General features: G+C 51.6%; 210 protein-coding genes, 2 tRNA genes and 1 riboswitch (2 of these 213 cut by a window edge). Of the genes, 77 read left to right on the top strand and 135 right to left on the bottom strand.

Annotated elements, in window-relative coordinates:
- Positions 1 to 1546: the 3' portion of a glycerophosphodiester phosphodiesterase family protein gene (locus tag K1Y77_RS07515; RefSeq protein ID WP_264431146.1), read on the top strand. 341 nt of this gene lie to the left of the window's left edge; the window shows 1546 of its 1887 coding nt (coding positions 342–1887); its start codon lies beyond the left edge, outside the window; its stop codon occupies positions 1544 to 1546.
- Positions 1547 to 1566: 20 nt separating this feature from the next.
- Here K1Y77_RS07515 and ggt read toward each other — a convergent pair whose 3' ends face one another.
- Complete coding sequence (gene ggt, locus K1Y77_RS07510; protein ID WP_030069433.1) at positions 1567 to 3354, bottom strand: gamma-glutamyltransferase; 1788 nt, start codon at positions 3352 to 3354, stop codon at positions 1567 to 1569.
- Between the two features lie 154 nt (positions 3355 to 3508).
- Positions 3509 to 5893 carry a phosphoenolpyruvate synthase gene (gene ppsA, locus K1Y77_RS07505; protein ID WP_030069431.1) on the bottom strand — a complete coding sequence of 795 codons (2385 nt, stop codon included), beginning with the start codon at positions 5891 to 5893 and terminating at the stop codon, positions 3509 to 3511.
- 250 nt (positions 5894 to 6143) lie between these two features.
- On the opposite strand from ppsA, the gene ppsR reads away from it, so the two are divergent.
- Positions 6144 to 6977, top strand: a complete 834-nt coding sequence (gene ppsR / locus K1Y77_RS07500; RefSeq protein ID WP_030069428.1) for a posphoenolpyruvate synthetase regulatory kinase/phosphorylase PpsR — start codon at positions 6144 to 6146, stop codon at positions 6975 to 6977.
- A gap of 52 nt (positions 6978 to 7029) precedes the next feature.
- On the opposite strand, the gene K1Y77_RS07495 is transcribed toward ppsR, so the two are convergent.
- From K1Y77_RS07495 to K1Y77_RS07480, 4 genes are all read right to left on the bottom strand, one after another.
- Positions 7030 to 7608, bottom strand: a complete 579-nt coding sequence (locus K1Y77_RS07495; protein ID WP_009723414.1) for a hypoxanthine-guanine phosphoribosyltransferase — start codon at positions 7606 to 7608, stop codon at positions 7030 to 7032.
- Between the two features lie 54 nt (positions 7609 to 7662).
- On the bottom strand, positions 7663 to 8673 hold the full coding sequence (gene nagZ, locus K1Y77_RS07490; protein ID WP_264018332.1) for a beta-N-acetylhexosaminidase: 1011 nt from the start codon (positions 8671 to 8673) through the stop codon (positions 7663 to 7665).
- Positions 8674 to 8748: 75 nt separating this feature from the next.
- The gene (locus K1Y77_RS07485; protein ID WP_264431139.1) at positions 8749 to 9276 is read right to left on the bottom strand and encodes a L,D-transpeptidase; all 528 of its coding nucleotides are present in this window, start codon (positions 9274 to 9276) and stop codon (positions 8749 to 8751) included.
- A complete protein-coding gene (locus K1Y77_RS07480; RefSeq protein ID WP_264431137.1) occupies positions 9254 to 9931 on the bottom strand; it encodes a TetR/AcrR family transcriptional regulator in 678 nt (225 codons plus the stop codon). The genes K1Y77_RS07485 and K1Y77_RS07480 overlap by 23 nt, the downstream gene beginning before the upstream one ends.
- A 327-nt stretch (positions 9932 to 10258) precedes the next feature.
- On the opposite strand from K1Y77_RS07480, the gene lexA reads away from it, so the two are divergent.
- A complete protein-coding gene (lexA, locus tag K1Y77_RS07475; protein ID WP_264431136.1) occupies positions 10259 to 10939 on the top strand; it encodes a transcriptional repressor LexA in 681 nt (226 codons plus the stop codon).
- A 57-nt stretch (positions 10940 to 10996) separates the two neighbouring features.
- Here the strand turns inward: lexA and K1Y77_RS07470 are convergent, their stop codons facing one another.
- Positions 10997 to 11668: an energy-coupling factor ABC transporter permease gene (locus K1Y77_RS07470; RefSeq protein ID WP_030069419.1), complete on the bottom strand. Its 672-nt coding sequence runs from the start codon at positions 11666 to 11668 to the stop codon at positions 10997 to 10999.
- An 18-nt stretch (positions 11669 to 11686) separates the two neighbouring features.
- Positions 11687 to 12541 (bottom strand): formyltetrahydrofolate deformylase, encoded by an 855-nt coding sequence (gene purU, locus K1Y77_RS07465; RefSeq protein WP_030069418.1) that lies wholly within the window; start codon positions 12539 to 12541, stop codon positions 11687 to 11689.
- A 276-nt stretch (positions 12542 to 12817) separates the two neighbouring features.
- On the opposite strand from purU, the gene K1Y77_RS07460 reads away from it, so the two are divergent.
- Positions 12818 to 14419 (top strand): ribonuclease J, encoded by a 1602-nt coding sequence (locus tag K1Y77_RS07460; protein WP_030069416.1) that lies wholly within the window; start codon positions 12818 to 12820, stop codon positions 14417 to 14419.
- Positions 14420 to 14500: 81 nt separating this feature from the next.
- Here K1Y77_RS07460 and moaE read toward each other — a convergent pair whose 3' ends face one another.
- From moaE to K1Y77_RS07410, 10 genes are all read right to left on the bottom strand, one after another.
- On the bottom strand, positions 14501 to 14977 hold the full coding sequence (moaE, locus tag K1Y77_RS07455; RefSeq protein WP_264431133.1) for a molybdopterin synthase catalytic subunit MoaE: 477 nt from the start codon (positions 14975 to 14977) through the stop codon (positions 14501 to 14503).
- A gap of 4 nt (positions 14978 to 14981) precedes the next feature.
- Entirely contained in the window at positions 14982 to 15776 is a 795-nt protein-coding gene (moaC, locus tag K1Y77_RS07450) for a cyclic pyranopterin monophosphate synthase MoaC (RefSeq protein WP_030069411.1), read from the bottom strand.
- Between the two features lie 29 nt (positions 15777 to 15805).
- Complete coding sequence (mobB, locus tag K1Y77_RS07445) at positions 15806 to 16357, bottom strand: molybdopterin-guanine dinucleotide biosynthesis protein B (RefSeq protein WP_264431131.1); 552 nt, start codon at positions 16355 to 16357, stop codon at positions 15806 to 15808.
- Between the two features lie 50 nt (positions 16358 to 16407).
- Positions 16408 to 17637: a uracil-xanthine permease family protein gene (locus tag K1Y77_RS07440; protein WP_030069408.1), complete on the bottom strand. Its 1230-nt coding sequence runs from the start codon at positions 17635 to 17637 to the stop codon at positions 16408 to 16410.
- A gap of 105 nt (positions 17638 to 17742) precedes the next feature.
- Positions 17743 to 18372 (bottom strand): uracil phosphoribosyltransferase, encoded by a 630-nt coding sequence (gene upp, locus K1Y77_RS07435; RefSeq protein ID WP_030069406.1) that lies wholly within the window; start codon positions 18370 to 18372, stop codon positions 17743 to 17745.
- A gap of 97 nt (positions 18373 to 18469) precedes the next feature.
- Entirely contained in the window at positions 18470 to 19153 is a 684-nt protein-coding gene (gene ung, locus K1Y77_RS07430) for a uracil-DNA glycosylase (protein ID WP_264018337.1), read from the bottom strand.
- A 1-nt stretch (position 19154) separates the two neighbouring features.
- Positions 19155 to 19634, bottom strand: coding sequence for a xanthine phosphoribosyltransferase (gpt, locus tag K1Y77_RS07425; RefSeq protein WP_030069402.1), 480 nt, complete (start codon positions 19632 to 19634; stop codon positions 19155 to 19157).
- A gap of 8 nt (positions 19635 to 19642) precedes the next feature.
- A complete protein-coding gene (locus tag K1Y77_RS07420) occupies positions 19643 to 20188 on the bottom strand; it encodes an adenine phosphoribosyltransferase (protein WP_030069400.1) in 546 nt (181 codons plus the stop codon).
- Positions 20189 to 20222: 34 nt separating this feature from the next.
- The gene (locus K1Y77_RS07415; protein ID WP_030069398.1) at positions 20223 to 21521 is read right to left on the bottom strand and encodes an NCS2 family permease; all 1299 of its coding nucleotides are present in this window, start codon (positions 21519 to 21521) and stop codon (positions 20223 to 20225) included.
- A 198-nt stretch (positions 21522 to 21719) separates the two neighbouring features.
- Positions 21720 to 22346 (bottom strand): riboflavin synthase, encoded by a 627-nt coding sequence (locus tag K1Y77_RS07410; RefSeq protein WP_030069396.1) that lies wholly within the window; start codon positions 22344 to 22346, stop codon positions 21720 to 21722.
- A 460-nt stretch (positions 22347 to 22806) separates the two neighbouring features.
- Between K1Y77_RS07410 and K1Y77_RS07405 the strand changes: the two genes are divergently transcribed.
- From K1Y77_RS07405 to K1Y77_RS07390, 4 genes are all read left to right on the top strand, one after another.
- Positions 22807 to 23850, top strand: coding sequence for a methionine ABC transporter ATP-binding protein (locus K1Y77_RS07405; RefSeq protein ID WP_030069394.1), 1044 nt, complete (start codon positions 22807 to 22809; stop codon positions 23848 to 23850).
- The gene (locus K1Y77_RS07400) at positions 23831 to 24484 is read left to right on the top strand and encodes a methionine ABC transporter permease (RefSeq protein WP_030069392.1); all 654 of its coding nucleotides are present in this window, start codon (positions 23831 to 23833) and stop codon (positions 24482 to 24484) included. Before K1Y77_RS07405 ends, K1Y77_RS07400 begins: the two co-directional genes overlap by 20 nt.
- Before the next feature lie 114 nt (positions 24485 to 24598).
- The gene (locus K1Y77_RS07395) at positions 24599 to 25390 is read left to right on the top strand and encodes a MetQ/NlpA family ABC transporter substrate-binding protein (protein WP_030069389.1); all 792 of its coding nucleotides are present in this window, start codon (positions 24599 to 24601) and stop codon (positions 25388 to 25390) included.
- A 78-nt stretch (positions 25391 to 25468) separates the two neighbouring features.
- Positions 25469 to 25945, top strand: coding sequence for a GAF domain-containing protein (locus tag K1Y77_RS07390; RefSeq protein ID WP_030069387.1), 477 nt, complete (start codon positions 25469 to 25471; stop codon positions 25943 to 25945).
- A gap of 46 nt (positions 25946 to 25991) precedes the next feature.
- Here K1Y77_RS07390 and K1Y77_RS07385 read toward each other — a convergent pair.
- Positions 25992 to 26068: transfer RNA gene (locus K1Y77_RS07385), tRNA-Val, on the bottom strand.
- 50 nt (positions 26069 to 26118) lie between these two features.
- Positions 26119 to 26195 (bottom strand) — tRNA-Val (locus tag K1Y77_RS07380).
- Positions 26196 to 26396: 201 nt separating this feature from the next.
- Between K1Y77_RS07380 and K1Y77_RS07375 the strand changes: the two genes are divergently transcribed.
- Positions 26397 to 27467: an endonuclease/exonuclease/phosphatase family protein gene (locus K1Y77_RS07375; RefSeq protein WP_264431123.1), complete on the top strand. Its 1071-nt coding sequence runs from the start codon at positions 26397 to 26399 to the stop codon at positions 27465 to 27467.
- A 67-nt stretch (positions 27468 to 27534) separates the two neighbouring features.
- Here K1Y77_RS07375 and K1Y77_RS07370 read toward each other — a convergent pair whose 3' ends face one another.
- Complete coding sequence (locus K1Y77_RS07370; protein ID WP_264431121.1) at positions 27535 to 28911, bottom strand: class II fumarate hydratase; 1377 nt, start codon at positions 28909 to 28911, stop codon at positions 27535 to 27537.
- 349 nt (positions 28912 to 29260) lie between these two features.
- On the opposite strand from K1Y77_RS07370, the gene K1Y77_RS07365 reads away from it, so the two are divergent.
- Positions 29261 to 29635: a phasin family protein gene (locus K1Y77_RS07365; RefSeq protein WP_030069379.1), complete on the top strand. Its 375-nt coding sequence runs from the start codon at positions 29261 to 29263 to the stop codon at positions 29633 to 29635.
- A 77-nt stretch (positions 29636 to 29712) separates the two neighbouring features.
- Here the strand turns inward: K1Y77_RS07365 and hda are convergent, their stop codons facing one another.
- A complete protein-coding gene (gene hda, locus K1Y77_RS07360; RefSeq protein ID WP_264431118.1) occupies positions 29713 to 30417 on the bottom strand; it encodes a DnaA regulatory inactivator Hda in 705 nt (234 codons plus the stop codon).
- On the bottom strand, positions 30414 to 31526 hold the full coding sequence (locus K1Y77_RS07355) for an AI-2E family transporter (RefSeq protein ID WP_030069374.1): 1113 nt from the start codon (positions 31524 to 31526) through the stop codon (positions 30414 to 30416). The genes hda and K1Y77_RS07355 overlap by 4 nt, the downstream gene beginning before the upstream one ends.
- A 200-nt stretch (positions 31527 to 31726) precedes the next feature.
- Here K1Y77_RS07355 and purM point away from each other — a divergent pair, with 200 nt between their 5' ends.
- Positions 31727 to 32794, top strand: coding sequence for a phosphoribosylformylglycinamidine cyclo-ligase (purM, locus tag K1Y77_RS07350; protein WP_264431116.1), 1068 nt, complete (start codon positions 31727 to 31729; stop codon positions 32792 to 32794).
- Positions 32791 to 33549: a phosphoribosylglycinamide formyltransferase gene (gene purN / locus K1Y77_RS07345; RefSeq protein ID WP_264431114.1), complete on the top strand. Its 759-nt coding sequence runs from the start codon at positions 32791 to 32793 to the stop codon at positions 33547 to 33549. The genes purM and purN overlap by 4 nt, the downstream gene beginning before the upstream one ends.
- 76 nt (positions 33550 to 33625) lie before the next feature.
- On the opposite strand, the gene dcd is transcribed toward purN, so the two are convergent.
- The 4 genes from dcd to cobA form a co-directional block, all read right to left on the bottom strand.
- Complete coding sequence (gene dcd / locus K1Y77_RS07340; RefSeq protein ID WP_009723443.1) at positions 33626 to 34192, bottom strand: dCTP deaminase; 567 nt, start codon at positions 34190 to 34192, stop codon at positions 33626 to 33628.
- 11 nt (positions 34193 to 34203) lie between these two features.
- Positions 34204 to 35004 (bottom strand): iron-sulfur cluster carrier protein ApbC, encoded by an 801-nt coding sequence (gene apbC, locus K1Y77_RS07335; RefSeq protein WP_051690098.1) that lies wholly within the window; start codon positions 35002 to 35004, stop codon positions 34204 to 34206.
- 171 nt (positions 35005 to 35175) lie between these two features.
- Complete coding sequence (locus tag K1Y77_RS07330) at positions 35176 to 36381, bottom strand: coiled-coil domain-containing protein (RefSeq protein WP_264431111.1); 1206 nt, start codon at positions 36379 to 36381, stop codon at positions 35176 to 35178.
- Between the two features lie 163 nt (positions 36382 to 36544).
- Positions 36545 to 37330 carry a uroporphyrinogen-III C-methyltransferase gene (gene cobA, locus K1Y77_RS07325; protein ID WP_030069364.1) on the bottom strand — a complete coding sequence of 262 codons (786 nt, stop codon included), beginning with the start codon at positions 37328 to 37330 and terminating at the stop codon, positions 36545 to 36547.
- A gap of 314 nt (positions 37331 to 37644) precedes the next feature.
- Here cobA and K1Y77_RS07320 point away from each other — a divergent pair, with 314 nt between their 5' ends.
- The 4 genes from K1Y77_RS07320 to K1Y77_RS07305 all read left to right on the top strand — a co-directional run bounded on the left by K1Y77_RS07320 (position 37645) and on the right by K1Y77_RS07305 (position 41860).
- On the top strand, positions 37645 to 38544 hold the full coding sequence (locus tag K1Y77_RS07320; protein WP_264018344.1) for a sensor domain-containing diguanylate cyclase: 900 nt from the start codon (positions 37645 to 37647) through the stop codon (positions 38542 to 38544).
- A gap of 28 nt (positions 38545 to 38572) precedes the next feature.
- Complete coding sequence (locus tag K1Y77_RS07315; RefSeq protein ID WP_030069360.1) at positions 38573 to 38911, top strand: 4a-hydroxytetrahydrobiopterin dehydratase; 339 nt, start codon at positions 38573 to 38575, stop codon at positions 38909 to 38911.
- Positions 38912 to 40102: an amino acid aminotransferase gene (locus K1Y77_RS07310; RefSeq protein WP_264018345.1), complete on the top strand. Its 1191-nt coding sequence runs from the start codon at positions 38912 to 38914 to the stop codon at positions 40100 to 40102.
- A gap of 273 nt (positions 40103 to 40375) precedes the next feature.
- Positions 40376 to 41860, top strand: a complete 1485-nt coding sequence (locus K1Y77_RS07305; protein ID WP_030069356.1) for a uracil permease — start codon at positions 40376 to 40378, stop codon at positions 41858 to 41860.
- Here the strand turns inward: K1Y77_RS07305 and K1Y77_RS07300 are convergent.
- From K1Y77_RS07300 to leuC, 18 genes are all read right to left on the bottom strand, one after another.
- Positions 41857 to 43215, bottom strand: a complete 1359-nt coding sequence (locus K1Y77_RS07300) for an MATE family efflux transporter (RefSeq protein ID WP_030069354.1) — start codon at positions 43213 to 43215, stop codon at positions 41857 to 41859. The two genes, K1Y77_RS07305 and K1Y77_RS07300, sit on opposite strands and share 4 nt — an antisense overlap.
- Positions 43216 to 43379: 164 nt before the next feature.
- On the bottom strand, positions 43380 to 43964 hold the full coding sequence (locus K1Y77_RS07295; protein ID WP_030069351.1) for a YceI family protein: 585 nt from the start codon (positions 43962 to 43964) through the stop codon (positions 43380 to 43382).
- A gap of 71 nt (positions 43965 to 44035) precedes the next feature.
- Complete coding sequence (locus K1Y77_RS07290; protein ID WP_264431108.1) at positions 44036 to 44590, bottom strand: cytochrome b; 555 nt, start codon at positions 44588 to 44590, stop codon at positions 44036 to 44038.
- A 235-nt stretch (positions 44591 to 44825) separates the two neighbouring features.
- On the bottom strand, positions 44826 to 46025 hold the full coding sequence (locus K1Y77_RS07285) for an O-succinylhomoserine sulfhydrylase (protein ID WP_030069347.1): 1200 nt from the start codon (positions 46023 to 46025) through the stop codon (positions 44826 to 44828).
- Positions 46026 to 46085: 60 nt separating this feature from the next.
- Positions 46086 to 47609, bottom strand: coding sequence for an amidophosphoribosyltransferase (purF, locus tag K1Y77_RS07280; RefSeq protein ID WP_030069345.1), 1524 nt, complete (start codon positions 47607 to 47609; stop codon positions 46086 to 46088).
- A gap of 171 nt (positions 47610 to 47780) precedes the next feature.
- Positions 47781 to 48371 (bottom strand): CvpA family protein, encoded by a 591-nt coding sequence (locus tag K1Y77_RS07275; protein ID WP_030069343.1) that lies wholly within the window; start codon positions 48369 to 48371, stop codon positions 47781 to 47783.
- A 3-nt stretch (positions 48372 to 48374) separates the two neighbouring features.
- Positions 48375 to 49037, bottom strand: a complete 663-nt coding sequence (locus K1Y77_RS07270) for an SPOR domain-containing protein (protein WP_264431106.1) — start codon at positions 49035 to 49037, stop codon at positions 48375 to 48377.
- 42 nt (positions 49038 to 49079) lie between these two features.
- Entirely contained in the window at positions 49080 to 50408 is a 1329-nt protein-coding gene (gene folC, locus K1Y77_RS07265; RefSeq protein ID WP_264431104.1) for a bifunctional tetrahydrofolate synthase/dihydrofolate synthase, read from the bottom strand.
- Entirely contained in the window at positions 50401 to 51411 is a 1011-nt protein-coding gene (gene accD, locus K1Y77_RS07260) for an acetyl-CoA carboxylase, carboxyltransferase subunit beta (protein WP_030069337.1), read from the bottom strand. The genes folC and accD overlap by 8 nt, the downstream gene beginning before the upstream one ends.
- A 92-nt stretch (positions 51412 to 51503) precedes the next feature.
- On the bottom strand, positions 51504 to 52307 hold the full coding sequence (gene trpA / locus K1Y77_RS07255) for a tryptophan synthase subunit alpha (RefSeq protein WP_264018347.1): 804 nt from the start codon (positions 52305 to 52307) through the stop codon (positions 51504 to 51506).
- An 8-nt stretch (positions 52308 to 52315) separates the two neighbouring features.
- Complete coding sequence (gene trpB, locus K1Y77_RS07250) at positions 52316 to 53554, bottom strand: tryptophan synthase subunit beta (RefSeq protein ID WP_030069333.1); 1239 nt, start codon at positions 53552 to 53554, stop codon at positions 52316 to 52318.
- 82 nt (positions 53555 to 53636) lie between these two features.
- The gene (locus K1Y77_RS07245) at positions 53637 to 54272 is read right to left on the bottom strand and encodes a phosphoribosylanthranilate isomerase (protein WP_035536122.1); all 636 of its coding nucleotides are present in this window, start codon (positions 54270 to 54272) and stop codon (positions 53637 to 53639) included.
- The gene (truA, locus tag K1Y77_RS07240) at positions 54269 to 55234 is read right to left on the bottom strand and encodes a tRNA pseudouridine(38-40) synthase TruA (RefSeq protein ID WP_030069328.1); all 966 of its coding nucleotides are present in this window, start codon (positions 55232 to 55234) and stop codon (positions 54269 to 54271) included. The genes K1Y77_RS07245 and truA overlap by 4 nt, the downstream gene beginning before the upstream one ends.
- Before the next feature lie 24 nt (positions 55235 to 55258).
- A complete protein-coding gene (locus tag K1Y77_RS07235) occupies positions 55259 to 57202 on the bottom strand; it encodes a type IV pilus assembly protein FimV (RefSeq protein WP_264431103.1) in 1944 nt (647 codons plus the stop codon).
- A gap of 275 nt (positions 57203 to 57477) precedes the next feature.
- Positions 57478 to 58590, bottom strand: coding sequence for an aspartate-semialdehyde dehydrogenase (gene asd, locus K1Y77_RS07230; RefSeq protein WP_030069325.1), 1113 nt, complete (start codon positions 58588 to 58590; stop codon positions 57478 to 57480).
- 127 nt (positions 58591 to 58717) lie between these two features.
- A complete protein-coding gene (gene leuB, locus K1Y77_RS07225; RefSeq protein ID WP_264431101.1) occupies positions 58718 to 59797 on the bottom strand; it encodes a 3-isopropylmalate dehydrogenase in 1080 nt (359 codons plus the stop codon).
- Between the two features lie 42 nt (positions 59798 to 59839).
- On the bottom strand, positions 59840 to 60487 hold the full coding sequence (gene leuD, locus K1Y77_RS07220; RefSeq protein WP_030069321.1) for a 3-isopropylmalate dehydratase small subunit: 648 nt from the start codon (positions 60485 to 60487) through the stop codon (positions 59840 to 59842).
- Positions 60488 to 60490: 3 nt separating this feature from the next.
- A complete protein-coding gene (gene leuC / locus K1Y77_RS07215) occupies positions 60491 to 61942 on the bottom strand; it encodes a 3-isopropylmalate dehydratase large subunit (RefSeq protein ID WP_030069319.1) in 1452 nt (483 codons plus the stop codon).
- 198 nt (positions 61943 to 62140) lie between these two features.
- Here leuC and K1Y77_RS07210 point away from each other — a divergent pair, with 198 nt between their 5' ends.
- Both K1Y77_RS07210 and K1Y77_RS07205 read left to right on the top strand, forming a co-directional pair.
- On the top strand, positions 62141 to 63031 hold the full coding sequence (locus K1Y77_RS07210) for a LysR family transcriptional regulator (RefSeq protein WP_030069317.1): 891 nt from the start codon (positions 62141 to 62143) through the stop codon (positions 63029 to 63031).
- Positions 63032 to 63190: 159 nt separating this feature from the next.
- On the top strand, positions 63191 to 64282 hold the full coding sequence (locus tag K1Y77_RS07205) for a TauD/TfdA dioxygenase family protein (RefSeq protein WP_264431098.1): 1092 nt from the start codon (positions 63191 to 63193) through the stop codon (positions 64280 to 64282).
- A 122-nt stretch (positions 64283 to 64404) separates the two neighbouring features.
- Here K1Y77_RS07205 and K1Y77_RS07200 read toward each other — a convergent pair whose 3' ends face one another.
- Together K1Y77_RS07200 and K1Y77_RS07195 are read right to left on the bottom strand one after the other, a co-directional pair.
- Entirely contained in the window at positions 64405 to 64746 is a 342-nt protein-coding gene (locus K1Y77_RS07200) for a 5-carboxymethyl-2-hydroxymuconate Delta-isomerase (protein ID WP_264431097.1), read from the bottom strand.
- A 104-nt stretch (positions 64747 to 64850) separates the two neighbouring features.
- Positions 64851 to 66224 carry a flavin monoamine oxidase family protein gene (locus tag K1Y77_RS07195; RefSeq protein ID WP_264431094.1) on the bottom strand — a complete coding sequence of 458 codons (1374 nt, stop codon included), beginning with the start codon at positions 66222 to 66224 and terminating at the stop codon, positions 64851 to 64853.
- A gap of 157 nt (positions 66225 to 66381) precedes the next feature.
- On the opposite strand from K1Y77_RS07195, the gene K1Y77_RS07190 reads away from it, so the two are divergent.
- The 3 genes from K1Y77_RS07190 to K1Y77_RS07180 all read left to right on the top strand — a co-directional run bounded on the left by K1Y77_RS07190 (position 66382) and on the right by K1Y77_RS07180 (position 68477).
- Positions 66382 to 66654, top strand: coding sequence for a type II toxin-antitoxin system Phd/YefM family antitoxin (locus K1Y77_RS07190; protein WP_264431092.1), 273 nt, complete (start codon positions 66382 to 66384; stop codon positions 66652 to 66654).
- Positions 66635 to 66907 carry a Txe/YoeB family addiction module toxin gene (locus K1Y77_RS07185; protein ID WP_320055279.1) on the top strand — a complete coding sequence of 91 codons (273 nt, stop codon included), beginning with the start codon at positions 66635 to 66637 and terminating at the stop codon, positions 66905 to 66907. Before K1Y77_RS07190 ends, K1Y77_RS07185 begins: the two co-directional genes overlap by 20 nt.
- 256 nt (positions 66908 to 67163) lie before the next feature.
- The gene (locus K1Y77_RS07180) at positions 67164 to 68477 is read left to right on the top strand and encodes a hypothetical protein (RefSeq protein WP_264431091.1); all 1314 of its coding nucleotides are present in this window, start codon (positions 67164 to 67166) and stop codon (positions 68475 to 68477) included.
- A gap of 20 nt (positions 68478 to 68497) precedes the next feature.
- Here the strand turns inward: K1Y77_RS07180 and K1Y77_RS07175 are convergent, their stop codons facing one another.
- Entirely contained in the window at positions 68498 to 69016 is a 519-nt protein-coding gene (locus K1Y77_RS07175; protein WP_030069306.1) for a zinc ribbon-containing protein, read from the bottom strand.
- Positions 69017 to 69180: 164 nt separating this feature from the next.
- On the opposite strand from K1Y77_RS07175, the gene leuS reads away from it, so the two are divergent.
- The 5 genes from leuS (at position 69181) to K1Y77_RS07150 (ending at position 74820) form a co-directional block, all read left to right on the top strand.
- Positions 69181 to 71766, top strand: coding sequence for a leucine--tRNA ligase (gene leuS / locus K1Y77_RS07170; RefSeq protein WP_264431088.1), 2586 nt, complete (start codon positions 69181 to 69183; stop codon positions 71764 to 71766).
- Positions 71763 to 72275 carry an LPS-assembly lipoprotein LptE gene (locus K1Y77_RS07165; RefSeq protein ID WP_264431086.1) on the top strand — a complete coding sequence of 171 codons (513 nt, stop codon included), beginning with the start codon at positions 71763 to 71765 and terminating at the stop codon, positions 72273 to 72275. The genes leuS and K1Y77_RS07165 overlap by 4 nt, the downstream gene beginning before the upstream one ends.
- Complete coding sequence (gene holA / locus K1Y77_RS07160) at positions 72272 to 73339, top strand: DNA polymerase III subunit delta (protein ID WP_264431084.1); 1068 nt, start codon at positions 72272 to 72274, stop codon at positions 73337 to 73339. Before K1Y77_RS07165 ends, holA begins: the two co-directional genes overlap by 4 nt.
- 100 nt (positions 73340 to 73439) lie before the next feature.
- Complete coding sequence (locus K1Y77_RS07155) at positions 73440 to 73868, top strand: PA2779 family protein (RefSeq protein ID WP_264431082.1); 429 nt, start codon at positions 73440 to 73442, stop codon at positions 73866 to 73868.
- 10 nt (positions 73869 to 73878) lie between these two features.
- The gene (locus tag K1Y77_RS07150) at positions 73879 to 74820 is read left to right on the top strand and encodes a PA2778 family cysteine peptidase (RefSeq protein ID WP_264431081.1); all 942 of its coding nucleotides are present in this window, start codon (positions 73879 to 73881) and stop codon (positions 74818 to 74820) included.
- 44 nt (positions 74821 to 74864) lie between these two features.
- On the opposite strand, the gene sthA is transcribed toward K1Y77_RS07150, so the two are convergent.
- The 9 genes from sthA to K1Y77_RS07105 all read right to left on the bottom strand — a co-directional run bounded on the left by sthA (position 74865) and on the right by K1Y77_RS07105 (position 84571).
- Entirely contained in the window at positions 74865 to 76256 is a 1392-nt protein-coding gene (sthA, locus tag K1Y77_RS07145) for a Si-specific NAD(P)(+) transhydrogenase (RefSeq protein WP_030069294.1), read from the bottom strand.
- 97 nt (positions 76257 to 76353) lie between these two features.
- Positions 76354 to 76608 (bottom strand): (Na+)-NQR maturation NqrM, encoded by a 255-nt coding sequence (gene nqrM, locus K1Y77_RS07140; RefSeq protein WP_264431078.1) that lies wholly within the window; start codon positions 76606 to 76608, stop codon positions 76354 to 76356.
- A gap of 201 nt (positions 76609 to 76809) precedes the next feature.
- Entirely contained in the window at positions 76810 to 78042 is a 1233-nt protein-coding gene (gene nqrF, locus K1Y77_RS07135; protein ID WP_030069291.1) for an NADH:ubiquinone reductase (Na(+)-transporting) subunit F, read from the bottom strand.
- Between the two features lie 68 nt (positions 78043 to 78110).
- Positions 78111 to 78728 (bottom strand): NADH:ubiquinone reductase (Na(+)-transporting) subunit E, encoded by a 618-nt coding sequence (nqrE, locus tag K1Y77_RS07130; RefSeq protein WP_030069289.1) that lies wholly within the window; start codon positions 78726 to 78728, stop codon positions 78111 to 78113.
- 1 nt (position 78729) lies between these two features.
- A complete protein-coding gene (locus tag K1Y77_RS07125) occupies positions 78730 to 79398 on the bottom strand; it encodes an NADH:ubiquinone reductase (Na(+)-transporting) subunit D (RefSeq protein ID WP_030069287.1) in 669 nt (222 codons plus the stop codon).
- A 2-nt stretch (positions 79399 to 79400) separates the two neighbouring features.
- Positions 79401 to 80222 (bottom strand): Na(+)-translocating NADH-quinone reductase subunit C, encoded by an 822-nt coding sequence (locus K1Y77_RS07120; protein WP_030069286.1) that lies wholly within the window; start codon positions 80220 to 80222, stop codon positions 79401 to 79403.
- Entirely contained in the window at positions 80222 to 81448 is a 1227-nt protein-coding gene (locus K1Y77_RS07115) for an NADH:ubiquinone reductase (Na(+)-transporting) subunit B (RefSeq protein WP_030069284.1), read from the bottom strand. The genes K1Y77_RS07120 and K1Y77_RS07115 overlap by 1 nt, the downstream gene beginning before the upstream one ends.
- Positions 81448 to 82797, bottom strand: coding sequence for a Na(+)-translocating NADH-quinone reductase subunit A (locus K1Y77_RS07110; protein ID WP_030069280.1), 1350 nt, complete (start codon positions 82795 to 82797; stop codon positions 81448 to 81450). Before K1Y77_RS07110 ends, K1Y77_RS07115 begins: the two co-directional genes overlap by 1 nt.
- A gap of 310 nt (positions 82798 to 83107) precedes the next feature.
- Complete coding sequence (locus K1Y77_RS07105) at positions 83108 to 84571, bottom strand: glyceraldehyde-3-phosphate dehydrogenase (RefSeq protein WP_264431074.1); 1464 nt, start codon at positions 84569 to 84571, stop codon at positions 83108 to 83110.
- A 307-nt stretch (positions 84572 to 84878) separates the two neighbouring features.
- On the opposite strand from K1Y77_RS07105, the gene mfd reads away from it, so the two are divergent.
- Both mfd and K1Y77_RS07095 read left to right on the top strand, forming a co-directional pair.
- On the top strand, positions 84879 to 88328 hold the full coding sequence (mfd, locus tag K1Y77_RS07100) for a transcription-repair coupling factor (protein ID WP_264431439.1): 3450 nt from the start codon (positions 84879 to 84881) through the stop codon (positions 88326 to 88328).
- A gap of 119 nt (positions 88329 to 88447) precedes the next feature.
- Positions 88448 to 89572 (top strand): L,D-transpeptidase family protein, encoded by a 1125-nt coding sequence (locus K1Y77_RS07095; protein ID WP_264018366.1) that lies wholly within the window; start codon positions 88448 to 88450, stop codon positions 89570 to 89572.
- A 95-nt stretch (positions 89573 to 89667) separates the two neighbouring features.
- Here the strand turns inward: K1Y77_RS07095 and K1Y77_RS07090 are convergent, their stop codons facing one another.
- The 6 genes from K1Y77_RS07090 to K1Y77_RS07065 all read right to left on the bottom strand — a co-directional run bounded on the left by K1Y77_RS07090 (position 89668) and on the right by K1Y77_RS07065 (position 97496).
- A complete protein-coding gene (locus K1Y77_RS07090; RefSeq protein WP_030069272.1) occupies positions 89668 to 89931 on the bottom strand; it encodes an Lpp/OprI family alanine-zipper lipoprotein in 264 nt (87 codons plus the stop codon).
- A gap of 224 nt (positions 89932 to 90155) precedes the next feature.
- Positions 90156 to 90788, bottom strand: a complete 633-nt coding sequence (locus K1Y77_RS07085; RefSeq protein ID WP_264431070.1) for a L,D-transpeptidase family protein — start codon at positions 90786 to 90788, stop codon at positions 90156 to 90158.
- Positions 90789 to 90998: 210 nt separating this feature from the next.
- Positions 90999 to 91463 (bottom strand): hypothetical protein, encoded by a 465-nt coding sequence (locus tag K1Y77_RS07080; protein ID WP_030069267.1) that lies wholly within the window; start codon positions 91461 to 91463, stop codon positions 90999 to 91001.
- Positions 91464 to 91516: 53 nt separating this feature from the next.
- On the bottom strand, positions 91517 to 91978 hold the full coding sequence (locus K1Y77_RS07075) for a DUF6586 family protein (RefSeq protein WP_030069265.1): 462 nt from the start codon (positions 91976 to 91978) through the stop codon (positions 91517 to 91519).
- Entirely contained in the window at positions 91975 to 94602 is a 2628-nt protein-coding gene (gene topA / locus K1Y77_RS07070) for a type I DNA topoisomerase (RefSeq protein ID WP_264018367.1), read from the bottom strand. The genes K1Y77_RS07075 and topA overlap by 4 nt, the downstream gene beginning before the upstream one ends.
- Before the next feature lie 305 nt (positions 94603 to 94907).
- A complete protein-coding gene (locus tag K1Y77_RS07065) occupies positions 94908 to 97496 on the bottom strand; it encodes a DUF3141 domain-containing protein (protein WP_264431068.1) in 2589 nt (862 codons plus the stop codon).
- Between the two features lie 227 nt (positions 97497 to 97723).
- Between K1Y77_RS07065 and K1Y77_RS07060 the strand changes: the two genes are divergently transcribed.
- The gene (locus K1Y77_RS07060) at positions 97724 to 98710 is read left to right on the top strand and encodes a LysR family transcriptional regulator (protein ID WP_030069257.1); all 987 of its coding nucleotides are present in this window, start codon (positions 97724 to 97726) and stop codon (positions 98708 to 98710) included.
- Positions 98711 to 98963: 253 nt separating this feature from the next.
- Positions 98964 to 100019, top strand: coding sequence for a lipoyl synthase (gene lipA / locus K1Y77_RS07055; RefSeq protein ID WP_264431066.1), 1056 nt, complete (start codon positions 98964 to 98966; stop codon positions 100017 to 100019).
- Between the two features lie 85 nt (positions 100020 to 100104).
- On the opposite strand, the gene lipB is transcribed toward lipA, so the two are convergent.
- The 11 genes from lipB to K1Y77_RS07000 form a co-directional block, all read right to left on the bottom strand.
- Positions 100105 to 100752 (bottom strand): lipoyl(octanoyl) transferase LipB, encoded by a 648-nt coding sequence (gene lipB, locus K1Y77_RS07050; protein ID WP_030069252.1) that lies wholly within the window; start codon positions 100750 to 100752, stop codon positions 100105 to 100107.
- Between the two features lie 2 nt (positions 100753 to 100754).
- A complete protein-coding gene (locus K1Y77_RS07045) occupies positions 100755 to 101066 on the bottom strand; it encodes an HP0495 family protein (RefSeq protein ID WP_030069251.1) in 312 nt (103 codons plus the stop codon).
- A gap of 117 nt (positions 101067 to 101183) precedes the next feature.
- Positions 101184 to 102383 carry a D-alanyl-D-alanine carboxypeptidase family protein gene (locus K1Y77_RS07040; RefSeq protein ID WP_030069250.1) on the bottom strand — a complete coding sequence of 400 codons (1200 nt, stop codon included), beginning with the start codon at positions 102381 to 102383 and terminating at the stop codon, positions 101184 to 101186.
- 69 nt (positions 102384 to 102452) lie between these two features.
- A complete protein-coding gene (locus K1Y77_RS07035; protein WP_264431063.1) occupies positions 102453 to 103439 on the bottom strand; it encodes a septal ring lytic transglycosylase RlpA family protein in 987 nt (328 codons plus the stop codon).
- A gap of 2 nt (positions 103440 to 103441) precedes the next feature.
- Positions 103442 to 104455: a lytic murein transglycosylase B gene (mltB, locus tag K1Y77_RS07030; RefSeq protein ID WP_264431061.1), complete on the bottom strand. Its 1014-nt coding sequence runs from the start codon at positions 104453 to 104455 to the stop codon at positions 103442 to 103444.
- 47 nt (positions 104456 to 104502) lie between these two features.
- On the bottom strand, positions 104503 to 105666 hold the full coding sequence (gene rodA, locus K1Y77_RS07025) for a rod shape-determining protein RodA (RefSeq protein ID WP_264431060.1): 1164 nt from the start codon (positions 105664 to 105666) through the stop codon (positions 104503 to 104505).
- Positions 105666 to 107573: a penicillin-binding protein 2 gene (gene mrdA, locus K1Y77_RS07020; RefSeq protein WP_264431058.1), complete on the bottom strand. Its 1908-nt coding sequence runs from the start codon at positions 107571 to 107573 to the stop codon at positions 105666 to 105668. Before mrdA ends, rodA begins: the two co-directional genes overlap by 1 nt.
- Positions 107574 to 107608: 35 nt before the next feature.
- Entirely contained in the window at positions 107609 to 108076 is a 468-nt protein-coding gene (gene rlmH / locus K1Y77_RS07015; protein ID WP_264431056.1) for a 23S rRNA (pseudouridine(1915)-N(3))-methyltransferase RlmH, read from the bottom strand.
- A complete protein-coding gene (rsfS, locus tag K1Y77_RS07010; protein ID WP_030069236.1) occupies positions 108073 to 108459 on the bottom strand; it encodes a ribosome silencing factor in 387 nt (128 codons plus the stop codon). The genes rlmH and rsfS overlap by 4 nt, the downstream gene beginning before the upstream one ends.
- Before the next feature lie 105 nt (positions 108460 to 108564).
- Positions 108565 to 109224, bottom strand: a complete 660-nt coding sequence (nadD, locus tag K1Y77_RS07005; RefSeq protein ID WP_264431053.1) for a nicotinate-nucleotide adenylyltransferase — start codon at positions 109222 to 109224, stop codon at positions 108565 to 108567.
- Positions 109221 to 110525 carry a glutamate-5-semialdehyde dehydrogenase gene (locus K1Y77_RS07000; protein ID WP_264431051.1) on the bottom strand — a complete coding sequence of 435 codons (1305 nt, stop codon included), beginning with the start codon at positions 110523 to 110525 and terminating at the stop codon, positions 109221 to 109223. The genes nadD and K1Y77_RS07000 overlap by 4 nt, the downstream gene beginning before the upstream one ends.
- A 190-nt stretch (positions 110526 to 110715) precedes the next feature.
- Between K1Y77_RS07000 and K1Y77_RS06995 the strand changes: the two genes are divergently transcribed.
- The 3 genes from K1Y77_RS06995 to K1Y77_RS06985 are packed head-to-tail and all read left to right on the top strand — an operon-like array spanning position 110716 to position 113920.
- On the top strand, positions 110716 to 111573 hold the full coding sequence (locus tag K1Y77_RS06995) for a hypothetical protein (RefSeq protein WP_030069229.1): 858 nt from the start codon (positions 110716 to 110718) through the stop codon (positions 111571 to 111573).
- Positions 111566 to 112501: a GGDEF domain-containing protein gene (locus K1Y77_RS06990; protein ID WP_264431047.1), complete on the top strand. Its 936-nt coding sequence runs from the start codon at positions 111566 to 111568 to the stop codon at positions 112499 to 112501. The genes K1Y77_RS06995 and K1Y77_RS06990 overlap by 8 nt, the downstream gene beginning before the upstream one ends.
- 27 nt (positions 112502 to 112528) lie before the next feature.
- Positions 112529 to 113920 (top strand): bifunctional DedA family/phosphatase PAP2 family protein, encoded by a 1392-nt coding sequence (locus K1Y77_RS06985; RefSeq protein WP_264431045.1) that lies wholly within the window; start codon positions 112529 to 112531, stop codon positions 113918 to 113920.
- Between the two features lie 26 nt (positions 113921 to 113946).
- Here the strand turns inward: K1Y77_RS06985 and K1Y77_RS06980 are convergent, their stop codons facing one another.
- Genes K1Y77_RS06980 through mpl form a run of 3 tightly spaced genes read right to left on the bottom strand, consistent with a single transcriptional unit; the run spans position 113947 to position 116620 of the window.
- The gene (locus tag K1Y77_RS06980) at positions 113947 to 114570 is read right to left on the bottom strand and encodes a LysE family translocator (protein ID WP_030069222.1); all 624 of its coding nucleotides are present in this window, start codon (positions 114568 to 114570) and stop codon (positions 113947 to 113949) included.
- A 2-nt stretch (positions 114571 to 114572) separates the two neighbouring features.
- Complete coding sequence (locus tag K1Y77_RS06975; RefSeq protein ID WP_264431043.1) at positions 114573 to 115238, bottom strand: flavin prenyltransferase UbiX; 666 nt, start codon at positions 115236 to 115238, stop codon at positions 114573 to 114575.
- The gene (gene mpl, locus K1Y77_RS06970; RefSeq protein ID WP_264431041.1) at positions 115235 to 116620 is read right to left on the bottom strand and encodes a UDP-N-acetylmuramate:L-alanyl-gamma-D-glutamyl-meso-diaminopimelate ligase; all 1386 of its coding nucleotides are present in this window, start codon (positions 116618 to 116620) and stop codon (positions 115235 to 115237) included. The genes K1Y77_RS06975 and mpl overlap by 4 nt, the downstream gene beginning before the upstream one ends.
- A gap of 240 nt (positions 116621 to 116860) precedes the next feature.
- On the opposite strand from mpl, the gene K1Y77_RS06965 reads away from it, so the two are divergent.
- The 8 genes from K1Y77_RS06965 (at position 116861) to pepQ (ending at position 125742) form a co-directional block, all read left to right on the top strand.
- Entirely contained in the window at positions 116861 to 117247 is a 387-nt protein-coding gene (locus tag K1Y77_RS06965) for a glutaredoxin family protein (RefSeq protein ID WP_030069214.1), read from the top strand.
- A 317-nt stretch (positions 117248 to 117564) separates the two neighbouring features.
- Complete coding sequence (locus K1Y77_RS06960; RefSeq protein WP_264431039.1) at positions 117565 to 119136, top strand: ABC transporter substrate-binding protein; 1572 nt, start codon at positions 117565 to 117567, stop codon at positions 119134 to 119136.
- Between the two features lie 151 nt (positions 119137 to 119287).
- On the top strand, positions 119288 to 120337 hold the full coding sequence (locus tag K1Y77_RS06955) for an ABC transporter permease (protein ID WP_264431036.1): 1050 nt from the start codon (positions 119288 to 119290) through the stop codon (positions 120335 to 120337).
- On the top strand, positions 120334 to 121278 hold the full coding sequence (locus K1Y77_RS06950) for an ABC transporter permease (RefSeq protein WP_030069206.1): 945 nt from the start codon (positions 120334 to 120336) through the stop codon (positions 121276 to 121278). The genes K1Y77_RS06955 and K1Y77_RS06950 overlap by 4 nt, the downstream gene beginning before the upstream one ends.
- A gap of 7 nt (positions 121279 to 121285) precedes the next feature.
- A complete protein-coding gene (locus K1Y77_RS06945; RefSeq protein WP_030069203.1) occupies positions 121286 to 122302 on the top strand; it encodes an ABC transporter ATP-binding protein in 1017 nt (338 codons plus the stop codon).
- A 41-nt stretch (positions 122303 to 122343) separates the two neighbouring features.
- Entirely contained in the window at positions 122344 to 123408 is a 1065-nt protein-coding gene (locus tag K1Y77_RS06940; protein ID WP_030069201.1) for an ABC transporter ATP-binding protein, read from the top strand.
- Between the two features lie 49 nt (positions 123409 to 123457).
- A complete protein-coding gene (locus tag K1Y77_RS06935) occupies positions 123458 to 124369 on the top strand; it encodes a LysR family transcriptional regulator (RefSeq protein ID WP_264431033.1) in 912 nt (303 codons plus the stop codon).
- Positions 124370 to 124452: 83 nt separating this feature from the next.
- The gene (gene pepQ / locus K1Y77_RS06930) at positions 124453 to 125742 is read left to right on the top strand and encodes a Xaa-Pro dipeptidase (protein ID WP_264431032.1); all 1290 of its coding nucleotides are present in this window, start codon (positions 124453 to 124455) and stop codon (positions 125740 to 125742) included.
- 364 nt (positions 125743 to 126106) lie between these two features.
- Here the strand turns inward: pepQ and K1Y77_RS06925 are convergent, their stop codons facing one another.
- Both K1Y77_RS06925 and K1Y77_RS06920 read right to left on the bottom strand, forming a co-directional pair.
- The gene (locus K1Y77_RS06925; protein WP_269556836.1) at positions 126107 to 127171 is read right to left on the bottom strand and encodes a 2,3-butanediol dehydrogenase; all 1065 of its coding nucleotides are present in this window, start codon (positions 127169 to 127171) and stop codon (positions 126107 to 126109) included.
- 15 nt (positions 127172 to 127186) lie between these two features.
- A complete protein-coding gene (locus tag K1Y77_RS06920) occupies positions 127187 to 129001 on the bottom strand; it encodes an NAD(P)/FAD-dependent oxidoreductase (RefSeq protein ID WP_264431030.1) in 1815 nt (604 codons plus the stop codon).
- A 293-nt stretch (positions 129002 to 129294) separates the two neighbouring features.
- Between K1Y77_RS06920 and K1Y77_RS06915 the strand changes: the two genes are divergently transcribed.
- Complete coding sequence (locus K1Y77_RS06915) at positions 129295 to 131298, top strand: sigma-54-dependent Fis family transcriptional regulator (RefSeq protein WP_264431027.1); 2004 nt, start codon at positions 129295 to 129297, stop codon at positions 131296 to 131298.
- A 72-nt stretch (positions 131299 to 131370) separates the two neighbouring features.
- Here K1Y77_RS06915 and dauA read toward each other — a convergent pair whose 3' ends face one another.
- Positions 131371 to 132909, bottom strand: a complete 1539-nt coding sequence (dauA, locus tag K1Y77_RS06910; protein WP_264431436.1) for a C4-dicarboxylic acid transporter DauA — start codon at positions 132907 to 132909, stop codon at positions 131371 to 131373.
- On the bottom strand, positions 132900 to 133124 hold the full coding sequence (locus K1Y77_RS06905; protein ID WP_264431025.1) for a SulP family inorganic anion transporter: 225 nt from the start codon (positions 133122 to 133124) through the stop codon (positions 132900 to 132902). Before K1Y77_RS06905 ends, dauA begins: the two co-directional genes overlap by 10 nt.
- 237 nt (positions 133125 to 133361) lie before the next feature.
- Here K1Y77_RS06905 and K1Y77_RS06900 point away from each other — a divergent pair, with 237 nt between their 5' ends.
- The 3 genes from K1Y77_RS06900 to K1Y77_RS06890 all read left to right on the top strand — a co-directional run bounded on the left by K1Y77_RS06900 (position 133362) and on the right by K1Y77_RS06890 (position 135697).
- Positions 133362 to 133553, top strand: a complete 192-nt coding sequence (locus tag K1Y77_RS06900) for a CopG family transcriptional regulator (RefSeq protein ID WP_320055278.1) — start codon at positions 133362 to 133364, stop codon at positions 133551 to 133553.
- Between the two features lie 107 nt (positions 133554 to 133660).
- Positions 133661 to 134515, top strand: coding sequence for an AAA family ATPase (locus K1Y77_RS06895; protein ID WP_030069180.1), 855 nt, complete (start codon positions 133661 to 133663; stop codon positions 134513 to 134515).
- Positions 134516 to 134518: 3 nt separating this feature from the next.
- Positions 134519 to 135697, top strand: coding sequence for a vWA domain-containing protein (locus K1Y77_RS06890; RefSeq protein WP_264431022.1), 1179 nt, complete (start codon positions 134519 to 134521; stop codon positions 135695 to 135697).
- A gap of 105 nt (positions 135698 to 135802) precedes the next feature.
- Here K1Y77_RS06890 and K1Y77_RS06885 read toward each other — a convergent pair whose 3' ends face one another.
- The 3 genes from K1Y77_RS06885 to K1Y77_RS06875 form a co-directional block, all read right to left on the bottom strand.
- Positions 135803 to 136333 (bottom strand): cytochrome b, encoded by a 531-nt coding sequence (locus K1Y77_RS06885; protein ID WP_030069175.1) that lies wholly within the window; start codon positions 136331 to 136333, stop codon positions 135803 to 135805.
- Between the two features lie 193 nt (positions 136334 to 136526).
- Entirely contained in the window at positions 136527 to 137945 is a 1419-nt protein-coding gene (locus tag K1Y77_RS06880) for a hypothetical protein (protein ID WP_035536110.1), read from the bottom strand.
- 387 nt (positions 137946 to 138332) lie between these two features.
- Positions 138333 to 138893, bottom strand: coding sequence for a hypothetical protein (locus K1Y77_RS06875; RefSeq protein WP_264431020.1), 561 nt, complete (start codon positions 138891 to 138893; stop codon positions 138333 to 138335).
- A 171-nt stretch (positions 138894 to 139064) separates the two neighbouring features.
- On the opposite strand from K1Y77_RS06875, the gene K1Y77_RS06870 reads away from it, so the two are divergent.
- Entirely contained in the window at positions 139065 to 139457 is a 393-nt protein-coding gene (locus tag K1Y77_RS06870; protein WP_030069169.1) for a RidA family protein, read from the top strand.
- Between the two features lie 78 nt (positions 139458 to 139535).
- On the opposite strand, the gene K1Y77_RS06865 is transcribed toward K1Y77_RS06870, so the two are convergent.
- Positions 139536 to 140987 (bottom strand): cobyric acid synthase, encoded by a 1452-nt coding sequence (locus tag K1Y77_RS06865; protein ID WP_264431016.1) that lies wholly within the window; start codon positions 140985 to 140987, stop codon positions 139536 to 139538.
- Positions 140988 to 141164: 177 nt separating this feature from the next.
- Between K1Y77_RS06865 and K1Y77_RS06860 the strand changes: the two genes are divergently transcribed.
- Positions 141165 to 142085 (top strand): glutaminase, encoded by a 921-nt coding sequence (locus tag K1Y77_RS06860; RefSeq protein WP_030069164.1) that lies wholly within the window; start codon positions 141165 to 141167, stop codon positions 142083 to 142085.
- Between the two features lie 7 nt (positions 142086 to 142092).
- Here K1Y77_RS06860 and K1Y77_RS06855 read toward each other — a convergent pair whose 3' ends face one another.
- Positions 142093 to 142953, bottom strand: coding sequence for a bifunctional transcriptional activator/DNA repair enzyme AdaA (locus K1Y77_RS06855; RefSeq protein WP_264431014.1), 861 nt, complete (start codon positions 142951 to 142953; stop codon positions 142093 to 142095).
- Positions 142954 to 143135: 182 nt separating this feature from the next.
- On the opposite strand from K1Y77_RS06855, the gene K1Y77_RS06850 reads away from it, so the two are divergent.
- Positions 143136 to 143729, top strand: a complete 594-nt coding sequence (locus K1Y77_RS06850; RefSeq protein ID WP_264431011.1) for a LysE family translocator — start codon at positions 143136 to 143138, stop codon at positions 143727 to 143729.
- On the opposite strand, the gene K1Y77_RS06845 is transcribed toward K1Y77_RS06850, so the two are convergent.
- On the bottom strand, positions 143694 to 144608 hold the full coding sequence (locus K1Y77_RS06845) for a helix-turn-helix transcriptional regulator (protein ID WP_264431009.1): 915 nt from the start codon (positions 144606 to 144608) through the stop codon (positions 143694 to 143696). The genes K1Y77_RS06850 and K1Y77_RS06845 overlap by 36 nt on opposite strands.
- A 156-nt stretch (positions 144609 to 144764) precedes the next feature.
- Here K1Y77_RS06845 and K1Y77_RS06840 point away from each other — a divergent pair, with 156 nt between their 5' ends.
- Together K1Y77_RS06840 and K1Y77_RS06835 are read left to right on the top strand one after the other, a co-directional pair.
- Positions 144765 to 145583: a DUF1206 domain-containing protein gene (locus K1Y77_RS06840; RefSeq protein ID WP_030069156.1), complete on the top strand. Its 819-nt coding sequence runs from the start codon at positions 144765 to 144767 to the stop codon at positions 145581 to 145583.
- Between the two features lie 9 nt (positions 145584 to 145592).
- Positions 145593 to 146198 carry a YqaA family protein gene (locus tag K1Y77_RS06835; RefSeq protein ID WP_030069153.1) on the top strand — a complete coding sequence of 202 codons (606 nt, stop codon included), beginning with the start codon at positions 145593 to 145595 and terminating at the stop codon, positions 146196 to 146198.
- Between the two features lie 40 nt (positions 146199 to 146238).
- Here the strand turns inward: K1Y77_RS06835 and K1Y77_RS06830 are convergent, their stop codons facing one another.
- Positions 146239 to 146724: an Lrp/AsnC family transcriptional regulator gene (locus K1Y77_RS06830; RefSeq protein ID WP_264431004.1), complete on the bottom strand. Its 486-nt coding sequence runs from the start codon at positions 146722 to 146724 to the stop codon at positions 146239 to 146241.
- A 141-nt stretch (positions 146725 to 146865) separates the two neighbouring features.
- On the opposite strand from K1Y77_RS06830, the gene K1Y77_RS06825 reads away from it, so the two are divergent.
- Positions 146866 to 147477, top strand: coding sequence for a LysE family translocator (locus K1Y77_RS06825; RefSeq protein WP_264431003.1), 612 nt, complete (start codon positions 146866 to 146868; stop codon positions 147475 to 147477).
- A 40-nt stretch (positions 147478 to 147517) separates the two neighbouring features.
- Here the strand turns inward: K1Y77_RS06825 and K1Y77_RS06820 are convergent, their stop codons facing one another.
- Both K1Y77_RS06820 and K1Y77_RS06815 read right to left on the bottom strand, forming a co-directional pair.
- Positions 147518 to 147835, bottom strand: coding sequence for an antibiotic biosynthesis monooxygenase family protein (locus K1Y77_RS06820; protein WP_030069148.1), 318 nt, complete (start codon positions 147833 to 147835; stop codon positions 147518 to 147520).
- Between the two features lie 76 nt (positions 147836 to 147911).
- The gene (locus tag K1Y77_RS06815) at positions 147912 to 148322 is read right to left on the bottom strand and encodes a DUF4019 domain-containing protein (protein ID WP_264018388.1); all 411 of its coding nucleotides are present in this window, start codon (positions 148320 to 148322) and stop codon (positions 147912 to 147914) included.
- 167 nt (positions 148323 to 148489) lie between these two features.
- Between K1Y77_RS06815 and K1Y77_RS06810 the strand changes: the two genes are divergently transcribed.
- Positions 148490 to 149233 (top strand): class I SAM-dependent DNA methyltransferase, encoded by a 744-nt coding sequence (locus K1Y77_RS06810; RefSeq protein WP_264431433.1) that lies wholly within the window; start codon positions 148490 to 148492, stop codon positions 149231 to 149233.
- A 78-nt stretch (positions 149234 to 149311) separates the two neighbouring features.
- On the opposite strand, the gene K1Y77_RS06805 is transcribed toward K1Y77_RS06810, so the two are convergent.
- The 5 genes from K1Y77_RS06805 to K1Y77_RS06785 all read right to left on the bottom strand — a co-directional run bounded on the left by K1Y77_RS06805 (position 149312) and on the right by K1Y77_RS06785 (position 152216).
- Positions 149312 to 149797, bottom strand: a complete 486-nt coding sequence (locus K1Y77_RS06805) for a YehS family protein (protein ID WP_264018389.1) — start codon at positions 149795 to 149797, stop codon at positions 149312 to 149314.
- Positions 149787 to 150230 carry a hypothetical protein gene (locus K1Y77_RS06800; protein ID WP_030069134.1) on the bottom strand — a complete coding sequence of 148 codons (444 nt, stop codon included), beginning with the start codon at positions 150228 to 150230 and terminating at the stop codon, positions 149787 to 149789. Before K1Y77_RS06800 ends, K1Y77_RS06805 begins: the two co-directional genes overlap by 11 nt.
- Positions 150231 to 150354: 124 nt before the next feature.
- Complete coding sequence (locus K1Y77_RS06795) at positions 150355 to 150933, bottom strand: DJ-1/PfpI family protein (RefSeq protein ID WP_264430999.1); 579 nt, start codon at positions 150931 to 150933, stop codon at positions 150355 to 150357.
- 223 nt (positions 150934 to 151156) lie between these two features.
- On the bottom strand, positions 151157 to 151702 hold the full coding sequence (locus K1Y77_RS06790; protein WP_264430998.1) for a nucleotidyltransferase family protein: 546 nt from the start codon (positions 151700 to 151702) through the stop codon (positions 151157 to 151159).
- A gap of 88 nt (positions 151703 to 151790) precedes the next feature.
- Entirely contained in the window at positions 151791 to 152216 is a 426-nt protein-coding gene (locus tag K1Y77_RS06785) for an N-acetyltransferase (protein WP_264430996.1), read from the bottom strand.
- Between the two features lie 317 nt (positions 152217 to 152533).
- Between K1Y77_RS06785 and rlmF the strand changes: the two genes are divergently transcribed.
- Positions 152534 to 153466 carry a 23S rRNA (adenine(1618)-N(6))-methyltransferase RlmF gene (gene rlmF, locus K1Y77_RS06780; protein WP_264430994.1) on the top strand — a complete coding sequence of 311 codons (933 nt, stop codon included), beginning with the start codon at positions 152534 to 152536 and terminating at the stop codon, positions 153464 to 153466.
- 89 nt (positions 153467 to 153555) lie between these two features.
- Entirely contained in the window at positions 153556 to 154755 is a 1200-nt protein-coding gene (locus K1Y77_RS06775) for a DEAD/DEAH box helicase (protein ID WP_030069121.1), read from the top strand.
- 50 nt (positions 154756 to 154805) lie between these two features.
- On the opposite strand, the gene rho is transcribed toward K1Y77_RS06775, so the two are convergent.
- The 20 genes from rho to cobT form a co-directional block, all read right to left on the bottom strand.
- Complete coding sequence (gene rho, locus K1Y77_RS06770) at positions 154806 to 155762, bottom strand: transcription termination factor Rho (protein ID WP_264430992.1); 957 nt, start codon at positions 155760 to 155762, stop codon at positions 154806 to 154808.
- A 313-nt stretch (positions 155763 to 156075) separates the two neighbouring features.
- Positions 156076 to 156921 carry an abortive infection system antitoxin AbiGi family protein gene (locus K1Y77_RS06765; protein WP_030069117.1) on the bottom strand — a complete coding sequence of 282 codons (846 nt, stop codon included), beginning with the start codon at positions 156919 to 156921 and terminating at the stop codon, positions 156076 to 156078.
- A gap of 57 nt (positions 156922 to 156978) precedes the next feature.
- Positions 156979 to 158061, bottom strand: a complete 1083-nt coding sequence (locus K1Y77_RS06760) for a hypothetical protein (RefSeq protein WP_264430989.1) — start codon at positions 158059 to 158061, stop codon at positions 156979 to 156981.
- 547 nt (positions 158062 to 158608) lie between these two features.
- Positions 158609 to 158818, bottom strand: a complete 210-nt coding sequence (locus tag K1Y77_RS06755; protein ID WP_030069104.1) for a BrnA antitoxin family protein — start codon at positions 158816 to 158818, stop codon at positions 158609 to 158611.
- On the bottom strand, positions 158811 to 159104 hold the full coding sequence (locus K1Y77_RS06750) for a BrnT family toxin (protein ID WP_030069102.1): 294 nt from the start codon (positions 159102 to 159104) through the stop codon (positions 158811 to 158813). The genes K1Y77_RS06755 and K1Y77_RS06750 overlap by 8 nt, the downstream gene beginning before the upstream one ends.
- A gap of 403 nt (positions 159105 to 159507) precedes the next feature.
- A complete protein-coding gene (cobO, locus tag K1Y77_RS06745) occupies positions 159508 to 160119 on the bottom strand; it encodes a cob(I)yrinic acid a,c-diamide adenosyltransferase (protein ID WP_030069100.1) in 612 nt (203 codons plus the stop codon).
- A gap of 21 nt (positions 160120 to 160140) precedes the next feature.
- Entirely contained in the window at positions 160141 to 160581 is a 441-nt protein-coding gene (locus tag K1Y77_RS06740; protein ID WP_030069097.1) for a YtoQ family protein, read from the bottom strand.
- An 85-nt stretch (positions 160582 to 160666) separates the two neighbouring features.
- A complete protein-coding gene (locus K1Y77_RS06735; protein WP_030069094.1) occupies positions 160667 to 161980 on the bottom strand; it encodes a cobyrinate a,c-diamide synthase in 1314 nt (437 codons plus the stop codon).
- A 64-nt stretch (positions 161981 to 162044) separates the two neighbouring features.
- The gene (locus tag K1Y77_RS06730) at positions 162045 to 162812 is read right to left on the bottom strand and encodes an ABC transporter ATP-binding protein (protein ID WP_030069092.1); all 768 of its coding nucleotides are present in this window, start codon (positions 162810 to 162812) and stop codon (positions 162045 to 162047) included.
- Positions 162812 to 163783, bottom strand: a complete 972-nt coding sequence (locus K1Y77_RS06725; RefSeq protein WP_030069090.1) for a FecCD family ABC transporter permease — start codon at positions 163781 to 163783, stop codon at positions 162812 to 162814. Before K1Y77_RS06725 ends, K1Y77_RS06730 begins: the two co-directional genes overlap by 1 nt.
- Complete coding sequence (locus K1Y77_RS06720) at positions 163783 to 164772, bottom strand: cobalamin-binding protein (RefSeq protein ID WP_264430986.1); 990 nt, start codon at positions 164770 to 164772, stop codon at positions 163783 to 163785. Before K1Y77_RS06720 ends, K1Y77_RS06725 begins: the two co-directional genes overlap by 1 nt.
- A gap of 16 nt (positions 164773 to 164788) precedes the next feature.
- Positions 164789 to 166591, bottom strand: a complete 1803-nt coding sequence (locus tag K1Y77_RS06715; protein ID WP_264430985.1) for a TonB-dependent receptor domain-containing protein — start codon at positions 166589 to 166591, stop codon at positions 164789 to 164791.
- Between the two features lie 144 nt (positions 166592 to 166735).
- Positions 166736 to 166964: riboswitch (cobalamin riboswitch) on the bottom strand.
- A gap of 33 nt (positions 166965 to 166997) precedes the next feature.
- The gene (locus tag K1Y77_RS06710; protein ID WP_030069086.1) at positions 166998 to 167429 is read right to left on the bottom strand and encodes a bifunctional adenosylcobinamide kinase/adenosylcobinamide-phosphate guanylyltransferase; all 432 of its coding nucleotides are present in this window, start codon (positions 167427 to 167429) and stop codon (positions 166998 to 167000) included.
- A complete protein-coding gene (locus K1Y77_RS06705) occupies positions 167381 to 168034 on the bottom strand; it encodes a histidine phosphatase family protein (protein WP_030069084.1) in 654 nt (217 codons plus the stop codon). The genes K1Y77_RS06710 and K1Y77_RS06705 overlap by 49 nt, the downstream gene beginning before the upstream one ends.
- Positions 167971 to 168747 carry an adenosylcobinamide-GDP ribazoletransferase gene (cobS, locus tag K1Y77_RS06700; protein WP_030069081.1) on the bottom strand — a complete coding sequence of 259 codons (777 nt, stop codon included), beginning with the start codon at positions 168745 to 168747 and terminating at the stop codon, positions 167971 to 167973. The genes K1Y77_RS06705 and cobS overlap by 64 nt, the downstream gene beginning before the upstream one ends.
- Positions 168744 to 169277 (bottom strand): bifunctional adenosylcobinamide kinase/adenosylcobinamide-phosphate guanylyltransferase, encoded by a 534-nt coding sequence (locus tag K1Y77_RS06695; RefSeq protein WP_264430982.1) that lies wholly within the window; start codon positions 169275 to 169277, stop codon positions 168744 to 168746. The genes cobS and K1Y77_RS06695 overlap by 4 nt, the downstream gene beginning before the upstream one ends.
- Entirely contained in the window at positions 169261 to 170376 is a 1116-nt protein-coding gene (cobD, locus tag K1Y77_RS06690; protein ID WP_264430980.1) for a threonine-phosphate decarboxylase CobD, read from the bottom strand. The genes K1Y77_RS06695 and cobD overlap by 17 nt, the downstream gene beginning before the upstream one ends.
- Positions 170373 to 171362, bottom strand: a complete 990-nt coding sequence (cbiB, locus tag K1Y77_RS06685; protein WP_264018403.1) for an adenosylcobinamide-phosphate synthase CbiB — start codon at positions 171360 to 171362, stop codon at positions 170373 to 170375. Before cbiB ends, cobD begins: the two co-directional genes overlap by 4 nt.
- Complete coding sequence (locus K1Y77_RS06680) at positions 171350 to 172069, bottom strand: adenosylcobinamide amidohydrolase (RefSeq protein WP_264430977.1); 720 nt, start codon at positions 172067 to 172069, stop codon at positions 171350 to 171352. The genes cbiB and K1Y77_RS06680 overlap by 13 nt, the downstream gene beginning before the upstream one ends.
- The gene (gene cobT / locus K1Y77_RS06675) at positions 172066 to 173115 is read right to left on the bottom strand and encodes a nicotinate-nucleotide--dimethylbenzimidazole phosphoribosyltransferase (protein WP_264430976.1); all 1050 of its coding nucleotides are present in this window, start codon (positions 173113 to 173115) and stop codon (positions 172066 to 172068) included. The genes K1Y77_RS06680 and cobT overlap by 4 nt, the downstream gene beginning before the upstream one ends.
- A gap of 293 nt (positions 173116 to 173408) precedes the next feature.
- Between cobT and edd the strand changes: the two genes are divergently transcribed.
- The 4 genes from edd to K1Y77_RS06655 are packed head-to-tail and all read left to right on the top strand — an operon-like array spanning position 173409 to position 178149.
- On the top strand, positions 173409 to 175298 hold the full coding sequence (edd, locus tag K1Y77_RS06670; RefSeq protein WP_030069069.1) for a phosphogluconate dehydratase: 1890 nt from the start codon (positions 173409 to 173411) through the stop codon (positions 175296 to 175298).
- Positions 175298 to 176263: a glucokinase gene (glk, locus tag K1Y77_RS06665; RefSeq protein ID WP_264430974.1), complete on the top strand. Its 966-nt coding sequence runs from the start codon at positions 175298 to 175300 to the stop codon at positions 176261 to 176263. The genes edd and glk overlap by 1 nt, the downstream gene beginning before the upstream one ends.
- Positions 176264 to 176279: 16 nt before the next feature.
- Positions 176280 to 177149: an aldo/keto reductase gene (locus K1Y77_RS06660; RefSeq protein ID WP_264430972.1), complete on the top strand. Its 870-nt coding sequence runs from the start codon at positions 176280 to 176282 to the stop codon at positions 177147 to 177149.
- A 40-nt stretch (positions 177150 to 177189) separates the two neighbouring features.
- On the top strand, positions 177190 to 178149 hold the full coding sequence (locus K1Y77_RS06655; RefSeq protein WP_264430971.1) for a carbohydrate kinase family protein: 960 nt from the start codon (positions 177190 to 177192) through the stop codon (positions 178147 to 178149).
- 132 nt (positions 178150 to 178281) lie between these two features.
- Here the strand turns inward: K1Y77_RS06655 and K1Y77_RS06650 are convergent, their stop codons facing one another.
- The 4 genes from K1Y77_RS06650 to zwf form a co-directional block, all read right to left on the bottom strand.
- A complete protein-coding gene (locus K1Y77_RS06650) occupies positions 178282 to 179802 on the bottom strand; it encodes a glycoside hydrolase family 32 protein (RefSeq protein ID WP_264430969.1) in 1521 nt (506 codons plus the stop codon).
- Between the two features lie 190 nt (positions 179803 to 179992).
- Positions 179993 to 180655, bottom strand: a complete 663-nt coding sequence (locus K1Y77_RS06645; RefSeq protein WP_264430966.1) for a bifunctional 4-hydroxy-2-oxoglutarate aldolase/2-dehydro-3-deoxy-phosphogluconate aldolase — start codon at positions 180653 to 180655, stop codon at positions 179993 to 179995.
- Positions 180656 to 180712: 57 nt separating this feature from the next.
- On the bottom strand, positions 180713 to 181378 hold the full coding sequence (gene pgl / locus K1Y77_RS06640; RefSeq protein ID WP_264430963.1) for a 6-phosphogluconolactonase: 666 nt from the start codon (positions 181376 to 181378) through the stop codon (positions 180713 to 180715).
- A gap of 1 nt (position 181379) precedes the next feature.
- Positions 181380 to 182873: a glucose-6-phosphate dehydrogenase gene (zwf, locus tag K1Y77_RS06635; protein ID WP_030069058.1), complete on the bottom strand. Its 1494-nt coding sequence runs from the start codon at positions 182871 to 182873 to the stop codon at positions 181380 to 181382.
- A 360-nt stretch (positions 182874 to 183233) separates the two neighbouring features.
- Here zwf and malE point away from each other — a divergent pair, with 360 nt between their 5' ends.
- The 4 genes from malE (at position 183234) to K1Y77_RS06615 (ending at position 188640) form a co-directional block, all read left to right on the top strand.
- Positions 183234 to 184421 (top strand): maltose/maltodextrin ABC transporter substrate-binding protein MalE, encoded by a 1188-nt coding sequence (gene malE / locus K1Y77_RS06630; protein ID WP_264430960.1) that lies wholly within the window; start codon positions 183234 to 183236, stop codon positions 184419 to 184421.
- 59 nt (positions 184422 to 184480) lie between these two features.
- The gene (gene malF, locus K1Y77_RS06625) at positions 184481 to 186049 is read left to right on the top strand and encodes a maltose ABC transporter permease MalF (protein WP_264430959.1); all 1569 of its coding nucleotides are present in this window, start codon (positions 184481 to 184483) and stop codon (positions 186047 to 186049) included.
- 10 nt (positions 186050 to 186059) lie between these two features.
- On the top strand, positions 186060 to 186950 hold the full coding sequence (gene malG / locus K1Y77_RS06620) for a maltose ABC transporter permease MalG (protein ID WP_030069051.1): 891 nt from the start codon (positions 186060 to 186062) through the stop codon (positions 186948 to 186950).
- Positions 186951 to 187152: 202 nt separating this feature from the next.
- On the top strand, positions 187153 to 188640 hold the full coding sequence (locus K1Y77_RS06615; RefSeq protein ID WP_030069048.1) for a TrkH family potassium uptake protein: 1488 nt from the start codon (positions 187153 to 187155) through the stop codon (positions 188638 to 188640).
- Positions 188641 to 188656: 16 nt separating this feature from the next.
- Here K1Y77_RS06615 and K1Y77_RS06610 read toward each other — a convergent pair whose 3' ends face one another.
- The 6 genes from K1Y77_RS06610 to kdpF are packed head-to-tail and all read right to left on the bottom strand — an operon-like array spanning position 188657 to position 196580.
- A complete protein-coding gene (locus K1Y77_RS06610) occupies positions 188657 to 189379 on the bottom strand; it encodes a response regulator (protein ID WP_030069046.1) in 723 nt (240 codons plus the stop codon).
- Positions 189369 to 192053, bottom strand: coding sequence for a sensor histidine kinase (locus tag K1Y77_RS06605; RefSeq protein WP_264430956.1), 2685 nt, complete (start codon positions 192051 to 192053; stop codon positions 189369 to 189371). The genes K1Y77_RS06610 and K1Y77_RS06605 overlap by 11 nt, the downstream gene beginning before the upstream one ends.
- 4 nt (positions 192054 to 192057) lie before the next feature.
- Positions 192058 to 192741, bottom strand: coding sequence for a potassium-transporting ATPase subunit KdpC (kdpC, locus tag K1Y77_RS06600; protein WP_264430955.1), 684 nt, complete (start codon positions 192739 to 192741; stop codon positions 192058 to 192060).
- 10 nt (positions 192742 to 192751) lie between these two features.
- Positions 192752 to 194788, bottom strand: coding sequence for a potassium-transporting ATPase subunit KdpB (gene kdpB / locus K1Y77_RS06595; protein ID WP_264430952.1), 2037 nt, complete (start codon positions 194786 to 194788; stop codon positions 192752 to 192754).
- 10 nt (positions 194789 to 194798) lie between these two features.
- Complete coding sequence (gene kdpA / locus K1Y77_RS06590) at positions 194799 to 196490, bottom strand: potassium-transporting ATPase subunit KdpA (RefSeq protein WP_264430951.1); 1692 nt, start codon at positions 196488 to 196490, stop codon at positions 194799 to 194801.
- Between the two features lie 9 nt (positions 196491 to 196499).
- Positions 196500 to 196580, bottom strand: coding sequence for a K(+)-transporting ATPase subunit F (gene kdpF / locus K1Y77_RS17385; RefSeq protein ID WP_083003017.1), 81 nt, complete (start codon positions 196578 to 196580; stop codon positions 196500 to 196502).
- Between the two features lie 207 nt (positions 196581 to 196787).
- Here kdpF and trkA point away from each other — a divergent pair, with 207 nt between their 5' ends.
- Positions 196788 to 198161, top strand: a complete 1374-nt coding sequence (gene trkA / locus K1Y77_RS06585) for a Trk system potassium transporter TrkA (protein WP_030069038.1) — start codon at positions 196788 to 196790, stop codon at positions 198159 to 198161.
- 71 nt (positions 198162 to 198232) lie between these two features.
- On the opposite strand, the gene K1Y77_RS06580 is transcribed toward trkA, so the two are convergent.
- The 7 genes from K1Y77_RS06580 to K1Y77_RS06550 all read right to left on the bottom strand — a co-directional run bounded on the left by K1Y77_RS06580 (position 198233) and on the right by K1Y77_RS06550 (position 207671).
- Positions 198233 to 198955 (bottom strand): anti-sigma factor, encoded by a 723-nt coding sequence (locus K1Y77_RS06580; RefSeq protein ID WP_030069036.1) that lies wholly within the window; start codon positions 198953 to 198955, stop codon positions 198233 to 198235.
- Positions 198952 to 199533, bottom strand: coding sequence for a sigma-70 family RNA polymerase sigma factor (locus tag K1Y77_RS06575; protein ID WP_264430946.1), 582 nt, complete (start codon positions 199531 to 199533; stop codon positions 198952 to 198954). Before K1Y77_RS06575 ends, K1Y77_RS06580 begins: the two co-directional genes overlap by 4 nt.
- Before the next feature lie 167 nt (positions 199534 to 199700).
- A complete protein-coding gene (locus K1Y77_RS06570) occupies positions 199701 to 200225 on the bottom strand; it encodes a DUF3455 domain-containing protein (protein WP_264430944.1) in 525 nt (174 codons plus the stop codon).
- 160 nt (positions 200226 to 200385) lie between these two features.
- Complete coding sequence (gene ugpC, locus K1Y77_RS06565) at positions 200386 to 201501, bottom strand: sn-glycerol-3-phosphate ABC transporter ATP-binding protein UgpC (protein ID WP_264430942.1); 1116 nt, start codon at positions 201499 to 201501, stop codon at positions 200386 to 200388.
- Complete coding sequence (locus K1Y77_RS06560) at positions 201489 to 203183, bottom strand: alpha-amylase family glycosyl hydrolase (RefSeq protein WP_264430940.1); 1695 nt, start codon at positions 203181 to 203183, stop codon at positions 201489 to 201491. The genes ugpC and K1Y77_RS06560 overlap by 13 nt, the downstream gene beginning before the upstream one ends.
- A 128-nt stretch (positions 203184 to 203311) precedes the next feature.
- On the bottom strand, positions 203312 to 206017 hold the full coding sequence (gene malT / locus K1Y77_RS06555; RefSeq protein WP_264430939.1) for an HTH-type transcriptional regulator MalT: 2706 nt from the start codon (positions 206015 to 206017) through the stop codon (positions 203312 to 203314).
- A gap of 130 nt (positions 206018 to 206147) precedes the next feature.
- Complete coding sequence (locus K1Y77_RS06550) at positions 206148 to 207671, bottom strand: carbohydrate porin (protein ID WP_264018421.1); 1524 nt, start codon at positions 207669 to 207671, stop codon at positions 206148 to 206150.
- A 539-nt stretch (positions 207672 to 208210) separates the two neighbouring features.
- Between K1Y77_RS06550 and K1Y77_RS06545 the strand changes: the two genes are divergently transcribed.
- From K1Y77_RS06545 to K1Y77_RS06520, 6 genes are all read left to right on the top strand, one after another.
- Positions 208211 to 209482 carry an ABC transporter substrate-binding protein gene (locus K1Y77_RS06545; RefSeq protein ID WP_264430936.1) on the top strand — a complete coding sequence of 424 codons (1272 nt, stop codon included), beginning with the start codon at positions 208211 to 208213 and terminating at the stop codon, positions 209480 to 209482.
- 14 nt (positions 209483 to 209496) lie between these two features.
- On the top strand, positions 209497 to 210483 hold the full coding sequence (locus K1Y77_RS06540; RefSeq protein WP_264018423.1) for a carbohydrate ABC transporter permease: 987 nt from the start codon (positions 209497 to 209499) through the stop codon (positions 210481 to 210483).
- Entirely contained in the window at positions 210483 to 211325 is an 843-nt protein-coding gene (locus K1Y77_RS06535; protein ID WP_264018424.1) for a carbohydrate ABC transporter permease, read from the top strand. The genes K1Y77_RS06540 and K1Y77_RS06535 overlap by 1 nt, the downstream gene beginning before the upstream one ends.
- A 35-nt stretch (positions 211326 to 211360) precedes the next feature.
- Positions 211361 to 212977 (top strand): alpha-glucosidase family protein, encoded by a 1617-nt coding sequence (locus K1Y77_RS06530; RefSeq protein ID WP_264430934.1) that lies wholly within the window; start codon positions 211361 to 211363, stop codon positions 212975 to 212977.
- 105 nt (positions 212978 to 213082) lie between these two features.
- A complete protein-coding gene (locus K1Y77_RS06525; protein ID WP_264018427.1) occupies positions 213083 to 214189 on the top strand; it encodes an ABC transporter ATP-binding protein in 1107 nt (368 codons plus the stop codon).
- A 228-nt stretch (positions 214190 to 214417) separates the two neighbouring features.
- The gene (locus tag K1Y77_RS06520; protein WP_404813852.1) at positions 214418 to 215449 is read left to right on the top strand and encodes a LacI family DNA-binding transcriptional regulator; all 1032 of its coding nucleotides are present in this window, start codon (positions 214418 to 214420) and stop codon (positions 215447 to 215449) included.
- A 14-nt stretch (positions 215450 to 215463) separates the two neighbouring features.
- On the opposite strand, the gene gap is transcribed toward K1Y77_RS06520, so the two are convergent.
- On the bottom strand, positions 215464 to 216468 hold the full coding sequence (gene gap / locus K1Y77_RS06515) for a type I glyceraldehyde-3-phosphate dehydrogenase (protein ID WP_264018429.1): 1005 nt from the start codon (positions 216466 to 216468) through the stop codon (positions 215464 to 215466).
- Positions 216469 to 216679: 211 nt separating this feature from the next.
- On the opposite strand from gap, the gene pyk reads away from it, so the two are divergent.
- Positions 216680 to 218146 carry a pyruvate kinase gene (pyk, locus tag K1Y77_RS06510; RefSeq protein WP_264430930.1) on the top strand — a complete coding sequence of 489 codons (1467 nt, stop codon included), beginning with the start codon at positions 216680 to 216682 and terminating at the stop codon, positions 218144 to 218146.
- A gap of 49 nt (positions 218147 to 218195) precedes the next feature.
- The gene (locus K1Y77_RS06505) at positions 218196 to 218672 is read left to right on the top strand and encodes a methylglyoxal synthase (protein ID WP_264018431.1); all 477 of its coding nucleotides are present in this window, start codon (positions 218196 to 218198) and stop codon (positions 218670 to 218672) included.
- 26 nt (positions 218673 to 218698) lie between these two features.
- Here K1Y77_RS06505 and cra read toward each other — a convergent pair whose 3' ends face one another.
- On the bottom strand, positions 218699 to 219676 hold the full coding sequence (cra, locus tag K1Y77_RS06500) for a catabolite repressor/activator (protein WP_264430928.1): 978 nt from the start codon (positions 219674 to 219676) through the stop codon (positions 218699 to 218701).
- Positions 219677 to 219902: 226 nt separating this feature from the next.
- On the opposite strand from cra, the gene ptsP reads away from it, so the two are divergent.
- From ptsP to pgi, 4 genes are all read left to right on the top strand, one after another.
- The gene (gene ptsP / locus K1Y77_RS06495) at positions 219903 to 222770 is read left to right on the top strand and encodes a phosphoenolpyruvate--protein phosphotransferase (protein ID WP_264430926.1); all 2868 of its coding nucleotides are present in this window, start codon (positions 219903 to 219905) and stop codon (positions 222768 to 222770) included.
- Complete coding sequence (gene pfkB / locus K1Y77_RS06490; RefSeq protein ID WP_264430924.1) at positions 222770 to 223741, top strand: 1-phosphofructokinase; 972 nt, start codon at positions 222770 to 222772, stop codon at positions 223739 to 223741. Before ptsP ends, pfkB begins: the two co-directional genes overlap by 1 nt.
- The gene (locus tag K1Y77_RS06485) at positions 223738 to 225474 is read left to right on the top strand and encodes a PTS fructose-like transporter subunit IIB (RefSeq protein WP_264430923.1); all 1737 of its coding nucleotides are present in this window, start codon (positions 223738 to 223740) and stop codon (positions 225472 to 225474) included. The genes pfkB and K1Y77_RS06485 overlap by 4 nt, the downstream gene beginning before the upstream one ends.
- A gap of 254 nt (positions 225475 to 225728) precedes the next feature.
- The gene (gene pgi / locus K1Y77_RS06480) at positions 225729 to 227393 is read left to right on the top strand and encodes a glucose-6-phosphate isomerase (RefSeq protein WP_264430921.1); all 1665 of its coding nucleotides are present in this window, start codon (positions 225729 to 225731) and stop codon (positions 227391 to 227393) included.
- 131 nt (positions 227394 to 227524) lie between these two features.
- Here pgi and K1Y77_RS06475 read toward each other — a convergent pair whose 3' ends face one another.
- The gene (locus K1Y77_RS06475; protein WP_264430919.1) at positions 227525 to 228391 is read right to left on the bottom strand and encodes a hypothetical protein; all 867 of its coding nucleotides are present in this window, start codon (positions 228389 to 228391) and stop codon (positions 227525 to 227527) included.
- Positions 228392 to 228631: 240 nt separating this feature from the next.
- Here K1Y77_RS06475 and uraD point away from each other — a divergent pair, with 240 nt between their 5' ends.
- Both uraD and aceE read left to right on the top strand, forming a co-directional pair.
- A complete protein-coding gene (gene uraD / locus K1Y77_RS06470) occupies positions 228632 to 229165 on the top strand; it encodes a 2-oxo-4-hydroxy-4-carboxy-5-ureidoimidazoline decarboxylase (protein WP_264430917.1) in 534 nt (177 codons plus the stop codon).
- A 103-nt stretch (positions 229166 to 229268) separates the two neighbouring features.
- Positions 229269 to 230686, top strand: partial view of a pyruvate dehydrogenase (acetyl-transferring), homodimeric type gene (aceE, locus tag K1Y77_RS06465; RefSeq protein WP_264430915.1) — the 5' portion only. The gene runs 1255 nt beyond the window's last position; the window shows 1418 of its 2673 coding nt (coding positions 1–1418); it begins with the start codon at positions 229269 to 229271; the stop codon falls past the right edge of the window.

Raw genomic sequence — 230686 nt, 5'->3', positions numbered from 1 at the left:
GAGCACCCGCCGCTTGCCAGCCCTCGCAGGCCTAGTAATTCTTCAGGTGGGCTCCCACTTGCTACTCCTAGCCCCTTTTATGATGGGCTTAACGTGGCTTTATGATGTGTGGTTAAGCGGTATAGATCCTTACTATTTACAACAAACTCGTCCAGCCTCGCTTTGGTATTTTATTGCTTGCGCATTGCCTTTACTCATTATCTGGCTTGGACTAGCCGCATGGCTCTACCTGCGCTGGTTACTAGCACTCCCTTTAGTCGCACTGGACAACTGTTCACCCTTCCAAGCACTGAGGCGTAGCGTACATTTAACTCGTGGCTGGCATCGATCGATTGGTGCGGCAGTGTTAACACTACTGATCGTCATTATCAGCCTGCCGATAATCTCGACATGGTTATTTGATACTGTTGTGACGCCTCTCTTGTGGGGGCTACCCGAATATAATGCTGTGTTGGTTCCAGCGATGCTGGCTTATTTAACCAGCTACGTACTCGTTACGTTAACCATTACATTTTTAGGTATTGCCACCAATGCGCTGCTAACCGCCTGCCTTTACTTACAGTTAGCCCATCGCGAAATGCGCCCTTCCCCTCGTTCAGAAAACGCTCACCCTGGCCGTCTTGCGTGGGCGATTGAGCTGAGCGTGCTGCTTCTGGCTGGACTTCAAGCTTGGTGGATACTTAATAGCTTTGAAATACGCGATAACGTTGCGGTCATCGCCCATCGTGGAAGCTCAATGGTAGCGCCTGAGAATACCTTATCGGCAATAAGGCAAGCACTTGAAGACGGCTCTGATGCCATAGAACTGGATGTTCGCCTAAGTGCTGACAATCAAGTACTGCTCTACCATGATCGTAGCTTGGCGCGCCTGACTGGCGATCAACGAGAATTTGGTGACCTCACCCGAGCAGAATTGAGCAAATTTGATGTAGGCAGCTGGTTTGGCGACGCCTTTCAAGACGAAAGAATTGCTGGTTTAGATGATGCGTTGGCGCTAGTACGAGGACGTGCTGGCCTGATGATTGATATGAAGCCATCACCAGGCGACGAAGAAAAGCTCGCTCGCGCTGTGATAGCAACCCTTGAGGCAGAAAGCGACATTCGTTACCGCTGCTGGGCAACCCAGAATAACGTGCTCAATGCGAATGCGAACTGTGGGTTTCCAAATGTGTTCCTGGAAATGCGGATGGCAACCATGTCGCCCAGTATGGTTACCTATTTAAAACAACAAGCCCCTGACTTACGCGTCACTTTACTTGCCCAACTAATACTGGCTGGCACATTGGATCGACGCCAATTTGATGCGCTTGGCCTGCGCCATAACCGCATCACAGCGCAAGAAATACGCTTGGCTGCGCTTTATAATTACGAAATACATGCCTGGACAGTTAATGACCGAACGCGCATGTCTACCCTCATAGATCTTGGAGTTGATGCGATCATCACCGACTATCCAGACCGCTTAAGTGAACTAATAGAAGACCGCCGCGCATTAAGCGACGGCGGTCTCATGTTGGTAAAGCTCCGCAACTGGTTACGGCAATAGGTTACCCATCATGATGAGCATTAGTCTCCCATCACAACGCCTTCACGACGCGGGTCGGCGCCCCCGAATAAGCTGCCGTCCTCCAAGCGCATAATGGCTTGCAGTCCGCTAGTAAGCTCACGCTCGTTGACGGTATGCCCACGCTCACGAAGTGCTTCAATCGTCTCCTCAGGAAAGCGCCCCTCCTCAATAAACACATCACCACCCAGAGTGATAGCGTGAGGTAGATTCAGCGCTTCCTGCGCGTTCAACCCCCAGTCGCGCATAGCCACCAAGGTGCGAGCAGTATAATGAATAATGGCGGCACCGCCTGGTGAGCCCAAGCTTGCCACTAGCTCTCCACTTTCTTGATCAAACACTAGCGTTGGACTCATGCTTGAACGAGGCCGCTTGCCAGGCTCAACACGGTTGGCGACAGGTTCACCGTCTATCTCGGGAACAAACGAAAAATCCGTCAGCTCATTATTCAGCAAATAACCACCCGCCAACCCAGTTCCACCGTCGGCTAAAATACGTGAACCAAATGCTTGCTCGATGGTGGTCGTCATTGCAAGTGCGTTGCCCTCTGCATCCACAATGCTAATGTGGCTGGTACCATACTCAGGCTGCTCAGGTTGGCTTGCAACACTAATCGAAAGCTCGCCAGGATTACCTGGTTTAGCACTCCCACCCATGCTTTGCTCATCAATCAATGCACTTCGGTTAGCTAAATAATCAGGTGCTAGCATGAGCGACCAATCACCACCCGGTGCCTCAACAAAGTCAGGGTCGCCGATATAGCGACCACGGTCAGCGAATGCTAAGCGAGACGCCTCTAAAAACTGGTGTAGCCAACCGCTGCTACTCACACCATCCTCTAACGGCGCTTCCAGTAAAGGCTGCTGTTCTAGCATGCCTAAAATTTGCATCACCGTCAGGTGGCCCGACGAAGGTGGCGGGAAACCGCACACTTCCCACTGCTGCCAAGGCGTGCACAGTGGTTCTCTTTCTAGGGCCGCATAACCACTCATGTCATCTGACGTTAGCGTACCTGGGCGCACAGGGTGTGATTGAACACGCTCAACAAGATCTTCTGCAATATCTCCTTCATAAAGCGCGACGCTACCCTCTTCGGCAATACGGCGCAAAATAGCAGCCAATGCAGGATTTTTAAGCGTTTCACCAACGGCTATCGGCTCCCCGTCACCGGTGTAGTAAAAGTCACTTGCCAGCACATTATCACGCAGAGCGGTGTCATTCGCTAAGCTAGTGTGCAAGCGTTGGCTAACTCCAAAACCTTCTTCTGCAAGCGTAATGGCAGGGGTTAGCAGCTCTTTCCAAGGCAACTGGCCATGCTCTGCGTGCGCCATTTCAAGCATACGTACGGTGCCAGGCACACCAACAGATAAACCGCTCGCCACTGCATCGGCAAATTCAAGTGGCTCACCGTTCTCGATAAATAGCTCACCGGTCACTGCCGCAGGTGCGGTTTCACGGCCATCATAAGCCTGTACATCATGCCCATCGTAATGCATCAAAAAGGCACCACCACCGATACCACTCGACTGAGGTTCAACAAGTGTCAGTACCATTTGCACCGCTACGGCGGCATCAATGGCATTGCCACCGGCTTTCAGCACCTGATAACCCGCATCGGTTGCCAACGGATTTGCTGCCGCTACCGCAAATGTCGAAACCTCCCAGCCAGGCTTCTCTTCAAAACCTGATCCTACTTCAGGAGTAATAGAGGGCACTTCATAACTAAACCCCCAGCTATATAGAGGCACTAACATTAAGCCCGTTAGCGATAACATCCGTTTAGGCAACATGCTTTTCTCTCCTACGACAGTGATTTAGCGCGCATGAACCTCACGACGCCCCAACATTCTATAACTCAGTCAAAGCGTAGCCTATAAAACGCACTCGCCCGGCACAATGGCCGGGCGAAGATACGAATTAGATTCGTCATGCTGCTAGAACGTATTATTCAATGGTTTCACCTGCCAGCATAAACCAAGTTTCAAGCACTGCATCTGGGTTTAAAGAGACAGAATCAATTCCCTGCTCCATTAACCACTTGGCCAAATCCGGATGATCAGAAGGGCCTTGGCCACAAATACCAACATACTTGCCTTGTGCTTTGCATGCCTTAATGGCCATGGCTAACAGCTTTTTCACTGCTGGATTTCGCTCATCAAACAGGTGCGCAACGATACCTGAGTCACGATCAAGTCCAAGTGTTAGCTGGGTCAAATCGTTAGAGCCAATAGAGAAACCATCAAAGTACTCAAGGAACTCATCAGCCAGTAGCGCATTAGCTGGCAGCTCACACATCATGATAACTTTTAAGCCATCAGGATGAGACTCACCGCCCCGCGGCAAGCCATTAGCAGCCAACAACTCGACTACCTCGCGCGCTTCATCGGTGGTGCGAACAAAGGGCACCATGATTTCAACGTTATCAAAGCCCATTTCTTCACGAACCCGCTTAAGCGCTCGGCACTCAAGCTCAAAACAGGGTCTAAAGGCATCTGAGATATAACGAGAAGCCCCCCTGAAACCAAGCATTGGGTTCTCTTCACCGGGTTCGTAGAGTTTGCCACCAATAAGGTTTTCGTACTCATTTGATTTAAAATCAGAAAGCCTTACGATCACTCGCTGGGGGTGAAAAGCAGCAGCCAGTGTTGAAATACCTTCGACCAGCTTATCAACATAGAAGCTGACTGGATCATCGTAACCGGCGGTGCGTAAATCGATAACTTGCTGCAGATCGGCAGGCAGCGTGTCGTAATCCAACAGCGCTTTAGGATGCACACCAATCATACGGTTGATGATGAATTCCAACCTGGCGAGACCAACCCCCGCATGGGGCAAACCAGCAAAGCCAAAGGCACGATCCGGATTACCCACATTCATCATAATTTTAAAGGGGATCTCAGGCATTGCATCAACACTTGACACCTTACAATCAAATGCCAAAAGCCCTTCATAGACGTGCCCAGTATCACCTTCAGCACAAGACACCGTGACATCCATGCCTTCTTTGAGCTGAGTGGTCGCATCACCACACCCTACCACTGCGGGAATGCCTAATTCTCGGGCAATGATGGCGGCATGACAGGTTCGTCCACCGCGGTTTGTTACAATCGCTGACGCACGCTTCATGATCGGCTCCCAATCGGGATCGGTCATGTCGGTCACCAGAATATCACCCTCTTGAACCTTGTCCATTTCTTCAGGACTTAGCACTGTTTTTACCGTACCACGCCCAATACGCTGACCAATCGCCCGTCCAGTGATCAGTGTGCGTCCTTTCTCACGCAGGTGAAAGCGTTCTAATTTACCGCCTTCTTGTTGAGAAACAACGGTTTCAGGGCGAGCTTGAACGATGTAAAGCTGACCATCGTCGCCATCTAGCGCCCACTCAATATCCATCGGGCGCTGATAGTGCTTTTCAATGGTTATGGCTTGCCGCGCGAGATCCATAATCTGTTCATCGTTAATACAGAACCGACCACGATCTTTGAGTGGCACGTCAACAGTTTCAACCGACTTACCGGCACTGGCGTCTTGGCCGTAGATCATTTTGATCAACTTAGAGCCCAGTGTGCGACGCAGTACCGCAGGGCGGCCCGCTTCAAGCGTGGGCTTGTGCACATAAAACTCGTCAGGATTAACAGCCCCCTGAACAACCGTTTCGCCAAGCCCCCACGAAGCGGTTACAAACACCGCATCGCGGTAACCAGACTCTGTATCCAAAGTAAACATGACCCCGGAGGCACCGGTCTCGGAACGAACCATCTTCTGCACACCCGCCGACAGCGCTACATTTTCATGGGCATAGCCGCGGTGAACGCGATAGGAGATCGCACGGTCATTAAACAGCGAGGCGAACACTTCGTGCACCGCTTGCTTAATATTGTTAAAGCCTTCGATGTTTAGGAACGTTTCCTGCTGCCCTGCAAAAGATGCATCGGGCAAGTCTTCTGCTGTTGCCGAGCTGCGTACGGCAACTTTCAAGCTAGGATGTTTGGCTTGAAGCTGCTCATAGGCATCACGTAGCGCGTTTTCAAATGCAGGGGGAAGTGGGGTATCAATAACCCATTGGCGGATGGTTTTTCCAGCCTCGGCCAACGCTTTAACATCATCGACATCAAGGCGAGCAAGGGTGGCATTGATACGATCATTTAACCCTTCGTGAGAGAGAAATTCACGATAGGCATGAGCCGTCGTGGCAAAACCACCTGGCACTGTCACACCGACACCCGACAAATTCGATATCATTTCGCCAAGCGAAGCGTTTTTACCACCCACGCGTTCGACGTCTGCCATACCTAGCTGATCGAACCATAGAATGTACTCTTCCACGCAACCCCCTCGCTTTTAGACTGCTTCGCGACCCGGTAGGCCGACTCTTATAGACAATGCCACCCTAGCATTGCCATACAGCATTCGCCATTGGTCTAATAGCGTACGGAGTGGAGGTTTTTTACAACAAAACGCTATAAATAGCTTTTTATGTAGTGGGCACGAAAAGCACGCAGAATTAAGCACCAAATATTGTGCTAATCCGCGGTGCAACCCACAATAGGCGTTCTATTTACTGGTGGACTTGGTTATGAAGCGTACAGCTTTTTTTATTTCAGATGGCACTGGCATTACTGCGGAAAGCCTTGGGCGTAGCCTCTTGGCCCAATTTAGTGATGTTGAAATTAATATGTTAACCAAGCCTTACATCGACACGTTAGAAAAGGCACAGGCATTAGCAGAAATAATCGAGTCTACTGCTAACCGCGATGGTCACCGTCCTATTATTATTGACACCATCGTAGATCAGGACATTCGCAATGTTATTCGGCAAGCCTCTGGATTTAAGGTAGATATTTTCTCCACCTTTCTAGAGCCGCTCGAACAAGAATTAGAAACGCACTCTTCCTATAGTGTTGGCAGGACGCACTCAATTGGTAGCGATGATGTCTATATGGATCGCATCCATTCAGTACACTTTGCACTAGATAATGATGACGGTGCTCGCACCCATCAATACGATAAAGCCGATATTATTTTGGTCGGCGTCTCTCGTTGCGGTAAAACGCCCACGTCTCTTTATTTAGCGCTTCAGTTTGGCATACGAGCAGCTAACTACCCATTGACTGAAGATGACCTGGATGAAGATGGCAGCTTGAAGCTACCTAAAGTGCTAGCACCGCATCGCCATAAATTATTTGGCCTGACAATTGATGCCCGCAGACTAGCAGCGATTCGCAATGAGCGGCGCCCAAATAGCCGTTACAGCTCAATGGATCAATGTTTACAAGAAGTTGGTCAAGCAGAATCGCTTTACCGTTCGATGCATATCCCGTTTATCGATACAACGCGCTTCTCGGTAGAAGAGATTTCAACGCGTATGATTGCCGAAACAGGCTTAACGAGGCGTTTTTCACCTCGCTAAGCCTAAAAAAGTGCCAATGTAATGCACTGGGCTTATTAAGATCTCAACTTAACTACATGCCCTTAGGAGCAAATATCCCAGGGGCGTTACGCCAGTAGCCTTTGTAGTCCATGCCAAAGCCGAAAACGTAACGATCGGCGACTTCAAGGCTACAGTAATCGGCTTTTAAGCCAGGTACTGCTTTACGGTCGTGCTGTTTGTCTACTAGTACAGCCGTGGTAACGCTTGCCGCTTGGGCTTCCTCGCAATAGGCGAGTATGGCCGCCAATGTTGACCCTTCATCAAGAATGTCATCGACGATGACAACGTGGCGCCCTGCCATGGGGATTTCTGGTGAAACGCGCCAGAAAAGCTCGCCACCACGCAATTCGTTGCGGTACCGCGTTGCATGTAAATAGTCTACTTCCAGCGGAAAACCAAGTCGTGTTAACAGATGTCCTGTGGTAATTAAACCACCATTCATAACGCAGTAAAAAACCGGCAGTTTATCTCCTAGATCTTTGCTAATCGCTTCAGCCATTCGATCCAGCGCACGCTCTACCTGCTCTTGGGAAATTAGGCAGTCAGCGTTATCCATCAGCTCACGCATTGAGTCAAGCGACTCAAGCGCCTCTTTATCCAATTTAGACATTGGGTTACTCCAGGACGAGATTAACAATTAAATGATGTTAGAAAGGGTAGGTAACTAGGTAGCCAACGCCTCTAATTTAGCGTGGGTGCGGCGCCAACGACCTAATGCAGTTAGTGCATCTAAATCTGGCCGGGCCCGTCCATAGCGTAGCTTGGTGGGTCGTTTACTTTGCATTCCTTGACATGATTCAACAATTTCTAACGCAGCTGAGCGATCATTACAGACCAGCAACATATCGCAGCCTGCGGCTAGCGCAGCGCTAGCGCGCGCCTTTGGATCACCAGCCTCATGGGCACCTGCCATGCTTAAATCATCGGAAAAAATACAGCCCTTAAATCCTAGGGACTCTCTTAACATACCCAGCCAATTAGGCGAAAAACCAGCCGGACGGGAATCAAATGCGCTGTAAATAACATGGGCAGGCATAACGCCATCAAGCTGTGCCGCCAGCTGACTAAACGGGACAAGGTCATGCTGTTTAATCACTGACAGGGGGCGATCATCTACCGGTAACGCTACATGAGAATCAGCGGCAACACCCCCGTGACCAGGAAAGTGTTTCCCTACCGCAGCCATACCTGCTTCATGCAAGCCATTAATAAAACTCTGCCCCAAAAGCGCGACATGGGCAGGGTCAGTGCTGAAGCTGCGATTCCCAATAACAGTGGATATGCCACTTTCAACATCTAAGACAGGCGCAAAACTAATATCAAGACCACAAGCAGCCATTTCCATACCCAGTAGCCAGCCAGTATCTTTAGCTAACGTGAGTCCTGTCGTTGGATCATCAACAAATTGTTCACCAATACGCGACATAGCAGGAAGATGAGTAACACCTTCTTTGATACGTTGAACCCGGCCACCTTCTTGATCAATGCCAAGCAAAAGCTCGCTGCGGACGCGACGAATATCACTGCAAAGCTTTCGGACCTGGTAAGCATTTTCGACATTTCTAGCAAATAGAATGACACCACCCACTGCAGGGTCCATCAAAAGATGTTTTTCAGCTTGCGTTAATCGTGGCCCTTCTAGGTCGAGCATGACCGGGCCTAAAGAGTGAGTCATTGTGATGGATCCAACAAAAGGGTGACTGATTTTAGTTGATCAGCATCGTGTGTCAAAAAATCAGTAATGAATCGACTAGGCTTGACCATCATGAAGCCAGACAGGTGTACCAGGTCGGGCGTGCTTAAATAGAAAAAGCAGATCACTATTACGCAGCCGGATGCAGCCATGTGACGCAGCGATACCCATTGGTTGGTCGGGTGGCGTGCCATGCAAATAGATATAGCGACGCTGAGAGTCAACACTACCGCCTCGGTTAAGCCCCAGTTCTAAACCACAAAGCCACAAAATACGCGTTAATATCCAATCACGATGAGGAAATTTCTCCGCGAGTGCTGCCGAAAATACCTCTCCCGTCCATCGACGCCCACGAAAAACCGCATTGTCAGGTAGACCGTCACCAACTGACGCACGGATATAGTGCCACCCACGAGGCGTTTGACCACTTCCCTCCTGCTGCCCGACGCCTTTTTCACCCGTTGATACAGCGCACGTATATTGCGGCGTGCGCCCTATCCAATAGCACAATTGCTGTTGCTGGATATTAATTTCTATCCACCCTTCATCCAATGGCGGCAGCTCAGCTAGCGTGGGCGTTCGCATAATGTCCTTCGTCAGCGGCAGGTGGCAGCGGCGCATTCATAGCGGCAACCACCACTGGGCGTAAGCGTCTCACCAAATCTCTTACCGTTACTTGCTCATTATAATCCTTGGCGGCAATGTCTCGCAGTGCATCTAGCCCAGACAGCGTAAAGATCACGGTACCAAGCATAAAATGCAGCCGCCAGAAACGTTCAGCATCAGGCAAATCAGGCGTTGCTTGACGCACAAGTTCTGTAAAGCGGGTAAAGACATCGCCATACTGCTGCTGAATGTAACGTCGCAAATGGCCCTGTGCCTGACTATACGCCAACCCTAAGAGACGCATAAAGACCTTCAGACTATTACGCTCGGCAGGTACCGTCAGCACCGTGCTCGCCATTGTTTCCAACAATACTTCAAGGGGTATTACATCACCGTGATAGTGCGCTTCAAGCTCATCAAGCGCAGTATGAAAGCGCTCAGAAAACGGATCTAAATAACGTGCAAACACCGCTTGGATAAGTGCTTTCTTAGAGCCAAAGTGGTAGTTAACAGCAGCCAAATTGACCCGCGCTTTGCTGGTAATATTGCGCAGCGACGTTTCAGCAAACCCGCGCTCAGCAAATAGTACCTCTGCAGTATCAAGGATACGCGTTACCGTATCAGATTGCGCCATAGCGCCCTCCAGAAAACGAGTGTTTAAAACATCGTTAAATACTATGCCATAACGTAAGCTGGCTCAATCACTTATCGTTGGCTTTTTGTTCAACGCTAACGGACGCTTTAAGCGCATATTCAAACGCCTGCCGAACACTACAATTGATACGCTACTGAGATAACACCACGCTCATTCGTATAGATCTCCTTACCAATAAGAGGCCACCGATAGCGCCACTGTAGGGCGCTCTACCATGTACTGGACAGAGCAACATACTGTATACTTAACCACATACTGTTTAAGCCGACAGGTAGTTACTGTCTTGTCCAATTTTTGGAGGTTGTTATGTCACGCCCACTTACCGCGCGCCAGCAACATGTTTTTGATTTTATTGTTAAAACAATGGGTGAATTTGGCTATCCACCTACCCGAGCGGAAATTGCAAAAGCACTGGGATTCCGCTCACCTAACGCGGCCGAAGAGCATCTGAGAGCACTTGAGCGCAAAGGTGCCATTCGCATTATTCGCAATACCTCGCGAGGGATACGCTTACCTAATCAAGAACCCCAAGAGATAAGCGATGTTCCTGCCACAACACTCCCTGCGCAGGCAGAGCCACTACCACATAACGGCCTGCCCGTTATTGGAGAAGTTGCCGCAGGAAGCCCAATTTTAGCGGCTGAACATATTGATCGTTATTGTCCGCTACCGGCTGAATATTTCACCCCTAAAGCAGACTACCTACTTAGGGTGCGTGGTTTATCCATGAAAGATATCGGCATATTAGAAGGTGATCTGCTTGCTGTGCATCGGACTGATCGCGTTCGTGATGGCCAGATTGTGGTAGCAAGGCTGGAAGATGAAGTGACCGTTAAGCGTTTTAAACGTCAAGGGCATACAGTGACGTTGATGGCAGAAAATAATGATTTCGCACCAATTGAAATTGATCTGCGTACGCAGCAGCTAGATATTGAAGGGGTCGGTGTCGGTGTCATCCGTGGCGGCAATGGCCAAGCGCTTGGATAAGAAAGTGTAAATAATGCTGAGGCAATCGATAGAGGATGCCTCAGCATTACTGGAGTATCATTGAGAATCTATATAGCGGTGGTCATTAAAGGTCGCTACCCAACCCGGGTGGTACACCAGCAAAATGCTCAACAGCATGCCAGTAATGAAGGCTTCCGAGGGCATGAGTAGTGGTAGAAAGCGCGCATACTCTTGAGCTAAATAAATCGCCTCGGGATCAGTACCTGCAACGACTATTAACAATACCGCTGATAAACCGCCACCCAATGTCGCTAGCGCAGCGCCAAAGAAGCCACATGCAAATAGAAACACCATTAGGTTATCCGGCAACCGTCGATCAACTAATCGCCATACCAGCCCGGTAATAACTGCAGGGACAATACCGGTTACCAACACGTTGGCCCCAAGTAATGCCCACTCGTTGCGGCCAATAGCGCACATCGCAACGTTAATCAGTATATTGCTAATTAGCGCAAGCGGCATTTTGAAGACCAGCGTCATTAAGACGGTAAATACTAAGTGTAACGTTAGCCAGTCGACCGCTTGAGCACGCAGCTGCCACATCAACACCACCGTTACCGTTGCTGCTAGCCAGCGGTGCTGAAGTGCCACATCGTCAAACAGAGCCTGCCATGGTCGAAGCCACAGCATCCATACAAGCATGCTAAGCGATAGCAACCAAGTCAATATCAACGCCCAGGGGGCTAAAACACTCTGCGCAAACGACATGGCAGTCCCTATTCGTAATTAACTAAAAACCACCGTTTTATTACCATGGATGAGCACTCGATCTTCTAAGTGCCACCGCAAACCGCGAGCCAACACGGCTTTTTCAACATCGCGCCCAAAACGCACGAGATCTGTTGGCGTATGACAGTGACTTACCCGATGAATATCCTGCTCAATAATCGGCCCAGCATCCAACTCTTCGGTAACATAGTGACAGGTGGCCCCAATCAGCTTAACTCCTCGCTGATAAGCTTGATGATAGGGCTTAGCACCGGCAAAAGAGGGTAAAAAACTGTGGTGAATATTAATCACTCGACCTGCGTATCGTGAGCAGAGAGAAGGCGGCAAAATCTGCATATAACGCGCCAGCACCACACAGTCAGCCCGGGCACTATCAATCTGCGCTTGAACTTGCTCGAAAGCAGCCTGCTTGTTATCAGGATCAACGGGCACATGATGGTATGGAATGCCATACCATTCAGTAAGAGATCGCATATCCTCGTGGTTTGAAATTACCCCAACGATATCACAGTCAAGTTCACCAGCCTGCCAACGGTACAGTAAATCAACTAGGCAGTGAGACTCACGCGACACCATTAACACCACACGCCTGCGTTTTTGAGTATCAACCAGCGACCACTGCATGTGAAAGGCCTCTGCCACTGGCTCAAACGCACTACGCAGCGCCTCTGCTGACATACCTAGCGAATCTGCCAGAATTTCATAACGCATAAAAAAGCGACCAGTCTCAAGATCAGAGTGCTGGCTTGCCTCAGTAATAGAACCACCTTGCTGAGCAATAAAGCTTGAGACACGCGCCACAATGCCCACTTGATCAGGGCAAGAGACCACCAAACGGTAATAATGAGACATAAATAAACACTCTTGACATATTTTAACGGCACGTTCGACAAGCCCCTACCATCAGTAGGAAAACTGTATATAAGTGAAATAGTGTACCTTATGCATAGCAAGGAAGCACCGCAGCTGAGTGCCGTGATGATTGTTACCCGCCCCTGCCTTCCCGTATAGTTAAGGTCTTACTTTTTAGGCTTTTCATTACTGATGCATCCACCACGCGTTCAACTTCGTCCCCGCCGTCGCCCACCGCTGCACTTACTGCCGCTAGGTGGGTGTGGTGAAATTGGAATGAATCTTACGCTGTATGGATACGACGATACGTGGATCGCCGTCGACTGCGGCATGATGATTCGTCAAGATCTACCTAACTCCCCATTGCAGGTGCCCAATACAGAGACACTAGCAGCGTTAAGCATTACCCCTAAGGCTCTCTACATTACTCACGGCCATGAAGATCATATTGGCGCTGTGGCATGGCTTTGGCCTAAGTGGAACTGCCCTATTTTTGCAACACCGCTAGCAGCGGGGTTGCTGCGTCACAAGTTCGCAGAGCACCAGCTTAGCAGCGCTGCCATTCAGGTTGTGGAGCCGGGCGATGCCATGGAACTTGGCCCTTTTACGCTGCGTTACCTTTCGGTCACCCACTCAATTCCTGAAAGCTGCTCAATTCTAATGCAGGCAGGTGACTATCGCGTACTGCACACAGGAGACTGGAAATTAGATCCTAACCCGTTAATCGGCATGCCCATTGACGCTGCTCAATTTCGTGCACTCGCACCTATTGATTTGGTCGTAGGCGATTCCACCAATGCCCCGATGCCCGGTCATTCTGGCAGTGAAGGAGACGTAGCAAAGGCACTTGCCCATACTTTAAGACAGTGCACAGGCCGCGTCGTTGTATCATGTTTTGCGAGCAACCTCGCCCGTGTATTAGCCATTGGGTTGGCTGCGCAACAATGCGGCCGACGGGTCAGTCTTATGGGTCGCTCAATGGAGCGTATGGTGAGTGTGGCAAGAGGGCTGGGGTATCTAGACGACTTTCCGCCGTTAGTGCCGCCCCATGATCTAGGCTATCTGCCGCCAGAAGAAGTTGTGATTATTGCCACAGGCAGCCAAGGCGAACCGCGTGCCGCGCTACAGCGTTTAGCACAGCGCAGGCATCCGTTTGTTGATCTGGAGCCTGGCGATAGTATTATTTTTTCTGCCAAAGCTATACCTGGTAACGAGCGCCCTATTGAACAGCTTAAAAAACGTCTAGCGCAGCTTGGGGTAGTAATTTTCGATGAAATGAACCATCCAGAACTACATGCTACCGGGCATCCTGCTGAAGATGAGCTAAGAAAACTGTATCAATGGGTTCGCCCAAAAACATTGCTGCCAGTTCACGGTGAAGCTCGTCACCAGGCCGCCCATCAGGAAATTGCCGCCAGCCTCGGCATTAACGCTCCGCTCGCTCCGGTAAATGGCGACATGCTGGCGTTCGACAATCTAGGGTTACGTTGCGAAGCTCGCCACCCACAGCCTCCCTGTATCGTGAACCAAAATAGCGTTGTGCCTCATCCAGGGCTTGAGACAGGTTCTCACTCGACACGACGCGGCAGCCTGTTTTTGGCGCTTCCCGTTACGGCTACCGACACTGGCTGGTGCCGGATTGGCCGTTTAATGCTGGATGCTAGCGCGACCAGCCCACTTGACGAAGACAGTTTCAGCGAATGGCTAGATGACCAGCTGGAAGAGATAGAAGCGGCCACCTTGGCTGATTTACGCCAAGCGCTACAGCCAAGATTAATTCACTGGTTAGCCAATCACCTCCAACACATGCCAGACGTGCACTTGCAGATAATGGCAACCGAAATGCCCTCGTCAGAAGCGCTTGGCAGTACGTTTTAGACGGCGAAACTAACGGTCACGGCGGTACTAGCGATCAAAACTAATATCCTTAGCCCGCCATCCCTGGCTTGTTATCCTTAACTACCAACGCTCTGCCGCCTGCTGATCGGTGTGGCGCTCTTTTACCCAGTAAGCACCATCGCGGGAGTGCTCTTTCTTCCAAAATGGCGCCTGGGTTTTTAAAAAATCCATAATAAAGTCACAAGCTTGGAAAGCATCACGGCGATGAGCGCTAGCCACCAGGACACGTACAATAGGGTCTCCCGGGGCCAAATCACCAATACGGTGAATAATCCGTATGGCCTGCAACGCCCAGCGCTGATAAGCCTGTTCACCAATCTGCGTTAATGTGCGCTCAGTCATCCCAGGATAGTGCTCTAGGGTAAGCCTAATGACATCTGGGGTTTCATTAAAATCACGCACAAACCCAGTGAAGGTGACAATAGCACCAATATCGGTACGCTGGCGAAGCGTACTTTCATAGCCATCATCCATTTCAAACGGCGCTTCTTGAACCCTAACGGCAATATCCAACTCAGTCTCTGCGATGTCAGTCATGGACTTACCCCCCCGTCACTGGAGGAAAGAAGGCAACTTCATCCTCATCAGTAAGTCGTGCACTATCGTTTGCCATTACTTGGTTAATAGCGCATAGCGTGCGTTGCTCAGAGAGCACGTTAAAGCGCGAATCCCTAGCGCTTAATGCCGCTTTCAATCCAGCCACATCTCGACTTGGCAGTTGATCAAGCCCTATAGAAAGATCACTTTCTTCCACCCTTTCACGTAATTCAGCAAGGAATTTCACCCGTACACAAGGCGATGAACAGCGCTCACCCAAGCTGACCTCTCCAGCCAAACTACCGCCGGTCACAATAGGCTCTGGCGCACCACGCTGGTAGTCTCCGCGGACTCCCCCTCGCTTACTTTCCAGCTGAATGGCCTCAATGCGCATATCTTTGTCTACCGCTTTACACATATCATAAAGTGTCAGACACGCCACCGACACGGCTGTTAGGGCTTCCATTTCTACCCCTGTTTGCCCATTAAGGCGACATAGCGCTGAGACATGAACACACCCGTTAGCGTGATCGATATCGAAGTCAACGGAGACCTTCGACAGCGCCAATGAATGGCATAGCGGAATCAGCTCGTGAGTACGTTTAGCCGCTTGAATGCCAGCAATACGAGCGGTCGCTAGTACATCGCCTTTCGGTAAATCGCCATCACTCAGCAGCTGCAATGTTTTAGGCTGCATAACGATACGTCCAGACGCCACCGCCTCACGACGGGACTCTCGCTTATCTCCGACGTCAACCATGTTGGCTTCGCCGTGTCTATTGAGGTGAGTTAGCTGCATATCGTTACCTATTTAATCAAGCCATGGTGTTAGGAAGTGGTGATGTTGGGCTGGGCGCTTAACCATTCGAGCACCCACTGCGTGATCGCTTCACTATTATTAAGATCTAGCCGCTTTACGGTTGGACTCAGCGACTCAGGGGACGAACCGCTTAGCGCCACTGCTTGCACCCAATCACCACTCATAATGGAATCATCTCCAATGCCCTCACGATACAGAACTAGCTTTGGAATTGGCCACGTTTTAAACCCCTCTACGATGACCAAATCTGGCGCATGGTAAGCCATCATTGAAACAAGGTGGGCTAAATCTGGCTCCTCTTGGTCAGGCGTCTCTTGCATCAGAGCAAAACGCTCCCGAGATGCAATCAACATCGGCTCAGCGCCCGCCTTACGAAGCTGATAGCTGTCTTTCCCTGGCTGATCCACGTCAAAACTATGGTGGGCATGCTTTATTACTCCCACCCGAAGGCCCACCTCGCGCAGTCGAGGCAACAGCTGCGCTAACAGGGTCGTTTTACCGGTTCCGCTCCATGCGGCAATGCCTAGCACAGGAAATGGACTATCAATGGCCTTTTCCATTAACGACTCCCAATGATGAACAGATAGTAAATGAGCAGACAGTTAAGTAGCTACTCACCCTCTTTTTCAACAGGCAAGAGCCAGTTTAGCGCAATGCCGACCAGCGCGGCTAAGCTCACGCCTTGAAGAGTGAACTGTCCGCCTCCGAACTGCATTCCACCTATCCCAAACACTAAAATTAACGAGACCACCACGAGATTACGCGCCGCTGTTAATGACTGACCAGCACGCACCAGAGTGTTCATACCAATCACCGCAATGGAGCCAAACAGCAGGGTCATAATCCCCCCCATCACAGGGCCTGGAATGGTTTGCAATAACGCACCCAGCTTACCTACAAAGGCCAGTACAATCGCGATAACGGCGGCAATTACCATATACATCGGGTTAAACGCCTTAGTCAGCGTCACCGCCCCCGTGACTTCTGAATAAGTAGTATTGGGAGGTCCACCAAACAAGGCAGCGGTCATGGTCGCCAATCCATCACCTAACAAGGTGCGATGAAGGCCAGGTTTTTCAAGATAGTTTTTACGGGTCACCGAGCCTATCGCCACCATGTCGCCGATATGCTCAACTGCGGGAGCAATTGCAACGGGAATCATGAACAAAATCGCTGCCCAGTGAAAGCTAGGGGCGGTAAAACTAGGCACCGACAACCAAGCAGCATCGCGTACGGAGGTAAAATCGACGACACCCATCACAAGCGCTAAGCCATACCCTACTGCAATGCCGCCCATAATCGGCACCAGACGTAAAATTCCACGCCCAAAAACAGCTAATACAAGCGTCACTAGCAAGCTGGCCATAGAAAGGAAAATCGCTTGACCATAACCAATGTTATCGCTTGTCTCGCCTGTCGCCATACTGACAGCGACTGGCGCCAATGCTAAACCAATCACCATGATAACCGGCCCGACCACAACAGGCGGCAGCAACCTATGTAGCCATGCCGTGCCTTTAACACGCACTGCCTGGGAAATAACAACGTAAACAACCCCCGCAGCCATCAGCCCCCCCAGCGTTGCCGACACGCCAAAACTTGCAATCGAACCCTGAATCGGGGCAATGAATGCAAATGAGGAGGCCAGAAAAACCGGTACCGTTTGTTTAGTAACCCCGTGAAATACTAGGGTGCCAACTCCAGCGGTAAATAGCGCAACACTGGGATCTAACCCGGTCAGTAACGGCACCAATACCAGCGCACCAAACGCGACAAATAGCATTTGCGCGCCTGTTAGCAGCATTTTTGGCCAAGACTCATGACTTGCTGAATTGCTCATTTAAACGCTTCCAATATTTCGTTGTAGGTGGTTAGCAAAAAGTAGGTGGTTAGCCAAAAAAATGCCCCCGACGCAAAGCGTAAGGGGCATTGTTAGTCAGAAAGCTCAGCGCGTCCCGAAAATTTTATCGCCAGCATCTCCCAAGCCAGGCACGATATAGCCGTGCTCATCGAGCCGGTCATCTACTGATGCGGTGTAAATTTCAACATCAGGGTAAGCATCCTGGACTCGTTTGATACCTTCAGGCGCAGCCACTAGCACAATGACTTTCATATGCTCACAACCCCGCTCGCGCAACATATCTAGTGTTGCAACCATTGAACCACCCGTCGCAAGCATAGGGTCAATCACAAGCGCCATGCGCTCTTCGATATCGTTTGCAAACTTAGCGAAATAAGGCACTGGCTGAAGTGTTTCCTCATCACGATAAAGTCCCACAACGCTGACACGAGCACTGGGTATCAGGTCAGTGACTCCCTCCAACATGCCTAAGCCAGCACGTAGGATCGGCACAACCGTCACTTTCTTGCCTTTTAAACGTCGCGTGGCAATTGGCGCATTGTTCCAGCCTTGAATTTCATGATCTTCAAGTTCGAGACCTTTGGTAGCCTCATAAGTAAGCAGTTTCGCCACTTCACCTGCTAGTTCTCGGAAGCTCTTGGTGCTCAAATCAGCTTCGCGCATTAGTCCCAGCTTATGTTGAACAAGCGGATGGTTAATGGCGTAAACACTCATGGGACTTCCTCGCTGCAGGGGATTCAGGATGGCGACCTAGGTCGCATCGACAAGCTTACAAAATTGCGCGCCATTCTACCCGCAACTGACCATTAGGTTAAGGGGTTTCCGGCAATTGCCACTCAATCGGTGAGCGCCCATGTTCGGTTAGAAACTGGTTGGCCCTAGAAAAGTGGTGATTACCAAAAAAGCCTCTATGCGCAGAGAGTGGAGACGGATGCGGAGACTCCAATACCAAGTGGCGCGATTGATCAATCAGTGCTTTCTTCTGACGCGCATGGCTACCCCATAGCAGGAAGACACATGGTTCAGCATGCTGACTGACCGTTTCAATGGCACAATCGGTAAAGTGCTCCCACCCCTTACCACGGTGAGAAGCGGCATTGCCCTGCTCAACCGTTAGCGCAGTGTTCAGTAACAACACTCCCTGAGTCGCCCACGACTCTAAGAAGCCATGACGCACAGGCCTAAAACCCACATCAGACGCTAACTCTTTATAAATATTGACTAAAGAGGGAGGTACCTGAATGCCTGGCTGTACTGAAAAACACAAGCCATGAGCCTGGTTTGGGCCGTGATAAGGGTCTTGCCCTAAAATAACGACTTTTACAGAGGCTAAAGGCGTCAGCTCAAAAGCGCGAAACCAGTGCGATGAGTGCGGATAAATCACCTTTTTTGCTGCTTTCTCTTGGGCCAGAAATGCTTTCAGCGCTGACATATAGTCAGCCTGAAATTCTTGCCCAAGCCATTGCTTCCAGTCGTCGGGTAGCGGGTTAGCCATATTACTTCTTCAGTTGATCCGCTAGCGGCTCAACATACGCAATGCCCATATCCCAAGGAAATTGGATCCAGCACTGCTGAGCCACTTCGGTAAGGTATTGGTCTACCAGAGGACGTCCTTCTGGTTTGGCATAAATTGTCACAAAGTGTGCTTTCGGCAGCATTTCACGAACAGCACGCGCGGTTTTACCAGTGTCCACCAAGTCATCGACTAGCAGCCAGCCATCGCCATCATGATCAACGCCCTTCATGATGTCTAAACCACCTTGATCCATATGATCATAACTTTTAATACAAATAGTATCGATCAAACGGATGTTAAGTTCGCGTGCAATCAGCGCTGCAGGAATTAAACCACCACGGGTAATCGCTACAATGCCTTTAAAGTCCCGTTCTATTAGCTGATGACACAGCTGGCGCACATCGCGATGTAGCTGATCCCAAGAAACGGTGAAGTGTTGATGATAGCGCTCGCTGCTCATAAGGTGCGTTACTCGCTTTCAGTGAAGGAACATACCGCGAATACGCTATAACCAGCATCGCGAATTTTCTGAGAACCACCCAGTTCAGGGAGATCAATAATGGTTGCTGTTTCTACCACTTGACCACCAGAGCGCTGAATAAGATTCGCTGCTGCGAGCATGGTGCCACCTGTTGCAATCAGATCATCCATCAACAGGATGCGATCATTTTCCTGAAAAGCATCGGAATGAAGCTCAACCTCTGAATGACCGTATTCAAGCGTATAAGTCTCACTGATTGTTTTGAACGGCAGCTTGCCCTTCTTACGCACAGGGACAAAGCTACAGCCTAGCTCGTATGCCAGCGGCGCACCAATAATGAAGCCTCGGGCATCAATAGCCGCGATGGCATCTAAGTTCATTTCCTGGTAACGGTGCACAAAGCTGTCGATCAGCTTGCGAAAGGCAGCGCTATTTTGCAGAAGTGGCGTGATATCACGAAAATTTACGCCCTGCTCTGGCCAGTCAGGAACCGTGCGAATAACGGACTTAATGTAGTCGCCGTAGATGCTCATCGCGTCTCTCATTGATTAATAGTAAGACGGGCTTTTAACCCAGGAATAAAAACTTCGCTGCAAACAGTAGTGCCAAAATAATAACGGCTGGATTCAAATCGCTAAAACGACCAGCCAAAGTCTTAATCGCCACATAGCTAATGAAACCTAGCGCGATACCTTCTGCAATAGAGAAGGTCAGCGGCATGGCTAGGGCAGCAATTAGTACCGGCGCGGCGTCAGTAGGATCTTCCCAATTAGCATTAGCCAAGCTGCCCGCCATCAGTACAGCTACATACAGCAGAGCACCTGCGGTCGCATAAGCGGGAATAGACCCTGCTAATGGTGCAAAGAAAAGACTAATCAAGAACAGCAGCCCCACCACAACTGCGGTTAAGCCGGTGCGGCCACCCGAAGCGATACCTGCAGTTGACTCGATATAACTAGTCGTTGTTGAAGTACCCAGTGCAGCACCTGCCATAGACGCGGTACTATCGGCCATCATGGCGCGACCAATGCGTGGCAACTTGCCATCTTCATCCAGCAGCTTGCCACGATGAGCAACCCCTACGAGCGTGCCTGATGTGTCGAACAGATCAACAAACAAAAAGGCAAAGATAACGCTAAGCATTGCCACATCCAGCGCGCCCATTAAATCCATTGCCATAAAAGTAGGTGCAATGGAAGGAGGCATCGACATAATACCGCCATACTGGTTATGACCAAACAACATCGCAAGGATCGTAACACCTAAAATACCTATCATTACCGCGCCGGTTACGCGCAGGTAGGAAAGCGCCGTAATAACGAAAAAGCCCAATAAGGCGTAAAGTGCGGGAGGCTGGGATAGATCACCAAGTGCCACATAGGTGGCTGGATTTGCGACCACAATACCGGCATTTTTAAGTGCAATCATCGCAAGGAATAAGCCAATACCTGCAGCAATGCCTAAACGCAACGAGAGCGGGATTGAATTGATGATCCATTCACGGACTTTAAAAATACTCAGCAAAAAGAAGGCAAAACCAGAGAAAAAGACAGCCCCTAATGCCGCTTCCCAGGTATAGCCCATGCCAAGTACAACGCCATAGGTAAAAAAGGCATTTAGCCCCATTCCCGGTGCTTGTGCGATTGGGTAGTTTGCCCAAAGCCCCATGACAAAACAGCCGATCGCAGCAGCCACACAGGTGGCAACAAACACCGCGCCATAATCCATCCCCGCTTCCGAAAGAATGCTCGGGTTAACGAAAATGATATAAGCCATTGTAAGGAACGTGGTGAATCCAGCGATCACCTCGGTTTTTACAGTGGTCTTCTGCTCAGTGAGCTTGAAGTAGTTGTCCAGAAGTTTCATGTCGTTTTTATCCTTCGCGCTTACGCTGAATGCGTCCCTTGATGCGAGAAAAGCGGCACATATTACCGAAAGGCTCTTCGTCTTGCGAGTACCCCGTGTGCCGCTAGCGTTGATGGGAAGTCGCCCACCCACTTATATGAATAGCAAACTTCAGGCCATGAGCTAACCGATCGGTCAACGGTAGATCAAAATAACCTTCTAAAGACGGCTAGCCAACACCCTTTCTACCGTTTCTACAATCACTTGAGTTTGTGGATCAATCTCGATATTAACTCGGTCACCCAACAATCGGTCTTTTAATACCGTGCGCGCCAGCGTCTCTGGAATCAAATTGACACTGAACTCAACCCCAGCACTATCGCTCGCGGGGCGCACATCACCTACGGTTAAGCTAATACCATCAACACCAATGTAACCCTTCTCAAATACAAACTTAGCGACTTTCTCTGGCAGTGAAAACCATAGCCTGCGATTGTTAGGCGCCTCTTCTATTGCTACTACGCGAGCCATGCAAATAATGTGGCCGGACATGGAATGCCCCCCAATTTCATCACCAAAGCGCGCCGCACGCTCTATGTTGACGCACTGCCCTGGTGCAATTGCACCAAGATTTGTCAAACGCAATGTTTCACGCATCAGGTCAAAGCTGACATTTTCACCCTCTATGGCGGTTACCGTCAGGCAAACACCGTTATGAGCCACCGATGCCCCAATCGACAGCCCTCGGCGCATTTCCTCAGGTAATGCAATAACATGGGTACGAAACTCTTCGAGTTCGTTTACCGCAACAACTTTAGCGACGCCTTGCACAATGCCTGTAAACATATGGCTTGGTCCTCTTATGAAACACTTTCAAGATAAAATAGAGTTAAAAATTTTGTGCAAGCTTACTACTAATGCCTAGGGCTTGTGCAGCCAAAGCCCCAGATACCAGCATTGGAATAGCTTTCCCTGACAGCAACCAACCAAAAAACACATAAAAAAGCACTAACCACTCTTTAAAGTCATTTAGTCAGTAAATAAATCTGCTCCCAAGCACAAAAGCATGAAATAGAAGGGTTCTAATTGACAAGCCAGCCACCACTCTTTAGACTTTCGCCGCAAATGTAATGACGCCGATTTGTACCCAGATTGCGGGCGTCCACCCAGCGAATAGCTTGGTGAAGTGCAGCTAAAAGGGTGTGTCCAGCGTTGATGGCCACCCGTAAGGGTGGCCTTTTTTTATTTCCCGCCCTACGCTTGCTCCCTCGCACTCCGTCTTCGGCCTACCATTAAGGCAGACGCTATGATTGAAATTAGCAATGTAAGTAAAACCTATGGCACCGGTGATAGCACCGTACATGCCCTAAAAGACGTTAATTTAACGATCCCCAAAGGCAAGATTCACGGCGTTATTGGCCTTTCGGGCGCAGGTAAATCGACTCTTATTCGTTGCGTCAACCTGCTTGAGCGGCCAAGCACTGGCAGCGTAGTCGTCGACGGTCAGGAAATGACTCGCCTTAGCCGTGGCGAATTAAACCGCGCCCGCCATCGTATTGGAATGATTTTTCAGCATTTCAACCTGCTAACAACGCGCACAGTATTTGACAATGTGGCCCTCCCACTTGAATTAATGGGTGAAAGTCGCAGCGCTATTAAAAATCGTGTAGCGCCATTATTAGAGCTGGTAGGTTTGTCTGATAAAGCCAAGCAATATCCAGCCCAGCTTTCTGGCGGTCAAAAGCAGCGCGTTGCCATTGCCCGTGCACTGGCCAGTAAACCCAACGTATTGCTGTGCGATGAAGCCACGTCAGCACTGGACCCCCAGACCACTAGCTCTATCCTTGAGCTGCTGAGAGAAATTAATCAGCAGCTTGGTATCACCATTTTGCTGATCACCCACGAAATGGAAGTGGTGAAATCAATTTGCCACCGCGTAAGTCTTATTTCCAATGGCGAGCTTGTTGAAGATGCTGAGGTCGGTGATTTTTTCACTGCGCCTAGAACGCAGTTAGGTCGAGAGTTCCTGAATGACTTTTTGCAGCTCAGTCCGCCTAAAGAGTTGATTGAGCGGTTAAGCGACACGCCGAGTGAGCATACTCACCCTGTTGTTCGACTAACATTTTCCGGCGATGCGGTTTCGACCCCCCTTATTTCTCGCTTAGCACGAGAGTGCAGCGTTGACGTCAGCATACTTCAGGCAAAGGTCGAGTCTATTCAAGACCGTACGCTAGGCCTGATGATTGCTGAGCTGCTCGGCAGCCCCGCACAAACCCAGGAAGCAATGGCTTATTTAGAAGCACATCAACTACAGGTAGAGGTACTCGGCCATGTCCAGCGCAATGTTTGATCTTATTTTACAAGCCACGCTGGATACGCTTTACATGGTGGCCATTTCCGGCGTCATTGCTACCCTACTTGGCCTGCCGCTTGGCGTGATGCTTTACGTTACCCGTCCTCGCCAAATTTTGGCCATGCCGGTGCTTAATCAAGTGCTAGGCATTGTTACCAATATTGGCCGCTCAATCCCCTTTATCATTTTGATGGTAGCGATTATTCCCTTCACGCGCATGCTGGTAGGCACCTCTATTGGCATTAATGCAGCCTCAGTGCCGCTAACTATTGCTGCTATTCCTTTTGTTGCTCGCTTAATAGAAGGTGCACTTAACGAACTATCTCCTGGGCTTATTGAGTCTGCACAATCAATGGGTGCAACGCCCTGGCAAATTATTACCAAAGTTCTCATCCCTGAAGCAAGGGGCGGCATCATCACAGGCCTAACGATTACACTAGTGACACTGGTCAGCTACTCTGCCATGGCAGGAGCAGTAGGTGGCGGCGGGCTTGGTGATTTAGGAATTCGCTATGGTTATAACCGCTTTAACCCAACCATCATGCTAATTACCGTCGTTATTTTAGTGATTATGGTGCAGGGCTTCCAAAGTCTGGGCGACTACTTGGTGCGTAAAAGTGACCGCAAGTGATAATAGCCTGTGCCTTTTATCGGCATAGACGAATATAACCAAAACGCATTAGAATTTTATTCTTTATTACTCCATAATCACATACAACCTTTACTGCGCGACAGGAGCGACACTATGCAAAAACTACTCATCGGCGGCCTAACTGCTTTAGCACTAGCGGTTAATGTTGCTAACGCAGAAACACGCACCATCAAAATGGGCACCGTAGCAGGCCCCGAAACCGAAGTTATGGAAGTGGCTGCTCGGATTGCCAAAGAAGAGTTCGACCTAAACGTCGAAATCATTGAGTTTACTGACTACGTGACGCCTAACGCTGCGCTCGCTGACGGCAGTTTAGACGCTAACGCATACCAGCACGAACCGTACCTACAGGCCATGGTCAATGACCGTGGATATGATCTTGCCATTGCGGGCTACACCTTTGTTTACCCGATCGGCGCTTATTCTGAGAAGTACGACAGCATTGAAGAGCTGCCCGATGGCGCTCAAATCGCACTGCCTAACGATCCGTCTAATGAAGGACGTGCACTCATTCTGATGCATAACCAGGGTCTGATCACACTAAATGATCCGAGCAACCTGGAAGCCACCCCCATTGACATCGCTGAAAATCCGCGTAACTTCCGCTTCCGCGAAATTGAAGCAGCACAGCTACCCCGTGTGCTACCCGATGTGGACATGGCGTTCATTAATAATACGTTCGCTCAACCGGCTGGCTTGAGCCTAGATGACGCGTTAATCAAGGAGGGGCCTGAGTCCCCTTATGTCAATCTAATCGCGGTGCGTGGCGGCGATGAAGAGCGCGAAGAAATCCGTCAACTTGTTGATGCTTACCAGCGCGATGAAGTCATCGAAAAAGCAGAAGAACTGTTTAAGGGTGCGGCAGTTCCTGGCTGGATCGAATAAACAGCACCGATTTTCTAGCAATTTAATCATGCCAGCCTTAGGGCTGGCATGATGCGTTTAATCCCATAAGGAATGCGTATGCATAGTGTTGATTATGCGCTGCTCAATCGGCAGCTTGAAGCCTTACTAGACACCCGAGACTGGCTAACCAATAGCGCTCAAACCTGCGCTTTTATTTATCACACATTAGAAGAGCTAAATTGGGTGGGGGTTTATCTCCAACGCCAGCCCAACCAGCTCAGCCTTGGCCCATTTCAGGGTAAACCCGCCTGCCACCCAATCCCCTTCAACAAAGGTGTTTGCGGAGCTGCGGCACGCCTGCAGGCGACTCAACGCGTTGATGACGTTCACGCCATTGCTGATCATATCGCCTGCGATGCGGATTCACGCTCAGAACTCGTTGTTCCCATCGTGATCGACGGCCACCTATGGGGAGTGCTCGACTTAGATAGCCCCCAGCACGCACGCTTTAGCCAAGAAGATCAGTCAGGCATTGAAGCACTTGTGGCTACGTTTATTCGCCAAACTGACCTACCCTTCTTTATCAACCAATAACAAAAAAGCCCCGTGCATATGCAGGGGGCTTTCAAGTGCAGGTATTTGGTAGGACCAGGCGGATTTGAACCGCCGACCTCCACGATGTCAACGTGGCGCTCTAACCAACTGAGCTATGGTCCTAAATGTAAGCTACATAAAAAGTATAAGTAACTAGTTGCACATAACGTAAATGGTAGGACCAGGCGGATTTGAACCGCCGACCTCCACGATGTCAACGTGGCGCTCTAACCAACTGAGCTATGGTCCTGCTGTGCAACGGATGCGTATTCTACGGCTTCATAGCTGAATTGCAAGTAGTTTTTAGCACTTTGAAATGAGGCTAATAAACTAACACTGCTCAATTGCAAAGTGAGATCGACACATATCTCTTCTTGCCGCTAAGCTGATCATAGCTTAGCGACTATTTCGTAGATTAATAACTATTCACGGTTAAACCAGGAGGTAAACCTTGCTTGGGCCTTTGCTAGGATGCACCGCCATCTCCCTGTTACTTGCCACTCTTATCGCTCGCGTGCCGATGCGCTGGTGGTGGGTGCGCAGTTTTGAATTTCCTCGACTACAAATCGCCGTGCTCGCTTTGGCGTGCGGCTTGGCGAGCCTATTGGTATTAGAACCAGGACAGTGGCAAGTGACAGCAATACTTGTTTCATTCGTTACGTTAGGGCTGCAATTACGCTACATCTTGCCATGGACAAAGCTCTGGCCAGTTCAGGTTAAAACCGCACATAACGCGCCTGAAGACCAGATGATCACCCTACTCATCGCCAATGTACTGACACCAAACCGTCAATCAAAAAAACTCCTGGAGATGATAACGCACCATCAGCCCGATATGATTCTCACTTTAGAGTCAGATCAATGGTGGCAAGATCAATTGGATCCAGCACTAGACGAGCAATGGCCTCATAGCGTTAAGGTTCCACTAGATAACCTTTATGGCATGCATCTTTATTCACGGCTAGCGCTGAAAAATACCGAGGTAAAGTGGCTTATACAAGACGACATACCCTCAATTCACACTCAGGTAGAACTGAAAAGCGGCCAGCATATCCGTCTATTTGCCGTTCATCCAAGGCCACCAGCGCCCAGTGAAAGCGAAAAGTCTCTATGGCGTGATGCGGAGCTTTTATGGATTGGAAAAGAAATCCATCAAGACCCAAAAGCCACTCTTGTCGCAGGAGATCTGAATGACGTTGCCTGGTCACGAACAACTCGGCGCTTCTGCCGTATAGCAGGCATGCTTGATCCACGCCGTGGACGCGGTATGTTCAGTACCTTTCATGCCAGTTACCCCATTCTTCGCTGGCCTCTTGACCACGCATTTGTTAGCGAGCATTTCACTCTCGTTAACATGCAACGCCTTGGGGCGTTTGGGTCTGATCACTTTCCTATATTGGCAACTTTTTGCTACCGCCCCTCACGCCAGGATGAGCACGACACACCTGATGCCAGTGCAGCAGAGCGCCAAGAGGCGAGTGAAACCATTCAAAAGGGCAAAACGGAAAAGCAAGAAACCTAACGTCTGCCCTTTTAACACTCAACAGACCCTTTAACACTCAACAGACCTTTTAACCACTCAACAGAGGCTACTTAGGTATGCCTCCTTTCGTAAGCACAACAGGGTCTAGCAAGCGCTCAAGCGTTGCGCGATCCAGATCAGTTTCTTCTTCGGCGACGTCGATGATTGGCCGCCCAGCTTGATAGGCTTTTTTAGCCACCGCGGCAGCGGCGTTATAGCCAATCACACTATTAAGAGCAGTCACTAAAATAGGATTCCGTGCGAGTGGCCCCTGTAAATTATCATCACGCACGCGGAAGGTGGCGATAGCACGTTCAGCCAGCAAAGTGGCTGTGTTACTCATCAAGGTAATCGATGTAAGAAGATTCGACGCTACTAACGGCAGCATCACGTTGAGCTGAAAGTTACCACTCTGCCCAGCAACCGTTACTGCGGCATCCAGGCCGATGACTTGTGCTGCTGCTTGGGCGGCCGACTCAGGAATCACAGGATTTACCTTACCCGGCATAATGGAACTACCAGGCTGCAGTGCCTCAAGTTCAATCTCGCCCAGCCCTGCCAACGGCCCTGAATTCATCCAGCGCAAATCGTTAGCGATCTTCATAACCACACATGCAAATCCCTTTAACTGACCAGATAACTCTACGGCAGCATCCTGGGAGGCCAAACTGGCAAAAAAGCTCTCGTTAGGCTCAAAGGGCAGCCCGGTTTGCTGACTTAAGTCGCGAGCCATTAGCTCGGAAAACCCTTCAGGCGCATTAATACCGGTGCCTACCGCCGTACCGCCTTGCGCTAATCGACACAATCTTGTCATGGCGCTATCAAAACGCTCAATAGCCTGCCCCACTTGGCTCGACCACGCTCCTAACTCTTGATCCATACGCAGCGGCATGGCATCCATTAGATGGGTACGACCTGTTTTAACAACGTGAGCCAACTCACTAGCCCTACGGTCAATCGTCGCCTGCAGCGACACTAAGGCAGGACGAAGCCTTTCATGAACAGCTATCGCTGCCGACAAGTGAATGGCCGTCGGGATAACGTCGTTGCTCGACTGCCCCATATTAACGTGGTCATTTGGCGTTACGTCGATCCCTTCACGACTCGCAAGCGTCGCTAGCACTTCGTTAACGTTCATATTAGTCGACGTACCAGACCCTGTCTGAAAGACATCGATCGGAAAGTGCTCGTCATGCTGACCCTCAATTACCTCTCCAGCAGCTTTAATGATCGCATCGGCACGAGGCTTATCCAGCAAGTCCAACTGATAGTTACTGCGTGCGGCAGCAAGCTTTATACGCGCGACAGCATGAATAAACGCTGATGGCATGGGAGTATGCGAAACAGGAAAGTTGTTGATAGCCCGCTGTGTTTGAGCACCATAAAGTGCATTCACAGGCACATCAAGCTCACCCATGCTGTCCCGTTCAATACGTGTGTCCATCCTTGCACTCCTTTTAAAACAACCTAAACTAACGCTACCCACATCACTAACATAATGTTTTATAATGATTATTTTAGTGGTAACGGTTATCTATACGCTTAAGCCTAGCGCCATCGACGCGTTAGGTAAATCTACACGCATTATTAACTTCCTCAGCGACAGTTACATATTTTATAAATCCAATCCTCAGCAATGTTGCACTGCACAAAAACCCCTGTTATGCTGCAACGCAAGATAACTAGATATCAGCCGCGGTGAATGCTTAACAAAACCGTTGCTGATCAACCAACACTAACGGCACCGCCAATCATTGGGCCGATTAGTGAGCAATGGAACAGGAGTGTTTACCATGCAAACATTTAACACCAACGAAATGACTCAGCAGTTCGATAACTTCTTCATGGCACCTGTACGTGCCTATATGACGCTAAGTATCGACTATTCTGAAAAAATGCTTAACGCACAGCTTGATGCCAACAAATCTTACGTAGATACCGGCATCGCCCAAATGCGTCAGCTGATGAGCGTTAAAGATGCCAGCGGCCTGCGTAGCTATATGGAAGGTCAGCAGAAAGTGGCTAAAGAACTGGCTGAGCGTGTAAAAGGCGATGCGGATAAAGTGGTCGCTCTTCAGCAAGACTTCTTGCAGAAAGGTCAAAAACTGACTGAAGATAACGTTAAGCAAGCACAAGCAGCAGCCAGCAAAATGAGCAAAACAGCTTAACCTGTTTCGGTTATTGACTTGCTGTTACTAAAACGCCCCTGCCAGTGATCTGGCAGGGGCGTTTTGCTTATTATGTGTTACCAATTAAGCGCCGACTTGACGAAAGGTATAGTCAACTTCCGCTTAGCGGATAGCGACGCTTTATCAAGCGTCTCAAGTGCACGACACAACTCTCCTAGCTCACGTGGCCCACGATGCATAATGTAGCGCCCTACGTCATCAGGCAACTGCATTCCCCGTACGTTAGCACGAAGCTTTAATGCCGCTAAGCGCTCGTTATCATCCAGTGGATGTAGATGAAAGGTAACTCCCCACGTTAATCGTGACGCCAAATCAGGCAAGGCAACGTCTAACTGGCGCGGAGACGTATTAGCAGCGATTACTAAGGCTTTTCCCGCATCGCGCAGCCGATTAAAGGCGTGAAATAGCGCCTCTTCCCAGCGCTTACGACCTATCACATATTCAAGATCATCAATGGCGACAAGGTCCAGACACTCTATATCCTCCAGCATAAGCGGTGGAAAGTGGCCAAGATCTGACAGCGGAAGGTAGAGCGCTCGCTTGTCTGCATCGGAGGCAGCGTGACATGCCGCCTGTAAAAGATGGCTTCGGCCACTGCCCGGCGCGCCCCATAAATACAAGAATGGCTCAGCATCCGACTTAAGCTGTCGGCTCAAGTACTCCATTAATGACGCATTTGCTTGTGAGGCATAGTAATTATTAAATGTCGCGTCGTCTCGCAACCCTACCCCAAGCGGTAGCTGTGCCGGTAATCGGCTCATGGTGACTCCCTTTCATCGTGACGACCCTGTCCATCATTATGATGTTGCTGTTCTGTCGGACGTTGCTCGGCATCATAGAGAGCGCTGCCTTTATAACGATCTTTAACTTCCCTTAAAAGCACCATAATGACCGCTGCGGCAGGCAATGCTAAAAGCACCCCTGTAAGGCCAAACAGATGCCCCCCCGCCAGTACTGCAAAAATAACCGCAACAGGATGCAAACCGATTTTATCGCCTAACAGTTTAGGCTGAAGTATGACACTTTCTGCCGCTTGACCGATACCAAATACCGCGATCACCCCCAGCACAGCCCACCACGTATCAAATTGGAAAAGCGCAACAATGAGGGCCACCACCAAACCCACAATGAAACCCAGGAATGGCACAATACTAACAAGCCCAGACACAACACCAATCAGCAAGCCAAAATTCAAACCCATTAACGTTAAGCCTGCTGCATAAATAATGCCTAAGCACAGCATAACCAGTAGCTGACCACGCAGAAAGGCGGATAGAACTTCATCGCAGCGCTGGGCCAACCGGAAAACATCACTTGTCCATTGACGGGGAACCAAATCAGCAAGGCTTGAAAGCAGCCGGCTCCAATCAAGTAACAAATAAAATGTGACGACTGGGATCAAAGCAACGTAAGTGACCCAGGAAACAAAAGCCATACCCGAACGACCTATTTGACTTAACGCCTGAGCCGCATAGCTACCCGCATCACGCCAATTCTCGACTAATGTTTCCCGAACGTTCGTTAACTCTGCCCCTAGATCATACCCTGTCCACTCTTGTACTTGCGGTGCCAAAATGTTTTCTACCCAATTAAAGACACTCGGTAACGCCTCTCCTAACTGTTTCGTCTGCTGAACAACCAGCGGTATTAAAACGAGCAGGCTTAAGATAAGAATCAGCAACAAAACTAAAAATACGCTACTCACCGCCCAAGGTCGCTTCATGCCTAAGCGCTGAAAATAATTGGTAAGCGGGTCAGCCAGGTAAGCCAAAATTAAACCAGCGATAAATGGCATCAATACCGCATCGAGTAAATACAGGCAGCCCACCAACACCACCAAAAATACAACGCCCCACCATGAATGTCGCATGCTCTTTATATCCCTCCTGGAAAGATGGTTAGCGCCCTTAGCGTACTGAATAGTAACAAAAGTAGCGTATTGAACATCGGTTAACGCCGCACATCGATGCGACTTACGTCTCTGGGTGTTACAATCCGTTCCGTTATCGCCCCAGCACTGGCCATTTCGCCAGCACTACCCGTACTGCTATAGGCTTCACAGGATCTGTCATGACCGATACCTCCACTTCTCAGGCCACTCCCTCACTCAGCTATAAAGACGCAGGTGTCGATATTGATGCCGGCAACGCGCTAGTTGATCGCATCAAACACGTTGCCAAACGCACGACACGCCCTGAAGTCCTGGGTGGCCTTGGCGGGTTTGGCGCACTGTGTGAGCTTCCCGCTGGTTATAAGCAGCCAGTCTTGGTCTCCGGCACGGATGGTGTCGGCACAAAGTTGCGTCTTGCCATGGACCTTGGTAAGCATGACACCATTGGCATTGACTTGGTCGCTATGTGTGTCAACGATTTGATCGTTGCCGGTGCTGAACCGCTGCTGTTCCTTGACTACTATGCCACGGGTAAGCTGGATGTGGATATCGCTGCAGATGTAGTAACCGGCATTGGCGCTGGTTGCGAACTGGCTGGTTGCGCATTAGTAGGTGGCGAAACTGCCGAAATGCCCGGTATGTACGAAGGCAATGACTACGATTTGGCCGGCTTCTGCGTAGGTATTGTTGAGAAAGCCGATATCTTAGATGGCAGTAAGGTAGCCGAAGGCGATGTATTACTGGGACTGGCTTCTTCTGGCCCGCACTCTAATGGCTACTCGCTGATTCGCAAAATTCTGGAAGTTAGCAACACTTCACTCAATGATGCTGTAGATGGGCAGCCACTTGGCGACGCGTTAATGGCGCCGACGCGTATTTATGTGAAGTCGTTGCTGTCGATGATGCGTAACACAGACATTCACGTTCACGCGCTCTCCCATATTACCGGTGGTGGTTTGCTGGAAAACATTCCTCGAGTGTTACCCGATAGCCTTGCAGCCCACGTTGACCTTTCAACTTGGCAGCGCCCAGAAGTATTTAACTGGTTACAAGCCCAAGGCAATGTCAGTGAAACGGAGATGCACCGGGTGCTAAATTGCGGCATTGGCATGGTAGTAGTGGTGCCCCAGGCCCACGCTGAAAACGCCATGGAGCATCTACAAGAGCAAGGCGAGACCGTTTATCAAATTGGTCAAATTATTCAGCGCCAGGAGGAAGCCGTCGTTTTGGAGAACCTTCGCGCATGAGCAGCACCGACTTCGATAACGGCATGTTCAACGACACCATAAACGACATGGTGCCAGAGCCAACAGCCGCGCGACGTATTGTGGTATTGATTTCCGGCAGTGGCAGTAATTTACAAGCGCTGATTGATGCGCAAAGCCATGACCAACTTGGCGGGGAAATCGTTGCTGTTATTTCCAACGAGCCAGATGCCTATGGCTTGAAGCGCGCCTTAGAAGCGGACATTGAAGCCGTTGCACTACCTCACCGCGAATATGACAGCCGCGATGCCTATGACGGAGCGCTGATCAAAGTCATCGAGCGCCATGAGCCTGACTTAATTGTCTTAGCAGGTTTTATGCGCATTTTGACACCTCGCTTTGTGCAGCGTTTTTTAGGCAAAATGCTCAATATCCACCCGTCTTTGCTTCCGGCTTATCAAGGGCTAAATACTCATGCTCGAGCGCTGGCAGACGGTGTAAAACAGCATGGCTGTAGCGTGCATTTTGTCACTGAAGAGCTGGATGGTGGCCCCGTTGTGCTGCAAGCGGAACTGAACGTCACTGATGAAGACACCGTTGAGACACTTAAAGAGAAGGTGCACGCTCGTGAGCACCTCATCTTTCCAATTGCGGTTCAGTGGTTCTTGCAAGGTCGCCTGCAATATAACGCTGAAAATGCCACCATGGATGGCCATCCCCTTCCCCCGCATGGCATGCGGCTCTCACACACAGATGCTGCAGAAGAGCTAGACGAAGAACTAGACGAAAATACGTAAACGTTACTGGCCTGACCATAAAAAAACGCCTTACCGCTATTAGCGAGTAAGGCGTTTTTCGCTTGGCTTGCAAAGATTAAGTGCGAGGCAGCGTAACGCCTCGTTGCCCCATATATTTGCCGCCACGATCTTTATAAGACGTTTCACACACCTCATCAGACTCAAGGAACAGCATCTGAGCTACCCCTTCATGCGCATAGATCTTGGCGGGCAGATTGGTAGTATTTGAAAACTCAAGGGTCACATGCCCTTCCCACTCTGGCTCAAGCGGCGTTACGTTGACAATAATGCCGCAGCGCGCGTAAGTGGATTTTCCTAGGCAAATCGTCAGCACACTGCGCGGAATACGAAAGTACTCTACCGTTCGTGCTAATGCGAAGGAGTTTGGCGGGATAATACACACATCGCCCTTAATATCGACGAAGCTTTTGTCATCAAACGCTTTGGGGTCGACAATAGCCGAATGTATGTTGGTAAACACTTTAAATTCATCGGCGCAGCGAACGTCATAACCGTAGCTCGACGTGCCGTAAGAAATTACGCGCTGATCATTCACATAGCGCACCTGCTCAGCTTCAAACGGTTCAATCATGGCATCGCTCTGTGCCATGCGACGAATCCACTTATCAGATTTAATACTCATTTGTTACGTCATCACTCGCTAAAAGAAATAGTCGGACCACCGCTATGGCTGGCACTTACTGATTGCGCCACTTGTTTAGCAATAGCTGCAAACGTGTGGCTCACTGAGCTATCAGGTTCGGAAATTACACTGGGACGACCAGAATCAGCTAACTCACGAATAGAGAGCGTTAACGGTAACCGCCCAAGAACGGTTGTCTCGTACTCTTCTGCGATACGATCACCGCCCCCAGTACCAAAAATTGCCGCTTCATGGCCGCAGTTTTCACAATGATAAAGGCTCATATTCTCTACCACACCAAGCACTGGCACATTGACCTTGCGAAACATCTCTATGCCTTTACGGGCATCCAGCAGCGCAATATCCTGGGGAGTGGTAACAATTACAGCGCCTGAAACAGGCACTTTTTGCGCCAGCGTTAGCTGAATATCACCGGTACCAGGTGGCATATCGATCAACAGAAAATCCAGATTATCCCACTGGGTTTGGGTTAACATTTGCTGAAACGCGCCCACCACCATCGGTCCACGCCATACCATCGCTTCTCGGGTGTTGACCATAAAGGCCATCGACATCGCTTGAAGACCGTGTGCCTCTAGCGGCAGAAATTTATTGTCACCTGATGCCTGAGGCCGCACGCCTTCTTTGACACCCAACATCTGCGCTTGACTGGGGCCATAGATATCGGCATCCAAAACACCAACGCGATAGCCCTGAGCAGAAAGCGCTAGCGCCAAATTGACAGTAACGGTCGATTTACCGACCCCGCCTTTCCCCGATGCCACTGCCACTATATGTTTTACACCGTCCATCAATGGCGCTCCTGTTTTCTTACGGTGAATGTTACGTGATTGAATGATACTCCTAGGCGGCCTATTTCTAAACCAACATACAATCTAAACCAACATACAAAAAGCGGATGCAGGGGCTACCTACATCCGCTTTCTTGCGCTAGCCATCAGCACACATTAAGGGTGCATCTCTCAATTACTGTTTTGTTGTTCCTGATTGTCAGAGCTTGCTTCTTCCACTTGCTCAGTATTATCAGAACTAGAACTATCGGAATCAGCGCTATCAGTATCAGAGCTATCAGAACCAGAGCTATCAGAACCAGAGCTATCAGAACCAGAAGCTGTTTCGTTACTCTCTTCACCCGTTAGCGTGGGCACTTCATCATTAGCCGTATCGTTTACATGCAGGCGACTCTCCAAGGAGGAGAGTTCGTCACGCCAATCACTAAGCTGAGTTTCTAAGCGCGCAAGCTGCTCTTCACGGGCTTCAATATCACTCTCAACATTTGCAACTTCTTCACGACCAATATCTAACGCGACCATGAGATCATCCATCTCCGTGCGTACTTGGTCGAGGCTCTGCTGCTCTTCTTCACGCAGCTCAGTTAACGAATCAACCTCGCTTTGCAGCTCATCCCGCTCACTAGTAAGTGAATCACGCTCACTGCGCAGATTATCTAACTCATCTTGAACAGTTGAAATTTCTTCCTCAATACTAGAAAGCTGTTCATTAGCGTCACTGATCTGTGTATCTAGACTCGACAATTCCTCTTGAGCGGCATTAAGCTCATCTACAGCTTCCTGGCGCTCTTGCTCAGCTTGCTGACGAGCGGACTCAGCTTCCTGGCGGGCTTCTTCGGCACTTTGGCGAGCTTCTTCAACTTCCTGGCGAGCAGTCTCCGCTTCGTCACGAGCGCTTACGACTTGGTCACGCTCTTCTTTTAGCGCCTGCAAGTCAGCCTCAGCACTCTCAACTTGTTCGCTTAATGCATCAACTTCTTGCTGCAGGGTATCGCGCTCAGACTCTAACTCTTCAAGACGCGACTGTACCGCGCTTGTATCACGCTGAGCAGACTCAAGCTCGCTTTGTGACTGGGCCTGCTGCTCTTCCAACGAGGCCATCTCTTCACGCATGGCACTCAAATCAGTCTCAGCTTGCTCAATTTCTGCAATACGCTGACTAAGCTGACTATTATCCTGCTCAACACTAGCTAACTGACCTTCTAACGTCTCAACACGCTCTTGACGTGTGCCTGAGTTAGATTGCGCCATAATTGCCCAAATAACTGCGATCGCGGCAATACCCGCAATTCCTTTGACACGGTTGTCCTTAAAAAGCGTTTTCATGTCCGGCTTATTCGCTGGCGCTTGATGATCCGAGTGGTTTGCTTCTGACATACTGCGTCCCTCTCTTCTTTTTTAGGCTACCGATATCAGCAGCGTTAATAGGCATTTAGTACCTGACATTATTTTACTAGCATACACATCTAGCAACATCTAGCTAGTGACCAACGTGTATGACAAATAGTTCTACTTAGTACATTTAATTGTTAGGGTCCGTCTAATGCTTACCTTTCTGAAAGCCTAACGCACCTGCGCTAGCAACCTCAAACCAAGAAAGCGAAGCGTGCAACGACACAACGCTGCCAATAATCAGTAAGGTAGGCGGCGCAATCTTACCCTGCTTAAATGTTTCAGGCAGCGTTTGCAAACAACCAACGTGCGTACGCTGGTGCTGAGTTGTTCCCTGCTCAATCAGCGCCAAGGGCGTTGTAGGCGCAAGACCATGAGCAATTAATGTTTGGCAAATAAACGCTAAGTTACTCAACCCCATATAAAATACCAAGGTTTGACCAGGGCGTGCTAACGCTTGCCAGTCAAGCGAGCACTCCCCATGCTGCAAATGGCCCGTTACAAAACGAACTGACTGGGCATGATCCCGATGGGTTAATGGAATGCCTGCATAGGCTGCACAACCAGAGGCAGCTGTAATTCCTGGAATAACTTCGACCATCACTTTTTCCGCAACAAGTGTTTCAAGTTCTTCCCCGCCACGGCCAAAAATAAACGGATCGCCGCCTTTAAGGCGTACCACACGCTTCCCCTGTTTAGCCCAAGTTACCAATGTTTGATTAATTTCATCTTGAGGTACGCTGTGCGATGACTTCGCTTTGCCAACGTAAAAACGGGCGGCCTGAGGACCAATTAAGGCCAATACTTCATCGCTAACGAGGCGGTCGTAGAGCACCACTTCTGCGGTTAGAAGTCGCTTATAGGCTTTTAACGTCAATAGTTCCGGATCGCCTGGCCCCGCACCTACTAAGCTGACGGAGCCATCTAAGCTCATAAAGTCATCACTCACTTTTTGAGCATCAGCCAAATGGCTTGCCTTGGCAGTGGCTCCTTTTACTGCATTCAAAAAACACCTCGGTAATAAAAAAAGTATTATATATATCTAAAAGTAATATATTTTCCTATGTGGTGCCAACCTTTCTATAGTAAACCCCTGCCCAACCTCGTTAATTCTATTTTTGAATATACATATATCAATTAAATTTTAAAAAATTTAAAAATGTCAGCAATAACTTACATATTAGTTACGGTTTTAGGGCTAACCTTCACGATTAACTTTTATTTGGCATATGCTTTGGAGCTTCACGCATGCCCGTGAATGACACAGTCACAGCACCGACCAGTGCTGACAGCTTAATATCCCTTATTCCTGGGGTTATCTTTCAATTTTATCGATCACACTGTGGCCGGATGCACTTTCCCTATTTGGAAGGAGGTGGCAAAGCGTTGGCACATATCGATAGACGCCAGTTAGCACAGGAAGCAAATCAATTAATTGAGCGGTTAACCGGTCACGATCATCCAAAAATAATGTCCTCTATTGAGCGCTCAGCCCGCTGGATGCTACCGCTTACAACCCGTTTCCGACTCCCACTACCAAACGGAAAGCCGCACTGGATAGCCGTGAGCGCTAACCCTTTCCCCGCATTAGATGGTGTCCGTTGGAACGGCATCATGATGGATATTACCGATCAAGTTGCTGAAGAGCAGCGCCTAAGAAAACTTTGCGACACTGACCCTTTAACGGGATTACCTAACCGGCGAAAGCTCATGGTGCATTTGACGCACTTAGCTTCACTAAGCACACGGCACGGAACACCGTTATCAATAATGATGGTAGATATTGACCATTTTAAACAGCTCAATGATCGTTGGGGGCACTTACAAGGCGATAGCGTACTCGAACAGCTTGCTGCGCAAACCCAACAGCTCTTACGCTGCGAAGATATGGTGGCAAGGCTTGGAGGTGAAGAGTTTATGGTCGTGTTGCCGCTTACGCCGCTGCAACAATGCCATAAACTCGCGGACCGCATTCGCCACGCCATTGCAAACTATGATTTTGGAATCGGCGCTGGTCAGGTCACGCTAAGCATTGGTATAGCTGAATACCGATGCGGAGAGCCATTGGTCAGTCTAATCGAGCGCGCTGATCAGGCGCTATACAGCGCAAAAGAAGTTGGTCGTGACTGTGTATGCCTTCTACCTTGAATAGAGCATTATGACGAGGAGGAGACCAATGACAACGCTTGCTAAAACAGCCTGTGAACCTTGCGGTGGCAATACTAGCCCACTGTCCTACAGCGAATGCCAAGCCCATTTAGAAGCGCTATCAGAGTGGCAGATTGTCGACCACGATGGCATCATGAAGCTAACGAGACAGTTTACGTTTCGTGACTTCGCTGATGCCCTGGCATTTACCCAGCGCGTTGGTGACATAGCAGAGCAGGCTGGGCACCACCCTGTCATTGTCACTGAGTGGGGTAAAACCACCGTGACATGGTGGTCTCATGAAATAAAAGGCCTGCATCTTAATGACTTCATTCTTGCCGCCAGAACCGACGAGGTAGCCGAATAAATGTTTGAGCAAATTGAGCGAGTCCCAGGAGACGCCATTCTCGGGCTGATCGAAGCTTTCAAAAAAGACACCAATCCACAGAAAGTCGATTTAGGGGTTGGCGTATACCGCGATTCACAAGGCAACACGCCGGTTATGCGTGCAGTCAAGGAAGCAGAAGCTCGCCTGCTCAAGAATGAAACCACCAAAACCTATATTGGCTCTCACGGTGCACCTGCATACGGTGATGCGGTGTTGCCTATGGTATTAGGTGCAGACTCTTCCGTATTAAAAGCCAACCGTGCAAGCGCTACTCAATCTCCTGGTGGCACAGGGGCACTGCGCTTGGCCGCTGACTTTATTGCTAATCAGCTTCCTGGGAAAGGCATTTGGGTGAGCGATCCTACCTGGCCAAACCATCACGGTATTTTTACTGCTGCGGGTATCGAGCTTCACAAGTACCCTTATGTTGACGCCGATAACCGCCTTGATTTCGATGGCATGCTAGCGGCACTGAAGAAAATTCCAGAAGGCGATGTTGTTGTACTTCACGCCTGCTGCCATAACCCAACTGGCTTTGACCTTTCTCAAGATCAATGGCACGAAGTGATGGCGATACTACGCGAGCGCAACCTGCTGCCATTAGTTGACTTCGCCTACCAGGGTTTTGGTGAAGGGTTAGATGAAGACGCCTACGGCGTTCGTCTCCTAGCCGAAAACCTGGATGAAGTTATTATCACCAGTTCCTGTTCAAAGAACTTTGGCATTTATTGTGAACGTACGGGCTGCTTGATTCTGATTGCAAAAGACGCCGAACAGATGGAAAACGTACGCTCCCAAGCAGCGATCGTTGCTCGTGAAAACTATTCCAACCCTCCCGCTCATGGCGGCTCAATTGTTAGCGAAATTCTTCATGATTCTGAGCTGACAACGATGTGGCGTGAAGAGCTAACCGAAATGCGTGATCGCATCAATACACTGCGCCGCGACTTTGTTGAGGCCCTTAAGCCTTACGGCCTTGATGAGAAGTACGCCTGCGTTGCAGAACAGCGCGGCATGTTCTCTTACACCGGTTTAACACCCGAGCAAGTCGATCGCCTACGTGATGAGTTCGGTATTTACATGGTGCGCTCTGGCCGTGCCAACGTTGCAGGCTTCTCTCACGAGAACTTACCTTACCTTGCTAAAGCCATCGCGGCTGTTAATGAGTAATGTAATCTTGTGATAAGTAGATGTAATAGGTAGATGTAATAGCTAGATGCGATTAGCAGAAAAGCCCAGGCAGACAGCCTGGGCTTTTTTGTTATTTAGGTTTGTTAAGCAACTGAACAGACACGCAATTGTTATGTACAATTGCGCGCTTGCCGCCAGAGCCAGGGGCGCCCGTGCGGCGTCCGTTACAACGCAATGCTTGACCGATTAGTCAAACCTTCGGCAAACTCAGCATAGCCTTGTATACAACACACCATAACCAAGAGGCCTAACATGGCGGCTGCTGGCACACACTATCCGTGGTACAAAAAAGAAGATACCGACGCATTTTTCGCTCTGTTCCAAAATAACATTGCTAACTTTGTCATTATCGCAATCACCATGATAGGGATGGGGTTTCCTACCTCTATTGTCTATGGTCAGGTGCTACCGGGTGCTGCGGTAGCGGTTATGGCAGGCAATTTCTATTACGCATGGAGTGCAGCTAGACTTGCGCGAAAGGAAAATCGTAGCGATGTCACCGCACTCTCCTACGGCATCTCTACGCCGGTCATGTTTGTGTTTCTATTCGGCGTATTGCTTCCCGCCAAGCAGTTAACGGGTGACGCAGAGTTAGCCTGGAAAGTTGCCGTAGCCGCTTGCTTTATTAGTGGCGCTATAGAAGCCTTGATTAGCATTATTGGCCGCTGGGTGCAGTATCACCTTCCACGGGCCGCCATGCTGGGCGCCGTGGCAGGCGTTGCACTTACCTTTATTGCCGGTGAAATGCTGTTTAAAACCCTGGAAATGCCGGTGGTTGGCCTCTTGGTACTAGGTATCATTATTGTAGGCTTAGTTGCGCGTGTCAGCATGCCGTTTAAGCTTCCGACATCGCTGTTTGCCATTGTGATCGGAACGGCGATGGCTTATTTAATTGGCGATGCGGGTAGTGAGCGTTTTAGCGATGCGTTTACCCATTTAGGGTTTTATCCCTTACTGCCTAACTTGGCGTGGTATGAAGGGCTAGGCTTGCTATTTACTGGCATGCTGGCAGTGCTTACCGTAGTGCTTCCCATCACTCTCTACAACGCAATTGAAACGATGAATAACGTTGAAGCGATGGAAGCGGCTGGCGATAAATACGATGTACGTGAATGTCAGGCAGTTGATGGGGCAGGCACGATGATTGGCGCATTATTTGGCGGCGTATTTCCAACTACCGTTTATATCGCAACAGTAGGCGCGAAATGGATGGGAGCAGGACGAGGCTACAGCATTTTAAACGGTGCGGTTTATGCGCTCGCCACCATGTTTGGCCTCATCGCTGCCTTAGCGGCCATTATTCCGGTCTCGGTAGTGGCCCCTATCTTGGTATTTGTGGGCATGTCGATGATTGCCACCGCGTTTCAAGCCAACGATACCCGTTACTACCCAGCGATTGCTCTGGCGATGCTGCCCTACTTTGCTAACTACGTGATGACACGCTTCAACCGAGGCGCTGGAGAAGTCGTCAGCGATATTTCAAGTGCCATTGTTATTATGGGTCAAGGCGCAATGTTTATGGCCATCTTCCTAGGTGCAATGACCGTGTCGGTGATCGACCATCAATTCCGTAGGGCAGCCGCGTTTGCCGCCATTGCAGCAGGCTTCTCATTTGTAGGACTGATGCACGCCCCAAAGCTGGCCTTCAACGCCGCGCCTGAATTTGTCATGGGTTACTTGGGCATGGCATTACTGTTCATATACTTCTCCTTTCAGGAAGCCCCAAAGAAACACTAATTGCCCGACTTACTGAATCCCGCCTGCCGATGTGGGCGGGATAAAATACGTCGTAGCACCATCCAAGCAACAATACCTGCCAACACGTTTCCCACCGCTGCACCAGCGGCTAAACCTATCCAACCAAATAAGTGCGTGCCCAACCATAAGCAGGGTAAATAGCAAATAAAAAGCCGTGCGCTCGATAGCAACATTGCCCGAAGGGGCCAACCAAGTGCGTTACCTGCAGACACCACTAGCATGCAGACACCCAGTGCAGCGTAGCTGGGCAGCAAAAAGCGAATCAACAGCGCAAGTTCACTTTGCACCTCTTGATTGCCAGCTAACACCATCGCCACCCAAGGTGAAGCTAACGCCAACAGCACACCTAAACTTAGCTGCCAAATGACAGCAACGGTCAGTGCCAACCGCATAAGCTGTTGAATCTGCCCCCAATCGCCTGCCCCATAGCAGCGCCCAAGCCACGGCGGCAACGACATCGTCATCGCTAATATTACCATCAGTGAAAGCGTCTCCAGACGGCTAGCAAGACCCCAGGCAGCCACCTGTGCATCCCCTAAACCAGCAACAGCCACAATTGCCAGCATTGCCGCCAATGGCGGCATTAATTGACTGATCATGGCGGGAGCGGCAATCCCAGCAAAAGGGCGCCACGAGCGCACTGCTTCTTGCCATATCGCAATATTTGTTGTCCATTGGCGACGTTTTAGTTTGATACTGCTAAATAACAGGCCAACAGAAAAGGCAATGGCAGTCGCCCAAGCAGCACCTGGCAACCCCCATCCTTGCCATGAACCAATGCCAAAAATAAACAGCGGGTCCAGCCCCAGATTGATAAGACTACTGAGCACCATCATCTTACCCGGCAGCCGCGTATCGCCATGGGCACGAAACACGCTATAAATAAAATAAAGCAAAGCACCTAGCCAAGCCGAAAATAGCTGAGGCCCCCAGTAAGCTCGGATATAGACCAGCGCCGTAGTATCTGCCCCCAGCAAGCGGAATATAGGCATCTGAAGCAGCCATAACATCACCACTAGAACACCGATCACGACCCCACCGGCAAGTAATACAAGACTACTTAGCCGTTTTGCGCGGGCTTCCTCGCCGGCTCCTAATGCTCGCGAAATCAATGCCGCAATCGCGATTCCCATTCCCACCTGAATACCAATAATTAGAAATGACAAAGGAAAGGTGAACGACTGTGCGGCCAAGGGCGCGGTGCCCAAACGCGCAATAAAAGCACTATCTACAAGCTGAAAACCCAATAACGCCAATACCCCAATGGCCATCGGCCACGTTTGACGCCATAGGGTTATCGCCAGCTCGCGCTGCTGTATATCAACGGCTGCCAAAGATAACTCCTCGAAACAGAGTGAGTAACGATTTACGCCACATTGCTAAAAAACGTTAGTACTCACCAGATGGGGCTTATTTGCTGTGACTCGCAACACAAATCTCAACACAAAAGCGCCATCACCCCCTATCAGGGTGATGGCGCTTTGTTTCCTGCACTCGCTTACTGACGAATGCCTTCAAACGTCACATAAAGCTCAAGTTCGTGCATCGACTCTGGGAAATCGCTCATATCAATCCCAAAATCACCCAGCGTTAGCATGGTACTACCTTCAAAGCCAGCACGGTAATTGCCCCAGGGGTCATCGCCTTCACCCATCAAGGTGACAGGCATTTCAATTTCCTGTGTTTCTCCATGAAGCGTTAGCTCACCCGTTACGACGCCTTCATTATCACCTGTTGATTCAAACCCAGTTGAAGTAAAAGTGGCCGTCGGGTATTCACTGGCATCAAGAAAATCGCTACTTAAGAAGTGACGATCACGCTCTGCATGGTTAGTGTTCAGGCTGTTCACCTGCACTTCCATTTCTACAGAAGAAGCTTCTAAATCCTCTGGATCATAAGTAAATTGGCCGTCAAACTCTTCAAACGTGCCCAATATATAGGAGAAACCGAGGTGGCTGATCTTAAATTGAACAAAGGCATGCTGGCCTTCTGTATCAATTTGATACTCGGCCGCTTGCGCGTGGCCAAACGTCACTAGCGACGCAGCGGCAATTGCAGTAGCAAAAGCAGTTTTCTTTAACATTGTGGAAATCTCCTTTATTTTCCTAATAAACCACTGCGAGTTAACTGCCCACGCAGTGGACAAAAACATTATTAACGTTTCCGACTATGGGCAGGATTCATCATTCGGACGAGTGTTGTGTGGCGATCCCACCAGTGGTGTTTCATTGCAGCGATGGCGTGGCCTACAGCTAATATGATGAGTGCCAGAGCGCTATACCAGTGAACGTCGCCCGCTAAGCTGGCTTGATTGGGAAGTCCATGGAGTAATGCGGGTACTTCGAACCAATCAAATACACTAATACCGCGTCCGTTAGCGGTAGAAATCAAATAGCCACTAACAAGTACTAACAACAGCAAAACATACAGCATTATGTGACCAGCATGGGCAGCTATACGTTCAAAGCGGTTTCCCTCTGCATGGGGCGTTGGTTGAATCAAGCGCCATATTAGGCGGGCAAAGGTAGCTATTAACAACATAATGCCAATCGAGCGATGTACCCACGGCGCTTGGTTATACCATGTATCGTAGTAGCCAAGATCTGTCATCCACCAGCCTAGAGCAAACAGCCCCACAATGGTTAGTGCACTTAGCCAGTGAAGAGCAATACTAACGACTCCCCAACCACTCTGCGTATTCCGCCACATCCTTGATTTCCTCGTTCACAACAGCGATCAATTATCTTTGCTGTAAGCACATTCTTATATAAAGCATACCGCTTTAATACTTAAAACACCGCTGAAAAAAGCAGAACACATCATTCGTAAAAAACGTTTTTAAAAATCAGCAGTAAAAAACGATTCGGAAATAAACGCCTCCTGCAAAGCAGGAAAGAAAAAACCGGTCACGAATGACCGGTTTTCAAAACGATCGCTAATTCGCTCAGCTAGCCGCTAATGCATCTAGCCCACGAGCAAGGTCACACTGAATATCGGCTTGGCTTTCCAGCCCTACCGCAACGCGAATTAGCCCAGGTGTGATACCCGCAGCGTCTTTCTGTGCATCGGAAAGACGTCCATGGGTAGTAGTAGCCGGGTGAGTAATCGTCGTTTTAACATCCCCTAAATTGCCCGTTATAGACAGCATCTTGGTGGCATCAATTACCTTCCAAGCACCCTCTTGGCCTCCCCTAACTTCGAAGCCTAACACGGCACCAAACCCTTGCTGCTGCTGTTTAGCAAGCGCATGTTGGGGATGAGCTTCCAAACCGCTGTAATACACCTTATTAACGGCTGGGTGTTGGTCTAGCCAGCGCGCCAGAGTAAGCGCATTTTCACAATGCGCGTTCATCCTCAACGATAAGGTCTCAAGACCTTTGGTGAAAATCCACGCGTTGAAGGGGCTAAGGCAAGGCCCACAGGTACGTACCACACCAAACACTTCTTCCAACACGTCGTGCTTGCCAACTACTGCACCGCCAACGGCACGACCCTGCCCATCCAGATACTTCGTTGCTGAATGGATAACTAAGTCGGCTCCAAGTGCAAGTGGCCGCTGCAATGCAGGTGTTAAAAAGCAGTTATCAATCGCCAAGAGTGCACCACTACGCTTAGCAAGCTCGGCTAATGCTGGAATATCCGCAACTTCCGACAATGGGTTAGAAGGTGTTTCAGCAAACAACAGTTTGGTATTTGGACTGATGGCCTCTGCCCAAGCAGATACGTTTGACAGTTCGACATAGCGAGTCGTGATGCCAAATTTGCCCAGATATTTATCAAACAAGCTCACCGTAGAACCAAACAGCGAACGTGATGCCACGATTTCATCGCCAGCACTCAGCAATGCTAATGCAGTCGACAAAATCGCTGACATGCCTGAACTCGTCGCCACGCATCGTTCGCCACCTTCAAGCGCCGCCAAACGGCGCTCGAAGGTATGGACGGTAGGATTCGTAAAGCGCGAATAGACATTGCCAGGCTCCTGCCCCCCAAACTTGCGTGCAGCTTCAGCCGCGCTCTCATAAACAAAGCTAGAGGTAGGGAATATGGGCTCGGCGTGCTCTTGCTCAAACGTACGGTGATGGCCCGCGCGAATGGCAAGGGTCTCTAGCGACCACTCATTCTGGTGACTATCATCATGCATGGCTGAGCACCTTGTTCAAAACATCAATAAAATCGTGATACAAACCGCGAATAGATAGCGTTAGTCGTCAAGATCATCATCATCTTGATTATGCATATCTACCAGCGCATGGTCGCCCGCACTTTGATCTTTAGCCGCATCATTACGGCTCGCTTCTAGTACCGCCAAATAAGCATCATCAATATCGCCAGTGACATAATTACCGTCGAATACAGAGCAATCAAACTCTTCCATCTCAGGATTAACGTCTCGGCAAGCTGCTTTCAAATCCTCTAAATCTTGATAGAAAATTCGATCTGCACCAATTAGCTGTCCAACCTCTTCTTCTGTGCGGCCATGAGCAATCAACTCTGTCGCCGCTGGCATATCAATGCCGTAGACATTGGGATAGCGAACAGGCGGCGCGGCAGAAGCGAAGTACACTTTACGGGCACCTGCATCACGGGCCATCTGAATAATCTGCTTACAGGTGGTACCCCGCACAATGGAGTCATCTACCAGTAGTACATTCTTACCTTTGAATTCAACATCAATGGCGTTCAACTTCTGGCGCACCGATTTTTTACGCTGTGTTTGGCCCGGCATGATAAACGTACGGCCAATATAGCGGTTCTTCATAAACCCTTCGCGGTAAGTCACACCTAAGTGCTGAGCCATCTCAAGGGCGGAGGTACGCGACGTATCAGGGATCGGAATCACAACGTCGATATCGTGATCAGGCCACTCATTAAGAATACGGTCACCAAGTTTGCGTCCCATCTGCATGCGCGTGCCATACACATAAGCACCATCGAGAATAGAATCGGGGCGCGCCAAGTAGACATGCTCAAAAATACAGGAGCGCAGCACAGGTCGATCAGCACATACCTGGGTGTGAATCTGCCCCTGCATGTCAACGAAAATCGCTTCACCAGGTGAAAGGTCACGCTCCAGCTCAAAACCACCGACATCTAGAGCAACAGATTCAGAAGCAATCATGACATCCTGTCCTTCGTCACTTTGGCGAGTACCAAAGACGACTGGACGAATACCATGGGGGTCTCGAAATGCCACCATGCCAAAACCATTGATGATCGCGACCGCCGCGTAGCCGCCTTTGCAGCGCCGGTGGACTCTACGAACGGCATCAAAAATATCCTCGGCTTCTAGGTGCAAGCCCTGCTTGCCCAGTTCATGGGCAAATACATTTAGCAGCACTTCAGAGTCGGAACTGGTATTAATGTGGCGAAGATCTGTCGAGAAAAGCTCCTGCTTTAACTGCTCAGAGTTAGTCAGGTTACCGTTATGAGCCAGCGCAATACCGTAGGGCGAGTTGACATAAAACGGCTGAGACTCAGCTTCACTAGAGGAACCAGCGGTTGGATAACGTACGTGGCCAATACCAAGGTTACCTTTTAGGCGAGCCATGTGGCGAGTATGAAACACATCTCGAACCAACCCGTTACTCTTGCGCAGTAGGAAGCGTCCCTCGCTCCAAGTCATCATGCCGGCAGCGTCCTGGCCCCGATGCTGAAGTACGGTCAGAGCATCGTAGATTCCCTGATTTACCGCCTGCTTGGCCAGAAGGCCCACTATACCGCACATTCAAGTTACCTCGCTTTAGTGCCATGGTTTACCGTAGCAAACCCGTACGTTCATCAAACGAATGTGAGCCACTGCCTATTTCTCGATCGCAAGAGCGGGCATTGGTAGACAGTAGCTAACTGTATTACAAACTAAACATCGCGTAGCGTAACGCCAACATAAGTAACGCACTCACTGGCTACTATGTTCACTTGTTGGCGTAAAAGGCTGTGGAACTAGCTCTTCCCGAGCGCGAAAATCCGGCAACGATATGTCACGAAGCGACTCAGGGGCTTGCGGCAGCTCCCGCTCCCACTGGTCTAACTGGCTTACCGCCCAATCGCGGAGCTCAATAAAGGTTGGTCGTAACTCAGCTTCTTGCCACGCCTGTAGCTCTGCTAATGGCGTTAGCGTAATAAGAACGGTTGCCACCAACAAAATAACAGCGCCACGGGCAAACCCGAAGGCGGCTCCAGCAAACCGGTTAAGTAACCCCATACCGACCCACTCTACCGCTGCGTGAACTAAACGAATCACCATTCCACAGAGCAAAATGACGGCAAAAATCACCAAGATAAATGCCAATACTAAGCGAGCATCAAAACTGTCAATGAAGCCGCTCATTAAATCCGCCACCGGCTCTGCAAGCACGCGCGCTACCATTAACGCGACTACCCACGCGGCGAGACCTAGGGCTTCTCTGACAAACCCGCGTGCGAAACCCGCTAGCATCGAAAGTGCTAATACCGCCAGGAAAAGCGCGTCGATCCAAGTCAGCGTCATAAATTAGTCTCTTACCCGTACTAACAAGCCCTGTACATTGGCACGCTGCTTAATAATCGCCATCGCAGACTCACCATCTTCAGAGGTCGCGTACGGCCCAACATAAACAGAGGTAAGATTATTATCACGTTTGCGTAGATAAGTATTAAACCCCGCCTGACTAAGCTGATCACTTAAACGCTGCGCGTTACCCGCATCACCAAAGCTTCCCACTTGAACGGCCCATTCCCCTTGGGAAGAAGACGCAGGACCAGTAGCATTTGAAGATGAACTGGAAGAGGTATCTGAAGACGTACTACGGTTATTAGCGGCCATTAATTCAGCAATGGGATCACTTTCCTCAGCGCTTTGAGTACTGCCACTGCTGGCTTGATTTGTTTGGGGCTGCCGCGGATTAGCATCAATGGGCATACTATTAATTACACTTTCCCCAGGGCTATCTTCAGCACGATCACCATTAGCGGTTGAAGTCGTATTGATAGATGCCGGCATTTCCGGAATCGGAACATCCTGTTGTGTTGCCTTAACGGGCTGCTCAATAACAAAGGTGGGTTGAGGACGTTCTTCACGAGGAGCAGGGTCACTCATCAACCACGGCACAAAGATCGCTAGCAGCGCGAGCAGGATAACAATACCACTGATGCGTTCCGTTTTACCGTATTTCATATCCCTCTCCATCAAGCTTAGCGAGCACAACGGTTAGGCCGATTAAGCTTGCGGCAGTGTCATTTCCAACAGGGCCGCAACTGTAAAAAATGAGCCAGTAACTAATACCCGGTCGGTGGGCACCAGCTGTTCAGCAATAGCGCGAACGCCAGCTTCTGGGGAGTCTGAGCAGTGATGCACTTGCCCACCCAGTGACACAATACGTTCGGCTAGTTCGACAGCTGGGCGACCACGCTCTCCCTCTAACGTTACACATACCCAATGGGTAATGCGTGGTAACAGAGCACTGATAACGCCATCTGCATCCTTGTCGTTTAACATCCCAATCAACGCCCATTGCCGACCACCCTCAGGCATCATGGGAAGTCGCTTAGCTACATAGTCGGCTGCATGGGGGTTATGGCCAACATCCAAGCACCACTGACCTATCCACTGCATACGCCCTGGCACTTGCACCTCGTGAAGCGCACGACGACATGCCTCTGCGTTTAGCACTAATCCGCTAAGTATAAGGGCTTGGAGAGCCGTTGCCGCATTATCAATCGGCAAACCCGGATCCGGAAGGTCTGTCAGAGTAATAACCTCACCCTGGCAGGTCATCCCCTTCCAGTTCCATTCAGAACAAGCATTAGCGCCACCGTCGGCAGAGTGGCTGAACGCATCACCAAGGCAGTAAACCGGCGCTTCAATCGCATGGGCGGCAGCAGCCACACTGCTGGGCAGAACTTGGCTACCCAACACAGCGGGTCGTGCCGCACGAAAGATGCCTGCTTTTTCTCGGCCAATTTGCGCAATATCGGTTCCCAGAAAATTAGCATGATCCTGAGCAATGGTAGTGACAATACCAATATCCGCGTCAATGATATTCACAGCATCTAAACGGCCACCCAGGCCAACTTCGAGAAGCGCTAAGTCAAGGTCCGCCTGCGCTAAACACCAAAGAGCACACAACGTACCTGCTTCGAAATACGTTAGGCTGATCTCAGGCACTTGAAGCCTTGCCTCTTCTACGCGCTTGAAGCCAGCAGTTAGCTGCTGGTCATCAGCATAATTGCCGCTGATCGTCACACGTTCGTTATAGCGCACAAGGTGGGGGGAGGTATAAGTACCCACCCGCATACCATGGACACGAGCGATAGAATCCATCATGGCAAGGGTCGACCCCTTGCCATTGGTACCTGCCACCGTAATGACCTGCGTTGCAATCGGACGACTTAACAACCCCATGCGTTGGGCAACGTCAGCAACCCGCTCAAGCCCCATATCAATCCCTACAGGGTGCAGAGTTTCAAGGTAGTGCAACCATTCGGTTAAAGACCCTGGAGTTAAAGAGTCAGAAGCTAAAGAGTCAGGAGCTATAGATTTAGACATTGCGGGTTGAATCGTCGCTCTTAACGGTGCTGACTTCGCTAGATGTTTCAGGCGCATCAACGTCTGCTGCATCTGCTATCGGTGCTTCATCCACCAAAGGCTCATCAACCACTGCTTCCTCACTGACACTATTTTCGTTAGGCAGAGCGATATTATGGGTCAGTTTACGCAGTACACTACCAACACGAGTACGCATATCATGACGATGCACGATCATATCCACCGTACCGTGCTCCAGCAGAAACTCACTGCGCTGGAAACCTTCTGGTAGCGTTTCACGCACCGTTTGCTCGATAACCCGCGGGCCGGCAAAGCCAATCAACGCATTAGGCTCGGCAATATTCAGATCACCCAGCATCGCTAGCGACGCTGATACACCGCCAAAGACGGGGTCTGTCAGTACGGAGATATAAGGCACGCCCGATTGCTTGAGTTTTTCAAGTGCTGCCGATGTTTTAGCCATCTGCATCAATGAAAAGAGGGCTTCCTGCATTCGCGCCCCACCAGAAGCTGCAAAGCAAATAAGAGGGATGCGCTCTTCGAGGGCAATGGTTGCCGCGCGGACAAACTTCTCGCCCACCACTGCTCCCATTGAGCCGCCCATAAAGGTAAATTCAAAGGCAACAGCAACTACCGGTAGCCCGTCTAACTCGCCGCGCATAGCAACTAGTGCATCTTTCTCGCCAGTTTCTTTTTGGGCAGCCGTTAGACGGTCTTTATACTTTTTAGAGTCGCGAAATTTCAAGCGATCGTTCGGCTCAATCTCAGCCGCAACCTCTTGTCGACCCTGTTTATCCAAGAACCAATCCAAACGTTTACGCGCGGTCAGCCGCAAATGGTGATCACACTTAGGACATACGCTGTGATGCTTCTCAAGCTCAGGGAGATAGAGAACCGCTTCGCACTTGGGACATTTACGCCAGAGGCCGTCGGGCACGCTGGCACGACGGTCTTTACGCTGGATACGCCCCATTGAGGGCACAATCTTGTCTAACCAGCTCATATCAAAAAGGCTTCCGTGTACGTCATTGCTTAGCAGTGCCAAGCTTGATGAGTGTCGTCAATCAATTCAGTGTAGACGATGAGGGAATGCGCTTAGGCATCCATCGCGGTGCGCATTTCGCCCAACACGCTTTTTAACTGACCCGCTATGGTTTCAGGTGCATCAACGCTTTCTGCAATGCGATTCACTAATGCACTGCCAACAATCACACCATCGGCCACTTTCGCCACTTCGGCAGCAGTGACACCGTCGCGGATACCAAAACCAACACATAGTGGTAAATCGGTCATTTCGCGTAGTGGTGCAAGGTGGTCAGCTACATCGTCAGCATTGAGTGTAGCAGCACCGGTAACGCCCTTGAGCGAAACATAATAGAGGTAGCCCTCACCGTGGGCGCATATTGTAGCGGCACGTGCATGGGAAGTGGTAGGCGCAACTAAGAAAATCGCTGCTAAACCGCGCTGTTTTAACAGCGGGCCGAACTCTTCAGCCTCTTCAGGTGGCATGTCCACCACCAACACCCCATCAACACCAACGTCTGCAGCTTTATCCGCAAACGTCTCGTAGCCAATTCGTTCTATCGGATTGAGATACCCCATCAGTACGATAGGTGTTTCACTATCGACCTGACGGAACTCAGCGACCATATCCAACAGGTCTACTAAGCGAGTGCCTTGTTTAAGAGCACGTTCGCAGGCTTTCTGAATCACCGGGCCATCAGCCATCGGGTCTGAAAATGGCACGCCAAGTTCAATAATATCGGCACCTGCTTCTACCAGGGCATGCATAAAGCCCACGGTGTACTGTGGTGCTGGGTCACCGGCAGTGATGTAAGGAATAAGGGCCTTACGACCCTGCTCTTTTAATTCGGAAAAACGCTGGTCAATACGGTTCATGCTAGCCCTTAAAACTCAATGCCATCGATGTTCGCAACGGTCATGATATCTTTATCACCACGACCAGAAAGGTTAACCACGATATGCTGATCAGGGCGCATAGTCGGTGCTAGCACCTTCGCGTGGGCAAGCGCATGAGCAGACTCAAGCGCTGGCATAATGCCTTCCATGTGCGTCAGCTCGCGGAACGCTTCCAGCACCTCTTTGTCGTTTGCCGCGACATAATTGACTCGACCAACATCTTTCCATAACGCGTGCTCAGGGCCTACGCCTGGATAATCAAGCCCAGCAGAAATTGAGTGCGTATCCGACACCTGCCCCGCTTCATCAGACATCAAATACGTGCGATTGCCATGCAGAACCCCACGCGGTGCATTCGATGCAAGCGGCGCGGCATGGCGGCCAGTTTCAACCCCATCTCCACCGGCTTCGACACCGTACATAGCGACCGCATCGTCCTCAACAAAGGGATAGAAAAGGCCTAACGCGTTCGAACCGCCGCCCACACAGGCAATTAACGCATCCGGTAAACGCCCTATTTGCGCTAATGATTGCTGACGCGCTTCACGACCTACTACCGCATTGAAATCGCGTACCAGTTGCGGATACGGGTGCGGCCCCGCCACGGTGCCGATAATGTAGAACGTGTTATCAACGTTAGTGACCCAATCACGTAGCGCTTCATTCATTGCGTCTTTGAGTGTACGAGTGCCGGATTCCACGGGTATAACCCGTGCCCCAAGCAGTCGCATACGATAAACGTTGAGCTTCTGACGCTGCACGTCAGCCGCACCCATATACACATCACACTCAAGACCTAAGCGGGCGGCCACGGTTGCAGTAGCAACACCATGCTGGCCTGCACCGGTTTCAGCGATAACCCGTGGTTTGCCGGTCTTTTTTGCCAATAGCGCTTGGCCAATGGTGTTATTAACCTTGTGGGCACCCGTGTGGTTTAAGTCTTCACGTTTCAGCCAAATTTGCGCGCCGCCTAAAGACTGTGACCATCGCTCGGCATGGTAAAGCGGAGATGGACGACCCACATAGTGGGCAAGGTCACGGTCAAACTCTGCCTGGAAAGCGGGATCATCACGCAGACTCAGGTAGGTCTGCTCTAGTTCTTCCAGGGCAAAGCTCAGGGTTTCCGACACAAACCGGCCGCCGTACGGGCCAAAATGACCACGGGCATCCGGCATTCGGGTCAGGTCGCTGAACTTAGTTTCAGTCGCTGAGACAGTCACAGGCATACCTCACAAGATCGCCAGAACAGGCAAATAAATGAACTAACAATGAGACGTAGCCACCCTCCGGGCGTGCTACGCAATAAACTTATTGGACGCTGGCTAACGCCACATGTTTGACAAAAGACGTCATTAAATCAGCATCTTTTACGCCGGGAGTGGTTTCTATACCACCAGAGACATCAACAGCATAAGGCATTACTTGGCTAACCGCTAAAGCCACATTATCAATCGTTAACCCACCAGCCAGGATAACAGGTTTTTCCAGGGTTGAGGGTATTCTGGACCAATCAAAGGTCTCTCCGGTTCCCCCTGGCGTACCCGGTCGGTAGGCATCTAATAGCAGCGCTTGCGCGTGAGAATAGTCAGCCGCCGCCTGATGCAAATCGATATCGTCACGCATACGCAGCGCTTTAATCCAAGGCCGCCCAAACTGCTGGCAGAACGAAGCTGGCTCATCACCATGAAACTGGATTAAATCCAGATAAGGCAAGCACTGTTCAATGAACTCAGCGGGCTGGTTAACAAACAAACCTACCCGGGTCACAAAGGCAGGTACTTGCGCTGCCAGCTCTTCCAGTAATGCAGGCGTTATGCTGCGGGCACTCTTGGGCCACATTACGAAGCCCAGTGCATCCACACCCAACGCTGCTGCCAGTGTGATGTCTTCGTGGCGAGTTAAGCCACAAAATTTAATCCGCGTGCGAGCTGAATATGCACTCACGATGACGTCTCCTGCTGTTCGAAAGGCTCTTTTTGCGCTAAGTACTCTAAGGGCTCCTGCTTCTTGAACGTCAATTTACGCCTTGCAGCAATGCGTGGGTTATCAGGCAGCACACGCTCGCCAGTCCATTCACCGGTAAATGCAAGCAAATTAGGTCCTAGCGGCTCTTTTGGTAGGTCAAAACGCTCATCATAAAGTGAGTCTACAAAATGAAGGCCGCAGGCCGGTGCGGTAACATCGCCTTTACGGCGATTCTTCAGTGCCAGCAGGCGCTCAATATGCCCTTCATCCTGGGAACCGCGCCCTACGCTGACCAACGCCCCGGCAATATTGCGAATCATATGGTGCAGAAAGGCATTGCCCTGAATATCAATCACTACTATTGGCCCGTAGCGCTTCACTTCTACAAAGTGCATTTGTCGCCAAGGCGTTTTGGACTGACAGCCCGCCGCTCGAAAACTGCTGAAGTCGTGCTCGCCTACCAAGGCTTGTGCTGCCCGATGCATAGCGTCGGCATCTAGCGGGTCTCGGCACCAGGTTACGTTATGGCGCTCTAGCACAGGTCGGCTAATTTGATTCAACAAAATATAGCGATAGCGACGCCCAAGCGCGCCGAGGCGCGAATGAAAGTCATCTGAGACGGGTTTTACCCAGCGCACAGCAACGTCTCTGGGAAGGTTGGTGTTGCTGCCAAAAATCCACGCTTTTTCAGAACGTTGAACGGGAGGATCAAAATGAATCACCTGGCGTGTGGCATGCACGCCAGAATCGGTTCGACCACTGGCATGAATGCGCACTGGCGCACTAGCCACTTTTTCAAGCGCGTCTTCCACTGCCTGTTGAACGGAGGCTGCGTGCTTCAAACGCTGAAAGCCGCAAAAGCGCGTACCATCGTATTCAATGCCCATCGCTAGGCGCCCAGTTAAGGGCGTTGTTTCGTCAAAATGGTAAAACAGCGTCATGAAGCCACGTCACATAGAAAATGGTTAAGGTGCACCATTATCCCGACGTCGCGGCTCGAATGCCACCTCTTCGATTTCCCACTCATCTTCAGCAGCTTTTTGCTGTTGTACTGTGGCTGCTTTAGCCATACCACTCTCTTGCTCAGCAGACACGTAGTCCCAGGTAAAATCGACTGCTGGTTGCCTGGGAGCCTCTACCGCCGGTTCGTGAGGTTCGATAGCGGGCGGCTCATAGTCAATCGTACTATCCTGCTGCCCCTCACCGTACGATACAGGTTCTTCGACTGGCTCGGGAGCCGCTAAAAAAGCGTTATCAAGCGCTAACACTTCTTCGCCAACATGCTCCCTGTCATCTTTTTCTTCTTCAAACGGCGCACTAGATTGCGCTGCAATGTCTGGCGTTGACACATCCGAGCCTGATAATGCCGGTTCTGAAGCTGATAATACAGGCGCGAACGGTTTTGGGCCCACATCGTCTGGTGCAAAGGACACCGGCTCAACTGGTTCAGCCGACTCAACTGGCTCAACTGGCTCAACTGGCTCAACTGGCTCAACTGGCTCAACTGGCTCTGAAACGCTCTGCTCAGACGCCTCATGCTCTGCAACATTAAATACTGAGGACTCATGCGGCCCGCTAGGCTCGACGGTTTTCTCAGCGGCGACCACAGGCCTAGGTGACTCCGGAGACTTGTCTGTAGATGTAGACAAGGAGGCCGCTGCAGGCACGTCTTCCCACTCACGTTCTCGTCGCTTACGCGACCATATTAGCGCTCCTAACAATAGTGCCAAGATGACACTAGCCAACGGCCACTGATACGCAGTAATGCGCTGAATGATAGTTTCAGACGTACTCTGTGGGCGGTTAAAACTAGCCATCTCACTGGTCGCACTATTCTCTGTATTACTCCCTGACAGCGTGGCACTTCCTGCTAGCGCATCGGTTAGGTCAGTCACCTCCCGCAGCTCACGTTGAGAGGCGTTCAACGCTTGGGTTAAAGACACCACTTCTTCACGCAACGTGGCTAGATCACCACGTATTTGATCCCGCTCATCCTGTGCCGCTTGCAGCCTAGCTTGGCTTTCCAACAGCTGTTCGGCTAGCACTTGCTCTTCGTCGAAGGCCACAGCCTCAGACATTTCCTGAGATTGATTGGCGCCCTGATCATCACTCACCATAGCAGGCTCGCTGGCCTGCTCGATGCTTGGCTCACGGCCTTCAAAGGTTTCTTGGGGCTCAGCCACCGGACGACTTGCAGGCTGCCGCATCGCCTGAATCGCCTGGGCGGCATCACTGGGCGTTCGTGAGGTTATCCGCTGACGACTGGGAATATTGAGCGTCTGCCCTGCACGGAGTTCATCCACATTACCCGTAGGGAACGCGCCTGGGTTGGCCTCTAAAAGCGCCATCATCATTTGTTGAATGGTAACGTCGGACGGTTTCACCCTTGCAGCAACGCCCCAAAAAGTATCGCCACTTGCTACATAAGCAATATCTCTTGCAGCTGGTGAAGTGACGACAGAGGTGCGACTAGGCACTTCAGGCGTGCTTACTGCACCCTCTTGGCTGCCCATTGCATATTCAGGGGGATCAAATAACAGCGTTAACGCACGCGTTTGGCGCCCTTCCGGCGAGGAAATAGATAGCAGTAAATCCAGCCATGGCTCATGAACCGCTTGAGAAGAGCGCAGCAGCAGCCGATGCCCGTCAGGTTGCGCTTGAATTTGCACACTGATACTTGCCGTGAGCGGTGTCCACTCTAAACCCAGCGCCCTAAACGCCGATTCGTTTGCTACTTCAACACGTAAATCACTCAGCGCAAAACGCTCGCTTTCCTGAAGTGGCACTGTTGCATCAAGCGGCGCATCTAACGGTGAATTTACCGTTGCTGGGCCCAACCCGAGAGCCAGCGCTAACGGACTAACAGCAGTAAGCGATAGCCACAGCAACCCTGCCAACTTTTTTTTCATTCACGCCCCTACTGCGTTTCTTTGTTAGTAGCACTCTAATAGCACGGTCAAAACAGGCCCCCATGTCATGGAGTCAATCGTTTTTACCACACACTGATCATTACTACCTATACCAATCTAGGACTAGCTCAACGCCAACTTAGTAGCACCTATCCATTAAAACGCATAAAACGGGGTATCAACGACAGGTTAGGGCCAATGGGAGCATACAAAAACGGGAAGCTGCGAACAGCTTCCCGTTTCGATTCAACAATCTTGCTTAAAGCACGGTGTGCTTACTGTTCGCGTAAGATTTTCAGCATACGCTTAAGCGGCTCGGCAGCACCCCATAACAACTGGTCACCAACACTGAAGGCAGATAGGTATTCGCCACCCATATTCAGCTTGCGTAGACGACCAACCGGCACTTGCAGCGTACCAGTCGCAGCAGCAGGCGTTAGGCCAGCAACAGTGGCGTCTTTGTCGTTCGGGATCAGTTGAACCCACTCATTATGCTTAGCGATGCGATCTTCGATCTCGTCAAGCGGTACATCCTGCTTCAGCTTAATGGTGAACGCTTGACTGTGAGAACGCATTGCACCGATACGCACGCAAAGGCCATCAATGGGAATCGGATTGTTTTGCAAACCTAAGATCTTATTGGTTTCAACACTGCCCTTCCACTCTTCACGGCTTTGGCCGTTATCAAGCTTGGTATCGATCCATGGCAGCAGGCTGCCCGCTAACGGTGCTCCAAAATTATCCGTGGGGAAGTCGCCGCTGCGCATCGCAGCAGTCACTTTACGGTCGATATCCAGAATCGCACTAGAGGTATCTTTAAGCTCTTCGCCTACGCTATCGCGCAACTGCCCCATCTGGTTCAACAGCTCGCGCATGTGCTTTGCACCTGAACCGGAAGCGGCTTGGTATGTCATGGAGGTCATCCACTCAACCATATCTGCTTCAAACAAGCCACCCAGCCCCATCAGCATCAGGCTCACGGTGCAGTTACCGCCGACAAAGGTTTTAGCCCCCTTCGCTAGCTGGTCATCGATCACCTTACGGTTGACCGGATCAAGAATAATGGTCGCTTCGTCTTCCATGCGCAGGGTGCTGGCCGCATCAATCCAGTAGCCTTTCCAGCCCGCCTCGCGTAAGTCTTTATAAACCGGCTTGGTATAGTCGCCACCTTGACAGGTAACTACCACATCCAGCGCTTTTAACGCATCAATATCAAACGCGTCTTTCAGCGGAGGCACGTCCACGCCGATATCGGGGCCAGGCTGACCAACTTGGGAGGTGGTGAAAAATACCGGTTCAATACCGTTAAAATCACCATCATCCTGCATGCGCTGCATCAGCACCGAGCCAACCATGCCACGCCATCCCACGAAACCGACTTTCAACATGTGAAGTCCTCCAACTAAGAATGAGAGCCATATTATACACAAATATTAGACACGACGTCGGCCACCCCTGGGTGGCCGACTGTTAATACCTTTCAGCGTCAATTAGTTAGCACGCTTTATACATAATTTAATCTTTTGCGAAGGCCGCCAATACTGCATCGCCCATCTCAACGGTAGATACACGGCGCGTACCTTCTGAGGCAATGTCAGCAGTGCGCAAACCATTATCCAACACACTACCAACAGCGGCTTCAATACGCTCAGCCATAGCGGTTTCATTCAATGAGTAGCGCAGCATCATCGCCACAGACAGCATCATGGCCAATGGGTTAGCAACATTCTGCCCAGCGATATCCGGTGCGCTACCGTGGCAAGGCTCGTACATGCCCTGGCCACTCTCGTTTAGCGACGCCGATGGCAACATACCGATAGACCCGGTAAGCATGGCAGCGGCATCAGAAAGAATATCGCCAAACATGTTGCCGGTCACCACCACATCAAACTGTTTTGGCGCGCGCACCAGCTGCATAGCGGCGTTATCTACGTACATATGGGAAAGCTCAACATCCGGGTACTCCGGTGCCAAACGCTCCATCACTTCACGCCACAAAATAGTGACTTCAAGCACGTTGGCTTTATCTACCGAGCAGAGTTTTTTGCCGCGCTTCTGAGCCATTTCAAAGGCGACACGGCCAATACGCTCAATTTCGCTCTCAGAATATATGTAGGTGTTAAAACCCACCCGCTCACCATTACGCTCTTCAATGCCACGTGGCTGGCCGAAATAAATGCCACCAGTAAGCTCACGGACAATCATAATATCCAGCCCAGCGACTAACTCCGACTTCAAACTAGAGGCGCTAGCCAGCTGCGGATAAAGCATCGCCGGGCGCAGGTTGCCGAATAAACCCAGGTTTTTACGCAGACCTAGCAGGCCTTTTTCAGGACGCTTGGAAAGGTCCTCTAGCTTGTCCCACTTAGGACCGCCAACAGCGCCAAGCAAAATAGCGCTGGCCGCTTTGGCTTTTTCAAGGGTTTCCGCAGGCAGTGGCTCACCGTGAACATCGTAAGCAGAGCCACCAACAAGGCCCTCTTCGACCTCGATATCCAAACCAGCTTCCTGGCAGGCCTTCAGCAAGCGCGCCGCCTGGGCCGCAATTTCAGGGCCAATACCATCACCCGGCAGCAGTAATACCTTATGAGTCATGCAATTTCCTTAGCATTTCAAACGTTAAAGGTGAATGAACGCTTACGCAGGCTGACGGAATAACCACGGACGCTGCTGGCGGTGTTTTTCTTCAAACGCGCGAATTGCGTCTTCGTCCTGCAGAGTAATACCAATATCATCCAGTCCGTTCAGCAGGCAGTGCTTGCGGAACTCATCCACCTCAAATTCGAGAATTTCGCCACCAGGTGTAATGACCCGCTGATTTTCTAAATCTACGTCTAACTGATAGCCTTCACTGCCTTCCACTTCCGTAAACAGGCGGTCAACTACGTCTTCTTCCAACGTAATCAACAGAATGCCGTTTTTGAAAGCGTTGTTATAGAAAATATCGGCAAAACTTGGCGCAATCACCACTTTGAAACCAAAGTCTTCCAGCGCCCAAGGCGCGTGCTCGCGGGAACTGCCACAGCCAAAATTACGACGCGCCAGTAACACTTCAGCGCCTTGGTAACGCGGCTGGTTTAATACAAAATCAGGGTTTAGCGGGCGCTGTGAACAGTCTTGCCCTGGCTGGCCTTCATCTAAATAGCGCAGCTCATCAAACAGGTTCACGCCAAAGCCAGTACGCTTAATCGACTTCAAAAACTGCTTCGGAATAATCAAGTCGGTATCGACGTTAGCGCGGTCAAGTGGCGCTACCACACCTTCTAAACGTTCAAATTTTTTCATGGTTTAGGCCTCCTGCGCATGGCTGGCGTCGTTAGCGGGTAAGGTACGTACATCAACAAAGTGGCCAGCGATCGCTGCTGCGGCGGCCATCGCAGGGCTTACCAAGTGCGTACGACCGCCGTAGCCCTGACGACCTTCGAAATTGCGGTTAGACGTCGATGCACAGTGCTCACCAGCACCCAACTTGTCGGCATTCATTGCCAAGCACATGGAGCAACCCGGCTCGCGCCACTCAAAACCTGCCTCAATAAAGATTTTATCCAAGCCTTCCGCTTCTGCTTGGCGCTTCACTAAGCCAGAACCCGGCACCACCATGGCCAACTGAATAGAATCAGCGACTTTGTTACCTTTAGCCACTTTGGCGGCTTCGCGTAAGTCTTCAATACGCGAATTAGTACAGGAACCAATAAACACTTTATCAAGCTTGATATCAGTAATTTTCTGGTTCGCCTGCAACCCCATATATTCGAGAGCGCGGGCGTGGCTGCGCTGTACCGTCTCATCTAGCGCAGCCTTTGGGTCGGGCACCTGGCCAGAAATACCGGTGACCATTTCAGGGCTAGTGCCCCAGCTTACCTGCGGCTCAATCTCTTCAGCTTGCAGAGTAACCACTTTATCGAACTGTGCGTCGGCATCAGAAACCAACTGACGCCAGTCCGCCACTGCTCCTTCCCACTGCTCGGCGGTAGGCGCAAATGGACGCTCGGCAAGGTAGTCAATCGTCGTGTCATCAACGGCAATTAGGCCCACACGAGCACCAGCTTCAATCGCCATGTTGCACACGGTCATGCGGCCTTCCATAGACAGCGATTCAATCGCGCTGCCCGCAAACTCAATCGCATAGCCCGTGCCACCAGCGGTGCCGATCTTACCGATAATCGCCAACACTACATCTTTAGCGGTCACGCCCAGGCCAAGCTCGCCTTCCACACGCACCTGCATGTTCTTCATTTTTTGCGCCAGCAAACACTGGGTCGCCATGACGTGTTCAACTTCCGAGGTACCAATACCGTGTGCCAAAGCACCAAACGCACCGTGGGTAGCGGTGTGGGAATCGCCACATACCACAGTCATTCCTGGCAACGTTGCACCCTGCTCTGGGCCTACCACGTGCACGATACCCTGGCGCGGGTCGTTGATTTTGAACTCTTCGATACCGTACTCAAGGCAGTTATCGTCCAGGGTTTGCACCTGAATTAACGACACAGGGTCTTTAATACCGCTATTGCCTTCAGCGCGCTCTTTTACCGTCGTAGGAACGTTGTGGTCAGGCGTTGCCAAGTTGGCATCTAAACGCCAGGGTTTGCGGTTAGCTAAACGCAGGCCTTCAAACGCTTGAGGCGAAGTGACCTCGTGCAGCAATTGGCGGTCGATGTAAATTAACGCAGTGCCATCATCACGCTGCTTCACCAAGTGCTGGTTCCAGAGTTTGTCGTAAAGCGTTTGACCTGACATGTTGCTCTCCTGGGCATTGCCCTGCTAGTTCGGTATGGCAGCCTCTACGTGCTGCTTAATAGTACGATACATGCAGTGTCACGCGGGTCGCGCATAAAAGCAATTCATGTTATTCATAGTTTAGATTCCAAATTGGAATACATGTTTAACGCTACCTTTTTAGAAACTCTTTAGAAAAACCTGCTCAGGGAGTTGCGAGTGGATACCCAAAGCCTGCAAGCATTTCTGGCCGTTGCTGAAACCCAAAGCTTCTCCCGCGCGGCGGAACAGCTGTATTTAACACAACCCGCGGTAAGCAAACGCATCGCCACCCTTGAAGACCTGCTGGGCACGCGATTGTTTGACCGTATCGGGCGGCGCATTGCGCTGACCGAAGCGGGCAATGTATTACTTCCCAAAGCACAGCACATACTGTTTACCGTGGAAGATAGCCGCCGCGCGCTCGCCAATCTTTCCGGCCAAGTAGGCGGCAAGCTGACGCTCGCCACTAGTCACCACATCGGTCTGCACCGTCTGCCGCCGCTATTAAAGCAGTACACTCACCGCCACCCAGAAGTGGCGTTGGACCTACATTTTCTGGACTCAGAGTTAGCCTACCAAGGAGTCGTCGACGGCACGCTGGAGATGGCGATCGTCACTCTCTCCCCCCACCCCGTCGAACACCTCCACGTGGTCGAACTATGGCGTGATAGGCTGTGCTTTGTCTGCGCCACTGACCATCCATTGGCCCAGCGCGTCAACCACCACCGCAGCCCGCTCAGCTTGGCTGAATTATGTGAATTCAATTGCGTGCTGCCAGGGGCAAAAACCTTTACCCGCACTTTAATTGGTCAGCGTTTTGCCGAAGCAGGCCTGCAGCTTCCTGTCAGCATGGCGACGAACTATTTAGAAACGCTGAAAATGATGTGCAGCGTAGGGCTTGGCTGGAGCCTACTACCCGAAAACATGATTGATAGCGATCTGGTCGAGCTAGACGTAGATACCGCGCCCATACAGCGCCCGCTGGGCTACCTCGTTCACACTAACCGCACACTTTCCAACGCCGCTAAAAAAATGATTGAGGAACTGGAGGAGGCACGACGCCACTGAGGCAATCGTTGCTAAGGCTGCTTTTCTTACTGGTGTTTACCTTTGAACACCGTGGATTTGCCAACACCATATACTGCGTTAGGCTTAATAAAAAACTAACCATTAAGGTAATTCAAAACTATTAAGGCAATTCAAAACTATTTGGGACAATTCAAAACTATGGGTACATCAGCAGAAACGTCCAACACTACCGCGTTCAGCACTACGCCCCCAACCATTCCACCCCTCACGCCTAAGCATATCTCGCTTTTTGAACAGCAGGGGTTAAGCATTAAACCGCTAGCACCACTTGGCATTGAAATTTACGGCGCTGATGTTCGCTCACGACTTCCCGACCCCGTCATTAAAGCGCTGGAAGTAGAAATGGCAAATCGCGGCTTCATCGTTTTCAAGCATCAAACTGACCTTTCTACGGATGAACTGGTTAATGCGAGTAAATGGTGGGGCGCTGGCGAAATCCATTCCACTCATGGCGTCCATCCTGCCACTCCCGATATGAACAGAGATATTTTCCGCTGTTCTAATGATCACCGCTACGGCATCTTAGGTGTCGGCCCACAGTGGCACAATGATGGGAGCTTCGAAGCCGACACCTTCTCCCACTCTGCCTATTATATGGCGCGAGCCCCGGAACACGGTGGCAGCACTCACTTCGCTCACCAAGGCGCCGCTTTCGATGTGCTGCCAAAGGAAAAACAAGCCTTTTGGGAACGTCTAGTCTCTGTGAATTCCGCCTCAGGCGTGAGTCATCCTGTTGTTCACACTCATCCCATTTCTGGGCGCAAGAGCGTCTGGTTACATCTAGGCATGACAGGTGCGGTGATCGAACGGCTGCCAGAAGACGGTGTGCCCATTAATGAACTTCAACGGCAGGCAGCTAACGTGGAACAGATGCGCTTGCTCAATGAAGAAGAGCTCAAGCAGCTTTTCAATGATTATAACGACTTGCTGGACGCCTCCTTTGAAAAAGGCTACGGCATTCGATATCACTACGATACTGGTGATTTGCTATACATTGATAACTGGGCTCTGGCACATAGGGCTGCCCCAGAAGCGCATATGTCTGCCGAAGAGCAGGGGCTGCGCATTATGGATCGAGTAACAGTCAAAGCAAAACAGAACCTAGCCCCCCATTTTGGGCTGCCTCAGCATATTAATCTTGGTGGGCCACATCCATTTAATAACGACGGTGTCTGGAAAGCGGGTGGAATTGGATTTCGCTGGAAAGACGATATCCCCATGCAAAACTGACTCAAAGATACATTGCAAACGGATCAGTATCGGCTTTCCAAAGCGACACTGATCCGGGCACAAGCAGGTGGCCTATGCTTGTAACGTCAGACTCAAAGCCTCGTAACAACTCATCACATTTCCTATTTTCCATGAACCAGCTTTGAGTAACTAGCACGCTCAATATCTATTACTTCGACGGTTAATGAGCAATCGTGAAGTTCAAGTTCTTGAAGTTGTGTTAATACCGCCGTTGAAAGCATATGTTTCTGGTCAGAGGTTCTACCCGACAAAATCTTTAAAATCACATGTATAAAATCAGATTTTTCCTGCCCCGTCAGATAGTTTTGATAAGCGATTGACCTTACTTTTATGTCACTGCCATCAGTCTCAAATAGCGCCGACTTCATGGCACCTGAAAATACCAATGGCAATATCAACTCACCGTCCAACGATGCCGAATGTTCAACAATGCAATGTGGCATGGCTGCTCCAAAAATATAAAGTTATTGTTCTTTCTATCGATTGCTCTACCAGTTTCTCACCATTTTATAGCACCATTTACAATACGCTCCTGGTTGGCGATAAGTCATATCGATAGAATATCTCTAGATACTCGTAGACCAGATAAAAAAGCTCCATGCGCGGTCCCGAAATAATCTCTGTCGGTCGCTTCCCCGGCAAAAAATAACTGTTTATTCAACGCGTTTGCCAGAGCATCGCGCATCACGGTTGTTGAACCTAGGGCATTGTAAGAGTACGAACCTCTCGTAAAGGAGTCAGATGCCCAGCGCGTTATTTGATAGTCGACGGGCTGCGGTATATCGGCACCAAAGATAGTCCTCAACGTTTCCATAGCACTCGCCACAATCTGCTCGTCTGACCATGCTTCAATGTCACGCCCACGATCAGCGGCATTAAACCCTAGCAATATTGGCATGTTTACCGCTCGCTGAAAGCTAACCCATTCAGTCCACTCGCCATGCTTTGCCGAAACATATTCAAGCCAATCCATGTCCTCAGGCCAGAAGGCTTGCTCAAATCTAAGGTAGCACTTATTCAACACCCCCATGCCAAGCTTGCTAATAGCATTTCGCTTTTCTTCGGGTAACGCTGGAACGAAGCGCACATCATTGTGTTGCAGCACACCGAGTGGCAGTGTGACAACAACCCGATCAGCTATAAATTCATTGTCTGTGGTGCGGACGCTGACCGCTGATTCATCCTGCAACTTTATTTCGTTGACCACCTGAGACAGCCTAATGTCGACATCCTGCGCCAAATACTCGGTGATGACGCTGAATCCCTGTGCAAACAAAACATCATCCCCATCGAACTCTTCTGCACTGTCGTACCAATATGATGAAAGACGACTCGCACTCCCCGCATACTCTTGTTCAATGTTTCCCGACAAGCAGAAACTCAGGAAGCGTAGCGCTTCTGGATCGCTTGCGAAATTTTTCTCAAGCAAGTTGACCACCTGCCTGATAGAGGTGTCTGCATCCGCACTCTGTGCTTTGCGCAATGCAGCAAACATTCTTCTCCGGACAGCCTCAAGTTTGGCTTCTTCGACTTCCGAGAATGCTTGACCGTCGGTAGTGTAAGTAACGGCTCGCTCGTAGCTTGTCACCAAGCGCCTCGCCCCCAATTGATCGGCCAGCTCGCTAATTGGATTACCAGAAACACCGTGAATCCACGTCGCGCCCATATCAAGGGGTACGTCAGGCCATTTCTTGCTCGTCCAGATTCGGCCACCAATACGGTCTCGCGCTTCCAACACAATCACATTATGCCCCGCCCCCATGAGCTCTTTTGCCGCCACTAACCCCGCCAAACCGGCCCCGATAACCACAATCCGCTGATGACCATTATCGATGGTCTTGTCATCATCACCGCCACGCCCACTGGCCTTACTACTAACGAATACCAGCGCCAGCAATTTCAGAAAATCACGCTTGTTCATGAAAAACCTCACCCCTCACAGTGGTGATGCATAATGCCCGCAGCACGCGCGGCTTTAGTGACGGCGAAGCCGCAACGAAAGAGGCGTCACCGTGCTTGGTCTTGTTGGGGCTTTTTTCGTATACTTGTACGGAAAACCCGTACAGCAAGGTGCCGTTATGGACACAATTAGCGTAAACAAATTCAGGGATAACCTTAAAAGTGTTGTAGAGCAAGTAATTAGCAGGCATGAGCCGCTCAAAGTAACGCGACGAGCCGGAGAGGCTTTCGTGGTAATCAGCGCTGAGGACTGGGAGCGAGAACAGGAAACCCTCCACGTGCTCCAAAACAAGAATCTCATGCAGCAGATTAGCGACTCTCTTGACACCCACAGCAGTAAAACAGGCTATAAACCGACGAGCGAGCAAATGGATGAGATCACTGGTCTTTGAGGGCAACACTTGGGAAGCGTATGAGGTTATGCGCGAAAAAGACAAACGATTACACAAAGCCTGGTGCAAATTGCTTAAGGAAATGCTGCGATCAAACGACCCTTCCTGTGGCCTTGGAAAACCTGAACCTCTAAAGCATAACCTCTCTGGCCTGTGGTCTAAGCGGATATCACAGAAAGATCGTTTAATATATCGATTCGATGACAGGTCCATCTATATATTCGCTATTGGTGGTCACTACGATCAGTCCTAACGAAGCTGTAGCCCCCTTTTTTCGAGCCACGTCTTCGCGGGTGTCTCGCTGCTCGTTCCTCGCAGATTCGTTACGCGCTACACGTTGCTTTCATTGGGCTTTCATTGGTTATAACGGCGCGGCCAATGTTGGCGGCATTATCATCGCGCTACGAGAATTAGACTTTTCTTTCGGTAAACGCCCTCTTCGCTTCTCTTGCGCTAGCCAACGGTTAAGAATCCTATTAGCCTGCTAACTCAACCAGTAAGGGATTGAGATGCAAGAGACAACGATGCGGCGGCGGGTGGCGGGTGTGCTGGTGCTGCTGGGGCTTTTAGCGCAGATAGTGGGCTTTACCGGTGCGATGCCAACGGCGCAGGCGGTGAGCTATTTATTGTGGGCGGCAGTGGCGCTGTTGTGGCGAGATATCCCTAGGCGTTCGCGTATTCAAGCGGGGGTACTGATTGTCCTTGGGGTGTTGATGCTGATGGTGGCGCGGGTGGTTTACGGTGCCAATGTGAATTGGCCTGCCATGCTTCAGGGCAATGTGTTTGTGGTCAGTATGCTAGTGGGCGTTAGCTTTATTTCTTTGTTGGGCACCCACGGTAATAAGCGCCCGCCGGGTAAGCGGGTGACCGGTGCAGATGGCGTGCTGCGTACGTGGCTGGGGGTACACTTTCTCGGCACTATTTTGAATCTTTCGACGGTCTTTATGGTCGGCGACCGTTTAGCCAGGCGCTCACCGCTAACCACGCCCCAGCTATTGGCGCTTAACCGTGGGCTGAGTAGCGCGGCGCTATGGTCGCCTTTCTTTGCCTCTATGGCGATAGTCATCGCATTAGTGCCAGAAGTGCAGTACGGCCAGATTGCGCTAATTGGTTTTCCGTTGGCGATGCTTTCAGGGCTGTTAACGACGTTAGAGCTTAGGCGGCGGTTTGATTTAGCCGAGGTAGACGGCTTTTCGCTTTCGCCGCGTAGTCTGTTAATGCCTGCGGGCATGGCCGCGCTGGTGATGCTGTTTCACTTTTGGCTGACGCCGTCGCTCACCATTGTCAGCATCATTACCTTTTTACTACCAGCAGTGGCGGTACTCAGCAACCTGAAGGAAGGCGCGCGCTATACCTTGCGACGCATTCGCCAGCATACCACCACACGGCTACCCGCAATGCGCGGGGAAATTTCGTTGTTTTTAGCAGCAGGCTTATTAACCCTGGGGCTTTCTACCCTGGTTGCAGCGGCAGCAGGTGACGACTGGACGCTATTTGCCACCTTTGGCATGTGGCAGGCCATGGTGAGCTTTGCGGCGATTACGTTAAGTGCGCTGGTAGGGTTGCACCCGATTATTGGCGTTTCCGTACTGGCATCTATTTTGAATTTAGCCAGTGGTGAGCAAACGCTGTTTGCCTTTGTCGCGCTGAGCGCCTGGGCGGTAGGCACCAGCGTTGGGCCACTTTCCGGCATTAATCTTTCACTGCAGGGGCGTTACGGGGTTAGCGGCTACCGCATGATGAAAAATAATTTACTGTATGCAGCGATGATGAGCCTGCTCTCGCTAGGAGCGATCGCAGGCCTGAGCATGTGGGTCAATTAAATGATGGGCGAATTAGCCACTCATGTTTCGACGATTTTGCTCGGAAAACGGTAGAAGTAGCGGTGGCCACACTGGTGGCATGGTTCCAGGCGAGAGACGCTTTCTAGCATCACCTGGGCATCGCAATGCACGCACGCCATCAGGCCGGGCGCGGCTACTTCACCTTCGCAGTAGTCGGCGCGCGCGGCTTCCAGGTCATCTTCGAAGCGTTCGCGTTCCACCACGCTGCGGTCGGCGATTGAAAGCAGCGATTCCGCCACCCGTCGTGACAGGCTGTCGATATCGATACCTAACCAGCTTGCAACCTGCTTACCGGTATCTGCCATGTAGTAGCGCATATCTTTCAAATCACGCTCTACCCAGGCACGCAGCAGCGCTAGCTCGTCTTTGGTGTACTCTTCAAGCTCTGCTTCAAAAGCAACGGCCTCGTCTAAATCCTTTTGAAGGTTTTCCCAGGTAAGCTCATTAGCCCCGTCCTGCATGCGCTCTAGCAGGCGCTCGTAGCCTTCGCGCAAACGGTGATCGTTATGTTGTTCCATGGTCCCTCTCCTTTTGTCGACCCAGGGTGTGGCCTATCATCGGCTACCCGTTCAAGGATACACCTGCATAGGATACAATCGACGCTACTTATCTGACAGTCGTCATCTATTATTCACTTTACGCCCTTTTAGGGGCGAATTACCCCAAGGCATTGAAAACACCGATGGACGCACATTACAGCCCCCGAGAGATCGAACGTGACGCTCAGCAGTACTGGGACAAACACCAGTGCTTTAAAGCAGTAGAAGACGCCAATCGCGAAAAGTTCTACTGCCTATCCATGTTCCCCTACCCCAGCGGCAAGCTGCACATGGGTCACGTGCGTAATTACACTATCGGCGACGTTGTATCCCGCTTCCAGCGTATGCAGGGTAAAAATGTCATGCAGCCCATGGGTTGGGATGCGTTTGGCATGCCTGCGGAAAATGCCGCTATTCAAAATCAGGTGCCGCCCGCCAAGTGGACCTATCAAAACATTGATTACATGCGTAACCAGTTGAAGGCGCTTGGCTTTGCCTACGATTGGAGCCGCGAATTTGCCACCTGTGATACCAGCTATTACCGCTGGGAACAGTGGTTCTTCACCAAGCTGGTAGAAAAAGGCCTGGTCTACAAAAAGATGTCCACCGTGAACTGGGACCCGGTTGACCAAACCGTACTGGCCAACGAGCAGGTCATTGATGGCTGTGGCTGGCGTTCTGGCGCACCGGTTGAGCGTAAAGAGATCCCGCTGTGGTTCTTGAAGATTACCGACTACGCCGATGAGCTGTTAGCCGATTTGGAAAACGTCGAGTGGCCTGAGCAAGTTAAAACCATGCAGCGCAACTGGATTGGTAAATCCCGTGGCGTTGAGATGACCTTTGATATTCAAGCGGAAGATGGCAGTGCTTGCGAGCCGCTGGCGGTCTACACCACCCGCCCAGATACGCTGATGGGTGTTACTTATGTGGCGGTTGCCGCTGGCCACCCGTTGGCCAAGCAGGCTGCTGCGCAAAACAGCGAGCTGGCGGCGTTTTGTGACGAGTGTGCCAAAGGTGGCACCTCAGAAGCCGAAATGGCCACCAAAGAAAAGCTGGGCATGCTCACTGGGCACAAAGCGATTCATCCGCTAACTGGGGATGAAGTGCCGGTATTTGTGGCCAACTTCGTGTTAATGGAGTTTGGTACTGGCGCGGTCATGGCAGTGCCTGCCCACGACCAACGCGATTGGGAATTTGCGACCAAGTACGGCGTAGAGCTGAAGCCTGTGGTGGCCGATGCCCAAGGCAATCAGCCGGACATTTCCGAAGGTGCTTACGTTGAGTACGGCACGCTGATTAACTCAGGCGAGTTCGATGGCCTAGAATTCCAGGCAGCGTTTGATGCAATTGCCGCAAAGCTTGCGGAGCTTGGCCGTGGTGAGGTGAAAACCAACTACCGCCTGCGTGACTGGGGTATTGCTCGTCAGCGTTACTGGGGCGCGCCGATTCCCGTGAAATACGGCCCGGAAGGCCAAACCGTACCGCTCTCTGATGACGAGCTACCGGTAGCATTACCTATGGAAGTGACCGTAGACGCTTCTGGTTCACCGCTAAAGAAAATGCCAGAGTTTTCCGAGCTGGGCGATGGCTGGGTGCGCGAAACCGATACCTTCGACACCTTTATGGAATCTTCCTGGTACTTCGCCCGCTTCTGCTGCGCAGATAACCACGAAGCAATGCTCGATGAACGTGCCAATTACTGGCTGCCCGTTGATCTCTATATTGGCGGTATCGAACACGCGATTCTGCACCTGCTTTATGCCCGTTTCTTCCACAAACTGCTGCGCGATTTCGGCATGGTGGATTCCGATGAGCCGTTCCAGCAGCTGCTCACCCAAGGCATGGTCATTGCAGAAACCTTCTATCGCTTTAAAGATAACGGTGGCAAAGAGTGGTTTAACCCTGCCGATGTAGAAGTGAAACGTGATGAGAAAGGTCGCCCATTAAGTGCCCTCTTAATGAGCGACGGCCAGCCGGTGGAAATGGGCGGCATCGAGAAGATGTCTAAATCGAAAAACAACGGTGTTGATCCACAGTCGATGATCGACAAGTTTGGTGCCGACACCGTACGCCTATTTATGATGTTTGCCGCACCGCCTGAGCAGTCGTTGGAGTGGTCAGACTCCGGCGTTGAAGGTGCGCACCGCTTCTTGAAACGGATTTGGCGTCAGGTTACCGAGCACCTTGCTGCGGGTACACCGAGCGAATTGACCGTTGATGCGTTGAACGACGACCAAAAAGCGCTGCGTCGTAAAACCCACGAGACTATCAAGAAAGCCAGTGATGACATTGGCCGACGCACCACCTTCAATACCGCCATTGCTGCGGTAATGGAACTCTCTAATGCAGTGGCTAAGTTTGACGATAGCTCCGAACTCGGCCTAGCGGTCAGTCGCGAAGCGCTTGAAGCATGCGTACTGCTGCTAGCGCCCATTACACCACACCTGTGCCATACACTGTGGCAACAGTTGGGTTATGACCAGCCCGCTATTGAAGCCCAGTGGCCAAAGGTGGATGAAGCCGCGCTCACCCGCGACAGTATCGAACTAGTCGTGCAAGTAAACGGTAAACTTCGCGCGCGCCTAGAAGCTCCGGCTAGCGCCGACAAAGCTGCCATCGAGACGCTTGCGATGGAGAACGAAAACGTCCAGCGCCATCTGGAAGGTAAAACGGTTCGTAAAGTCATCGTTGTACCCGGTAAGCTGGTTAACATTGTGGTGAGTGGATGAAGCCATCCCAACACGTTACACGCCGTCGTTTCCTCGCTACCAGCATCGCCGCCTCAGCGGCGGTGCTACTCAGTGGCTGTGGGTTTCGCCTGCGCGGTTTAGACTCAATGCCGCGTTTGCCTGCACTGTCATTAGAGGGCGATAACACAAGTGCCTTGGCCCAACAGCTACGCATCAGATTGTTGCAGCAAAGCACCGAGGTTTCTGACGGTGCGCCCTGGCGAGTCACGCTAGGCTCGCCAGCACTTCGCCAACGCCGTATTGGCAGTGAAGGGCGTGCCAGCCAAGAACACGAGCTAACGTTAAGCACGTCTCTCTCTGTACAGCAGCGAGAAAACAATGCTTACGTACTTAACAATGCAACAGTAACTACCAGTACGCGCATTCGAGTCAGTGATGATGATCTGCTCAATCGCGAAACCCTCTTTCAAGAAGCGGAACAAACGCTAACGCGGCAACTGGCTGAGCGCATTATCGAAAGATTGGCAAACCTTGAGGCCATTCAGTGAAGGTATTTTCGGACCAGCTTCCCGCGGCCTTAGCAAAAAAATTGCCCAAGGTCGTGATTGTTGCCGGTGATGAACCATTGCAACATCGAGATGCCTGCGATGCCGTGCGCTTAGCCGCGCGGCAAGCGGGAGTCGAAGAACGGGAAGTGCTTGATGTAGAGGCTAATTTTTCCTGGGGCCGACTGCTGGAAACCGCCAGCAATCTCTCCTTATTCGCCTCTAATAAGCTCCTTGAACTGCGGTTAGGAACACACAAACTGGGCCAAGATGGCAGTAAAGCACTGGCTCAGTATGCTGAGATGATGGGTGGTAGTGACGATTTACTGCTGATCAGCATGGGCAAGTTAGACGCTAAGCAGCAAAAAAGCGCTTGGTTTAAAGCGCTCGACAAACAAGGGTTATTTGTACCTGTATGGCCCGTTGATGCCTCACGTTTAGGCTATTGGCTCCGGGATCGTGCATCGCTACATGGTTTGCAAATTGACTTAGAAGCGGCTCGTTTATTGGGTGAACGTACAGAAGGTAATCTGTTGGCCGCTGATCAAGAGCTGCAAAAACTTGCGCTTATTCATCCGCCTAACACTCGTCTTAATGTCGAAAGCATTGCCCAGGGCGTGGAAGACAGCACTCGCTTCGATGTGTTCAATCTGGCGGATGCCTGTTTAAAAGGTGAGCCAAGCCGCACCTCGCGCATCGTCAATGGGCTGCGCAGTGAAGGGGTTGAAGCCCCCATTGTGCTTTGGGCACTCAGTCGTGAGCTACGTACCCTGTTATCGTTACACCAGCATTTGGATCAAGGGCAAAGCTTTGAGCACGCGTGCAAAACCCAGAAGCCGATGATTTTTGATAAACGCCGCCCCGCTTATCAAAAAGCGATCAGCCGCCTATCAATGAAACGTTTACACAAGCTTCTGTTGATGGCCCAACGTTTAGACCTTGCTGTGAAGGGCGCTTCAGCGGTGCCGTTATGGCCTGGACTTCATGACCTAGCCATGACTATGGCTGGTGGCAAGGGGCTTTTAGCTGAAAACCCATGGACCTACCGCATTAGTGCAAATAATTAGTACTTTTAGTTTTTGCCTTAAATCCAGTGCGGTTTATTTCTATACTATTGATTCAAGTTATAAATTAACTTGCTCCCCGATACGTCTAAGGATGAAGACAATGAAAAAAGTGCGTGCTTACCTCTCAAGTTTACTGATCGCTGCGTTAGTCATTACCAGCCTACCTGTTGCTGCTGCTCCTACAGCCCCACAGGGTATGGACACTGCTTCCACAAACTTAGCCTCTACAAACTTAGTCTCTACGCAATCTGTTTTAGCAGGTGACCGTGCTGGTGCTGATCGCGAGCGCATCAATGACATTCTTTCCCGTGCAGACGTGCAAGAACAGCTGCTAAAGCAAGGTGTTAATTTAGATGACGTTGAAGCTCGCGTTGCTGCGCTGAGCGACGCCGAAGCGAAGCAAATGGCCGAACAGCTTGAACAGCTGCCCGCCGGCGCCGGCGTGATTGGCGCTCTGTTTGCAGTATTTGTGATCCTACTAGTGACTGACATTCTCGGCCTGACCGATGTTTACCCATTCACTCGCTGATTTGTCTTCCATGATAAAACACCTTTTAAACGCCCGCTTTGCGGGCGTTTTACTGCTGGCTTTACTGCTGACCACTCTGCTTAGCGGCTGCGCCCGCAGCCCAGTGCTACTAGAAAGCACTAAAGCTAGCCTTACACCGCAAACTGAGCTCACCGAAGTACCGTTTTACGCCCAAACGGAGTATCAATGTGGCCCAGCAACACTGGCAATGGTGCTTAATCACCAGGGGGTAAGTGCAGGGCTTGAGCAGTTAATCCCACAGGTGTTTTTGCCTGGCCGAGATGGTAGCGTTCAACCTGAAATGCTAGCCACCGTACGCCGTTATCAGCAGCTGGCAATTCCAATTCGCCCCACTATGGACGCGCTGCTTGGCCACCTGGAAACAGGCGACCCAGTAGTAGTAATGCAAAACTTATCATTACCAGCCTTCCCAATGTGGCACTACGCGGTGGCCATCGGTTTTGATTTGCCTAATGAAACGCTGATCTTACGCAGTGGTGAAATCGAACGGCATACAATGTCGTTTAGCCGCTTTGATGCTACTTGGGCACGCAGTGAACGCTGGGGTTTTGTGGTTAGCGAACCTGACAGCCTGCCCGAAGGCGTGACCGCCCGCAATGCACTGGAAGCCATTAGCGCTTATGAGGAGCAGCATGGGCCTGTAGCAACGCTTTCCAGTTGGCAAGCCTTTGTAGAACGCTTCCCTGCCCAACCGCTGGGTCAATTTGCGCTCGGTAATGCGCTATACGCCGATCAACAACCTAAAGCAGCAATGGAAGCCTTCGCATCAGCCACACAGCTTGATCCCTCCATGGGGGCTGCATGGCTTAATTTTGCAATTTTAAAGCTACAACAAGGGCAAACGGACACTGCCCGCGAAGCACTTATTCGCGCTGCCGCTTTAGACGGAGACTGGCAGCCCCGCGCTCAGCAATTGCTGGATAATTGGTAAATAGATGGTGAACATAGGGGGGAATACCCCCTACTTCGAACATTTTAAAACATTCGGTTTAAGCCATTTTGTGCTGCTACCCGATATGCTTCTGCCATTGTAGGATAATTGAAGGTGGTGTTAATGAAGTACTTCACAGTATTCGCCTCACCTTCCTGCTGCATAATTGCCTGCCCAATGTGTAGAATTTCCGACGCCTGGTCACCAAAGCAATGGATACCCAAAATCTCCAGCGTATCTTGATGGAACAAAATTTTCAGCATTCCCACTGTATCGCCGGTAATTTGCGCACGAGCAGTATCTTTAAAGAAGGCTTTACCCACTTCGTAGGGCACTTTGGCTTCGGTTAGCTCACGCTCGTTGGGGCCAAAAGAGCTGATTTCGGGAATGGTGTAAATCCCGGTGGGCACATCGCTAACGAAACGATACTCTTTTTCTAGTAGCTCGTTACAGGAGTTTAACCCCTGGTCGTAGGCAGCACTGGCGAGACTCGGCCAACCAATCACATCGCCTGCAGCGTAAATATGCGGAATCGTGGTGCGGTAGTGCTCATCAACGCTAAGCTGGCCTCGGCCGTTTGCCTCTAAGCCGATATTCTCAAGCCCAAGACTATCCGTATTACCGGTACGGCCATTCGCCCAGAGAAACGCATCGGCGCGGATTTTCTTGCCCGACTTCAGGTTTACGGTTACGCCAGCTTCGTCGCCTTCGACACTTTTATAGTCTTCGTTGTGACGAATCAAGACACCGTGTTTGCGCAGATGATAGGAAAGCGCATCACTGATTTCATCATCCAAAAATGAAAGGAGGCTATCGCGGTTGTTGATTAAATCAACCTTAACGCCTAGGCCCGAAAAGATAGAGGCGTACTCACAACCGATAACACCCGCACCAAAGATCACCAGTGTCCGCGGTGTATGGGAAAGGCTGAGAATCGTATCAGAGCAGTAAATACGCGGATGACGAAAGTTAATATCCGCCGGACGATAAGGCCGAGAGCCGGTAGAAATAACAATTTTTTTAGCAATCAGCTCTTCCACACCTTCCTGTCGATCTCGCACCACCACGGTATGGTCATCTTTAAAACGAGCCATACCATGAAACAGATCAATACGGTTGCGCGCGTAAAATGTCGTGCGCATTTCAACTTGTTTATCGATGGTGCCACGCGAACGTTCCATCACTTTGGGAAAAGAAAACCAGCGGGGTTCACCGATATCGCGGAACATGCGGTTGGTATTGAACGCCATGATCTGTTTGACCTGATGGCGCAGCGCTTTTGAAGGGATAGTACCCCAGTGCGTACAGTTGCCACCCACCTGGGCCTGCTTTTCAATAATCGCCACTCGCTTGCCATGCTTAGCGGCGTTTATGGCAGCGCTTTCCCCAGCGGGACCAGTACCTATCACCACGACATCGTAATTGTGAACAGCCATACGACTTGGATCTCCTTATTCCTTACGGTAAAAGCGCTTTAAGAGCATTTACGTAAACACCCACAGCAAGTGGGCGTCTGAAAAGCAAGTTGCCAGATTAACGACGTGTTGCGTCATAACCTAGGTCAGCTCCACGACTTTCATCGCTACGGCGGCGCACACTTCCACGCTTACGGTTTTCTTCTTCGCAAACCTCATCTTTACCACCACAGATGTCACAGCCATCTTTTAAGCCCAGCTGATTTAAACCGCCACAGGAGCCAGCGATAGGCTTTCGACCCATTAATACCCCAACAGCCATGGCTGTCATTACCAGTGCCATAAAACCAAATACCAGTAGCCAGATTGTCATGCGTACCTCCCAGCATTGCATTAACTGTTCACCTGCCGACAACGATCATGTCGTTAAGTGCCGTAGAATTTTAATATCTATTGTACCTCAGCCACTCCAAAATGATCAGACGGCAAAGCGTTTTTCCAGTGCTCACAAAAACGAGGCTGACCAAAAGGTCAGCCCCGCTTATGCCTGAAGGCAGTTTACTTCAATACTGTATTAACCGCCGAAGTCATCTAACAGAATGTTTTCCGGCTCTACGCCCATATCCAGCAGTAGCTTAATAACAGACGCGTTCATCATCGGCGGCCCACACATGTAGTACTCACAATCTTCAGGAGCAGGATGATCCTTCAGGTAGTTTTCATACAGTACATTGTGGATGAAGCCGGTCGGCCCTTCCCAGTTATCCTCTGGCTGCGGGTCTGACAGTGCCAGATGCCACTCAAAGTTCGGGAACTCTTCAGCCAGCTGATCGTACTCTTCATTGTAGAAGGTTTCACGCCAAGAACGCGCACCGTACCAGAAGGAGATCTTGCGCGACGACTTCAAGCGCTTGAGCTGGTCAAAGATATGGCTACGCATCGGCGCCATGCCTGCACCACCACCGATGAAGACCATTTCTGCATCAGTGTCTCTGGCGAAGAACTCACCAAACGGACCCATAACGGTCACTTTGTCACCCGGTTTCAGATTGAAGACGTAGGTAGACATAAGACCCGGCGGGTGGTTAGTACCCGGAGGCGGTGTCGCGATACGAATGTTGAACTTGAGGAGGCCTTTTTCATCCGGGTAGTTAGCCATTGAGTAGGCGCGGATTACTTCCTCGTCGTTCTTATGGGAAATTTTGAACATATCAAATTTTTCCCAATCGCCACGATACTCTTCTTCGATGTCAAAATCGGCGAATTTAATATCGTAGGGCGGCGCTACCAGCTGAACATAACCACCTGCGCGGAAAGCAACTTCTTCACCTTCAGGTAGCTTAAGGTTCAGCTCTTTAATGAAGGTAGCCACATTGGGGTTGGCAGTTACTTCAGTTTCCCACTTCTTCACACCAAACACTTCTTCAGGCACTTCTACTTTCATGTCCTGTTTTACAGGAACCTGACAAGATAGACGCCAGCCTTCTTTCTTCTCACGCATAGTGAAATGGGATTCTTCTGTCGGCAAAATAGAGCCGCCGCCCTCTTCTACTCGGCACTTACACTGAGCACAAGAGCCGCCACCGCCACAGGCAGAAGAAAGAAAGATTCCGTTTGCAGCTAAGGTGTTAAGAAGCTTACCACCAGCCTGAGTCTGCAGGGTATGCTCGGGGTCGCCGTTGACTTCAATCGTCACGTCCCCGCTACTCACTAGCTTGCTGCGCGCTGCCAGAATGATCGCCGTCAAACTAATAACGATGATCGTGAACATGACAACACCGAGCAAGATGACAGATGTATCAACCATGTCGGTTTCCTATTGCTGAAGGTTTTCTGTACCTCGGCAGCCTGGGCTGCCGAGAAAACCGGCTCCGATTAAAGCTGAATGCCTGAGAAGGACATAAAGCCCAACGACATTAAGCCAACGGTAATAAACGTGATGCCAAGACCCTGAAGACCGCCAGGCACGTCGCTATACTTCAGCTTCTCACGGATACCAGCCAGCGCTGTAATAGCAAGCGCCCAGCCAACACCAGAACCGAAACCATAGATTACGGATTCGCCAAAGTTGTAGTTACGCTCAACCATGAACAGAACACCACCTAGGATGGCGCAGTTAACGGTAATCAGCGGTAGGAAGACGCCCAGTGCGTTGTAGAGCGCAGGAACGTATTTATCGAGGAACATTTCCAGAATCTGAACCAGTGCGGCAATAACGCCGATGTAGCTCAGAAGCCCCAGGAATGAAAGATCGATATTTTCAGCACCGCTTACGCCGGTCCAAGACAATGCGCCTTCAGCCAGCAGCAAGTTGAACACTAGGTTATTGACCGGTACTGAAATAGTCAGTACGACAATAACAGCAATTCCAAGGCCAAAGGCAGCCGAAACTTTCTTGGAAACCGCCAGGAACGTACACATTCCTAAGAAGAAAGCCAGTGCCAAGTTCTCAACAAAAACCGAAGCAACGAAAAGGCTTAGATAGTGTTCCATGTTACACGGCCTCCTTCGGCTTGGTGTTGTGCTTCATTTTGAACTCGTTCTCTTCTACCTGCTCAGGATTGACTGAACGCAGTACCCAGATCAGCAAACCGATAATAAAGAAGGCAGAAGGCGGTAGCAGCATCATACCGTTAGGCACATACCAACCACCATTTTGAATGGTAGGCAGGACGGTGAAACCAAAGATGCTGCCAGCACCTAGCAATTCACGGAAGAAGCCAACGACCATTAAAACGAAACCGTAACCCAGGCCATTTCCAATACCATCAAGGAACGACATGCCCGGGGTATTGGACATAGCAAAGCCTTCTGCACGGCCCATTACGATACAGTTGGTAATGATCAGACCCACGAATACCGACAGCTGCTTAGACATTTCATAAGCGTAAGCTTTGAGGATCTGGTCAACCACGATAACTAGTGACGCAATGATGGTCATTTGAACAATGATACGGATCGAAGACGGAATATGGTTCCGAATCAACGATACGAATAGGTTCGAAAAGGCCGTAACAAAAATTACCGCTAGCGCCATTACCAGCGAGACGCTCATGCTGGTAGTCACCGCTAGTGCAGAACAAATCCCTAAAATCTGGAGCGCAATGGGATTATTCTTAAAGATCGGCGCCGTTAAGACGCTTTTTGCATTTGCATCCGCCATGATCAGGCCCCCTCAACGTCGTCGAAGTTGGTGTCGGTATCTTCGGCGTCTTCTGGCTCAGTTCCACTACGGAACTTCGCCAAATAAGGACCGAAACCTTCTTCGCTGAACCAGAACTGCAGCATGTTAGTCACGCCGTTACTAGTCAGCGTTGCACCAGATAGCGCATCAACTTCGTACTCATTGCTTGCACCGCCTTTGGTCAGGTGGATTTCCGGTGAGAGGTCGCCCTCTTCATCGTAAATCTTCTTACCTTCCCACTGAGCTTGCCAGCGCGGATTATTCACCTCAGCGCCAAGGCCCGGTGTTTCGCTGTGGTCATAGTAGGTGATACTGACAATGGTATTACCGTCACCTTCGACAGCCAAGAAGCCCATCATGCGTCCCCAAAGTCCTTGCCCACGGATAGGCAGAACAATTTGGTCTGGATTCTCTTCATCGCCAACAAGGTAGACAGTCGCAAAGTTCTCAACACGAGACAAACCTGCGATATCACGGTCGCCAGACAGTGTACGACCCGTTGCCGGATCGCGAGACGCTTCGAAGCCATCAAAGGTATCTGGGTCGAACTGATCGGTATACTCACCAGAATCAAGCTCTACCACACGCGCAGTGATCTGGGTGCGGAACGCTTCTTCAACATCCATACCAGGCTCATAAAGGCGTGCCACGTTAAGAATGTTGGTTTTACGGTCCAGCTCCTGATTTAACTGCTGTGCAGGACGTAGCGCCACAGCAGCCGTCGACACGATCACCGAGCACACGATACACAGCGAAAACGCTACGATCAGGATCTTCTTGATGGAGTTGTTACCTTGTGCCATTAGGCTGTCTCCTCGGCCGGTACGCCAGTCCGCTTGAGACGGCGTTTAATATTGGCCTGGACGAACATGTGGTCAATCAGCGGCGCAAACAAGTTGGCAAACAAAATGGCTAACATGATCCCTTCAGGGAAGGCCGGGTTTACTACGCGAATTAGCACGGTCATCACACCAATTAGCGCACCAAACACTAAGCGACCTTGGTTGGTCATAGCCGCAGACACTGGGTCCGTTGCCATAAACACCATGCCGAAAGCGAAACCGCCAATCACTAGGTGCCAATACCAAGGCATTGCGAACATGGGATTGCTGTCAGAACCAATTAAGTTGAACAGCGTACTGGTAATAACCATGCCCAAGAAAACGCCCAGCATAATTCGCCAGTTAGCGATCTTAGTCCAAAGCAGTACTGCGGCACCGATAAGGATTGCCAGCGTTGATACTTCACCTACTGAGCCAGGAATGAAGCCTAAGAAGGCATCCCACCAGCTGTAAGTGTTGGTCAACGCAGTCATACCGTCCTGGAAGGCCATGGAAAGTGCTGTTGCACCAGTATAGCCATCGGCTGCTACCCATACTGCGTCACCGGAAATTTGCGCCGGATAGGCAAAGTATAGAAATGCTCGACCAGTTAAAGCAGGGTTCAGGAAGTTTTTACCTGTACCACCAAAGATCTCTTTACCTATGACGACGCCGAAGGTGATACCTAAAGCAACCTGCCATAGCGGAATAGTTGCCGGTAGAATCAGAGCAAAAAGCACAGACGTTACGAAGAAGCCTTCGTTAACTTCATGACCGCGCTTGATGGCGAACATCACTTCCCAAAAACCACCTACCACGAACGTAACGAGGTAAATAGGTAAGAAGTAAGTCGCACCCAGTACAAAGTTGGCCCACAGACTGCTTGGATCATGCCCACCCGCTAGGGTCATCATAATCGCTTCGCGCCAACCGCTCATGGATGCATAGCCTGCATCAATTGCGGTATTTGCCTGCCAGCCCGCGTTCCACATACCAAAGAACATGGCAGGAAAAGTACACATCCACACTGTAATCATGATGCGCTTCAGGTCAATACCATCACGCACGTGAGAAGTGGTTTTAGCGACGCTAGGCGGCGAATAAAAAATAGTATCTACCGCTTCGTAGAGCGGGTAGAACTTTTCGTATTTACCACCTTTATGGAAGTGCGGCTCGAGATTATCGAGTGTTTGTCGAATACCCATCATCAGGCCTCTTTCTCGATCATGGTGAGATTGTCACGCAGGATAGGGCCGTACTCATATTTACCGGGGCAAACATAGGTACACAGTGCCAGATCCTCTTCGTCCAGCTCAAGACACCCAAGCTGCATGGCAACCTCAATGTCGCCCACAATCAGCGAACGCAGTAACTGTGTTGGCATTACGTCCAACGGCATGACGCGTTCGTAATTACCCACCGGTACCATGGCACGTTCAGAACCATTGGTAGACGTTGTCGGCGCGTAGTTACTCAGGCCTTTAATCTTGGAGATATAGATGCCCATAACAGAGTGGCGATTAGCGCCTGTAGACAACCACCCCATAAAGGCGCGCTTGTTGCCCTCTTCGAGCAAGCTAATTTGATTATGGAAACGCCCCAGATAGGTCAGATTCCCTTCTGCTGAAGCACCAGAGAATACAGAGCCTGAAATTACGCGGGTGTCTTCAGGTTTGATGATCTCACCTGCTAAGAGTTCCTCAGTACTAGCACCTATACGGGTGCGTAATAAACGAGGCTTTTCAGCACGCGGGCCACCCACGGCAATAATACGGCTCATATCGAGCTTACCTTCGATAAACAGCTTGCCGAAGGCAATCACATCTTGATAACCGATGTGCCACACTTTTTTATGCAGGGCTACCGGTGAAAGGTAGTGAATATGCGTGCCCACCAGACCAGCAGGATGCGGGCCAGCAAAGCTTTCAGCTTTTACGCCGCTAACATCACCACCAGGAAGGGACGCATTGGCACCCGTGCACAGAAAAACGTTGCCCTCGGTCAGGCGGGTTAGCACCTTGAGGCCGTCTTCAAATGCTTGGGAGTTTTCGTTGATCACTACCGCAGGGTCAGCACTGAGCGGATGGGTATCCACGGCAGTGACAAAAATATCAGTAGGTGTGCTGTCGATGGCTGGCGTGCGAGAAAAAGGCCGGGTGCGCAAAGCAGTCCAAAGACCTGACTCTACCAGTTGATCAACAACAGTTTGACGTTCAAGCTGCTCTAAAGCGCCACGATCATGGGAAGCAAATGTCATCGCTTCTTCATTTTCATCGACTTTAATAACAACAGAAAGCAAACGTCTCTTTTCGCCACGGTTAATAGCAACTACTTCACCGCTGGCGGGCGCTGTAAAGCGTACACCATCAATTTTCTTATCGGTGAAGAGCAATTGGCCTAGTTTGACCTTATCCCCTTCCTGAACTTCCATCGTTGGCTTCATGCCAACGTAGTCGGTGCCCAGGATTGCCACGTGGCGCACAGGCCGCGCATCTTCAATACGCTGCTCGGGCGCTCCCGTGATGGGGAGATCCAGGCCTTTTTTGACTTCGATCATAGTCTCGCCCAGTTGATGGATCGGATATACGAAGGTAAGGGGTTCGAATGCTTATTTTCTGCTCAGTGAAATTCTTATTTTCTGCTCAGATTGTTACCAGTCCGGCTCAAGCAAAGTTGAACCACCCCGAAAAATCTCTCGTATTATAAAGATAAGCGCGGCCAATGACCACATCCCTGACGGCCTCCGAAAGTGCTATATACGCTTTAAGTAGATTTGTTTTCGCCACAAAAAACGCCACCTGAAGGTGGCGTTTTACGTTACTTCATGCTCCACAGCGCTAGAGCAGCTGCTTACATGCAGTTAGTGATCAATCGGTTTGATGGGGCAGCTTCAGAAACTTTACGTTCGACATATGCTGAAGGATACGAATAACCTGGCAGCTATAGCCAAATTCATTGTCATACCACACATACACAACAGCATGATTACCGTTTGCAATAGTAGCTTTAGCGTCAACGATACCCGCATGGCGGTTACCAACAAAATCAGACGATACAACTTCAGCGGAATCTACAAAGTCAATTTGCTTCTGATAAGAAGAGTCAATCGACATGCGACGCAGGTAGTCATTCAGCGCTGCAGCATCGGTGCCCTTTTCCAAGGTCAGATTCAAAATAGCCATAGATACATTGGGTGTTGGCACACGAATGGCATTGCCCGTTAGCTTACCCTCAAGCTCGGGAAGCGCTTTTGCAACGGCTTTTGCTGCACCTGTTTCGGTCAGTACCATATTAAGTGCTGCACTACGACCACGACGATCACCCTTGTGGTAATTATCGATAAGGTTTTGATCGTTAGTATAGGCGTGCACTGTCTCTACGTGGCCGGTCACCACACCATACTCATCATTCAGTGCTTTCAGCACTGGCACAATGGCGTTGGTGGTACAGGAGGCTGCCGACACAATTTGGTCATTATCACCAATTGTTTCGTGGTTAATGCCAAATACGATATTTTTAATATCGCCTTTGCCCGGCGCTGTTAACAATGCTTTCTTAGCGCCCTTGCATTCCAGGTGCTGACCCAGACCCGCCTCATCACGCCAAATACCAGTGTTGTCAACGATAACAGCGTTATTGATGCCGTAAGCGGTGTAATCAATCTCACTGGGAGAGTCGGCGTAAATAACCTGAATCACGTTACCATTAACGATCAACGTGCGCGCTTCAACATCGACTGAAATGGTGCCATCAAAGGGACCATGCACCGAGTCTCTGCGCAGCAAGCTGGCACGCTTTTCAAGATCTTTAGCAACATCACCACGGCCACGTACAACAATCGCCCGCAAACGCAGCAAGTTACCACCACCCGCCTTTTCAACCATCACGCGTGCAAGCAAGCGGCCAATACGCCCAAAACCGTAAAGAACGACGTCTTGAGGCTCGCCTTTGCTACCGTTCGGCTGAAAACCATCAATAATCTCAGCAAGCTCTTTACGCAGGAAAGCACTAAGGTCACCACCGCCTTGGCGCTTAAAATTAACTGCTAACTTGCCAACGTCAACATGGGCAGGACCAAGATTCATCTCACTCATTGCTTTCACAATGGGGAACGTATCTTCGACAGATAACTCGGTCCCTTCAATTTTGCGCACAAAACGGTGATCTTTGAGGATGCGAATGACTGACCGCTTAATCAAGGAACGACCAAACATAGTGGCGACAACATTGTTCTGACGATACAACTGACCCACCAACGGTATCATTTGCTCAGCCAGAGCTTCGTTGCTTTGCCATTCCTGAAAAACGTTTTCGAGAGCTTGCTGACTCACGTGCGGCCTCATTGGGTAGTGAAAAGAAATTTCTTAGAACATTATCCTGGGCTTACCTACATGTCGCAATGAATGGATAGTCGCACACCATGTAGGGGTATTACAGAAAAAACGAATTGACTACAAGCTGCAACAATGTATCGACACACGACACGAAACAGTAGGTAGCTTGTGTACCTCATGACTCCTGCACGTCTGTACCTTGCAGGCTTCCGTAACCTGTGTTTGCTTTGCATAGGCCTCTGCCTGAAAGTACTGATCGTGTATGATCCAGTTTCCGTTTCAGCGCAAAAACGATACCGTGACTATGCCTTCTTTTTCTCTGCTCGAACCGCCCCAGCCAAAAGGGACACGCGACACGCTTTACCTAACAGCGCCGCCGGGCAGTGCAACTGCCCTGGCACTGGCCCAGGTCGCCTTAAGCGCACCATTATTGGTCATTACGCCCAACACTGCCAGCGCGCAACGATTGGAACAGGATCTGGCGTTCTACAGTAATGTGCCCGTTTTGCCCTTCCCAGACTGGGAAACGCTGCCTTATGACAGCTTCTCCCCGCATCAGGATATTATATCGTCACGCCTACGCACCCTACGATTATTGCAGGATGGGGTACGCGGCATTGTTCTGGTGCCAATTAATACATTAATGCAGCGGCTTCCCCCCGTGTCATATATAGCTGGGCGCGTTATGACGTTGAAAGAAGGCGCAAAGCTAAAACGGGAAGCATTTCGCGAGTCGCTCTCCCGAGCAGGCTATCGTGCTGTAGAAACGGTCTACGAGCCTGGTGAATACGCCATGCGTGGTGCCATCATTGACCTTTTCGCCATGGGCATGGATGAGCCAATTCGTATTGATTTGTTTGATGACGAAATCGATACGCTACGCCATTTTGACCCCGGTAATCAGCGATCCACCAACAAAGTCGGTGTGATTGAGCTACTACCAGCGCATGAGTACTCATTAAGCCGCAGCGCTATTGCCTGTTTTCGAGAACAGTTTGAAACGCTTTTTGATGTTGATCCGCGCCAGTGCCCACTCTATAACGATGCGCTGAAAGCGATTCCCTCGCCAGGTCTGGAGCAATATTTACCGCTGTTCTTCGACGAAACTGCTTCTTTATTTGAGCACGTCACCGATGACACCCGTGTGGCACTATTACCCGGCGTGTTCGAAGCAGCTGAACAGCACTGGCGCTCGATTGAATCACGCTACGAAAATTTAGGTGTTGATCCAACACGTCCTCTTTTACCGCCTCTTCGCGCGTTCATTCCCGTGAATGACGTTTTTTCGGCGATTAAAGCACGCCCACGAATCGAACTCACCGAAGACGATACACAGCGTCATGCCCTGGCGCCGAAAGCCCAGGCACTACCCTCACTTGCAATTAACGCTCGCGCCAAGCAACCGCTGAATGAACTAGCCGCCTTTTTAAATACACAGCACGCTACGCGGGTTCTGTTTGTTGCCGAATCAAGGGGGCGCAGAGAAGCGTTAGAAGAAATACTAGCGCCGCTTAAATTAACGCTGCCTCATATCAACAGCTTCCAAGACTTTTTAAGCAGCACTGATCGAATTGCTATAACTGAAAGCTTGGTAGGTAGTGGCTTGTGGCTTACCGAGCCTGATGTCGCAGTGATTAGCGAGACTGAGCTATTTGGCGATGTAGTGCGCCAGAGCCGGCGACGAGAAAAAGCCACCGACGACAATGAATTGGCCGTGCGGCACCTTTCCGAGCTGAGAGAAGGTGCCCCAGTTGTGCACCAAGCACATGGCGTAGGCCGCTATTTGGGGCTGGAAACCCTTGAAGCTGGTGGTCAGGCTAATGAATTCTTAGCCCTTTCATATGCCGACGGTGCCAAGCTTTATGTACCTGTCGATAGCCTGCATCTTATTTCTCGCTATAGCGGCGCTGATGACGAGCTCGCCCCGCTACACCGACTAGGCTCTGACCAATGGGAAAAAGCACGCCGCAAAGCAGCTGAGAAAATCCGAGACACTGCCGCCGAGCTGTTAGATATCTACGCTCGGCGAGAGGCTCAGGAAGGGTTTATTTATGATACACCTGGAGAGGAGTATGTCCGCTTCTCTGCCAGCTTCCCATTTGAAGAAACCCCCGACCAACATGCCGCTATCGAAGCAGTTATTAGCGACATGGTCTCTGCTCAACCAATGGATCGCGTTGTTTGTGGCGATGTAGGTTTTGGCAAGACCGAAGTCGCGATGCGCGCTGCATTTCTGGCCGTCCAGACCGGTCGCCAAGTGGTAGTGCTTGTGCCCACTACCCTGTTAGCTCGCCAGCATTTTGAAAACTTCCGAGACCGTTTTGCTGACACCGCCGTGAACATTAGTCTTATCTCACGCTTCACCAGTGGCAAAGAAACGACGCAAACCCTGGAAAGCATCAAGAATGGGCAGACTGACATTGTAATTGGCACCCATAAGCTGCTGTCTAAAAGCGTTGAGCTTCCCAAAATGGGGCTCTTAATTATCGATGAAGAACACCGTTTTGGGGTCGCCCAGAAAGAGAAACTCAAAACGCTACGCGCCGAAATCGATATTTTGACGCTAACGGCGACACCGATTCCGCGCACCCTTAACATGGCCATGAGCGGTATCCGAGACCTTTCGATTATTGCCACCCCGCCAGCACGGCGCTTATCGGTCAAGACGTTTGTGCAACAGCGAGACAGTAGCATCATTAAAGAGGCCCTACTGCGCGAAATACTACGCGGCGGACAAGTCTATTTTTTGCATAATGAAGTCAAAACGATTGAAAACGCCGCCGAACAAATTCGCGATCTGGTGCCAGAAGCGCGAGTAGCCGTCGCTCACGGCCAGTTACCAGAACGCAGCCTTGAGCGAGTCATGTCAGACTTCTATCATCGTCGCTTCAATGTACTTGTATGCTCGACTATTATAGAAACCGGCATTGACGTACCCAGCGCCAACACAATTCTGATTGAGCGCGCCGATAAGTTCGGTCTGGCCCAGCTACACCAGCTACGTGGACGCGTTGGCCGCAGCCACCATCAAGCATACGCTTACCTACTAACACCGCCCCCCAAGGCAATGACACGAGATGCCGTTAAACGTCTTGAAGCGATTAGCGCTTCTGATGATCTGGGCGCTGGTTTTACCCTGGCAAGTCACGACATGGAAATTCGCGGCGCTGGCGAGCTGCTAGGCGACGAGCAGAGCGGCCAAATGGAAACCATCGGCTACACGCTTTATATGGAAATGCTGGATCGCGCGGTGAAGGCTATACGTGCGGGCAAAACGCCTAACATTGACGTCCCCTTCAACACCGGCGTCGAGATTAGCCTCAATCTGCCAGCGTTGATTCCAGACGACTATATTCATGACGTACAACAGCGCCTAGTGATGTATAAGCGTATCGCCAACACTCAGAGCGATGCGGAACTCAAAGAACTACAAGTGGAGCTTATTGATCGTTTTGGTCTCCTTCCTCAACCTTTAAAAAACCTGATACGTCAAACTAGGCTGCGCCACCGTGCTGAACAACTGGGCGTTGCGCGCATTGAAGCCGGTGAAAATCGTGGCCGCGTCATTTTCAATAGCGCCACTCAGGTCGACCCATTAACGCTAGTGACACTTATCCAGAAATCGCCTCAACATTACCGTTTGGATGGCTCAGACACGTTACGATTTGAATTTCCAATGGAAACCATTGAACAGCGTTTTGAAAAGGTCGAAGCGCTGCTAACAACACTCAACCAAAAAGTAGCGGCGGCGTGAACCTTGGGGCAAACTTATACAATGGCTCCATCTCCGGCCCGCCTACTATCGCTAATGACATATCGCTAATAGCAATGCAACTACGCAGTGATTAGCGCATAAATTGATTAGGAACCACCATGAATATTCGCAGGTTATATAACGTTTGGGCCCCAACTAGTCTAGCAGTCTTGCTGACGGCAAGCCTTTCTAGCTCTATTTATGCACAGCCGCCTAATACCACAACGGAAGGGGCAGCAGCTCTTACCGAAGAAGCATTAGCCACCGCTGACCAGCTTGCAGAACAAAGGGAGCTACCACGCGGCCATTTTCGTCTACCTGAGACGGGTGACATTATTGGAGAAAATTATACCGTCGTCGTAGAAAACCCTGAAGAAACACTAATTGACATCGCACGGCGCCATAATATCGGCTATGAAGAAATCCGCATGGCGAATCCAGACGTCAGCTTGTGGGTGCCTGGAAAAGGAACAGAAGTTGTTATACCAGCACGCTATATTTTGCCGCCCGCCCCTCGTGAAGGCGTAGTCGTCAACCTTTCCGAACTGCGACTTTACTATTACCCAGCCGATAATCCAGGCATTGTTGAAACCTATCCTGTCAGCGTTGGCCGCGAAGAATTTGCCACCCCTGTTGGTATCACCCGCACCACAGTAAAGGTGAAAGATCCTGCCTGGGCACCACCAGCATCTATGCGTCGTGAAGCAGCAGCACGTGGCGAGCCAGCGCCCTCTATTGTGCCCCCTGGCCCCAATAACCCATTGGGTCGTCACGCTATATTGCTGGCGATGCCTAGTTACCTGATTCATGGCACTAACCGCCCTGAAGGCGTGGGCATGCGGGTAAGCCGCGGCTGTATTCGTATGTACCCTGAAGATATCGAATCGCTCTATGAGCGCCTACCTAGTGGCACTCAGGTCAACTTGATGGATGCACCGTTTAAAGCAGGCTGGGCAGCAGACGGCACACTGTTTGTACAGTCTTACCCTCAGCTTGAAGAAAACGTTGGCGATTTCGAGCCATTGCTTAATGCCATCGAGCGGGTGAGCGAGCTCGCTGAAGACCAAGCAGAAGTGGATTACGCTCAGGTTAAGCTAGCAGTGGAAAATCCAAATGGCCGCTTTGTAGCGCTTTATGGCCCCCAAGCGCCAGAACAGGCTCCTGCTGAAGAAACGTTAGAACTTGATGGCTTATTAGAAGAAATTGAACTTACGACAACGAATCGAACTGAGGAAGAAGCTTAATCGAAGAAAAATCCAAAGAGCAAAAAACCCCGCCGAGGCGGGGTTTTTTACATCTACAGCAACCCTAAGGTTTAACGCTTAGGGCCCAAACAGAATTACTTCTGCATGGAGCGCTGGAACATGCGGTTCATTTCTTCACGGTTTTGCTCAGACATCTGCAGCGCAGCTTGCGCATCGCGCTGAGCTTGGTTTGCAGTATTCATCGCTTGTGAAGCCATGCTGCGTGCTTCTGCGGCATCAGCCTGTGCAGATTCAGCAGTCATGCGAACTTCTTCCAGAGCGCTGGTAGAAGCACAGCCAGCCAGGATTGCCAGAGAAGCGGCAGCGGCAGTCATCTTCAGAGCAGTCTTCAGAGTCATAGTGTTCTCCTTGAGTCTTCCTTGGGTACAACATTAAGGGTATGACAAACCTAAGGCTAAAGTGTTAGCCCAGTTTTGTCTACCTGCGGTGCAGGTTCTTTACAGCGACTTGTGGCTTGGCATAAGTCCAAGACACGCAAGTCAAACGCTGTTTTATAATAGACCACAGCGGTTGTCTATAGCCACGTATTTAAAAACCTAGAACTTCCTTTAACCACATCAGCCTAGCGGATCACTACGCGAGTGCCAACACCTACCAGCGAAGCAACTTGTTCAATCTGCTCATTGGTGACAGCAACACAGCCTTGGGTCCAGTGATATTGACCATGAATATCTGGATCACCACCCCCAATACCATGTATACCAATAGCGCCACCTAATGCCGTATTTTGCGGCGGAGCACCGTGACGCCGATAGTGATCAAAATAATCATCATAATCTGCTTGAGAATAAATGCCTTTTTCGAGCGCCATGCGTGCATGCGGTGGCGTAGGATAATCGATACCTATAAAAATATGCCACTGACTTTCGTAATTAAATCGGTTTATTCGAAACTCGCCAAGTGGAGTCACATTATCACCACGGACTCGCTGCGTTTTTGCGCCACCACGCCCAAGCGATATAGGTGAATAATGTTCAACCACCGTATTACCGCGATAGATACTCAGCGTAGCTTCTTTATCATCAATTAACACCCAAAGCTCATTGCTGTGACGCGGAATATTGGCGCGCGAAAGCAGCGTCTCCACTAGATCTGTGGGTTCGTAATCATTTACAGTGCTAGAAGTCGCTGCGCTAGCCACAGCGGGCCAGCCCAGCGCCAATGCTAAAAAACGGCGACGGTTTACGGGCATCATTGTCAATCTCTATATAGGCCAGCATCAACAGCCAACAAAGCGTTTGTAGCAGTCGTTATACCTTATTCCAGCACCAAATGTCAGTGCCTTAATAAGCCAAATAACCTGCCCATACGACAAGGTTGACAACCGCGCCGCTGTTAATCGTTCTCAGGCTATCTTGCCACTCTTATCTTGTAAAACTAACCTAGTTATCCCTCAAATTACTGGCTAGATATCCTCGAATTCTTGCATGCTCGTCACGAGCTTACGCGCTTCGGCGTTATGCCCTTCTGCCAAGGCATTAAAGAAGGCTGCTTCTGGCTCTATCTTGGCACGTGACGCACGATGCTCATAAAGATGCTGTAGCTTTTGATGCGACTTAATCGCTATGTGAGTCAGTTCATCGATAGAATCTGCCACTGTTTGTTCAGCGAGCGCCTCAAGCTCAGGAGGCTGGGGAAAGTCGCTAGGATCATCAAACCATATCTCCAGCACTTCACGATGGTCAGAGCCATCATTAAACAGCGCTTCGAGTCCAGTTTTCATTCGCAACTCACTATCGGCTAAATACGTTAATGCCATGGCAAGACGTTGATGGTCACTTGAGTCCGCAGCAGCGCGATATTGACGCGCCATATCGCCATGATAGCTTGCGGCCCACTCAACTAAGTCTTTGACTTGGTTATAGCGCATTTATATCTCCTTTTGCGATTTGCGCGCTCTAAGCACTGTATTTGTCGCTATGGTTACCACTCTTGGCTAGTTTCACGTAAGGCGGCAATATCATGCTTAGCAGCGGTAAGGTTAGCTAACAGCTGGTTAGCAAGCGTTGTCTGGCTACCGACGGCAATCATAGAAGGATTTTGTACGGTGCGCTGACCTGCTCCGTTATCACTATGTAGCTTCTCGACTTGGCCTATCAACCAATTCAACCAGCTATCTGGCTGACGCATTGTATCGCGCAAGCGCTGTAGCTCAGCAACAGCTGGGCCTCGCTCATCAAGCAGCGCTTTCCAGCCATGCTCATTGAGGCGCGCATGCTCAGTGACTTCTTTAAGCAACGAATTTAACGCCAGCTCAAAGAGCGCCAGGGCGCTCTCTTCAATCGCTATTTGCCGAGCCTGAGCATGTTCGTCGTCACCCGACGGCAGCCCCACTAAAAGCTCAACTTGGTAGAGCAGTTGATTGGTTCGCGAACGTGGGCTCACTTACGCTTATCCTCCACATGCCATTTACCTGCCTCAAAGGTCGCTTTCCAGCCGGTTGCCTTACCCTCTTCATCGGTCATCACGAACTGCTCTTTATTTTTGCGTGAATAACGAATTTGTGCAGGCCTGCCATCCGGGTCTTCGCTGGGTGCCTTTAGGATAAAGTGGTACTTTTCTGGTAGCTCATCGGCGTGAGCTTGCAGCTCTTTCACCAGCGGCGGTCGAGTTTCACGATTTTTAGGAAACTTGCTGGCCGCTAGGAATAAACCGCTGGCACCATCACGCAACACATAATGATCTTCCACTTTTTGGCAAGCTAGTTCCGGCATTGGTATCGGATCCATCTTGGGTGGTGCCACATCGCCGCTACGCAGTAATTTACGTGTGTTCTTGCAGTCACTGTTGGTGCAGCCGAAGTATTTACCAAATCGACCCGATTTAAGCTGCATCTCGGAACCACATTTATCGCATTCGATAATGGGGCCATCATAGCCTTTGATTTTAAACTTACCTGTTTCTACCTCATAACCATCACAATCAGGGCTATTGCCGCAAATATGCAGCTTGCGACCTTCATCAATCAGATAGTTATCCATGGCCGTACCGCACTTCTGACAACGACGCTTGGCACGAAGCGCGTTGGTTTCTGCTTCTTCACCCGCATCTTCTGCAACGGCCTCTTCACCAGGGATTAAATCAATGGTGGTTTTGCAGCGCTCTTTAGGCGGCAGGTTATAACCACTGCAACCTAAAAAGACACCGGTAGAGGCCGTACGAATTTGCATTTTTCGGCCACAGCTTGGACAGTCAATATCCGTAGGGACCGGCTGATTAGGCCGCATCCCCTCATCACTTTCCGCCTTGCTGAGCTCTTGGCTAAATTCACTATAGAAAGCATCCAACAGGGCTTGCCAGTTGCGCTCACCTTCCGCAACTTCATCCAGACTATCTTCCATTCGAGCCGTAAACGAGTAATCCATCAAATCCGGGAAAGACTCTTTCAACCGTTCGGTGACAATATCACCCAGTTTTTCAGCATAAAAACGGCGACTCTCTAATTTTACGTAGCCACGATCCTGAATCGTGGAAATAATAGAAGCATAAGTAGAAGGACGGCCAATACCCTGCTTTTCGAGCTCTTTTACTAAGCTGGCTTCTGTATAGCGCGGGGCAGGCTTTGTAAAGTGCTGCTGCGGGTCAAGCTTTTCAAGCGACATTGCCGTGCCTTTCGGCAAATCAGGCAGGCTTTGATCTTCATTTTTACCTGATGGCTTCATCACCCGCGTGTAACCATCAAACTTGAGCACTCGCCCTTTGGCACGCAAATCGTAACCGTCAACCTCAACGCTCAACGTACTGGAAAGATACTGCGCTGGCGTCATCTGACAAGCGACAAATTGACGCCAAATTAACTCATACAGGCGCTCAGCATCGCGCTCCATACCTGAGAGATCAGTCGCTTTCCGTTCAACGCTAGAAGGGCGAATCGCTTCATGGGCTTCTTGGGCGCTTTCTTTACTGCTGTAACGGTTAGCAGACTCAGGTAAATAGCGTGCACCGTACTCTTCATCAATAAATGAGCGAACACTCTCAACCGCATCCTTTGAAAGATTAGTGGAGTCGGTACGCATGTAGGTAATGTAGCCAGCTTCGTAGAGGCGCTGGGCCATGGTCATGGTTTTCTTAACCGAGAACCCTAATCGGCCGCTAGCAGCCTGCTGCAACGTTGAGGTAATAAACGGCGCGGTAGGCTTGGAGCTCGTCGGTTTGTCTTCACGGGAGGTAATCGCAAGCTTGGCTTTACGCAGTTGCTCAATGCGTGTAAGCGTGTCTTTTTCGGAGGTAGGACGGAAGGGCTTACCATCCTGACGCACCAGCGCAAACCTGACTAACTCCCCATCCGGGGACGCAAGATCGGCGTGGACATCCCAAAACTCTTCAGGAATAAACGCACGAATTTCTCGTTCACGCTCAACGATTAAACGAACGGCAACAGATTGAACACGACCTGCTGATAAGCCTCTGGCAATTTTGGCCCACAGCAAAGGAGAAAGCATAAAACCAACCACGCGGTCCAAAAAGCGGCGCGCTTGTTGCGCTTCCACGCGGGGAATATTTAACGCCCCTGGCGACTTAAACGCATCCTGAATGGCATTTTTGGTTATTTCATTAAATACAACGCGCTTATAGCGACTGTCATCACCACCAATCGTCTCGCGTAAATGCCAAGCAATTGCCTCCCCTTCGCGATCCAAATCCGTCGCGAGATAAACAGCATCCGCTTTTTCAGCCAGCTTCTTTAATTCCGCGACAACCTTTTCTTTACCTGGGAGCACTTCGTAGCGTGCTTCCCAGCCATTATCCGGATCAATCCCCATCCGCCTAATTAGCTGATCATGGGCTTTACGCTTTTTGTACTCTGCTTTCTCTTCCGCCGACATCTTACGTGTTGCCGCAGCCTGGCGAGCGCGCTCCTTCGGATCGGAGGCTGTCTTACCTGAGCCGCTGGTCGGCAGGTCACGGATGTGACCCACGCTCGACTTTACGATGAAATCGTTGCCGAGATACTTATTGATCGTCTTCGCTTTCGCAGGCGACTCGACGATGACCAGTGACTTGCCCATAGTACTCCACTTTCCTGTTGCCCAGGCGCTATCGCCCATGCTCTGAATACGTTGCCGCCTGTCGTTACCACTTGACGGCCATGAGAAAAATGCGCCTACCCTACCCCAGGCCTGCAACAAGCGCCAGTAACAACCGACGCGTAGGTAACAAACTGACGCCCAGCCACGAGGTGCTTATCTGCACTATTTTTCATAATGAAGTAGCTAGACACTAGACTGCCAGTACGCAGACAGCAACCCAAAATATGCATGTAAAAAAACGCCCCTGTATGAAAACAGAGGCGTAGATGAGCATAATACAGCGCTTAACGCTTGCGCGGTGGTTTCCGACGCGTTGCCACATTTGGCTTAGATTTGCTTACTTCTTTAGGTGCCTCAACCTCTTTGGGTGCTTCAATCTCTTTGGGTGCTTCAACCTCTACTTTACTAGTAGCTGTCGAATTTTCGCCAGAAAGGTTTGTTTCAGAAGATTTACCGGAAGAGCTTTCACTAGACGCATCTTCTGTAGAAGCATCGTCTACTAAAGTGCTGTTAGCTGAAGAGCTTGCCGCAGCATGAGTCGCCACTTCAGGGGCTTTCGCGTCTACCTTTTCGGCTTCGACCACTGGTTTGCTCTCGACTGCTTTTAGCGGAGCCGCCTTTGGTGGACGCGCTTGGTCGAACAACTGCTTCACCTGATCAAAACGTTGCGCAGCATGCTCAGACAACTCGCCGCTAGCGGCAAATACATGCTTAAGATGCTCGATATGGCCGTCAATATCGCTGTTGCTTTGCCCTTCTAGCAGTTCGGGCAATGACGATAGCGCACGCTCACGATCTAATTTCAGAATAAAGAACTGATCGCGCACCAAACGCTTAAACTCACTCAAGGTTGAGCTAGGCTCTAGCTCGGCACGGGAAGCACGTAACCGTTTGAAGTTACGTTCGTCTGTCGCCGGTGCTCCACCCAACACATAGATTACCGAGCGCATGACCGCTTCGTGAGCGCCACCCTGAGCAATTTTATTGCGCAGCTCATTTTTGCGGTTTTCAACAAAACGCTGATGTTCTGGCTCAGCACCGGGACGGCGGCGATGGACATGCGCATCACCATACAAACCTACTGCGGCTTGCAAGAGAGGCTGGCCATAAATGTCCATAAACAATCTTTCTGTTGTGCTATCGCGCAAATCCCGCACAGCATTGAGATGCGCCACAATTTGATCAGAGCACATGGTTTCAAACGCTTTAAAGACGTTATCTTGGCTCACTTGCTGGCGGTTGCGACGAACTGTTTCTGCCATGACCGGTAGTGGCACTGTCAGCGGGTTCCGATCAGAAAGAAGTTTGTAACCTAAGCGAATAGGATGCATACGGCGAATCCAGCGCGCCGCCTCTGGCGTCATTGTGGCCTGCACCCAAGGCTGAACATATAACCGATAAAAACCAAGGTTGATCTCAGAAATACGCGCAACAGTCGCAAATCGACGATCATCTTCAGGACTATGCATTACATCCTGATCTAACTCCTCAAAGTTACGTGACGTGAACTCAAGTAAATAGTCGCGTTCAAGTAACTCCGCGTCATCATGATCGCTGACATGCGAGACCGTCGTTTCGTACAGCCCTGGTGGCATAACATCGATATAATCCATGTTAGCCGTAAACTCAGTATGCTCTTTGCGTGACACACTGCCGGAAACAAAAATTCCCAAGTGACCCGTTGTATCGTGCAGGCAGTAAACGATCGTTTGCTCGTTGGCAATAATGTCTTCTTCGCCTTCGTATAAGTCACGAATCCAACCTAACGCCTGAGGCGGCGGTGTAATATCGTCGCCACGAGAGCAGAAGACAACAACAGGCGAGCGTACGTTGCGCAGATCAACACGACGCCCATCGCGAGTGACTAACTGGGCTGTTGAGAGTCGATTACCAACAAACAGATTGTCAACGATATACTGAATTTCTTCTCCACCTAAGACAACGTGACCACCCCACCAACGCTCAAATTCCAGATAGCGTTTCGATTCGGTGTCAATATTGTCATAAAGATGGTACTGCTTTTTCCAGTAGGTATTAGCCGGATTAAGACGCTCGAAGTTTTGTACCAACCACGCACCGTCAAAAAGGCCATTACCAATATCACTGGTTAACGCGGTAATCCAGCTACCACCCGTCATCCCGCCGGTATAGCGCATCGGCGCTTTGCCGTGCTCCCCCGCCCAGTAAGAAAGCGGAGCACCGGCAATAAGAATGGGGCCAAACACATCCGGCTCTAGCGCTGCAGCCATCATTATTTGCCAGCCCGCCTGACAATTACCGACTACCATTGGCTTTTCAGCGGTTTCAGGGTGTAAAGCAATGACATGGCGTAAAAACGCGATTTCCGCTTCTACCACATCCTCAACGGTTTGACCTGGCTCTGGGAAAGGCAGAAAGCCAATAAAGTAACAAGGATGGCCAGCCTTCAAAGCAACCCCAAGCTCGCTATCAGGCTTAAACCCTCCGATACCTGGACCATGGCCAGCCCTAGGATCGACAACAACAAACGGCCGTTTTTCAGGATTAACCTGGATATGACTGGGGGGAAGAACTCTCAACAGTTCATAGTTAGTTGGATGCGGAAGCGTACGACCATCAATGAGCACTTCGGTATCAAACCCCAGCACGTTCGGCTTGGTTTGCTCCATATGCTCAAGGTATTGATTTCCGCGCTCGCGCATAACATCCCAATAAAGGACGCTACGTTCGATACTATCGCGCCAGTAGCTCGCTGCAGCCCGTCCGAATCCGAACGGATCTACCATGCTAGCAAGGGCCTCGCCGCCCGGTAGTGAAGCCATTTGATCAGACGTTCCTGGCCACAGGCTTTTCAGCGCGCTGCCAGGCAACATAGGATGAGCGAGAAAGTTCATAAATTCTCCCATTGGGTTGATGCGAAGCATCTGTCCCGAAGCGATGATGCTGCAATGCAATATAGTTTAGGCCACTCGCCGCTTAACGTCGATGCTTACCTTTGCAATTTCATGATTGTTGCCATAAAGACGCTTGCACATCATTGGTGATAGCATTTCCAGCATGATACTGAGATTTTGTTTTGAAGCACTTTCTGTCTTAGGAGGGTGTATACCTAGAGGTTGTTATGTCATCCCTTACACTGCTCAATCGTTTAACCTTCCGACAATTACAGGTGTTTCAGGCAGTTCACCGCCAGCGCTCCTATTCACGCGCTGCAGAGCAGTTAGGGCTTACTCAGCCTGCAGTCAGCGCGCAAATCCGCCAATTAGAACTTGCTCTTGGTCATCCACTGTTTAAATATGCCGGTAAAACTCTTTATGTGCTACCTGCGGCGGACACCTTGGCTATCTCTGCACGAGAAATTTTTGGTCAACTTTCTCGACTGCAGATGAATCTTTCAGATATTAATGGAAACATTCGTGGCGAACTCAATATTGCCGCGGTGTCATCGGCTCAATATGTGGTGCCTTATTTACTAGCGCGCTTTAGGGCGCGCTATCCCGATGTGCGTATCCGTCTTAAAGTATGCAACCGGAGCCAGGCTTTAGAGCGTTTAACAGAGCAAAAAGATGATGTTGTGATTATGGCGATGGTGCCAGAGGATGATGGCCTAGTGGTGATGCCCATTCTTGAAAATGAACTGATCGCGTTAGTCTGGCCAGACCATCCATTACTTCACATGGAGACACCCACCTTAACCGACTTTGCACGTCATTATGTGTTAATGCGGGAACCAGGATCTGGGGTACGTAACGCCTTTGAACAACTGGCTGCTGATCAAGAGGTTGGCCTTCCCCACCGCATTGAATTAGGCACGAATGAAGCAATTAAACAAGGTGTTATGGCTCACCTAGGCGTTGCTGTTTTGCCTCGTTTAGCAGTTCAGCTTGAGCTAGAGCAAGGGCTATTATCAGCGCTGCCATTGCCTAATTTTCCTATTCGGCGCTCATGGTGCACTGTCTACCGTCGCGACCATTTCCCGACCCCGGTTGCTGATCTTTTTTTACGCTTTACCAAAGAGCATCTTTCAGATTATCGGCAGTACTTTAAAACTCCCTCTAGCCCTTTACCGAGCCATGGCGTCTCTTGTTTGCCCATGATGGCAATTTAGCAAAGCAAATCATAAGGTGTGGTGTAAGGTGGATCACAGGTGCGTAGTGTCTTGTCGACTGAGAGGTATGTTACATTACTCTACTACCTATGTATCAGTTAGCGTATTTTGGGTTCGGAATGTACTCGCGAAGGCAAATCATTAGTCAACGCAAAGGGCTTTACACGCCACGCCGTAGCAAGCTGTAGTAACGCATGGTTAGGCGTCACAACATTTGGGCATTGCCTGCCGCACAGTAAAGAGGCTCTCTCCTATGAGCAATAACCCCACAACCCGTGTTCCTAGCGGCGAAAAATTCCGTAATGAGCATGGCATGTCCGTCATCAAAGACGGCATGAAACAGCGTAAAGCACAGACAGAATCTCCTCTCAATCTCGAACGTAAACCCAAGTGGTTGCGCGCGCAGATCCCAGGGGGCGAACGTTTCGAGGCAGTCAAAAAAAATGTCTCGACGCACCGCCTCAGCACTGTCTGTGCAGAGTCGCACTGCCCGAACATGGGCGAATGCTGGAGCAATGGCACTGCCACTATCATGTTGATGGGGTCTGTTTGTACGCGCGCATGCCGATTCTGCGCGGTAGATACGGGCAACCCGAAAGGCTGGCTAGATTTAGATGAACCCGAGAATACAGCGAAATCCGTCGAGCTAATGGGACTCCGTTACATCGTACTGACATCTGTTGACCGCGATGACCTGGATGACGGTGGCGCTACCCATTATGCCAACTGCATTAAGGCGATTAAATCACGCACACCAGAAGTAGTCGTGGAAGCATTAACACCCGACTTTGACGCTGACAAAGCAGCCGTTGAGCGGGTGGTGGATTCAGGTTTGGAAGTATTTGCGCAGAACGTAGAGACCGTTGAGCGCCTCACTAGCAAAGTACGCGATCCTCGCGCTGGTTATCGTAAAACGCTGGATGTACTAGCACATGCTAAACAGTATCGACCTGATATCATCACCAAGACAAGCTTGATGCTTGGTTTAGGCGAGACAGAGGAAGAGATTCTTAAAACCTTTGATGACCTAAGAGAGATTGGCGTTGATATTGTGACGCTGGGGCAATATTTACGGCCAACCAAAAACCATTTGGCTGTAGAGCGCTGGGTCACGCCTGAAGAGTTTGATCGCTATCGTGTGCTTGGCCTAGAAAAAGGATTTATGGAAGTGCCTTCCGGTCCGTTAGTGCGCTCTAGTTATCGCGCCGATCGCGTCTTTGAGAAAAACAATCTCGGTCTCGCCTCACCCGCCACAGTTCCTGGCCAAGAACCTGATGCAAATCGTATTCCTGCATTCAACGTTGGATAGACCAATGTAAGTAGATCAATGTAAATTGATGACCTGCACGCAATCACTATTGTCAATTAGCCTGCGTGCAGGTAGTTTTTTTTGCTTAATTAACAGGCTGCAACTCACGCTGTAGCTGTTCAGCTAATGCAGACGCTAACTGGTCGCCTACACAGTGATCGATTGGCAGTGATACTACATCTGCCAACCGAGTCACCTGCATACCCGCATAGCCACACGGGTTAATCCTGCCAAAGGGTGATAAATCACCGTCTATATTTAGCGCCACCCCGTGATAGCTTGAGCCCCGCCGAATACGTAACCCCAGCGAGGCGATTTTTGCCTCACCCTGCGGCGTATCAATATAAACACCAGGTGCATCAGGCTTCGCCCAAGCAGCCACGCCATAGAGAGCAAGCACATCAATCACTGAGTTCTCTAACGCAGTGACTAGTTCTCGAACACCGATTTTGCCACGCCGCACATCAAGTAAGGGATAGAGTACTACTTGGCCGGGGCCGTGATAGGTCACTTGCCCGCCACGATCCGTTTTGACTACAGGAATTTCACCAGGCATTAATACATGCTCTGGCTTACCCGCCTGGCCTTGAGTAAAAACAGGATCATGTTCTACTAACCAGAACTGGTCAGGCGTTGTTTCATCCCGAATGTCTGTGAGTTCACGCATTGCCTTCCATACAGGTAAGTAAGCGCGATGCCCAAGACGATGCAGCTCTATTGGTTGGCTAACCATGGCTATACCACCATATGTACGCGACCCGTCGCTTTTAAATCATCAAAAAGTTGGCTTAGCTGAGGTTCACCGGTAGCTACAATCGTGACACGTACAGATTGGAAACGACCGTTGCGACTCTCGACCACTTGAAGAGTAGCCTCATCGAAGTCAGGGGCATGCTTGATGATTACTTGGCAAACACAGGCAGGGAAATCTTCGGCAGCATCACCGACTACTTTTAATGAATAATCACAGGGAAATGTGATTTTAGGTGGCTCGGTTACTTCGGCCTGACGTAAATCTCTCAGTCCATTTTTCGCGCCTTTTTTCATAACTCGCCTTTACACGGAATATGGATATGTGTGTATAAAATAGGAGTGCAATACAGCTTTATAAGATTAATAGCTTAAGTGCAAAATAGAAAAATTTTGCACTTAAGCGTGCTTCTGTTAATCGGTAAAGTTACTGATCAAACCACTGAAAAACCGCCTCACTTGGTCAAATAGGCGCTTAAAAAAACCGCCCTCTTCGACATTTTCAAGAGCCACTAACTGGCGCTCTCCCACCACTTCTTCACCTAAATAAACTTCTAAGGTACCCACTTCATCGCCAACAGCCACTGGCGCTTGAAGATCAGCATTTAAATTTAGACGGGCACGCAGCTCTTCATTACGATTACGCGGTAGCGTCATAAATACTTCTTCATCCACGCCTACACGTAACTCGTTACTATCGCCGCCCCAAATGCGCGGCGTTGCAAGTACAGCACCCCGCTCATAGAGCTTCATCGTCTCATAGAAGCGGAAACCGTAACTTAGGAGCTTTTGCGTTTCTTGCGCCCTCGCCTCTTCCGAGTTGGTACCCATCACGACTGAAATCAAACGCATTCCATCACGCTGAGCCGAAGAAACCAAACAATAACCCGCTTCCGTTGTCCACCCAGTTTTTAAGCCATCGACACTAGGATCACGCCATAACAACCGGTTACGGTTCGGTTGATCGATACCACCAAAAGCAAAGTTGCGCTGAGAGTAAATAGCGTAATGCTCAGGATAGTCGTTAATAATATGCTGTGATAACAGCGCCATATCCCGGGCGGTTGAGTAATGATTATCGCCAGGAAGACCCGTCGCATTTTGGAAATTAGTGTTATGCATCCCCAGACGCGTCGCGTGCTGGTTCATTAAATCGGCAAAGGGTGTTTCACCGCCAGCCAGATGCTCAGCCATTGCTACACTTGCATCATTGCCCGACACAATAATAATACCATGCAGCAGGTCATCGACAGAGACACGATCTCCCACTTCAATGAACATCTTGGAGCCACCGGTACGCCAAGCTTTCTCACTGACATTAATCATATCCGTCAAGCTAATCGTGCCCCGATCTAACTCACGCTCTACCAAATAAGCGGTCATCAGCTTGGTGAGGCTTGCTGGCGGCAAACGCTCGTCAGAATTATGCTCAGCAAGAATCCGGCCGCTGTTAGCGTCCATCAAAATCCAGGAACTCGCTGCAAGCTGAGGGGCTGAAGGAATAATTGTCTGCGGCTGGGGGATCACCTGAGCAACAGCCGGAGAAACAACCGCGGCAAAAACCGCAAACAAACAAAGCCCGGCAGTACGGCGAATAGACATCAATACATTCATTACTAACTTCTCATAAAAAAATAAAAAACGTTAACAAAGCACGTTATTTTAGCTAATAAATGGGGTGAACTATCTCACGATAAATACTTGTGGAAAGCCAGCCCGACGTAGTTCTTCGCGTGCCTGGGGTTCCTGCGTAGGACTCACTGGCCCGACTTGCACACGGTGCACACCTGTATCACTCATCACCCGTACTTTATGCGGCAGCTCATCGACCAGGCGCCGCTGTAACTGCTGAGCACCCTCTTCACTACCCAGCGCCGCAATTTGTAGATAAATGGCATCATCGGTTGCCATTGATCGCTGTACAGCAGCCTCTCTTACAGGCTGCGCATTCACCTCAGGAGGTATCGAGGAAACTGCATTAGCTGCTCCACTACTGCCCCCCCTACCTTGCTGTGCCAGCCATTGTTCAGGCTCAATAGCCTCAACGCGAACGGCGCCAGTGCCATTATCTAAAAAGCCTAGCCGTGCAGCCGCTGCATAGGAAAGGTCAATTTCACGATCACTATGAAAAGGCCCACGATCATTGATGCGAACAATAACAGAGCGGCCGTTATCTAAGCTGGTCACGCGCGCAAAAGTGGGTAATGGCAACGAACGGTGTGCAGCAGACATTTTATACATGTCATAAATTTCACCGTTTGACGTGGCATAGCCGTGAAATTTTTCACCGTACCAAGAAGCCGTACCCTGTTGAGCATAGCCTTTTGCGTCTGGCAATACGTGATAGGTTTCTCCCCACACTTCATAGGTGGAGCGATTTCCAGCACGTGAAAGCGGTTCAATACGAGGCTCTGCATCTGGCACTTTGCTCACATCCGGCGGCTCCAACGGATAGGCATCCCCAGTCATAGCATAGCGCTCACCTGTTGATGAACCGCTGTTTTGCACACCACCACTCGCTCCGCCTGTACTAGTAGAGGCAGGCGCGCTAATTGGTTGATTCTTGTCAACGCTACTTTGTTTGGCTTCCTGGCTGGCACAACCGCTAACCAACGCCATGATGACCACTGCGCCACCGATACTGCGAGCTTCAGACAGCACTGTTCTCATGTTTAGTCCTCAACTTGCTGCTCAATGGCTTCCGATAATTCCGCCACCGCCATTGCATAGAGATGGCTATGGTTATAGCGAGTAATAACGTAAAAGTTATACTCCCCTAAACGATACCGGATACTTTCATCGGCAAGCTCTAGCCTTAAAGGCACTACAAGTAACTCAGGATCAAGCGCACTCTGTGGTTCAATGCCAGCCTCGATTGATTCAGATACAGTAACCACGGGTTTACTGGTTTGATTAATAGGCAGCGATTCAGGGGCTACATCAGGACCATTGGCCTCATGATAAATGACCCCATCACGCTGCCAGCCATGTACAGCGAAGTAATTTGCCACACTGCCAATTGCATCAACCGGGTTTTCCCATAAATCTCGTATACCATCGCCATCGAAATCAACAGCATAGGCCTCATAACTAGTAGGAATAAACTGGGGATACCCCATTGCCCCTGCATACGATCCATAAAGCTCATCAGCTTCGACGCCTTGCTCGTAGGCAATTTTCAGAAAAGCCGCTAGCTCGCCTCGGAAAAAGCCGCCACGAACCGGGTGGTAAAACGCCAGTGTGGCCAATGAGTCTAGTACACGATGGCGGCCTTTATGCTTACCGTAATAGGTTTCAACACCAATAATGGCAGCAATAACCTCAGGAGGAACGCCATACACATCTTCAGCTTGTGCAAGGGCATCCTCGTACTCATTAATGAAATCAGCGCCTTCTTCAATGCGTTGTTGTGTTAAGAATATATCGCGATACTCATGCCACCTTAAGCGACGTTCGGCAGCGCCTTCCATCGCGTCTAACACCGTTTGGCTAAAACTGGCTTGATTGAGGGTTTCGATTAGCCAATCTGCGGGTATTCCTTGCGCTGCTAACTCGTCAACTAACAGTTGAGTGCCTGCGTGCTGCTGCGGATCAAACGTCGACGCACCATCAGCCCAGGTACTTGTAGAACACGCCAGTAGCATAGCTGTCACACAGCCGCCTGCTTGAATTCGGGCCCAGTTCATTAACTCACCACTCCTGTGAAAAAGCACCGCTGCTTATCCATTTGATATTAACGCGGTAACAACCGCCGATGGGCATGTATTGACATGAGAATACCGAACCCTGCCAGTAAGGTCACGCTGGATGTCCCTCCATAGCTTACAAGCGGCAGTGGTACGCCAACGACAGGTAAAATACCGCTCACCATGCCCACATTAACGAATACATAGATAAAAAATGTCAGGATAATGCTGCCAGCAAATAGTCGCCCAAAGGTATCTTGGGAAGAAGTAGCCAGCCAAAGACCTCGTGCCACAATCATGACATAAAGGGCCAGTAGCACCAGCATGCCGACTAAGCCAAATTCTTCACCTAAAACGGCAATAATAAAATCAGTATGTCGCTCGGGTAGAAACTCTAACTGAGACTGGGTTCCCTCTAGCCACCCCTTCCCCCACAAGCCACCGCTACCTATGGCCGTGGTTGATTGAATAATATTCCAACCTGACCCCAATGGATCGCTGTCCGGGTCTAAAAAGGTTAAGACCCGTTGCCGTTGGTAGTTATGCATATTCATCCATAAAACGGGAAGTCCTGCCGCTATTAAGGCCCCGATCAAACCAATTAAACGCCAGGAAAGACCTGCCAAAAGCACTACAATGACCGCTGCGCTAGCCACTAACAATGATGTTCCAAGGTCCGGCTGGATAGCGGTGAGTACCACGGGCAAACCAATGATGACCGCGCATACTACAATATCTCTGAAACGCGGTGGCAGTTGGCACCGATTCAAATACGCGGCAACCATTAACGGCACTGCTAACTTCATCATTTCTGACGGCTGAAAACGAATGACACCAGGGATGACCAGCCACCGCTTTGCCCCCATACCCACATCACCAGCAATTTCCACCGCCAATAACATGGCCAACCCAACGCCATATGCTAAGGGGGCCCAGCGCAAAAAAGTAGACGGCGAAAATTGCGCAATAACGACCATAACAACAATAGCTATGCAAAAACGGATCGCTTGCGCAATTACGGTATCAATACGTTGCCCAGAAGCGCTATAAAGCACTAACAACCCACCCCCCATTAGCAACAGCAACAAACCTAATAGCCATGGATCAAGATGGATACGTTCCCAAATGCTTTTGCGCCTAGCAATACCGCTATCCGGAGGGCGGACGGGGTAACGGCGTAACGGATGAGAAATCGCTGGCCATGACCGCATTAATTGCCCTCCACGTTAGCAGTATCTTCTTCCAGTACTTCCTTAACCTCTTCAACGTCCGGCGCATCATCGTTTAATAACCATGCATCCGTCATCGCACGTGCTAAGTGCGCAGCATGCGTACTGCCTCCACCGGCATTTTCAACAATGACTGATACCGCAATTTGTGGATCTTCAAGCGGTGCAAACGCCATAAAGAGCGCGTGATCGCGCAGGCGCTCCTCAAGCTCTTCAGCGTTATACCGCTGATCTTGCCCCAGCGAAAATACCTGGGCAGTACCTGATTTACCGCCCATACGATACTCAAGCCCTACTCCTGTTCGCCGTGCGGTGCCTTCGTTACCACTGATAACTTTTTCCATGCCACTAAAAACACGACTCCACCAATTCTCATTATCTAACTGAATATCAGGTAGCGTGTCCGGCAAATCGAGAGCTACGGGTTCGTCACCAATTTCTAACGCAAGACGCGGTTTTACCCAATGACCACGATTTGCCAAGGTGGCAGTTGCACTCGCCAACTGTAACGGTGTTACCTGCCAGTAGCCCTGGCCGATACCTACTGAAAGTGTTTCACCGGGATACCAGGGCTGATTGAAACGCGCGCGCTTCCAATCACGAGACGGCATTAGTCCAGTACTTTCACCCTGAACATCATGTGCAACGCGCTGGCCAAAGCCAAAATTAGACATTTGCTCATGCAGATTATCTATACCTAGGTCATGGGCAAGTGAGTAGTAATACGTGTTGTTTGAAACAGCAATCGAGCGCTCCATATCGACCCGCCCATGCCCCCAGCGTAGCCAGTTACGATAACGACGTGAATCATTAGGTAATTGATAAAATCCTGGGTCGCTAATGGTACTATCCGGGGTAATAACCCCTTCAACCAGCCCCGCAAGCGCTAAAAAAGGTTTAATAGTTGAACCTGGCGGGTAATGACCACGAATGGCTCGATTAAACAGCGGCAAGTCGATATTTTCCTGTAGGCCTCGATAGGAAGCGACATCAATTCCCGTTACAAATTGATTACTATCGAAACCAGGTGTCGAGACCATCGCGAGAATTTCACCCGTGCCAGGCACGATAGCAACGATAGAACCACGCCTTCCATCCAACAGCTCATACGCCAACATTTGCATTGACTTATCAAGCGTTAGCGTAAGGTTTTCCCCAGGCACTGGGTCAGTACGTCCAAGCTCTCTAAGTACACGCCCACGTGCATTCGTTTCCACTTTACGTAGCCCGGCTTGGCCATGCAGTTCTGTTTCGTAAAAACGCTCAACGCCGGTTTTACCAATAAAGTGTGTCCCCGCATATCGCCCAGCATCGAGAGTTTGCAACTCTTCTGCGTTGATGCGCCCCACGTATCCTAGTGCATGAGCCATCATTTCAGCGTCGGGATAATAACGGAGCAGCTGGGCTTCTACTTCAACCCCTGGCAGGCGATGTCGATTCACCGCTAGCCGTGCGATCTGGTCTTCACTCAAATCGCTCATTAATAGCGCAGGCTGAAACGGACGCTGACGTTGCCTTGAACGCACATTGAACGCGTCAATGTCATCTTCAGGTAAGTCTAGAAGCTCCACTAAAAGAGCTAACGTTTCGTCTAGGTCATCGACACGTTCGCGGACTAATGTGAGGTTATAGGTAGGACGGTTCTCAGCAAGAAGAACACCATTGCGATCGTAAATCAGCCCACGATTAGGTGGTAGCGGTTCAACGCGAACACGGTTTTTTTCAGAGCGAGTGCTATACAAATCGTGCTGCACGATCTGTAAATATGCTAACCGCCCGGTCAACAATCCCGTCAAAACAATCACTACTAGAACAGCAAGCAGCGCCCTGACACGAAAAATACGTAATTCTTGCTCAGGGTTTTTAAGCGTGTCACGGCGCTTAGGCATGGGTAACGATGACTCTCAAATCAGACGAAAAGCAATTATCGATGATAGGGATGACCTACTAACAGGGTCCAGGCTCGGTAAAGCTGCTCAGCCAGCATGATGCGTACTAAAGGATGCGGTAACGTGAGAGGCGATAAAGACCACGCTTTATCTGCCATTGCTGAGAGCGATGGCTCCAAACCATCAGGACCTCCCACCAACAGCACAATATCTTTGCCTAGCATGCGCCAAGCATCTGCCTCGCTAGCCAGTTGCTCGGTACTCCAGGTTTTACCCTTAACTTCAAGTGCCACGATATACTCGTCACCACGAAGCTTGTCACGAATACGCTGGGCTTCTTGTGCACGCGCCTTAACGATATCAGCATTTTTACCACGCTGACCCAATGGGATTTCTTCAATTTCAAGTGTGAAATCCCGCGGTAGCCGTTTGCGGTAGGTCTCAACACCTTCTTCCACCCATCCAGGCATTTTGTTACCCACCGCTAACAGCCGAATCTTCATGACATCGTAGCCCGCTCTTCAAACCGCTTCAGTGATTCACCAATCGCTCCAGCATCATTGGGCAAATCTGCCCATAAACGCTCAAGATCATAGAGCACTCGCGCTTCAGGTAACATGATGTGAACAACTACGTCACCCAGATCTACCAGCACCCAATCGGCATTGTCACCACCTTCGACACCGCGAGGCTTAAGACCTGCTGCTTTGGCTTTCTCGACTACGTTCTGCGCTAGAGCAGATACATGACGGGTAGAGGTACCGCTGGCAATCAGCATCAGATCGGTAACTTCAGTCAGCTTGGAAACATCTAGCTGGGTAATATCACGTGCTTTAAGTTCTTCTAGGGCATCAACCGCTAGATTTTTAAGTGTATCGATGTGCATGGCTCCTAAAGGCAACCCCTTGTCGTAATAAGCTCAACAATAGCAAGCTCGGTGATTCAATCAGTAAGCCGGCCATTGTAACGGCTTCTTTCATGACTGCCAGCGCTATTCGTGAGAATGATATAAACCATGCTGAAGAATGACTTCTTCAACGGCCTCAGGCAGTAAATAGCGTACGCTTTTGCCCTGTTGCAAACGCTCTCTTATGTATGTCGCCGAGATGGCCATCATAGAGGGAAGAGCTAACGTAAGGATGTTGCCATTCGGGCATAGCATCAGTTCATCTACACTATCGACTTCACGATCACCCACCAGTTCCCTTAACGCATCAGGCCAGGAGGTGCTATAACCCGGCCGTGCGATAACCACCAGATGCGCCAGAGAGAATATCTGATTGACGTTGTGCCATTTGGCTAATCGCAGAAAAGCATCAAACCCGATAATCATCACTAGTCGAGCGCTATCACCATACGCTTGCCGCAGCTCGACAAGTGTATCGACGCTATATGAAGGCCCCTCTCGACGTAACTCACGATCATCTGCCACTACACCGGGCGTATCGCCGATACCAAGCGTTAATAATTCTAAGCGTTGCACCGGCGAAACCTGAGGCGTACCACGCAAGGGGGGCTGAGGTGCTGGAATCATATGCAGACGATCGAGTTTCAGGGCTTCACGAACCTCAATGGCGCTTCGCAAATGCCCCAAATGCACAGGATCAAAGGTTCCTCCCAGCATACCTATTCGTGTGGGTGTTGAATTCATTGCCTAACTTGCCCATCTCCAAACACGACATATTTTTGCGTTGTGAGCCCTTCTAATCCCACCGGACCTCGCGCATGCAGCTTATCGGTTGAGATACCAATTTCTGCGCCCAGCCCATACTCGAAGCCATCAGCAAAGCGTGTAGAAGCATTTACGATAACTGAACTCGAGTCCACCTCTGCCATGAAGCGTCTCGCCAGACTGATATCTTGAGTCACAATGGCATCGGTATGATGGGAGCCATATTGCTCAATATGCTGGATAGCCTCATCCATACCATCAACAACTTTAATCGCTAAAATAGGCGCAAGATACTCAGCACCCCAGTCTTCTTCTGTGGCCAACGCTGCTTGCGGCAACAACGCCCGTGTACGCTCGCAACCACGTAGTTCTACATTGTGCTCGGCGTAAGCACGCGCCAGCTCGGGCAGCACAATATCGGCGATCGGTGCATCAACTAACAGAGTTTCCATCGTATTGCAGGTACCGTAGCGATGCGTTTTCGCATTCACCGCGATAGCCATCGCTTTAGCGGGGTCTGCGGTAGTGTCAATGTAAACATGACACACGCCGTCGAGGTGCTTAATAACCGGTACCGTGGCCTCACGGGAAATACGTTCGATCAGTGACTTTCCTCCTCTCGGAATAATGACGTCAACATAATCAGGCATGCTAATCATCGCTCCCACCGCCGCCCGGTCAGTCGTGACAACGACCTGCACAGACGCAGAGGGCAGGCCCACATCAGCTAATCCTTCCTGAATGCAGCGGCTAATAGCGGCATTTGATGCACTCGCCTCAGATCCCCCTCGTAATAGGCAGGCATTACCAGACTTTAAGCATAAGCTAGCTGCCTCAAGAGTAACGTTAGGACGAGATTCATAAATGATGCCAATAACGCCTATCGGAACACGCATTTTGCCCACCTGAATGCCGCTCGGGCGATAGCGCATATCGTCAATTTCTCCAACAGGATCTGGCAAAGCGGCCACCTGATGAAGGCCTTCGATCATGGCTTCAATACGCGCATCATTAAGCGCTAAACGATCTAGCAACGCAGTGTCTAAGCCACTCTCTTTTCCACGCTGCAAGTCAAGCGCATTAGCTTCCAATATCACTTGTCGAGAGGCTGCCAGGCGAAGTGCCATTGCCTCAAGCGCACGATTCTTTAACCCTGTGTCAACACGACGCAGCTCCTTAGCTGCTGCGCGAGCGCTTTGTCCAAGCACCTGGATATAAGCGGACACATCCCCCCCCGCCAATTGCTGAAGAGCTTCATCTTGTGCGTTTAAACCGCTCATACTTTCTCCCTGTGATATTGCGTATGCAAGGCAAGTTGCATTCTATAGTAGTGGTAAGGCCTGTTTGGCAGTATGTTACGCCACCAACGCGTTATAGTGGCTATACCGGCTGCCTAATCACGACGCTGATATGTCATCAAGCCGACTATGCTATGGGCAACCCTGAAGTAGAGGTGAATAGTAAGCCACCATGCAAAGCAAGTACAAAATACGCCTACTAAGAGCCAATCTGTTCGCAGCCGCGTTGGTGTTAGCGCTTTGGACGCATACGGCGCAGCCAATGGCTGCGCTAGTGCTTTGGCTGTCTGTAGGTTGGCTTTTCGTTACTGCGTTATTGCTCGATTTTAGCCACCGCCGCTCTAAGGGCCCACCCTGGCAGCTAATCACCGGGGTATTGCTACTAGGACTTATTGCCGCAGCGCCGGAGCGTCACAGCTTGCTAATATGGGCGTGGCCAGCGATGTTTATGCTGCCTCAGAAGCGCTGGGTAGTAGTCTTCAATGCGCTGGCCGCACTGATGAGCTGGCTATTAATCATCCCGCTATTTTCCTTGCCTGAAGGACTCTTACTCTTAACTGCTTTAATTACACTAAGCATTTTATCCAGCGCCAAAGCGTGTCAATTAATTGATATGAATGGCTCCATTCGCTCACGCCTTCGGCTTATTCCAGGGCTTAATCTGTGGCCAAGCGGGCAACTGTTAAGAGATCTTAATCGAGAACAAACCCGCTCTGAACGTGAAGCCATTTATGCAGAACTGTTAATTATCCAAGTAAAGCGTCACCAGCTTTGGGCGGCCGCGCAAAAGCTATGCAACCTCACCTATAACTTTGAAAACGTTTATCGTTTAAACAGCCAGACACTTGCCACCTTAATGCTGTCACATAATTCCCAGGAGGCAGCCCACCGACGCAAACTACTCTGTGCCGGTCTTCCGGAAAAACAGCTTTCCTACCACCTACCGCTAATAGACTTAGAGTTATCAGGTTTAACGGTCGAGACGCTGGCCAACTTCCCGCCTCACCCACGAGAAGATAGTAATGATTGACCCACCGCCGCTGCACAGGCAATTAATGACCTTTGCTTATACCAGCAGCGTGATCCTAGTGGCAGGATACACGCTCTGGCTTTATGGCATGGGGAATTATCGCGACCTTTTAGTGCCAATGTTTGTAACGCTGCTGTTACTGGCAGCGCTATTGATGCATCACAGCCAGACGCTAAATACTGTTATCTCTCGCGTTATATTATTATGCAGCAGTTATATCATCACCCTAGCGGCTTTCTATCACCATCCTAGCGTCTCTAGTTTGTGGATCGGCCTACCGACAACCGCTGCATTTTTTCTATTGCCGCTATCGAGCGCTATAATACTGGCTGTATTTTCTGCCCCTCTTTGGTGGCTGTTACATAGTCACGGCACTGCCTCGCCGGTAGAGGGAGTCGCTTATATCGCTCTTATGCTGTTATTAGCACTCCCTCCCTGGGAGCATGCACGACAACGCGCTTTGTTAAGGGCAACAGACCCAAATGATAACGATTGCGATGCCTATCATATCGATACATTAAAAGAGCGTCTGCATAATGAGTTTCAACGTGCAGCAATGCTCAACAAGCGTTTGGCAGTTCTTGTTATGCATTTACCTCAGCTTGATATGGCAGAAGAGCAGTTTGGCTCACGTGCAAAAACAGCGCTGCTGGGTGCCCTATGCAATGAAGTGAACAGCCGCTGCCGCGACTATGACATTCTAGGTCGGGCAGACAATTCTACGTTCTGGCTCGTATTGCCAGATACAAGCGAAAGTGGTGCCATGTTGGTAAGGGAGCGTCTACAGCGCGCATTATCACAGTGCGTTTTAGTTGAAACAGGACAATTAGAAACCTGCATAGCGGTTTGCCTACCGTGCCGCAATGAGCGCTTTGAACGCTACATAAACCGCCTGGAAGCACGTGCTAAGGCGTTATCGACTGCCTGATAATCATCAAATGGAGCGGGACTTATCATGGTTGATACGCTTTTTGATCTGTCGCTTTCACCAGCGATATTAATGCTGGCGGTTGCGCTGATATCGCTACTTGAATCGCTTGCGCTAGTGGGCTTGTTGGTTCCAGGCGTTGTGCTTATCACTGCGGCCTCCTCTATAGCGGGGCATGAAGCTATTGCTCTACCATGGCTTATTAGTGCCGCTTTGCTGGGTGCGGTCTTAGGGGATGGCATTAGCTACCAGCTTGGCTATCACTACCGTAAACAAGTTACCAATCGTTGGCCTTTATCCGTTCATCCAGAATGGCTGGCGCGCGGCGTACGTTTTTTTGAACGTTACGGTGTCCACTCTGTGTTTATTGGCCGGTTTGTCGGCCCAGTGCGCCCCATTATTCCGCTTATTGCGGGTATGATGCGAATGCCTCAGCGCACATTTTTGTGGGCCAATATCGCCTCAGCTGCCCTATGGGCACCGGCTTACGTATTGCCTGGCTACTTATTGGGTAGAACCTGGCAACAGCATCTCAATCTACCCCAAAATATAGAAACGGTGCTCATTACATTAGGCGCCAGTCTCGTCGTGCTTGCGGTGATTTTCTCCTGGGGAAGAGCCCAGGTGGGTCGCCATGGCTTTTTCTACCTTGCAACAGCACGCCTTATTCGTCGCATCCCCTTTATGCGTCGCTCATGGCTCTCAATGAGCTTAAATGATGAAGTACCGTTAGCCTCGCTACTGCTGTTTGTCATCACATTGGCAAGTGTCTCAGCCTGGACTCTGCTAGTAATGAATCATCAAGGTCCGCTGGCGATAGATTTACAAGCTCAGCGCCTGTTTAACTGGTTAACCAATGAGCCACTTCATTTCATTAGCTTAGGCTTCGCTAAACTAGGAGACTCACTAGGAATTGCCGCGCTGATTCTGCCTTTGGCTGTTTGGCTGATACACCACAAACGTATCGATGCACTCTGCCATTGGACCTTTGCCATTGGTGGCATTGCGCTGCTCAACACAGCGGGAAAAATGGTTTTCGGGCGTGCCCGGCCAGAAACACCAGACTATCTGATTGGCTCATTTTCCTACCCCAGTGCACATACCTCAACGACCGTTGTCGTTATTGGGTTAGCCGCTGCATTCATTGCAGCAGAATTGCACCGCAAACAACGCGTCTGGATTTATTGGCTGGCAATAGCCCTGGTAACACCCATGGCATTGTCGCGCTTAGTATTAGGCGTACATTGGTTGAGCGACCTCATTGGCGGTGCTCTCCTCGGCTTGCTGGTATGCGCTATCGTTCGGCTGAATTGGCAGCGCCGCACTAGAGCGCCGCTACCACCCTGCCCCTGGGTCAGACTATTAGCTGCCACCAGTGCACTAATAGCTCTACGGCTTATTCTGCTGCCCCCTGTTTAGCAGTTCAACGCCACTAAGCCAGTCGTCTATCCCAACGCCAGCCAACCCCCAACGCCTATCATTAATGTTCCTGCAATGCGGTTGAGTAAGCGTACATTGCCACTTTTACCCAACGCATTACGTAGCGTTTTCCCACCAGTGGCATAGACCAGCATGCTGGCAAATTCAATGATTAAAATCACTGCAATCAAAAGGGTTAGTTGAGGTGCTAGTGGCCGACCGCTATCTAAAAACGGTGGTAGCAGCACCATAAAAAAAGCCCATCCTTTTGGGTTGGCCACCGCCGTCACTAACCCCTGAATAGCCAACTGTAGCCTTCCAGCAGCAGGTCCGGCATTCAGCTCTGCAGGGATAGCCATACGCCCTCTAGAACGCCACATCATGATGCCTAAATAAGCCAAATAAGCGCCGCCCACCCACTTAAACGCAATAAAAAGCTCAGGATGACGTAGCATTAATGCTGCCACGCCAGCCCCAGCGGCGGCGGCTACGATGCCTACGCCAATTAACTCGCCTATCATCATCCACAGCGTTCGCTTCACCCCCTGGGTCATACCCAGCACCATCGCCAAGGTCATACACATCCCCGGCGTTAGGGAAACGAATAAAAATGTGGGTACAAACACCGACAGCGTCGCCCATGACATCATCATTACTCTTCCGTGTTGTTTACATCATTATCTGCATCGCTAGGTGCGGTTTCATACCCCTCTCCCCAACGCGGCATCAGGCGATGAGTGATGCCCAGTTGATTGAGTATCCGGGCGACTACAAAGTCGATCAAATCTTCTATCCGTTCTGGGCGGTGATAAAAGCCAGGAGCCGCAGGCAAAATCACTACACCCAAGCGGCTTAGCGCCAGCATGTGCTCTAGGTGAATGGGGGAAAACGGGCTTTCACGTGGCACCATAACTAAGGTCCGTCGCTCTTTTATAGCAACATCAGCGGCACGCTCAATTAAGTTATTGCTCGCACCCGTCGCAACTGCTGACAGCGTGCCTGTAGAGCAGGGGCAAATCACCATCGCAGAGGGGGCACCAGACCCCGATGCGACAGGCGCCATCCAGTCTTCACGACCAAAGCAGCGAATTTGGCCAGGCTGAGCACCACTCTGCTTGGAAAGTGCTTCTACTAAGCGTTTCGGCTGAGCTGGTAACGACACATCGGTTTCCGTAGCGATGACCATATGCGCTGCTTTGGAAATCATTACCCACACTTCATGCCCTGATGCTACTAATACGTCAATCAGGCGCAGACCATACTGCGCACCCGAAGCACCTGTCAGCGCCACCGTCACCGGAGGTTTAAAGTCTGTCACTCAGTTTGCTCCTTGGCAGATAGCGCACTCAATAGACGCTGGTGAACCCCCTCGAAACCGCCATTGGACATCACAACAATACGGTCGAGTAGTGACGCTTGAGTAACAACCGCATGAACAAGTGCATCGATATCGCTATATAGCTCAGCGCGCTCGCCTTGCTCAGCCACTAACGCCTCCATTGACCAATCGAGTCCTGCCGGTTGAAACCAGAAGACAGCATCTGCATCGGCAACGCTCTCTTTTAGCTGGGCACGAAGTGCGCCTAAACGCATAGTGTTAGAGCGTGGTTCAATCACCGCGAGCAGTCGCCCTTTGGTAGTGGCTGCCCGCAACCCTTTTAACGTGGCCGCGATCGCTGTTGGGTGGTGAGCGAAGTCATCAATGACTTGCACCCCCCCCACCTCCCCAATGACCTCCTGACGGCGACGAGGCGTTTGAAAACGAGCAAGTGCGGCGCAAGCGCGGGCAAGATTCACCCCACAACGGCTCGCAGCGGCAAGTGCTGCAAGCGCATTGCGTGCGTTGTGCTCTCCGGTTAATGTCCACTCGACAACACCGTCTTCTTCACTGTTTTCATCAAGGTGAAGCACCTGAAAGCGGCTGCCATCAGCGCGCTCTAAACGTAGTTGCCACTCACTGCTCTCTAACGTGCCGAAACGCTCGATAGGTGACCACGCTCCCATTTCAAGGACACGCTCTAACGCAGGCTGTTGATCGGCGACTAGCAAGCAACCTTTGCTTGGCACGGTTCGTACCAAGTGGTGGAATTGGCGCTCAATCGCAGCAAGGTCAGGAAATATGTCGGCATGGTCAAACTCTAAATTGTTCATCACCACCATTTGGGGGCGGTAATGAACAAACTTAGAGCGCTTGTCAAAAAACGCCGTATCGTACTCATCAGCCTCGACAATAAAGGGACTGTCGGGCTTGCCTAAACGCGCCGACACGCCAAAGTTACGTGGCACGCCGCCAATTAAGAATCCAGGCGTTAAGCCAGCGCTTTCCAATAGCCATGCTAGAAGGCTAGCAGTGGTGGTCTTGCCGTGAGTACCTGCAACGGCAATAACTTGCCTGCCAGTCAGTACATGCTCAGCCAGCCACTGAGCCCCTGAGGTATACGGCAAACCACTGTTAAGCAGCGCCTCAACTTCTGGATTACCCCGAGATAGCGCGTTGCCTACAATGACAAGTGCAGGTTGATTAGCAAGATTTTCGGCGTGATATCCTTCTATCAAGGTTATCCCCGCCTCTTCCAATTGGGTGCTCATAGGAGGATACACATTCGTATCTGAGCCGCTTACCTGATGCCCTAGCTCCCGCGCTAGTAAAGCCAGGCTCCCCATAAAAGTGCCGCAGATGCCGATAATATGCAGACGCATAGGTGAAGCGCTCCTTACTTAACTAGTTAACTAGGCTGGTGAGACTAGCATGCAACGTTAACTTGCTCATCTAGTTCAAGGCAGATGTTGGCTTTAAAACTAGGCAAAAGCTCGTTCAGAAGTGACAAAACGTCCAGCTTGATGCAGGATGCGGCTACCTTTTTGCTCATGATCTTTTAAATACGATCATACATACACATCCTACTGCTGACCCATCTTAGTGTTGCCGAGGAGCTTACAATGCGTGTTTTGATTCGCTATTTCTTTAAAGGTGTTCGCCTGATTTTAGCCCCCGTTATGTTAATATCGGAGAAACTATCAACGCCAAAATCCGTCGAGCGTAGTGAGGAAGAGCAGGCAAAAGTCGATGCCGCCTGTCAACGCTTGGCTCTCTATCAATTCCGTACCTGCCCTTTCTGTATCAAAGTACGTAAAGAGATCGCACGACTGGGCCTAAATATCGAATTGCGTGATGCTCAGTTAGATCCCGCCCATAAAAAAGCCCTGCAAGAAGGCGGGGGCAAGGTTAAAGTTCCTTGCCTTAAAATTAATCATGAAAACGGGCAGGAAGAGTGGCTCTACGAGTCAGATGCTATTAACCACTGGTTACACCAACACTTCGCTTAAGCCCCTTTTTTGCTTGCCGCTCTTGGCCTAAAGTTCCGAGTAGCGGCTTTCATCTTACCCCACCTTCGTCTAATCCCCCCTCTTGCCAAGACCCTACCCAGCCCTGTCATTCAGCAGACGAATGATACCTCTCATTATTTCGATTGTATGACGCAACCCCAACTCTCTATGTTTAGTCTAGGTTTTAAGAGCATTAGGTTGTTAGACAGCTTATAAGCTGACCGTGTCTGTTTTGCTGGTTTTTAAAAGCATTTGGCGTGTATAAGCGCTAGGTTTAACCGGCAAAGTGAACAATAAACAATACAAAGGGAAACATTATGACGTTTAAAAAAACACTATTGGCTTCTGTCATTGGTGCTGTGGTTGCGGGTACGGCAATGTTGCCAATGACCGCTAGTGCAGAAACCCTGCGCATTGGTTACTCAGCCGATCCTGAAACACTTGATATTCATGAGCAGTTATCTGGCGGCATGCTGCGCCTTTCCCACTTAGCATTTGATCCGCTGGTACGTTGGACAAAAGATTTTCAATTCGAGCCGCGCTTAGCGACTGAGTGGGAACAAGTAGACGAAACCACTACACGCATGACGCTGCGAGAAGGCGTCACCTTCCACTCGGGTAACGAATTCACCGCCAAAGATGTGGTGTGGACCATCGAACGTCTGAAAGAAAGCCCCGATTATCGCGCCATTTTTGAGCCCGTTGCCAGCGCTGAAGCAGTTGATGATTACACTGTCGAAATTACAACCACGGAGCCCTACCCACTACTGCTCAACCTTGCCACTTATATTTTCCCCATGGATAGTGAGTTCTACACTGGTGAAACTGATGACGGCAATGAAAAAGCAGAAATCGTAAAAGCGGGCAACTCATTTGCATCGCGTAACGTTTCTGGCACAGGTCCTTTTATTATCACTGAACGCCGCCAAGGTGTTCGAGTTGATTTTGAACGCTTTGAAGATTACTGGGATACCGACAGCGAAGGTAACGTCTCTAAAATTATTCTGACGCCTATTGCTGAAAACGCTTCACGCGTGGCAGCACTACTGTCAGGCGGCGTTGACTTCATCGATGCCGTACCGCCTAACGACCTAGACCGTGTACGTGAGGCTAACGATGCTCATTTAGTTGAAATCGCCGGTACACGCATTATTGGTTTCCAGCTCAACGAAGAACGCGTTGAAGCCTTCCAGGATGCGCGTGTTCGCCAAGCCGTTGACCTGGCAGTTAACCAAGAAGGCATTGCAGACCGCCTAATGCGTGGTTTCGCCACGCCAGCTGCTCAGTTCTCTCCGGAGGGCTACTCTGGTCACAATCCTGATTTAGTACCGCGTTACGACGTTGAACGCGCTAAAGAGCTAATGGCAGAAGCGGGCTATGAAGAGGGATTCAGCGTTGACATGATCGCGCCGAATAACCGCTATGTAAACGATGCCCAGATCGCTCAAGCAGTGGCTAATATGCTGGCTCAGATCAACATTAACGTTAATCTGCGCACCATGCCGCTGGCTCAGTACTGGCCCGAATACGATACCCGCGAATCTGACATAGCAATGATTGGCTGGCACGCTGATACCGAAGATACCGCCAACTTCTTCCAGTACCTCTCTTTCTGCATTGATGAAGAGACTGGCGCTGGTCAATACAACTACGGCAGCTACTGTAACGAAGAAATTGATGCGCTTGTGACAGCAGCAGATAGTGAAACCGACCTAGAAAAACGCAATGAGATGCTAAGTGAAGCCGAAGCTATGCTTTATGAGGACGTAGGCTACATCATGCTGCATTGGCAAAACCTCGCCTACGGTGCTGCTGACGGCATTGAAATCGAGCCGGTTGTTAACGCCCTCGACTTCCCCTACCTAGGTGACCTGGTCATTAATCGCTAATTTCCACGCTTACTTTTACACGTGCAAGGATGCTTCGTTCCCTAGCCCCCTGGGGAACGAAGCGTTTTATGTGGTTAACAGCCTCACCATAAGCTCAACCCTTACTTGCAATTAATTCTCTATTAAACCTATGACATAGGTGGCGTACGCCATGATTGCTTTTTTAATCAAGCGCCTGATGCACGCGATATTGGTGATGTTTGTCATCAGTGTACTGGCCTTCGCCATCCAGGATAACCTGGGTGACCCTGTACAGCAGATGGTCGGACAGTCGGTCCCCGAAAGCGAACGTGAAGCCATTCGCGAACGCTTAGGCTTAAATGATCCGTTTCTAGTTCAGTATGCACGCTTTGCGAAAAATGCGATGCAAGGCGACTTCGGGTACTCCTACTTCTACCGCGAACCTGCGCTTGAAGTAATTGCTCGTCACTTGCCTGCCACCCTCGAACTCGTTTTTGCGGCCACGCTTATTATTGTGCTTTTTTCTGTGCCCATTGGCGTTTATAGCGCTATAAAACCTCGCTCTTTCATATCGCGTTTTTTTATGGGTGCTTCCATTATCGGCATTTCAATACCGGTGTTTTTGACCGCCATTTTATTGATTCAGATTTTCTCGATTGGTATCACCGTCACCCTGTTTCCTGAAAGTACCAGCTGGGGAGCTTGGCTAAATGACCTGCTATCGACAGAGGGTAATATGCCATCCTTTGGCCGCGGCTATGATTTAGTGCATGTAGTAGGCCACTGGGACACCAACTTAGCCACGTGGAATGGTTTACAGCATTTGGTACTCCCCGCTGTTTCACTCGCATCTATTATGCTGCCGCTGTTTATCCGCCTGATTCGCGCGGAAATGATGGAAGTACTGCAGTCAGAGTACGTGAAGTACGCCCGTGCCAAAGGCATTTCAATGCGCCGTGTTTACTTTGTTCACGCGCTTAAAAACACCATGCTGCCAGTTATCACCGTTGGCGGTGTACAGATTGGTACCATGGTGGCTTACACCATTTTGACAGAAACCGTTTTCCAATGGCCGGGCATGGGACTGATGTTCCTTGATGCAATTAACCGAGCCGATATACCACTGATCGTTACCTACCTGATGATTGTCGGCGTCATTTTCGTGGTGACGAACACCATTGTGGATTTGATCTACGGCTTCGTGAACCCCACCGTAAAACTGACAGGTAAGCCCGCATGACAACGCCCACAACAACGACTGCACCTAGCCGCTGGGAACGCCTGCGCGACTCTTATTTATGGTACAGCTTTAAACGTGACCGCACGGCTCAACTATGCCTCGCAGTATTCATTTGCTTGGTGATTGCAGCGTTTGCAGCGCCCTTGCTAGCCCCCACTGATCCTTATGATCTACGTCATATCGATATTATGTCGTCTGAGTTACCGCCCTTTTGGATTGAGGGAGCCGATGAGCGTTACAGCTTAGGCACCGATGCCCAGGGGCGCGATTTATGGTCGATTATTCTCTACGGCACCCGCGTATCGTTACTGATTGGTTTTGGCGCGGTCATACTTCAAGCACTGCTCGGCGTAACATTCGGCTTAATGGCAGGCTACCTAGGCGGTCGCATCGATGCTTTTTTGATGCGCTTAGCTGATATACAGCTGTCATTTTCCACCCTGATGGTCGCTATCGTGGTGGGTGCACTGGTGAAAGCCACCATGGGCAGCGCGTTTTACAGCCAATATGCCGTGCTCATGCTTATTTTGATTATTGGGTTGGCCGAGTGGCCTCAGTATGCACGTACGGTGCGCGCTTCGGTGCTGGCTGAGAAAAATAAAGAGTATGTCGATGCCGCACGGGTCATGGGCCTACGCAGCAAGCGCATTATGTTCCGACACGTCTTGCCCAATACGCTTTCACCGATTTTTGTTATCTCGACGGTGCAAATTGCCAACGCCATTATTTCAGAAGCCGCATTGTCGTTTTTAGGTTTGGGTATGCCTGAAACCCACCCATCGCTTGGATCGCTAATTAAATCAGGCTTTGACTATATACAGTCGGGGTCTTGGTGGATCACCCTAATTCCTGGTGCGGTACTCATTGTGCTGGTGCTGTCTATCAATCTATTGGGCGATTGGCTGCGCGATGTCATGAACCCACGACTCTACAAAGGCTGAGGACACCATGGCGCTACTTGAAGTCTCCCAACTCGACGTTCGTTTTGCCCTTCGCCAAGGGGAAGTGCGCGCATTACGTGATGTTAGTTTCACCCTGGAACGCGGCGAACGCTTAGGCATCGTGGGCGAGTCTGGCGCGGGTAAATCCGTCGCCGCTTTCTCACTGCTTAACCTGATCGCTAAACCCGGCTTTATAGCGGGCGGCAGCATTAAATTTGAAGGTCAGACGCTTAACACCATGTCTGAGCGCGGTCTGCGCAAAGTACGTGGTAACCGCATCTCGATGATCTTCCAAGACCCGATGATGACATTAAATCCCGTGCTCTCAATTGGTGAACAGATGGTCGAGTGCTTAAAAGCCCATCGACGTATCTCCACCAAAGAAGCACGCGCTATTTCCTTGGATAAATTGCGCCAAGTTCAGATTCCGTCACCAGAAACACGCTTAGATCAATACCCCCACGAGCTTTCTGGTGGTATGCGTCAGCGTATTATCATCGCCATCGCCCTGCTGCTCGACCCCGATATTATCATTGCCGATGAACCGACTACCGCCCTGGACGTGACCATCCAAGCGGAAATCATGGCACTGCTGCTTGAGCTATGTGAACAGCACAATGTGGGCTTGATTCTTATCACTCACGACTTGGGTGTCGTGAGTCAGGTCACTCAGCGTATGCTGGTTATGTATGCAGGTCGTGTTATTGAACAAGGCCTCACGCGGGAAATTATCAATGATCCGCAGCACCCCTATACCCAAGGGCTGATCAATGCATTACCACAAATGGCGACACCCGGCGAAAAACTCAATCAGATCCGTGGCAGCATGCCGTCACTCTCTAACTTACCCAGTGGCTGTGCATTTCATCCTCGCTGCGACTTCATCAATAGAGCAGATGGTCAGCCACGCCCTGCCTGCACCCAGCAAGTACCTGAATTTGTCGAATCCGGCAATTGCCGTGTTGCCTGCCATATGGTGGCTGAAATGCTTGAAGATCGTCGCCTGAAGGAGGAAACACAATGAGTGCTCAGGTAGAAACCCCTAGTACGTCGCCGAATCAAGCTATGCCTACTCAAACCAAGTCGTCTACTCAAACGACGCCCACTCAAAACGAAGAGAGCAGTGAATCGCTACTGCAAATTCGAGGGCTAAAAAAGCGTTTTTCTTTATCAGGGGATTTTTTGGAACAGCTGCGCTTTAAAGGCGGCAAGCTAGTTCGTCACCAAGAGCATGTTCACGCGATTAACGGTGTTAACCTTGATATCAAGCGCGGCGAAGCTCTTTGTGTAGTGGGTGAATCTGGCTGTGGTAAATCCACTGTTGCCAGAACAGTTATGGGCTTACTCACCCCCACAGAGGGTGAGATTCGCTATGACGGACAGCGCATCGACAACTTAAGCTCGCGCCAGCTCTTGCCTTATCGCAAGCGCATGCAAATGATTTTCCAAAACCCTTACGCATCGCTTAACCCCCGGATGACAATTCAGCAGACGCTGGAAGAACCGCTGCGCCTACACCACCCAAACTGGAACCGTGAAAAGATACTTGAAAAGGTTCAGGACGTTATGGGTTCAGTAGGCATTGACCCCGACTGGGGCAAGCGTTTTGGGCATGAATTTTCCGGCGGCCAGCGCCAGCGTATCGCCATTGCACGCGCCCTAGCCGTTGATCCTGAATTTATCGTCGCCGACGAGCCTATTTCAGCGCTGGACGTGTCTATCCAAGCCCAAGTACTCAACTTGCTGATGGAGGCGCAACAAGAGCGTAACCTAACTTATTTATTCATCACCCACGATTTAGCCGTTGTTGAGCACTTTGGCACCCGGGTAGCCGTGATGTATTTAGGCACCGTATGTGAAGTAGCAACGACAGCAACACTATTTGCTAAACCACGTCACCCTTATACCCAGGCGCTACTTTCCGCAATTCCGCGCTTAAAAGATGATCGCCCGCAGCATATTCGTCTTACCGGCGAAGTGCCTACACCGGTCAACTTACCAAGCGGCTGTGTATTCCATGGCCGCTGCCCCTACGCCAACGCCCGTTGCCATCAGGAAATTCCCGCCCTGCAAACCCAAGATGACGGCACTCGTGTTGCGTGCCACGCTGTTGAAGAAGGCCGCCTATGACGCCAGTTTCAACAACAGCACTATATTTGGCATCACTGCGAGGTAAGACATGGAAATTCGCTGGCTAGAAGACTTTATTGCCCTGGCCAGAACGCGACACTTCTCCCGCGCAGCGGATGAGCAGCATGTTACACAGCCCACCTTTTCACGGCGCATTAAATTGCTAGAGGAAGAGATGGGCGTAACGCTGATCAACCGGCAAACGTTGCCACTTTCGCTGACCCCCGCGGGAGAAGAGTTCCTGACGCTTTGCGAGCAGGTAACCGATCGCGTGCGCTTGACGCGTGACCGCGTGCGTGAAATCAGCGCCGGACAACAACGGCGTATCATGGTGGCTGCTCCGCAAAGTCTACTACCGCAGTTTTTGCCAGAATGGCTTGCGTCTACGGGCTGGCAAGAACGTATTCAGCCCTATTTACGCGCAACTGGCTGGGTAGCAAGCGATTATTTTCAAGCGCTTGGCCGAGCAGAGTGCGATCTAGCTATCTGCTATTGGCCCATCGGGCGGTGCGATTTAGATATTGATACCAGTGCCTGCACGTATCGGGTCATTGGTCACGAACGTTTAATTCCTGTCACAGGCCTAGATATGAATGGCGCACCTTGCGCGTTGCTACCCGGCTCACGCCAGCAGCCCGCGCCTTGGCTGGCCTATCCAAAGCGGGGCTTATTAGGCTCAGCGGTAAAGGCGCATCTTGCTCGTCTACCGCAGAGTACCTACCTCACGGCGCAAAGTGAAAACCTCTATGCGGCGGGCATTAAAGAGTTGGTTCTTCTTGGCTATGGCATGAGCTGGTTACCCGAACGCAACATAGCTGCTGAGCTATCCAACGGAACATTAGTTAGAGCAGGCGATAGCCGTTGGGACGTACCGATGGAGCTGCGCCTATACCGTCACCAGAACCAGCATCACGCCGAGCTGGATAGCTTGTGGAGTGAGATCGCTCCGCCACGCAGTTAAACCAGCGATGAGCACCAACGCCTAATTTGATAACGAACTCTAAGATCCTAGTCTAGCCGCCATTAAAAAAGGACCCCACCTGAATGTCAGCTTCTTTGTTTAACTTGCAGCGCGACCACTTAGCACATTTACAGCAAGCCTATACAGACCTGTTAGCCAGTCACCGTCTCGATAGCGTGGCCATTTACAGCGGCCACGCCAACCCACACTTTGGCGATGATCAAGCACCCACCTTCCAAACCTACGGCCATTTTATGCACTGGGTAGGCATGGCCGACATCCAGCACAGCTGGCTGTTAATTCAACCGGAAAAACGCCCGCAGCTACACCTGTATGCGCCAGCTGATTTCTGGCATTTGCCTACCCACCTGCCTGAAGAGCCGTGGGTTACTGAGTTTGATATTCAACTGTGTAGCGAAAAACCACTACCAACGCTAGCTGGCCGCGCTGCTGTGATCGGTGATATTGATCCCACCACACAACTCGCGCTAGACGCACAGTACCAACCGCAACCGCTGGTTAACGCTCTAGACGAACTACGCATGTTTAAAACTGCTTATGAGATTGCCTGTTTGAGTGAAGCTAACCGGCTCGCCATGGCAGGACATCAAGCAGCGCAGGCGGCGTTTATTGGCGCATCGGCTGAGTTAGATATTCAACTGGCGTACTTGGCTGCCAGCAGACAGCGGGAGTCCGATGTTCCCTATCAGAACATCATTGGGCTGAATAACCATGCAGGCGTATTACACTACCAACACTACGACTTAAGCAGCCCTACGAAGCGACATAGCCTGCTGGTTGACGCTGGACGCCGTTTTCGCGGCTACTGCGCGGATATTACACGCACTTATGCTGGACCTGACGCGCCAAGCCTCTATCGCAACTTAATTGATGATATTAATCAGTTAAAAGATACGCTGGTAGAAAGCGTTGCCCCAGGCGTGGAGTTCATTGCGCTACATGAGCAAATGCATCGTTTGCTGGCAGATATTCTTATTGCCAATGATCTTTTCCAGGGCAGTGCAGAACAGGCAGTTGATGAGGGGATTACGCGGGCCTTTTGCCCACACGGATTAGGGCATTCGTTGGGATTACAGGTTCACGATGTGGCAGGGCTGCGTCATCCAGACGGAACACTCGCCCCTGCTCCTGAACAGCATCCAGCGCTACGTTTAACCCGTACACTGCGCCCTGGCATGGTAGTAACCATAGAGCCTGGGTTTTACTATATCCCAATGCTATTAGAGCCCTTGCGCAACAAAACGCTACCGATCAACTGGAGCCTCGTTGACTTGCTAGCCAACTGTGGCGGCATTCGTATTGAAGATAACATTGTCGTGACGGAGAACAGCCAGCAAAACCTGACCCCATAACGCAAACACAACACGCCCGACATTTAGGTCGGGCGCATAAAAAAAGTCCCCCGAAGGGGACCCAGGTGGAGCACGCCAGCTCACTCGGTGTATCGCTTACCAGCACAAGCTGGGGCGATGTAGCAAAGAAGGGAGAGAGACCTAGTTCATCTATCAACTCTATTCATTTGCTGCTTACTTAATATATAGCGATCTGCGTGCCAATTTTTTAATAACTCAATTAAAACAATTACTTAATATAAAGTTACTGGTTTTCAAAAGTGTTACGACGCATTGCAGCAAATAAAATGCACCAGCACTGCACATTTTTGGGCACCTCTGCCTCACAATGCGTCAACCTAGCGTGATTAACGCCGCTATTGGGTTAAGGCGTGACGATGATTTTCACCTGCGCCTTGTCATTTAACAGTGCTTCAAACCCCTCCTCGACAATATCTGCTAGCGGGATGCGTTGAGTCACCATATCTTCAGCGCGGAAGTAGCCGCGCTGCATGAGTGCCATCACCGCCGGATAAACATGGCGATAGGCAATAATCCCTTTCATGGTGCGCTCTTTAATGACTAGGTCATTTGGCTGGAAGCTTGCCTCTCCCTCCCAAATACTCACCACAATGACTTCGCCGCCTTCATGGGTGCTATGCAACGACTGGTTCAGCACTGCCGGAATCCCGGTCACCTCGAACGCCACGTCAACGCCGCCATTGCTTAACGTTTGCAGTTTCTCCACGGCATCTTCTTGCTGCGGGTCAACCACAATTGCACCAAGTGCTTCAGCTTTGGCTTTACGTGAAGGCGCGACTTCAACGGCGTAAATTTGAGCGGCACCCGCAGCTTTCAGCGCTTCAATGGTCATTAACCCAATTGGGCCTGCGCCAAACACTGCCGCGCTATCTCCCGCTTTTAAACTGCTTTGGCGCACCGCATGTAAGGCAACCGCCGCGGGTTCCACGAGTGCCCCTTGTTCGAAGCTGAGGTCATCCGGCAGCTTATGTACCATGTGCTCACCCATTACGGTGAACTCCGAGAAGCCACCGCCGCCGCCGGAAAGGCCATGAAAGCCCAATAGCGGCGTGAGGTTATAGCGCTCCATTTGATAAGCGCCATCCTTATTGGGTGAAAGAATCGGCTCTATGGCAACGCGATCCCCCACTTTAACCCGCGTTACGTTGTCACCTATCTCAACCACTTCACCGGCGAATTCATGACCCATGATAATCGGTGCTTGTTCACCGCTAATGGGGTGTGGTTTATCGACTGGAATAAAAATCGGCCCGGCAGCGTACTCATGCAAATCGCTACCACAAATACCACACGCCGCTACTTTGACCTTTACCTCATGAGGGTCGTTAATCGTTGGTATTGGCATTTGCTCAACACGAAGGTCTTTCGCTGCGTACCAAACCGCTGCCTGCATGGTTGACTCACTCATTTGCTACTCCTTCTCTTATGCTCTGTGATGAACTGGCTGCAGGCCATAAACAGGGGTGTCTAACCCTTCCATACGGGCTTTTAGCTGCAGCGCTAGATAGCGTGAGTAGTGCCGCGACTGGTGTAGGTTGCCGCCATGGAACCACAGTGCCTCTTGCTGAGTGGGTTTCCACATATTGCGCAGTTCACCTTCCCATGGACCGGGGTCTTTAGTGGTGTCGGAACCTAACCCCCAACACTTACCGACTTTATCGGCCACTTCTTGAGAAATAAGCCGTGCCGCCCAGCCATTCATCGAGCCATAACCGGTGGCATAGATAATCAGGTCAGCCTCAAGCTCGCTGCCATCTGTCAGCGTGATGGAGTGCGGGTTAATGCGTTCGATGCCCACGCCGCTGCGCAGTTTGATGTCGCCACTGGCGACCAAATCGCAAGCCCCTACATCAATGTAATAGCCTGAACCACGGCGCAAATACTTCAAAAACAGCCCCGATTCATCGTCACCGAAATCAAGCATAAAGCCTGCGTTCTCAAGCTTCTGATAAAACTCGGCATCGCGCTTTTTAATCGCCTCAAAGGCGAGGCGCTGGAAATCCGGTAATACTTTGTACGGGATCGAGGCAAACACCAGATCGGCTTTTTCATGGGTTAGCCCACTTGCCACCGCCTCTTCCGAATAAAGCGGCCCTAGCACCTCTTCCATCAGCGAATCAGACTTCACAATATGGGTCGATGAACGCTGCAGCATGGTGACATCAGCATCGTGCTCCCACAGCGCTGCGGCAATATCGTGGGCCGAGTTGTTTGAGCCCACGATGACGCATTTCTTGCCTTTATAGGCATCCGGCCCTGGGTGCTGGCTAGAGTGCTGCTGCTCACCTTCAAAGCTTTCCGCCCCTGGAAATGTCGGCACATTGGGCATCCCAGACATACCGGTAGCCATCACTAACTGTTTGGGTCGTAGCGTGATCTCCTCGCCGTTGCGCTTAACCTTAACCACCCACTCCCCTGCGGCCTCGTCATAGCTAGCATTCTGACACTCAGTGGAACTCCAATAATTGAGCTCCATCACTTTTGTGTACATTTCCAACCAGTCGCCCACTTTGTCTTTAGGGGCAAACACAGGCCAGTTATCTGGGAATGGAATATAGGGAAGGTGGTCGTACCACACTGGATCGTGCAAGCAGAGTGACTTATAGCGGTTACGCCAGGAATCTCCCGCGCGCTCGTTTCGCTCAATGATGATTGTTGGCACGCCCAGCTGCCTTAGCCGTGCGCCTAAGCCAATGCCACCCTGGCCGCCGCCAATAATCACGCAATACGGCTGCCGAGTGTAGCCAAGCTCAGCTTCTTCACGCTGTCGTGACTCTAACCACGTTTCACGCTGCTTATTGGCACCGTGTTCGGCCCCTTTTGGGCGATGGTGATTGCACTGCTCAGGGTAGTCATTCAGCGCTTGCATGGTGGTTAACAGCGTCCAACACTTGCCTTCTTTAAGACGCAAATAGCCTTTACCACTGGCAACCGCTGTTTTGAAAGTAAACCACGCATCATAGATGTCGCCGTTTTCAGTGGCTTCGCCGTCTAACTGCCAATCCGTAGGCTGTGCGTTATTGAGCGTGGCATTGAGCATGGCCTGAATTTCATCTTTGCCTTCGCAAGTTTTTAAATTCCAGGTAAACGTAAGGAAGTCACGCCAGTAGCACTCGTCTCCAAACAGAGACAGCACGCGCTCAACATCCTGGCCTTGAAGGGCAGCATCAAAATCGCGAAGCCACCCTTGAACAGTTGCCGTGGCGGCTTGCGGGCCTTGTGCCTTTATCGTTGACATAGCGGGTACCCCATGTGCAGTTGTTATTGTTGAGTTAACGGTGATGCACCCAATACATAGCAGCCGCCGTGCCAAACCAACCATATAAAAAATAAGCAATTGAAAAATATATAATTTATTTACATGCAGACAAATAGATAAAACAGCGAAAGAGTCGTACACCTGTCACGCTGTTTACAGCTAAACGTTACAGGTGTAACGCACGACTAACGGCGTAAGCAGCCCACGTTGACTCTGGGGGCAAAGCGCATAGGCTAAAAGAACAATAACAACAGCGCCCAATGAGTAACGCCATGCTGCATCACACGCACGCCACTAAACAGTTTCAGGCAACTACACAGCTTCAGTCTGAACAGCGTCGACATATCGAGCATATTTTTCAGCTCGGTGAAGGGCTAGACGCCCCCTGCTTACCTGCACAGGCCACCATTCGTCGTTCCTGGCTGCGCTGCCTAAATGACTATCAGCTAGACCCCACTCACCCACGCCCAGCACGGGTAGTGCCTCAGCAAACCCTGATTGAGCACCGCGAGTCTGTTGACGAGTTACTGCATGTCGCCCGCGCCGGGGTCGACCAGCTCTATGGACAAATAGCCCAGCTTGGCTACGTGCTACTGGTCACCGACCACCGCGGCATTACCGTTGAGTTTCGCGGTGATCCCAACCAGGATCAGCAATTACGCAAAGCAGGCCTCTACTTGGGCGCTGACTGGGACGAACGCTTTGCTGGCACCTGCGCTGTTGGCACCTGTTTACATGATCGCCAGGCCATCATCTGCCACCGCCAGGAACACTTCGATGCTTCCCATATTTCACTGACCTGCACCGCCGCCCCCATTGCTGACCCTCAGGGTAATGTGATGGCCGTGTTAGATATCTCCGCGCTGCAGTCACCTACGCAACACGAAAGTCAGAATTTCAGCCTATCGCTAGTAACGCTTTATGCACGCATGATTGAGGATGCCTATTTTCTTCAGCGCTACCGCGACTGCCTGATGGTGCGTCTAGATACTTCCCGAGAATTTGTCCACGTCAACGGGCGTGGCTTAATTGCCATTGAAGAGAATGGACAGGTGATCGCCGCCAACGCCGTAGGCCGCGAACTCATCGCCGAGCACCAGCATCGCTGGCCACCGTGGTCTGCAAATCACACCCCAATGCTGGGTGAACTATTTGAGTGTGAGATCGCCGATATACTCAGTATTAATAGCGGTACTGATGATCAATTGCGTGCCTTCCGCGCTCGCGCCAGCAACACCATCCACTTTATTAGCCTGCTGGAACCCCGCCGCCCCCGCATGGCACAACGGACAACACCGCCTGCTTCTGAACTGCCGGAACCCTTAGCCCGGCTGGGTGCCGACGATCCCGCCATGCGCAAAGTGCAAAAGCTGGCCGAACGTTTGCGCAATGAAACCAACGTTAACGTATTGATTAGCGGCGAAACCGGCACCGGCAAAGAGGTGGTCGCACGCGCACTGCATGAAAGCGGCAATCGCGCCAAACAACCGTTTATTGCGGTTAATTGTGCGGCCATTCCCGAGTCATTGATTGAAAGCGAACTGTTTGGCTACGAACCTGGCGCCTTTACCGGTGGCCGTTCAAAAGGGATGCGTGGGCTTATTCCTCAGGCCCATGGAGGCACGCTGTTTCTAGACGAAATCGGCGATATGCCGTTAGCGCTACAAACTAGGCTGTTACGCGTGCTGGCCGAACGGGAAGTCATGCCGCTAGGCGCTAACACGCCAGTAAAAATCGACATTCGCGTTATTACAGCAACCCATCGACATATCGAAGAAATGATTCAGCAAGGAGAATTCCGCGAAGACCTCTATTACCGGCTTAACGGCGCGCAGCTGCGCTTACCCGCATTACGTGAACGCGCCGATAAACTGTATGTTATTCGCCGCGTATTTGAAGACATCGCCACCGAACGCGCCACGCACGTATCGCCGCGCCTGCGCGCAGATGCCATCAGTGCACTACTCGCCTACTCCTGGCCCGGCAATATTCGTCAGCTTAAAAATGCCCTCGCCTTTGCCCTGGCAACCTCAGAAAGTGACGAAATAACCGTTCACGACCTGCCAGAACAGTGCCTTAGCCAACGAATTACTCGCCACGAAGCGACGCAGCTTGTAGCCGATGTCAGTGAATCTCAGCCAGGCTCACTTACCCACCTGCTCAAGCAACACCACTGGAATATTAGCGCGGTTGCCCGTGCACTAGGCGTTTCACGGCCTACGGTCTACCGGCAAATGCAGCGCCAAGGAATAGTGCCCCCCAATTGGCAAGGATGATAAATCGACACTGACGCGCTTATCGGCCTTTAGGAGTGCTGTGCTGTTAAACAGAATCGACTAGACAGACGATCAAGCGTGCTCTTTCTGCCAGCGTTGGGCCACGACGCTTGCTTGTTCCAAATGACGACAGTACGTCAATGACCCAGCCACCTTGTGAATACCAGCACGGCGCAATTTAACGATGATTCTTGTTTTCAAGCCGACGATAATCAGTCTAACGCCCTGATGCTTCATTTCAGCGATTAATGACTGAAAAGCCACAATGGCGGTGCCATCCATACTTGGCACATCGTGCATATCGATAATGACTGTTTCAATCGCCGGGTCGATCAGATGCAGTGATTTAAGCGCTTTTTCCGCAGCCCCAAAAAACAGCGGGCCATTAATGTCATAAACTGCCACCTTTGCGGGCAGCCCATGGTTTGTAGAGTGATGGTCAACATCAATTTGATCAGTCTGAGTCAGCATGGACATTCTTCGGATGAACAGAGCAGCGGCCAACCCAACGCCCACCGCAACGGCCAGAACCATATCGAAAAGCACGGTTAAGCCAAAACATATCACAAGGATACTCACATCCCCTGGAGGGGCTGAACGTAGCGTTTTCAGGAAGTGACGTGCCTCACTCATATTCCACGCGATGATAAACAGCAGTGCGGCAAGGGCTGCCATAGGCACCAAACCGAGCAGCCCAGCAAGTGCAACGACTGCAAGTAAAACAACGAACGCATGAATCACAGCAGATATCGGTGAGCGGGCCCCACTACGAATGTTGGTGGCCGTGCGCGCAATCGCAGCCGTTGCGGTGATGCCACCAAAAAGAGGTGCAACAATATTTCCCAACCCCTGGCCGATCAGCTCAGCATTGGGGTCGTGCTTGGTCTTCGTCAAACCATCTGCCACAACCGCGCATAACAACGATTCGATAGCTCCCAGCATCGCAATAGCAAACGCTGGGCCTAAAAGTGCCCGTATCAGTTCAAAGCTTAACTGCAGAGGCTCACCATCGACCCCTGGCAAACGCCAAGGGGCCATCAACGTTGGCGCGATTGGCGGGATTCCATGACCTGTTTCTCCATTTATTTCCCAGGTAAAACGGGTCGCTATCGTTTCCACAGCATTTCCCACGCCGGGACCACTCAACCAATGGTTCATCCCATAAGCGACAAACGCCCCGACAGCTAACCCCACAAGAGGCGCAGGGATGGGTATGTGTAGGCGTGGCCAGATAAGCATGACGATCAACGTGAAGGCGCCCACGCTCAGTTCAAGCGGGTTTAACGTGGGCATGGAAGAGACGATAACGGTGACATTCTCGACAAAGTGCTCACCAAGCTTACCTGTTTCCAGGCCGAGGAAATCCGGCACCTGCAGAACGGCAATCACAACAGCGATGCCTGCTGTAAATCCAAGCACGACTGGGTAAGGAACAAATTGAATCAGTCGGCCCATCCGGGTAACGCCTAGCAGTATCAAGATAACGCCAGCCATCATTGATGCTATGAGCAAACCGCCTAGCCCGTACTGCTGGACAATCGGGAAAAGGATGACGACAAAGGCAGCCGTCGGGCCAGACACGTTGAAACGGGCACCGCCCGTTAGCGCGATGATGGCACCCGCAACAATCGCGGTGTAAAGACCATGTGCTGAGGGGGCACTCCTGTAGCGATTGCCAAGGCCATTGACAGAGGCACTGCCACGGTACCAACGGTGAGGCCTGCCATCACATCTCTGCGTAAATCAGCGAATCCATAACCGTCCCGCCACGCGGCGCGAAGCCCAGTGGCAATAGGAAAGTTAACGGGAAATTTTTGGCGCGACATACGCTAGCCCTCTTTATAGTCACCCATCTTGGCAATCGATCTCTCTGCAATGCAGCACATTTGCCGGGAAAGCGTTGCCCAAAGCAGTCGGCCTAGAGAGCGTAATTATGTTAATGACATTAACATGTGGTTATAATTTTATGCAATTGACACAAGATACTCTCTAGTGTGGTGACGGCTAAGTCATTGCGATAACAAAGATAGCGCATTAACATTAAATGTTAATGTTATGGAGAGATGGTAATGGAAAAGAAGACTGCTCGGCTCACGCTGCTCATAGATCCTCAAAAGAAACAGGCCTTTGAAAAGCTATGTGCATCACAGGATCTGACGCCCTCGCAAGTAGTGCGACAACTAATACGTGACTACCTACATAAGCACGATGTGGATTACTTAGCGCAGATAACCAAAAATGAACAAACACCTTGAGCTGACTGCATAGAAGCTGTCGTTAGTTGGCCTTGGGGTTTACCCTCACGTACACTTGTTTGAATCTATTTTTCAACAACTCGTTTCGACAAGCCGAGGCACTCCCCATGGCGTTTGATTCTACCTCTTCTTACATCGCAACTGATGCACTCAAACAGGCGGTCAACGCTGCGGTCGTGCTGCAGCGTCCACTGCTTATTAAAGGCGAACCCGGCACCGGTAAAACCCTGCTGGCCGAGGAACTCGCTGAATCCCTGGGCACTAAGCTGATTACTTGGCATATCAAGTCCAGCACCAAAGCCGCCCAAGGGCTTTATGAGTATGATGCGGTCAGCCGCCTGCGCGATTCCCAGCTGGGCGTTGAAGGGGTGGAAAATGTCGGTAACTACATCAAGCCCGGCAAGCTGTGGGAAGCCTTCACCGCGGGCGAGCGCGTGGTTCTGCTGATTGATGAAATCGACAAAGCGGATATCGAGTTTCCCAATGACCTGCTGCAAGAGCTGGATCGTATGGAGTTTCATGTTTATGAAACCGGCGAAACCATCCGCGCCGAACAGCGCCCGATTATCGTGATCACCTCAAATAACGAAAAAGAACTGCCTGACGCCTTCCTGCGTCGCTGCTTTTTCCATTACATCGAGTTCCCCGACCGCGAGACCATGCAAGCCATTGTGGATGTCCACTTCCCAGATATCGCCCCCAAGCTGGTCGGCGAAGCTTTGGAAGTGTTTTTCGATCTACGCAACGCTCCAGGGCTCAAGAAAAAGCCCTCTACCTCGGAGCTTGTCGATTGGCTCAAGCTGCTCATGGCCGACGAGCTGGCCCAGGAGGCGCTGTATCACCGCGACCCAGCCAAAGCCCTGCCACCAATGGCGGGCGCGCTAGTTAAAAACGAGCAGGATACTCACCTGCTAGAGCGCTTAGCGTTCATGATGCGTCGCCAAAAGAGTACGGGGCGCTAAGCCATGTTTATTGGTCTGTTTGATGCCCTCAAACGTGCCGGTGTGCCCGTTTCACTGCGCGAATTGCTCGACCTTCACGCCGTGGTAGAACAAGGCGTCGTGTTTGCCGATATGGACGCGTTTTATCAAGTAGCGCGTACCGTCATGGTCAAAGATGAGCGCTACTTTGACCGCTTTGACCGCGCCTTTGCTGCCTGGTTTAAAGGCATTGAAGACATGGATTCGGCCATTGAGGCGCTCATTCCCGATGAATGGTTGCGGCGCGAATTTGAAAAACAGCTCAGCGACGAAGAGAAAGCCAAAATTGAATCCTTGGGCGGCCTTGAGGAGCTGATCGAGACCTTTAAAAAGCGCCTAGAAGAGCAAAAAGAGCGCCATGCAGGTGGCAACAAGTGGATTGGCACCGGTGGCACCAGCCCTTTTGGGGCGTATGGCTACAATCCAGAAGGCATACGCATTGGCCAGGATGGCTCGCGCCACCGTCGCGCCACCAAGGTGTGGGACGAGCGACGCTTTCGCGATTATGATGACTCGCTTGAACTTGGCACCCGCAATATCAAAATGGCCTTACGGCGGCTGCGCAAGTTCGCCCGCCAAGGCGCATTGGATGAGTTTGATGTGGACAGCACCATACGCGAAACCGCGCGGGATGCGGGACTGCTCAATATCCAAATGCGCCCCGAACGTCATAACGCGGTTAAAGTGCTGCTGTTTTTAGATGTCGGCGGGTCGATGGATGATCATATTCGCGTCTGCGAAGAGCTGTTCTCAGCGGCACGTTCCGAATTCAAGCATTTAGAACATTATTACTTCCACAACTGCCTTTATGAAGGGGTTTGGCGCAATAACATGCGGCGCCGTAACGAACGCATCCCGACCATGGATGTGTTGCACACCTACGGGGCGGACTATCAGGTGGTGGTAGTCGGTGATGCCGCCATGTCGCCTTACGAAGTTACTCACTCTGGCGGCAGCGTAGAGCACTTCAATGACGAACCAGGCGGCGTGTGGTTGAAACGTTTAACCGAGACGTTCCCACGCTTGGCGTGGTTAAACCCCATGCCACCCAGTGCCTGGGAATATACCTATTCGACCCAGTTAATTCGCGACGTCATTGATGACCGTATGTACCCCATGACCATGGAAGGCCTGGAGACGGCGATGCGCGAGCTAGCCAAGTAACACAGTCACGGCGAACGCTTTCCCCTGCCTCGACGCTAGCCAAAAAAACGGCGCGTTCAATTGAACGCGCCGTTTTTGTTCGCTTAATTAGCTAACACCTTATCACTAAGTCATGCGTGACAGCACATCGTGGTTAGTCAATTTTCGATGCAAAATTGCCATCACCACATGTCCCACAATCAACGCCAGCAGTGCCCAGCCGAGTTCACCATGCAACAAACCGCCAAGATCTGTCATCCAGGCAATTTTTTCACCATCGAAGCCAGGCATTAGGTTAATTCCAAACACATCTAGCGCTCGGCCTGAACCGTACTGACGAATCAGCGCGATGGTCGGCACCGCAATCATTAGCCCGTAAAGCGCCAAATGACCCAGTTTAGCCATCACGCTAACGGATGGCGGACGGCGCGATGTATTGATTAACGCCCAGGCGACTCGCATGACCACAAGCGCCAGGAGCACAACGCCCACTTGGCTGTGAGTACCCCATAAAAAAGACTCGAGCGGCGTGTCCTCAAAAAACACCCGCGCCGCAGCACTGCTGAATTGCCATACAAATAATAGTGCCATCCCCCAGTGGAGCAGGCGGCTGACCACTCCATAGCGTTTATTAGTATCCATCACTGCTAGCGCCATATGCGGTTCCTCGACCTCAGTAATCAACAATATGACTATTTTAGCGAGCTTAGCGAACAACATCATGACAAGAGCATGGAGTTTTGTTGCCAATCGTGGAACGCACTGTTCCAACAAAAACCGGTGAGCCTATAGCCCACCGGTTTTCAAACAGACTAACGTTAACGCAAGCTTTGCATTAACTAATACTTAACTAGCGGGCTGGTTTTTCTTCGGCTTCAACCACCAACTCCTTTTCTACCGCCATATCTTCTTCTACATGGATAGGCTCTTCAGCCTCATCATTGGCATGGCTGCGTGAACGGTGCTCAATCATGAAGTACAGAATTACCCCAATACCCAGCCCCCAGGCTGCGCCGTGGGTGGCTAACACTACGCCCATAATCCCGGCAACGCCCATGGCGGTGGCGTTCTTAATTTGCTCAACTGCCACTGCAATGCATAGGTAACCAGTAATCAACAGAGTGATCGACAGCGCAATTGGCAACACAGGGCGGAAAAGCGTTACTAACGGCAATAAGAACAGTGCCAGAAACCCGACAATCCAAAACACTGATGCTCCTGAGTAGATGGTATCCATCGCCCCGCGGCCATAGCGATAGCGTTCTGCGATGGTTGCCATCGCTCCGGTAAAGAGCGGCCCGGCCAGCCCAGGGTAAGGGGCAAACATGGAGTGCATCAGGTTACGCAACCCGGTAATTAGGTGTACCCGATCGACATTCACCTCGATTTTTTCATCCGGACGCAAATGGTCGACACGCTTAATAAGGCTTTGACCAACAATAATGTCACCAAATGCAATGATGTACGCGATGATAGCCGTTGGGATTGCCGCCACCAGAAGATCAATACCCGGCGCGCCAATGGTGAACGGTAGGTAGGCCCAGATACCGGCAAAATCGGGTATCGCAATGCCCCACTCAACCGAAGGCATCGGGTATTCGGCAACTCCCCAGCCAATCGCCATGGTGATTAGCATCCCCGGCACCATGCCGTAGGCGGCGATATTGCGTGCCCAGCGAAACTTCTCAGTCAAGTCACGAAATGACAGTGAAAACAGCACATAAAGCGTAATTAAACCGCCAATCCCCAGCGAAATAGGCGTTTCGTACAGCCTGCCCCCAACGCTAATCTCGCCGCTAATTGCCGCAATGCCTGCGCCGAGCAAAATGCCTGCTTTGATTGAATCCGGCACGCTGTTAACAAGCTTTGTTCCTAACCGAGTTACCGCCATAAATAGAAAAATTGCGGTGACCATGAGCTGTAGAGCTACCATCGCGCGGATTGCTTCCGGCCCCGGCTCAAACTGGCCGATAAACAATAGCACTACAGGTATCGCGGGCGTGATCCAACCGGCCACAAACGGAACACCCAACAACGGGGGAAGAATAAAACCAATGCCGCACACGACGACGTAGGCCAACGCCACTTCATAAGGAAGCCCTAGATATTGTTCTAATAGAGGAATCATCCCTAGCCCGATAACAAACATTACCAGCGCTTGGATGGTCTCAGGTATTTCCCAGCGGAAATGAATAAAGGGTAGGCGAACTTTGAATGGGCCAACGGGCCAGTAGGGATGTTCTTCCCCATATTTTCGTTTGAGCAGCACGACGATTCCTCACGGTGTCTGGTTGTTCATTATTGAATCCTTGTGAGTATTGTTATTGTTAGATGTGTGCTTTTTACTTAGCTATCCACCAAGTTAATATTCGACTTTTCGTGCATACCCCCTTTATGGCTGACCCAAATATTGTTGACATACTGGCTAGAAAATAATCCTACACGGGTTAAATAAGCGAAAAATACGCTTAAAAACCGATAAAACCATTCAAACTGTCGACAACATAGCAATAAAAAAACGACGTTTTTGTAAACGTCGTCTTTTAGTCTTAGCTATATAAGAAGCAGCGTAATAACACCCAAAGATCAGGAGCAGCAGGTGCCAAGGGGTAGCCGCCCTGCCGTTATCCATTTACTCACTGAGTGCTCTATCGCCTTACAAGGTAGTAGGGAAGCTGTTTAAACCTGATAAAAAAGCGTCTTTGGCATCGGCAAACGCAGCGGAGTCATGCTTAAAGCGACGTAGTATCAGCGCTTCATCCAGGCACAAGGTGAGTGCTAGATCATCACTATGCTTGGCTGGGTGGCGGGCACCTAAACCAATGCGTCGCCCTTTCACGCCATCAAACCAACGCTTAAATCCGCACTGCTGATAAAACGCTTCTTGGGCAGCATCACTTACCTCAACACGTAGCGGAGCTTTGAGAATTAACTCACTGATTAAGCGTGCTTTAGCGCCTTCAACAAATTCGCAAGCGTGAGTTACCGTCATTCCCTCGCCAGCTTCATCCAACACTAACAACGCTAACGCCAGAGGCTTACCGTCACCATCGACACCCGCTAACAAACGAGCCGCTTCTTGGTCGAACAGCACATTTTTAGTACCAGTAAAAACCACTAGGGGCGTTAACCCTGCTTGCTGTCCATATACCTGCGCACACAACGTTGCCAAACATGCATCACGCGGGGCGCTCTGACTAATGTGAACTACCTTCATTACGCTCTCTCATGAGGATTTAAAATCGCCCCAATAACTGGCAGGCTGTAAAAAGCCGCCAGCGTAGAGCAAACCAACAAGAAGCACCAGTCTGTTGAGGCCAGAGGAACTAGCCGCTGCAGGCATTGTCCCACCAGTGCGACACGCTTATGTTGTCGCTAAGGAGCACTAATGCCACAGTTTATTAACGACCCAACGCTACCCAAACCATCGTTTCCCGGTAGCCACATGGTGATTGACGAACACTATATGTTTATTTCTGGCTTAACCGTTGCTGACCTTTCTAACGGTAAAGCTGCCCGTGGCGATGTCAAAGAAGAAACACGCCTTGTAATGCGCGAACTTGAACGTATGCTAGCGCAAGAAGGCGGTACCTTAGCTGATGTTGTTCGCGTCGATATTCACTTGAGCGACTTACGACAGATCAATGCACTAGACAGCATCTACGCAGAGTTTTTTGAACCAGGTTACTACCCAGCTCGCACCTGCACAGAGTCACCTAATATTTGCGGGGGCAGCACCGTCGAAATTACCCTGATGGCAAAGCGCCCACCGCAAGAATAAGGGCTAAATCAATCAGTACTAAATCAACCAGTACTTAATCAATCAGTACTTAATCAACCAGTACTACATCAAGGGCGCTTAGTGCGCCCTTATCATTGCTAAGATCGATTCTATATCTAAGTGTGCTTCCAACGTGTCAGCTAGCCGCTCCAGCGCTTGTTCACGATGGGCACGATAATCGACAGGTGCCGCACTCTCTAAGCCTAACGTAGTCAGCAACGCTTGGCAGGTTTCGGGGTGGTCAAACAATCCATGCAGGTAAGTACCCATCACTTGGCCATCGATACTGATAGCGCCATCCACGTGGCTACCTAAATCAAACAGCGGCCGATTGAGTGCATTCCCGTTGCTTACACCATTGTGAATTTCGTAGCCCGACACAGCCGCTTCTTGCCCCACCATGACGCCGCTGACATTGCGCAGCTGCTTACCCGCGACCATACGTGTGGACATCTGCAACAGCCCCAAACCTGCTACTTTCCCTGGCGCGCCTTCCAAGCCGTCTGGGTCATCCACCCACTCGCCCAGCATTTGAAAACCACCGCAAATCCCCAGCACCTTGCCGCCGTAGCGCAAATGGCGAGCAATCGCCTCTTTCCAGCCCTGGCGTGTTAGCCAGGCTAAATCGCTGGTGGTGCTTTTGCTCCCTGGCAGTATCATTACATCAGCAGGTGGAATCGGTTGGTCTGGCCCTACAAAAGTAAGCGATACCTGGGGATGTAAGCGCAGCGGATCAAAGTCCGTATGATTGCTGATACGCGGCAACGCGGGAACAATGACCTTCAGGGTGTGATTAGCTTTTTCAGCGTGAACCCGCCCAATGCTATCCTCAGCATCCAGCAGTAGGCCCTGCAAGTAAGGCAAGGTACCCAGCACTGGCTTGCCAGTATGTACTTCTAACCACTCAAGTCCGGGTTCTAAAAGCGCAATATCGCCCCGAAAACGATTAATAATAAATCCTTTTGTGCGTGCCTGTTCGCTGTCGCTTAGTAGCGCCAGTGTTCCTACTAGCTGAGCGAACACACCACCGCGGTCAATATCGCCCACCAACAATACCGGGCAGTCGGCAGCTTCGGCAAAGCCCATATTAGCGATATCGCCTTTACGCAGATTGATTTCCGCCGGACTGCCCGCACCTTCGGCAATGATGACATCAAAGCGGCTTTCCAAGGCCTGCCATGCCGCCATAACACTCTCTTTCGCCGTGCGCTTAAACGCGTGGTAATCCAGTGCATCCATATGGCCATGCACTTGACCGCGTAGAATCACTTGGGCACCGCGATCACTCTCCGGCTTTAATAGCACAGGGTTCATATCACTATGGGGCACCACACCCGCCGCCTGAGCCTGTAGCGCAGTGGAGCGGCCAATTTCCCCGCCGTCGCTGGTAACGGCGCTATTAAGTGCCATGTTTTGCGGCTTGAAGGGCGCAACTGAAATACCACGGCGCTTTAACACGCGACAAAGCCCGGCAACCACCGTACTTTTGCCTGCATCCGAGGTAGTCCCCTGAATCATTAATGTGGTCATGCCCGTCGGCCCTTGCTGAAAGTAGCCGAACTGTAGCCGCGGAACAGGTCGTTAGCAACGTACAAGATCTCCCAACAATGCGCATAGCCCATGGTATTTCGGTATCGTCTTCGAGCAGACAAGCGTGCTAGTTTCCGCTAGGGTAGCGCCTCACGCTGCCAAACGAATTCGAATTAGATGCAAGAGTTACTCAATAAGATTGCCGCCGAGCTTGCCCTTGAAACCGAGCGGGGAAAAGTCGCTGACTATATTCCCCAGCTTGCCCATGTGGACCCCAGCCAATTCGCTATCAGTTTAGCTACGGTAGACGGCCAACGCTTCTCTGCAGGCTGCGCCACCACGCCGTTCTCAATCCAGAGTATTTCCAAAGTTTTTACGCTAACCATTGCGCTGGGAAAATGGGGCGATGGATTATGGTCGAGGGTCGGACGCGAGCCTTCTGGCGACCCGTTCAATTCCATTGTGCAGCTTGAGCACGAAGGCGGTAAACCGCGCAATCCGTTTATTAATGCCGGGGCAATTGCGATCGTTGACGCCATCATGATGGGCCACGAACCTAAAGAGACACTGGCGGAAATTCTTAGCTTTGTACGCTATATCGCCGACGATAACAGTATCTGCTTTGACCATCAGGTAGCAGCTTCAGAAATGCAGCATAAAGACCGCAACGCCTCGCTGGCGCATTTTATGAAAGCCTTTGGTCGCCTGCGCCACGATGTCGATAAAGTGCTCGGCACCTACTTTCACCAGTGCGCGATTGCCATGAGTTGCGAACAGCTTGCTCACGCTGGGCTATTTTTGGCCTCTGACGGCGTCAATCAGCCGAGCGATTTACGCGTGGTATCACCTCAGCGGGCGCGGCGGATTAATTCACTGATGATGATGTGCGGCCACTACGATGCGTCCGGGGAGTTTGCTTTCCGCGTTGGCCTACCCGGCAAAAGCGGCGTAGGCGGTGGAATTTTGGCTATTGCTCCTGGGCGTGGTTCGCTGGCTGTGTGGTCACCAGGGCTGGATAAATACGGCAATAGCTTGTTGGGCACACGCGCGTTGGAAATGTTTGTCCAACACACTGGGTGGTCGGTGTTTGGGCATTAATTCAGAGTTAATCCGGCTCAAGCAAGGGGGAATGCTGGGCCGCTTCCCACGCCTGGACCTGCTGCTTGGTTTCAATGCCCCAGCGGTAGCCACCTAGCGCACCGCTTTGTTGGATTACCCGATGGCAAGGAATCCACAGTGCAATGGGGTTAGCACCCACCGCATTTCCGACGGCTCGAGATGATTTCGGCGTGCCAAGTGCCTGAGCAATTTGCGAGTAGCTCGCCAACTGCCCTTCAGGAATGGTAAGCAGCGCGCGCCATACGGCAATCTGGAAATTAGTACCGCTCACGTGGAGCGACAGCGTGGCAGGCGAATGGTTAGCGCACTTTGTTTTAAATGGTGTAAACAGGGCCTCTACCGCATAACGAGTGGTGTCAGGGCGATGGCAGAGCGTACTGCGTGGCCACTGTTTTGCTAGTTGCGCCAGCAGCGCTTCCTGGCTGGTAGACGCCACAAAGGCCATTCGACAAATCCCTCTCGGCGTCATCGCCACTAACATCTCGCCAAAAGGCATGGGATGTACCCCATACGCAATCTCTACCCCCTCTCCTTGGCGCTTAAACTCTCCCGGCGTGACCGCTTCTAACTGTACAAAGTGATCATAAAGCCGCGAGCCGCCGCTCAGCCCTAATGCATGCACGGTATTGGTAAGACTTTCTGACGATGCGATCAGTTGTTTGCCACGCTCCAAGGTCAACGCCTGTAAAAAACGCTTAGGGCTGATACCCGCATAACGACAAAACAGCCGCTGAAAATGGTAAGCGCTCAAATGTACTTGCGCCGCCACCGTTTCCAAACTTGGCTGGCTGGCGGCATTGGCCACCATATAGGCCATCGCTTTTTCGATACGGGCATAGTCATTCATAAAGACGTTCTCACCGAAGCTAAACGAGGAAAAGCACAGGGCTCTCTGAATACAGCACAAGCTTAACCAGACCGTGTCGTCAGGCCTACCCGAATCTTGCGCAATATCGTGGCATCTCAATTTTGTTCAATACTCTTTTCCCGCGCTCTTGCAAGCTCTTGATTCTGTTTAGGAGGACAACAATGAGCGTTTCACTACTGTTACCAATGTCTGCATTTGCCCTTGCCGCGTCTATTTCCCCAGGCCCAGTCAACCTTGTTTGCCTGAGTAGCGGCACCCACTACCCTATCGCCAAAGGGCTTATCTTCGTCACGGGTGCGACATTGGGGTTTCTAGCACTTTTCCTGGCGACTGGAGCAGGGCTCTATTCACTTCTGAACGCACTACCGCTACTGGAGGAAATATTACGTTGGGCGGGGCTACTTTTCTTACTTTACTTAAGCTACCAGCTTTTCCAGCATAATGGCTCGGTTCATAACCAGGACACGGATAAGCCACCAGGTTTTATGACCGGCGCGATGATGCAGTGGTTAAATCCTAAGGCGTGGCTGGCGTCTGCCGCTGGCATTGGGGCTTACACCAGCAGCAATGACCCTTACCAGTTATGGCTCTTCGCTGCTCTCTACCTACCCATTTGTTGGCTGTCATTGGCAAGCTGGGTTTATGCAGGTACTTTTCTTAAACGCTACGTTCACCGCCCATTCATTCTGCTTACCATTAACCGCACGCTGGCGGCTGGCCTAGCTGCCAGCGCTATTTTCCTGCTGTTTGAGTAGCGGATAACGATACTGGTTGGGTGTTGCCGCCACTAACCGCTTAAAGGTTCTCTGGAAGTGGGGTTGGTCGTTAAAACCGGCTAACAGAGCTGAATTAACGATCGACTCCCCCTGCTTAAGCGCCCGCTGGCCAAGCTGAACACGGCGATTAATCAGGTAAGCATGGGGGGTAAGCCCGTAGTGTTGCTTAAACGCTCGGATGAGATGACCAGCGCTATACCCAGTTAACTGGCACAGCGTTTCAAGCGAAACATCAAACGCGGCATTCACATCACAATAGACGGCCGCAGCATGCAAGCCATCAGGCGGCTTCGACCTAGAGACGGTCGTCTCATGCGTCAATGCCAGCATTAATGCGGTAAGAAACTCTGTCACTGACGCGTGCTTGATAGAGAGCGCGCGCTGTTCATCCAATAAACAAGCCGCCATTTCGCAATAGCGAGCATAAAGCGCTGGCTGAGAGACCACCGCCGTATCGATATCACTCCAGACGGGGGTCTCCAGCGTGCCTAGTTGATAACGTAAATCCGCTAGCCATTGCGCGTCCACGTAGAGCATCAAATACGCCCAGGGCTCGTTCTCAATGGGGTTACATGCATGAACCCAATCGGGGTTCATCATGACTAAGTCACCAGCGCTAATAGGATAAGTCGACTCCCGATAACGAAACGTACTGCTGCCTGACGTAACGGCTCCTACCGACCAGTGAACATGGCTGTGAGGGGCGTAGCACACTTGCCTTGCATCGCTGATTTTGCGTAATTCGACATAAGGCAGTCGTGAGTCGCGCCAAAAAACCGGAGGCGACCCAGCATTTGGAGACCCAGCACTTGAAGACCCAGCACTTGGAGACCCAGCACCTAAAGACTTACAGCTCATCTTCTGCTCGCATCATCAAAAAAATAGCGAATAGCCTGTTAACTTGGCCTACGCTGGACAATAGCGCAGCACACGCACAGTATAGGCCGCCAGAAAAGCACTATATACACTAGATTGCGTAGGAATTCGCAATGCCATTAACGTCAGGAGGACACCATGGCCAATCGTATGAATAACCCAGATCATCGTGATGCGATTACCCTTTTCGCCCGAATGGGCTACGCTTCTCGCGGCATCGTTTATGTATTAGTGGGTGGCCTCGCCGCCCTGGCAGCTTTTGGGCAAGGCGGCCAGACCGAAGGCAGCCGCGGCGCATTAGAGCGAGTACTTACCGCTCCCTTTGGTAAAAGCATGTTGGGCCTTATTGCTGTTGGTTTGGTTGGCTATGCTATGTGGCGCACCATCCAAGCCATTAAAGACACCGACCATCATGGTAAAGATGCAAAAGGCTTAGCGATTCGTGCGGGCTTATTAGCAAGCGCCATTACGCATACTCTTCTAGCTTTTTTTGCCGCAACGCTTATCTTTCAACTCGCAGGCTCTTCTGGAGATTCTGGAGGTGGCTCGCAAGGCGTGGCGGGCTGGTTGATGCAACAGCCATTCGGACGATGGTTAGTTGGCGGGGTTGGCTTAATCTTGATAGGTGTTGGTATTGCCCATGCAATCAAAGGCTACAAGGCCAAATTCGACAAACACTTTTCGATGCCACCCCAAACTCAACAGTGGGCCTACCCCATCTGTCGATTCGGCTTAGTGATCCGTGGCCTCGTCTTCGTGATCGTGGGTAGCTTTTTTATCATCGCAGCCTACCAAATCAACCCTAATCAAGCAGGTGGTATGGGAGAAGTGTTCAGCACGCTGCGCAGCCAACCTTTCGGTCAGTGGTTGCTTGCCTTTGTCGCACTTGGGCTCTTTGCGTTTGGTCTCTACAGCCTTTTAGCGTCCGTCTATCGTCGCATTAATACTGAAATGTAGAGACATAAGATGCTTTCAACAACACGGACAAAACAGTGGTTTGAGCGCATCAATGGCTCGAAAAACATGCTGTGGCTACTCGGCACTCTATCTTTTTTAGAAACCATTATTTTGCCAATTCCCATCGAGCTGGTGTTGATCCCGCTCATGGCGATTAACAAGCAGCGCATTTGGGCAATGGCCACCGCGACGACCCTTGGCTGCCTGATAGCTTCCATTGTGGGCTATGCCGTCGGCATGGTGCTATATCAATCCATAGGTACGTGGTTTATCGAATTTATGGGTATTGAACAAAGCTATCAATCTTTCCAAACCTTCTTTGAGCAGTACGGTTTTGCTGCGATTCTAGCCATTGGCATACTGCCAATCCCATTTCAGGTGGCGATGATTACCGCCGGGCTTTCCGGCTATCCGATTATGTTATTTGTGCTGGCTGCCCTGCTAGCCCGCGGGCTGCGCTACTTCGGCCTTGCTTGGTTGGTACACCGCTTTGGCAACCGCGTAGAACTTATGTGGAAGCGTCACGCGCTTAAAACCAGCCTAGCGCTAGGCATGGTGGTTCTTGTGGTGGTCGTCGGACTTCAGACACTGGCAGGGTTGGTGATGTCGCGTTGATCACAAAACCGAAGGCCTTCTTCATCTCTCGACTACCCCACTAGGCCTTATTGCTATTATCCAGTGGTAATGTGCCGTACTCCTTCACCGGCTGAATAGCAAAGTTGCTGCGAATATCGCTCACACCTGGTAAGCGCAGCAACGTCCCCGTTAAAAACGCCTCGTATGCAGCCAAGCTAGGCACTACCACCTGTAGCAGAAAATCCGATTCACCAGACACCAAATGCGCTGTGGCTACTTCCGGCAGTTCAACCACTGCTTCCCGGAAAGCATTAGCTTGCTCTTCATGGTGTCGTTCTACCTTAATGCCCACAAACACCGTTAATTCCAGCCCGACGCTTCGACGATCAAGCTCCGCGTGGTAGCCACGAATAATACCGCTTGCTTCCAAGCGTCGCACCCGGCGTAAGCAGGGCGACGGCGACAAATTTACTTTCTCCGCAAGCTCCACATTGGTTAAGCGAGCATCCCCCTGTAACAACGCAAGAATGCGTCGGTCGGTAGCATCTAACTGACTACTTGGCATAAGTAAGTATTACCCCACACTTAGTTGGCACAAAATACCAATAATTGATGTTTCATGAGCGTAAATGGCAAGAAATCACTCATCAATTTAACGGTACCATGCCCTTTATAAAGTCACTACGTGCAATCTTGAGGAGGGGCCATGGAAATCGGACTTTTTATTAGCGCATTAGCCATTGTTTACCTGATTCCAGGCCCGGATATGCTGTTGGTGCTGCATACCAGTAGTACGCTAGGCCGAGGACATGGGCTAGCCACAGCGTTAGGGTTAGCTATTGCCCGAGGGCTGCATGTGGCGTTAGCCGGCTTGGGCCTAGCCGCCCTATTTGTAGCCGCCCCGTGGCTTTTTGATGCTGTTCGTTATCTCGGCGCTGCCTACTTGATTTGGGTGGGCGTACAGCTAATTCGTACCAAACAGCGCACCATTACTAACAAACCGCAAGCATCGCTCACCGGTAGCTATTACCTAGCTTGGAGACGGGGTCTTTTAACGAACCTGCTAAATCCAAAATCGCTGCTGTTTTGTTCGGTGTTATTACCCCAGTTCGTTCACACCCAACAGGGTGATGTTGCGCTCCAGTTTACTTTATTGGGGGCTGTGCTAGTGGGTGTAGGACTTTTGTACGATGCGCTATATGCCTGCCTGGGAGCGCAGATGCAGCGCTGGTTTGCCAGCCATCAAAAAAGGCAAACATTACAACGCTGGGTATTTGGAACACTGATTATTGGCTTTGCCTTGAGGTTAGCATCTTAAATTTAATCAGCAAAAAGCCTGCCTAGGCTACGTTGATATTTTAAATACCATACTCTCGCTCGACTTTGGCAATGCGCGTTTTAAAATGCTGGTACCACTGCTGATGGCCTAGTCGCTGGGCTTCCTGATGCTCTGCGTGCGCTTTCCACGCTTTTATCGAAGCCAAATCAGTCCAGTATGAAACAGTAACGCCCACTTCGTTTCGAGCAGATTCAACCCCTAAAAACCCCCGCTGCTGAGCCGCAAGCTCCACCATGCGAGCAGCCATTGCATCGTAGCCATTATCAATATTGGTGCGCAGGGAAGTAAAAATAACCGCGTAGTAAGGAGGCTCGGGCGTATTAGCAATACTAGGCATAGCATCACTACCTTGATTCGTATTGGTTACGGCATCAGTCATTTACACAAACCTATTACAAAGATTTATTACAGTACTATTGCACATAATAACCGCTGACTCGCCACTCTCCATTTTCCAGATGAGGTGTTACGGTCTCAATTCCTCTCGCTTTATTTTCAAATCGAGTATGAAAGATAAACACCATGTAGTCACCATCTGGCGCACCCGGCATAGATTGGTAGTGAGAGACTTGCACTTTCCGACGAGATTCTACCGGTCCAAACTCATGACGTGCTAGTTCAATGATACGTCTAAGCATGTTGGGCGATAGAGGCGTTTTTAGAAGTGGCGATGAGGTCTCCCAAGCTTGTTCGATCTCATCATTATCAATTGATTCTAACCACGCAAGCGCCGCTGCTTCTGCCGTCTGAGCAGACGCCTGAGCATAATAGGTGGTCAGGCTAAGCAGTATTGCAGCGAGAACAAAGACAGGGGATTTTGACATGGCTGACTCTTGTGGCGGCTTGGCGACTTTTCCTCTAAAGCAATTATCGGAAAATCATCGGATTTCTTTAACAGCGATATCACCCCGCTTCTAAAACCTTCTCCGCTCGTTTACTATGCGCCCCCCAATATTACAGCGCCCACCATTAGGCTACTATGTCCGCCAATCTGTCCGCCAACGCACTCTATACCGACCTATCTGGCTACTACGATTTGATGTGCGTCGATATCGACTACCAAGCGCAAAGCAACGCCATTCATCGGCTCCATCAGATTTTCGGCAATGGCGGGCATACGCACCTTGATTTAGCTTGTGGCACGGGTCCTCATGTTCGTCACTTTATTGATGTTGGCTATCTCAGCAGTGGGCTTGATATTAACCAACCCATGCTGGATATCGCCGCCACGCGTTGCCCAGAAGCGTTTTTTTCACTGCAAGATATGAGCACGTTCGAAGTCAGTGAATCTCTTGATTTAATCACCTGCTTTTTGTACTCAATCCACTACAACGATGGGATTGAAAAGCTAAAAAAGTGTATTGCCAGCGCCCACCGCGCGCTAAAACAGGGCGGCGTTTTCTATTTTAACGCGGTGGATAAAAACAAAATTAACAACGATTTATGGGTTAAACACAGCGCCAAACAAGACGATGATGTTTTTACGTTTCGCTCGGGTTGGCACTACGACGGGCACGGTGAAAAGCAATCGCTTAGGCTGAGTATTGAAAAAACTAACGCCGACACTACCCAAATTTGGAACGATGAGCACCCCATGGTAGCGGTCAGCTTTACAGAATTAACCGCCCTACTGACGCCTTATTTTGAGGTGCATGTATTTGAGCACAACTACCAGACCATTACCCCTTGGGATAGCCTTTCAGGCAATGCGATTTTTGTGTGCGTGAAGCGCTAGCGCCGATAAGGCAGAGAGGCCTTGTGCTCCCCTCTTACCATTACCGTGTGATATAAAGCGAGGTGTAACGCGCTGAACTTAAGACTCAGAACCTGCGTCGTTCGAGCCAGGCCGTAGCTGGCGCTGAATACCGAGCAAGAAATTACGCAGCATTTGATCTTTACACTCACGGTAATTCTTATGACTTGGCTTACGGAAAAAAGCGCTGAGCTCATGGTGGCTTAGCGGTAAGCCCACCAGCTCAAACACTTCTAAAACATCTTCGGCTTTCATATTCAGCGCAATACGCAGCTTCTGGAAAACCATATTATTATTTAATTGCGCTTCAGGCACTGGCTGTGGGCCTTCACGCTTGCCGCGCTTAAAACTGATGAATCCATTAAGAAACGACGCCAGCTCTTTATTTTTCATCGTAACGAAAGCGTCATCTTCATCTTTTTTTAGCCAAGCGGTCACTTGCTCTTGGCTTACACTAACGTCTGCCAGCGCGAAGATATCCACGATGGTTTTATCTTTTAAATCAAAAGCATAGCGGATACGGCGAAAAATATCGTTATTGGTCAAAATTGGGGTCCTGATTGGAGGTTAGCTTTTCGAGCAGCTGATTTATCTCAGCTTGCAACTCATTATCTTCAATTTTGTTGGCGCTGACTTTAGCATGTTGCAGCATTTCGATCGCCTCATCCGTTTGGCCTAGCTCTACTTGCAACATTGCCATGGAAAAACCGATAGAAGCCATATGGTCTTTCGAGTTCTTCGCAATGGCTTTCTCAAGGGCTTTTTGGTAGATCGGCAGCGCATCCTCTAACTCCTCGGTAAAGTCAGCCAGGGTTTCCCACTGCTCTGGGTGATCTTTATCGGTGTGTTCGTTATCGATACAAATCGCCTGCAACTCTGCATAGAGAGCCTCAAAGGTCGCGCGGTCATCTTTCGCAGCGGCCTTCATAAGCTTTTCAGCTAGTTCATAAACCGCTTTATATATTTTGGTGTTAATCATTACCAACCACCTTCCTTCACTCAACGTTAATATCGCCGCTAATTTTTTAGTTACGTAGCGGCTATAAGAAACATTATAAACCGCCTGATAAGGCTTTAAGTAATACTTCTGCAAGGCACTTACTTTATCTATCCCAGCGATATTCCATTTGCCGCGCTGTTTTCTCCGCAAGCTCGGTGCTGCGTAACTTGGCGACCAAGTGTAAGCACATATCGATCCCCGCCGAGATGCCACCTGAACTAATGACACCGCCATCGTCTACCCAGCGCACGTCTTCCACCACATCAAGCTGCGGAAACTGAGTTCGCAAATCACCTTGATCGTCCCAGTGGGTAGTCACTCTTCCTTTCAGGCCGGGTTGTGCATTAGCAAACAGGAAGATACCAGTACACACTGTGGCCACCTGCTGCACTATGGCTGCTTGATCTGCAATCCAGGCCTTTACCTTTTCGTTTGCCATTTCACCCGTGTGCACACCACCGACAATAATCAATACATCCATAGGCGGGTGATTATCGATGGTGGCATTTGGCAACACCTGGTATCCCGCCCTAGCAGTTACCGGGCCGTCTTTTTCAGCAATTAAAAATACTGAAAACGGCGCGTCTTCATCACTGACGCGACTGGCCGTCGTAAAAACTTCAAAGGGGCCCGAGAAATCGAGTACTTCTGCTTGGTCATAGATATAGATGCCAATGTTCATGTAAGGGCGTCCTAAGAATCTAAATACGTTATTTTCCAGCATGTAAAAATGAAACTGCTGCTCCTTGCCATGCGTTACACCGCACTACGATTCGGCAACGCATTAAATTAACAGGTGTTGTAGTGCGTGGTAAGCGAAGCGCACCCGCAGCGGCGGCCCGGCGCAAAAGCAGCGCGCAGCGGTGCCGGGTTTGGTTTGTACGGTACAGTCATCTGCTACCTTGCTAAGCATTTACCACCAGTTTTGGCCAAGTTTGCAGCCACTGCTTGTTGTATACCCGAGCTTCAAAATCCGTTCGTTTTGGCCGTTTAGGATTTAATGTAACGGTATAGTCAAACAGCGGCTTAACGCCAAAGGGAGCCACAATGATGACCTCCCCATTATCACCCAACGCAGCACCTACCGCAGTTTCCACTTCGACCCAGAAACTCATCGCATCTTCAGTTGAGGTATACGGACAGTCCCTATTTCGCTCATGCATTCTTGCTTGGTTCTTTACTGACCAGGGAAAGGTTGAGACGCCTCTTAACCCTTGCTCAATCTCACGATCACGAGAAACACTTACGTCGTTTGAATCGAAGTAAATTAAATCAATGTCGTTCAATGGCGTACTCGCTGAAAAGTCATGCAGCTTGTCCCACACCAAATTTCTCACGAATCCAGCAGCAAGACACCAACCCGGCAGCTTCTGCGCAGCCGCGATAGTCAGCGCCTCCAAGCGATCAGAATCACTCATTATCCATTGTTTAATCAGCGCTTCATGATCCATCTCTATTCCTTGCTTAAGGTCTGTTAACGCATATCTCAACGCTTTGCTGGTTTATGCGAAGTGACCTACAAGCGGCCACAACGCGTTGTTAACCGTAATACTCCATAACTAACTCTGGATGGCCAGTTAGCTCATCAACTTGCTCACCTAATAAAATAAACCCCTGCTTTTTATAAAAGTTGATACTGGGAGTATTTTCCTGGTAGACCGACAGTTGCAAACACTCCCTTCTGCTCTTGGCATCATCAAGCATCGCTGACCCCACACCTTCGCCTTGTAATTCAGGGGACACAAAAATGGCAGCCAGCGTATTTCCGTACAAACTGTAGAATCCCGCTATCTGATTGTCAGATTCGAAGACAAACGTCTCCGATGCGGGGATATAAACATCTCGCATTTCGTTAACCTTTGACGCCCAAAATTCCGCCTCAACAAAAGCGTGCGCTTTAATCGATGCTGAAAGCCATATCTCCAATATCTGGTCAATATCCCTCTCTCGGCATTTACGAATCATTTAAATATTCCTTACTGATGGTCAGCTGAACCAATGCATGACAGAGAGTCGTTTGATAACCGCACGCCAACAGTTGAAGACTGGCAGCAGCTTTTAAAAAAACTGGCAGAATCAGGTAGCGGCCCTGTACTTCTGGATCAGGCAGAGCAAAAGGCCAGAACCCGACAAGAAACAAACGCGTAATGGACAGCAAGCCTCTCGCCACCTCGAACTTACCCTCGGACTACCGAGCATGCACGTCACAACCATTAAGCTTATAATCACCGGCTAAGCAAGTCCCACTCTACTATCGAACTCCAAGCCTTGGGCCTATTACTGTGAGCAACCCCCATCGAAGTGAAAAAAGCCAAGCTAGGCCTGTTCGCAAAGGCCTGCACCCAAGGAATCTACACAACCAAGGCTATGACTTCTCGGCTCTCGTACAAAGCCACCCTGCATTAGCCCCTCATGTGAAACCGAACGCGCATGGCGACCTCTCCATCGATTTCGCAGACCCAGTGGCAGTAAAAACGCTTAATGCCGCGTTATTAAACCGGCACTACAACATTGTCGATTGGGATATTCCAGAGGGAGCGCTTTGCCCTCCCATCCCAGGCAGAGCCGACTATATCCATTATATGGCTGACTTGTTGGGGCTTGAACAGCGCAGTATCAAGCTACTCGATATCGGAACTGGAGCAAATGGAATCTACCCGCTACTGGCCTGCCAAATTTACGGCTGGCAATGTGTCGGTAGTGACATTAACCCTCAGTCGCTTGAAAACGTAGCCAGAATTATCGCCAATAACCCCACTCTCAAAGAACGCTTCACACTGCGCACGCAGCACGATAAAAACCACATTTTTGAAGGGATTATTCAAGCTGGCGAGTTTTTTGATGTCAGCGTCTGCAACCCGCCCTTCCATGCCTCGCTTGATGAAGCACTTAAAGGTAGCCAGCTTAAACTCAATAACCTTGCTCGCAGTCGCGGTGAACAAAAACCAACGACCCAAACCCCCACTCTGAATTTTGGCGGGCTGGGAGCAGAGCTTTGGTGTAAGGGCGGCGAACAGCTGTTTCTGAAAAAGCTGATAAGAGAAAGCAAGCTGTATTCAGCTCAATGTCGCTGGTTTACCAGCTTGGTTTCAAAAACTGACAATGTTAAGCCTGCCAAGAAGTTAATTCGTAAGCTCGGCGCAGTGGATGTACGGGAAATAGAGATGAAGCAGGGAAATAAGATCACGAGGGTATTGGCCTGGACATTCATGTGAGCCGCAACCACTGACGTCGACGTCATTTACGCTATACTGCATCAATTTTCATTTTCGACACACCTTACGACGATATGTCAGGGCGCCTAATGCCATTTTCAAAACTCGGTTTATCCAGTCCTCTTGTTCAAGCTATCACCGAACTAGGTTACAAAACGCCAACGCCCATCCAGAAACAAGCAATTCCAGCCATTCTTTCGGGTAAAGACCTGATCGCCACCGCACAAACCGGCACAGGCAAAACCGCTGCCTTTGTGCTGCCGCTGTTGGAAAAATTCAGTAAAGCAGCAGAACCGCTGCGCGGCAAACGCATTCGCGCACTGATCCTAGTGCCGACCCGCGAGCTGGCAGTTCAGGTTGAAGCCAGTGTGGCTCAATACGCTAAACACACGCCCCTAACCTCGATGGCGGTATATGGCGGCGTTGACACTGCGCCACAAAAAGAACGCCTCATCGAAGGAGTAGATATTCTCGTCGCCACGCCGGGCAGACTGCTGGATTTGGCCCATCAGCGTGCGCTGCACTTTGATGAACTTCAAGTCATGGTGCTGGACGAAGCGGACAGAATGGTCGACATGGGTTTTGTCGATGATATCCACAAAATAATCGTGCGCCTGCCTGAAAACCGTCAGAACCTGTTGTTCACGGCCACCATGACCAATGACGTTCGCGCCATCGCTCACGCGTTTTCAGACAGCAAGATGACAGACATGGCGACTGACATCTCCATTACGCCCAACGTCCGCGCCGCCGCCACGATCAAACAATGGCTCATCACGGTAGACAAGGACACCAAGTCCGCCCTGTTGAGTCACTTGATCAACGAGCAAGCGTGGGATCAGGCGCTTATTTTTGTCGAGAAAAAACACAGCGCGGCCAAACTGGTGGCTCAGCTGGAAAAGCGCGGCATTCAAGCGGACTCCATCCATGGCGGCAGAAGCCAGGCCATGCGCGAGAAGGTGTTGGATCAGTTCAAAGCGGGCGAACTGAAGTACCTAGTTGCCACAGGGGTAGCCGCTCGGGGGTTGGATATTGGTGAACTGAGCCGAGTGGTGAATTACGATTTACCTTTTCAGCCAGAAGAGTATATCCACCGCATTGGCCGCACCGGCCGTGCAGGCGCCTCAGGTGAAGCCATCTCTTTAGTAGACATCAGTGACTTTAAAAATCTTTGTGCGATTGAAAAACGTTTGAAAAATACGATTGAGCGCAAAGAAATCGAAGGCTTTCCGGTTAAAAAAGCAGTCCCCGCTTCTAACTTGAACCATGTTAAAAAAAGCAGTCGTTAAGCGCTAACCAAGAAGCTCACCTCGAATGAATACAAGGGTGGGCTTCACCTCTACTCAGCGGGCGAAAAAGCATCCAACAGCTCCGCATTCGTGGGGTATTTCTCCAACAGCGCAAGTAGCTTCTGCGCGCCTTCAACAGGCTTAAGAGGTGTTAACGCTCTACGCAAGGTCCTAACTTTTTCAATATCTTTAGCATCAATCAACAACTCTTCTCGACGGGTACTGCTTTTGGCAATATCTATCGCCGGGAAAATTCGCTGATTTGCCACTTCCCGTGATAACACGAGTTCCATATTGCCCGTGCCCTTAAACTCCTCGAAAATCACCTGATCCATACGGCTTCCCGTATCCACCAGCACAGTAGCCAGAATCGTGAGAGATCCGCCGTTTTCGATCTTTCTCGCAGCACCAAACAGTTTTCGCGGTATTTCCATCGCACGGCTATCCAGCCCACCCGACATCGTACGACCATTGCCGCGCTGTTCAGCATTATGAACGCGCGCGAGTCTGGTAAGCGAATCGATCACAATCATCACATTATGACCCTCGCCTGCTTGCTTACGCGCCGTCTCAAGTAGCTTATTTGCCAAATGCACATGGTGTGAGTAGCTTTCGTCTGAAGACGAGGCATGTACGTCTGCCGACACACTGCGCTTAAAATCGGTCACTTCTTCAGGGCGCTCATCAATCAGCAAAGCATACAGCTTTATATCCGGATGAGCGGCTGCCACGGCCTGACAGATATGTTTTAACATCGTCGTTTTGCCAGAGCCCGGCGGCGCAACAATCAACCCACGTTGCCCCATTCCGATGGGCGTAATCAAATCCATCGCTCGCACACTACGCTGTCTAGAACCAAGCTCTAACACAATGCGTGGGGAAGGATGAACAGCGACGCCATTTAAAAAACGTTTTTCGGGATCATCAGGGAACTGATCTTCCACTTCGTCGGCGGGCTTGGCATCTATCTGTTTTTTTGTTTTCAAACTGAGTGTTTTTCTCGTCATAATATCGGTGGATCGCCTTGAATAGCCTTGATGAATAGCTTAGCCAGCCGAGCAGTCGCAGCGTTGCGGTACTTGGAATGGAAAACGGATAAGTCTAACTTGTGCTCAAAGGTACTGAGTTGGAGCTGATCTTGGTAGTTTATAGAGCTTGAAACGCGGCATGATAGTCACTCATCGCCTGTTTTCTTGATCCTACCAAAACATAGGCGTCAGCGGAGTTTTTCTACAGGCTCAACGCTCGGCTCATCGGCGAGCGTAGCGAGTCCGGTGGAGGCCGCAGGCCGGAACGAAATGCAGCCGCTTGTTAGATAATTTAATGTTCAATAAGATCTTCCCAACATGCAATAGTGACTGTTTTGGGTAATATCACTTCTTCTAGGAAACGTTCGTAAAAGCGTTCTCCTTCTTGTTCTCTTGGAAGAACTATAATTGCGATGTCTTCAATTGCGAATGAATAATTTTTTGTACTCCGCCATTCGCGCTCACAGTATATCGAATCGAATTCGGTTGTATCGAATGTTTTTATATACGCTAAAAAATTCTGAAAGCTTTCATCTATTTTTTCTTGAGCACTCTCAATCCAATCAAGCTCAGAAATGATGCTAGATGTATCTACGGAACCATCTAGGTCATTATCGTCGATAATCTTGTCAATCTCGTCTTGAACTGACTCAGTTTCGCTTATTGCACTGTAAGGATGGACGTCATCAACTGCTGAGTACCCCTGATAGATGCTATTGAGTAAAGCTGTATCTTCAAGGGTATACATAACGGGATTAAAGCCAGATTTGACAATTGAATCTCTGTGAAATCCAATCGCAATTTTTCCATATCTATTCGAATGGTAATCAATATGCTGAAGAGGAATGTCGGCCACACAACATACCGGCTTTGATTTAACAGTAACAGGATGATTTTTCAGAATATGGATTTCTTTTGTTTCAAAATCAAACTGCCTTTTTTCAGGCACGATTACCTTAACTATTTCACGGTACCGGCCTACTCTTAGCTCCTGAGACCCCAAAATAGCTTTAAGCGCTTCGTATCCGTTTATCGCGGGCTTAAGCTCTTTAAGCTGCTTGTTGGCAGCATCGTCCCATATAGGGCCGCCAGTAAAATGCCAAAGTATTTTCGATACTGTTCCTGGTCTAGATGCCATGCCTGTCTGTCCCTTATCATCTAACGCCCGCGTAATAGGCGTGAGCTTGCGAGCGTCCTAATTGACGCGTTTGTTAGAAGCAAATTCGTCATAAAAGTCCGCAAACCCTTTATTTAGCAGTATTTTATGTAAATTTTCCATGTCCTCTTCATTTAAGGGGGAGCTTGCTTTTCCTTCGGCTTCTCGTATTGATTGTCTTGCATATAAGGCGTCATCTACACTCTGCCAGTAACTGCAATTTTGTTGCTCATCTGTTCTTACGATGCTATAAAATTTACTATGAGGTTCGCCATGTACAGGATAGTGATGTATTGACTCACTCAGCCAATAAAGTTTTGAGTCCAACGTGGCAACCCATGTTTCTTGGTTTTTCCCAAAAAACTTTTTCTCAGAATATTTTAACGCAGACTTGCCGTACTTTAGATCTTGAACACCATTGAAGATATTAAGCAGGCGTTTCTTTGGGTCGGCATGTCTATCTAAGAAATTGTCTTTTATATCTTGTATTCGATCTTTTAAATTTTGACTGTATTCATCTTTCTTAGTGCAGAAGCAGTATTTTGCAATTTCTGCCTCCACTGCGCTAAGCATATCAATATCGTCGCACACTGAATCTAAGTAGATGTTAAACTTTTCCACGCCTGATAGATTGCTATATTTGCTATCAATAATATGAATCTGAATTAGTGAATAGTATGAAATTGAATGAAGATATTGCTCGCCAAGCGATAGCTCATGAAATTCCAGCTTCCTAAGCTCTTCCGGCTCTAATTCCGAATTTCTGGTGGCTGTCGGATGATCTACCAATTGTGGACAGAATATCGACAGAAACACTTCAAATATTTCAAAACACTGCTTTTTGAACTTGGGGTGCACCTCACTTAAAGCAAAGCCTGGGCTCAGGCAAATACTTTCTGCTGGGCACTGATTTACAAAATTCACTAGTTCCATCAAACCCAAATCAGCCGGGTTTTTTCCTCTAAGTATCACATCCTCCATTCTTATAAGGATATTAAGATCTAACAAAAGCGAGGTTTCTGTTTTTCTGTCTTTATTATCCTTGACTCTACTGACAGTTAACCTAGGTGAACTATCTGTTTCTCTGCAAGGTTTAATGAACCTCATTTTTAATCCTGACACTACAGACTCCCTGCCACGATAGGCTTCTAACAGTGATTATATAGCCTGCTTCATAACACCCTTGAACATGTCAGCACGTTTATTGGTGTTATCTAGCCATCCAAAAAATCATAAACCACTGTTTTTATAGCTTTATTTATCTCGCATGGCAACATATCCAAAATTCGCGTGCCGGCTCGTTTTTACGATTTAATCATACTTTATTGATAAATTTGGCTTAGGTCACGTGGCTTTGAAGAAAAATTGAGCTGGAGCAGGCTTTGGGCAGCTGCCTTCGCGGGTGCCTTTTGGCTCGTTCCTCGCCAAGCGTTACGCCGCGCTACGGGGTGGCTAGATTGCTTATGTGGCTGGATCTTCGCGAGCTGAAGCGCCCTCCCACAAGCGGTGCTTGCAGGAGGCGCAGCGGGCTTAGGCTTTGAGGATGTAACGCAGGGTTTCGAAGACTGGATCAGTCGTGGTGCACCAAGCTTGGCATCGGCTTCTTTCAGCGGGTGAACAATGTCTTCACTGTGCAAGGTGATGCAGGGCTGCATCATAGTCACGCCGTTTATTGCCACTCAAGTTTGAGGTCTTTATGTGACTGGGCACAGTCGCGTAGATAGAGATTAATTAAGCTCTGATACGGTAGATCTTTTTCTTCCGCCAGATTTTTGAAATACGCGATGGTATCTTCATCCAGGCGGATCGTGACCTGCTTTTTAAGCTTCTTGGCGTATGGGTTTTTGACTGACTCTGAAAAATCGTAATGGTCACGCATGTCTATACCCTTCGTAAGTTTTTCGCTCTCGTTTATCCGCCTTGCGCGCAGAAATAATTCGAATGGTTTCGCCATCTCTCACGCAGTGGCGCACCACCAGTAAGCGAGAATGAATGCTTGTACCGAGGAGAATGAACCGGTCCTCCTCTTCAGAATGGTCTGGGTCAGCTATAAGACGTGCAAACTCATCCGTAAAGGCAGTTTTGGCCTCCTGGAACGAGACGTCATGCTTCTTGCGATTAGCGGCATCCTTGCGAGGATCCCAGTCAAAGGAATAATGGCTCATAATTACATCGTAAGTACATTATAATTGTCGTCAAGGCACCGAGCTAAATACTATTATCTAACCGCTTTAAGAAACATAACCAACTATTTTTAAATCGCTATTTATATCGTATGGCAACATATCCAAAATTCGCGTGCTGGCTCATTCTTACGATTCAACCATACTTTATTGATAAATTTGGCTTAGGTAACGTGGCTTTGCAGAGAAATTGGGCAAGTGGAGGCTTTGGGCAGCTAGCTGCCTTCGCGGGTGCCTTTTGGCTCGTTCCTCGCCAAGCGTTACGCCGCGCTACGGGGTGGCTAGATTGTTTATGTGGCTGAGTCTTCGCGCGCTGAAGCTCCCTCCCATAGTAGTCGCCATGGGCGAGCGGAGCTTCAGTTACTTTCTCACGCCTTCTTCTTTACTAAAGCTCGATGCCTTTCTGAGCTTTAATCCCTTGGTCTTTAAAGGCGTGTTTAACCACCTTCATTTCAGTGACGGTATCGGCAAGATCGATGAGTTGTTGCGGGGCGTAACGACCGGTGACAACCGCGTGCTGCATAGCTGGGCGGGCTTGCAGGTCGTCGAGCACTTGGTCTAGGTCGAGGTACTCGTAGCGCAGGGCGATATTAAGTTCGTCGAGCAGTACTATGTGGTAGCTGTCGTCTTGCAGCATGCGCTTGGCCTGCTCCCAGGCGGCGTTGGCGGCAGCGACATCGCGTTCGCGGTCTTGGGTATCCCAAGTGTAGCCTTCACCCATTACGTGGTAGTCCACATTAGGCAAGTTGCGAAAGAAGGCTTCTTCCCCTGTGCTAAACGCGCCCTTAATAAACTGCACCACGCCGACGTTCATGCCATGGCCAAGGGCGCGGGCGAGCATGCCAAAACCGGAGCTGCTTTTGCCTTTACCGGGGCCGGTTAGCACCAGCAGCACGCCCTGCTCTTTGTCAGCGCTGGCGATGCGCTCGTTCATGATTTTCTGCTTGGCCGCCATGCGCTGGGCATGGCGTTCCGGGGTTTTGGCATTTTCGCGCATGGGTGCTCCTTGAGTTAACGCTTAAGCTTTTAGAACGTAGCGCAGCGTTTCTACCACTTGATCCGTCGTTGTGCACCAGGCCTGGGCTTGGGCATCCACTTCTTTCAGGGGGTGAACAATGTCTTCGCTGTGCAGCGTGATGTAGGGCTTGGCAAGTGCGGCGCAATAGCCCGCATCAAAGGCGGCGTTCCACTGCTTGTACTTATCACCGAAACGCACGACGACCAAATCCGCTTGTTCGATCATGGTACGGGTACGAATGGCGTTGACCTTGGAAGACTGGTGGTCGCGCCAGAAGCCGTTGTCCGGTTTGCCTAGGTGGTCGCCTGCGGCATCAGAAGCGTCGTGGTCGGTAACGGGGGCGGTGAATACAATGTCTAATCCAGCGGCATCGGCGCCTCGCTGAATTTCTTCACGCCAGTCGGTGTGAATCTCGCCGGAAAGATAAACGTAAAAGCTCATAGCGGCTCCTGATAATCGTTGGTGTAGGGTATTAACCGCCCTATGATAGCCCACATAGGCTTTATGGAAAAATATTCCAAAAAAATCACTGCGCCAGTATTTGCAGGGGCTGACCGGTAAAAATGTTCGCCACTAGCTTAGGTGCCGAAGGGAAATAACCATGGAAATAGCTCGCAATCAGCGCCCCATCACGGTAGATCGGCTCGGCTTCACTGCCCGCCAACTTGCGGGTACGAGCAAACGGCTGAAGTGACGTTTCCAACAGCGAATGGTGGTAAGTGTGCCCCCGCAATTCACCCTGTTGAGCGTGTAAACTTTGCAGGCCTAGCGCCGTCAGTTTGCCCGCCATTTTTGCAGTACCAGGCAATAGCCCCAGCATGGTATGACGCTTTCCGTCACCATCCACTAGGTGCTCGACACAGCTCATCAGCCCACCACACTCTGCCAAAATAGGTTTACCTTGGTGATGATGAGTGGTGATCGCCTCACACATTGGCTGATTCGCGCTAAGCATTGCTGCGTGTAGTTCCGGATAACCGCCGGGTAACCACAGGGCATCGCATCCTGGTAGCACGCTGTCATTGAGCGGTGAGAAGAAGTGAATCGCCGCGCCCATCGCTTGCAGCAACTCCACATTGGCGCGATAAATAAAGGCAAAGGCATCATCACGGGCAATGGCAATGCGCACACCGCGTAAATACTCAGGAACCGGTGTAGGTGGCTCAGCGCTTAACGTTACCTTTTTGGGCAGTCGGCCTAACCCAGCCTCTTCCAATACCTTGGCGGCGGCGTCTAGCTGGGCATCCAAGCCACTTAGCTCATGGGCTTGTAGTAAGCCTAAATGGCGGTCGGGAATTTTCATGGCATCGTGACGGGGAATCGCACCCAACAGCGCAATGCCTTCTGGCATGCTTTCTGCCAGCAACTTGCCATGGCCTGGGCTGCCAACACGGTTGGCAATCACTTCATGAATGGCAAGATCGGAACGGTAGTTAGCAAGCCCCTGGGCGACCGCACCAAAGGTTTGCGCCATCCCCCAGGCATCAATTACCGGCAACGCCGGAATACCGGCCAAAATGGCTAAGTCGGCACTGGAAGGCGAGCCGTCGAATAGCCCCATGGAGCCTTCGACTAAAATTACATCGGCCTCTTGAGCGGCTTGAGCCAAGCGCCAACGGCACTCATCTTCGCCAGTCATCCACGGGTGGAGCTGGTACACCGGCTGGCCCGAAGCCACTTCCTGAACCATTGGGTCGAGATAATCTGGGCCATGCTTGAAGACCCGCACGGTGCGCCCCGCATTACGGTGTAATCTTGCTAACGCTGCGGTCACCATAGATTTTCCCTGGCCGGAACCAGGTGCGCTAATTAACGCCGCGTGGGCTTCACCTTGCAACATGCCTCTTCCCCTTCAATACAGGCTTTTTTATACAAGCCTTTGGAATTTATAGTGATGTTGGGTATTACTGGATGGGTACAAATACTGGCGCGCCGTTAACTTGCACCGTTGCCAAGCGCTGCTGATAAAGCCGCTCTAACGCGCTGGGCACCAGCATGGTGTCTCGCGGCCCCCAGCAGGCCTCACCGCTTGGGTAAAGCAGCAAAATGTAGTCGCACCAACGGGCCGCTAGATTTAAATCGTGAAGGCACATCATCACCGCACTGCCTTGGGCTGCTTGCTGAGCCATCAGCGCCATCACCGCACTTTGGTGATGCAGGTCCAGATGATTGGTCGGTTCGTCGGCCAGCCAAATACTGGGGGCTTGAGTCAGTACCGTGGCCACCGCAACACGTTGCCTTTCGCCACCGGAAAGCGTGCTCACCAGCCGGTCGCGCAGGTGGGCAACGTCCAGTTGCTCAAGCGCTGCTTCAGCCCGGGCATAGTCGTCTGCCCCCTCCATTTGCCATAACGACAGATAGGGATGGCGGCCAATCAACGCGGTTTCCAATACGGTGGCGGGAAAGCCGTCCAGGCGTTCCTGAAAGACCATCCCCAGGCGTTGGGCAATTTGCCGCCTGCGCAGCGTCTCAAGCGGCTGCCCCCCCAGCAACACTTGCCCGGAACGCGGCGCGTTCAACCCCGCCAAGGTGTGCAGCAGCGTGGTTTTACCCGCACCGTTAGGGCCTAATACGCCCCATATCTGGCCGGGTTCGATGGCAATATTCAGCGCCGTGCCATCGCGCCTTTCTGGCACGTTGATGATGAGGTCTTGCGTGACCAGGCGGCTCATCAGCGGCTCCGGTAAAGCAAAAAGAGGAACGTCGGCACACCCAATAGCGCGGTAATCACCCCCACTGGCAACTGCTCCGGGGCAATCATCGTGCGGGCCAATGTATCGGCCAACACGAGTAAGGAGCCCCCGGCAAGGGCACAAGCTGGCAATATCAGCCGTTGATCGTTGCCTAGCAACAGGCGCAGCATATGCGGCACCACTAAGCCAACAAAGCCAATGCTGCCCGCAGTGGTGACAGCCGCTGCAGTTAACAGGCTCGCCGCGATATAAATTCCCCACTCCAACGGACGAACAGCAACCCCCAGTGCCGCTGCCTGCTGTGGGCCTCTAGCCAGCACATTTAAACTACGTCCCAACGGAATCAAGACAATACAGGTGAGTAATAACAGCAGCAGCGGCGGCCAGGGAGTACGCGCGTAGGAAAGATCGCCCATCAGCCAATACAGCATGCCCGGCAGCCGTTCGGCAGGGCTCAACGCCAACATTAGGGTAATCACCGCACCCCAGCCTGCCGCCACGACTACGCCGGTAAGCAACAGACGTGAGGGCGTCCAGCTGCCGCTGCCGTGGGCCAAACCAAACACTAGAAACGTGGACAGCAATGCGCCGAAAAACGCTGAGCCTGAAATTAGCAGCCCACCCACACCTACCAGCATGGCCGCCAACGCGCCAATCGATGCGCCACCGGAAAGCCCAAGTACATAAGGGTCTGCAAGAGGATTGCGCAGCAGCACTTGCATCAGAGCGCCAGCGACTGCCAATAAACCGCCGACAGCAAAAGCCGAAAGCGCGCGGGGAAGGCGTAAATCCATCACCATAGTACGCGCCAACGGATCACCCTGCCCTTGCATCACCGCCCAAAGCTGGGCAGCGGAAAGCTGAGCACTGCCCACCGCTAGGGAAAATAGCATGGCGGTAATGGCAATCAATGCCAACAGGCAAAGAGGTTGCCACAGGCGCGCTGTCATTAAAAGTCCTTGTCCATAGAAGCCGCCTCAACGCGTTTTTGACGGGTTTGCTCAAGTTTTTCGCACAGCAACTGAGCGCCGTCTAACAGACGTGGCGTGGGCCGTTGAATCAGCGAAGGCGGCACAAAATAGAGGCTATCATCCGCCACGGCGGAAAGATGTGGGTATTGTTCCCAGTGGGTCAGCCAGTGGCGGTTCTCTTCCCCCATACCACCAGCAATAATCGCTTCAGGATTAGCCGCCAATACGGCTTCGTCATCCAGCCTTGGTACTAGGCGTAGCTGATCGCCAAACACATTTTCACCGCTGCAAAGCTGTACCACTTGGCCAATCAGGTGTTCATCGTTCACGCTCATCAGCGGTTGATCCCACACTTGATAAAACGTGCGTACGGGCTCTCGATCACTATAGCGCGCCGCCAACTCCGCCATACCCTGTCTGAAACTATCAGCCACTTGCTGGCCTGCGAGCTCCGTTCCCGCTAGGCGTGCCAACCGCTCAATAGTATCAGCGACATCATCAACCGTACGCGGTTCAATGTAGAACACCGGCATGCCAAGTGCTTCAAGGGTTTCCATTTGCTCAGCCGGATTGCCGGTTACCCAACCGATCACTAAGTCAGGTGCCAGCCCCACTAGCGCTTCTAAATCAATCCGCGTGTGGCTGCCAACGGAAGCTACTTGTTTGGCCTCCGGTGGATAATCACTGTAGCTCACCACAGCAACGACCTGTTCCCCAGCACCCGCAGCGTAGGTCAGCTCCGTCGCCCCAGGGGAAAGTGTGGCAATGCGCCGAGCCTCAGTGTGTAGACACACCTCCCGCTCACGGTCATCTACCACGCAGCGGCTGTGGTCATCTGCCACTACGGCGCTTGAAACCACACCACCGAGTGTTAACAGGGGTAGTGTGAATAGAGTCTGTAGGCAACGATTAAATAAAAATCGCTTTAATGGCAGTGCGGGGCCAATAGCCCCGCACTGTTTAGACATACTCTGATTCGCTTTTTTATTGGCCAAAGTGAACACTCAAGAACCCTGCACGGCCTGCATTAATGTAGTCGGCACCATCAAAAGAGCGTGTTGTAATGTAATCTTGATCCAAGGCGTTTTCCAACGTTACCCGCGCACTCCACAGCGGGGCAAACTGCCAGCCCGCACGCAGGTTCACCAGCCCGTAACCGCTTAGGCGGTCTTGGTTCTGAGCATCACGGTAACGGTGGTTTTGAGCAATCCAAGACCCACCCACCGACCAGTCACCAAGCTCACGGTCTACGTCTAAGCGAAGGCTTTGTGAGGCGCGGTTTTGCAGGCGCTTACCTGTCAGACGGTTTTCAGGGTCGGTGTAAGTGAGTGCGGCAGCCAGTGTCCAATCGTCGAGTTCAACGCCAGCCGCTAACTCTGCCCCACGAATGCGGGTTTCCGGCACGTTAAACAGCAGACCTTGGCCAGTAATCAAGTTGTCGATATCGGTTTGATAAAGCGCGGCATCCCAGAACCATTGGGCATACTGTCCACGTACACCCACTTCAATACTTTCTGACGTTTCAGACTCCAAGTCGGGATTACCGAAGCCAGGGAAATAGAGCTGATTGTAAGTGGGTGCGTTAAAGGCCGTACCGTAGTTGGCACGTAAGGTGTGATGGCTGTCTACGTCATAGCCCACGCCTACGCTACCAGTGACTTCTTCACCGTAAGATTCATTGTCATCAAAGCGCAAGCTGGCTTGCAGAGTAAACGGTGAAAAATCGAGCAGCGCCTGCGTAAAGACCGCCGCGTTGCTTCGGCTGGTTTCATCATACGCCGTGGTGCTATTGACTCGATCTTCGCTGTACTCAGCGCCAGCAATTAGCTCATGGGCGCCCGCTGTAAAGGTATTTTCCCAGCGCGCGGTGCTCACCTTGGTGTTGAACACAGAGTCACCAAAGTCAGCAAAATTATCGCTCTCATCACGGGATTCGCTGAGGGTTAAGCGGCTGCGCCAGTTATCGGTCATCGGCAGTTCACCGTAGACCCCTGCCACCTGCTGCACGAAGTCGTTTTCGCCACCATCGTATTCGTTATGGCCACGGGCACGAAGCGCCAGCACGCCTGCTTCTGCACCGTTTTCAAAGGTATGGGAAACCCGTGCTAGGGCCGTGGTGTTGTCATAGCCCTTATCGTCTCCATCACGCCGAACCGGCTGGCCATCGGTGGTGAAGTGGCTACCTGCAAAGCTGTAGCGGGTACCCCCTTCTTTGCCGCTAATACCGGCACTCAGGCGCTGGGTGTTAAACGAGCCACCGCCAAAAGAAACCCGCGGTTGTGGGCCTTCTTCTTCGCCTTGAGGGGTAAACAGCTGAATAACGCCGCCAATCGCATCGGCCCCGTATAAGCTACCGCGCGGGCCGCGCACAATTTCGGCGCGGTCAAACATGCGCGGCTCCAGGTATTGCCAAGCAGCTCCACCGCTGGTGGCGGAACGCAGACGAATACCGTCAATCAGCAGTACATTTTGGCTACTACCGCTGCCACGAATAAACACGCTGCTATTTTTACCGAAGCTGCCGTTGGTAGAAACATCCACCCCAGGCTGGCCGCGAAACAGGTCGGTAATACTGACCGGATCTTGGCGGCGTAACGTAGCTTCGTCCAGCACGGTTACCGAAGATAAGCTTTCGTTGGCAGTGCGCGGCGCAAGCGCGGCGGTAACCACCACAGGGTTTAGCGTATTTGTCACAGGCTGGGCATTCGACTGGGCTTGAACGGCCAACGGTAGCGCAGCCATCGCAAACGCCGCCAGCGTGACGGTGGAATGAAAACGATAAGACATGGAGAAATCCCTTGCTCACTGTGCTCACCCGCACAGCGTGTTTTTTTGACCGGGCAGAGGGAGTCCAAGGGAAGTATCAGCAACCTGACAGCTACTAGTATTACCCTGAAAGCGCCCTCCGCGCTTCGGTATAGTGTGGTTCTTTAGAACCATGTCTCTTAGGCCGGTCTCCGGGCTGACGAGCGAAAGGCGGATAACAGCACCTATCCTTTCCGAACGACCACCTTCCCATGCGTTAGCACAGTGGCGTCTTTAGCCGTTCTTATCTCGATCACCGTTGCGGGGGCAGCGTTGGATTCACGTAAGCGTTCACAAACTTCCCGTTTAACTGGTGGCGATAATGGCCACCAGCACCTGAGAGTGCGCGTAAACTAGCAATTTGTTGGGGGTTGGTCAATTTAACCGACTAGGGTTTAAGCGCCTGCACCAACCCATGCCGTACATGCCAGACCTGCTCGGATTGGGCGGCGGCATCTTGGCTAAACCAGCCGCTTAAATCGCGCAGGCGACGCTGGTCTCGGGCCATGGGAACAATACCCCGCCCTAACTCGTTCATGATTAGCACCAGCGTCACGCCGTGGGTGTGTGCTGCAGCGTCCAAATTTGCAAGGTCTTGCCGCCACTGATCGCGCGACGCATCGCTGCTTATATCCGAGCTTAGCACTGCCGCTAACCACTCAAACACGCCGTGAAGCACGAGCGGCACATTGGGCTGCATAATGTGACTCACTTCGTGTAAACGTTGCCCTGGGGAAAGCCGCCTCCAAACAGCGCTGGGAAAGCGTGCGTTTACAACGTCGCGCTTACCTGCACAGGCACCGCCGATGAACAGCTGCATTGCCACTCTCCTTTACCCTCTTCACGATTTAGATACGTCAGTTGCCAACGCCGCCCCTGCGCTTGTTGCACGATACCTTCCCAAAAGCCAATGGTTTCAAAGCGACGCCGCAACTCGCGTATTACCCCGCCGTGGGTAACCACCAGCACTTTTTGATAATGGTGCTCGCGGGCATGCGCAGCCACCTGTTCAAGCCAAGCATCTAACCGGTCACGTAGCTGGCCAGACGATTCACCGCCTGGAATTTGCAGCTCCCCCACGCTGTCAATCCAAGCGCGATAATGGGGTAACGCTTTTAGCTCATCGTAGACCTTGCCTTCGTACTCCCCAAAATCCAGCTCCCGTAGCCGTGGCTCCAAATACAGCGGGACGTCCGGCTTTGCCGCCTGCGACCACGCTAGGGTTTGCTGGCAACGGGTTAAATCGCTTGAATAAACAGCGTCAAAGCACTCTTCTGTCAATGCGTCTCGCAATGCCAGCAGCCCCGCTTCCGCGTCAGGAAACAGCAGCGGAATATCGCGCTGCCCTTGGTAGCGGCGCTCTAAATTCCAGGCGGTGATACCGTGGCGAACTGCCACCAACTCCACATTAAGACTAGTAGCCAAAGCTCTCCTCCTTCAATGGTGGCACCTACCATGTCGCCATTGATGCCGTTAAATAGACGCAGCAGTGCCTTTCTGGCAAATGCTACCCACACCACAATGACCAACCCCCAGGCAATCAAACCAGGGAACACCACGACAAGCAGCAACAAAGGCAGCAAGGCATAACCCACATCACGGGGGCTAAGCGACTGCTGCCAACTCCATGCAAGCCCCTTCGATTGGGCACAGGGGGTAAGAACCAGCAGTGCAACCCCTGCAAATCTACCTAATGCAGGCACTGCCAACAGCCACCACAGCGGCGCCTGATACGCCAGCAGTGCCCACAGTAATACGCCCTTCCAAGCCATCAGAAACAGCAGTGCCAGGATGCCGAAACTACCTATCTGAGCGTCTTTCATGATTTCCCAACGCCGCTCAAGAGGTTGGTTACTGCCTAACGCGTCGGCAAGATCCATCACACCATCGAGATGTAACCCCCCTGAAAGCGCGACCCATAAACTAAGCAGTAGCAACGCCGTTATTGGCGTTGGTGCCCCTATGAAATTTAATAGCAGCGCGTTTAACACCAGCACGCTGCCAATTAACAACCCCACCAACGGATAGGCACGGATTGCCCAACGCCGAGTGGCGGGTGTCCATGGGCAGGCAACAGGAAGTGGAATGCGGGTTAGAAACTGCAGCGCGAGCACCAGGCCGAACAGCGCATCTTTCATCGTTTCCACTCCACAGCACAGCCCGCGATGACTTCAAGCACTGAGTCAGCTTGCGCCGCTAACCAACGTTGCAGGCACTGGATAAACTCAACGTAGCGCCAAGTAACGGGCTGATCAGGAATCAACTCTTCGTTAAGATCGTTCGATACAATCACCAATGTCAGCCCCCGTTCTTGTGCATCACGCAGGCAGCGATCAAGCAGCGCCAGGCCTTGCTCATCACTGAATTCTTCATTTGGCTCAGCGCCAAACAGCACTTGCCCAGCCCACAGGGTTAAACAGTCGAGTAGTACCGCGTGGTGATCGGGTACTTGGGCAATGGCTTGGTCAATCGCAAGGGGAGCTTCTAGTGTCACCCATTGGCCTTCCCGGCGTGCCTGATGGCGCGATACGCGGTCGGCCATTTCTGCATCGTCAACAGTGGCGGTGGCAATGTAATAGCAGTTGGCGTCACCCGCCGCGCTGAGCACACGCTGCTCCGCTACTTGGCTTTTTCCAGAACGAGCCCCCCCACTAACAAAGACAATCATGCAATACCTTTAGCAACCGGTTATTTGCCGACTCATCACGCAGTGCCAAGCGCAGCCAGCTGCCCTCAAGCCCTTTAAAACTATGGGTATGCCTCGCCAGTAGCCCTTTATAAAGCATGCGTTCAAAAAGGGCTGCGCTGGTCACGCCGCGTTCACGCTGTAAAACACCAGGCCGCACTAGGAAAAAGCAGCTATGGCTGGGCACCACCTCAAGTCCTAACGCCAACAATGCCTTGCCCATACGAGGCTGCTCACTGGCAAGCCACTGCTGGGTGAGCCGTGCAAACTCACTATCCGCTAGCAGCGGCGCTACCAGTTCGGCGGCAAGGTGGTTCACACTCCAGGGCGGCTGGTGGTGGCTCATGGTAGCTACTATGTTTTCCGAAGCCAGCACATAGCCTAGGCGCACTCCAGGCAAGGTATAAAACTTGGTCATTGAGCGTAGCAGCACTAAGTGACCGTAACGCTTAAGTAGCGGCGTCAGCGCCTCGACACCTATCGATAGATCGATAAACGCCTCATCAACCACTACCTGGGTACCGGTTTCCCGCGTATGCGCTAGCAGTGTCTCTACTGCGTCAATGGGTATCAGCGTGCCTGTTGGGTTATTCGGGCGACACAGAAACACCACGTCAGCGTTTGCCGCTTTCTCTAGCAAGTCCGCCACCTCACCAGCGAAATGCGGCTCGCGCAACACATGCTCGGCCGTTTCAATACGGTGGGCAGAACAGGCTCTGGCATATTCGCCAAAACTGGGAGCCAATAATAGGGCTCGGCCACCGGCATGCAGCGCCGTGGCAAGAAAAATCGCTTCCGCCCCACCATTGGTCAGCAGTACTTGTGCTGGCTGAACACCGTTGTGCGCCGCAATGGCCTGCCGGGCTGACGCGTAGTCTGGCGAGGGGTAGCGGCTAAGCCCGCCAAGTCGAGTTACTAGCCAACTTGCTACCCACTCGGGCGGTCCAAGCGGGTTAAGGTTAGCGCTCACGTCGTCAACCACATGATCGTCAGGTAGCCCAAAACGCTTTAGCAGCGCCGCGGCCTGACCACCATGGCTTGGCCAATCAGCCGCTTCGTGAACAGTGGCTTGACGACTCATAGCCATGAAATCCCCACGCTTAATAAGATCGTTAACACGGCCATTAACAAGAAAAACAGCAACCAAGCGCCGTGCATCAATTTAATCGTGGCGTTGATATGCGAACACGTCAGCGTTTCCAACGGGGAGCCAAGGGTGGCTCGATGGGATACCGCGCCCTGATAAACATTGGTGCCACCCAACTGCACACCCAACAGATTCGCGACCATGGCCTCTGGCCACCCCGCATTAGGGCTTGGGTGACGGGGCGCTTCGCGGCAGGTGGCCATAATGGCCCGACGCCAATAGTGCGCCGATGATTGCCAACTGATCAACACCCCAGCAGCCCACAAGCATAGCGCGGTCAGCCTTGCGGGAAGCCAGTTAGCGATATCATCGAGTTTCGCCGAGGCATAACCAAAGTCGCTGTAGCGTTCGTTTTGGTAGCCCACCATGGAATCCAGCGTGTTAATCGCTTTGTAAGCCAGCGCCAGCGGCGCACCGCCTATCACAGCAAAAAATAGCGGCGAGGTAATGCCGTCTACCGTGTTTTCTGCAATGGTTTCCACCGCACCACGGGTAATGCCTGCTTCATCCAGTTGCTCGGTATCACGCCCCACCACCATAGAAAGCGCCTTTCGCGCCGATGCAAAATCACCGTTAGCCAGCGGCACAGCAATGGCACGTCCCGCTTCCGCCAAACCTTTTATGGCCAGCGTTGTCGCCAGCAGCCATAGCTCGGCAGCTAGCCCAAGCCAAGGGTGTACCCACGTCAGTAGTGCCAAACCTAGCCAAGCAAGACTAAACGTGCCCAGCACAATGGTTGCAGTGAGCATAAAGCCCAAGCGCCGACGGCGTTTTTCACTTCCCTGGTTCCAGCGCTGCTCAAGTGCGCTGATGGTGCGCCCAATAATGACCACGGGATGCGGCAGCGAACGGGGGTCACCAATGATCAAATCAATCACAATCGCCATCGCTACTAAACCAACAGACGCTAACCCCAGCATGGTGAAACCTGTTGCGATTTCGTCAGCGACCCCAACGTCGCCTGATACACCGCTTGTCCTATCGCCCGCCCAATCGCCGTGCCAGAGCCTGCATAAGGTGTTGGATCGCCACGCTGGGTAGCGGCGATAGACAGGCTGTCGGTTGATGTGCCGGTAGCGGGCGTTTCGCTGAATGGATCGTTAACGCCCATTTCTCTCAATGCTTGAACTTTCGCTTCCGTTGCTGATAGAGACGCATTAACCAGCGCGCCATCGGTCAAATGGGCATCTAAAAAAAGAAACGTGTTAATTGTGCCTACCCTAGGTGCGCTTCTCAGCATTAAGCGAGGATCTGCGTCACTTGAAACGCTAATATCAACCGCGTTGCCAACACCTGCCGTCACCAACGCCAGCACACCATTGGTTGTTGCAGCCAATGGTACGCTGACGGCACATGCGCTGTGCAGGCGCACTGCAGTCATCATCGCAACAGCGGATAGCGGTAGTCGTTGATCATCTAGCCAGCGCATCAGATCATCTTTCGGGTGATGGCCGTCGTAATCTTTATCGACGTGAAAATTTGCGAAGTGTTGGCAATGCCCAAACCCGCCTCCCACAAGCGCGCTACTCAGGGTGTACAGTGGCTCAGCAGCCGACACCACCAAGCAGTGTTCACTTTGCGACCACGTTAGCGGCTGGCTAAATGAAAGCGTTTCTAGCTCGCTCATGGGTCAGCATTGTCGCTAATGCCCGCATCGGCAAAGGTAGCCATTTCACTGAGCATCGCGGCGGCGGCCTGTAATAAAGGAAACGCCAACGCCGCGCCACTGCCTTCCCCCAGGCGCATCCCCAAAGAGAACAATGGCGTTGCATCAAGCGCCTCAAGGGCCGTGGCATGGCCAGGCTCTTCAGAACGATGTCCAAAAATCAAATAACCGCGCACCGCTGGACATAAACGGCAGGCCGTCAGGGCAGCAACCGTGGCGATAAAGCCATCCACAATGGCTGGCAAGCGATTGGCCGCCGTGGCTAGATAAGCGCCTGCCATAGCAGCAATCTCTAACCCGCCTAGCTTGCTTAACACCTCTATGGGGTCTTCGGCATTGGCTTGGCGTGCGCTTAGCGCCCGCTCAATCACCGCTACTTTATGAGCCTGCTGGACGCTACTAATACCGGTGCCAGCGCCCACCAACTGAGCCACTGGCTTACCGGTCAGCGCCGCCAGCATGGCGCTGCTTGCGGTGGTATTCGCAATGCCCATTTCACCAACAATAATGCATTTCGCTCCCGCCTGAACGGCGCGCTCAACGGCTTCGCCGCCTACCTGTAACGCAGCGAGTGCTTCGTCACGGCTCATGGCATCTTCAAACACCATATTGGCGGTGCCCGCGCGCACTTTGGCATCCGTAATACTCGGCATTGCTAGGTGTGAAGCAACGCCAACATCCACCACCTCAACCTGGGCGCCAATTTGTCTGGCGAAGACGTTAATCGCCGCGCCACCACGGACAAAGTTAGCCACCATTTGAGCCGTCACTTCTTGTGGGAAGGCCGACACTCCCTCTTCAGCAATACCATGATCAGCAGCAAAGACAATAATCGCCGGTGGCGTGATGATTGGTTTACATTCACCAGTGATCTCACTAAGCGTAACGGCCAATGTTTCTAACTGGCCGAGGCTGCCTGGCGGCTTGGTGAGCGTATCAATATAGCGAAGTGTCAATGCGCCAGTGTGACTATCAAGTGGCGTGACGTGGTTAACGACGGGATGCATAGCGGCTCCAGAGCAGCAATCAAATTCATTTTGCGCAAGATGTTAGCAAAAGCGCGGCTGCTATACTTGCGCTTTAAGACACTTCAGCACGCAACCACCCCATTAGGGGCCGAACTGCTCTGTTAGCTGTAAGGTTCATAAAAGCATCATCATTTACGACGATAGTAGTTATCAACTAGGGGTAATAAAACTACAAATATGGTTTTTATTGCCGTAAAGTCTCTTATATCGACACAAAAAGATGTAAAATAACTACAAACTTGACTCACCGTCTCTACCATGCAGAGGTCTCTATGCCGAGCTCAACACCCGCTACTTTAAATTCTACCGTTGCTGAGGTTACCCAACGCATCCGTGAGCGCTCTGCTGAGCGGCGTGCTCTCTATGAGCAACGCATGGCGGACCAGCATAAGCGTGGTGTGCATCGTGCAGAGCTATCTTGCGGTAACCTGGCTCACGGCTTTGCCGCCTGCAGCCCCCAAGAGAAAGACTCCCTGAAGCTGATGAACAGCGCCAACTTAGGGATCATCTCGTCTTACAACGATATGCTGTCGGCCCATCAGCCGTTTGAAACTTTCCCGGAAACCATCAAAGCCGCTGCCAGCGCCATGGGATCAACCGCCCAGTTTGCCGGTGGTGTGCCCGCCATGTGCGACGGGGTTACTCAAGGGCAACCGGGCATGGAACTGTCGCTGTTTTCTCGCGACGTGATTGCAATGGCGGCCGCCGTTGGGCTTTCACACAACATGTTTGATGCTGCCCTTTATCTGGGCGTGTGCGACAAGATTATCCCTGGCCTGTTTATCGCTGCGGCGCGCTTTGGTCATTTACCTGCCATGTTCGTACCGGCTGGCCCGATGCCCAGCGGCTTGCCGAACAAAGAGAAAGCGCGCATCCGCCAGCTATACGCAGAAGGCAAAGTGGGCCGCGACGCGCTGCTGCAAGCGGAGTCTGACTCTTATCACAGCCCTGGCACCTGCACCTTCTACGGCACTGCCAACTCGAATCAGCTGATGATGGAAGTAATGGGCCTTCACCTGCCGGGCACTTCGTTTGTGAACCCAGGCACGGAAATGCGTGAAGCCCTGACCCGCTACGCAACCGAACAGGCGATTCGCAACACTGAACCTGGCGGTGACTACCGCCCTTTCTATAAGCAGATTGATGAGCGCGCCATCGTCAACGCGGTAGTCGGTTTGTTGGCATCTGGCGGATCGACCAACCATACGATGCATTTGATTGCCATGGCCGCTGCGGCAGGCATTACGCTGAACTGGGATGACTTCACCGACCTTTCCGCCGTAACGCCCAGCCTGATGCAGGTATACCCTAACGGCCAAGCGGACATTAACCACTTTCAGGCGGCAGGCGGCATGAGCTACCTGTTCCGCGAACTGCTCGGCGCGGGCTTACTGCACGGCGATATCCCCACGGTGTTCGGCACTGACTTGACCGCCTATACCCAAGAGCCGTTCTTGGAAAATGGCAAGGTAGTTTGGCACGAAGGTCCGGAAAGCAGCTTAGACGAAGACGTCTTACGCCCAGTGGCTAACCCCTTCGCAGCTACCGGCGGCCTGACCGTAATGAAAGGCAACCTGGGACGCGGCGTGATCAAAGTATCCGCCGTTGCAGACGAACACCGCGTGGTAGAAGCACCGGTGAAAATCTTCGAAGACCAGAATGAAATGAAGGCGGCGTTTGAGTCTGGAGACTTAGATCGCGATGTCATCGTGGTGGTGCGCTTCCAAGGGCCAAAAGCCAACGGAATGCCGGAACTACACAAACTGACGCCGTTCCTAGGCGTACTGCAGGACCGTGGTTTCAAGGTGGCACTGGTGACCGATGGCCGTATGTCTGGCGCGTCCGGTAAAGTGCCCGCTGCGATTCATATTAGCCCAGAAGCACTGGACGGCGGCCCGCTATCGAAACTGCGCGACGGCGACATTGTGCGCCTGGACGCCAACGCAGGTACGCTGGAAGCCAAAGTAGAGGCGGCTACCTGGGCAGATCGCGAGCGCGTAGTGGCGAATTTGGATCACTATCACGTTGGCCTGGGCCGCGAACTGTTTAGCGGCTTCCGCCACCTGGCCATGCGGGGTGAAGAAGGTGCAGGCTCACTGGGCGGCTTTGAAGCCGACGATCTCGCTCGTCAACAGGGCCAGATTCTTCAAGAGGATGCCTGATGCGACCGGCCTTAATTGGTGATATTGGCGGTACCAATGCACGCCTGGCGCTCGTCACGCCAGGTGGGGTAACGCCCCACGATATTATTAATCTTCCCTGCGCGGACTACCCTGGGGTTATCGATGCGATTCAGGACTATCTGGAGCGCGTGGGAGCTACCGGTGACAATGCACCAATGGAAGCCTGTTTGGCGTTTGCCTGTCCGGTTCACGCCGAGCGCGTCAAGATGACCAATAATCACTGGGATTTTATGAAAAGCGATGTTCAGCAGACGCTGAATCTATCGCTGTTCAAAGTGATTAATGACTTTACCGCACAGGCACTGGGCGTGCCCCATGTGGACACCGACAATCTAGTGGAAGTACAAGCGGGTATGGCTCAGTCTCACTCTACCCGCTTGGTAATTGGCCCCGGTACAGGTCTGGGCGTTGCTGGCGTTTTTCCCGGCCAACATGCTTGGATACCGCTTCCCACCGAGGGCGGCCACGTTACGTTTGCCCCCACTGACACCACTGAGCGAGCGCTGCTGGATGTTTTTCTACAGCGTTACCAACGGGTCAGCGTGGAGCGCATTTTATGCGGCCAGGGCCTATTGGAACTGTACCAAGCCCACTGCGAGCTGAACGAGCAAACGCCTAGCTGCACGACGCCAGCCGAGGTTACCCAAGCCGCCAACCAGGGTGACCCTACCGCCACCGCCACCCTGTTGCGCTTTTTAAAAATTCTCGGTGATGTATGCGGCGACGCAACCCTGACGATGGGAGCCAGGGGCGGTGTTTATCTATGCGGCGGAATTTTACCACGCCTGCTGGAGTGGCTACCCAAATCCGAGCTGCGCGATAGCTTTGTGAACAAAGGCCGGATGGGCGCCTATAACGCCGATATTCCCGTGTGGATTGTTACTCACCCGTGGACAGGGCTACTCGGAGCCGCTGAAGCGCTGCATAACGAAGAAGTCTTTTAACTTATTAGGAATGACCATGCCTGCTCACACTTTCGATGCGCCCTTTGTTCTCGGCATGATGCGCCTGCATGAAGCACCAGAGATGCACCAGGCGAATCACCTTGCCGACTGGATCGAAGCCCGTATCGAGCAGGGGTTGCACTGGTTCGACCATGCCGACATTTATGGCAGCGGTGCTTGCGAGACGCTATTTGGTCAAGCGCTGCGCACGCGTCCTGGGTTAGCGAAACGGCTTAAGGTGGTGACCAAAGCGAGCATCGCCAACGATAACCCAGCCCACGGCTCTGGCAAGATAAAGCACTATAACGCCAGCCCTGCCTATTTGAATAAGTCGATTGATGCCGCACTAGGTCGCTTGGGCATCGAGCGCATCGAGCATTTTTTAATTCATCGCCCCGACCTATTAATGAACGCAGAAGCGACTGGCCGTGCCCTGGATGACGCTATCGATGCAGGTAAAATTGGCGCTGCGGGCATTTCTAACCATTTGCCAAGCCAGTGGCGCAGACTGCAAAACGCCATGCATCACCCTTTACGAGCCAACCAAATCGAGCTTTCCATTAGCCATAACGCCCCCCTGTTTGATGGCAGCTTTGATGATCTTTGCGCCGACGGCCATGCTCCGATGGCCTGGTCACCGCTAGCGGGCGGCACACTCATGCAAGGCGACGTCGGTAACGTGCTTAACCGCGTAGCCCAAGAGCAAAACTGCACTCCTAACGCGTTAGGGCTGGCTTGGTTGCGGACACTGACTAGCCGTCCGATTCCCGTTGTCGGCAGTGTAAAACCTGAGCGTATTGCTGACATGCTCAACGGGCCTGAGACGCTCTCAAGAGAGACATGGTACGAGCTGTTAGAGGCCGCGCGAGGCCACTGCGTCGCGTAATCCCTTCATCAATTAATAATATAATGACAAGGAATGACTTATGACGCCGGTGATTGCTTTCGGTGAAGCCTTGGTTGATATGTTGTCCAGCCGCTTAGGCGATGATACTGGCCAAGAAACCTTCACGCCTTACGCGGGGGGGGCGCCTGCGAACGTCGCGGTTGCCTGCGCGCGACTTAACGTACCCAGCCAGTTTTTAGGCATGGTGGGTGACGATACGTTTGGCCACTTCCTGATTCGTGAGCTGAAAAGCCATGGGGTAGATACTCAGGGCGTGGTGTTGACCAAAGAAGCACGCACTGCACTGGCGTTTGTTTCCCGGGATAGCAGCGGCGAGCGCACGTTTGATTTTTATCGCCCACCGGCGGCCGACCTGCTCTATCGCCTAGAGCACTTGCCCCAGGGCGTGTTTGAACAACCGGCCATTGTTCACTTGTGCAGCAATAGTTTGACTGACCCCGAGATTGCCGACACCACCTTAGCGATTGCCGCTATGGCGAAGCGCGCGAGCTGTTTAGTCAGCGTGGATGCTAACCTCCGCCACAACCTGTGGACCGAAGGGTCAGCCGACCTCTGGCTGGTAACCGAGCTATTGGATAACGCCGATCTCGTTAAAGTCTCACTAGATGAGCTTGATTATCTTCGTGGCGGGCACTCTCAGGAAGCGTGGCTATCTCAGCGACTAGCCGCTGGGGTAAAAGTAATTTTAATCACTGACGGCCCTAACAACGTGGTGCTGAGAGGTGTTGGCCTTGACCACACCATCACGCCGCCCCAGGTAACCGCTGTTGACACAACCGCTGGCGGTGATGCGTTTATTGGCGGCCTGCTGGCTGAGTTATCACGGCACGGCATAAATGAGAACTGGTACCAGGACAGTGCCTTTTTAACCCGCGCGGTGGAGATTGCCTGCCGCTGTGGCGCTCACGCAGTGACCCGCCCAGGCGCTTACGCCGCACTGCCGACTCATAGTGATATTGAAGCGCTAAGAAATACGTAACGTCTGTGAAATACATAACGTCTGTAGCAAAAAAGGGCGTGCAACAGCACGTCCTTAATCACGCATCTTACTTACACGCTAAATCCCACTTACACGCTAAAACCCATTTGCACTCTACATCCTACCAGCGCGCTAATTAGTACAAGAACTGGCCACCTTCTCTTGCGCTACCGCTTCTTTACTCGATACCACACTGCCCTCCAGCAAGCTTACACTGCCTTCCAAGACACTCACATCAACCGAGCCTTTGGCTTGTGTAAAGCTAACCTGGGAAATTGCTCGTTGCTGCGTCGCGCCGTTAACCAGGATCTCCAGCGAGCCATGATCACACCACCACTCAATCGTAACAGTTAAGCTATCAACGCTGCCCGCTGCATGGTCACAGGTGAAATGGTCATCGAAAGCTGCTTGTCCGTTCACGCCGTTACGCGTGTAGCGAAGTGCAACGTCCTCCTCTCCCGCTTCAAGAGTAAGCTGTTGATGATCTCCCTGCTGAAGCGACAATGCTACTCGACTGCCAGCCGTTAAGGTCAGTGCAAGAACACCACGACTTACCAGCGGCAAAGAGGTTAAAACGCTATATTGCCCAACACCCAGAATCGCCTGTGGCGGGATAGACTGCGATACAGCTGTCAGCGCCTCATGGCACTCTCTGGCGATACGCTGGCAAAGCTGAATGCCGCTCGATGTCGCGCGCAGGGTTAACTCTCTTGGCAGGCTCATCATTCCCCGCCAGCCGGCTTCAGGCGTATGGTTGGCATACTGCCAATTATTCAGCCAGGCCACGGCTAAACGACGCCCCGAGGTATTCGACCAGCTCTGCACGGCGTAAAAATCACGTCCTTCATCCATCATCATGACGTCATCAGGCGAGTGGTCGTTCGTAAAACGCTGGCCGTCGAACTCCCCCACGAAATAGTGCGTGAATGAGCCAAAGGCATTATCTGGCGTAGCACCAATGCCCACAATTAATACCCAGCGGCTAGTCGCCTGGCCGTTTTTGGCACCTTCTACAGGCAGTTCGAACAAATCGGGGCACTCCCAAGGGTGCTGAGTATGCGCGCCGTGGCCCTCGCCAAACGCACTGGCGAACTGCCAGTGCAATAAGTTTTCCGAAGTGTAAAAATGAATTTCCTGTCCACAGGCCAGCGCCATTACCCAACGTTGGGTAGCAGCATGCCACACCACCTTTGGGTCGCGAAAATCTTTAAATCCTGGCGCGGGTAGCACAGGGTTGCTTGCATAACGCTGCCAGGTACGCCCCTTGTCGCGGCTATAAGCCAAACACTGTGACTGCTCATAATCTTCAGGGTCATCAGAAAGCACTCGGTGACAGGTATAAAACGCCAGCAGCCCCGGCTGGCCGTCAAACAGCCCCGTCACATCATGTTCATCCACAATGGCACTGCCTGAAAAACACGCCCCTTGGGCGTCTGGCGCCAGTGTAATAGGCAAGTGTTCCCAGCGGCAAAGATCTGTGCTTACCGCATGCCCCCAGTGCATGGGCCCCCATACCGTGTCATGGGGGTGGTATTGATAAAAAAGGTGATACTCCCCCTCGAAATATACGAGTCCGTTGGGGTCATTCATCCACCCCATCGGCGGAGTAAAATGCAGCGCTGGCCTGAGAGGAGAAAATTCGACGAGACTCACTGTTAAAAACCTTTACTTAATCGATTAAGTTGAGGCTATCACGCTTTGCTCCTTATTGCCCTACACAGTTAGGTGAAACGCATAAAAAAGCCCGAGCATGGCAATATGCTCGGGCAAATGACTTGCGCACACGACCCGATATCAGCGTGGCAAGTAACGAGAGTGCTCGTGTCGATTTACATCGTATTCATTAGTGGTGAAAACGCTCAGCGGCCTGACGGGCCAATTCGCGAATACCGTCCCAATCTTCCGCTTCCACCATGGCTTTTGGCGTTAACCAAGAACCGCCGACACACATCACGTTAGGCAGTGAGAGATAGGTGTCAGCGTTATCGACCGTGATACCGCCGGTTGGGCAAAAACGTGCTTCGGGAATCGGTGCACCAAAGGCTTTAATGGCTTTTGCGCCGCCGCTGGACTCCGCCGGGAAGAACTTGAAGCGGCGATAGCCATACTGCCAGCCAGTCATTAGCTCAGAGATCGTTGACACACCGGGCAACATCGGCACCGGGCTCTCTACGCCGTAGCGATAAAGTGCCTCTGTCGCACCAGGCGTTACCACAAAATCTGCACCTACCTGCTCAGCTTGGCGGTATTGCGCGGGTGTTAACACGGTTCCTACACCAATGCTGGCACCCGGCAGCGCTTCACGCATACGTTTGACGGCCTCCAGTGCGCAGTCGGTACGTAAAGTAATTTCCAATACCGTTAAACCGCCTTCGACTAAGGCACGACCCAGCGGTACCGCATCTTCAAGGCGATCGATGGTAATGACGGGAATGACTTCGGCTTTTAAGCAAATGCTGTCAAGTTCTGCAGTGCGCGTTGAGGGTAGCTGTTTATCGATTGTCATCAGTGAGTCTCCAAGCAATTTTTACTGGCAAACGTTTTATTGGCGAAAGCCTAGGCGTTACGGCGCCCAATAGATCGCTAACGGGCAAGATAAAAACGCGCGAATGGGCAACTTACGAACGTCATCTCCGCTCATGGCGTTTGCCAATACGCTGCGCTTATCATCGCCGGTAATATGCAAAATATGGCGATGCGCCTGATGAAGGCGACCTGCCGAGAAAGTGATACGCGGCTGCGGCTGGCTGGGCGTGCGTACCGCGACAAGCGGCTCATCGGTAGAGAGCGCTAAGCCAAGCTCTAGGCTGTCGGGGAACAGCGACGCCGTATGACCATCGCCCCCCATTCCCAGGATCACCACGCTGGCAGGCCAGGATAGAGACGCCGTACGCTTGGCAACCTCCTCAACCCCCTCTTCAGGCGTTGAGGCATCAGAGGTCAACGGCACAAAGTTGGCGTTCGCGGCCGCTCCTTGAAGCAGGTTCTCGCGCACCAGTTTGGCGTTACTGTCGCTACTTTGTTCATCCACCCAGCGCTCATCGGCCAGGGTAATGTCAATGCGCGACCAAGGCAGCGGCTTAGCTGCCAAGGCTTTAAAAAATGGCACCGGCGTAGAGCCACCCGATACGACTAGTAGCGCACGTTCTTGGCGAGTCAAATCTTCGGCCAATGCCTGGAATACCGCTTCCGCCAGCTGTTCCGCCAGCGCTTGACGTACGTTGCTCATATTAATAATCCTCGTACCAACTGCGACCATCTTGGGTAATCATGGCGATGGAGGCGACTGGCCCCCAAGAACCTGCCGGATAACGACGCGGCGGCGTGTCACGTTTTTTCCAGCCGTCGATAAGCTGGTCACACCAGCGCCAAGCGTGCTCCACTTCGTCACGGCGCACGAACAGATACTGTTGGCCTTTCATGACTTCCAGTAGCAAGCGCTCATAGGCATCGGGAATACGTGACTTCGGAAATGCGCTGTTAAAGTCCAGGTGCAACGGGCCAGGACGCAGACGCATACCTTTATCCAAACCGCTGTCTTTGGTGAGTACCTGCAGCGCAATCCCTTCATCCGGCTGCAGGCGAATGATCAGTTTGTTTGAGGCAATTCCTCGCTGATCAGGATCAAAAATATAGTGTGGCTGCTGGCGGAAATGGATCACGATTTGGGACAGTTTTTCGGGCATGCGCTTACCGGTACGCAGGTAAAACGGCACGCCTGCCCAGCGCCAGTTGGAAACCTCAGTTTTCATTGCCACAAAGGTTTCGGTTCGGCTTTCGGTATTCGCACCCTCTTCTTCTAAGTACCCCGGCACCGGCTGGCCATCGTGGGTACCTGCTATATACTGACCACGTACCACGTCACGCCCCAGCGCATCGCCAGTGAAAGGTTTAAGCGCTTTAAGCACTTTCACCTTTTCATCCCGAATAGCATCCGCATCCAGGTTGGAAGGCGGATCCATGGCAATCAAGCAAAGCAGCTGCAGCAAGTGGTTTTGCACCATATCGCGTAGCTGTCCTGCATCATCGAAGTAGCCCCAGCGCCCTTCAATGCCGACCTTTTCTGCGACGGTAATTTCCACATGGGAAATGTGGTTTTGGTTCCATTGCGTCCCAAACAGCGGGTTAGCAAAGCGCAAAGCTATCAGGTTTTGTACCGTTTCTTTACCCAAATAGTGGTCAATACGGTAAATACGTGACTCAGGAAAAACCGCCCCGATCGCATCGTTAACTTCTTGCGATGACACTAGATCGTAGCCAATAGGTTTCTCGACGATTACCCGCGTCTGCTCATCCAGGCTGCCACTCGCCTCAAGATTGCGGCAAATATCACCGTAGATCATTGCGGCAACGGATAAATAAATCACCATGGGTCGATCAGAGCCTTCTCGCCACTGGCGTATTTGCTCAAAACCCTCGGCTTTTTTAAAATCCAGCTGGCAGTAGTCAAGCCGGTTTAGAAAGCGTTCGAGGCTCTCTTTATCCTGTTCATCCTTGTTCAGTCGCTTTTGCAGTGCACCATTTACCAATTGTCGAAACGCCGCACTATCATGTTCTTGACGCGCCAGCCCCATAATACGCGTGCTTTCGGGCATCAGGCCTTCACGGTCAAGATGATAAAGCGCAGGAAACAACTTGCGCATCGCAAGATCGCCCAGCGCCCCAAACAGCGCTAAATCGATAGCGTGATTCTGATCGCCCAGCGGGGAATGTGACTGGCTCATCTCAGCTCCTATTTATAATTAGATGATCTAATGTAGTTAGATTACCTAAAATCTATCTGATAAAGGGCATTATACGCAATATTTGATGTAATTTTACTACAAAAAAGTAACGCTGCCTTCCCATTTGCTTTTTTTACTGCCATTTAGCTCTTTTACTGCGTTATGCCCATACCGCTACCCACTGTTTTACCTGTTTATTGTTACCTTTTATTCCACTCTACGCCCCTTAGATACGCCATCGCTACGCCCCCTGAGGATGAGGTGACATTGCGCGTAATTGGCGACGCTGGCACTGACGAAAGCGCTGCTCATCAAAATGTTCGCAGCACTCTACGACAACAACAATGAGGTATTCACGCTATGGCAATGTATCGACCCATCATGATGCCGCTGCTAGCCGCCACGCTGGCTGCCAGTGCCACCCTGCCCGCCGTTGCCTTTGAGGATGATCGCCTGACTATCTGGATGGGTGATAATAAAGGCCAGGAAGGCATTCGCGCAGTTGCCGAGCGGTTTCTTGAAGAAACAGGCATCGAAGTTGAGGTGGTCTTTCCCGATAATCTTACCGACCGTTTTCAGCAGGCGGCGGGGAGTGGACAAGGGCCAGACATCGTCATCTGGGCTCACGACCGCATGGGCGAGTGGGCACAAAGCGGCTTATTGAAGCAAGTCGCCCCTAGTGACAGCTTCCGCGAGGCGTTTTACGACTTCACCTGGGAGGCTGCGCTGTGGAATGGCGACACCTACGGCTACCCGATATCGGTAGAGTCATTGGGCCTCATTTATAACAAAGCCCTGGTAGAAACACCGCCAGAAAGTTTTGCCGAACTGATGGAGCTTGACGAAACGCTCTCTCAAGACGGCAAAAAGGCCATCTTATTTGATTACAGCGAACCTTATTACGGCTGGACATTGCTTGCAGCCAACGGCGGCTATCCTTTCAAGCAGACTGACAGCGGCTATGATGTTAGCGATATCGGTGTTAACAACGAAGGCGCCCTGCAAGGGGCAGATCTACTGGTGGAATTAATTGCAAGTGGCGTACTGCCCCGGGGCACCGATTACAACCTGATGGACACCCGATTTAATCAAGGCGAAGTCGCTACCATGATTAGCGGCCCATGGGCCTGGCCGAACCTTGAGCGTAGCGGAATTGACTACGGCGTCGCACTACTGCCGAAAGTGGGGGATGAACGTGCTAAACCCATGTTTGGCGTGATGATGGCAATGATTAACTCCGCCACACCCAATGATTTTCTCGCCGTGGAGTTTTTAGAAAACTACCTGCTTAGCGAAGAGGGCATGCACACATTCAACAGCGACGGCTCACTGGGAGCGGTCGCCCATATAGATTATCAGGCTGAACTTGCTGATAACCCCAACATTGCCGCGACGCTTGAAAATGCTGAAGTCGGTATGCCCATGCCAAACATTCCTGAAATGGGTGCTTTCTGGGCAGCCATGGAGCCCGCCCTGCAGAACATCGGTAGCGGGCGCCAGAACCCACAAGAAGCGCTGGACGCCGCCGCACGCCGTATGCGCCAGTAGCCTTTTTTTGCCCTTCTGCCCGGTGGCAATCGCCACCGGGCAGCCTGCAGGATATCGTCATGTATACCACTAACGCCTCTCGTGGCCTTCCCCGCCATCGCTCTCGCCATCTCACCGAACGTTACACACGCTGGGCACTTCGCTGCGTTATTGCCACGTTGGTCATCGCGCTTCTTTGGTTAGTGCTTGCTTTTCACCTCAACGGCCAGTGGATGTTCGCGCTGCTCTTTCTAGTGCTGGGCGCCTCACTGGGTGTGGTGTTTACCAAACGCACGCTAATGAGCCACCGCTATATTTTTCCTGCCATAGCGGGGCTTGGTGTATTTGTTATTTTCCCGCTGCTTTACACCATCGGCATTAGCTTTAGTAATTACAGCTCAAGCAACTTGCTATCGGAAGAGCGCGTGCGCGGCCAGCTAATGAGCCAAACCTACCAACAGGAAGGCAACGCGTTTGACCTAACGCTTTACCAAGAAGGTGAGCTTGTCCGCTTATACCTGGAAAACAGTGAGGCAGACACGCCACAGCGCTTCGTTTCCTCACCGCTCAACTTTGACAATCACGAGACCCGTCAAATAGGCATTCAGGCAGTAGACGCTTCACCTACCCAGGAGCCGCTGGGAATGCGCGCTATTATTCAAGCTCGTGATTCTCTGCAAGGGCTTAGGCTGCTGACACCTAATGGCGCGGAGCTGCGCATGGCAGGATTACGCCAGTTTGCACCTATGGTGGATCGCTATGAAGCTCGTGAAGATGGCACACTTTATGATCGCCGCGATGACCGCGTTCTTACACCCGACCCCGCTATCGGATTTTTTGTCGCTGATAACGGCGAAAGAATCACGCCAGGATGGCCAGTCAATGTAGGGTTTACCAACTACACGAAGATATTCACCGATCCCGACATTCGCGGTCCCTTCATGCAAATTTTTGTGTGGACCTTTGTCTTTGCCGCACTGACGGTGGTCTTCACCCTGGCTGTTGGCTTTGTATTAGCATCACTGTTGCAGTGGGATCAACTGAAAGGCAAAGCCATTTATCGCACGCTGTTAATTCTACCTTATGCCGTGCCCGCCTTTATCTCTATCCTGATTTTTAAAGGCATGTTTAACCAACACTTCGGTGAAGTAAACATGATTCTGGACACGCTGTTTGGTGTTCGGCCAGAGTGGTTCACCGACCCGTGGCTGGCGCGTTCCATGCTGCTGATTGTTAATACGTGGCTGGGCTACCCCTACATGTTGCTGCTATGCATGGGGCTAATCCAAGCCATTCCCCAAGACCTCTACGAAGCCTCGGCGGTAGATGGCGGCGGTCCCATTACCAACCTGTTCAAGATTACCCTGCCGCTGATTATTAAACCGCTAACCCCCCTGTTAATTGCCGCCTTTGCCTTTAACTTCAATAACTTTGTGCTGATTGCGCTATTAACCGGCGGCAACCCTGACATTTTGGGCGCAAGTACGCCAGCAGGCACCACCGATCTCTTGGTCAGCTACACCTACCGCATTGCCTTCCAGGATGCCGGGCAGAACTTTGGGTTGGCAGCCGCCATCGCAACGCTCATTTTCCTCTTGGTCGCGGGTATGTCGATGCTTAATTTACGCCTTTCCAAGGTTAAGGTTTAGGAGGTTACTTATGGCCATGGTTCAACCCCGCTCGGTGGGAGCGCGTCGCTTAGGCGCCCACCTTGCTTTGATCTGCTTTGTTTCGCTAATCGTCTTCCCACTGCTACTGGTGATTTCAATCTCATTTCGCGAGGGTAACTTTGCCTCTGGCAGCTTAATTCCCAACAATTTCTCGTTGGAACACTGGTCACTAGCGCTTGGAATTCCCTGGGAACGCCCAGATGGCAGTATTGTTCAACCGCCCTTTCCCGTACTGTTGTGGCTGTGGAACTCGATAAAAGTGGCGGTGGTGTCTTCCGTACTGATTCTCATGTTAGCCACTACCAGCGCTTATGCCTTTGCACGCATGCGTTTTAAGGGCAAAGAACCGCTTCTGAAAGGCATGCTGATTTTCCAGATGTTCCCAGCCGTGCTGTCACTGGTGGCGCTTTACGCCCTGTTTGACCGACTAGGGCAGTTTGTTGGCTGGTTAGGCATCAACACCCACGGTGCTCTGATTGTGGCATCACTGGGCGCGGTCGCGCTGCATATATGGACCATTAAAGGCTACTTTGAGTCGATTGATGGCTCGCTGGAAGAAGCCGCCATGGTCGACGGCGCCAGCACTTGGCAGGCGTTCCGCTACATCCTGCTGCCGCTGTCGATTCCCATTTTGATGGTGGTTTTCATTCTGGCTTTTGTCATGAGCATTATGGAATACCCCATGGCCTCAGTACTGCTGGTGGATGAGCACAAACTCACTCTAGCGGTAGGTGCCCAACAATACCTTGCCGACCACAACCAACGCTGGGGCAACTTTGCCGCCGCCGCCGTGCTTTCCGGCCTGCCCATTACCGTTGCGTTTTTGATCTGTCAGCGCTGGATTATTGGCGGGTTAACCGCTGGGGGCGTCAAAGGCTAAATTTCTGGATTTAACTACTCAGTACACCACTCCCGCTTCCTCGCTTGAGCACCTTGCTCGTCACCGGCACCATTAATGGGGCCGGTTTTTTTCATCACTAAGTTCATCACTTGAGTATTTTTTTAGAGAAATTTTACGGACTTTTTGTGGTTGCCATGGTGTTATATCGCGATAAACATTAGGGCAATTTAAGAGCGGATCTATGACCATCTTTCCCAGCGGGATTTACTATCGAGACGCTTACCGCAATTGGGCGCAAATTTTTAAAATTATGGCAGTGTTATGGTTAGTGCTTGCCATGTTTATGACGCTGCCATGGATTGTTCTGGTTATTGAAAAAGATCCGGACGCCCCCGCGTTTGGGATGTCTCTTTTAATTATTCTGAGCGCCACGCTTATTACTTGGCTGCTCACCCGCCGTGTTTCGCTGGAACTAAAGCCCTGGCAAATGTTTATATTAACGGCTGGCAGCTGGACCAGCATTAGCTGTTTTGCCAGCCTTCCGCTTATCTTAGGTGCGCCCCAACTTAGTGTCACTAATGCAGTCTTTGAGTCCGTCTCGGCGATTACCACCACCGGGTCAACCATATTATCTGGGATCGAAGATTTATCCGACGGTCTAAAACTGTGGCGAGGCTTAATGCAGTGGATGGGGGGTATCGGCATTATCGTCATGGGCATCGCCATTCTGCCGTTTCTAAAAGTAGGCGGCATGCGGCTATTCCACACTGAATCTTCTGACTGGTCCGATAAAGTAATGCCCCGTACGGGCGGCATTGCGAAAGCGACGCTAAGTATCTACGTGGGGCTGACACTAGTAGCGATGCTGAGCTACTGGGCAGGAGGAATGCACCCTCTAGATGCCGTTGTACATGGAATGACATCGCTGGCGACCGGGGGCTTTGCCAACTCCGACGCATCGTTTGGTGCCTACGCTGAGCAGCCGTGGCTACTATGGATGGGTAGCTTTTTTATGCTCAGTGGTGCGCTACCGTTTGTCTTGTATATTCGCTTTATTCGCACATCCCGCAGCGCACTTTGGAAAGACCAGCAAGTGCGCGGCTTGTTAAAACTGCTGCTAACAGCGATCTTGATTCTCAGCGCGTGGCGTGTTTTACAAGGCGATGATTGGTTTGTCTCACTCACCCATGTCACGTTTAACGTCATTTCAGTCGTGACCACCACTGGCTATGCATCCGACGACTATACCCTGTGGGGTTCACTACCTATCGCGGCGTTTTTCTATCTTACGTTTATGGGTGGCTGTAGCGGCTCTACTAGCGGCGGTATGAAGATTTTCCGGTTCCAAATCGCTATGCTGATGTTGCGTAATCAGTTGCGTTATCTGATTCATGCCAATGGTGTTTTCACAACGCGCTATAACCAGCAGCCGGTGACTAGCGATATTTCTCGTAGCGTCGTGGCCTTTTCTTTCTTCTTCTTTATTACGATTGCAGTGCTTGCGCTGGGCCTTTCAGCGTTGGGTTTGGACTTAGTCACTGCCCTTTCCGGTGCGGCCACTGCGGTGGCGAATGTAGGCCCTGGTCTCGGTGACACCATTGGCCCGGCAGGTAACTTTGCAACCCTACCCGATGCCGCTAAATGGCTACTGTGCATCGGTATGTTAATGGGTCGCCTGGAAATTTTAACGGTCGTGGTACTGCTCACCCCCATGTTCTGGCGACGCTAACATGCTTAGAACGACGCTATGTTCCAGGGCGCAGCGCAGCTTCTACCAATAACCGATACCCGACGCCTGCTTCTGTTTGAAGCAGGGTGGGCGTTTGTGGGTCATCCCCCAGTTTCTGCCTTAGTCGACTGATCACAATCCGCAAGTAGTGCGTATCATCAACATGTGTTGGCCCCCAAATTTCTTTTAACAACTGAGTCTGCGTCACGACACGCCCAGCGTAGCGACACAGGCGCGCTAACACAGCGAACTCTTTTCGAGTTAAATGCACATCTTCTTGCTGTAGTGTGACTCGCCTTAGTTCCAGATCAATCGCTAACCCCTGGCTGACATAGTAACTTGATGTTTGCTCTCCCCTAGCCTTTTGGGCCAAGCGCAATACCGCCCTTATACGCGCCAGTAACTCTTGAATGCCAAAGGGCTTGGTAACGTAATCGTTGGCACCGTTATCCAACGAAAAGACTTTCTCTTCTTCTCGATCACGCACAGATACCACAATAACCGGCACAGTACTGTGTTCACGTATCCCCTGCAGTACTTCATGCCCATCCATATCAGGCAAACCTAAATCGAGCAGTACGACGTCAGGGGCTTGGGTATACACCATGGCTAATGCCTGCTTACCGTTCTCCGCCTCTAAAACCCCATAGCCTTGAGAGGCGAGACTGATACGCAGAAAACGCCGAATCTGCTGCTCATCGTCAACAATCAGAATGCGACCGCTGCCTTCACTCTTCATCACCCCTCCTGATCTCTGCCCCTAACAGTGGCAGCGTAATAATAATCGCAGTGCCTCGCCCACTTTCGCCGGTATCAGCCGTAATAGTGCCGCCGTGAGCACCAATCATGCCACGGCATATGGCTAAACCAAGGCCACTGCCATGGGCACTTCTGTCGCCATCACCACCGCTGTAAAACATATCGAATACCTGCTCGCGCAGCTCGGGAGAAATGCCCGGGCCTTGATCTTCAACAGTAATCACCAACGTCTCGGGGTCACCTTCGTTAAGGTTCGCTTTGATGCTCAACTCACCCCCTGGCGGTGAAAAACGTTGAGCATTATCTAAGACATTCACCAACGCTTGTTCTACCAGCGCAGGGTGGACATAAAGTAGCGGTAACGAAGGAGGCCAAGACTTGCGGACAACGACATGCTTAAGCGACTGGCCCAAGCGCTTAAGCGCTGAGTTAATAACGTCGTCAAACGCTACCCAATCCCGCTCAATTTTTAATGTGCCGTGCCCTAATCGGGTCATATCCAACAAGTTTTGTATGTATCGATTGAGGCGCTCGCTTTCGGACAAAATGCCATCAAGCAACTCACGTTGGTCGCTCTCGCTTAGCTGCGGTTTTAGTTCAATCAATGAACTGGCTGAGCCAATAATAGAAGAGAGCGGTGTCCGTAGGTCATGAGACACCGATGAGAGTAACGCAGAGCGCAGACGTTCATTCTCTTCAGAGACACGGGTTGTGTTCAATTCCGCCACTAAGCGAGTGCGTTCTAACGCCATACTGAGCTGCCGTATTAACGTATCCATTAACGACTCTCGTTCATGGTTGAGCGCTTTTTGGCTTTCCGACAGTTTAAGCGCCAGCATCCCTACTTTTTCTCCCTGCACTGCCAATGGTATTAAACGCCAAGCCTGCTGGCTCAGTGTATCGGTGCCTTGGCCACTGGGCTTTTGATGCTGCCAACTCCACACCGCTGCCTGCTTGGCCGCTATGTCCAATCGCTCTGAATCTGGCAGTGCATGCACAACTCGCACTTCATTCGCGCTTTCGGCGCTTTCAATAAACACCGTGGGCACTGCAAAACACTGCACCAATGTATCAACACCAATTTTTGCTGCACTGGTACTGTCTGTCGCGGTTGATAGCTGTTCGGCATAACGCAACAAAAGCTGAGTTTGATCGCGGCTAGCACGCAGTGCAATTAAACGCTGACGCCCCCTACCCGCAAGCTGCCCAACCACCACGGCAACGAGCAAGAAAAAAACTGCCGTTAGCAACTGCCCACGCTCCACCATGGCAAAGGTGAGACGCGGCTCGGTAAAGAAGAAGTTAAATGCTAAAAAGCTCGCGATGGCGCTGAACATTGCCATCGCGGTACCCGCCCATACCGCACTGAACAGTACGGCCACTAAAAACACTAATGATAAGTTAGCTAGCTCAAGCCAGGGCTCCAGCATGACAGCCACCCCTAGGGATGCCATCACCGCCAAGCTAGCGGCCAGTAACTGGGGAGGATGCAGTTTCCAGCCATGTTGCCATTGATTTGCGCGTTGTTTCACAGCCCCTTTAGCCACTACAACAATATCGAATGCCTCAGCATGTGCCATCAAGCGTTGGGCCAGTGGCCGTGACCATTTCCACCAACGACGCTTCGCTTCGCGACCCACCACAATAGTGGTCGCATTAATTGAGCGTGCATAGTTGAGAATCTCACTTAGCTGGCTATGCCCTTGTAAACGTATTGAATCGCCACCCAGCCGAGCGACCAGGCTGAAGACTTGTTCAACGGCCAGTTGCTGCTGTGGAGAAACACTTCCTTTATCAACATAAACCGCTCGCCATACCGCTAAGCGCCGCTCGGCCATCCGATGAGCCGCGCGAACCAGCGATACGTCGTCTTCACTTCCATTAATGACCACCAACAGATGTGGTCTTACCGGCCAGGGGCCTGCCCTGCCACCAGCATCCATTGCCACCTTCACATCGGCATCTACGCGCTCGGCCATAGTTTGAATCGCCAGCTCACGCAGCGCGTTGAGATTTGATTCATTAAAGTAGCCTTCCATGGCAGCACGGGCCTGCTCGGGTATATAGACTTTGCCACGTCTTAAGCGCTCAAGGAGTTCGTCAGGGGTTAAATCAACAAGCGATACATCGCGGGCACGTTCTAACAGCGCATCGGGCACCGTTTCACGCATGCGAATCCCAGTAATCCGCGCGACATCATCATTCAAACTCTCGAGATGCTGGACGTTAACGGTTGTCCACACATCAATCCCTGCATCCAGCAGCTCTTCAATATCCTGGTAACGACGTGGATGCCGACTGCCGGGGATATTACGGTGGGCAAGCTCGTCCACCAGCAAAATACTGGGACGTCGCGCCAGGGCCGCATCAATATCAAACTCATAGAAGGTTCGGCCATGGTGCTTTAAAGGCGCTAACGGAAGCCGTGCCAACCCATCACACAAGGCTTCGGTATCGGCACGTCCGTGTGACTCCACCACGCCAATTACAATATCTTCACCTTCCTCTGCCCGCTCACGGGCGGTGCGAAGCATGGTGTAGGTTTTACCGACACCGGGCGCGGCTCCCAGAAATACACGCAAACAGCCGCGCGCCTCTCGGCGCGCGGCTTTTAGCAATGTATTGGGATCGGGTCGCTGATCCGCTGAATACATTGGTTTACTCCATGGTGTCTGAAGCCGTCGGGGTGACGGAGGCTGGGGTTAATGGCGCTGCGGTGGTTGATGATACTGGAAAACGATCATCCAAACTGACATTCAGCCGCAACACGTTCACCACCGGCGAGCCCAACCAGCCTGTGTTTTCAAGTGCTTGCTCAATTAGCTCTGTCACAGTAGCTTCGTCGATTCCACGTGCTTGCGCTACTCTTGCAACCTGTAGCTCAGCCGCCTCGGGGGAGATATGTGGGTCGATACCTGACCCAGACGCGGTAATCAGATCGACCGGGATTTGATCGACACTTACGTTTTCGCGTTGAGCAATGGCATTTGCATCTGCCTGGGCACGCTCACGCAGCGATACGTTACTCGGCGCCAAATTAGACCCTGAGACGCCACCAGCGTCATTGCCCGCCGCCGATGGGCGACCAATAAAGTACTCATCACTGACAAACGTTTGGGACACCAAGCTTGACCCGACCACCCGACCAGAAGCGTCTCTAACCAAACTACCTTGGGCCTGCTCGGGGAATAACCAACCGCCCAGTGTTGTGGTAACTAGCGGGTAAATCAGCCCCAGAAGAACAGCCATTACCACCATAAAGCGAAGTGCATGGCCCCAGGAGGCCTTTGCCTGTAGCACATCGTCATTCGCAGCGATCTGGCGTTTCATATCCACATTCATGACGTTTCTCCTAGATAAATAACGCAATCAGCATGTCGAGAAGCTTGATGGCAGGGAATGGCAGCAGCAGCCCACCCAGGCCATAAATCAGCAGATTTCGACGCAATAGCTCCGTTGCCGATGCCGCTTTTACAGACACACCGCGCAAGGCAAAGGGGATCAATGCCGGAATGATTAACGCGTTGAACAGCACCGCCGCTAGCACCGCCGTAGTCGGCGAGTGCAAATTCATCACGTCAAGCACGCCAAGCGCAGGGAAGCTGGCGGCAAACAGTGCGGGCAAAATAACAAAGTATTTAGCCACATCATTCGCCAGCGAGAACGTCGTCAGCGCGCCACGGGTAACCAGCAACTGCTTGCCAATTTCCACCGCACTAATCAGCTTGCCGGGGTCAGAGTCCAGATCCACCATATTGGCCGCTTCACGGGCTGCCTGGGTGCCTGAGTTCATTGCCAACCCTAGATCAGCTTGAGCAAGAGCGGGAGCATCGTTAGTACCATCACCCACCATGGCAACCAAGCGACCACTGGCCTGCTCTTCGCGAATCAACGCTAGCTTGCGCTCTGGCGTGGCTTCGGCAATGTAGTCGTCCACGCCTGCCGTCGCGGCAATAGCCGACGCCGTAATCGGGTTGTCGCCCGTGATCATTACGGTTTTGATACCCATGGCACGCAGTTCAGCAAACTTCTCCGCGATACCGCTTTTAATCACATCAGACAGCGCCACCACGCCCAAAATCTGTTTGCCTTCTGCCACCGCAATAGGGGTTGCACCATCCCGTGAGATACGTGCAATGACCTGCTCGTAATCGCTGGGTATGTCACCGCCCTGGGCCTTAACCCACTCCGCAATAGCATTCGGAGCCCCCTTGCGCAGCTTTTTACCGCTGGTGAGATCAACGCCTGACAGGCGTGTTTCCGCACTGAACGCTTCAAAAGTTGCACCATCGGCTTCTTCACTAAGCTGGACGTCGACGCCCTGCTCAGTGGCTAACTCCACAATTGAACGACCTTCCGGCGTAGGGTCTTCCAGGGACGTTAAAAACGCCACGTCACGAACTCGTTGACGCAGAACCTGTTGGCAAGGAGCAAACTCCGTCGCACGACGATCGCCAAGCGTTATCGTGCCGGTTTTGTCCAGCAGCAAGGTGTCGATGCTGCCAGCAATCTCGACGGCCTTACCGGATTTAGCCACCAGGTTAGCCCGCATAGCGCGCTCCATACCCGCAATACCGATAGCAGGTAAGAGGCCACCAATGGTGGTAGGAATCAAACAAACCAACAACGCCACGAGCATAACCGTAGAGGTTTCAACGCCCACGAAAGCCGCCATGGGAACCAGCGTGACCACCACGATCAAAAACACCAGCGTTAGCATTGCCAAGAGTACCGATAGCGCCAGTTCGGAAGGTGTCTTCTGACGGTTGGCGCCTTCTACCAGGGCAATCATGCGATCTAACAACGATTCGCCAGGGTTAGCGCTGACCTCAATAATCAGATGATCCGACAGCACTTTGGTCCCGGCACTGACACCGCTGTTATCTGTGCCCGCTTCACGCAATACGGGGGCAGATTCACCGGTGACAGCCGACTCATTGATCGAGGCAGCCCCTTCAACGATATCGCCATCGGCGGGAATCAGCTCCCCCGCGACAACTTTCACACGATCGCCTTTGCGAAGAGAGTCGGCCGTCACATTACTCGTCGTACCATCAGCATTCAGCTTAACCGCCTTCAGCTCTCCCTTGGTTTTACGCAACGCCCCAGCGTGGGCTTTACCACGTGACTCTGCCAACGACTCGGCCCCCGTGGCGAACAGAACGGTAGCCAGCAACAACAACGCGATGGCCAATGCAAAGCCGCCATTTTCTCCCTGGGCGAAAGCAACTGGCGTCAGCCCAAAGCACACGACGGTACCAATAGCGACCACTGCCATCACCGGGTTGCGCGCGAGTTGACGAGGCGCAAGTCCTTTCACAGCCCCAGCGACGACCTGGCCAATGGGTAGCGGACGACGCGGCGGTTTAGCAAGCTCAGTATGTGACATCTCGTTTCTCCTAGAAGCCTTGCGTCACGGCTTCAGCAATCGGGCCAAGCACTAACGCCGGTAAGAAGCCCAGCAAGTTAACAATTACAATCACACCGGCGGTCAATCCCATAAATGCCGGGCTATCCATCGGTAAGGTGCCGCGTCCTGCGGGTGCAGTGCGCTTCGCTGCCAGCCATCCGGCCACCGCTAATGGCACCAACATTGGCAGGAATCGGCCGACCATCAGTGCAATAACACAGGCGAGGTTCCACCACGGCGTATCATCGCCAAGCCCTTCAAAACCAGAGCCGTTATTGGCAAAGGCAGAGGTAAATTCGTAAAGCACTTGGGATAGTCCGTGGAAACCAGGGTTTGAGGTTCCAGCAGCGCTAGGCATCGCTACGGTAAGCGCGGAAAGACCAAGAATGACTAACGGCTGCGCCAGGATTGCTAGCGAGATCCAACGCATTTCACGGGTTTCAAGCGGTTTGCCAAACAACTCTGGCGCTCTACCGACCATCAATGAGCCAACAAAAGCCGCCAACATCAGATATAGAAAGAAGCCAATAAGCCCAACACCTACGCCGCCAAAGGTGACGTTCACAAACATATCCATCAACACCATCATGCCGCCCATGGGGTTAAAGCTGTCGTGCATGGCGTTAACGGAGCCGTTCGATGTTTGTGTTGTCCAGCTGCCCCATAAAGCGGAAAGATCGGTACCAAAACGCAGTTCTTTGCCTTCCAAATTAGCGCCGGGCTGAGAAAGCTCGGAAAGGGCAGCATTCGGCATACGTTCCGAAGAGACCACTACAGAGGTGGAAATCAGCGAGAACGTCAGCATCACAGCACCAATGCCCATCATTAATCGGCGTCGGCCACTAATAAGTGCAATGGCAATCAGTAATGCGAAGGGAATGATCGTCAGGGAAGCAGTTTCAATCACATTGGCCAACGGCGTTGGGTTTTCAAGCGGAACGCTAGAGTTTGGCCCGTACCAGCCACCACCATTGGTGCCCAGCTGCTTGATCGCGACCATAGATGCAACCGGCCCTAAGGGAATCGACTGCACTTCTTCCACTTGCGAGTCCAGCATTTCCACTTGATGCGCCGCTTGGTAGCTGGAAGGCACTCCTTGCGAGGTCAGCAACAGCGCCACCACTGCTGCCAGCGGCAACATCACGCGCACCACTGTACGGGTCAAGTCATGGTAGTAATTACCAACCCCTTTTAACGCTCCCGCAGGCCGAGCGACAAGCAAGGTACGGGCTATTGCGACCAGTACAGCGAGCCCCGTGGCAGGTGTTAAAAACTGCAGCGTTACAATGGCAAAGGTTTGACTCAGATGGGAGAGCTGCGCCTGGCCCGAGTAGTGCTGCTGGTTAGTGTTGGTGGCAAATGATACCGCTGTGTGGAGCGCAGTATCCCACTTCATGCCGGGTATGCCATCAGGATTCAGGGGCAGCAAGCCCTGACACATAAACACCAACCATGCCAGCAGTATCAAGCCTACATGCAGCTTCAAAATGGCTAGCGCATAGACTTGCCACGTCATCACGCTTTGACTATTAACGCCTGCTAATCGATAAATAGGCGTCTCTATCACTCTGAATAGCGTGTCTATTTGACTTGGCTGGGTACTTAGCGCGCGGGCGATATATATCCCCAATGGCACACCAAGTAATGCCACGATGGCATAAATGGCGATCATGTCGTTCATGGCAATCTCCTAAAAACGCTCGGGGCAAACTAGCGCGTAAAACAAGTACGCCGCTGTGCCGGTCGCGATTATCAACAGTGCAATATTCATCGAAGTGCCTCCTTTGATTGGCACCTTGAGCTTAGAGATTGCCTGCGTAAAAAATCGATGGCGTTTAAGGCGTTAGCCGTCAAAAAGGTGTAAAAAAATGAGCTTTTGGCTAATTAAGAGGGCTTCCGATCCTTGCTACACTCGACAGCCTCCCTATAGATAGGTGACTATCTTCAGTGACATGTCGCCAGAGTGATCTAACCACCGATGAAGATTATTATTTTGGGTGCCGGCCAAGTCGGTGCCACCCTGGCAGAGCACCTTGCCCGCGAAGAAAATGACATCACCGTTGTTGATACCGACGGTGCGAAACTGCGCGAACTGCACACCAAACTGGATATTCGCACCGTGACAGGCGCAGCTTCTTATCCTATTGTGCTGCGCCAAGCAGGCTGTGAAGATGCCGATATGTTGATTGCGGTGACCAACACCGACGAAGTCAATATGATCGCCTGCCAAGTCGCCCACACGCTATTTCGTACCCCCACCAAAATTGCCCGCGTACGCTCAACCGCCTACCTCACCCGTAAAGGGTTATTCGCCCACGAAGCGATTCCTATTGATGTACTGATCAGCCCTGAACAAGTGGTCACGGATCATGTGCGCCGCCTGATTGAGCACCCCGGTGCGTTGCAGGTGTTAGAGTTTGCCGGTGGTTTGGTGCAGTTGGTGGCGGTCAAGGCGTTCTACGGTGGCCCACTAGTAGGGCAAGATTTAGCCTTTTTAGCCAAGCACATGCCCAATGTGGAAACACGCGTCGCCGCGATTTACCGCCGCAATCGGCCGATCATTCCCCGTGGCGATACAGTGATTGAAGCCGACGACGAAGTGTTTTTCCTGGCGGCACGGCGCGATATTCGCGCGGTAATGAGCGAACTACGCCGCGTTGAACGGGATTTTCGGCGGGTGGTGATTGCCGGTGGGGGCAATATCGGTGAACGCTTGGCCGAACACCTGGAGCATAGCCATCAGGTCAAAATTATCGAGCACAGTTTAGAGCGCTGTACCGCACTTTCCGAACGGCTTGACCGTACAGTGGTACTTCACGGCAGTGCTACCAGCAAGCGGCTGCTGGAAGAAGAGAACATCGAAGAGTGCGATATCTTTTGTGCTCTGACCAACGACGACGAGGTTAATATTATGTCGTCGCTGCTGGCCAAACGCTTGGGTGCCAAAAAGGTACTGACGCTGATTAACAACGCTGCCTACGTAGATTTGGTTCAGGGGGGCGAAATCGATATCGCCATTTCGCCCCAGCAAGCGACCATCGGCAGCCTGCTTACCCACGTTCGCCGTGGCGATATCGTTAACGTCCATTCGCTTCGCCGTGGCGCGGCGGAAGCTATTGAAGCTATCGCCCACGGTGACAAGCAGTCGTCCAAGGTCGTGGGCCGTACCATAGCTGAAATCAATTTGCCTGAAGGCACCACCATAGGTGCCATTGTACGAGGCAAAGAGGTCATCATTGGCCATGGGGATGTGATGGTCGAGAGCGGCGACCACGTAATTCTGTTTGTGATCGATAAGCGGCGCATCCGTGACGTGGAACGCCTATTCCAAGTCGGTTTAACGTTTTTTTAAGCTACTCGGAACTCGCCTCTGATGTGGTTAGCATCGTTAATAACACTTAGCATCGTTAATAACACTATGCGTTAAATCTCCACCGCGCGGCCGATAAACTCAATCGGGCCAGTCGGTAGACCGGTGGGCGAACCGGTGTCATCCTCTAGCGTGAGTTCAAAGAGCTGGTTATCTTCAAGCGGCGGTAACTGGTCTAAACGCAGGCGCAGCGGTTGCCCTGGCTGTACTAGGCCAAGTGAAACTGGCGCTTGCCAATCATCCGCCTTGGTCCAGAACTCCAGTGCTTTTCCTTCGGGCACTTCAAAAGTGCCCAACGGGATCAGTTGAATCTCTTGACGGTTGGCAGCCTGCACCACCCACCCTGCTGATTGAGTTTGCGGCGCTAACAGCACCACCATATATTCTGGCGTTGCTGGTTCAGTGGAGACATTGGTCAACAACACACCCATCGTCACGGCGGCAGCTAAACCAAGGCCGGTAGCGGCGCGCCAAAATGGTAGGCTATGCACCAAGCGGCGAGGCGTTGTGACAGCCCTTGAAACACGCGCTGATCTTTTCGATGCGGCTTGCATGCTGCGCTCAATGCGCGGCCATAAATAATCTGATGGGGTAACAGGATCAACGATCGCGGTGTAGGGGAAAAACTGCTCTTCCCAGTCAGCTACGATGGTTTGTAATTGTGGGTCGTTGGCTAAGCGTGCCTCAAAGGCTTCTCGCTCAGCGATGGGTAACGAACCTAGTACGTACTCTCCTGCAAGTGCATGAAGGTCATCGTTTTCGTTGGAACGCGTCATGACATACACTCCCGCAGGCGAAGCAAACTTCGCTTAATCCAGGCTTTAACAGTGCCTAGCGGCGCGCCAGTGTGTGCAGAAATTTCGGCATGACTTAACCCATCCACGTAGGCATGTAGCACACAGTTTCGGCGCTCGGTTTCCAATTGCTGCAAGCACTCATCCATCTGCTGGCCAGTCTGCCAGTCAAAGGCCTCCGCCGTCGTCGATAATGACTGTTGGTAGGTGTCATCATCGGCTAGCTCACCTGGGTCGTTGATATCTACCCTGACTTCTCGGTCGCACTGACGGATAGCATTTAATGCTAAGTGGCGGGCAATACTGAATATCCAGGTGCGGGCAGAGCCCCGTTTGGGGTCAAAACTATCGGCACGCTGCCAAATGTTCAGGCAAGCATCGTGAACAATATCCTCAGCCATACCGCGGTCTTTCACGATACGCATGACAACCCCAAGCAGTCGGGCACCCTCTTGACGATAAAGCTGCTGCAGTGCCACTTGCTCACCACGGGCACAGCGCGCAAGTGCATCAGCATAATCAAAGTCGTTAGTTATCGTAGATACGCCTATATCAGACACATGCTAGCTCCCTGGTGACGCGTCGAGCCTGTCGCCGCGCTTTCCCAGCAAGCATAGCGGCTAGAGACTCGCGAGACGAGCCTCTAGCCTTACTTAGATGTGTTTCTTGAGAAAATTTTTGCTTAGCAACGGTATTGATATTAACTAAGCAATTAAAGGACTTAGTCTTAGTTAGCTGTCCAGAAAATATAGTCTGCCTGATAAGTTACAACTGCGGTGGCACCTTCATGGCCGTCATCACAAGCCACATCTGGTGCAACACCGCCCTGAGTATTCAGGCGTTGAATATAGCTAACGCCAGTCATTGCGCCCTCACCTTCCGCAGGATTGGCTTCAACGAGCTGCAACGGGATATTGCCATCACCATTCGCGGCAGTTGCCAGCTGAGTGCCGGTTATTTTAGAGCCATCCAATGCTTCCCAGGTAGCAGGCGGGCCGTAGTAGCTGCCAACTTGAGCCCCATCACTACCGTTCAGCGCCGCGTGTGGGCCTTTGAATACCCAGCCCATAGTACCGTCGTCTTTGGCTTCACACATGTAGGTAATCGCGCCCACGCCGACTGTTTCCAGGGCGACGGTATTGCCGTCGGGCACTTGAACGTCGGCAGGCGTCATATCGGCCAGCGCAACGTGACTGAAGGATGCAATCAAGGTAGCGGCGAGTGCTGCACGCGTAAGAGGTTGGATAGTCATTTTCAGTCTCCTTGGGTTTTGTATCAACCACTGCAAAGTGTGGCTGTATAGGGGATACACACGAGGAGACGTTTTGGATGCACTCTTTTTAGAAAATAATTAAGAAAAAAGCGCCTAAAAAATTTGAGGCGCTTTTTATATATATAAATCAGTTGATTATCTACTGACTAACGCCATCTACTTCAACCTGCCGGGGGCAAGCATTACCGTGCTGATCAAACAGATGGCAGTGCTGGCCTGCAAGCCCCAAGCGTACATGTTGGCCCTCTTCTAGGCGAGTCAAGCCATCTAAACGCTGGGTAAGTGGGACGTCGATGCCTGCTACCTGCCAATGCGCCAGCGTTTCGTAGCCCAACTTTTCCGCCACCATCAAGCTCGCATTCAGCGTGGCTTCTGCCTGCTCGGCTGCGACAAAATCTTCTGCCCGCAGCCCAAGCGTTGCGCTATCTCCTGACTGAAGGTGCTTGCCATCAACCGCTACTGTCAACGTGTCACCACTATGCAGGCGCACTACTGTTTGGCGCTCGCCTGGGTCTACCACCGTGACGGTAAAAGTATTAATCCGTGGCGAGCCTATAAACTCGGCCACTTCAAGGGTTTTAGGGAAGTGGTAAAGCGAAAGCGGCGCGCCGACCTGGGCGATACGGCCACGGGAAAGCAGCACAATACGGTCAGCCAAAGTCATTGCTTCCACTTGATCGTGGGTCACGTAGATCATGGTAGCGTTCAAACGCTTATGCAGGGCCGCAATTTGCACCCGCATATCCACCCGCAGCGCGGCATCCAGATTAGAGAGCGGCTCATCGAACAAAAAAACCGCGGGCTCTTTTACCAAGGTACGGCCAATCGCTACCCGCTGACGCTGGCCACCTGAAAGATCTTTAGGTTTGCGTTCAAGCAGTTCAGTTAAGTGCAGCATTTCCGCAGCGTGTTGTACACGACGACGAATTTCGGCTTTATCAGTACGCGCCAGCTTTAAGCCAAAGGCCATGTTTTCTGCCACGCTCATATGCGGGTAAAGCGCATAGGACTGGAAGACCATGCCTATATCCCGCTCCTGGGGAGGAATCTCATTGATCCGCTGACCATCAAGTTGCATATCACCTTCGGTGATATCTTCCAGACCCGCAATCATACGCAGCAGGGTGGATTTTCCGCAGCCAGAGGGGCCAACGAAGACAACAAACTCGCCATCTTCGATCGTAAGATCGATATCCCGAGAGATTTCCACACCGTCAAAGGATTTACCAATGCCGCTAAGCGTTAAACGTCCCATGGCGCGTCTTCCTCGGTTTGTGAGCACTGGGCAATCGCCACGCCATAGGGCGGAAGAGACAGTTGCGGCAGCGTTAACTGGCCACCCCGCCATACGCCGTTTAGCCAGGCAGGCGAACCCTTAATAGATTCAGCGCTCTCAGGAACCATGCGAGTGACGGTTCGATCGCTAAAGTTTAGCGCAATCAACAACCGTGTTTGTTGATAAGTGCGCTCTAAACAGAGTACATCGTCACGCACGGCATGATAGCGCACGTCGCCTTTTACTAGCGCAGGCAGGATACGGCGGAACGCCAAAAACTCGCGATAAGCATTGAGCAACGAACCGGCATCGCTATCTTGCTGGTCAACGGCGAGGCTGGCATGAGACTCGGGCACTGGCAGCCAGGGCGTGACGTTACTAAAGCCAGCATGTGGTGCGTCAGCTTGCCAGGGGTGTGGCGTTCGGCAGCCGTCGCGGCCTTTATAGGTAGGCCAAAAGGTAATGCCCGCCGGGTCAACCAACTGCTCAAACGTCAGTTCAGCTTCAGGCAAGCCAAGTTCTTCGCCTTGATAGAGGCACACACTGCCCCGCTGGGTAAGCAAGAACACCATATAAAGCCGCAGCTTATCCAGCTGCCCTTCGGCCTGCCAGCGAGTGGCAAGACGGGTAACATCGTGATTTCCTAGCGCCCAGCAGGGCCAACCGTCGCCAATGCGTGCTTCCATTTCGGTGAGCGTTTTATGCAAATAACCAGGGTCGGATTTGTCGGTAAGCAGGTTGAACGAGTAGCACATGTGCAGGCGATTCCCACCTTGGGAGTATTCCGCCATCACTCCCAGGGCGTCATCGTCACCAACTTCTCCTACGCTCATCGAGCCTGGGTACTCGTCTAACAAGCCGCGCAGGCGCTCTAAAAACACCACGTTTTCTGGCTGGGTTTTATCGTACTGGTGCAGCTGGTAGCCATAAGGGTTGTCCGGGCGAACACCTAAAAAGCTTTCGGTTACTTCTGCGCGCGGAGGATTATCCTTAAGCTCGCCATGGGTGCAGAAGTTCACCGCATCAAGACGGAAGCCGTCGACCCCGCGCTCTAACCAAAAGCGCGCTTCTTCCAGAATGGCATCCACCACGGCGGGAGTGCGGAAATTCAGATCCGGCTGGCTGGCCAGGAAGTTATGCAGATAGTACTGACAACGGCGTGTATCCCACTGCCAGGCGCTGCCACCAAACACCGACTGCCAGTTGGTCGGCGGCGCACCATCAGGCTTAGGGTCGGCCCACACATACCAGTCAGCTTTGGGGTTATCACGGCTTTGTCGGCTCTCTTCAAACCAGGCGTGCTGGTCTGAGGTGTGCGACATCACTTGGTCGATGGTTACCTTCAGCCCTCGCACATGAGCGGCTTCTATCAGTCGGTCAAAGTCTTCCAGAGTGCCAAACATCGGATCGATACCGCGATAATCGCTAATATCGTAGCCAAAATCTTTCATCGGCGATGTAAAAAATGGCGACAACCAAATCGCATCGACATTAAGCGAGGCAATGTAATCGAGCTTGTCAATTACCCCTTTTAAATCACCAATGCCGTCGCCACGACTGTCTAAAAAGCTACGCGGATAGATTTGATAAATCACGGCACCGCGCCACCAGTCAGCGCCTTGGCTGCCAACGTAGTGGGAAGTTGAAGGCATCTGCATCATCGTATTGTCCTTTTAATGGCCTGTTGCTTGCCATCATGCAGGCTGAACCTCGATATAAAATCATCCCCCTATGGATTGACCAGGCGTAGGCGTTAGGAGTAGCCACTAGCGCCGACCATAAACCTTCTTTACTCTCCTTGAATATGCGCCAGTAATTGCCCCGCCAGCGCAATAGCTTCATCACGTCGGCGAATATTCTGTTTTTGATAAAGACTGCGGATATGCGTTTTGATGGTGGTCGGTGCCACCGATAGCTGTTCGGCGATCTGCTCATTCGAGAGTCCAGCATGAATCAGACCCAAGATTTGCCACTCTCGTCGAGTCAGTGGCGACGTTCGGATAAGCTCAGGCACATCGGGCCGTGCCACAATGTTGGCAATCACTGTCTCGTCCAACATCAAGCGGCGGGCACTGCCAAAATCCTTTTGGCGGATGGCTAAGGTCAACAGCCGTTCCGCACGCGCCTGCTCAAGGGGGGCTAAGGTATTACTTGCTAATAACGTCGACAGCAGCTCCCCCAGCGGTTTCCCTAAGCGTAAAAAGCTGCCCACCAACGCGGTGCGGGAAGCCAAACCGAGTGCCTGCTGCATATGGTGACTTGCCTGGACGACTTGACCTTGATGCCAAGCCACCGCCGCTAAGCACAGCTGATTGCGATTCGCGTCGGTCACTAATCCCAGTCGCTGGGTGTGGGCTTCAAGGGCATCCAGCAGTTCGCGGGCCTCTTCGTAGCGCCCCAATAGTGTTAATGCACGGGCATGGTTCCGCACGTTGCACTGGGAAAAATGATTGGTGGCATGTTCAGCAATGGGGTCTGGCGCTTCTTGGCGCCAACGCTCAACCGCATCCATATCGTGTGTCGATTGCCACCACGCCAACAGCGTTGCATGGGCATTGGCTACCCAGTCAATGTGATAATCGCCTTCTGAGAGAATTTTGCGAAGCCTACGAATATGGTCAGCACACTGCGCTTGGTCTCCCCGGCTCTGGGCGACTTTAGCGAGCTGAATATGGCACTGAAGCGTCCAGCGCTCGCCTTGATTGTCTAACACCGCAATACCTTTCAACGCGGCTTGCTCGGCTTCATCTAACCGATGCCACTCCCAAAGCACCTGGCTGCGAATGCGGTACAAAAACTCCGCAACCGGTAAATGTTCAAGTTCGGCGCGCTCTAGATGTGCAAAGGCGCGCTCTTGAATATCGTAGGCGGCCTGCAAGCGACCTTGAGCCACCAGTGCTTCCGACTGATGACAAAACGACCACAGCAGTCGTTGATGATCGCCAACCTGCCGCGCTTGTCGCTCTACCTCACGCACCCGCTGCAGCGACTCCTCTAAATAGCCTTGTACAAAGCGCGCTTCGCTGAGAATAGCCGTTGCCGTCAACGGCGTTGACGCTAAGTAACGTGCAGGCACCGCAAGTGCCTGCTCAGCAAGTGGCGCTGCGCGCTCAGCGTTACCATGATTAATCGCCAATTGGGCACGTAACGTGGCAAATTCAGCGTTCAACGCCTGCCATTCGGGCTCATCCAGCTGTGCCTCGATCCATCCGATCACCCGTGCTGTCACATCAAACTGAAATTGCCCATGAGATACCCAGCCATAGAGCAGCGTATGCTCTGGACTTTTTGAAAGCTTCGGTTCGCCCAACAGCGCAAAACCTTGCGCTAATAACGCATAGGCCCCACTAGCTAATAAGGCAGGGCCCTGCGCAGTCAATAAGCTGGCAACGTCCTCTTGCTCCTCGGCTAAAATTGCCTGTCGTAACGCCATGACCGGATCATTTAGCGCTAACCACGCCTGACTTGCACGCTGGTGCAGTCTTCGCTGAGTAGATAAATTAAGCTCGTGTCGGCGGTGTCGAAGATACTCGCCAAATAGCCGCTGGAAGCGGAACCACTGGGCATGAGGGTCGGGGCGTTCAATAAAGAGTCCCGCTTGTTCAAACGCTTCTAAACGCTGAGTTAGCCGCTCTCCTTCCAAAAGGCGCGCCATTAGTTCGGGCGAAAAACGCTCTAACACCCCCAACTGAAGCATTAATTCGCGCTCTTCAGAGGGAAGTGCAGCGGCTAGCAGCTCATCAAACCAAGCGACAAAATCAGGATGCGCGCCGCTTAAACGCTCGACCAGCGCATCAAATCCCGCACGCGTGGTGGTTCGCTCAACCAGCCAGTTAAGCGCCAAAATCCAGCCACCGCTTTTACGCAACGCGCGTTCAAGGCTTACTCGGGTGGGCGGAAAACTTAGCTGTTCGGCACACAGGGTATGTGCTTCTTCGCTGTCAAAGGCCAACCCATGAAGGTCGATTTCTTCAAGCTCCCCCCTCAATCGCAGGCTCGCCAAACCAAGCGCTGGTCGCGAGCGGCTCGCCAGTGTCAAGGTCAACCAGGGCGGCTGATGACGTAGCCAGTGAGCGACGCCAGCCAAAATATCGGGATGGGTCAAGTGTTCAAACTCATCTACAACGAAACGACACGGGGAACGCTGCTCGGGTAACTCGCCCAGCCAACGCTCAAGCTGCTCAATGCAGTCAGTATTGTCAGCCATGGGCGAAAGCACATAGGTGTCATCGAGCAGTTTGTGCAACGCTGCCCGCCAGTAGGTTAGAAAACGTGCTGGTTGGTTATCACGCTGATCCAATCGAAGCCAGGCGGCCTCCTGCTCCAGCGCAGGCAACCGCTCGGCCAATAGTGCCGTTTTGCCGTATCCGGAAGGTGCCTGAATCAGCAGCAGCCGCACTCGATCATTTAAAGTGAAATAATCATTAAGCCGAGGCCGGGCCACCACACTAATCGGCAACGGCGGTGCCTTTAGCTTTTCTTTAAGTAACGACATCAGCGCCTCCCGATATCAGTGATTTACATAACAAAAAGCCCGCGACACGTCGCGGGCAATCAGCATTGGAGAAACAGTTTTCGCTAGCGAGCAGCGGCTTACGCTTAGAATCTTTGCTCAGAAACTCTGCTTAGAACCATACCTCGGTTTGTACGCCAAAGGTGAATTCACCGCCAGTAAATCCATCGCTACCTAGAGAACTTGCACCGTAGCTATTAAGGCTATCGTCCCAATCGCTGTAAGTCGTGAATAGACGGATCTCAGGACGCTTCCAGAAACCACCTACTTCCGGCTTGAAAGTCGGTGCGATAGTGAACTTCATATAGTCACCATCAACCGCGTTACGGTCACTGTAACCCTGTGGATCTAAATCCATCCACTGATAGCTAGCTTCGTACTGCATTTCGAAATTCTGGTTAATTTCATTCGCCAAGCGCACGTTTAGCGTGGCCCAGTCATAGCTGTCGCCATTGGCGAAACGATCTTCACTGGTTTCAGCCAGTATAGACGGTGCAATACGCCACTTCGGTGCAATGTAGGTCGTTCCGTATAGCGCCAGCCGCGTTGCGGTAGCATCATCCGTCAGGTCGCCGTTGCTGCCCAACCCTTTAACTTCGGCCCCTAAGCCTTGGCCGTGCAGTACAGCGGCCTTAAAGTTACCCTCGCCCATGCCGAAGAAGCTGTCGCCGTGGTAAGCCACCATGGTATGCCAGCCCGAGTCAGCCGCATTTTGGCCCACACCGATATCACGCTCATCGTTATCAGCAGCAGACATGCCGTTGACCATGACCTGCCAGTTACCGAAGTAATTATTGGAGGTCACTACAAGGTTATCCGTATCGCTATTTTCGCCATCTAAACCGGGATTTTCACGGTTGACGACCGGATAGTCGCTGAAGCTGCGACCATAAACTGAAAAGTTACTCTTCCAGTTATCGGCTAGCTGCATGTCGTAAATACCGCCACCGGTACCCGCGAGGAAGACGACATCGCTGTCGAGCCAATGGATATCAAAGTTATCACGGTCAAAGCGCTTACCGGCCCAAATAGAAGCGTTTTCAAACGCGCCGGTAAAGCTTGGCAGATCACTAAATTCGGCATATACCTGACGAACGTTTAGGTTAGTATCATCGCCTACCCAGTCATTGCTGGAATTAGTACCGGCAGCCAACATAGTGGTGTAACGGGCTTTTGCACCGTTATCAAACTGCATGCGGTAGTTAAGAATGGCTTCAGAATAAGTATCCGGCTCATTGCCCAAACGGCCAACAGCGCCGCCATTTCCACCCGCGGGTGTTAGATAAGGGCCACCTGGTGCGCTTTTGCCGTCTTCGCCAATTAGCAAGCCAGAGCGCGCATAAACATTAAAAGAGAACCCTTCTTCGCCATTGGATTGGCGCTCTACACGGGCAAGGCGTTCTTCAATATCGGTGGCGGCGGCAGGCGCACTCGACGATGGTGTAGTTTGTCCCTGCTCAGCTAACTCAGCGCGGCGTTCCGCAGCATTGGCACGCTGCTCGGCAGCTGCAATTCGTGCTTCTAACTGCGCAAACCTTTCCTCTAGTGTGGTGTTAGCGCTAGCAGTGCCATACAAGCCAAAACTGGCAGCGGCGATGGCAATGGCGAGAGGCGTCTTGAATGTCATTTTATGCATTGTTTTAAACCCTGTGTTTTTACATCCAGTGTGTTAGCAACTGGCTTTAACTCTTTTATTTTTAAGATTTCTTAAAAACGCAAACTTGCAATGCTGTTTAAACCCTACCGATAGACCCAAGGCACTCACTGACGCCTTACTGCTCTGGTAGCGTCCATTTCTGCTTAGCGGCGCTGAACACTCGTGGTGGCACTAATCGTCTTTGTGTACTGGACGCCTTTTGGGCGTTGAACGCTTAATTGCCTAGCCAGATAGAGAAGATTATGTTGCAAAGCAACTACGTTTCGCTCCACCAAATGGCGGAACACAAAACTTAATCGATTAAGAGCTAGTAAACCAACAATAAACTTCTAATTATCGACCAATGTCTAAAACAATTCAGAGATTAGCTAAAACCAATGAAGGGGCATTAGACAAAAGTCGCTATTGAACTTGTTACGAGGAGGCGGCTAACTAGCACCATACTTAATCGTTTAAGTAGGTGCTGCAAGCGCTTTGAACACCCATTACCCACAACAACAAATGTCGAGGAATGCCCTATGAAAAAGACACTACTCACTTCTGCTATTGCTTTGGCTAGTATCGCTAGCGTCACTGGTTCTGCCCAAGCGGCTGAGTTAACCATTTCTTGTGGCGCTGTTGGTGCGGAGCTTACCCTTTGCCAAGAAGGCGTAAAAGCCTGGGAAGAGAAGACCGGTCACAGTGTCGATGTGGTTTCAACGCCCAACTCGTCTACTGAACGTTTATCACTCTATCAGCAAATTTTATCCGCCAACTCTAGCGACATTGATGTCATGCAGATCGATGTCGTTTGGCCAGGCCTACTCGCTAATCACCTTCTCGATTTACGTGAGGTGCTCGGTGAAGATGCCGCAGCGGGCCACTTCGATACCATTGTCACCAATAATACTATCGATGGCCGCCTAGTTGCGATGCCCTGGTTTACCGATGCGGGCGTTCTATATTACCGCGAAGACTTGCTAGAAAAACATGGCCATGACGTGCCTACTACGTGGCAGGAACTGACCGACATCGCACGTGATATCAAAGATGCGGAGCGTGCTGAAGGCAATGATCGTATGCAGGGCTTTGTCTTCCAGGGGCGTGCTTATGAAGGACTTACCGTCAATGCTCTGGAGTGGGTATCAAGCTTCGGTGGCGGTACCGTGGTAGATCATGATGGCGAAGTCACCATCAATAACGAGAAAGCTGCTGAAGCGCTAGATTTAGCTGCCTCTTGGATTGGTGACATTTCTCCTGAAGGCGTATTGAATTATACCGAAGAAGAAGCCCGTGGAGTCTTCCAGGGTGGTAATGCCGTGTTTATGCGTAACTGGCCATACGCATGGTCACTGGCTCAAAGTGAGGATAGCGATGTGCGGGGCAACGTTGGTGTCACCCAATTGCCCGCAGGTGGGGAAGACGGCCAAAGTGCAGCTGGTTTAGGCGGTTGGAACTTAGCGGTATCCCGTTATAGCGAACATCCCGAGCTCGCCGCTGACCTGGTCGCTTTCTTGGCCGGTGAAGAAGAGCAAAAGCGTCGCGCCATCCAATCTTCCTACAACCCCACCATCGATTCGCTTTATCAAGATGAAGAGGTTTTGGAAGCAGTTCCCTTCTTCGGAACCCTTTACGACACTTTCACCAATGCAGTCGCCCGTCCGTCAGCACCTACCGGTGATGCCTATGGCCGTGTGAGTAATGCCTTCTTCAGCACCTCACACGATGTGCTTTCAGGCACTAAAACGGGCGCTGACGCCGTCGCTGACCTTGAAGGCGAGCTACTACGCCTGAAGCGTCGCAACTGGTAACCGCGGAGACACCTATGTCGATCTCTTCTAATAATAGCGCGCCCCTCGAGGCGCGCTCAGCCATCGCACCAGCGCGACGGCACCGCGGCACCAAAGTGCGCCGTCAACGGGTCAAAGCGGCTTGGTTGTTCTTGGCCCCCATGCTAATTGCATTAACGCTGGTTGCTGGCTGGCCGTTAATGCGAACATTTTTTCTAAGCTTCACCGATGCCTCACTGTCGGACCTCGGTGCGGCTAATCTAATCGGGTTTGAAAACTACCTCGTCTACGACAATGGCCGTTGGTTCGGGGTTCTTGCCGACCCTATTTGGTGGCGTTCTGTTTGGAACACCGTTTATTTTTCGGTGGTATCCGTTTCTTTAGAAGTCATTTTCGGTGTGATTGTGGCGCTGATCCTAAATGCGGAGTTTAAGGGTCGGACGATTGTTCGCGCGGCAGTGCTGATTCCGTGGGCAATCCCCACCATCGTTTCCGCACAAATGTGGGCATGGATGCTCAACGATCAGTTCGGCATCATCAATCACCTGCTAATGACCGTTGGGATTATTGACAATCCTATCGCCTGGACGGCTAGCGCTACTTACTCAATGTGGGCAGTCATCATGGTCGATGTCTGGAAAACAATTCCGTTTGTTGCCCTGTTGGTGTTAGCCGCCCTACAAATGTTGCCAAAAGATTGTTATGAAGCCGCAGAAGTAGACGGTATTCATCCCGTCCGCGTGTTCTTCAAAGTTACTCTGCCGTTGATTACGCCGGCTTTGATGGTGGCGGTAATTTTCCGTCTTCTAGATGCCCTGCGGGTGTTCGACGTGATCTACGTACTGACCTCTAACTCGACCAGCACGATGTCGATGTCGGTCTATGCGCGCCAACAGTTGGTTGAGTTCCAGGATGTTGGTTACGGCAGCGCCGCCTCTACTCTGTTGTTCTTGATTATTGCCCTGGCCACTGTTGCTTACCTCTATTTAGGCCGTAACAAAATACAACTAGGAGGTGACTGATGAACCAACGTCAGTTAGCCAAAATTGCTAAGCGCGTCGGCTTTTGGGCCTTAATTGCGCTGATTATGGTGTATGCCGTTTTCCCGTTTTATTACGCGGTGATTACCTCACTAAAACCTTCCAGCGAGCTTTTTAGAGTTGAACTTTGGCCTTCGAGCTGGAACCTGGACAACTATGCCCAGATTTTTAGCCAATCGAGCTTTATACGTGCGATTTTTAACTCGGTTGTCGTGGCATTTAGCGTTGTTTTCATTGCGCTTCTCCTAGGTATTACCGCTTCCTACGCGCTGGGTCGTGTTCGCTTCCGTGGTCGCTCGACCGTCATGCTAGTCATTCTTGGGGTATCGATGTTTCCCCAAGTTGCGGTGCTCTCAGGCTTGTTTGAGGTGATTCGCGCACTAAACCTCTATAACAATCCCGCTGGCCTAATTTTGAGCTACACCATTTTCACGCTGCCTTTCACTGTTTGGGTGCTTACCACCTTCATGAAAGAGCTACCCATGGAGCTGGAAGAAGCCGCCATCATGGATGGCGCTACGCCATGGATTACGATTACTAAAGTTTTCCTACCGCTAATGTGGCCCGCTATGGCAACTACTGGCCTTCTCGCTTTCATTGCCGCCTGGAATGAGTTCCTGTTTGCCTTGACCTTCACACTCACTGATACCCAGCGCACTGTGCCAGTTGCCATAGCCCTGCTTTCTGGTGGTAGCGCCTACGAACTGCCCTGGGGCCCAATCATGGCTGCATCGGTCGTCGTCACCGTGCCGCTGGTGATTCTAGTTATTATTTTCCAGCGTCGAATTGTTTCAGGCCTCACTGCTGGTGCAGTGAAAGGCTAAGCGCAGACGCATTTACGTTTTATTAAGGATTATTCATGCAAGACAACCTGACGTGGTGGCGCGGTGGCGTTATCTATCAAATTTATCCGCGCAGCTTTTTAGACAGCCGTGGGGACGGCATTGGTGACTTAAAAGGTGTTACTGAAAAGCTTAGCTACGTGGCTTCTTTGAATGTTGACGGTGTCTGGCTTTCACCCTTTTTCACCTCTCCCATGCTCGACTTTGGCTACGACGTCAGCGATTACCGCGACGTCGACCCAATGTTCGGCACTTTGGAAGATTTTAAAGCGCTGCTCGACAAGGCCCATTCACTTGGTCTTAAAGTGATGATTGACCAAGTTATTAGCCATACCTCTGAACAGCACGCTTGGTTTAAGGAGAGCCGCCAGAACAGTACTAACCCCAAAGCTGACTGGTTTGTGTGGGCAGACCCTAAGCCAGATGGCACTCCACCAAACAACTGGTTGTCTATTTTCGGTGGTCCTGCCTGGACCTTTGACACGCGCCGTCAGCAGTATTACCTGCATAATTTTTTATCCAGCCAACCGGATATTAATTTCCACAACCCAGAAGCCCGTCAAGCCCAGCTGGACAACATGCGCTTCTGGCTGGATCTTGGCGTTGATGGTTTCCGCTTAGATACCGTCAACTTCTACTTCCACGACGCTGAGCTACGTGACAACCCGCCAGTGCCAAAAGGTGAATCCAAGACACTGGGTGCGCCAGAAGCCAACCCCTACACCTGGCAGCGCCATGTCTATGATATCAGCCGCCCTGAAAACGTATTGTTTTTGAAAGACTTACGCGCTTTAATGAATGAGTATCCGGGCACTACGACAGTAGGCGAAATCGGCGATGACAACCCGCTTGAGCGCATGGCTGAGTACACCGCTGGCGGTGATAAGCTGCACATGGCGTACACCTTCGACCTGCTTAACAAGCCACGTTCTGCCCGCTATATCCATCGCGTCATTGAACGCTTTCAGCAGCTAGCTGGTGACGCTTGGCCCTGCTGGGCAACATCGAATCATGATGTTGAACGCAGCGCATCACGCTGGGGCGCTGAAGAAGACCCTGTTGCTTATCCTAAAGTGATGCTCGCCATGCTGTTTTCCCTACGCGGCAGCGTCTGCCTTTATCAAGGGGAAGAGTTAGGGCTTCCAGAAGCTGAGGTACCCTTCGAGCGCATTCAAGACCCCTATGGAAAAGCCCTTTGGCCAGAGTTTAAAGGCCGAGACGGGTGCCGTACGCCAATGCCATGGTCTGATGATACTCAGGCAGGCTTCTCGCCTATTGAGCCATGGCTACCTGTAGACAAACGTCACTTGCCGTTGGCAGTTAGCCGTCAGCAGGCAGATCCAGGCTCAACACTTAACAGTGTTCGCCGAATGCTAGCTTTCCGCCAAGCGCACTCCGCGCTGTTCGACGGTGATTTACAGCTTATTGAGGTTGGCGAGGAGTTACTGGGTTTTATTCGTCAAAATGACCAAGAGAAAGTGCTGTGTGTCTTTAACCTGACGGGGAATGAGCTGCAAACAGCTCTCCCCTTTGACGTCATCAGTGAGCTAGAAGGACACGGCTTCACTGCGGCCCGCAAGGACAATGTGCTAACGCTGCCTGCCTATCAAGCCGCTTTCATGCACGTTGCTTAATCAAGTAAATGGCAATACTCAATAGCAACATTCAATAACAACATTCAATAATGATAGTCGGCCCGATACGAGGAATGCTGCATTGAGGCCGACAAGGAGCTAACCATGGCAAGTGTTACGCTTGAAAAGATCAACAAAATATTTGGTCACGATCACATTATTAAAGACGTTGACCTGACCATTGGCGATGGTGAATTTGTCGTCTTTGTTGGCCCATCCGGCTGTGGCAAATCCACACTGCTGCGACTTATTGCAGGTCTAGAGTCCATCACCGACGGTGACTTAAACATTGGTGATACGTTAGTTAATGACCTCCCCCCGCGAGAGCGCGGTGTGGGCATGGTGTTCCAGTCGTATGCTCTTTATCCACATATGACCGTTTATGACAACATGGCCTTTGGTTTGAAGCTTGCCAAAACGGACAAAGAGACGGTTCATGAACGGGTAATGAGTACCGCTAAAATTTTGCAGCTTGAAGATCTACTGCACCGCAAGCCGAAAGCACTGTCGGGCGGTCAGCGCCAGCGTGTTGCAATGGGCCGCGCGATGGCCCGAGAGCCTCGTATTTTGCTTTTTGATGAGCCGCTTTCTAACCTGGATGCGTCGCTGCGCGTACAAATGCGCAACGAGATCGCCAGGCTTCACAATCGCCTGGGTTCTACCATGATTTATGTGACCCACGATCAAGTCGAAGCGATGACCCTGGCAGACAAAATCGTGGTACTCAAAGGCGGCCATATCGAGCAAGTTGGCAGTCCACATGAACTTTACCAACGTCCAGCCACCAAGTTTGTCGCAGGTTTTATCGGCTCACCTACGATGAATTTTATGTCCGCAGAGCTTGTCATCGGCTCAAAGGATGGCTGCCGAGTAACTGCAAAAGGGTTAGGAGAGGTTGTGCTCCCTCAAGCGGCTGGCAGCTACAGCTCTGGCAGCTCGCTGACATTGGGCGTACGCCCAGAGCACCTGCGCTTGGAAGCTCCAACGGACAATAATTGCTTTGATATCGTTAACGTTGAATACCTAGGCAATGAAGTGTATGTCTACTTAGAACCAAAAGAGGGCGATACACTGCTTATTCATCGTAGCGAAGCGCCTAGCCAGTGGAAAGAAGGCCAACAAGTATCCCTGGTGCCTGACATTGAACATGTTCATCTATTTGATGAAAACGGTATGGCATTAGCGCTTGCTGAAACACGTTCTGCAGCCTAGCTTTCGATTGTTGATTTAGGCGGTTGATATAAAGAGTTAATATAAATCGCCAGCGATCTCTTGCTGGACTTACAACGGCCTTTGGTGATGCTGCCACCCTTTGCAATGGTGGTAAGAATAACGTCAAGGCCGTTATTTTTTTGCGCGTGATTCAATTCATTAGCCTGCGATGTAAAATAACGCTAAATAATTAAACAGGATAGGAAACCCGTGACTGCCCATCGTCGAATGACTCTCAAAGATCTTGCCACAGAACTCGGCGTTTCCACCGCGACAATATCAAATGCCTTCAACCGCCCTGATCAGCTCTCCCCCCTTTTAAGAGACCGCATTTTAAGTGAGGCCAAACGCCTAGGGTATAACGGCCCAGACGCAAAGGCTCGGAGCCTGCGCACTGGGCGCTCAAGCATTGTTGCGGTTATTCTTGCCGAAAGCCTGACCTACAGCCTTAACGATGCTGTTGCCAGTGAGTTTTTATCAGGTGTCGCTGAAGTACTCGATGCCCATGGCCATACCTTGCTGTTACTACCTGGACGTGGTCATGCTTCCCAGCCACCAGGGTCAGCAAATATTGCCGACGGCTTTATCGTTTACGGTTTAATGCCCAATAATAAGCTACTCAGCGAGCTTCCTTCCCAACGTCCACTGGTGTCGGTTGACTTCGATATTGAAGGCAGCCCTACCGTTCATATCGATGACCAGGATGCCAGCTATCATATTGCCCAGCACGCGCTAAAAACTCGGCCTGAACGACCAGCGGTGATCAATCTTCGCCTGACCAAAGAGCATTGCAATGGGCGAGTAACTGCTGCACACACAATGCTACCCAACAGCAGTACTATTAGCCGCGCCCGCTTGGCTGGGTTTCATGCAGCGCTCACCGAACATGGCTTTGATGCTGATCAGATCCCATTGTGGAATATCGAAGAGAATGTGTTTGATGTGTGCTCACCGGTGATCACAGAAATCCTTGACCTGCCTACCAATCAGCGGCCAGACCTGCTGCTGTGTATGTCAGACCGTATTGCGCTAACCGCACTTACATTAGCCGAACAGCGCGGCATTCACGTACCGGGAGAACTAAGAATTACGGGCTTTGATGGCATAGCGGAAGGGCAATATAGAGCACCGCGTTTAACGACCGTGCGCCAGGACAGTGCGGGCAAAGGCCGCGTGGCGGCGAAAATGATTCTAGGGCGGATACCAAAAACCCAGCAGCTACTCAAAACTGAGTTACTGCTGGGTGATACTTGCCCATGAGGCTCAAGCAGGTGTTATTTGGCCGTTTCCTGCATGGCAAGGGCGGTGTCTAGCATCCGATTAGAGAACCCCCACTCATTGTCGTACCACGCCATAATTTTCACCAGGCGTCCATTCACACGGGTGTGATTGGCATCAAAAGTAGACGAGTGTGCATCATGATTGAAATCAATAGACACCAGCGGCTGTGCGTTAACCGCTAGCACAGACGAGTTCGCCGCCGCTTTTTCAACAATCGCGTTGATCTCTTCTTTGCTGGTATCGCGACTTGCCGTAAACGTTAAATCTACCAAGGAAACGTTGATCACCGGCACGCGCACGGCTAGCCCATCAAACTTACCTGCCAGCTCCGGCAACACCAACCCTACAGCCGCTGCTGCGCCTGTTTTGGTTGGAATCATCGAGTGCGTCGCACTCCGTGCGCGGTAAGGGTCGGAGTGATAAACATCCGATAGATTCTGATCATTAGTGTAGGCATGCACCGTGGTCATCAAACCGTTTTCAATGCCTACTGCATCGTTTAACGCTTTGGCGACAGGTGCCAAGCAGTTAGTCGTGCACGACGCATTGGAGACCACCGTGTGTTCGGCTGTCAGACTATCGTCATTAACACCATAGACAATAGTAGCGTCAGCATCTGGGCTGGGCGCAGAGATCAACACACGCTTAGCACCCGCTTCTATATGCTTGGCAGCGGCTTCTCGCTTAGTGAACAGGCCAGTGCACTCCATGACAAGATCAATGTTCATGGATGCCCAGGGAAGCTGGCTGGGATCACGCTCAGAAGAGATCGCGATGCGATCGCCATCTACACTAATACTTTCGGCATCATGCTCAACGGCAAAAGGAAAGTGGCCGTGAACCGTATCGTGACGCAGCAGGTGCGAGTTTAGAGAAGGATCACCTAAATCATTAATCGCAACCACCTGAATACGATCCCGGTAGCTATTTTCGTATAGCGCTCGCAGTACGTTACGCCCAATCCGTCCAAAACCGTTAATAGCAACTCTTATTGTCATGATGGCACCTCAATCAAGCAGTGGTAGTCGTTGGCGTACCCAGTAAAAAAATTACTAAAAATACGTATTTATTCACCTTTAGATCAGTTTATACCTGTTAAAACTGCCCTTAAAGGCTAATAACATCCCAATATGTAGTAAAATTACTATATAAAGGCTATCGTAGTCCAATAATTAATCACCGCCTAGATGCTCAACAGGAGTAACTTTTATGACTCGCTCAACATCTCCCACCCCCCTTCGCCGCACCAAGATTGTCGCGACGCTTGGTCCAGCAAGCGATCGCCCTGGCGTACTAGAAGCTATGCTAAAAGCGGGTGTTGATGTCGTGCGGCTCAATTTCTCCCACGGTGCCGCAGACGACCACCGCCGCCGTTTGAAAGAAGTACGCGAGATCGCCCAACGACTAAACCGCAGCGTTGCCGCATTGGGTGACCTGCAAGGGCCGAAAATTCGTATATCACGCTTTGCCGAAGGCGCTGTTCATTTGGACATTGGCCAGGCTTTTGTGCTCGACATGGCGCTGGATGCCAATAGCGGCACCGCCGAGCGCGTCGGCTGTGACTACAAGTCGCTGATTGACGATGTCGCCCCCGGCGACCGGCTACTTCTGGACGACGGGCGCTTGGTGCTGGATGTCACCTCTATTGTTGGGCAAGAAGTGCATACCCGCGTTCATGTCGGTGGCAAGCTTTCCAATAACAAAGGCATCAACAAGCAAGGCGGCGGACTGTCGGCCCCAGCGCTTACCGAAAAAGATAAAGAAGACCTCAAAACCGCGATTGATATTGGGGTCGATTACTTGGCGGTATCATTCCCACGCAGCGCTGCTGATATGCAGGAGGCCCGCGAACTGCTCGGCGAAGCCGGAAAAGAAATTGGTTTAGTGGCCAAACTGGAGCGCGCGGAAGCCGTTGCTGACGATGAGACTCTGGATGGCATTATTGAAGCATCAGAAGCTGTGATGGTAGCGCGTGGCGATTTGGGTGTGGAAATTGGCGATGCCGCGCTGATCGGAACCCAAAAACGCATCATCAAGCATGCTCGTACGCTTAACCGCGCGGTCATTACCGCCACACAAATGATGGAGTCGATGATTGAGTCGCCACTGCCCACCCGCGCGGAAGTATTCGACGTGGCTAACGCAGTGCTAGATGCCACCGACGCTGTCATGCTTTCTGCGGAAACCGCCGCGGGCGACTACCCGGTAGAAACCATTCAGGCGATGGATCGGGTATGCTTAGGCGCCGAACGTGAGCGAATTGCCCAATCATCAGGTCACCGTATCCACGAAGGCTTTGAGCGCATTGATGAAACCATTGCCCTCTCCGCAATGTACGCCGCTAACCACTTAACCGGCGTCAGTGCCATTGCCTGTATGACCTCGACAGGTTATACGCCACTGATTGCCTCACGCATTCGCTCTGGCCTGCCAATTGTTGGCCTTGCACACAGCCCGATTGCCCAACGGCGCATGGCGCTTTATCGCGGCGTCGTGTCGATTCCCTTCGACACAACCCATATGGACCCTAAAGAACTCAATCAAGAAGCCGTCAAGCTACTCCAAGCTCATGGTTTGGCACACCCTGGCGATCATGTCATTCTTACTCGCGGCGACCACATGAACGCCCACGGCGGAACCAACACCATGAAAGTGCTGGCCGTCGAAGAAGCGTAAACCCAACAGTGACCTGAAATAGTCGGAATGTTAACTGGAGAGCCATGCCATGAGCGACGCACGTCCACCCCGCCAAGCCGTTCGTACGCTGCAACCGCGTAAGCGCATTGCGCTAATTGCCCACGACGGCAAAAAAACCGAAATGCTGGAGTGGGCAACACGCTGGCAAGAAACGCTCAGCCAGCACACTCTTATTGGTACGGGGACTACCGCTGGGCGGCTCAAAAGTTCGCTTGGCCTAGAGGTCGAGGGGTTGATGAGCGGCCCGCTGGGGGGTGATCAGCAAATTGGCGCGCGTATTGCCGAACAACAGCTAGACGTGCTGATTTTCTTCTGGGATCCGTTTGCTCCTCAGCCCCACGACCCTGATGTTAAAGCGCTGCTGCGTTTAGCCGCGCTATGGAACGTGCCGGTGGCATGCAATGCGGCGAGCGCCGACTTTTTACTGTCATCGCCCTACCTCAGTGAACGCTACGATATGTCTATTCCAGACGCAGAAGCTTGGGCTCAGGCCCGCACGGTGTAAGATAAGGCCGCCCGACTATGTGTGGCTTATCGGGTACGCAGGTGGCGCGCCACGACCTGCTGCCCACACTGATAGTCACCGTTCATGGCATTCAGGGCACAGCGCAGGGTGAGTTCAGCAATGCGATCATAATCTTGCAACGCTGAATTCACCGGTTGCGGCAGAAAATCCAACAAGCGGTGGTCGCCAAAGGTGGCCAACCGCATCTCTTCTGGTAGTCCACCGCGCTCTAGAAACACGTCAAACACCCCTTCCATCAGCACATAAGACGCGGTGATCAACGCATCAGCCCCTCCTTTCTCATCCAGCAGTTGCGCGGCAAGGCGGGCGCCTTCGCTACGCTCGTAGTGTGTACCGCTAAGTAAAACCGGCTCGATAGAGGTGTCTTGTAATGCTGACTGAAACCCCACCCCACGCTCGCGACTGATCGACAAGCTCGGCATCGCTTCTAACCACGCCACCCGCCGCGTGCTACCCGTAATGACCGAGCGCGTTAGCGCATATGCCGCGTCTTGATCGTTGCTGACGACACTGGCAAAACGTGTCGGCGCAAGACCACGGTCCATTCCCACAACGCACCAACCTTCATCCACCAAATCAGAATAGAATGTGTCATCTTCAGCTAAGCAGCTGGCGGTAATAAGCACCTCACAGCGCTGCGCGCGAAGCGCCAATGCCAAGGTGCGCTCGCTATCGGCACAGTCGTCCGAGCTAACCACTAACAGCTGATAACCCTTCTCTCTCGCGCCACGCTCTAAGCGTTTCGCGAGCCGCGCATAGCTGATATTTTCAAGGTCAGGCACGATCAAACCAATCAACCGACTTGCCCCACGACGCAGCGCTGCTGCCTGCGGGTCAATGTGATAGCGATGCTGCCGCACCACCGCCATTACTTTCTCGATGGTGGCATTACTAATACGCCGTTGCTCGGCCTGGCCATTAATTACATAGCTCGCCGTGGTGCGCGATACGCCCGCAAGCCGGGCAATGTCGGCAAGTGTCATGCAATTCTCCCTCTGGTTGCCGATGTAGTTTATCAGCCGTTTATCCCCACCCAGACTAAAGTCTAGAAAGACAACCCTTGTGTCTTTAAGTGAATCGATTCAGCATAGCCAACTAACCATAGATGACACGATTCATCCAGCGAAGCTCAACGCTCTACGACCAACGTTTAAGCATGATCACGCTGCAGACATCACCACTGGCTGATAGCGTTTACAGGAGAACCCTATGTTAATTCTCGGCCCAGATGACATCTTGCTCGACCGCCATGCGGACGACTGGCAAGCTGCACTCGACGTCGCCGCTAAGGCGCTAACGGATGCGGGCTTAGTTGAGGCCGAGTACCGTGATGGCCTCCATGCCCGTGAAGCTCAGTCGTCCACGTATCTTGGTAACGCGATTGCTATTCCACACGGCACGCCGGAAAGTCGTCAGCACGTAAAACATACCGGCGTGAGGGTGCTGCAGTTCCCCAAAGGCGTTCAGTGGCATGACGGCCAGACAGTGCATGTTTTGGTGACTATCGCTGCGCAAAATGACGAACATCTGGATATTCTGCGCCAGCTAACCCACGTCTTAGACCGCGACGGCGTCGCCAGCCAGCTCGCCAGCGCCAGCTCGGCTGTCGAGGTAGCGCGTTTACTTTCCAAGCCGCCGCTTGAGCCGCGCCTGGATGCCGATACGCTGTGCATTAACTTTCCTGCTCGTGATCCTCAAGAGCTCGCCTTGGCCGCTGCCGCACGGCTTCGTCAAAGTGGCTGTGTTGATAACGCCTTTATTAGTGCCATCGCCAGCGCTTCCCCCCAATGGCTGGGCAAAGGGTTTTGGTTGGCAAGCCAAGCCCAAGGGGTGACACAACCCGCACTAGGCGTTGCCACGCCAGCCGACCCTCAACTTGAGCATAGCGGCCATCCCGTCCATATACTGTTCTGCTTGGCAGCCAGCGGCGATGCCCACCGTCCACTGCTGGAACAGCTATTAGCCGTGTTGGAGAACGGCGAAAGTGACAGCTTGATGGGCAAAAGCAGCGCACAGCTGCTGGCCACGTTGGCAGGTGAAACGGCGAGTACCCAGACTCGCCGCGTGCGCGTCTTGAACCCCCATGGCCTGCACGCCCGTCCGGCAAAACAGCTGGTACAGGTCGCCCGCGCGCAATTAATGCCGATTAACGTACGCCTTGAAGAAGGCAGCGCTTCCACGGTGTCTGCCGCCAGCCTAACCAAAGTGATTGGTTTAGGAGCACGGCGCGGTCAGTGGCTGATCCTTTCTGCCGAAGGCGACCAGGCAAGTGCTGCGCTAGGCGCAGTAGCCGCCGCCGTTGAAGATGGTCTAGGCGAGAAAGTAACACCGTTCGACGGCGGTTTTGATGCCAAGTCAGTTGCTAACACGAGTAAGCCGGTTGAGCCGCTAGTCGTCGATACACCTCACGCAGGCGTTGCCGCCTCGCCAGGCTTAGCCATTGCGCCGGTGTTTGTCATTCGCCCGATGCAGTTCGACTACGCTGAACACGCCAACGACCCCGAGCACGAAATTAACCGCCTGAAAGCAGCATTAGAAGAAGGTGCAGCACAACTTCAAGCACTGGTGCACAACGCCCCTGGCGGCGAAGTGGCTGATATTCTCTCGATGCACGAAGAGATGCTCGATGACCCTGAGCTGCAGCACGCTGCCATTGATGCGATTCGTGAAGGTCGTTCAGCCGAAGCCGGTTGGTGGGATGCTATTGAAACAGCCGCTCACGCCCAGGAAATGCTCGCCGACCGCCTGCTGGCCGAGCGCGCCGCTGACCTGCGCGACGTAGGTCGCCGTGTGTTGGGTGTATTGTGCAATGTCCAACTGCCCGAGCCACCTGACCACCCGTATATTCTGGTGATGGATGACATCGGCCCTTCCGACGTTGCTCGCCTGGATACCTCACGCGTACGCGGCCTGCTTACCGTTCGCGGTGGTGCCACCGCACACAGTGCTATTCTGGCTCGCGCCCTGGGTATTCCAGCGGTCGTCGGCGCAGGTGATGCCGTGATGGTGCTGCATAACGGCAGCATGATGATTCTGGATGGTGAACGTGGGCGGGTTACCTCCCAACCTTCCGAAGAGCGCCTGCAGCGGGCGGAACAACAGCTTCTCGACCAGCAACAGCGCGAAGCCGATGCCTGGGAGCTGCGTTTTGAGCAAGCCCAGACCCGCGATGGTCATCGAGTTGAAGTGGCGGCCAATCTTGGTAACACCGCCCACGCCGCTGACGCCGTTGAACGGGGTGCCGAAGGCGTTGGCTTACTGCGCACCGAGTTCCTATTTATGGCCTACTCAAGCGCACCGGACCTAGCCACCCAGATTGCCGAATACCGCGAAGCCACTGATGCTCTGGATGGCCGACCGCTGGTCGCGCGTACTCTGGATGTGGGTGGCGACAAGCCGCTCCCCTACTGGCCGGTTCCCCAGGAAGACAACCCCTTTTTGGGCCTACGCGGCATTCGCTTAGCACTGACCCAGCCGGAAGTGCTGGAAACACAAATCCGTGCGCTGCTGATGGCAGCTATCGATCGTCCGCTGCGGATCATGCTGCCGATGGTCAAGGATGTCGCTGAATTCCGCGCCGCCAAAGTCATCTATGACCGCCTGCTTAGCGAAATCCCACCACAGCAGCGCGCCACTGATGTGCAGTTGGGCGTCATGATTGAAGTGCCTTCCAGCGCACTGCTAGCCCCTACGCTGGCGGCCGAGGTGGACTTCTTCTCCGTCGGCACGAACGACTTAACCCAGTACACCCTGGCCATCGACCGCGGCCACCCAGAGCTCTCTGCCCAGGCGGATGGTTTACACCCCGCCGTGCTGCGCCTGATTCAAATGACCGTTGATGCCGCCCATGCCCACGGCAAGTGGGTTGGCGTATGTGGCGAACTCGCCTCGGACGCCATGGCCGTGCCTGTACTGGTAGGATTAGGCGTTGATGAGCTTTCCGTCAGCGCGCGGCAAATTCCGCTAGTCAAAGCTCGCCTGCGTGAATTTGATCTTGCCGATGCAAAAGCCACTGCCCAATTAGCACTGAGTAAAGCCACCAGCGATGAGGTGCGCGACGCCCTGGAGGCCCGCTAATGGCCCAGGTAGTGTGCATTACACTCAACCCCGCGCTGGATTTAGCATTTAATCTTGAAACATTGACACTCGGCCATGTGAACCGCCCCCACAGCGCCCAGTTAGAAGCCGCGGGTAAAGGCGTTAACGTAGCGCGAGTGCTGGCAAGCTTAGGCCACGAAGTGATCGTTAGCGGCTTTCTCGGCCAGGATAACGACGCCCCGTTCGGTCTGGCATTTCCCCGCTACGGCGTGGAAGATGCCTTTGTGCGAGTGCCCGGCAGCACGCGCATTAACGCTAAGCTGGCGGAGCAAAGCGGCCGCGTCACTGATATTAACGGCCCCGGCATGCCGATTGAGGCTGCCCATCTAGATGCCTTACGAACTACCCTAGACGATCTGTTTCAGCGCCTCGCTCCGCCCCAAGCGGTCGTCGTTGCCGGTAGCCTTCCTCCAGGTATTGATCAGCCGCTGTTTGCTGAACTACTGGCCACCCTAAAAAGCTATGGCGTTCCACTTTGGATAGACACCAGCGGCCCAGCACTGCTGACCGCCATTGCCGCTCAGCCTGCGGCTATAAAACCTAACGAAACGGAGCTCGCTGACTGGGCTGGCAGCGCGCTAGATTCACATCAACAGCGCCAGGTCGCCGCCGAGCGACTGCACGCCAGCGGCATCGAGCACGCGTTGATTTCCGCAGGCGCAGAAGGCGTTTTATGGGTCAGCTCACAGGGCACTTGGCAATCCACCCCACCTAGCGTGAACGCCATCAATACCGTTTGTGCGGGAGATACCTTTGTGGCTGGCATGCTCCACGGGCTGCTTAGCGACTTCACCCCACACGACACCCTTCGCTTCGCAACGGCACTCTCTGCCGAAGCGGTTCGCCACATTGGCGTGGGCACCCCCCACGCCGACGACTTTGACTTACTCCAACAACAGACTTTGGTACGGCGTCTTGACGACGCCATCACCGAGGGAGCCACGCGATGAACCTGATTCTAATTACCGCCTGCCCCAGCGGCATGGCGACCACCTTTCTGGCCGCCAAGCGCCTTGAACAAGCGGCCACACGGATGGGCTGGAGCGCGCATGTGGAAATGCACGGCGAGATTGCGCCGCTGCAGGCTGCCACCGCCGAGCAAATTGCTAATGCCGATTTAATTGTGGTGGCTGCTGATCACGTCCCCGCCCCAGAACGTTTTGATGGCAAGCGGCTTTTCCAGGCGCCGATTGCCAGCGCCTTGCCCGACCCCAGCGCCTTTTTAACTCAAGCCAAGCGTGAAGCACCGATTTACACTGCTCCTGCAACCCCTACAGCCGCCGCTACTCCGGCGAGCAACACAGGTGGCAAGAAGATTGTCGCTGTTACCGCTTGCCCCACCGGTGTTGCTCATACCTTTATGGCCGCCGAAGCGCTAGCCGAAGCAGGCAAAGCCATGGGGCATGCCATTCGCGTGGAAACCCAAGGCTCAGTGGGCGCTCAGGATCATTTAACCGAACAAGAAATCGCCGACGCCGACGTGGTCTTACTGGCCTGCGATATCGACGTTGACCCAGCGCGGTTTGCAGGCAAGCACATCTACCGCACCTCAACCGGCAATGCACTAAAAAAGCCACGTCCCACGCTGGAAGCCGCCCTTGTTGATGCTAGCGTAGAAAACGCCAACAGCGGTTCGGGCAACGCCAATAAGAGCGTTAAAGAGAAAGGCGTTTATAAGCACCTACTCACCGGCGTGTCGTTCATGCTGCCTATGGTGGTAGCGGGCGGCTTGCTGATTGCGCTCTCGTTTGTGTTCGGCATTGAAGCCTTTGAGCAGGAAGGCACACTGGCCGCTGCACTTATGCAAATTGGCGGCGGCACCGCCTTCGCGCTAATGATTCCTGTGCTGGCGGGTTACATTGCCTACTCCATCGCCGACCGCCCCGGTATTGCTCCAGGTATGATTGGAGGTATGTTGGCGGCCGACATTGGCTCCGGGTTTATCGGCGGCATTTTGGCAGGCTTCCTGGCAGGCTACGTGGCCCTAGCGGTTACCCGCTACGTTAAGCTGCCCTCCAGCGTTGAATCGCTCAAGCCTATTCTGATCATCCCACTGGTGGCCAGTCTGGTCACCGGCCTAACGATGATCTATGTGATTGGCGAGCCTGTCGCTGCATTGCTGAATGCGCTGACCAGCTTCCTGGCCTCGATGGGCTCTACTAACGCGGTGCTGCTGGGCATTCTATTGGGCGCCATGATGTGCTTCGATTTGGGCGGCCCCGTCAATAAAGCAGCCTATACCTTCGGCGTGGGCTTGTTGGCTTCAGAAACCTACGGCCCAATGGCAGCCATTATGGCGGCTGGCATGGTGCCAGCGATTGGCATGGGCATTGCTAGTTTCGTAGCGCGCAATAAATTTTCTGAACCAGAACGGGAAGCAGGCAAAGCTTCGTTTGTACTCGGCTTTTGCTTTATCAGCGAAGGGGCCATTCCCTTTGCGGCGAAAGATCCGTTGCGGGTTATCCCCGCGTGCATGGTGGGCGGTGCAATCACCGGTGCGCTTTCCATGCTGGTAGGCGCAAAACTAATGGCACCTCACGGTGGTATCTTTGTTCTGCTAATCCCCAACGCCATTACACCTGCGTTGCTTTACCTTGCTGCGATTATCATAGGTTCGTTGGTAACCGGCTTAGGCTATGCCTTTATTAAACGCGGTGCCGCCCAGGTCGCCGTTGCCAGCTAACCTTTCAAACATCAGCGCTGGGTAGGCTGCAGCTTACTCAGCGCCTTATCTGCTACCACCGCGCCCTCACACAGAAAAACGGTTTATTACTTATTTTTAAGCTATCAGTCGCTTATTAGTTGCTTCATTCGGCTGTTTATGTAGTATTTTTACATAAAATGACTCATAAATAGACTTATAGATATTACAAAGCAAGAGCTAGCAACCCAGCGCTCGTCACTTAATAACCATCTAAAACAACAGGACCGCCTTCTATGTTTCAACTCACCCGCAGCGTTACTTGGCAGGCACTTGAACGCCTGCGTGACAAAACCGCCAACGACCGCATTCGTGATTACTTCACCAATGACCCGCAGCGCTTTGAAAAAATGAGCCTACGGGTGGGTGGCCTGTTCTTAGATTACTCCAAACATCACGTCTCAGATGAAGTGTTTACAAAACTGCTGGAGCTGGCCGACCACTCTGCCCTGGTTCAGCGCCGAGCGCAGATGTTCTCTGGCGATATTATCAATGTCACTGAAAACCGCCCAGTACTGCATACCGCACTGCGCAATTTAAGCGATGAACCGGTGCATGTTGACGGCAACGATGTTATGCCGGAAATCAATCGCACCCGGGAACAGATCAAGCAGTTCTCTGAAGCGGTTAGAAGCGGTGAATGGAAAGGCTATAACGGTCAACGCATTAAAGACGTGGTCAATATTGGCATTGGTGGCTCAGACCTCGGCCCCAACATGGCCGTACGCGCGCTACTTAAATACCGCCACCCGGAACTGCACTTCCACTTCGTCTCCAACGTCGATGGCACCCATATTCAGAAGGTGCTTTCACGGCTAGACCCGGCGACCACGCTGTTTATCGTTTCCACCAAAACCTTCTCTACCCAGGAAACCCTGCTAAATGCCAAAACCGCACGGCGCTGGTTCCTGGAAAATGCCGGTGCAGATGCCGACGTAGGCGCCCACTTTATTGCCGCTTCCACCAACCGCAAAGCGGCAATGGAATTCGGTATTCGTGAAGAGAACGTATTCGAATTCTGGGCCTGGGTGGGCGGGCGCTACTCCATGTGGTCGTCTATCGGTCTGCCGATTGCGCTTTCAATTGGCTTTGAAGGCTTTATCGAACTGCTGGAAGGCGCACATGAGATGGACCGCCACTTTATCGAGGCCCCCTTTTCGCAGAATATGCCAGTACTGATGGCGCTGATCGGCATTTGGTACATCAACTTTGTGGGTGCGGAAACCCAGGCCATCGTGCCCTACGACCAAGCCTTGAACCAGTTGCCTTCGTTCCTGCAGCAGCTGGATATGGAGTCTAACGGCAAGTCGGTGGATATCTTCGGCCATCCGGTTAACTATAAAACCGGTCCGATTGTTTGGGGCCAGACCGGCTCCAACGGTCAGCACGCCTTCTTCCAGCTACTGCACCAAGGCACCCGCTACGTGCCAATTGATTTTATTGCCTCGCTGAAACCCGAGCCCGGCGTGGAAGACCACCACTTCGCCTTGCTCACCAATATGCTCGCCCAGGCCAATGCCTTTATGGAAGGCAGCCAAGGGGACAGCAAAGAGCTAAGCCAACATGACCCTTACAGTTGCCCCGGCAATCGCCCTTCCAGCACCCTTTTGCTTGACGAGCTAACACCGAAAAACCTAGGTGCGCTGATTGCCCTCTACGAGCACAAGGTGTTTGTGCAAGGCGTTATCTGGAACATCAACTCGTTTGATCAGTGGGGTGTGCAGCTTGGCAAACGCATTGCCGGTGAAATCAGTGAGCGCATCGACACCAACGCCGCCGACTTCGACGCCTCTACCCAAGGTTTGTTGGAACTGGTACGCGCCCACTTTCCCAGTGGCGATAGCGCAAAGGAAAGCTCGCCAGCCAGTGCTGATAAAAAACCAGCCAGGAAAAAGCGTTAAACGGAAGGTTGAGTAAACGTTAGATAAAAAACGCCTTGGCTTTTCAGCCAAGGAGCACCTGAGACATAAAAAATACCCCTTGGCACTTTCAGACCAAGGGGTATCGGTTAAGCCAGTAGCAGTGGTTAGTTTTAGAAGTGCCACTCCAGATTAAAGGTCATGGCATCGGTATCGACACCCGGTTGGCTGTGGTTTCCGAATTTGTTACGCCAATACTCATAACCGACGCCCATCCATAAGGAGTTTTCCGCACCCCACGCGACCTGCCCAACGTCTAGCATCAGTGAGGTGCGCATTAACTGCTCAGGCTTGGTCGCTTCCCCAAAGTAATCGTCTCCTTTTTCGCTGTTGTAGTTATAGAACCCTTGGAATTTTAGTGGTAACGCCGCCGCTTCAAACGGCAGCCCCCAGGCCAAGTTAATTTGGTAATAGGGATCAAACGAAATGCTGTTCTGGTTTTCTGGCAGCCCACAAGGTGGCAAGCCGCAGTGATTCCACTCACGGCTATAGAAGAGACTTAGATCTACAAAGCCTCTCGGCACATCAAATTTAAACGTTGGCCCCGCCACTAGCTGACGTTTACGTGGTGCAAAGCCAGTATTTTTGGTGTTTAGGTCAAACCCAAACGTCAGCGCCATGTCTTTGATGGGCCCGAAAGCGATGGGTTCATTGAATACTCCGCCACCATGGAGTTGATGCCGATATGCCAGATAGGCTTCCGTCGCCCCTGAATCACTGTTATTGGCAGGGTCTTGGCTGCTGGACTGAAGCACGTCCAAGTTGAAAAAGTTTTGGCCCAGTGAGTAACCACTCACATGGGTGAACTGAAGAATATGCTTCTCTATGTTCTCTGGGTTATTCGGCTCGGTAAACTGTGTTCCATAGCGATAACCCACAAACGTATCGCTCCATGTCGCTGCCTGGGCACCTGCCGAGATAGTGCCAAGGGAAGCGCCTATCGCCAGATACGTTGCCACTGCTCGTTTGCTCTTCAACATGCAAAACCCTTTGTTGTTTGATTTTGTTTTTAGGCATCTTTCTAAGAGCCCTCTCTGTAAAGGCCCTTCTATAAAGATTTTCTATAAAGAACTTTCTATAAAGATTTTCCTAACGCCGTTATGCCCGCTTATCGCGGATGCAATAGCGATTTTTTTGCGGGAACGACACTTCTTAGAGTACATTTTGATATATTTATTGTATACAATAAAAAAGACAAACAAATACAAATGGAGAATACAATGTCGCACATTCTAAAATCAGCTCGCCCCAGCCGCCTTGGCCTAGAAGCCTTTCTTGAGCATTACGGGGACATCTTTGAACATTCACCCTGGGTAGCAGAAACCGCTTGGAAACAGGGGTTTACCGACCAACACGATGACCCGGATGTACTAGCTGACTGCATGGGCAATGTGCTTAAGCGTGCTGATATCGATCAGCAAATTGCTGTCATTCGCGCTCACCCAGACCTTGCCGGGAAAGCAGCACTAGCGGGGGAGCTAACCCAGGACTCCACCCGCGAACAGGCAGGTGCGGGGCTAGATCAATGCTCAAGCGAAGAGTTTGAGCGCTTTCAACGCCTGAATCAGGCCTATCAAGAGAAGTTCGGCTTCCCCTTTGTGATTGCTGTTAAAGGGCTTGATCGACACGCCATCCTTTATGCGTTCGAAAAGCGTCTTGAAAACGACGCCGCTGCCGAACGACGTACCGCTATTGAACAAATCATCCAGATAGCGCGCTTTCGCCTGCACATGCGTGCAGCCGAGGCAGCGTAATTCTCACGCGCTTAGCGCTTGTATTTTCCTTTCAGCCTGACCTGTGGTGCTCGGCCCTTCAGGCTGTGAGGCTTACCTTTTATCGTCATTCGGAGAGACCTCTATGAGTCTGGAGACAAGAGAAGATCTCGATCCACTCGAAACCACGGAATGGTTGGATTCCCTGGAATCAGTCCTGGATCGTGAGGGCGAAGATCGTGCCCGCTACCTGATGACCCGCCTGGCGGATCGCCTGCGCCGGGACGGGATGAAGGTGCCCTTCTCGGTGACAACCCCGCACCGGAATACGATCCCTGTGCATCGTGAAGCACCGATGCCCGGCGACCTGTTTATGGAGCGCCGCATTCGGTCGTTGATCCGTTACAACGCCATTGCTCAGGTCATTCGTAATAACCGTGCCAACCCCGGGTTGGGCGGCCATATCGCCAGCTTTATGTCGTCGGCCACGCTCTACGACGTGGGCTTTAACCACTTCTTCCGCGCGCCCAAGGGCGATTTTGAAGGCGACCTGATTTACATCCAGGGCCACGTCGCCCCGGGTATTTACGCGCGTTCTTACCTGGAAGGCCGGTTGTCAGAAGAGCAGATGGACAAATTCCGTCGCGAAGTCGACGGCGATGGCCTCTCTTCCTACCCGCACCCGTGGCTGATGCCGGACTACTGGCAGTTCCCCACGGTGTCTATGGGGCTCGGCCCGATTCAGGCCATCTATCAAGCCCACGTGATGAAGTACCTGCATCACCGTGAGCTGAAAGACATGTACGACCGTAAGATCTGGTGCTTTATGGGCGACGGCGAGTGTGATGAGCCGGAATCCTTGGGCGCGATTTCCCTGGCGGGACGTGAAAACCTCGATAACCTGATCTTCGTCATCAACTGCAACCTGCAGCGCTTGGACGGTCCGGTGCGCGGTAACTCCCGCGTGATGGACGAGTTCGAAGGCGTGTTCCGTGGTGCCGGTTGGAACGTCATCAAGGTCGTCTGGGGACGTCACTGGGACCCGCTGTTCGAGAAGGACAAGAAAGGCATCCTGCAAAAACGCATGGATGAAGCGGTCGACGGTGAGTACCAGAACTACAAGGCTAACGGCGGTTCCTACACCCGTGAGCACTTCTTTGGTAAGTACCCTGAAACCGAAGCGATGGTCAACGACCTGTCTGACGAAGACATCTGGAAGCTCAACCGCGGTGGTCACGATCCGTTCAAGGTCTATGCGGCCTACCATGAAGCGGTCAACCAGACTAACGGCAAGCCCACAGTCATTCTGGCGCACACCGTCAAAGGCTACGGCATGGGCAGCGGCGATGGCGAAGCCGCCAACGAAGCCCACCAGGTCAAGAGCATGGAGTACGAAGCGCTGCGTAAATTCCGCGATCGCTTTGGTATTCCGATCAGCGACGAGCAGCTCAAAGACGTGCCCTACTACAAGCCGGAAGAAGACTCCCCCGAGCTTAAGTACATGCACCTGCAGCGCGAACGCCTCAACGGCTACCTGCCCAGCCGCCGCAGTGACTTTGAGGC

Origin of the sequence: Halomonas qaidamensis (assembly GCF_025917315.1) — a bacterium.
GTDB classification, from domain to species: domain Bacteria; phylum Pseudomonadota; class Gammaproteobacteria; order Pseudomonadales; family Halomonadaceae; genus Vreelandella; species Vreelandella qaidamensis.
This window is presented reverse-complemented; position numbering and strand designations above follow the sequence as displayed.

What these genes read in the sequence shown, in the direction of transcription:
- ggt (WP_030069433.1), bottom strand. Translation starts at nt 3,354, where the DNA reads ATGTTGCCTAAACGGATGTTATCGCTAACGGGCTTAATGTTAGTGCCT.
- ppsR (WP_030069428.1), top strand. Translation starts at nt 6,144, where the DNA reads ATGAAGCGTACAGCTTTTTTTATTTCAGATGGCACTGGCATTACTGCG.
- K1Y77_RS07495 (WP_009723414.1), bottom strand. Translation starts at nt 7,608, where the DNA reads ATGTCTAAATTGGATAAAGAGGCGCTTGAGTCGCTTGACTCAATGCGT.
- nagZ (WP_264018332.1), bottom strand. Translation starts at nt 8,673, where the DNA reads ATGACTCACTCTTTAGGCCCGGTCATGCTCGACCTAGAAGGGCCACGA.
- K1Y77_RS07485 (WP_264431139.1), bottom strand. Translation starts at nt 9,276, where the DNA reads ATGCGAACGCCCACGCTAGCTGAGCTGCCGCCATTGGATGAAGGGTGG.
- K1Y77_RS07480 (WP_264431137.1), bottom strand. Translation starts at nt 9,931, where the DNA reads ATGGCGCAATCTGATACGGTAACGCGTATCCTTGATACTGCAGAGGTA.
- lexA (WP_264431136.1), top strand. Translation starts at nt 10,259, where the DNA reads ATGTCACGCCCACTTACCGCGCGCCAGCAACATGTTTTTGATTTTATT.
- K1Y77_RS07470 (WP_030069419.1), bottom strand. Translation starts at nt 11,668, where the DNA reads ATGTCGTTTGCGCAGAGTGTTTTAGCCCCCTGGGCGTTGATATTGACT.
- purU (WP_030069418.1), bottom strand. Translation starts at nt 12,541, where the DNA reads ATGTCTCATTATTACCGTTTGGTGGTCTCTTGCCCTGATCAAGTGGGC.
- K1Y77_RS07460 (WP_030069416.1), top strand. Translation starts at nt 12,818, where the DNA reads ATGAATCTTACGCTGTATGGATACGACGATACGTGGATCGCCGTCGAC.
- moaE (WP_264431133.1), bottom strand. Translation starts at nt 14,977, where the DNA reads ATGACTGACATCGCAGAGACTGAGTTGGATATTGCCGTTAGGGTTCAA.
- moaC (WP_030069411.1), bottom strand. Translation starts at nt 15,776, where the DNA reads ATGCAGCTAACTCACCTCAATAGACACGGCGAAGCCAACATGGTTGAC.
- mobB (WP_264431131.1), bottom strand. Translation starts at nt 16,357, where the DNA reads ATGGAAAAGGCCATTGATAGTCCATTTCCTGTGCTAGGCATTGCCGCA.
- K1Y77_RS07440 (WP_030069408.1), bottom strand. Translation starts at nt 17,637, where the DNA reads ATGAGCAATTCAGCAAGTCATGAGTCTTGGCCAAAAATGCTGCTAACA.
- upp (WP_030069406.1), bottom strand. Translation starts at nt 18,372, where the DNA reads ATGAGTGTTTACGCCATTAACCATCCGCTTGTTCAACATAAGCTGGGA.
- ung (WP_264018337.1), bottom strand. Translation starts at nt 19,153, where the DNA reads ATGGCTAACCCGCTACCCGACGACTGGAAGCAATGGCTTGGGCAAGAA.
- gpt (WP_030069402.1), bottom strand. Translation starts at nt 19,634, where the DNA reads ATGAGCAGCGAGCGCTATCATCAACACTTCACCGTTTCTTGGGATCAG.
- K1Y77_RS07420 (WP_030069400.1), bottom strand. Translation starts at nt 20,188, where the DNA reads ATGAGCATCTACGGCGACTACATTAAGTCCGTTATTCGCACGGTTCCT.
- K1Y77_RS07415 (WP_030069398.1), bottom strand. Translation starts at nt 21,521, where the DNA reads ATGAAACTTCTGGACAACTACTTCAAGCTCACTGAGCAGAAGACCACT.
- K1Y77_RS07410 (WP_030069396.1), bottom strand. Translation starts at nt 22,346, where the DNA reads ATGTTTACAGGCATTGTGCAAGGCGTCGCTAAAGTTGTTGCGGTAAAC.
- K1Y77_RS07405 (WP_030069394.1), top strand. Translation starts at nt 22,807, where the DNA reads ATGATTGAAATTAGCAATGTAAGTAAAACCTATGGCACCGGTGATAGC.
- K1Y77_RS07400 (WP_030069392.1), top strand. Translation starts at nt 23,831, where the DNA reads ATGTCCAGCGCAATGTTTGATCTTATTTTACAAGCCACGCTGGATACG.
- K1Y77_RS07395 (WP_030069389.1), top strand. Translation starts at nt 24,599, where the DNA reads ATGCAAAAACTACTCATCGGCGGCCTAACTGCTTTAGCACTAGCGGTT.
- K1Y77_RS07390 (WP_030069387.1), top strand. Translation starts at nt 25,469, where the DNA reads ATGCATAGTGTTGATTATGCGCTGCTCAATCGGCAGCTTGAAGCCTTA.
- K1Y77_RS07370 (WP_264431121.1), bottom strand. Translation starts at nt 28,911, where the DNA reads ATGGACACACGTATTGAACGGGACAGCATGGGTGAGCTTGATGTGCCT.
- K1Y77_RS07365 (WP_030069379.1), top strand. Translation starts at nt 29,261, where the DNA reads ATGCAAACATTTAACACCAACGAAATGACTCAGCAGTTCGATAACTTC.
- hda (WP_264431118.1), bottom strand. Translation starts at nt 30,417, where the DNA reads ATGAGCCGATTACCGGCACAGCTACCGCTTGGGGTAGGGTTGCGAGAC.
- K1Y77_RS07355 (WP_030069374.1), bottom strand. Translation starts at nt 31,526, where the DNA reads ATGCGACATTCATGGTGGGGCGTTGTATTTTTGGTGGTGTTGGTGGGC.
- purM (WP_264431116.1), top strand. Translation starts at nt 31,727, where the DNA reads ATGACCGATACCTCCACTTCTCAGGCCACTCCCTCACTCAGCTATAAA.
- purN (WP_264431114.1), top strand. Translation starts at nt 32,791, where the DNA reads ATGAGCAGCACCGACTTCGATAACGGCATGTTCAACGACACCATAAAC.
- dcd (WP_009723443.1), bottom strand. Translation starts at nt 34,192, where the DNA reads ATGAGTATTAAATCTGATAAGTGGATTCGTCGCATGGCACAGAGCGAT.
- apbC (WP_051690098.1), bottom strand. Translation starts at nt 35,004, where the DNA reads ATGGACGGTGTAAAACATATAGTGGCAGTGGCATCGGGGAAAGGCGGG.
- K1Y77_RS07330 (WP_264431111.1), bottom strand. Translation starts at nt 36,381, where the DNA reads ATGTCAGAAGCAAACCACTCGGATCATCAAGCGCCAGCGAATAAGCCG.
- cobA (WP_030069364.1), bottom strand. Translation starts at nt 37,330, where the DNA reads ATGAGCTTAGATGGCTCCGTCAGCTTAGTAGGTGCGGGGCCAGGCGAT.
- K1Y77_RS07320 (WP_264018344.1), top strand. Translation starts at nt 37,645, where the DNA reads ATGCCCGTGAATGACACAGTCACAGCACCGACCAGTGCTGACAGCTTA.
- K1Y77_RS07315 (WP_030069360.1), top strand. Translation starts at nt 38,573, where the DNA reads ATGACAACGCTTGCTAAAACAGCCTGTGAACCTTGCGGTGGCAATACT.
- K1Y77_RS07310 (WP_264018345.1), top strand. Translation starts at nt 38,912, where the DNA reads ATGTTTGAGCAAATTGAGCGAGTCCCAGGAGACGCCATTCTCGGGCTG.
- K1Y77_RS07305 (WP_030069356.1), top strand. Translation starts at nt 40,376, where the DNA reads ATGGCGGCTGCTGGCACACACTATCCGTGGTACAAAAAAGAAGATACC.
- K1Y77_RS07295 (WP_030069351.1), bottom strand. Translation starts at nt 43,964, where the DNA reads ATGTTAAAGAAAACTGCTTTTGCTACTGCAATTGCCGCTGCGTCGCTA.
- K1Y77_RS07290 (WP_264431108.1), bottom strand. Translation starts at nt 44,590, where the DNA reads ATGTGGCGGAATACGCAGAGTGGTTGGGGAGTCGTTAGTATTGCTCTT.
- K1Y77_RS07285 (WP_030069347.1), bottom strand. Translation starts at nt 46,025, where the DNA reads ATGCATGATGATAGTCACCAGAATGAGTGGTCGCTAGAGACCCTTGCC.
- purF (WP_030069345.1), bottom strand. Translation starts at nt 47,609, where the DNA reads ATGTGCGGTATAGTGGGCCTTCTGGCCAAGCAGGCGGTAAATCAGGGA.
- K1Y77_RS07275 (WP_030069343.1), bottom strand. Translation starts at nt 48,371, where the DNA reads ATGACGCTGACTTGGATCGACGCGCTTTTCCTGGCGGTATTAGCACTT.
- K1Y77_RS07270 (WP_264431106.1), bottom strand. Translation starts at nt 49,037, where the DNA reads ATGAAATACGGTAAAACGGAACGCATCAGTGGTATTGTTATCCTGCTC.
- folC (WP_264431104.1), bottom strand. Translation starts at nt 50,408, where the DNA reads ATGTCTAAATCTATAGCTCCTGACTCTTTAGCTTCTGACTCTTTAACT.
- accD (WP_030069337.1), bottom strand. Translation starts at nt 51,411, where the DNA reads ATGAGCTGGTTAGACAAGATTGTGCCCTCAATGGGGCGTATCCAGCGT.
- trpA (WP_264018347.1), bottom strand. Translation starts at nt 52,307, where the DNA reads ATGAACCGTATTGACCAGCGTTTTTCCGAATTAAAAGAGCAGGGTCGT.
- trpB (WP_030069333.1), bottom strand. Translation starts at nt 53,554, where the DNA reads ATGCCTGTGACTGTCTCAGCGACTGAAACTAAGTTCAGCGACCTGACC.
- truA (WP_030069328.1), bottom strand. Translation starts at nt 55,234, where the DNA reads ATGACGCTGTTTTACCATTTTGACGAAACAACGCCCTTAACTGGGCGC.
- K1Y77_RS07235 (WP_264431103.1), bottom strand. Translation starts at nt 57,202, where the DNA reads ATGAAAAAAAAGTTGGCAGGGTTGCTGTGGCTATCGCTTACTGCTGTT.
- asd (WP_030069325.1), bottom strand. Translation starts at nt 58,590, where the DNA reads ATGTTGAAAGTCGGTTTCGTGGGATGGCGTGGCATGGTTGGCTCGGTG.
- leuB (WP_264431101.1), bottom strand. Translation starts at nt 59,797, where the DNA reads ATGACTCATAAGGTATTACTGCTGCCGGGTGATGGTATTGGCCCTGAA.
- leuD (WP_030069321.1), bottom strand. Translation starts at nt 60,487, where the DNA reads ATGAAAAAATTTGAACGTTTAGAAGGTGTGGTAGCGCCACTTGACCGC.
- leuC (WP_030069319.1), bottom strand. Translation starts at nt 61,942, where the DNA reads ATGTCAGGTCAAACGCTTTACGACAAACTCTGGAACCAGCACTTGGTG.
- K1Y77_RS07205 (WP_264431098.1), top strand. Translation starts at nt 63,191, where the DNA reads ATGGGTACATCAGCAGAAACGTCCAACACTACCGCGTTCAGCACTACG.
- K1Y77_RS07200 (WP_264431097.1), bottom strand. Translation starts at nt 64,746, where the DNA reads ATGCCACATTGCATTGTTGAACATTCGGCATCGTTGGACGGTGAGTTG.
- K1Y77_RS07195 (WP_264431094.1), bottom strand. Translation starts at nt 66,224, where the DNA reads ATGAACAAGCGTGATTTTCTGAAATTGCTGGCGCTGGTATTCGTTAGT.
- K1Y77_RS07190 (WP_264431092.1), top strand. Translation starts at nt 66,382, where the DNA reads ATGGACACAATTAGCGTAAACAAATTCAGGGATAACCTTAAAAGTGTT.
- K1Y77_RS07185 (WP_320055279.1), top strand. Translation starts at nt 66,635, where the DNA reads ATGAGATCACTGGTCTTTGAGGGCAACACTTGGGAAGCGTATGAGGTT.
- K1Y77_RS07180 (WP_264431091.1), top strand. Translation starts at nt 67,164, where the DNA reads ATGCAAGAGACAACGATGCGGCGGCGGGTGGCGGGTGTGCTGGTGCTG.
- K1Y77_RS07175 (WP_030069306.1), bottom strand. Translation starts at nt 69,016, where the DNA reads ATGGAACAACATAACGATCACCGTTTGCGCGAAGGCTACGAGCGCCTG.
- leuS (WP_264431088.1), top strand. Translation starts at nt 69,181, where the DNA reads ATGGACGCACATTACAGCCCCCGAGAGATCGAACGTGACGCTCAGCAG.
- K1Y77_RS07165 (WP_264431086.1), top strand. Translation starts at nt 71,763, where the DNA reads ATGAAGCCATCCCAACACGTTACACGCCGTCGTTTCCTCGCTACCAGC.
- K1Y77_RS07155 (WP_264431082.1), top strand. Translation starts at nt 73,440, where the DNA reads ATGAAAAAAGTGCGTGCTTACCTCTCAAGTTTACTGATCGCTGCGTTA.
- K1Y77_RS07150 (WP_264431081.1), top strand. Translation starts at nt 73,879, where the DNA reads ATGATAAAACACCTTTTAAACGCCCGCTTTGCGGGCGTTTTACTGCTG.
- sthA (WP_030069294.1), bottom strand. Translation starts at nt 76,256, where the DNA reads ATGGCTGTTCACAATTACGATGTCGTGGTGATAGGTACTGGTCCCGCT.
- nqrM (WP_264431078.1), bottom strand. Translation starts at nt 76,608, where the DNA reads ATGACAATCTGGCTACTGGTATTTGGTTTTATGGCACTGGTAATGACA.
- nqrF (WP_030069291.1), bottom strand. Translation starts at nt 78,042, where the DNA reads ATGGTTGATACATCTGTCATCTTGCTCGGTGTTGTCATGTTCACGATC.
- nqrE (WP_030069289.1), bottom strand. Translation starts at nt 78,728, where the DNA reads ATGGAACACTATCTAAGCCTTTTCGTTGCTTCGGTTTTTGTTGAGAAC.
- K1Y77_RS07125 (WP_030069287.1), bottom strand. Translation starts at nt 79,398, where the DNA reads ATGGCGGATGCAAATGCAAAAAGCGTCTTAACGGCGCCGATCTTTAAG.
- K1Y77_RS07120 (WP_030069286.1), bottom strand. Translation starts at nt 80,222, where the DNA reads ATGGCACAAGGTAACAACTCCATCAAGAAGATCCTGATCGTAGCGTTT.
- K1Y77_RS07115 (WP_030069284.1), bottom strand. Translation starts at nt 81,448, where the DNA reads ATGATGGGTATTCGACAAACACTCGATAATCTCGAGCCGCACTTCCAT.
- K1Y77_RS07110 (WP_030069280.1), bottom strand. Translation starts at nt 82,797, where the DNA reads ATGATCGAAGTCAAAAAAGGCCTGGATCTCCCCATCACGGGAGCGCCC.
- mfd (WP_264431439.1), top strand. Translation starts at nt 84,879, where the DNA reads ATGCCTTCTTTTTCTCTGCTCGAACCGCCCCAGCCAAAAGGGACACGC.
- K1Y77_RS07095 (WP_264018366.1), top strand. Translation starts at nt 88,448, where the DNA reads ATGAATATTCGCAGGTTATATAACGTTTGGGCCCCAACTAGTCTAGCA.
- K1Y77_RS07090 (WP_030069272.1), bottom strand. Translation starts at nt 89,931, where the DNA reads ATGACTCTGAAGACTGCTCTGAAGATGACTGCCGCTGCCGCTTCTCTG.
- K1Y77_RS07085 (WP_264431070.1), bottom strand. Translation starts at nt 90,788, where the DNA reads ATGATGCCCGTAAACCGTCGCCGTTTTTTAGCATTGGCGCTGGGCTGG.
- K1Y77_RS07080 (WP_030069267.1), bottom strand. Translation starts at nt 91,463, where the DNA reads ATGCGCTATAACCAAGTCAAAGACTTAGTTGAGTGGGCCGCAAGCTAT.
- topA (WP_264018367.1), bottom strand. Translation starts at nt 94,602, where the DNA reads ATGGGCAAGTCACTGGTCATCGTCGAGTCGCCTGCGAAAGCGAAGACG.
- K1Y77_RS07065 (WP_264431068.1), bottom strand. Translation starts at nt 97,496, where the DNA reads ATGAACTTTCTCGCTCATCCTATGTTGCCTGGCAGCGCGCTGAAAAGC.
- K1Y77_RS07060 (WP_030069257.1), top strand. Translation starts at nt 97,724, where the DNA reads ATGTCATCCCTTACACTGCTCAATCGTTTAACCTTCCGACAATTACAG.
- lipA (WP_264431066.1), top strand. Translation starts at nt 98,964, where the DNA reads ATGAGCAATAACCCCACAACCCGTGTTCCTAGCGGCGAAAAATTCCGT.
- lipB (WP_030069252.1), bottom strand. Translation starts at nt 100,752, where the DNA reads ATGGTTAGCCAACCAATAGAGCTGCATCGTCTTGGGCATCGCGCTTAC.
- K1Y77_RS07045 (WP_030069251.1), bottom strand. Translation starts at nt 101,066, where the DNA reads ATGAAAAAAGGCGCGAAAAATGGACTGAGAGATTTACGTCAGGCCGAA.
- K1Y77_RS07040 (WP_030069250.1), bottom strand. Translation starts at nt 102,383, where the DNA reads ATGAATGTATTGATGTCTATTCGCCGTACTGCCGGGCTTTGTTTGTTT.
- K1Y77_RS07035 (WP_264431063.1), bottom strand. Translation starts at nt 103,439, where the DNA reads ATGAGAACAGTGCTGTCTGAAGCTCGCAGTATCGGTGGCGCAGTGGTC.
- mltB (WP_264431061.1), bottom strand. Translation starts at nt 104,455, where the DNA reads ATGAACTGGGCCCGAATTCAAGCAGGCGGCTGTGTGACAGCTATGCTA.
- rodA (WP_264431060.1), bottom strand. Translation starts at nt 105,666, where the DNA reads ATGCGGTCATGGCCAGCGATTTCTCATCCGTTACGCCGTTACCCCGTC.
- mrdA (WP_264431058.1), bottom strand. Translation starts at nt 107,573, where the DNA reads ATGCCTAAGCGCCGTGACACGCTTAAAAACCCTGAGCAAGAATTACGT.
- rlmH (WP_264431056.1), bottom strand. Translation starts at nt 108,076, where the DNA reads ATGAAGATTCGGCTGTTAGCGGTGGGTAACAAAATGCCTGGATGGGTG.
- rsfS (WP_030069236.1), bottom strand. Translation starts at nt 108,459, where the DNA reads ATGCACATCGATACACTTAAAAATCTAGCGGTTGATGCCCTAGAAGAA.
- nadD (WP_264431053.1), bottom strand. Translation starts at nt 109,224, where the DNA reads ATGAATTCAACACCCACACGAATAGGTATGCTGGGAGGAACCTTTGAT.
- K1Y77_RS07000 (WP_264431051.1), bottom strand. Translation starts at nt 110,525, where the DNA reads ATGAGCGGTTTAAACGCACAAGATGAAGCTCTTCAGCAATTGGCGGGG.
- K1Y77_RS06995 (WP_030069229.1), top strand. Translation starts at nt 110,716, where the DNA reads ATGCAAAGCAAGTACAAAATACGCCTACTAAGAGCCAATCTGTTCGCA.
- K1Y77_RS06990 (WP_264431047.1), top strand. Translation starts at nt 111,566, where the DNA reads ATGATTGACCCACCGCCGCTGCACAGGCAATTAATGACCTTTGCTTAT.
- K1Y77_RS06985 (WP_264431045.1), top strand. Translation starts at nt 112,529, where the DNA reads ATGGTTGATACGCTTTTTGATCTGTCGCTTTCACCAGCGATATTAATG.
- K1Y77_RS06980 (WP_030069222.1), bottom strand. Translation starts at nt 114,570, where the DNA reads ATGATGTCATGGGCGACGCTGTCGGTGTTTGTACCCACATTTTTATTC.
- mpl (WP_264431041.1), bottom strand. Translation starts at nt 116,620, where the DNA reads ATGCGTCTGCATATTATCGGCATCTGCGGCACTTTTATGGGGAGCCTG.
- K1Y77_RS06965 (WP_030069214.1), top strand. Translation starts at nt 116,861, where the DNA reads ATGCGTGTTTTGATTCGCTATTTCTTTAAAGGTGTTCGCCTGATTTTA.
- K1Y77_RS06960 (WP_264431039.1), top strand. Translation starts at nt 117,565, where the DNA reads ATGACGTTTAAAAAAACACTATTGGCTTCTGTCATTGGTGCTGTGGTT.
- K1Y77_RS06955 (WP_264431036.1), top strand. Translation starts at nt 119,288, where the DNA reads ATGATTGCTTTTTTAATCAAGCGCCTGATGCACGCGATATTGGTGATG.
- K1Y77_RS06950 (WP_030069206.1), top strand. Translation starts at nt 120,334, where the DNA reads ATGACAACGCCCACAACAACGACTGCACCTAGCCGCTGGGAACGCCTG.
- K1Y77_RS06945 (WP_030069203.1), top strand. Translation starts at nt 121,286, where the DNA reads ATGGCGCTACTTGAAGTCTCCCAACTCGACGTTCGTTTTGCCCTTCGC.
- K1Y77_RS06940 (WP_030069201.1), top strand. Translation starts at nt 122,344, where the DNA reads ATGCCTACTCAAACCAAGTCGTCTACTCAAACGACGCCCACTCAAAAC.
- K1Y77_RS06935 (WP_264431033.1), top strand. Translation starts at nt 123,458, where the DNA reads ATGGAAATTCGCTGGCTAGAAGACTTTATTGCCCTGGCCAGAACGCGA.
- pepQ (WP_264431032.1), top strand. Translation starts at nt 124,453, where the DNA reads ATGTCAGCTTCTTTGTTTAACTTGCAGCGCGACCACTTAGCACATTTA.
- K1Y77_RS06925 (WP_269556836.1), bottom strand. Translation starts at nt 127,171, where the DNA reads ATGAGTGAGTCAACCATGCAGGCAGCGGTTTGGTACGCAGCGAAAGAC.
- K1Y77_RS06920 (WP_264431030.1), bottom strand. Translation starts at nt 129,001, where the DNA reads ATGTCAACGATAAAGGCACAAGGCCCGCAAGCCGCCACGGCAACTGTT.
- K1Y77_RS06915 (WP_264431027.1), top strand. Translation starts at nt 129,295, where the DNA reads ATGCTGCATCACACGCACGCCACTAAACAGTTTCAGGCAACTACACAG.
- K1Y77_RS06905 (WP_264431025.1), bottom strand. Translation starts at nt 133,124, where the DNA reads ATGTCGCGCCAAAAATTTCCCGTTAACTTTCCTATTGCCACTGGGCTT.
- K1Y77_RS06900 (WP_320055278.1), top strand. Translation starts at nt 133,362, where the DNA reads ATGGTAATGGAAAAGAAGACTGCTCGGCTCACGCTGCTCATAGATCCT.
- K1Y77_RS06895 (WP_030069180.1), top strand. Translation starts at nt 133,661, where the DNA reads ATGGCGTTTGATTCTACCTCTTCTTACATCGCAACTGATGCACTCAAA.
- K1Y77_RS06890 (WP_264431022.1), top strand. Translation starts at nt 134,519, where the DNA reads ATGTTTATTGGTCTGTTTGATGCCCTCAAACGTGCCGGTGTGCCCGTT.
- K1Y77_RS06885 (WP_030069175.1), bottom strand. Translation starts at nt 136,333, where the DNA reads ATGGCGCTAGCAGTGATGGATACTAATAAACGCTATGGAGTGGTCAGC.
- K1Y77_RS06875 (WP_264431020.1), bottom strand. Translation starts at nt 138,893, where the DNA reads ATGAAGGTAGTTCACATTAGTCAGAGCGCCCCGCGTGATGCATGTTTG.
- K1Y77_RS06870 (WP_030069169.1), top strand. Translation starts at nt 139,065, where the DNA reads ATGCCACAGTTTATTAACGACCCAACGCTACCCAAACCATCGTTTCCC.
- K1Y77_RS06865 (WP_264431016.1), bottom strand. Translation starts at nt 140,987, where the DNA reads ATGACCACATTAATGATTCAGGGGACTACCTCGGATGCAGGCAAAAGT.
- K1Y77_RS06860 (WP_030069164.1), top strand. Translation starts at nt 141,165, where the DNA reads ATGCAAGAGTTACTCAATAAGATTGCCGCCGAGCTTGCCCTTGAAACC.
- K1Y77_RS06855 (WP_264431014.1), bottom strand. Translation starts at nt 142,953, where the DNA reads ATGAATGACTATGCCCGTATCGAAAAAGCGATGGCCTATATGGTGGCC.
- K1Y77_RS06850 (WP_264431011.1), top strand. Translation starts at nt 143,136, where the DNA reads ATGAGCGTTTCACTACTGTTACCAATGTCTGCATTTGCCCTTGCCGCG.
- K1Y77_RS06845 (WP_264431009.1), bottom strand. Translation starts at nt 144,608, where the DNA reads ATGAGCTGTAAGTCTTTAGGTGCTGGGTCTCCAAGTGCTGGGTCTTCA.
- K1Y77_RS06840 (WP_030069156.1), top strand. Translation starts at nt 144,765, where the DNA reads ATGGCCAATCGTATGAATAACCCAGATCATCGTGATGCGATTACCCTT.
- K1Y77_RS06835 (WP_030069153.1), top strand. Translation starts at nt 145,593, where the DNA reads ATGCTTTCAACAACACGGACAAAACAGTGGTTTGAGCGCATCAATGGC.
- K1Y77_RS06830 (WP_264431004.1), bottom strand. Translation starts at nt 146,724, where the DNA reads ATGCCAAGTAGTCAGTTAGATGCTACCGACCGACGCATTCTTGCGTTG.
- K1Y77_RS06825 (WP_264431003.1), top strand. Translation starts at nt 146,866, where the DNA reads ATGGAAATCGGACTTTTTATTAGCGCATTAGCCATTGTTTACCTGATT.
- K1Y77_RS06820 (WP_030069148.1), bottom strand. Translation starts at nt 147,835, where the DNA reads ATGCCTAGTATTGCTAATACGCCCGAGCCTCCTTACTACGCGGTTATT.
- K1Y77_RS06815 (WP_264018388.1), bottom strand. Translation starts at nt 148,322, where the DNA reads ATGTCAAAATCCCCTGTCTTTGTTCTCGCTGCAATACTGCTTAGCCTG.
- K1Y77_RS06800 (WP_030069134.1), bottom strand. Translation starts at nt 150,230, where the DNA reads ATGATTAACACCAAAATATATAAAGCGGTTTATGAACTAGCTGAAAAG.
- K1Y77_RS06795 (WP_264430999.1), bottom strand. Translation starts at nt 150,933, where the DNA reads ATGAACATTGGCATCTATATCTATGACCAAGCAGAAGTACTCGATTTC.
- K1Y77_RS06790 (WP_264430998.1), bottom strand. Translation starts at nt 151,702, where the DNA reads ATGGATCATGAAGCGCTGATTAAACAATGGATAATGAGTGATTCTGAT.
- K1Y77_RS06785 (WP_264430996.1), bottom strand. Translation starts at nt 152,216, where the DNA reads ATGATTCGTAAATGCCGAGAGAGGGATATTGACCAGATATTGGAGATA.
- K1Y77_RS06775 (WP_030069121.1), top strand. Translation starts at nt 153,556, where the DNA reads ATGCCATTTTCAAAACTCGGTTTATCCAGTCCTCTTGTTCAAGCTATC.
- rho (WP_264430992.1), bottom strand. Translation starts at nt 155,762, where the DNA reads ATGACGAGAAAAACACTCAGTTTGAAAACAAAAAAACAGATAGATGCC.
- K1Y77_RS06765 (WP_030069117.1), bottom strand. Translation starts at nt 156,921, where the DNA reads ATGGCATCTAGACCAGGAACAGTATCGAAAATACTTTGGCATTTTACT.
- K1Y77_RS06755 (WP_030069104.1), bottom strand. Translation starts at nt 158,818, where the DNA reads ATGCGTGACCATTACGATTTTTCAGAGTCAGTCAAAAACCCATACGCC.
- K1Y77_RS06750 (WP_030069102.1), bottom strand. Translation starts at nt 159,104, where the DNA reads ATGAGCCATTATTCCTTTGACTGGGATCCTCGCAAGGATGCCGCTAAT.
- cobO (WP_030069100.1), bottom strand. Translation starts at nt 160,119, where the DNA reads ATGCGCGAAAATGCCAAAACCCCGGAACGCCATGCCCAGCGCATGGCG.
- K1Y77_RS06740 (WP_030069097.1), bottom strand. Translation starts at nt 160,581, where the DNA reads ATGAGCTTTTACGTTTATCTTTCCGGCGAGATTCACACCGACTGGCGT.
- K1Y77_RS06735 (WP_030069094.1), bottom strand. Translation starts at nt 161,980, where the DNA reads ATGTTGCAAGGTGAAGCCCACGCGGCGTTAATTAGCGCACCTGGTTCC.
- K1Y77_RS06730 (WP_030069092.1), bottom strand. Translation starts at nt 162,812, where the DNA reads ATGAGCCGCCTGGTCACGCAAGACCTCATCATCAACGTGCCAGAAAGG.
- K1Y77_RS06725 (WP_030069090.1), bottom strand. Translation starts at nt 163,783, where the DNA reads ATGACAGCGCGCCTGTGGCAACCTCTTTGCCTGTTGGCATTGATTGCC.
- K1Y77_RS06720 (WP_264430986.1), bottom strand. Translation starts at nt 164,772, where the DNA reads ATGTCTAAACAGTGCGGGGCTATTGGCCCCGCACTGCCATTAAAGCGA.
- K1Y77_RS06715 (WP_264430985.1), bottom strand. Translation starts at nt 166,591, where the DNA reads ATGTCTTATCGTTTTCATTCCACCGTCACGCTGGCGGCGTTTGCGATG.
- K1Y77_RS06710 (WP_030069086.1), bottom strand. Translation starts at nt 167,429, where the DNA reads ATGCAGCTGTTCATCGGCGGTGCCTGTGCAGGTAAGCGCGACGTTGTA.
- cobS (WP_030069081.1), bottom strand. Translation starts at nt 168,747, where the DNA reads ATGAAAGATGCGCTGTTCGGCCTGGTGCTCGCGCTGCAGTTTCTAACC.
- K1Y77_RS06695 (WP_264430982.1), bottom strand. Translation starts at nt 169,277, where the DNA reads ATGATTGTCTTTGTTAGTGGGGGGGCTCGTTCTGGAAAAAGCCAAGTA.
- cobD (WP_264430980.1), bottom strand. Translation starts at nt 170,376, where the DNA reads ATGAGTCGTCAAGCCACTGTTCACGAAGCGGCTGATTGGCCAAGCCAT.
- cbiB (WP_264018403.1), bottom strand. Translation starts at nt 171,362, where the DNA reads ATGCTGGGGTTAGCGTCTGTTGGTTTAGTAGCGATGGCGATTGTGATT.
- K1Y77_RS06680 (WP_264430977.1), bottom strand. Translation starts at nt 172,069, where the DNA reads ATGAGCGAGCTAGAAACGCTTTCATTTAGCCAGCCGCTAACGTGGTCG.
- cobT (WP_264430976.1), bottom strand. Translation starts at nt 173,115, where the DNA reads ATGCATCCCGTCGTTAACCACGTCACGCCACTTGATAGTCACACTGGC.
- edd (WP_030069069.1), top strand. Translation starts at nt 173,409, where the DNA reads ATGCCGAGCTCAACACCCGCTACTTTAAATTCTACCGTTGCTGAGGTT.
- glk (WP_264430974.1), top strand. Translation starts at nt 175,298, where the DNA reads ATGCGACCGGCCTTAATTGGTGATATTGGCGGTACCAATGCACGCCTG.
- K1Y77_RS06660 (WP_264430972.1), top strand. Translation starts at nt 176,280, where the DNA reads ATGCCTGCTCACACTTTCGATGCGCCCTTTGTTCTCGGCATGATGCGC.
- K1Y77_RS06655 (WP_264430971.1), top strand. Translation starts at nt 177,190, where the DNA reads ATGACGCCGGTGATTGCTTTCGGTGAAGCCTTGGTTGATATGTTGTCC.
- K1Y77_RS06645 (WP_264430966.1), bottom strand. Translation starts at nt 180,655, where the DNA reads ATGACAATCGATAAACAGCTACCCTCAACGCGCACTGCAGAACTTGAC.
- pgl (WP_264430963.1), bottom strand. Translation starts at nt 181,378, where the DNA reads ATGAGCAACGTACGTCAAGCGCTGGCGGAACAGCTGGCGGAAGCGGTA.
- zwf (WP_030069058.1), bottom strand. Translation starts at nt 182,873, where the DNA reads ATGAGCCAGTCACATTCCCCGCTGGGCGATCAGAATCACGCTATCGAT.
- malE (WP_264430960.1), top strand. Translation starts at nt 183,234, where the DNA reads ATGGCAATGTATCGACCCATCATGATGCCGCTGCTAGCCGCCACGCTG.
- malF (WP_264430959.1), top strand. Translation starts at nt 184,481, where the DNA reads ATGTATACCACTAACGCCTCTCGTGGCCTTCCCCGCCATCGCTCTCGC.
- malG (WP_030069051.1), top strand. Translation starts at nt 186,060, where the DNA reads ATGGCCATGGTTCAACCCCGCTCGGTGGGAGCGCGTCGCTTAGGCGCC.
- K1Y77_RS06615 (WP_030069048.1), top strand. Translation starts at nt 187,153, where the DNA reads ATGACCATCTTTCCCAGCGGGATTTACTATCGAGACGCTTACCGCAAT.
- K1Y77_RS06610 (WP_030069046.1), bottom strand. Translation starts at nt 189,379, where the DNA reads ATGAAGAGTGAAGGCAGCGGTCGCATTCTGATTGTTGACGATGAGCAG.
- K1Y77_RS06605 (WP_264430956.1), bottom strand. Translation starts at nt 192,053, where the DNA reads ATGTATTCAGCGGATCAGCGACCCGATCCCAATACATTGCTAAAAGCC.
- kdpC (WP_264430955.1), bottom strand. Translation starts at nt 192,741, where the DNA reads ATGAATGTGGATATGAAACGCCAGATCGCTGCGAATGACGATGTGCTA.
- kdpB (WP_264430952.1), bottom strand. Translation starts at nt 194,788, where the DNA reads ATGTCACATACTGAGCTTGCTAAACCGCCGCGTCGTCCGCTACCCATT.
- kdpA (WP_264430951.1), bottom strand. Translation starts at nt 196,490, where the DNA reads ATGAACGACATGATCGCCATTTATGCCATCGTGGCATTACTTGGTGTG.
- kdpF (WP_083003017.1), bottom strand. Translation starts at nt 196,580, where the DNA reads ATGAATATTGCACTGTTGATAATCGCGACCGGCACAGCGGCGTACTTG.
- trkA (WP_030069038.1), top strand. Translation starts at nt 196,788, where the DNA reads ATGAAGATTATTATTTTGGGTGCCGGCCAAGTCGGTGCCACCCTGGCA.
- K1Y77_RS06580 (WP_030069036.1), bottom strand. Translation starts at nt 198,955, where the DNA reads ATGACGCGTTCCAACGAAAACGATGACCTTCATGCACTTGCAGGAGAG.
- K1Y77_RS06570 (WP_264430944.1), bottom strand. Translation starts at nt 200,225, where the DNA reads ATGACTATCCAACCTCTTACGCGTGCAGCACTCGCCGCTACCTTGATT.
- ugpC (WP_264430942.1), bottom strand. Translation starts at nt 201,501, where the DNA reads ATGGGACGTTTAACGCTTAGCGGCATTGGTAAATCCTTTGACGGTGTG.
- K1Y77_RS06560 (WP_264430940.1), bottom strand. Translation starts at nt 203,183, where the DNA reads ATGATGCAGATGCCTTCAACTTCCCACTACGTTGGCAGCCAAGGCGCT.
- malT (WP_264430939.1), bottom strand. Translation starts at nt 206,017, where the DNA reads ATGTCGTTACTTAAAGAAAAGCTAAAGGCACCGCCGTTGCCGATTAGT.
- K1Y77_RS06550 (WP_264018421.1), bottom strand. Translation starts at nt 207,671, where the DNA reads ATGCATAAAATGACATTCAAGACGCCTCTCGCCATTGCCATCGCCGCT.
- K1Y77_RS06545 (WP_264430936.1), top strand. Translation starts at nt 208,211, where the DNA reads ATGAAAAAGACACTACTCACTTCTGCTATTGCTTTGGCTAGTATCGCT.
- K1Y77_RS06540 (WP_264018423.1), top strand. Translation starts at nt 209,497, where the DNA reads ATGTCGATCTCTTCTAATAATAGCGCGCCCCTCGAGGCGCGCTCAGCC.
- K1Y77_RS06535 (WP_264018424.1), top strand. Translation starts at nt 210,483, where the DNA reads ATGAACCAACGTCAGTTAGCCAAAATTGCTAAGCGCGTCGGCTTTTGG.
- K1Y77_RS06530 (WP_264430934.1), top strand. Translation starts at nt 211,361, where the DNA reads ATGCAAGACAACCTGACGTGGTGGCGCGGTGGCGTTATCTATCAAATT.
- K1Y77_RS06525 (WP_264018427.1), top strand. Translation starts at nt 213,083, where the DNA reads ATGGCAAGTGTTACGCTTGAAAAGATCAACAAAATATTTGGTCACGAT.
- K1Y77_RS06520 (WP_404813852.1), top strand. Translation starts at nt 214,418, where the DNA reads ATGACTCTCAAAGATCTTGCCACAGAACTCGGCGTTTCCACCGCGACA.
- gap (WP_264018429.1), bottom strand. Translation starts at nt 216,468, where the DNA reads ATGACAATAAGAGTTGCTATTAACGGTTTTGGACGGATTGGGCGTAAC.
- pyk (WP_264430930.1), top strand. Translation starts at nt 216,680, where the DNA reads ATGACTCGCTCAACATCTCCCACCCCCCTTCGCCGCACCAAGATTGTC.
- K1Y77_RS06505 (WP_264018431.1), top strand. Translation starts at nt 218,196, where the DNA reads ATGAGCGACGCACGTCCACCCCGCCAAGCCGTTCGTACGCTGCAACCG.
- cra (WP_264430928.1), bottom strand. Translation starts at nt 219,676, where the DNA reads ATGACACTTGCCGACATTGCCCGGCTTGCGGGCGTATCGCGCACCACG.
- ptsP (WP_264430926.1), top strand. Translation starts at nt 219,903, where the DNA reads ATGTTAATTCTCGGCCCAGATGACATCTTGCTCGACCGCCATGCGGAC.
- pfkB (WP_264430924.1), top strand. Translation starts at nt 222,770, where the DNA reads ATGGCCCAGGTAGTGTGCATTACACTCAACCCCGCGCTGGATTTAGCA.
- K1Y77_RS06485 (WP_264430923.1), top strand. Translation starts at nt 223,738, where the DNA reads ATGAACCTGATTCTAATTACCGCCTGCCCCAGCGGCATGGCGACCACC.
- pgi (WP_264430921.1), top strand. Translation starts at nt 225,729, where the DNA reads ATGTTTCAACTCACCCGCAGCGTTACTTGGCAGGCACTTGAACGCCTG.
- K1Y77_RS06475 (WP_264430919.1), bottom strand. Translation starts at nt 228,391, where the DNA reads ATGTTGAAGAGCAAACGAGCAGTGGCAACGTATCTGGCGATAGGCGCT.
- uraD (WP_264430917.1), top strand. Translation starts at nt 228,632, where the DNA reads ATGTCGCACATTCTAAAATCAGCTCGCCCCAGCCGCCTTGGCCTAGAA.